At 58.6% G+C, this 191,096-nt stretch carries 172 protein-coding genes, 3 tRNA genes and 2 pseudogenes (1 of these 177 cut by a window edge); 73 read left to right on the top strand and 104 right to left on the bottom strand.

The annotated features are described in order from the left end of the window. A protein-coding gene (locus QF010_RS05665; RefSeq protein WP_429511065.1) for a serine/threonine transporter crosses the window boundary here: on the top strand, positions 1 to 929 show its 3' portion. Its footprint begins 373 nt before the window's first position; only the last 929 of its 1,302 coding nucleotides appear in the window; its start codon lies beyond the left edge, outside the window; the stop codon is at positions 927 to 929. Here the strand turns inward: QF010_RS05665 and QF010_RS05670 are convergent. Next, positions 911 to 1,123 carry a hypothetical protein gene (locus QF010_RS05670; RefSeq protein ID WP_156363926.1) on the bottom strand — a complete coding sequence of 71 codons (213 nt, stop codon included), beginning with the start codon at positions 1,121 to 1,123 and terminating at the stop codon, positions 911 to 913. The genes QF010_RS05665 and QF010_RS05670 overlap by 19 nt on opposite strands. 23 nt (positions 1,124 to 1,146) lie before the next feature. Between QF010_RS05670 and QF010_RS05675 the strand changes: the two genes are divergently transcribed. Continuing rightward, positions 1,147 to 1,464, top strand: a complete 318-nt coding sequence (locus tag QF010_RS05675; protein ID WP_033057836.1) for a DUF3509 domain-containing protein — start codon at positions 1,147 to 1,149, stop codon at positions 1,462 to 1,464. On the opposite strand, the gene QF010_RS05680 is transcribed toward QF010_RS05675, so the two are convergent. After that, complete coding sequence (locus QF010_RS05680) at positions 1,461 to 1,961, bottom strand: phosphate-starvation-inducible protein PsiE (RefSeq protein ID WP_033057839.1); 501 nt, start codon at positions 1,959 to 1,961, stop codon at positions 1,461 to 1,463. The two genes, QF010_RS05675 and QF010_RS05680, sit on opposite strands and share 4 nt — an antisense overlap. Positions 1,962 to 2,239: 278 nt before the next feature. Between QF010_RS05680 and QF010_RS05685 the strand changes: the two are divergent. Then, positions 2,240 to 2,494 (top strand): annotated as a pseudogene (locus tag QF010_RS05685) (YebG family protein); the annotation flags it as partial. A 162-nt stretch (positions 2,495 to 2,656) separates the two neighbouring features. Here the strand turns inward: QF010_RS05685 and QF010_RS05690 are convergent. The 4 genes from QF010_RS05690 to QF010_RS05705 form a co-directional block, all read right to left on the bottom strand. Continuing rightward, complete coding sequence (locus tag QF010_RS05690; RefSeq protein WP_429532574.1) at positions 2,657 to 3,766, bottom strand: dihydrolipoamide acetyltransferase family protein; 1,110 nt, start codon at positions 3,764 to 3,766, stop codon at positions 2,657 to 2,659. Positions 3,767 to 3,782: 16 nt separating this feature from the next. Beyond that, on the bottom strand, positions 3,783 to 4,769 hold the full coding sequence (locus QF010_RS05695) for an alpha-ketoacid dehydrogenase subunit beta (RefSeq protein WP_033057846.1): 987 nt from the start codon (positions 4,767 to 4,769) through the stop codon (positions 3,783 to 3,785). Next, a complete protein-coding gene (gene pdhA, locus QF010_RS05700) occupies positions 4,762 to 5,856 on the bottom strand; it encodes a pyruvate dehydrogenase (acetyl-transferring) E1 component subunit alpha (RefSeq protein ID WP_429532575.1) in 1,095 nt (364 codons plus the stop codon). The genes QF010_RS05695 and pdhA overlap by 8 nt, the downstream gene beginning before the upstream one ends. A gap of 115 nt (positions 5,857 to 5,971) precedes the next feature. Further along, a complete protein-coding gene (locus QF010_RS05705) occupies positions 5,972 to 6,991 on the bottom strand; it encodes a Glu/Leu/Phe/Val dehydrogenase family protein (RefSeq protein WP_046053176.1) in 1,020 nt (339 codons plus the stop codon). A gap of 183 nt (positions 6,992 to 7,174) precedes the next feature. On the opposite strand from QF010_RS05705, the gene QF010_RS05710 reads away from it, so the two are divergent. Further along, positions 7,175 to 7,978, top strand: a complete 804-nt coding sequence (locus QF010_RS05710; protein ID WP_429511067.1) for a SirB1 family protein — start codon at positions 7,175 to 7,177, stop codon at positions 7,976 to 7,978. Positions 7,979 to 7,985: 7 nt separating this feature from the next. Here the strand turns inward: QF010_RS05710 and maiA are convergent, their stop codons facing one another. Genes maiA through hmgA form a run of 3 tightly spaced genes read right to left on the bottom strand, consistent with a single transcriptional unit; the run spans position 7,986 to position 11,246 of the window. Continuing rightward, complete coding sequence (gene maiA, locus QF010_RS05715; protein WP_429532576.1) at positions 7,986 to 8,621, bottom strand: maleylacetoacetate isomerase; 636 nt, start codon at positions 8,619 to 8,621, stop codon at positions 7,986 to 7,988. A 12-nt stretch (positions 8,622 to 8,633) separates the two neighbouring features. After that, positions 8,634 to 9,938: a fumarylacetoacetase gene (gene fahA, locus QF010_RS05720; RefSeq protein ID WP_429532577.1), complete on the bottom strand. Its 1,305-nt coding sequence runs from the start codon at positions 9,936 to 9,938 to the stop codon at positions 8,634 to 8,636. A gap of 3 nt (positions 9,939 to 9,941) precedes the next feature. Further along, entirely contained in the window at positions 9,942 to 11,246 is a 1,305-nt protein-coding gene (hmgA, locus tag QF010_RS05725; protein WP_033057864.1) for a homogentisate 1,2-dioxygenase, read from the bottom strand. A gap of 165 nt (positions 11,247 to 11,411) precedes the next feature. Here hmgA and QF010_RS05730 point away from each other — a divergent pair, with 165 nt between their 5' ends. Further along, positions 11,412 to 12,206 (top strand): IclR family transcriptional regulator, encoded by a 795-nt coding sequence (locus QF010_RS05730; RefSeq protein ID WP_033057866.1) that lies wholly within the window; start codon positions 11,412 to 11,414, stop codon positions 12,204 to 12,206. Positions 12,207 to 12,258: 52 nt separating this feature from the next. Here the strand turns inward: QF010_RS05730 and QF010_RS05735 are convergent, their stop codons facing one another. From QF010_RS05735 to QF010_RS05750, 4 genes are all read right to left on the bottom strand, one after another. Further along, complete coding sequence (locus QF010_RS05735; RefSeq protein ID WP_429532578.1) at positions 12,259 to 15,777, bottom strand: dermonecrotic toxin domain-containing protein; 3,519 nt, start codon at positions 15,775 to 15,777, stop codon at positions 12,259 to 12,261. A 155-nt stretch (positions 15,778 to 15,932) separates the two neighbouring features. Next, a complete protein-coding gene (locus QF010_RS05740; RefSeq protein WP_429532579.1) occupies positions 15,933 to 18,488 on the bottom strand; it encodes a LuxR C-terminal-related transcriptional regulator in 2,556 nt (851 codons plus the stop codon). 140 nt (positions 18,489 to 18,628) lie between these two features. After that, positions 18,629 to 19,996, bottom strand: coding sequence for a DUF1329 domain-containing protein (locus QF010_RS05745; protein ID WP_033057869.1), 1,368 nt, complete (start codon positions 19,994 to 19,996; stop codon positions 18,629 to 18,631). Between the two features lie 23 nt (positions 19,997 to 20,019). Then, positions 20,020 to 21,813, bottom strand: a complete 1,794-nt coding sequence (locus QF010_RS05750; RefSeq protein WP_429532580.1) for a DUF1302 domain-containing protein — start codon at positions 21,811 to 21,813, stop codon at positions 20,020 to 20,022. A 682-nt stretch (positions 21,814 to 22,495) separates the two neighbouring features. Between QF010_RS05750 and QF010_RS05755 the strand changes: the two genes are divergently transcribed. From QF010_RS05755 to QF010_RS05765, 3 genes are all read left to right on the top strand, one after another. Next, a complete protein-coding gene (locus QF010_RS05755) occupies positions 22,496 to 24,547 on the top strand; it encodes an S-type pyocin domain-containing protein (protein WP_429532581.1) in 2,052 nt (683 codons plus the stop codon). A gap of 1 nt (position 24,548) precedes the next feature. Beyond that, on the top strand, positions 24,549 to 24,800 hold the full coding sequence (locus QF010_RS05760; protein WP_429532582.1) for a bacteriocin immunity protein: 252 nt from the start codon (positions 24,549 to 24,551) through the stop codon (positions 24,798 to 24,800). A 387-nt stretch (positions 24,801 to 25,187) separates the two neighbouring features. Next, positions 25,188 to 25,955, top strand: a complete 768-nt coding sequence (locus QF010_RS05765) for an N-acetylmuramoyl-L-alanine amidase (RefSeq protein ID WP_429532583.1) — start codon at positions 25,188 to 25,190, stop codon at positions 25,953 to 25,955. 77 nt (positions 25,956 to 26,032) lie between these two features. Here QF010_RS05765 and QF010_RS05770 read toward each other — a convergent pair whose 3' ends face one another. The 5 genes from QF010_RS05770 to QF010_RS05790 all read right to left on the bottom strand — a co-directional run bounded on the left by QF010_RS05770 (position 26,033) and on the right by QF010_RS05790 (position 29,951). After that, positions 26,033 to 26,944, bottom strand: coding sequence for an SDR family oxidoreductase (locus QF010_RS05770; RefSeq protein WP_033057881.1), 912 nt, complete (start codon positions 26,942 to 26,944; stop codon positions 26,033 to 26,035). Between the two features lie 112 nt (positions 26,945 to 27,056). Next, positions 27,057 to 27,959 (bottom strand): alpha/beta fold hydrolase, encoded by a 903-nt coding sequence (locus tag QF010_RS05775; RefSeq protein ID WP_429532584.1) that lies wholly within the window; start codon positions 27,957 to 27,959, stop codon positions 27,057 to 27,059. Continuing rightward, on the bottom strand, positions 27,959 to 28,741 hold the full coding sequence (locus tag QF010_RS05780) for a class II aldolase/adducin family protein (protein WP_033057887.1): 783 nt from the start codon (positions 28,739 to 28,741) through the stop codon (positions 27,959 to 27,961). Before QF010_RS05780 ends, QF010_RS05775 begins: the two co-directional genes overlap by 1 nt. Positions 28,742 to 28,888: 147 nt before the next feature. Then, a complete protein-coding gene (locus QF010_RS05785; protein ID WP_033057889.1) occupies positions 28,889 to 29,575 on the bottom strand; it encodes an LrgB family protein in 687 nt (228 codons plus the stop codon). Then, positions 29,565 to 29,951 carry a CidA/LrgA family protein gene (locus QF010_RS05790; protein WP_033057893.1) on the bottom strand — a complete coding sequence of 129 codons (387 nt, stop codon included), beginning with the start codon at positions 29,949 to 29,951 and terminating at the stop codon, positions 29,565 to 29,567. Before QF010_RS05790 ends, QF010_RS05785 begins: the two co-directional genes overlap by 11 nt. Positions 29,952 to 30,047: 96 nt before the next feature. Between QF010_RS05790 and QF010_RS05795 the strand changes: the two genes are divergently transcribed. Then, a complete protein-coding gene (locus tag QF010_RS05795) occupies positions 30,048 to 30,944 on the top strand; it encodes a LysR family transcriptional regulator (protein WP_429532585.1) in 897 nt (298 codons plus the stop codon). Here QF010_RS05795 and QF010_RS05800 read toward each other — a convergent pair. After that, a complete protein-coding gene (locus QF010_RS05800; RefSeq protein WP_033057898.1) occupies positions 30,925 to 31,380 on the bottom strand; it encodes a flavodoxin in 456 nt (151 codons plus the stop codon). The two genes, QF010_RS05795 and QF010_RS05800, sit on opposite strands and share 20 nt — an antisense overlap. Positions 31,381 to 31,534: 154 nt before the next feature. Between QF010_RS05800 and QF010_RS05805 the strand changes: the two genes are divergently transcribed. Further along, positions 31,535 to 32,011: a PAS domain-containing protein gene (locus QF010_RS05805; RefSeq protein ID WP_033057901.1), complete on the top strand. Its 477-nt coding sequence runs from the start codon at positions 31,535 to 31,537 to the stop codon at positions 32,009 to 32,011. Positions 32,012 to 32,065: 54 nt separating this feature from the next. Beyond that, positions 32,066 to 32,671 (top strand): hypothetical protein, encoded by a 606-nt coding sequence (locus QF010_RS05810; protein WP_033057904.1) that lies wholly within the window; start codon positions 32,066 to 32,068, stop codon positions 32,669 to 32,671. A gap of 1 nt (position 32,672) precedes the next feature. Here the strand turns inward: QF010_RS05810 and QF010_RS05815 are convergent, their stop codons facing one another. Beyond that, on the bottom strand, positions 32,673 to 33,632 hold the full coding sequence (locus QF010_RS05815; protein ID WP_429532586.1) for a MerR family transcriptional regulator: 960 nt from the start codon (positions 33,630 to 33,632) through the stop codon (positions 32,673 to 32,675). Between the two features lie 211 nt (positions 33,633 to 33,843). On the opposite strand from QF010_RS05815, the gene QF010_RS05820 reads away from it, so the two are divergent. From QF010_RS05820 to QF010_RS05870, 11 genes are all read left to right on the top strand, one after another. Beyond that, positions 33,844 to 34,413, top strand: coding sequence for an antibiotic biosynthesis monooxygenase (locus QF010_RS05820; RefSeq protein WP_429532587.1), 570 nt, complete (start codon positions 33,844 to 33,846; stop codon positions 34,411 to 34,413). 72 nt (positions 34,414 to 34,485) lie between these two features. Next, a complete protein-coding gene (folM, locus tag QF010_RS05825; protein ID WP_429532588.1) occupies positions 34,486 to 35,196 on the top strand; it encodes a dihydromonapterin reductase in 711 nt (236 codons plus the stop codon). A gap of 22 nt (positions 35,197 to 35,218) precedes the next feature. After that, positions 35,219 to 35,779 (top strand): GTP cyclohydrolase I FolE, encoded by a 561-nt coding sequence (gene folE / locus QF010_RS05830; protein ID WP_033057913.1) that lies wholly within the window; start codon positions 35,219 to 35,221, stop codon positions 35,777 to 35,779. A 2-nt stretch (positions 35,780 to 35,781) separates the two neighbouring features. After that, the gene (gene folX / locus QF010_RS05835; RefSeq protein WP_033057916.1) at positions 35,782 to 36,153 is read left to right on the top strand and encodes a dihydroneopterin triphosphate 2'-epimerase; all 372 of its coding nucleotides are present in this window, start codon (positions 35,782 to 35,784) and stop codon (positions 36,151 to 36,153) included. 67 nt (positions 36,154 to 36,220) lie between these two features. Continuing rightward, positions 36,221 to 36,517 carry a DUF1244 domain-containing protein gene (locus QF010_RS05840; protein ID WP_008150700.1) on the top strand — a complete coding sequence of 99 codons (297 nt, stop codon included), beginning with the start codon at positions 36,221 to 36,223 and terminating at the stop codon, positions 36,515 to 36,517. Then, the gene (locus QF010_RS05845; RefSeq protein WP_033057919.1) at positions 36,510 to 36,848 is read left to right on the top strand and encodes a HopJ type III effector protein; all 339 of its coding nucleotides are present in this window, start codon (positions 36,510 to 36,512) and stop codon (positions 36,846 to 36,848) included. The genes QF010_RS05840 and QF010_RS05845 overlap by 8 nt, the downstream gene beginning before the upstream one ends. A 219-nt stretch (positions 36,849 to 37,067) precedes the next feature. Continuing rightward, complete coding sequence (locus QF010_RS05850) at positions 37,068 to 38,318, top strand: 2-aminoadipate transaminase (RefSeq protein WP_429532589.1); 1,251 nt, start codon at positions 37,068 to 37,070, stop codon at positions 38,316 to 38,318. 128 nt (positions 38,319 to 38,446) lie between these two features. Next, positions 38,447 to 39,421 (top strand): amino acid ABC transporter permease, encoded by a 975-nt coding sequence (locus tag QF010_RS05855; protein WP_429532590.1) that lies wholly within the window; start codon positions 38,447 to 38,449, stop codon positions 39,419 to 39,421. Between the two features lie 6 nt (positions 39,422 to 39,427). Then, positions 39,428 to 40,219, top strand: a complete 792-nt coding sequence (locus QF010_RS05860) for an amino acid ABC transporter ATP-binding protein (protein ID WP_033057928.1) — start codon at positions 39,428 to 39,430, stop codon at positions 40,217 to 40,219. 40 nt (positions 40,220 to 40,259) lie between these two features. Next, entirely contained in the window at positions 40,260 to 41,099 is an 840-nt protein-coding gene (locus QF010_RS05865; RefSeq protein WP_429532591.1) for a transporter substrate-binding domain-containing protein, read from the top strand. Positions 41,100 to 41,165: 66 nt separating this feature from the next. Next, positions 41,166 to 42,449, top strand: coding sequence for an NAD(P)/FAD-dependent oxidoreductase (locus tag QF010_RS05870; protein ID WP_429532592.1), 1,284 nt, complete (start codon positions 41,166 to 41,168; stop codon positions 42,447 to 42,449). Between the two features lie 130 nt (positions 42,450 to 42,579). Here QF010_RS05870 and trxB read toward each other — a convergent pair whose 3' ends face one another. Continuing rightward, a complete protein-coding gene (gene trxB, locus QF010_RS05875; RefSeq protein WP_033057935.1) occupies positions 42,580 to 43,536 on the bottom strand; it encodes a thioredoxin-disulfide reductase in 957 nt (318 codons plus the stop codon). A 316-nt stretch (positions 43,537 to 43,852) separates the two neighbouring features. Between trxB and cysZ the strand changes: the two genes are divergently transcribed. Together cysZ and QF010_RS05885 are read left to right on the top strand one after the other, a co-directional pair. Then, a complete protein-coding gene (cysZ, locus tag QF010_RS05880) occupies positions 43,853 to 44,605 on the top strand; it encodes a sulfate transporter CysZ (RefSeq protein ID WP_033057938.1) in 753 nt (250 codons plus the stop codon). A 40-nt stretch (positions 44,606 to 44,645) separates the two neighbouring features. Further along, entirely contained in the window at positions 44,646 to 45,869 is a 1,224-nt protein-coding gene (locus QF010_RS05885; RefSeq protein WP_429532593.1) for a glycosyltransferase family 4 protein, read from the top strand. On the opposite strand, the gene QF010_RS05890 is transcribed toward QF010_RS05885, so the two are convergent. The 3 genes from QF010_RS05890 to QF010_RS05900 form a co-directional block, all read right to left on the bottom strand. After that, positions 45,838 to 46,941 (bottom strand): NADH:flavin oxidoreductase, encoded by a 1,104-nt coding sequence (locus QF010_RS05890; RefSeq protein WP_033057945.1) that lies wholly within the window; start codon positions 46,939 to 46,941, stop codon positions 45,838 to 45,840. The two genes, QF010_RS05885 and QF010_RS05890, sit on opposite strands and share 32 nt — an antisense overlap. 155 nt (positions 46,942 to 47,096) lie before the next feature. Beyond that, a complete protein-coding gene (locus QF010_RS05895) occupies positions 47,097 to 47,579 on the bottom strand; it encodes a glutathione peroxidase (RefSeq protein ID WP_033057948.1) in 483 nt (160 codons plus the stop codon). Positions 47,580 to 47,703: 124 nt separating this feature from the next. Then, the gene (locus QF010_RS05900) at positions 47,704 to 48,189 is read right to left on the bottom strand and encodes an FKBP-type peptidyl-prolyl cis-trans isomerase (RefSeq protein ID WP_007901600.1); all 486 of its coding nucleotides are present in this window, start codon (positions 48,187 to 48,189) and stop codon (positions 47,704 to 47,706) included. Between QF010_RS05900 and QF010_RS05905 the strand changes: the two genes are divergently transcribed. Genes QF010_RS05905 through yihG form a run of 3 tightly spaced genes read left to right on the top strand, consistent with a single transcriptional unit; the run spans position 48,158 to position 51,565 of the window. Beyond that, the gene (locus QF010_RS05905; RefSeq protein ID WP_033058229.1) at positions 48,158 to 48,496 is read left to right on the top strand and encodes a DUF3565 domain-containing protein; all 339 of its coding nucleotides are present in this window, start codon (positions 48,158 to 48,160) and stop codon (positions 48,494 to 48,496) included. The genes QF010_RS05900 and QF010_RS05905 overlap by 32 nt on opposite strands. A 60-nt stretch (positions 48,497 to 48,556) precedes the next feature. After that, positions 48,557 to 50,656 carry a phosphate acetyltransferase gene (gene pta / locus QF010_RS05910; protein ID WP_033057951.1) on the top strand — a complete coding sequence of 700 codons (2,100 nt, stop codon included), beginning with the start codon at positions 48,557 to 48,559 and terminating at the stop codon, positions 50,654 to 50,656. Further along, the gene (gene yihG / locus QF010_RS05915) at positions 50,657 to 51,565 is read left to right on the top strand and encodes a 1-acylglycerol-3-phosphate O-acyltransferase, YihG family (protein ID WP_429532594.1); all 909 of its coding nucleotides are present in this window, start codon (positions 50,657 to 50,659) and stop codon (positions 51,563 to 51,565) included. Between the two features lie 169 nt (positions 51,566 to 51,734). Here yihG and cysN read toward each other — a convergent pair whose 3' ends face one another. The 3 genes from cysN to QF010_RS05930 all read right to left on the bottom strand — a co-directional run bounded on the left by cysN (position 51,735) and on the right by QF010_RS05930 (position 55,454). Beyond that, positions 51,735 to 53,633, bottom strand: a complete 1,899-nt coding sequence (cysN, locus tag QF010_RS05920; protein ID WP_033057957.1) for a sulfate adenylyltransferase subunit CysN — start codon at positions 53,631 to 53,633, stop codon at positions 51,735 to 51,737. A 9-nt stretch (positions 53,634 to 53,642) separates the two neighbouring features. Next, on the bottom strand, positions 53,643 to 54,560 hold the full coding sequence (gene cysD / locus QF010_RS05925; RefSeq protein WP_030128620.1) for a sulfate adenylyltransferase subunit CysD: 918 nt from the start codon (positions 54,558 to 54,560) through the stop codon (positions 53,643 to 53,645). A gap of 135 nt (positions 54,561 to 54,695) precedes the next feature. Further along, complete coding sequence (locus QF010_RS05930) at positions 54,696 to 55,454, bottom strand: Nif3-like dinuclear metal center hexameric protein (RefSeq protein ID WP_033057961.1); 759 nt, start codon at positions 55,452 to 55,454, stop codon at positions 54,696 to 54,698. 101 nt (positions 55,455 to 55,555) lie between these two features. Between QF010_RS05930 and algW the strand changes: the two genes are divergently transcribed. After that, positions 55,556 to 56,716, top strand: a complete 1,161-nt coding sequence (gene algW, locus QF010_RS05935; protein ID WP_033057963.1) for a Do family serine endopeptidase AlgW — start codon at positions 55,556 to 55,558, stop codon at positions 56,714 to 56,716. Positions 56,717 to 56,842: 126 nt separating this feature from the next. Here algW and hisC read toward each other — a convergent pair whose 3' ends face one another. From hisC to QF010_RS05985, 10 genes are all read right to left on the bottom strand, one after another. Then, positions 56,843 to 57,895: a histidinol-phosphate transaminase gene (gene hisC / locus QF010_RS05940; RefSeq protein WP_429532595.1), complete on the bottom strand. Its 1,053-nt coding sequence runs from the start codon at positions 57,893 to 57,895 to the stop codon at positions 56,843 to 56,845. Positions 57,896 to 57,897: 2 nt separating this feature from the next. Further along, the gene (gene hisD, locus QF010_RS05945) at positions 57,898 to 59,235 is read right to left on the bottom strand and encodes a histidinol dehydrogenase (RefSeq protein ID WP_033057969.1); all 1,338 of its coding nucleotides are present in this window, start codon (positions 59,233 to 59,235) and stop codon (positions 57,898 to 57,900) included. 125 nt (positions 59,236 to 59,360) lie between these two features. Next, on the bottom strand, positions 59,361 to 59,996 hold the full coding sequence (gene hisG, locus QF010_RS05950; RefSeq protein WP_007901570.1) for an ATP phosphoribosyltransferase: 636 nt from the start codon (positions 59,994 to 59,996) through the stop codon (positions 59,361 to 59,363). Positions 59,997 to 60,124: 128 nt separating this feature from the next. After that, positions 60,125 to 61,390 (bottom strand): UDP-N-acetylglucosamine 1-carboxyvinyltransferase, encoded by a 1,266-nt coding sequence (murA, locus tag QF010_RS05955; RefSeq protein WP_033057972.1) that lies wholly within the window; start codon positions 61,388 to 61,390, stop codon positions 60,125 to 60,127. A 22-nt stretch (positions 61,391 to 61,412) separates the two neighbouring features. Then, positions 61,413 to 61,652, bottom strand: coding sequence for a BolA family protein (locus QF010_RS05960; RefSeq protein WP_007901566.1), 240 nt, complete (start codon positions 61,650 to 61,652; stop codon positions 61,413 to 61,415). 113 nt (positions 61,653 to 61,765) lie between these two features. Beyond that, positions 61,766 to 62,071: an STAS domain-containing protein gene (locus QF010_RS05965; protein WP_008150739.1), complete on the bottom strand. Its 306-nt coding sequence runs from the start codon at positions 62,069 to 62,071 to the stop codon at positions 61,766 to 61,768. After that, positions 62,068 to 62,724, bottom strand: a complete 657-nt coding sequence (locus tag QF010_RS05970; RefSeq protein WP_033057977.1) for an MlaC/ttg2D family ABC transporter substrate-binding protein — start codon at positions 62,722 to 62,724, stop codon at positions 62,068 to 62,070. The genes QF010_RS05965 and QF010_RS05970 overlap by 4 nt, the downstream gene beginning before the upstream one ends. A gap of 11 nt (positions 62,725 to 62,735) precedes the next feature. Beyond that, positions 62,736 to 63,203 (bottom strand): outer membrane lipid asymmetry maintenance protein MlaD, encoded by a 468-nt coding sequence (gene mlaD, locus QF010_RS05975; protein ID WP_033057979.1) that lies wholly within the window; start codon positions 63,201 to 63,203, stop codon positions 62,736 to 62,738. Continuing rightward, positions 63,203 to 64,000, bottom strand: coding sequence for a lipid asymmetry maintenance ABC transporter permease subunit MlaE (mlaE, locus tag QF010_RS05980; RefSeq protein ID WP_033057981.1), 798 nt, complete (start codon positions 63,998 to 64,000; stop codon positions 63,203 to 63,205). Before mlaE ends, mlaD begins: the two co-directional genes overlap by 1 nt. Beyond that, entirely contained in the window at positions 64,000 to 64,809 is an 810-nt protein-coding gene (locus QF010_RS05985; RefSeq protein WP_033057984.1) for an ATP-binding cassette domain-containing protein, read from the bottom strand. Before QF010_RS05985 ends, mlaE begins: the two co-directional genes overlap by 1 nt. 276 nt (positions 64,810 to 65,085) lie before the next feature. On the opposite strand from QF010_RS05985, the gene QF010_RS05990 reads away from it, so the two are divergent. The 10 genes from QF010_RS05990 (at position 65,086) to QF010_RS06035 (ending at position 72,112) form a co-directional block, all read left to right on the top strand. Next, positions 65,086 to 66,060, top strand: coding sequence for a KpsF/GutQ family sugar-phosphate isomerase (locus tag QF010_RS05990; RefSeq protein ID WP_429532596.1), 975 nt, complete (start codon positions 65,086 to 65,088; stop codon positions 66,058 to 66,060). Beyond that, a complete protein-coding gene (locus QF010_RS05995) occupies positions 66,060 to 66,584 on the top strand; it encodes a KdsC family phosphatase (protein WP_033057989.1) in 525 nt (174 codons plus the stop codon). Before QF010_RS05990 ends, QF010_RS05995 begins: the two co-directional genes overlap by 1 nt. Before the next feature lie 7 nt (positions 66,585 to 66,591). Next, on the top strand, positions 66,592 to 67,164 hold the full coding sequence (gene lptC / locus QF010_RS06000) for an LPS export ABC transporter periplasmic protein LptC (RefSeq protein ID WP_429532597.1): 573 nt from the start codon (positions 66,592 to 66,594) through the stop codon (positions 67,162 to 67,164). Further along, positions 67,151 to 67,699 (top strand): lipopolysaccharide transport periplasmic protein LptA, encoded by a 549-nt coding sequence (gene lptA, locus QF010_RS06005; protein WP_033057996.1) that lies wholly within the window; start codon positions 67,151 to 67,153, stop codon positions 67,697 to 67,699. The genes lptC and lptA overlap by 14 nt, the downstream gene beginning before the upstream one ends. Further along, on the top strand, positions 67,699 to 68,424 hold the full coding sequence (gene lptB, locus QF010_RS06010) for an LPS export ABC transporter ATP-binding protein (RefSeq protein ID WP_033057997.1): 726 nt from the start codon (positions 67,699 to 67,701) through the stop codon (positions 68,422 to 68,424). The genes lptA and lptB overlap by 1 nt, the downstream gene beginning before the upstream one ends. A gap of 183 nt (positions 68,425 to 68,607) precedes the next feature. Further along, a complete protein-coding gene (locus QF010_RS06015) occupies positions 68,608 to 70,101 on the top strand; it encodes an RNA polymerase factor sigma-54 (protein WP_033053633.1) in 1,494 nt (497 codons plus the stop codon). 74 nt (positions 70,102 to 70,175) lie between these two features. Next, positions 70,176 to 70,484, top strand: coding sequence for a ribosome hibernation-promoting factor, HPF/YfiA family (gene hpf, locus QF010_RS06020; protein WP_007941242.1), 309 nt, complete (start codon positions 70,176 to 70,178; stop codon positions 70,482 to 70,484). Between the two features lie 12 nt (positions 70,485 to 70,496). Then, a complete protein-coding gene (gene ptsN / locus QF010_RS06025; RefSeq protein ID WP_008150761.1) occupies positions 70,497 to 70,961 on the top strand; it encodes a PTS IIA-like nitrogen regulatory protein PtsN in 465 nt (154 codons plus the stop codon). A gap of 2 nt (positions 70,962 to 70,963) precedes the next feature. Then, a complete protein-coding gene (gene rapZ / locus QF010_RS06030; protein ID WP_429532598.1) occupies positions 70,964 to 71,821 on the top strand; it encodes an RNase adapter RapZ in 858 nt (285 codons plus the stop codon). A gap of 15 nt (positions 71,822 to 71,836) precedes the next feature. Next, the gene (locus tag QF010_RS06035) at positions 71,837 to 72,112 is read left to right on the top strand and encodes an HPr family phosphocarrier protein (protein ID WP_033058002.1); all 276 of its coding nucleotides are present in this window, start codon (positions 71,837 to 71,839) and stop codon (positions 72,110 to 72,112) included. 53 nt (positions 72,113 to 72,165) lie between these two features. Here QF010_RS06035 and QF010_RS06040 read toward each other — a convergent pair whose 3' ends face one another. The 6 genes from QF010_RS06040 to pmbA all read right to left on the bottom strand — a co-directional run bounded on the left by QF010_RS06040 (position 72,166) and on the right by pmbA (position 77,405). Then, the gene (locus tag QF010_RS06040; RefSeq protein WP_415773252.1) at positions 72,166 to 73,059 is read right to left on the bottom strand and encodes a ZIP family metal transporter; all 894 of its coding nucleotides are present in this window, start codon (positions 73,057 to 73,059) and stop codon (positions 72,166 to 72,168) included. A gap of 30 nt (positions 73,060 to 73,089) precedes the next feature. Continuing rightward, complete coding sequence (locus tag QF010_RS06045; protein ID WP_429532599.1) at positions 73,090 to 73,701, bottom strand: superoxide dismutase; 612 nt, start codon at positions 73,699 to 73,701, stop codon at positions 73,090 to 73,092. 1 nt (position 73,702) lies between these two features. Beyond that, positions 73,703 to 74,131: a DUF2753 family protein gene (locus tag QF010_RS06050; RefSeq protein WP_033058007.1), complete on the bottom strand. Its 429-nt coding sequence runs from the start codon at positions 74,129 to 74,131 to the stop codon at positions 73,703 to 73,705. Between the two features lie 27 nt (positions 74,132 to 74,158). Further along, positions 74,159 to 75,535 carry a class II fumarate hydratase gene (locus tag QF010_RS06055; protein WP_429532600.1) on the bottom strand — a complete coding sequence of 459 codons (1,377 nt, stop codon included), beginning with the start codon at positions 75,533 to 75,535 and terminating at the stop codon, positions 74,159 to 74,161. Continuing rightward, positions 75,516 to 75,923, bottom strand: coding sequence for a FagA protein (locus QF010_RS06060; protein WP_429532601.1), 408 nt, complete (start codon positions 75,921 to 75,923; stop codon positions 75,516 to 75,518). The genes QF010_RS06055 and QF010_RS06060 overlap by 20 nt, the downstream gene beginning before the upstream one ends. 135 nt (positions 75,924 to 76,058) lie before the next feature. Continuing rightward, positions 76,059 to 77,405 carry a metalloprotease PmbA gene (pmbA, locus tag QF010_RS06065; protein ID WP_033058013.1) on the bottom strand — a complete coding sequence of 449 codons (1,347 nt, stop codon included), beginning with the start codon at positions 77,403 to 77,405 and terminating at the stop codon, positions 76,059 to 76,061. A 108-nt stretch (positions 77,406 to 77,513) separates the two neighbouring features. Between pmbA and yjgA the strand changes: the two genes are divergently transcribed. After that, positions 77,514 to 78,038 carry a ribosome biogenesis factor YjgA gene (gene yjgA / locus QF010_RS06070; protein WP_033058015.1) on the top strand — a complete coding sequence of 175 codons (525 nt, stop codon included), beginning with the start codon at positions 77,514 to 77,516 and terminating at the stop codon, positions 78,036 to 78,038. A 49-nt stretch (positions 78,039 to 78,087) separates the two neighbouring features. Here yjgA and tldD read toward each other — a convergent pair whose 3' ends face one another. From tldD to mreB, 8 genes are all read right to left on the bottom strand, one after another. Next, a complete protein-coding gene (gene tldD / locus QF010_RS06075; protein WP_429532602.1) occupies positions 78,088 to 79,530 on the bottom strand; it encodes a metalloprotease TldD in 1,443 nt (480 codons plus the stop codon). Positions 79,531 to 79,548: 18 nt separating this feature from the next. Further along, positions 79,549 to 80,397, bottom strand: a complete 849-nt coding sequence (locus QF010_RS06080; protein WP_429532603.1) for a carbon-nitrogen hydrolase family protein — start codon at positions 80,395 to 80,397, stop codon at positions 79,549 to 79,551. Between the two features lie 236 nt (positions 80,398 to 80,633). Continuing rightward, positions 80,634 to 84,437, bottom strand: coding sequence for a YhdP family protein (locus QF010_RS06085; RefSeq protein WP_429532604.1), 3,804 nt, complete (start codon positions 84,435 to 84,437; stop codon positions 80,634 to 80,636). Between the two features lie 75 nt (positions 84,438 to 84,512). Then, a complete protein-coding gene (gene rng, locus QF010_RS06090; RefSeq protein WP_033058026.1) occupies positions 84,513 to 85,970 on the bottom strand; it encodes a ribonuclease G in 1,458 nt (485 codons plus the stop codon). A 57-nt stretch (positions 85,971 to 86,027) separates the two neighbouring features. Next, positions 86,028 to 86,624: a Maf family protein gene (locus QF010_RS06095; RefSeq protein WP_429532605.1), complete on the bottom strand. Its 597-nt coding sequence runs from the start codon at positions 86,622 to 86,624 to the stop codon at positions 86,028 to 86,030. Between the two features lie 44 nt (positions 86,625 to 86,668). Further along, a complete protein-coding gene (gene mreD / locus QF010_RS06100; protein WP_008148886.1) occupies positions 86,669 to 87,160 on the bottom strand; it encodes a rod shape-determining protein MreD in 492 nt (163 codons plus the stop codon). Continuing rightward, positions 87,160 to 88,326: a rod shape-determining protein MreC gene (mreC, locus tag QF010_RS06105; RefSeq protein WP_429532632.1), complete on the bottom strand. Its 1,167-nt coding sequence runs from the start codon at positions 88,324 to 88,326 to the stop codon at positions 87,160 to 87,162. The genes mreD and mreC overlap by 1 nt, the downstream gene beginning before the upstream one ends. Before the next feature lie 142 nt (positions 88,327 to 88,468). Beyond that, complete coding sequence (mreB, locus tag QF010_RS06110; RefSeq protein ID WP_002555108.1) at positions 88,469 to 89,506, bottom strand: rod shape-determining protein MreB; 1,038 nt, start codon at positions 89,504 to 89,506, stop codon at positions 88,469 to 88,471. Positions 89,507 to 89,720: 214 nt separating this feature from the next. Here mreB and gatC point away from each other — a divergent pair, with 214 nt between their 5' ends. From gatC to QF010_RS06140, 6 genes are all read left to right on the top strand, one after another. After that, complete coding sequence (gene gatC, locus QF010_RS06115; protein WP_008026876.1) at positions 89,721 to 90,008, top strand: Asp-tRNA(Asn)/Glu-tRNA(Gln) amidotransferase subunit GatC; 288 nt, start codon at positions 89,721 to 89,723, stop codon at positions 90,006 to 90,008. 16 nt (positions 90,009 to 90,024) lie between these two features. Next, entirely contained in the window at positions 90,025 to 91,476 is a 1,452-nt protein-coding gene (gene gatA, locus QF010_RS06120) for an Asp-tRNA(Asn)/Glu-tRNA(Gln) amidotransferase subunit GatA (protein ID WP_033058029.1), read from the top strand. A 10-nt stretch (positions 91,477 to 91,486) separates the two neighbouring features. Further along, the gene (gene gatB / locus QF010_RS06125) at positions 91,487 to 92,932 is read left to right on the top strand and encodes an Asp-tRNA(Asn)/Glu-tRNA(Gln) amidotransferase subunit GatB (protein ID WP_033058030.1); all 1,446 of its coding nucleotides are present in this window, start codon (positions 91,487 to 91,489) and stop codon (positions 92,930 to 92,932) included. A 190-nt stretch (positions 92,933 to 93,122) separates the two neighbouring features. Beyond that, positions 93,123 to 93,497, top strand: coding sequence for a septal ring lytic transglycosylase RlpA family protein (locus tag QF010_RS06130; RefSeq protein WP_429532606.1), 375 nt, complete (start codon positions 93,123 to 93,125; stop codon positions 93,495 to 93,497). Between the two features lie 50 nt (positions 93,498 to 93,547). After that, a complete protein-coding gene (locus QF010_RS06135; RefSeq protein WP_033058034.1) occupies positions 93,548 to 94,609 on the top strand; it encodes a calcium/sodium antiporter in 1,062 nt (353 codons plus the stop codon). Then, positions 94,606 to 94,986 (top strand): carboxymuconolactone decarboxylase family protein, encoded by a 381-nt coding sequence (locus QF010_RS06140; protein ID WP_429511095.1) that lies wholly within the window; start codon positions 94,606 to 94,608, stop codon positions 94,984 to 94,986. Before QF010_RS06135 ends, QF010_RS06140 begins: the two co-directional genes overlap by 4 nt. 138 nt (positions 94,987 to 95,124) lie before the next feature. Here the strand turns inward: QF010_RS06140 and QF010_RS06145 are convergent, their stop codons facing one another. From QF010_RS06145 to kdgD, 5 genes are all read right to left on the bottom strand, one after another. Beyond that, the gene (locus QF010_RS06145; RefSeq protein ID WP_033058038.1) at positions 95,125 to 96,066 is read right to left on the bottom strand and encodes an AEC family transporter; all 942 of its coding nucleotides are present in this window, start codon (positions 96,064 to 96,066) and stop codon (positions 95,125 to 95,127) included. Between the two features lie 296 nt (positions 96,067 to 96,362). Then, positions 96,363 to 97,916 (bottom strand): galactarate dehydratase, encoded by a 1,554-nt coding sequence (gene garD / locus QF010_RS06150; RefSeq protein ID WP_046052868.1) that lies wholly within the window; start codon positions 97,914 to 97,916, stop codon positions 96,363 to 96,365. Between the two features lie 11 nt (positions 97,917 to 97,927). Beyond that, positions 97,928 to 99,295: an MFS transporter gene (locus tag QF010_RS06155; RefSeq protein WP_429532607.1), complete on the bottom strand. Its 1,368-nt coding sequence runs from the start codon at positions 99,293 to 99,295 to the stop codon at positions 97,928 to 97,930. A 79-nt stretch (positions 99,296 to 99,374) separates the two neighbouring features. Next, positions 99,375 to 100,820, bottom strand: coding sequence for an aldehyde dehydrogenase family protein (locus tag QF010_RS06160; protein WP_033058044.1), 1,446 nt, complete (start codon positions 100,818 to 100,820; stop codon positions 99,375 to 99,377). 59 nt (positions 100,821 to 100,879) lie between these two features. Next, complete coding sequence (gene kdgD, locus QF010_RS06165; RefSeq protein ID WP_109627960.1) at positions 100,880 to 101,791, bottom strand: 5-dehydro-4-deoxyglucarate dehydratase; 912 nt, start codon at positions 101,789 to 101,791, stop codon at positions 100,880 to 100,882. A gap of 239 nt (positions 101,792 to 102,030) precedes the next feature. On the opposite strand from kdgD, the gene QF010_RS06170 reads away from it, so the two are divergent. The 3 genes from QF010_RS06170 (at position 102,031) to QF010_RS06180 (ending at position 104,124) form a co-directional block, all read left to right on the top strand. Then, positions 102,031 to 103,347, top strand: coding sequence for a phospholipase (locus QF010_RS06170; protein WP_429532608.1), 1,317 nt, complete (start codon positions 102,031 to 102,033; stop codon positions 103,345 to 103,347). Positions 103,348 to 103,361: 14 nt separating this feature from the next. Then, positions 103,362 to 103,553: a hypothetical protein gene (locus QF010_RS06175; RefSeq protein ID WP_033058050.1), complete on the top strand. Its 192-nt coding sequence runs from the start codon at positions 103,362 to 103,364 to the stop codon at positions 103,551 to 103,553. A 217-nt stretch (positions 103,554 to 103,770) separates the two neighbouring features. After that, positions 103,771 to 104,124: a hypothetical protein gene (locus QF010_RS06180; RefSeq protein ID WP_429513198.1), complete on the top strand. Its 354-nt coding sequence runs from the start codon at positions 103,771 to 103,773 to the stop codon at positions 104,122 to 104,124. Between the two features lie 7 nt (positions 104,125 to 104,131). Here the strand turns inward: QF010_RS06180 and QF010_RS06185 are convergent. Continuing rightward, positions 104,132 to 104,206 (bottom strand): annotated as a pseudogene (locus tag QF010_RS06185) (GntR family transcriptional regulator); the annotation flags it as partial. A gap of 192 nt (positions 104,207 to 104,398) precedes the next feature. Here QF010_RS06185 and QF010_RS06190 point away from each other — a divergent pair. Continuing rightward, positions 104,399 to 104,608, top strand: coding sequence for a hypothetical protein (locus QF010_RS06190; RefSeq protein ID WP_429511097.1), 210 nt, complete (start codon positions 104,399 to 104,401; stop codon positions 104,606 to 104,608). Here QF010_RS06190 and QF010_RS06195 read toward each other — a convergent pair. From QF010_RS06195 to QF010_RS06210, 4 genes are all read right to left on the bottom strand, one after another. Next, a complete protein-coding gene (locus tag QF010_RS06195; RefSeq protein ID WP_046045828.1) occupies positions 104,605 to 105,354 on the bottom strand; it encodes a FadR/GntR family transcriptional regulator in 750 nt (249 codons plus the stop codon). The genes QF010_RS06190 and QF010_RS06195 overlap by 4 nt on opposite strands. A 147-nt stretch (positions 105,355 to 105,501) precedes the next feature. Continuing rightward, positions 105,502 to 107,229 (bottom strand): ABC transporter ATP-binding protein/permease, encoded by a 1,728-nt coding sequence (locus QF010_RS06200; protein WP_033058054.1) that lies wholly within the window; start codon positions 107,227 to 107,229, stop codon positions 105,502 to 105,504. Positions 107,230 to 107,325: 96 nt separating this feature from the next. Then, positions 107,326 to 107,892 (bottom strand): response regulator transcription factor, encoded by a 567-nt coding sequence (locus tag QF010_RS06205; RefSeq protein WP_008148925.1) that lies wholly within the window; start codon positions 107,890 to 107,892, stop codon positions 107,326 to 107,328. Next, positions 107,885 to 109,147, bottom strand: a complete 1,263-nt coding sequence (locus QF010_RS06210) for an ATP-binding protein (protein WP_008148927.1) — start codon at positions 109,145 to 109,147, stop codon at positions 107,885 to 107,887. Before QF010_RS06210 ends, QF010_RS06205 begins: the two co-directional genes overlap by 8 nt. 363 nt (positions 109,148 to 109,510) lie before the next feature. On the opposite strand from QF010_RS06210, the gene QF010_RS06215 reads away from it, so the two are divergent. From QF010_RS06215 to QF010_RS06260, 10 genes are all read left to right on the top strand, one after another. Then, the gene (locus tag QF010_RS06215) at positions 109,511 to 110,227 is read left to right on the top strand and encodes an SIMPL domain-containing protein (protein ID WP_429532609.1); all 717 of its coding nucleotides are present in this window, start codon (positions 109,511 to 109,513) and stop codon (positions 110,225 to 110,227) included. 325 nt (positions 110,228 to 110,552) lie between these two features. Beyond that, the gene (locus tag QF010_RS06220) at positions 110,553 to 112,154 is read left to right on the top strand and encodes an ABC transporter substrate-binding protein (RefSeq protein ID WP_033058059.1); all 1,602 of its coding nucleotides are present in this window, start codon (positions 110,553 to 110,555) and stop codon (positions 112,152 to 112,154) included. Positions 112,155 to 112,413: 259 nt separating this feature from the next. Next, positions 112,414 to 114,039 carry an ABC transporter substrate-binding protein gene (locus QF010_RS06225; protein WP_033058060.1) on the top strand — a complete coding sequence of 542 codons (1,626 nt, stop codon included), beginning with the start codon at positions 112,414 to 112,416 and terminating at the stop codon, positions 114,037 to 114,039. A 308-nt stretch (positions 114,040 to 114,347) separates the two neighbouring features. Further along, entirely contained in the window at positions 114,348 to 115,949 is a 1,602-nt protein-coding gene (locus QF010_RS06230) for an ABC transporter substrate-binding protein (protein ID WP_429532610.1), read from the top strand. A gap of 173 nt (positions 115,950 to 116,122) precedes the next feature. After that, positions 116,123 to 117,556, top strand: coding sequence for an OprD family porin (locus QF010_RS06235; RefSeq protein ID WP_033058063.1), 1,434 nt, complete (start codon positions 116,123 to 116,125; stop codon positions 117,554 to 117,556). 79 nt (positions 117,557 to 117,635) lie between these two features. Continuing rightward, positions 117,636 to 119,231, top strand: a complete 1,596-nt coding sequence (locus QF010_RS06240; protein ID WP_033058065.1) for an ABC transporter substrate-binding protein — start codon at positions 117,636 to 117,638, stop codon at positions 119,229 to 119,231. A 72-nt stretch (positions 119,232 to 119,303) separates the two neighbouring features. Beyond that, the gene (locus QF010_RS06245) at positions 119,304 to 120,314 is read left to right on the top strand and encodes an ABC transporter permease subunit (RefSeq protein WP_033058067.1); all 1,011 of its coding nucleotides are present in this window, start codon (positions 119,304 to 119,306) and stop codon (positions 120,312 to 120,314) included. 13 nt (positions 120,315 to 120,327) lie between these two features. Then, positions 120,328 to 121,239 carry an ABC transporter permease subunit gene (locus tag QF010_RS06250; RefSeq protein WP_033058231.1) on the top strand — a complete coding sequence of 304 codons (912 nt, stop codon included), beginning with the start codon at positions 120,328 to 120,330 and terminating at the stop codon, positions 121,237 to 121,239. 10 nt (positions 121,240 to 121,249) lie between these two features. Next, positions 121,250 to 122,218, top strand: coding sequence for an ABC transporter ATP-binding protein (locus tag QF010_RS06255; RefSeq protein WP_033058069.1), 969 nt, complete (start codon positions 121,250 to 121,252; stop codon positions 122,216 to 122,218). Then, positions 122,218 to 123,198, top strand: a complete 981-nt coding sequence (locus QF010_RS06260; protein ID WP_033058071.1) for a peptide ABC transporter ATP-binding protein — start codon at positions 122,218 to 122,220, stop codon at positions 123,196 to 123,198. The genes QF010_RS06255 and QF010_RS06260 overlap by 1 nt, the downstream gene beginning before the upstream one ends. Before the next feature lie 108 nt (positions 123,199 to 123,306). Here QF010_RS06260 and QF010_RS06265 read toward each other — a convergent pair whose 3' ends face one another. The 4 genes from QF010_RS06265 to QF010_RS06280 all read right to left on the bottom strand — a co-directional run bounded on the left by QF010_RS06265 (position 123,307) and on the right by QF010_RS06280 (position 127,691). Then, complete coding sequence (locus QF010_RS06265) at positions 123,307 to 123,552, bottom strand: hypothetical protein (protein ID WP_033058073.1); 246 nt, start codon at positions 123,550 to 123,552, stop codon at positions 123,307 to 123,309. 155 nt (positions 123,553 to 123,707) lie between these two features. Next, entirely contained in the window at positions 123,708 to 124,946 is a 1,239-nt protein-coding gene (locus tag QF010_RS06270) for an MFS transporter (RefSeq protein ID WP_429532611.1), read from the bottom strand. A 435-nt stretch (positions 124,947 to 125,381) separates the two neighbouring features. Beyond that, the gene (locus QF010_RS06275) at positions 125,382 to 125,834 is read right to left on the bottom strand and encodes a hypothetical protein (RefSeq protein WP_429532612.1); all 453 of its coding nucleotides are present in this window, start codon (positions 125,832 to 125,834) and stop codon (positions 125,382 to 125,384) included. Positions 125,835 to 126,107: 273 nt separating this feature from the next. Continuing rightward, positions 126,108 to 127,691: a peptide chain release factor 3 gene (locus QF010_RS06280; RefSeq protein ID WP_033058078.1), complete on the bottom strand. Its 1,584-nt coding sequence runs from the start codon at positions 127,689 to 127,691 to the stop codon at positions 126,108 to 126,110. Between the two features lie 494 nt (positions 127,692 to 128,185). Here QF010_RS06280 and QF010_RS06285 point away from each other — a divergent pair, with 494 nt between their 5' ends. The 5 genes from QF010_RS06285 to QF010_RS06305 all read left to right on the top strand — a co-directional run bounded on the left by QF010_RS06285 (position 128,186) and on the right by QF010_RS06305 (position 133,256). Continuing rightward, entirely contained in the window at positions 128,186 to 128,902 is a 717-nt protein-coding gene (locus tag QF010_RS06285) for an ABC transporter permease (protein WP_008148956.1), read from the top strand. Positions 128,903 to 128,922: 20 nt separating this feature from the next. Beyond that, on the top strand, positions 128,923 to 129,816 hold the full coding sequence (locus QF010_RS06290) for a glycine betaine ABC transporter substrate-binding protein (RefSeq protein ID WP_429511102.1): 894 nt from the start codon (positions 128,923 to 128,925) through the stop codon (positions 129,814 to 129,816). A 12-nt stretch (positions 129,817 to 129,828) separates the two neighbouring features. Continuing rightward, positions 129,829 to 130,482, top strand: coding sequence for an ABC transporter permease (locus tag QF010_RS06295; protein WP_008148960.1), 654 nt, complete (start codon positions 129,829 to 129,831; stop codon positions 130,480 to 130,482). Further along, entirely contained in the window at positions 130,479 to 131,636 is a 1,158-nt protein-coding gene (locus QF010_RS06300; RefSeq protein WP_033058082.1) for an osmoprotectant ABC transporter ATP-binding protein OsmV, read from the top strand. Before QF010_RS06295 ends, QF010_RS06300 begins: the two co-directional genes overlap by 4 nt. A 456-nt stretch (positions 131,637 to 132,092) precedes the next feature. After that, positions 132,093 to 133,256 (top strand): type III PLP-dependent enzyme, encoded by a 1,164-nt coding sequence (locus tag QF010_RS06305; protein ID WP_033058084.1) that lies wholly within the window; start codon positions 132,093 to 132,095, stop codon positions 133,254 to 133,256. A 49-nt stretch (positions 133,257 to 133,305) separates the two neighbouring features. Here the strand turns inward: QF010_RS06305 and QF010_RS06310 are convergent, their stop codons facing one another. The 4 genes from QF010_RS06310 to QF010_RS06325 all read right to left on the bottom strand — a co-directional run bounded on the left by QF010_RS06310 (position 133,306) and on the right by QF010_RS06325 (position 138,221). Next, entirely contained in the window at positions 133,306 to 134,202 is an 897-nt protein-coding gene (locus QF010_RS06310; protein WP_429511103.1) for a hypothetical protein, read from the bottom strand. Positions 134,203 to 134,331: 129 nt separating this feature from the next. Continuing rightward, on the bottom strand, positions 134,332 to 136,596 hold the full coding sequence (locus QF010_RS06315) for an alpha-xenorhabdolysin family binary toxin subunit A (RefSeq protein ID WP_429532613.1): 2,265 nt from the start codon (positions 136,594 to 136,596) through the stop codon (positions 134,332 to 134,334). 195 nt (positions 136,597 to 136,791) lie between these two features. Beyond that, on the bottom strand, positions 136,792 to 137,544 hold the full coding sequence (locus QF010_RS06320) for a tetratricopeptide repeat protein (RefSeq protein WP_429532614.1): 753 nt from the start codon (positions 137,542 to 137,544) through the stop codon (positions 136,792 to 136,794). After that, positions 137,541 to 138,221, bottom strand: coding sequence for a Fe2+-dependent dioxygenase (locus QF010_RS06325; RefSeq protein WP_033058090.1), 681 nt, complete (start codon positions 138,219 to 138,221; stop codon positions 137,541 to 137,543). The genes QF010_RS06320 and QF010_RS06325 overlap by 4 nt, the downstream gene beginning before the upstream one ends. A gap of 207 nt (positions 138,222 to 138,428) precedes the next feature. Here QF010_RS06325 and QF010_RS06330 point away from each other — a divergent pair, with 207 nt between their 5' ends. The 3 genes from QF010_RS06330 to QF010_RS06340 all read left to right on the top strand — a co-directional run bounded on the left by QF010_RS06330 (position 138,429) and on the right by QF010_RS06340 (position 144,075). Continuing rightward, positions 138,429 to 140,771: a TonB-dependent receptor gene (locus QF010_RS06330; protein ID WP_429532615.1), complete on the top strand. Its 2,343-nt coding sequence runs from the start codon at positions 138,429 to 138,431 to the stop codon at positions 140,769 to 140,771. Positions 140,772 to 140,903: 132 nt separating this feature from the next. Continuing rightward, complete coding sequence (locus QF010_RS06335; RefSeq protein ID WP_429532616.1) at positions 140,904 to 143,432, top strand: PepSY domain-containing protein; 2,529 nt, start codon at positions 140,904 to 140,906, stop codon at positions 143,430 to 143,432. 223 nt (positions 143,433 to 143,655) lie between these two features. Beyond that, positions 143,656 to 144,075 (top strand): endonuclease domain-containing protein, encoded by a 420-nt coding sequence (locus QF010_RS06340; RefSeq protein ID WP_033058094.1) that lies wholly within the window; start codon positions 143,656 to 143,658, stop codon positions 144,073 to 144,075. 132 nt (positions 144,076 to 144,207) lie between these two features. Here QF010_RS06340 and QF010_RS06345 read toward each other — a convergent pair whose 3' ends face one another. The 4 genes from QF010_RS06345 to ptsP all read right to left on the bottom strand — a co-directional run bounded on the left by QF010_RS06345 (position 144,208) and on the right by ptsP (position 151,382). After that, complete coding sequence (locus tag QF010_RS06345) at positions 144,208 to 145,749, bottom strand: alkaline phosphatase D family protein (RefSeq protein WP_429532617.1); 1,542 nt, start codon at positions 145,747 to 145,749, stop codon at positions 144,208 to 144,210. 79 nt (positions 145,750 to 145,828) lie between these two features. After that, on the bottom strand, positions 145,829 to 147,568 hold the full coding sequence (locus QF010_RS06350; protein ID WP_429532618.1) for a PTS fructose-like transporter subunit IIB: 1,740 nt from the start codon (positions 147,566 to 147,568) through the stop codon (positions 145,829 to 145,831). 11 nt (positions 147,569 to 147,579) lie between these two features. After that, positions 147,580 to 148,521, bottom strand: coding sequence for a 1-phosphofructokinase (gene pfkB / locus QF010_RS06355; protein WP_429532619.1), 942 nt, complete (start codon positions 148,519 to 148,521; stop codon positions 147,580 to 147,582). Then, positions 148,521 to 151,382 (bottom strand): phosphoenolpyruvate--protein phosphotransferase, encoded by a 2,862-nt coding sequence (gene ptsP, locus QF010_RS06360; protein ID WP_429532620.1) that lies wholly within the window; start codon positions 151,380 to 151,382, stop codon positions 148,521 to 148,523. Before ptsP ends, pfkB begins: the two co-directional genes overlap by 1 nt. A 287-nt stretch (positions 151,383 to 151,669) precedes the next feature. Between ptsP and cra the strand changes: the two genes are divergently transcribed. Together cra and QF010_RS06370 are read left to right on the top strand one after the other, a co-directional pair. Further along, positions 151,670 to 152,665 (top strand): catabolite repressor/activator, encoded by a 996-nt coding sequence (gene cra, locus QF010_RS06365; protein WP_056742871.1) that lies wholly within the window; start codon positions 151,670 to 151,672, stop codon positions 152,663 to 152,665. A gap of 3 nt (positions 152,666 to 152,668) precedes the next feature. After that, positions 152,669 to 153,445 (top strand): TatD family hydrolase, encoded by a 777-nt coding sequence (locus QF010_RS06370; RefSeq protein WP_429532621.1) that lies wholly within the window; start codon positions 152,669 to 152,671, stop codon positions 153,443 to 153,445. Here QF010_RS06370 and QF010_RS06375 read toward each other — a convergent pair whose 3' ends face one another. From QF010_RS06375 to QF010_RS06395, 5 genes are all read right to left on the bottom strand, one after another. After that, complete coding sequence (locus QF010_RS06375; protein WP_033058105.1) at positions 153,446 to 153,835, bottom strand: hypothetical protein; 390 nt, start codon at positions 153,833 to 153,835, stop codon at positions 153,446 to 153,448. It lies immediately after the preceding gene. 178 nt (positions 153,836 to 154,013) lie between these two features. Next, positions 154,014 to 156,044, bottom strand: coding sequence for a methyl-accepting chemotaxis protein (locus QF010_RS06380; RefSeq protein ID WP_429532622.1), 2,031 nt, complete (start codon positions 156,042 to 156,044; stop codon positions 154,014 to 154,016). Between the two features lie 191 nt (positions 156,045 to 156,235). Continuing rightward, on the bottom strand, positions 156,236 to 157,072 hold the full coding sequence (gene ampE, locus QF010_RS06385; protein ID WP_033058108.1) for a regulatory signaling modulator protein AmpE: 837 nt from the start codon (positions 157,070 to 157,072) through the stop codon (positions 156,236 to 156,238). A gap of 2 nt (positions 157,073 to 157,074) precedes the next feature. Further along, positions 157,075 to 157,644 carry a 1,6-anhydro-N-acetylmuramyl-L-alanine amidase AmpD gene (gene ampD, locus QF010_RS06390; protein WP_033058110.1) on the bottom strand — a complete coding sequence of 190 codons (570 nt, stop codon included), beginning with the start codon at positions 157,642 to 157,644 and terminating at the stop codon, positions 157,075 to 157,077. Positions 157,645 to 157,708: 64 nt separating this feature from the next. Continuing rightward, positions 157,709 to 159,919, bottom strand: a complete 2,211-nt coding sequence (locus QF010_RS06395; RefSeq protein ID WP_429532623.1) for a DUF1631 domain-containing protein — start codon at positions 159,917 to 159,919, stop codon at positions 157,709 to 157,711. A gap of 283 nt (positions 159,920 to 160,202) precedes the next feature. Here QF010_RS06395 and nadC point away from each other — a divergent pair, with 283 nt between their 5' ends. Continuing rightward, the gene (nadC, locus tag QF010_RS06400) at positions 160,203 to 161,051 is read left to right on the top strand and encodes a carboxylating nicotinate-nucleotide diphosphorylase (RefSeq protein ID WP_429511115.1); all 849 of its coding nucleotides are present in this window, start codon (positions 160,203 to 160,205) and stop codon (positions 161,049 to 161,051) included. A 50-nt stretch (positions 161,052 to 161,101) separates the two neighbouring features. On the opposite strand, the gene QF010_RS06405 is transcribed toward nadC, so the two are convergent. The 17 genes from QF010_RS06405 to rlmE all read right to left on the bottom strand — a co-directional run bounded on the left by QF010_RS06405 (position 161,102) and on the right by rlmE (position 177,059). After that, positions 161,102 to 161,407: a DUF6388 family protein gene (locus QF010_RS06405; protein ID WP_046046051.1), complete on the bottom strand. Its 306-nt coding sequence runs from the start codon at positions 161,405 to 161,407 to the stop codon at positions 161,102 to 161,104. A 136-nt stretch (positions 161,408 to 161,543) separates the two neighbouring features. Further along, a tRNA-Thr gene (locus QF010_RS06410) sits at positions 161,544 to 161,616 on the bottom strand. Positions 161,617 to 161,755: 139 nt separating this feature from the next. Continuing rightward, entirely contained in the window at positions 161,756 to 163,861 is a 2,106-nt protein-coding gene (gene pnp / locus QF010_RS06415; protein WP_008024453.1) for a polyribonucleotide nucleotidyltransferase, read from the bottom strand. A 197-nt stretch (positions 163,862 to 164,058) separates the two neighbouring features. Further along, entirely contained in the window at positions 164,059 to 164,328 is a 270-nt protein-coding gene (gene rpsO, locus QF010_RS06420) for a 30S ribosomal protein S15 (protein ID WP_003177875.1), read from the bottom strand. A gap of 117 nt (positions 164,329 to 164,445) precedes the next feature. Beyond that, positions 164,446 to 165,363: a tRNA pseudouridine(55) synthase TruB gene (gene truB, locus QF010_RS06425; RefSeq protein ID WP_008149014.1), complete on the bottom strand. Its 918-nt coding sequence runs from the start codon at positions 165,361 to 165,363 to the stop codon at positions 164,446 to 164,448. 3 nt (positions 165,364 to 165,366) lie between these two features. Then, positions 165,367 to 165,768 carry a 30S ribosome-binding factor RbfA gene (gene rbfA, locus QF010_RS06430; protein WP_008149016.1) on the bottom strand — a complete coding sequence of 134 codons (402 nt, stop codon included), beginning with the start codon at positions 165,766 to 165,768 and terminating at the stop codon, positions 165,367 to 165,369. Between the two features lie 159 nt (positions 165,769 to 165,927). Beyond that, on the bottom strand, positions 165,928 to 168,456 hold the full coding sequence (gene infB / locus QF010_RS06435) for a translation initiation factor IF-2 (protein WP_033058116.1): 2,529 nt from the start codon (positions 168,454 to 168,456) through the stop codon (positions 165,928 to 165,930). 27 nt (positions 168,457 to 168,483) lie between these two features. Continuing rightward, entirely contained in the window at positions 168,484 to 169,965 is a 1,482-nt protein-coding gene (gene nusA, locus QF010_RS06440; protein ID WP_008024459.1) for a transcription termination factor NusA, read from the bottom strand. Positions 169,966 to 170,012: 47 nt separating this feature from the next. Then, entirely contained in the window at positions 170,013 to 170,471 is a 459-nt protein-coding gene (gene rimP, locus QF010_RS06445; protein ID WP_010463487.1) for a ribosome maturation factor RimP, read from the bottom strand. Positions 170,472 to 170,609: 138 nt separating this feature from the next. Beyond that, a tRNA-Met gene (locus QF010_RS06450) sits at positions 170,610 to 170,686 on the bottom strand. 96 nt (positions 170,687 to 170,782) lie between these two features. Continuing rightward, positions 170,783 to 170,868 (bottom strand) — tRNA-Leu (locus QF010_RS06455). A gap of 21 nt (positions 170,869 to 170,889) precedes the next feature. Beyond that, complete coding sequence (gene secG / locus QF010_RS06460) at positions 170,890 to 171,273, bottom strand: preprotein translocase subunit SecG (protein ID WP_017336473.1); 384 nt, start codon at positions 171,271 to 171,273, stop codon at positions 170,890 to 170,892. Positions 171,274 to 171,277: 4 nt separating this feature from the next. Then, positions 171,278 to 172,033: a triose-phosphate isomerase gene (gene tpiA, locus QF010_RS06465; RefSeq protein ID WP_429532624.1), complete on the bottom strand. Its 756-nt coding sequence runs from the start codon at positions 172,031 to 172,033 to the stop codon at positions 171,278 to 171,280. A gap of 66 nt (positions 172,034 to 172,099) precedes the next feature. Continuing rightward, positions 172,100 to 173,437 (bottom strand): phosphoglucosamine mutase, encoded by a 1,338-nt coding sequence (gene glmM, locus QF010_RS06470; protein WP_429532625.1) that lies wholly within the window; start codon positions 173,435 to 173,437, stop codon positions 172,100 to 172,102. 16 nt (positions 173,438 to 173,453) lie between these two features. Then, positions 173,454 to 174,305: a dihydropteroate synthase gene (gene folP / locus QF010_RS06475; protein ID WP_033058122.1), complete on the bottom strand. Its 852-nt coding sequence runs from the start codon at positions 174,303 to 174,305 to the stop codon at positions 173,454 to 173,456. Between the two features lie 8 nt (positions 174,306 to 174,313). Next, positions 174,314 to 176,227 carry an ATP-dependent zinc metalloprotease FtsH gene (gene ftsH / locus QF010_RS06480; protein WP_429532626.1) on the bottom strand — a complete coding sequence of 638 codons (1,914 nt, stop codon included), beginning with the start codon at positions 176,225 to 176,227 and terminating at the stop codon, positions 174,314 to 174,316. A 202-nt stretch (positions 176,228 to 176,429) separates the two neighbouring features. Next, positions 176,430 to 177,059 carry a 23S rRNA (uridine(2552)-2'-O)-methyltransferase RlmE gene (rlmE, locus tag QF010_RS06485; RefSeq protein ID WP_046054045.1) on the bottom strand — a complete coding sequence of 210 codons (630 nt, stop codon included), beginning with the start codon at positions 177,057 to 177,059 and terminating at the stop codon, positions 176,430 to 176,432. 101 nt (positions 177,060 to 177,160) lie between these two features. Here rlmE and QF010_RS06490 point away from each other — a divergent pair, with 101 nt between their 5' ends. Beyond that, a complete protein-coding gene (locus tag QF010_RS06490; protein ID WP_008057408.1) occupies positions 177,161 to 177,469 on the top strand; it encodes a YhbY family RNA-binding protein in 309 nt (102 codons plus the stop codon). Positions 177,470 to 177,478: 9 nt separating this feature from the next. On the opposite strand, the gene QF010_RS06495 is transcribed toward QF010_RS06490, so the two are convergent. The 8 genes from QF010_RS06495 to grpE all read right to left on the bottom strand — a co-directional run bounded on the left by QF010_RS06495 (position 177,479) and on the right by grpE (position 187,951). Beyond that, complete coding sequence (locus QF010_RS06495; RefSeq protein ID WP_429511116.1) at positions 177,479 to 177,883, bottom strand: MFS transporter; 405 nt, start codon at positions 177,881 to 177,883, stop codon at positions 177,479 to 177,481. 28 nt (positions 177,884 to 177,911) lie between these two features. Next, positions 177,912 to 178,388 carry a transcription elongation factor GreA gene (greA, locus tag QF010_RS06500; RefSeq protein WP_033058235.1) on the bottom strand — a complete coding sequence of 159 codons (477 nt, stop codon included), beginning with the start codon at positions 178,386 to 178,388 and terminating at the stop codon, positions 177,912 to 177,914. 2 nt (positions 178,389 to 178,390) lie between these two features. Then, a complete protein-coding gene (gene carB / locus QF010_RS06505) occupies positions 178,391 to 181,612 on the bottom strand; it encodes a carbamoyl-phosphate synthase large subunit (RefSeq protein ID WP_033058126.1) in 3,222 nt (1,073 codons plus the stop codon). 119 nt (positions 181,613 to 181,731) lie between these two features. Then, a complete protein-coding gene (carA, locus tag QF010_RS06510) occupies positions 181,732 to 182,868 on the bottom strand; it encodes a glutamine-hydrolyzing carbamoyl-phosphate synthase small subunit (RefSeq protein WP_033058128.1) in 1,137 nt (378 codons plus the stop codon). 260 nt (positions 182,869 to 183,128) lie between these two features. Beyond that, positions 183,129 to 183,935, bottom strand: a complete 807-nt coding sequence (gene dapB / locus QF010_RS06515) for a 4-hydroxy-tetrahydrodipicolinate reductase (RefSeq protein ID WP_429532627.1) — start codon at positions 183,933 to 183,935, stop codon at positions 183,129 to 183,131. Positions 183,936 to 183,944: 9 nt separating this feature from the next. Beyond that, on the bottom strand, positions 183,945 to 185,069 hold the full coding sequence (gene dnaJ / locus QF010_RS06520; RefSeq protein WP_033058131.1) for a molecular chaperone DnaJ: 1,125 nt from the start codon (positions 185,067 to 185,069) through the stop codon (positions 183,945 to 183,947). A gap of 296 nt (positions 185,070 to 185,365) precedes the next feature. Further along, positions 185,366 to 187,282 (bottom strand): molecular chaperone DnaK, encoded by a 1,917-nt coding sequence (dnaK, locus tag QF010_RS06525; RefSeq protein WP_008149038.1) that lies wholly within the window; start codon positions 187,280 to 187,282, stop codon positions 185,366 to 185,368. A gap of 102 nt (positions 187,283 to 187,384) precedes the next feature. Further along, on the bottom strand, positions 187,385 to 187,951 hold the full coding sequence (grpE, locus tag QF010_RS06530; protein WP_033058135.1) for a nucleotide exchange factor GrpE: 567 nt from the start codon (positions 187,949 to 187,951) through the stop codon (positions 187,385 to 187,387). Positions 187,952 to 188,192: 241 nt separating this feature from the next. Between grpE and recN the strand changes: the two genes are divergently transcribed. Continuing rightward, positions 188,193 to 189,866: a DNA repair protein RecN gene (recN, locus tag QF010_RS06535; protein WP_429511119.1), complete on the top strand. Its 1,674-nt coding sequence runs from the start codon at positions 188,193 to 188,195 to the stop codon at positions 189,864 to 189,866. A gap of 75 nt (positions 189,867 to 189,941) precedes the next feature. Here the strand turns inward: recN and fur are convergent, their stop codons facing one another. Next, on the bottom strand, positions 189,942 to 190,346 hold the full coding sequence (fur, locus tag QF010_RS06540; RefSeq protein ID WP_003197684.1) for a ferric iron uptake transcriptional regulator: 405 nt from the start codon (positions 190,344 to 190,346) through the stop codon (positions 189,942 to 189,944). Between the two features lie 97 nt (positions 190,347 to 190,443). Between fur and QF010_RS06545 the strand changes: the two genes are divergently transcribed. Continuing rightward, entirely contained in the window at positions 190,444 to 190,971 is a 528-nt protein-coding gene (locus tag QF010_RS06545; protein WP_008149042.1) for an outer membrane protein assembly factor BamE, read from the top strand. Positions 190,972 to 191,096: the final 125 nt, after the last annotated feature.

Below are 191,096 nucleotides of genomic sequence, written 5' to 3' on the forward strand. Positions count from 1 at the left end.
TGGCGCTGACCAACACCTTGAGCAGCTTCATGGAGCATCAGTTACACATCGCCCCACCACCGCGGGCGATTCTGTCGCTGGTACTGATCCTCGGCCTGATGGCGATCGTCCGTTGCGGTCAGGGTGTCATCGTCAAATGCATGAGCGTGCTGGTTTATCCGTTTGTTGCCGCGTTGCTGCTGCTCGGTTTGAGCCTGATCCCGAACTGGAACGGCGCATTCTTCGCCACTGCCAGTGAAGGCATGCCGATGCCGCTGTTCTTCAAGACGTTGTGGCTGGCGATCCCGGTGATGGTGTTTTCGTTCAACCATTCGCCGATCATCTCCGCCTTCTCCGTCGATCAGAAACAGCGCTACGGCGAACAGGCCGAACGCAAAAGCAGCGGCATCCTCGCCATCGCCCACGCGATGATGGTGGTGACGGTGATGTTCTTCTGCTTCAGCTGCGTGCTGGCCCTGTCCCCGGCTGATTTGGCGGCGGCGAAGGCGCAGAACATCTCGATCCTCTCGTACCTGGCCAACCACTTCCAGACGCCGGTCATCGCTTACGCCGCGCCGTTGATTGCGCTGGTGGCGATCACCAAGTCCTTCCTCGGTCATTACATCGGCGCCAGCGAAGGCTTTCAGGGCCTGATCGTGAAAAGCCTGCGCGGCCGTGGCCGGGTGATGTCTGCCAGTTGGCTGAACCGCGTGACTGCGCTGTTCATGATCCTCAGCTGCTGGGCCGTGGCAACGTTCAACCCGAGCATCCTCGGCATGATCGAAACCCTCGGTGGGCCGATCATCGCGTGCCTGCTGTTCCTGATGCCGATGTACGCCATCCGCCGCGTGCCGGCCTTACGCCAGTACTCGGGTCAGGCCTCGAACGTGTTCGTGGTGCTGATCGGTTTGATTGCACTGTCTGCGATCATCTACTCATTCATGCCCTGAAACGGGCAGGCAAAAAGAAGGCGGGCCACGGTGCCCGCCTCTTTTTTACCGTGTCTATTGTTCGACAATTTTTCCGGCATGCCACTTGCTACGTCACTGCTGAGGCAAAAAGGACTTTTTAAAATCTCAGCGAACGGCCTGCCGATGGTCTGGTATTGCGAACCAACCCGATCATGGCCGGTCAACAACTGCACGTTCAATCAGGCGGTGACGCATCATGGACAACCCTTTTCAGCTCATTACCGATGCTTTTGCAGCGGATTATCAGATCAACCTGAGCATTCAGGGGCTGGATGGCAGCATCATGCTGACCCTGTCCAACAGCGGCCACGTGGTCGCCAAACGGATGATCAGCGCCGAACAACGCAATGACACCCAGCGCCTCAAACGCCTGGTGCAAAGCATTCAATTCGGCATAGCCATCGAACAGGGCCACAGCGCCGTGGCCATCCTCGAAGCCATGACCGACGGCGACAATTGCAACCTGCCACCGCCCCGCGTCAAGGGCCACAGCCGGCCGGCCATGCGGCTTTAAAGCTCGCCCTTCTCCACTTCGGGATGCTCACCGGAACCCGCACCGATCTTGCGTTGCGGGTGCGCGATCTTCACCGAAGGGAATTGCGACGAGGCGTAACGCACCACCAGAATCGCAAACGCCAGCAGTAGAATCCCGCCGCACAGGTAGATGATGCCGATATCCGGCGGGTTGTGGTGCGAGACGTTGGAGATCAGCAGCCGCGTCAGCGCAGTGATCGCCACGTAGATCAGGAAGCGCACCGGCATGTGGTTGGTCTTGAAATAAATCCCGACCATCGCCCCCAGTTCCAGGTAGATGAACAGCAGCAAGATGTCATCGATCTTGATGTGTCCCGCCTCGATCATCTGCAAAAACTCCATCACCGCCGCCCACGCGGTGACTGCACCGATGGCGAACAGTGCCAGGTAGTGGAAGGTCTCGACGAACAGGTTGCCCAGAGACTCGGCCAGTTGATGCACGTTCTGCCGCAAGTTCTCGGCCCAGTTGATTTTCACGATGATTCTTCCTTAGCTCGGTTCGAGCGGATGATGCGGGTTTGACGTGACGGTTGTTCTGCATGCAGAAAAAAGGCCAGGGGCGCCTGCCACATGATGGCGAGGTGCTCTAAAACGCGCTCCGTGGCGTTTGGTCGCACCTGCACCTCACAAACCCTGATTTCGGTCTACATTAAAAAGCCACTACCCAAAGCGCAGGGATTCGCTTATCCTTTTCGCTGTATATAAATACAGTAGTCGAATAAGACAACTTAATGTGAAGGCATGTGAGGTGGTGAATGGCCGTCGAAGTGGTATACCGCAGCAGCCGAGATCTGGAGCGCTTGTTCATGGATAAAGCCGAAGCTGACCGTCATGACAAAATGCTCGAACTGGCCGAATTGCTGGCTGAAGTGTTGCACAAAGCCGTTCCGTCCCTGACCGAACAGCAAGTGGAAGAAGCCGGGATCTACATGGCGAAGAACCGCGATGTGTTCGCCAAGGCGTTCAAGAGCCAGCCGGACGCGTTGTCCGAATTGCTCAATGCGCCGGCTGAAGTCGTTGAACAGGCTGCCCCCGTCGAGGCGCCTGCACCTGTTGAAGTCGCTGAACCGACCAAGCCAGCTAAAGCCCCCAAGGCTGCCAAGTAAGCAACGCCCGAATTGAATAGGCCCTGAGTCAAATGACTCAGGGCCTTTTTCATGCCGGCGAAAAACCTAAGCGTCGGGTTGCTCCAGCGCCTCGACCAGCGCCTTGAAGAAACGCGCCGCCTCGCCCCCCGTCACCACGCGATGATCGAAAGTCAGGGACAGCGGCAGGACCGGGTGCACCACCACCGCGCCATCGACCGCCACCGGTTCGTCGCGGATCGCGCCAGCGGCGAGGATTGCCACTTGCGGCGGCACCACCACCGGGTTGGCATAGCGACCGAACAAGGTGCCGAAATTCGACAACGTCAGGGTCGCCCCCATCATTTCCTTGGGCGGAATCGATCGCGCCTGCACGTCGGCCCTTAATCGCATGACGCCTTGCTTCAAGTCAGCCGGGGTGCGGTGACCGACATCGCGCAGCACTGGCACGAACAAGCCGTCCGGGGTGTCCACGGCGATGCCCAGATCGAGCCGTTCGTGTTGTTTGAGCGACAGGCTTTTGCCATCGAAGGCACTGTTGAGCACCGGCTCCACGGCGCACGCGGCCGCCATCGCTTTGGCAAGACGAATCAGCGGTTCGCGGGCCTGCCCCCAGCGATGCAGGTCGGCGTCTCCGAAAATCGTCACCGGCACCACTTCGGCATGAGACCGCGCCATGTTCAGCGCCATGCTGCGCCGCACACCGCGCAACCGTTCGCCGCCGAAGCACTCACGTTCGGTTTGAGCCGCGCTTTCCACATCCGTGCGGGTGATCAGCCCCTCGTGGCCGGAGCCCGTCACCCCGCTCAATTCCACGCCGAGTTGCCGGGCCAGTTGCCGCACGGCCGGTGTGGCGCGAGTCGCCAGGTGCTCTCGGGTCGAGGGGGCCGCCCCGATGAAAAACGAGTCCTCCTGACTGCTGCCGCCACCTTCGAGCCTTCCCACTACGGTACCCGCATCGGCTTCGCCTTCGTAATCGAGCAGGGGTTCACCGACGTGAATGATGTCGCCCTCACCGCCATGAAGTTTCGCCACCACGCCGTCATAGGGTGCGGGGATATCCACAAGAGCCTTGGCCGTTTCCACCGACACCAGCAGTTGATCGGCCTTGACGGTATCGCCGACGGCGACGTGCCAGCGGACGATTTCCGCTTCCTGCAAACCTTCGCCCAGATCCGGCAGTTTGAAATACTTCATCGCAGCCTCCTTGGGTTCAGGAAAAGTGAAGTACGTTGTCGCAGGCCTGAAGAATGTCCTCGACGTTCGGCATATAGAGCAATTCCAGTCGATACAGCGGCGGCGGAATGTCCGGTGCGGTGACTCGCTGAATCGGTGCCTGCAAGTCCAGCAACACCCGCTCGTAGAGGCTCGCGGCGATTTCCGCGCCGACGCCGCAGGAACGTGGCGCTTCGTGGACGATCACGCAGCGACCGGTCTTGCGCACTGAGGCTTCCAGCGTGTCGAGGTCCAGCGGCTTGATACTCGCGACATCGATCACTTCCGCCGAGACACCCCGCTCGGCCAATGCGGTGGCGGCTTGCAGGGTTTCCATCACACTGGCACCCCAACTGATCAGCGTGATGTCGCTGCCTTCGCGCAGGGTGAAACAGCTGTCCAGCGGCAGGCGTTTACCGTCATCCACCAGCGTTTGCGGGTTCATGCGATAGAGCCGGGTCGGTTCGAGAAACACCACCGGGTCCGGGTCATCGATGGCCGCCAGCAACAAGCCATAGGCCCGGGCCGGCGATGACGGAATCACCACCCGCAGACCTGGAATGTGTGCGAACAATGCTTCAGTGCTTTCGCTGTGATGTTCCGGCGCGCGAATCCCTGCGCCCATCGGCGTGCGCATCACCATCGGGCATGTGATCCGCCCGCGCGTGCGATTGCGCATGCGGCTGGCGTGGGACACCAGGTGCTCCATGGCCGCGTAGATGAAACCCATGAACTGGATTTCCACCACCGGTTTCAGGCCCTGCGCGGCCATGCCCACCACGATTCCGCCGAGCATGGTTTCGGCCAGCGGCGAGTCAATGACTCGCTTGAAGCCAAAGCTGTCGCGCAGCCCTTGGGTGGCGCGAAACACGCCGCCGTTCACTCCGACATCCTCACCGAGGACGATGACGTTCTCGTCTTCGCTCATCGCCCGATGCAGCGCGAGATTCACCGCTTCCAGCAACGTGACTTTGCCGTTACTCATGGCTCGAATCTCCCGCGCGGCGCGCCGCCCGTTCGAGCAACTCTTCACGCTGCCCGGCGAGGGACGCCGGCCATTGGGCGTAGACGTGATCCATGATCGATTCGGGCGCCTGAGTACCCGCTGCCTCGAAGTTATCCACAGCGCGCTGCACCAAGCCCTGGCATTCGCTGATCAGCGTCTGTTCGCGGCCTTCGTCCCACACGCCCTGGCCGACCATGAAACGTTGCAGGCGTTTGATCGGTTCTTCGAGCCAGGCCTGCTTGACCTCATCTGCCGACCGGTAGCGTGTGGCGTCGTCGGCCGTCGTGTGGTCGCCGAGGCGATAGCTCAGGCATTCCAGCAACACTGGGCCTTTACCGTGACGCGCCCTTTCGAGGGCCGCTTGTACTCGGTCGTAAACCGCGAGCATGTCATTGCCGTCGACCTGCTCACCGTGGAACCCTGCACCGATCGCTTTCTGTGCCAGCGTCGGGGCGCCGCACTGAATCCGTCGTGGCACCGAGATCGCCCATTGGTTGTTATTGATCACAAACACCACCGGCAACTGCCAGGCACCGGCGACGTTGAGGGCTTCGAGGAAATCGCCCTTGCTGGTGGCGCCGTCGCCGCAGGTGGTGACGGCAACCCGATGTTCGCCGCGGATTTTGAATGCACTGGCAACGCCGCAGGCATGCAAGGCCTGGGTGGCGATCGGCACGCAGATCGGAAAGTCCTGGGCCACCGCCGGTTCGGCAAAGTCGCTGCCGCGCTCGTCACCGCCCCAGTACAGGAGGATTTCTTCCATGCGTACTCCGCGCATCAACTGCACGGCGGTGTCACGGTAATACGGAATCAGCACGTCTTCGGCGTGCATCACGCTGCCGATGGCGACGCCAATGGCTTCCTGGCCCAATGTCGGCGCATAAGTGCCGATGCGCCCGGTGCGTTGCAGGGCGACGGCTTTCTGATCGAAAAGGCGGGTCAGGACCATCTGCCGATAAAGGCGCGTCAGCAAATTGAAATCGTCGGTCCAGGCAGGAAGATCGCCGAGCAATTGGCCGTCAGGGGATAAAAATCGGGTGTAAGGCAGCTCAACCTTGTGAGGCATCACAGGGGCTCCTGGCACGCCGCGTCAGCGTGCGTCAGTCAGGCCTGACGTTTGTGGCGCCAGGCCTTGGGAGCGAGTCTGCCGGATAGGCCCTCACTCCTTCATCGGTTCAGGCTCATCGATACAGCACTTTCTCCGCCAACTCGTCAGCCACTCGGGCCGGCGAACGTTTTTCCGCTTGGGCATGGGCGAAGACTTCGGTCAGCCGGGAGCTGATTTTCGACAGGTGTGCAGTGATGGTCGATAGCTCTTCGCCGCGATGTTTGAGCGATACGTAGATCAACCCGCCTGCATTGATCACGTAATCCGGCGCATACAGAATGCCCCGCCGCTCCAGTTGATCAGCGACTTCCAGATGGGTCAGCTGGTTGTTCGCCGAACCGGCCACCGCCGCGCAGCGCAGTTGCGTCACGCTGTGGCTGTTGAGCACGCCACCGAGGCCGCAGGGCGCGAGAATGTCACAAGGGGTGCTGAGCAGCGCGTCGTTGGCGATCGGGTGAGCGCCCAATTGCTCCATCGCCAGTTGGACCTTGCCGTGATCGATGTCACTGACCAGCAGTTCGGCACCGGCGGCATGCAGCTGTTCGGCCAGGGCAAAACCAACGTTGCCGAGCCCTTGAATCGCCACTCGCAGGCCTTCGAGGTTATCGCTGCCCAGCCGGGCCATGGCGGTCGCACGAATACCGGTGAACACGCCCATCGCCGCGTGCGGTGCAGGGTCGCCCGCCGAGGTGGTGCTGGTGACGTGCTGGGTCTGTTGGGCGATGCAATCCATGTCCGCCACTGAGGTGCCACTGTCGATGGCGGTGATGTAGCGGCCGTCGAGCTGATTGATGCAACGCCCGAACGCTTCGAACAGCGCGGCGCGGTTTTCCACATGGACCGGGCGAACAATCACCGCCACGCCGCCGCCCTGAGCCAGGCCGGCCAGCGCCGCCTTGTAACTCATACCTTGTGCAAGACGCACGGCATCCTCGACGGCGGACTCGTCGCTGGGATAGGCAAGGTAACGGCACCCGCCCAGGGCAGGCCCCAGACGGCTGTTATGAATGGCAATGACCGCCTTCAACCCGGTGACCGAGTCGACGCTCAGATGCAGGGATTCAAGGCGAGTGCTTTGCATGAGAGCGAACATCGTAGGGCTCCCGAATCACTTCTTGTAGTCGCCAGTATAGGCTTGCGCCCGAAAATTGCAGAAGCGCACCGGAATAAGCGGCGCCGCCAAGCAGACTTTCGGACATAACCTGTAACCGCCTATGTTCGGCACTGGACGAATGCCTGAGACGGGGCTAAAACGAGGCATTACCCGGAGATTTTGATGACCCCCCGCCAACGTTTCTTCGACTGTCTGCAACGTTCACCGCCCGCACTGTTCGAGGCGGCGCTGTGGATTGCCGCCGAACATGACAGTGAGGTCAATCCCGAAGCGGTGCTGCACGATTTCAAGGACCTGCAACAACGGGTCAGTTATGGCTTGCCGATGTTGCCGGTGAGCGAGTTAGCCCAGCCGTTGTTACGGCGCATGAATGACATGGGATTCGCTCAGGACGACTCCACGCCATTGCGTCCGCAAGTCGCGCTGGTCAATAAAGTGCTGGAGCGCAGGCGTGGGCAGCCGCTGAGTCTGGGATTGATTGCCCTGGAACTGGCCAAAGGTCTGGAAATCCCCATGGTTGGCGTCAACTTCCCCGGGCATTTTCTGCTGCGGGTACCGGGCGCCGATCACCTGCTCGACCCCTGCGGCGGGCGTCGGTTGTACCCCAACGATTGCCGGGAGTTGCTGCAGCGCCAGTACGGGCCGAACATGCAGCTCAGCGCCGAGCATATGCTCACCGCCGAACCGGTGCAGATGCTGCAGCGGCTGTCGCGCAACCTGCGTCAGTTACACCTTTCCAACGATGACTACATCGGCGCCCTGATCGACGCCGAACGTGTGCTGGAACTGGGCAACGCCATCGCCTCCGACTACCTGGCCCGGGCCAGCCTCTATCAACGGCTGGATTGCCCGAACGCCGAGCGCTTTGACCTGGAACATGCCCTGCTGCTCAGTGACGACCCGATCCAGCGGATTCGCCTGACTGAGCGATTAGGGCACCTGCCGCCTAACTCTATCGTCCATTGATAACGTTTTACGGGGTATCTGGCTGGTTCGCCGGATGCGCCTTGATGAACGCCGGATGCGTCGCCGCCAGCGCCGCCACTCGACGAATCCGTGGATACGCCTCAAGCGAAATGTTGAAACGCTCGGCGGCATAAAGTTGAGGGATCAGGTAAACATCCGCCAGCCCAGGCGTCGGGCCAAAGCAATAACCCTCATCGCCGATCAACTGTTCCACCGTCGCCAACCCTTGGCTGATCCAGTGCCCGATCCATTCCACCACTTGCGGTTCATCGTGCCCCAACTGCCGCAGCTTGTTGAGCACGCTGACGTTGTGCAGCGGATGCACGTCGCAACCAATCACCGCCGCCACACCGCGCTCATGGGCGCGAGCGGCGAGGTCTTTGGAGAGCAGCGGCACCTGTGGATAACGTTCCTCCAGGTATTCAATGATCGCCGGCGACTGGATCAACAGTTCACCTTCGTCAGTGCGCAAGGCCGGCACTCGGCCTTGCGGATTGATGGCGAGATACGGCGGCTGTCGATGTTCGCCACCTGGCGGCGCGATCAGATTGATCGGCAGCGCCTGGTAATCCAGCCCCTTGAGCGCCAACGCAATGCGCACCCGAAAGGACGATGTCGAACGGTAGTAGGTATAGAGTTCCATGACCCGATCCTCTTAACGCGCCGACAGCACTTTGCCGCGGCATTCGCCGAAACCGATGGAGGCAAAACCCTCGCGGCTGCAACGGGCGCGCAGGATGATTTCGTCGCCGTCCTCAAGGAATTTACGCACCTCGCCGGACGCGAGTTCGATCGGCTTTTTACCGCCCTCGGTGATTTCCAGCAGGCTGCCGAACTGACCGTTTTCCGGCCCCGACAAGGTGCCCGAACCGAACAGGTCACCGGCCTGCAACTGGCAGCCGTTGACGCTGTGGTGCGCGACCATTTGCGCCACGGTCCAGTACATGTGTCGGGTGTTGCTCAGGGTCAGGCGATGCGCCGGCAGTTTTTGCTCGCGCAGGCCTTCGGTGAGCAGCAGCACTTCCAGTTCGATGTCGAAGGCGCCAGCGGCCTGATCGCGTTTATCGAACAGGTACGGCAGCGGCTGCGGATCGCCTTCCGGACGTGCCGGTTGAGCACGACGGAACGGCTCCAGCGCTTCGGCCGTCACCACCCAAGGCGAGATGCTGGTGATGAAACTTTTCGACAGGAATGGACCGAGCGGCTGGTATTCCCAGGCCTGGATGTCGCGCGCCGACCAGTCGTTAAGCAGGCAGAAACCGGCGATGTGATCGGCGGCGTCACCGATGGCGATCGAGTCGCCCATCTCGTTGCCCTGGCCAATCCAGATGCCCAGCTCCAGTTCGTAATCCAGACGTGCGCACGGACCAAACGTCGGCTCGGTCTGACCGGCTGGCAAGGTCTGGCCTTTCGGACGGCGAACATCGGTGCCCGACGGGCGAATGGTCGAAGCGCGGCCGTGATAACCGATCGGCACGTACTTGTAGTTCGGCAGCAATGGGTTGTCCGGACGGAACAGTTTGCCGACGTTCTGCGCGTGCTCGATGCCGACGTAGAAGTCGGTGTAGTCGTTGATTTTTGCTGGCAGGTGCATTTCGCAATTCGCTGCCAGTGGCAGCAGTTTTGCGCCTTGGGCTTCGATCTTGCCGTGCAGGGTGCTGCCTTCTTTGAACAGTTCCAGCAGGCGTTCGCGCAGGGCAACGCGAGCGTCACGCCCCAGTTCGAAGAACGCATTCAACTGGCCGCCACGGGTGGCTTCAACTGCCGTTTTTGCGACGCCCTCGAACAGGCCGGCATCCAGTGCAGCTTCCAGGTCAAAGATGTGTTCGCCAATGGCCACGCCACTTCGCGGTGCCGAACCCTTCACGCTGAACACGCCCAGCGGCAGGTTCTGCAATGGGAAATCAGCATGGCCGTTGGCGGAGGCAACCCAGCTACGAGTGATGGAAGTCTGAGTCATGGGTTATCTCCGGGTCGGGTCGAAAGTGGCGGGCAGCGTGGCCCAGCAGGCATCGTAGTTGGTTTGCAGTTGCGGGCAATCCAGGGCGAAACGGCTCGGGCGCAGCACCTGGCTGGTCTCGAACATGAAGGCCATGGTGTTGTCGATTTTCGCGGGCGCGAGTTCGGCGTTAATCGCCTTGGTGCACGTTTCACCGTCCGGGCCGTGGGCGCTCATGCAACTGTGCAAAGACGCGCCGCCGGGCACGAAGCCTTCGGCCTTGGCGTCGTACTCGCCCTTGATCAGGCCCATGAATTCATTCATCAGGTTGCGGTGGAACCACGGTGGACGGAAGGTTTTCTCAGCGACCATCCAGCGTGGAGGGAAGATCACGAAATCGAGATTGGCCAGACCGTGGACGCTGGTTGGCGATGTCAGGACGGTGAAGATTGATGGATCCGGGTGGTCGAAACTGACCGTGCCGATGGTGTTGAAACGACGCAGGTCATATTTGTACGGCACGTTATTGCCGTGCCAGGCGACCACGTTCAGCGGCGAATGATCGAGCTCGCAGCCCCACAACTGGCCGAGGAATTTCTGCACCAGCGTGGTTGGTTGCTTGAGGTTTTCGTAATGCGCGACCGGGGTCAGGAAGTCCCTGGCATTGGCCAGACCGTTGCTGCCGATCGGCCCCAAGTCCGGCAGACGCAGCGGCGCGCCGTGGTTCTCGGCGATGTAGCCGCGAGCTTGCGGGTCGAGCAGTTCGACGCGGAATTTCAGACCGCGTGGCAGCACGGCGATTTCCAGTGGCTCCAGTTCCAGCACGCCCAATTCGGTCGCAATGCGCAAGCGTCCGAGCTCAGGCACCAGCAACAGTTCGCCATCGGCGTTGAAGAACACGCGCTCCATGGAGCGGTTGGCGCGGTAACTGTAGATGCTGATCCCGGCCGGTTTTTCCGCGCCCGAGTTGGCGGCCATGCTCACCAGCCCGTCGATGAAATCGGTTGGCTCGGTCGGAATGTCCAACGGGTTCCAGCGCAGACGGTTGGGGGTCACTTCACCCAACGCGCCGCCGGCCAGTTGCCGATCCAGTTTGACGAACGCCGGGTGATTGGCCGACGGCTGAATGCGGTACATCCAGGTGCGCCGCGCTTCACTGCGAGGCATGGTGAATGCCGTGCCGGAGAACAGTTCGGTGTAGAGACCGTAAGGCGCTTTTTGCGGGGAGTTCTGGCCGACGGGCAGTGCGCCGGGCAACGCTTCGCTGCTGAATTCGTTGCCGAAGCCGGACTGGTAAGCCAGCGCTGGCGCCGTTGAATCGAGGTTCATGGAGCCTCCTGAACAGGGAGTAGGCAATGGCCTTTCGCTCCGTTGAAGAGGTCTCGGCACGCCTGGGTTATTTTTATCGTAATTCGATTACGCTTAACGTAATTTGATTGGTATTGACCGTCAAGCTATAAAGACGCCCATTCGTCCCGGGATCAGACCGCCTCCATGGAAACGCCGCGCAGCAACGATAAACAGAAAGTCCGCTCGGCCGAGGTCGGCACCGACATCCTCAAGGCCCTGGCCGAGTTGTCGCCATCAACTTCACTGTCGCGCCTGGCCGAACACGTGCAGATGCCGGCAAGCAAGGTTCACCGTTATTTGCAGGCGCTGATTGCCAGCGGTTTTGCTGAACAGAATGCGGCCACCAACCATTACGGCCTGGGCCGCGAAGCCTTGCGCGTCGGTCTTGCCGCACTCAATAGTATGGACGTGCTGAAAGTCGGCGCCCTGCCCTTGGCCGAGTTGCGCGATGAACTGAACGAAACCTGCTTTCTGGCGGTGTGGGGCAACCAGGGCGCGACCGTGGTGCATATCGAACCGGCGGTCCGCGCGGTGACGGTGGTGACGCAATTGGGCTCGGTGTTGCCGTTGCTCAGTTCGTCCACGGGGCTGGTGTTCGGCGCCTATCTGCCGAAGCGTGAAACCGAGGACTTGCGTGAGCAGGAACTGCAGAGCGGTTCGCCCCATGCGCTGGCGGATGATCAGGCCTACAAGGCGTTGTGCGAACAGATCCGCGAACGCGGTCTGCATCATGTGCATGGTTTGCTGATGCCGGGGGTCGATGCGTTGTCGGCGCCGGTATTCAATGCTGTCGGGAACGTTGCGGCGGTGATGACCATTGTCGGCCCGGCGTCGTTGTTTCACGCCGACGAAAACGGCCCGGCGGCGCAGCGGTTGCTGGCGGCGACGCGGGCCGTTAGTTGGCGGATGGGGTATGAGACATCTCCCATCCATTGTTGAAATGCAGTTTTAGTTCGACGCCTGGGCTTTGCCAAGCCTATTGATCACTGCATTAACCTATCAATCGAGTCGTGCTCTGCACGTCGTGTTGTGGAACGGCGACTGCCGTTATATAGCTGATGCCTACCGGGACCCCGGTTACAGTCGAGACGAGGTCGGCAATATCCTTGATGCTGGACAGTAGGCCAACAGCATTAACAGGAGCTCCTACCGAAGCGACTTTACCGATGTACAGAATAATAGCCGCTCTCCAGGCAGAGGCAAAATAGGCGTTGGCTGCCTTGTCATCCCCCTCGCTGGAAGCAATTATTCCCAAGACGACTGAGTGAGTGATTCGCAGCACGCTCACCACAACGCCAACTGGCGGGATTAACATCGACACCACATCGAGCGCCAAATCAATCAGGATTTTTGCTTCCTGCCATATCGCTTCAGCCGGGCTTGTTGTTTGATAGTCCACATCGGCAATAAAACGGTTGATCATGGATTGGTACTCGCCCTTAAAACTCTTTACCTGATAGCTATTCTTTAGCACAGGCGCAGACAATAAGGGCGGAGACTTCCAAGAACTGTAACTGTCTATTTTGTTTTGAATGACACCTTGATCTTTCAGACGCGCTAATTTCAAAATACTCTTGTAATTATAGGCACCGTTCAATCGAGCGACTAACTCTTCGACAGGAAAGAAGTCTCCGCCATAGGACATACCAGGCACATAGATAATAAATTCTTCGCGACCGTTAACCCTACGACCGAAGACATAGGCGCCCTCCAGTTTGCGACCTTCAAGCGTAAATTCGTAAACCCCAATGCCCGGGTTACCACCTGCGGTATTGTAACCCCCATGAGGTATGTCTCGATCAAAACCGTCAATCAAACCCTTCAACCAGTTAAACTGTTCCTGCGACATCTGACCTTTCATTTTCTGCGTGAGTGCCGACCTGAACATTTCATTTTGTTTGAGCTTGCGATAAAGGCTCACCTTCAAATCAACATCCGGAGCACGCAGAAATTTGTCCCTAAGATACTCAATGTATTTCTCACCTGGCATCAGATCAATGACGGCATTAATTACTTTTGCATTCAGCGCCGCAATGGGTTGATTGGAAAAAGTCCAGAACGATGCTTTTCTGAGGTGTTCCTTGAGGTCGAGAATTCTTTCGCCAAAAGGATAGCTATTGAAGAAAATCTTTTCAAAGATCGAGATATCACTGCGCCACAACTGCCACTGGATGAACAAGTTGGTCAAACTGATTTTCGAATCTGCGTGAAACTTCACCCACACCTCATCAGGATCAATGTCCGGATGAGACCCGGAGCGACTCAGGTACTCATTCAGAGTCTTCATCACCAGGTTTCGAGCGAATTTATGGAATGGCTCAATATCAAGATTGTCTTTGGAAATCTGATAAATCGCCTTGAAGTCTGTATTTAAGCGATTCAACAGAAGCTGATCTGCCACATTCGAGTCCCTGTACCAACGCGGCGTAGCGACTTCCACCTCGCCAGCCTCCCAGCTGATTATATTCTGAACACTCCCTTTTAATGGACTATCTTCGATCCACTGTGTCAGTTGGATCGAGGACCACCACCACTCTTGCAACATCAAGCTCGGCTCTTCTACGTGATAAATTTTTTCCAACTCTTCTCTTTCACTTGAATACCCCTTCTCCCTCAAATAGGTCTGCCCTTCTTTGTCAAAAGCCCAACGACCCATTTGATGTTGTAAGCTTTTCAAATCAGGAAACTGAAACCACTCCTGCCCCGTCGGAAAACCCGGTGCATAAAGTACATGAGTGCTTTTATTGACATCGGCACTTTTTCTCCGATACACCATCAAATCTTTCATCGGTTTGGTTCTAGCCCGCAGCGCAATCCCGGTTGTCTCTACGGACGGGTCGCCGAAGTTGTAACGCTGCACTATGTCCTGAGCGACCGAGGTAACGTGTTTTTGCAAGATGGCGCCGAACATTGTCAGGGCGGTCTTTCGCCCCAAGCGCTCCCGCATCGATTCGACGACGTGATCCTGGGAATAAACCCGTTGTCTCGCCATGTTATACGCCACACGAAGATTTAACGACTGAATCGCTCGCACAATATTAGAAGGACTTAACCTTGGGTTGTTATAGAACTCCTCTACAACCACCACATACTGTCCCTCTTGATCATGAGTACCGTACATGAAAGCCTGAGTCAGCGTTTTTCGCTCACTGTGCTCTACTTTTTTTCCGTCCGCTAATTTAACAGTATGCCGAACGCTCACAAAGATGGTGTCTGGATCAATACGTTCATCTGTACCTGACGAAATGAAATCTTCTACAATTCCGTGAACATAGTTTTTAAACGTTGAAGCAACTTTAGTCGCTTCATGAAGCTTCACCTCGCTTTCAAGCAATACCTGTTCAAGGGACGCATAAATTTCTTGATTAGTTTCATAACTCTCCTTCAACCATTCTGGCCGGGCATTTCTCGACATCAACTTAATGAAAACGGCGGCACGACCTTTGGCATCCTTGGTCATCTCTTCCAGGTGCAGCATTGAGCCAATTGCCTGCACCGTTTTTTCGTTATCCGAACGCGAGCCGTTCATTTCCCGTAGCTGACCAACGATATTGGCGCGTTGCTTCTTCAGCGCGGCATTGATGCAAGCCGAAAATACATCTTCATCAATTCTCGAATAACGAATATCAGGACTATTGCTGACCTGATCTACGTCATCGGACGAAAGGCCTTTCAGGAGCTCTGCCCGATGGTCCGGCTCACTCAGACGCTTCTTGAGTGCCTCATGCAGAGCCCGCGAAGTAGCGAACTTCTCCACACCTCGACTCGGTGTATAAAGAATCACTGCACTGTCAGTCCCCGGGATAATCGCCCCCAACGACTGGCCATCCAGGCGCATGACGAAGGTCGAAGCCAATGCCGCGAAGCCTCCTTTGTGTAACTGAACAGAGACACCATAAAACGCGCTGGGAAGCAGAGGGCTGGACAACTCATTGACTTGCTTTTCGTCGTCCGGTGTCAAACCACCCTCCGCTGCCATGACGGCCAACTCACGCCAGAAAAGCCTGACATAGAGGGTTCGCAATATGCTTTTACGCGTAGACAATGGTCGCCCTGTGGCGTCGGCCCCCTGAGAGGCAGCCCAATACCGGTCAATAACTGCAGCGTACTTTTCCGGCAGATTCAGGAGTAGTTCTGTGATCAGTTTGCCAACCGCTACGATATCCAGAACAGGGTGGCGGTCCTCTTCAGCCGTCGAGTCACGCCAGTCGTATACACCATACTCAGCGGCGTTATAAACAGGTGCATGCCCACGTAACAGACACTCCATAACTACGTCATTCAGCACGCCTGTTGGCTCTTTGGCAGACACAGAAGCACTGTCGCGCCGATTGATAAAGACCCTACTGGCATACACTTCCGGATCCAGTCGCTGAAGTTCCTTCAACACACAGTCCTGAAGAAATCCTTTGAACGAAGGAGCATTCGCCAACTGACTAGACAACTGCTTAATAGCCTCATTCACTTCGGCCAATTTAAACTGCGAATTTAAAATCTTCTGATCATCCATAACCAATACTCTCTGAATTATTTAATTGCAGGAGTGAAGCTTTTAACCTCACCCACTTGCCATCAAGCTAAATCAGACACCACCCACAAATAAAGCCAAACTTCCTTTCAACTCATGTAGTACGTTTAAGTTACAGTATCCCCCCCCTCAGCACTCTACTGCCACAAACCCAACAATCGGGCTTTGGCAACAGCATGAGTTCTGCGTTCCACACCTAATTTTCCGTGAATTCGCCGCACGTGAGTTTTTACCGTATGCAATGAAATAAAAAGTTGTTCTGCAATCTGCTGATTCGAATGACCAGACGCAATTAATGTCAACACCTGTGTCTCTCGCAGACTAAGCGGGTTATCGTCACTTATTGCATCAGTTTGTTCTGCCAAGCAGTCGATCATCCCCAGTTCCACTAACAGATTCGGCTGCCGCAAACGAAGCTGGCTCAATAAAAGCGGCAAGTTGCAACGACGAACGAGTTCCAGACCTTGCTCAAGAACCTCTCTGGCCAAAGCAAAGTTGCCCTGAACAAAAGCGACTTCCGCGATCGCCAGGTGCAACTCGGCTTCGAGCCCCTGCGCGCCGCCGGCTTCTGCACGATCTGCAAACTGCTTGAGCAGGGTCAGCGGCTCGAGCGCTCGTTGCAGATGAACCTCCGCCAAAACCAGCAGGTACTCGATACGCGGTATCAGCTCCATCGTCGCTGGTGGCGCTTGACGTGCGTGCGGTCCGCGAAAGTGACGCAATACACGAGTCAACGCTTCATGAGCCAGTTCCGGCCGCCCTTGCTGCAACCAGAAATGACTGCTGACTTGCAACAGGACGCTCCTGTAAACGGTGTCCGGAATCTGTCGCTGTTGCATCAATCGCTCGGCATCGCGCAGCCGCACAAAGGCTTGCCCATAGTCACCGTGATTGGCTGCCAGTTGCGCCTGACCGAGAAAGCCGTACAGCACGCGCTTGTCGTGGTTGCGCAAACAAATATCCAACCCTGCCTGAAAGAATTCCGCTGCGCGCTCGTCTTGCCCCTGGCACAAAGCCAAACGCCCGCGACGCAGGGCGATTCGGCCGAGCAAGGGTGTGGAACGGGTTGATTGTTCACGGAGCAGATCAGCAATGTTGGCAAGTAGTGTTTCTGCACGACCGAGCGCCCCGCGTTGCTCCAGTAGTTGCGCGTGATCGAGTTCCAGTAGCCCTTCGAACACCAGCGAGCCTTGTGCTCGCGCCAGGCACAACGCATCGCGGTTTATCGCCTGCGCCACATCGAGTTCACCCCGCAGCAAGGCCTGTTGCGTCAAACCCGACAGGCACATCAAGCGTACGGGCCAGAGGTCAGGACCGAGCACGGTCAGCGCGTCGAGAAAATGCGCGCGCGCCCCCTCCATGCGCCCCTGCAAATGCAGTAGCCAACCTTGCTGGGCCTGCCAGCGCGCAATCAATTGCCGCTGAAAGAACGCCGACGGCTGAGGGGTGAATCGGGACAGATGCTCGATGCAATCAGCCGCTTGCTCGAATCGACCGGCGAACAGCAAGGCTGCAGTGATCAACCCCACCAGTTGCGACGACCCGAACATCAGCTCCTCGCCCTGTTGCTCATGCAAACGCAACAACAGCACAACCGTCTGTTCCTCGAACAGGTGCTCGAAACTGAAATGCTGCAACAGGCTGACGGCGACCTCGAACTCTTCAGCCAGCAGTGCTTGTTCGAAGGCGGCTTTCCAATCGAGTTCGGCCGCAAACCACTGGCAGGCACGACGATGCCAGGAACGTCCCGCCGGCCATTGCTCATCGCGCATCAACTGGGTGAGTGGTGGGAAAATCTGCAGCCAGTCTGCCGAGTCCTGCCAAGGCTCGATAAAACAACCCAGTTCTTGCAACGTCCTCAAACATTGCGCACCTTCACCCGCGCCAAACAGGTGATCGCACAGCCTTGCATTGAATCGCGGTAAATGGGCGAGTACCCGCCAGGCTTCGGTCAGCTCCGGCGTCAACGTGGTAAACAACTCGTGCTCCAAGTAATCGAGCAAGGTGTTCATTCGGCCAACGGGTGTGTTGTTGTGTGACCAGTCGCATTTTTGCAACAGCGCAATCCGCACACCGGCGCACCAACCACCACTGCGCTGGATGATCTTGCCGGCGACAGTATTGGCCTCGGCCGGTGCCAAATGCCGCAACAGCTTGGCGATCTCACTTTGATTAAACGCCAGCGTGGAGTGCTCGCACTCATACAACTCATCATCAAGCAGCAACCTTGGCCAGTTGCATTGCGGCCGGCGGCGAGCACCCAGCCACCAGGTCAACATCGGGCTGCTGACCGCCAGCATGCGATCCAGCAGAAGGTCCAGCTCCGGGTTTGGCAGGCGGCAATAGTCATCGAGAAACAGCCAGGTGGGCGTCTGCAATCGTGACAGATACCCCAGCAACTCGGATTCGCCCGACGAAGCCAACCCCAGCGTTTCTGTCAGACGATGACGAAAATCCGCCGCGCTCAACACCGAGCCAGACAATGGCAACCAGAACACGCGGCACTGCGGCGGTGCCTGCAACAGGCATTCGGCGAGCAGCGCTGTCTTGCCACTGCCGGCCGGTGCGCACAGTAATTTCACCCGGGCCATAGAGGCCAGTAACGGCTCGGTCAAGCGAGCCCGTGACTGGTGATGAGTGGACAGACGGGGCAGGAATCCAGAACGGTCCAGACACGGGATCATGGCGGTCATTGCGGCGTGCCTTTTTATAATTGTCCGGCAACCCTAGCCCTCTCTGACTCGCTTGTTGAGAAGTATTCAGCACGCTGATTGGCAGCCATAAAAAAGGCGACCACCCGGTCGCCTTTTGTACTGCCAATGTATCAAAACCCTTACCGAACGCCCTCGGCGCGCAAGGCCGATGGCGTGTAGTCGGCAGCCTTGGCTTCGAAGCCGAATTCGAAACTGTGCTTCTCTTCGTTCTTCATGCCCAGGGCAATGTATCGACCGGCAATGATGTCGTAGAGCGCTTCGAGGGTGTAGGCCGGGGTCTGGTGATCGTAGTAGTACTGAGCGTGACCCTCGGCCACCCGCCACAGCTGACCGCGACCGTCGTAGTGGTCAGCCAGCGCCACTTGCCAGCTGTCTTCGTCGAGGTACATGTGGCGTTTGGCGTAGATGTGCCGTTCGCTCGGCTTGACCGTACCGATCACTTCCCAGACCCGGTGCAACTCATAACGGGTCAGGTCCTGATTGATGTGCCCGGCTTTCACAATGTCATCGTACTTGAGGCTCGGCGAGTCGAGTTTGTAGCTGTTGTAAGGGATGTACATTTCCTTCTTGCCGACCAGTTTCCAGTCGTAGCGATCCGGTGCACCGGAGAACATGTCGAAGTTGTCGGACGTGCGCAGGCCGTCAGCCGCAGTACCCGGCCCGTCATAAGCCACTTGCGGTGCGCGACGCACACGACGCTGGCCGGCGTTGTAGATCCACGCCAGACGCGGCTCTTTCACCTGATCGAGGGTTTCGTGCACCAGCAGCACGTTACCCGCCAGACGCGCAGGTGCCGTCACCGATTGCTTGAAGAAGGTCAGCACGTTGGCGGCTTTTTCCGGGTCCAGTTCCTTCATCAACTGCGGCACGGCGATCTCTTCCTCGAAGCGGATCGGCGTGTAGCTGCCGTTCGTTTGCGGGGTCACCTGAGTGATGATGCGTCGCAGGTTGCCGCCGTGATAGCGGGTGATGTGGTTCCACAGCACCTCGACGCCGGTCTTCGGAATCGGGAAGGCGTAGTAGCGGTTGCCGGTGAAGTTGGCCAGGCCGTTACCGTCGTTGATGCTGTTCACGTTCAGTGCGCTGCGCTTGGCCGACTCGTAAATCTCCGGGGGCAAGGCCACGGTGCGGTGGGTCGGATAGACCGGAATCTTGTAGGTTTCCGGGTAGCGCTTGAACATCGCCACCTGGCCTTCCGACAACTTGTCTTTGTACTTGTCGACCGTCGCGGCGGTGATGGTAAACAGTGGTTTTTCGCTGGCGAACGGGTCAGCCAGGAAACCCTTGCTGTCCACCGCGCCGGCGTTTTTCGGGATGCCGCCGGTCCAGGCCGGGATCGAGCCATCAGCGTTGCCGGCCTTCTCGGCGCCCAGCGGCGTGAGGCTGGTGCCAAGCTTGTTGGCTTCTTCTGGCGAAACCGTCGCCATCACGTTGGCAGCCAACAGACTCAAGGCCAGGGCGCCGCATTGCAGAATCATCTTGCGCATTACAATCATCCTTCTCAGCCAGATCAGAAGTTCACGCCGAAGCTCAGCGCCAGGAAGTCACGGTCTTCCAGGGTGTTGAAGTCACCGCCGAAGAAATCGGTGTAACTGAGGCTCGCGGTATAGGTGTTGCGGTAGTCGGCATCGACGCCGACGCTGACCGCCTTGGCGCCTTCGTTGAACAGACCGTTGGGGCCGTAGCCGGCGACGTCATGGGACCAGGACAGGTTGGGCTTGAGGTTGATCCCGCCTATCACGTTGGCGTAATCAAGGATCGCCCGGGCGCGGTAGCCCCAGGAGGTCGAGGTGACGAAACCGTCGGTATCACCACCAAAACCGTACTGGCCATAGACCGAGTCACGGCCGTAACGCAGCTTGGTGCGCGACTCCAGACCACCGACGTGCACCACCGCCGCCTCGCCGACCAGGGTCAGCCGCTGGGCACCCAACACTTGGTCAAAGAAGTGCGTCAGAGTGCTCTGGACCTGCGTTACTTCCTTGCGGCGGTAGCCTTTGTTGTCGGTACCTGGCGTGGTCGCGATAGGCGATGCCGCACCGCCTGCGATCGGGTTGAGCAAGGCCAGGGTCAGGTCGTTGGTGTTGACTTGCACCGGAGCGTTGGGGCGATAGCTGATCTCGCCGGTCCACGCCGTGCCGGTAGGCAAGGTGGTGGAAAAGCTCGCGCCGTAGAGACGAATGTCTTCCGGGTATTCAAGGTAGTACTGACCGCGTCCGAGCATCACGCTTTGCGCCAGCCCCGCACCGCTGCCCGGCGCCAGACGGTTGGCCGCACGCACCATGCCCGGCAGGCTGGCCAGCGTCGACAAGCCCGCGGTGGTGGTGCCGACGGTCGGCGTACGGCTGTGGTAATTCATGAAATACAGGCCGTACTCGGTATCGTCACCGAGCCAGCGCAACGCCGTGCCCCACTGCCCCGAGTCCCGCGCATCACGGTCGCCGCCACGGGGCACGACCACGCCCTCGCGGGTCACCTGGATCGGTTGACCGAAGGCTGCCGCCACCGGCGCCAACGGTGCAATCGCCGGGCTGCCGACTGTGTAGTTGTTGTTGCAACCATCCGCCACCACGTCGTTGCCGAAGAAGGTGCCGCAGTTGTCGACAACGGTCTGATCCCACTCCAGTTGATAGAAACCTTCCACGGTCAGTTGATCGGTCAGGCCCTGGGAGGCGAACAGCATGTTCACCGGAATCAGGCCTTCCTTGATCTCAGCGCCGGGACGACGGAACGCAGAAACGTCGACCGGGTTGATGCTGTTGATCGAGTTGCCGATGAAGGTACTTTCACCCCAACTCACCACCTGCTTGCCAGCGCGAACAGTGCCCGGCAGATCGGCGATGGAGTAGTTGTGATAGACGAAGGCGTCGAGCAACTGCGCCCCGGAGGACTTGGCGCCTTCCTTGCGATTACTGTCACTGATCTGCTTGAACTCGCGGTCTTCGTCCTTCAGCTCGAAGTCGTACCAGTACTTGCCGCGGACGAACACACCGGTATCGCCGTATTTCAGTTCGAGGTCGTGAATGCCCTTGAAGATCTTGGAGAAGGTTTCACCCTTCTTGAAGTTCAGCCGGCCGTCGTCACCAGTCGAAGACTGACCGGTCCCGCCGTTGACGATACCCACCAACGACTTATCGGCATCGCGCATGCCCCAACTCGCGCCGACGGACAACGAGGAGTCAAACGACCCCTCGATTTCGCCAATGTTGAATGAAACAGCCTGCGCCTGGGCACAGCAACCCAAGGCAACCGCAGCGGCGAGCGCTTGCGGCGTGAAGATGGCGCGCATTGTTGTTTTTGTCATGCGTCTTCCCCGGTGAGTGACAGAAGGCCCCACCCTACTGCCGCACGTGGGGAGCGATAAGCGCACCAAGGAGGTATTCACGATGTACCTCCAAAGGATGAATGCCCGCATGGGACGGGGATTTGCGCGGGTTATGGATGGGCTGGATGGAGGGTTATCAACGCAGCGCATGGCGTGTGGGCGAGGCTTGTTGCCACTGTTGCTCATGCTGCAACAGTTCATGTCATGAATCGCTATTTTTCCTTTTGACTCAAGGCCTTATTCTTGCCGGGCTTTCACGGCAATAGGCCGGGAAGCACGAAGCGATGGCGGTGGCCAATCCACGCCATTAGCGACAGATTTCAGATGAATTGAAGCTATTTGACTCATCGCCCTGTGTTCACTGACGTTGATTTATTGCTCCTTGATCAATCGTCTTACTTTGGCCGCTGCGTTTGCAGCGGCCTTTTTTATGGGCGCGTTTTGTCCCATTGCTGAATTCCCCTTGTTAGAGCAAGTGCTGCTCGACAACTAGAGAATATTCTTACATAAAATAAAGACCAATCTCCCCACACACAAAACAGTAAACAACTGCGCACAGTCCAAATAGAAACCACCTACAACTTTCTCGGACCCAGCCTCACCCTCCCTGACGTAAGCTTGTTCAGCACCACCGATTAATTACGTTCATGGAAGATCCAAAATGTCAGGAAAACACGGCCCCCCGCACGAATTACCGGCAACTAGTATTGTTGGACAAAGCACTACCATTGAATTGCCAACAACTTATATTGGAAAACAACCAAAACCTGGAAAGCACCCAAATGGCGGTGGGTTCAGCGTTCCACCGACACGACCAGGAGGAATAGGCCCTGGAATTACATATAAGGAACATTTAAGAAGTCAAACTCTGAGGAACGTATTTGCTACGGAGAAGTCAGCACAAAACGATTACGCGGCGAAATCCCAGGACTTGCCAAGAGCAACGGATGTCGAATTCGAAAATTTTAAAACCCAATACCCCGCTGCAACAGCTACACAGACACAGGTACACCAACACGAACTGAACATCAGTAATATTTTAATTCAGCAGAAAACAGCTGAACTGCATGTACAAACAGGGCTCGCCAACGCGTTCTACGGGCACAGCCCTCTCAATGCAACAGCAAAAGACTATATCGCCAAGGTAGAAAGTCTGGAGAAAACTGTACAGCCTTATGGAACAGCTTATACAACATGGGCTAACTCCTACAAAGCTGCTTACTCTGCAAAACTACTGACAGAGCAAATTCAGCTTTTAAATAACAAACAAGTCCATGTGCAGAACCTTCTTGCCGCTGCGCATGCGCAAGAACAAAGGCAGCAAGCAGCGGAACATGAAGCCCAACGGGTTGCCGCCGAACGGGCTCGATTGGTGGCAGAACAAGAAGCGCAACGCGTTGCCGCCGAACGGGCTCGATTGGTGGCAGAACAAGAAGCGCAACGCGTTGCCGCCGAACGGGCTCGATTGGCGGCAGAACAAGAAGCGCAACGTGTTGCCGCTGAAGAGGCCCGCAAAGATCAAAAGAAGAGATCAGCAGAGGAAGCTGCTGCCAAAAGCCGTGCAGAACAGGATGTACGATTGAAATATCTTGGTTCTTGGTCGGAGTCGTTAGATACCGACCAAGCCCATCGCCTGTTCCCCGTATCGGGTTCAGCTGCTTCGGTAGTTCCGGTATTTACCGTAGCAACAGGAAGCATCTTTACAACTGCGAATAACGCTTTGGCAATCAAGGATGCACTGCGATTGGCAGTAGCAGCAGTTATTGCAGCATTAACCACGTCTACCGGTGTGGTAATTGGCGGATTTGCGGCGCTCCTGTTCCCCTCGCCACTTAGTAACAGCGAGCTCTACGCTTTGAGCGTCCCGCTCTCGGATCTCACTCCCGACGATCTCGATGACTTACACGCCATCGCCGAGGCCAGTGGGGAAATCGAATTGCCGGTATCCATCGGCTCGAGAACGGTGGATGACACTATAGAGTTCGTTGTCGCCGCCACAAACGGAACGACGGTACCTTCCAAGGTATTGGTGCGGCTTGCAACTCTCGATCCAGGCCTGAATATTTACAGGTCCTACAGCCCAGATGCCCCTTCTATCGGCATGACCTGGACGCCGATTGTTGAGCAAAAAAACGCATCAACAACGTCTCCAGCTCGCGAGTCGAGGATTTTCATTTACAACGGCACTACTCCGGCCCCTTTGGAAGGAAGACTTGATGAATATCCGGAACTGGATCTCTACAGCTTTGGTGGTTTCATCAATGTCTTTCCGGCTGAATCTGGTATTCCTCCGATCTACACGATGTTCCGGGATCGGCGGGATGATCCCGGAGTGGCCAGTGGGTATGGAGAGCCAGTATTGGGTATTTGGCTGGGATCAGCCTCGCAAGATAATGGAGCGGTGATTCCCAATCAGATTGCGGATAAACTTCGAGGACAGAATTTTTCGAGTTTCAGGGCTTTTAGAGAAGCTCTCTGGAAAGCTGCAATTGCCGATTCTGAGTTATCCAAACAGTTTACTGCCAACAATATTCAAGAAATGAAAAACGGAAGAGCCCCTTTTTCGAGAAAAGACGACAGGTCAGGTGGCAAAGTAAAATTTGAGTTACACCATTTGAACCGTGTTTCTAGAGGTGGCGAGATCTACGATATCGAAAACATCCGAATTGTCACTCCCAAACGACACTCAGAACTACACAAAGGAGGAAACTGACATGAGCAACATTTCCGATTACACCGAAGAAGAATTTCTTGAATTTTTAACTGAGATCTGCAGATCGGAATACCCGACTGAAAAAGAACAAATAGCTGCAGTACTTTTGTTTGAGGAGCTGACGGAGCATCCAGACGGTTCTGACTTAATTTACTACGCAGACTCAGACGAAGACTCCACCCCCGAAGCCATCATTAAAAAAGTAAAAGCCTGGCGAGCTAAAAACGGAAAGCCGGGGTTCAAAACCGAATAACAAAGAAACGCGATGACTATTAAAACCAAGTGCAAACCCGACTTCAGCCGCTGCATTTTCAGCGGCTATTTTTATAGGCGACTATCCGACTGAGTTCGTCACAGACAAAACGCATGCCTGAAACCCCACTGGTCCCAAGCCGCGTCCCCGCGACTCACGGCACAAGGCCGGCACCCAGGCTTCGCTCCCAACTGACATGGCCCATTCGCAGCCAGTATTCATGCGAACCAGTGAGAGACTATCTACCACCTACACACTTCTAGGAAAGCGACTACACAGTTTTGTAATCACGCGAATCGCCCCAACGATTAAGGTTAAAAACAAGGCAGCCATTCTTTTGTAATTGCGCGCTGACTCCAACCTAATTCAATTGCGAGCATTCTTTTCATGAAATCCATCGACCACAACAAATACCGCGCCACCAAAAGCTCCAACTCCCGAATACGCTTTCTGATTTTTCACTACACAGCCGGTAACTTCTCCAGCTCAGTCAATGCACTCACCGGCCCGAATGTCAGCACCCACTATCTGGTTCCCGACATCACCGACCCGAGCTACTTGAAAGCAGGTTATACCGGGCAGGAAGTGTTCAGTCTCGTCGACGAAACCAAGCGTGCGTGGCATGCGGGCGTCAGTACCTGGGGCAATCGACGCAATCTGAACGACACGTCTATCGGCGTAGAAATCGTGAACCTTGCAACGTTTAGCCAAGGGGTTTTCAACTTTCCGCCGTATCAGCCAGAACAAATTGCCGCCATTGAAGAGCTGGCGTTGAACATCCTTGAACGCTATCCGGATATCAGCCCGCCCCTTGTTCTGGGACACTCGGATATTGCGGTCGGCCGCAAGAGTGACCCAGGGCCGAAATTCCCTTGGCATGCCCTTTACTTGAAAGGCGTCGGTGCCTGGTTCGACGATGCCACCCGAGACGCTTATCTGCAGCAATACAACGAGACCGGCATTCCAGCCCGAAGCGACTTGCTCAAACTGTTCAAGACTTACGGGTATGACGTTTCCCGTGCGTCAACCGAACAAGGCTTCTCACAACTGGTCAGGGCCTTTCAGCTGCACTTTCGCCCGCAAACGTACGACGGGATCATGGATGCGCAAACGGCCGCGAATCTGGCGGCATTGGTTCACAAGTATTTTCCTTGATCGCCGCTGCAAACCAGATGTCGAGGCCGAATATCAAGAACCCGCAAGGTCAGGAACGATGACCTTGCTGGCTTCCTTTAAATCGAATACTTCTGCAAATTCGCCATCATTTCCTTCAGCGCTTCAAGGTTGTCTTGCGGATGCGCCGCGCCTTCGAAGTCGCAGATCTGCTGCCAATGCGCCGCCACATCTTCGGGGGAGAAACCAATCCGAGGATCAAACCCCGCGCCGAGGCTTCGTTCCCAGCGCACCTTGCCCATCCAGCCGCCACCGACTTCAAACAGCCCGGAGGTTTCCTGGCAGTTCTCGCTGGCGAGGTACACCACCAGCGGGCTGACCAGTTCCGGTTTGAGTTGCTCAAAGACTTGCGGCGGGATCAGGCCTTCGGTCATGCGGGTGCCGCCGGTGGGGGCGATGGCGTTGACCAGGATGTTGTTCTTGCGGCCTTCGATGGCCAGGGTGCGGGTCAGGCCGTAGAGGCCGAGTTTGGCCATGCCGTAGTTGGACTGACCGAAGTTGCCGTAAATGCCCGAGGTCGAAGCGGTGAAGATGATGCGGCCGTAGTTTTGCTCGCGCAGGTGCGGCCAGGCGGCACGAGTGACTTTGTAGGCGCCTTCGACGTGGACGCGGTAAACCAGGTCCCAGTCGCCGTCTTCCATTTTGTGGAAGGTTTTGTCCCGCAGGATCCCGGCGTTGTTAACCACTACATCGACACGCCCGAAGGTGTCCAAGGCGTTCTGAACGATTTTGTCGCCGTCGGTGACAGAGTCATGGTTGGCCTCGGCGATGCCACCGGCCTCGCGGATTTCGGCCACTACCCGGTCGGCTGCCGAAGCGTTTGCACCTTCGCCCTGAGCCGAGCCGCCGAGATCGTTGACCAGCACTTTGGCGCCCTGTTTGGCGAACAGCAGCGCGTGGGCCCGGCCCAGGCCGCCGCCTGCACCCGTGATGATCACGACTTTATCTTCGAAGCGCACAGACTCATTCATTGGGAGGACTCCAGCAGGCCAAGGGACAATGAGTCCGAGTGTCAGGCACGGCGATGCGGGTCACAATGAACTGAGGTGACGCTGAATGGTGCGCAATAAGGCAGAGGGATAATCAGGAACAGGCGACCTTGCGCGGCGGTGAAACCAACTGATCGCGAAACTCCAGATAGTGCTTGAGCACCTGCCCTGGCGCCTCGGTTTGCGGGTAGTGGCCAATACCGGGCAACAACACCGTGTCCGGGTTCGGGATCAGTTCCCGATAGCGCTCGACCATGTGCGCGCCGGAGATCGGATCGACCTCCCCATCGATCACCCGCAACTGCACTTCACCCCGCTGCATCGCGCTGACCCAACGTTCGCGCTGGGCACGCCGCTCAGGGATGTAAGCGATCAATTTGTGCATGATCCGTGGCCCTTGATTGCTCTCGATCAAGCTCCAGAAATCGTCCATCTCGCTTTCGGAGGGGCTACTTTGCGGACCGAATATCTGCCGGAAACTTTTCACCAGACCCTCACGGGAAAAGGCGCGCCCGATCATCCAGCCCAAGGGGCTGAGCAGGAGTTTTTGCATCAGGATCGGACGATGGGTTTCGGGAAAGAGGCCGCCATTGAGGAACACACAGCTGGCGATATGGATGCGCGCTTCGTAATGCCGGGCCAACAGTTCCTGAGCCACGCTGTCGCCATAATCGTGGGCCAACAGGTGCACCGGTTGCTCGACCTTCAGGTGTGCCAGCAAGGCCTGTTGCAGATCAGCCTGCTCCAGCAGGCTGTATTCGTGGTCCACCGGTTTTGCGGAGTCGCCAAAGCCGAGCATGTCGCAGGCGATCACCCGATAGCGCTGAGTCAGCGGCTGCCAGAGGAAATGCCAGTCCCAACTGGCGGTCGGGAAGCCATGAATGAGCAACAGTGGCTCACCCTGCCCGGCCGTCCAGTAACGAATGGTCTGGCCACGGAATACGAACGACTGGCCGCGTTTGCGCCAGACACACAGGGGGATCTCGGCAAGTGCCATTAGAGTTTATAACCCGCGTCTTGTTTATCGAGTTTACGCAGCAGCGCTGGCCAGGCCAGTGCGCCGCCCATCCCTTGAGCACTTTTGGTGACGCCGGCGATCATTGCCTTGGCGCCTGCCAGAATCTGCGGTTCGATGGCGATCAACTCGGCGCCACCGTTCTGCGCCAGCACCTGGATATCGCAGGCGCGCTGGAAGGTAAACATCATCAGGAACGTGTCGGCGATGGTCGCGCCGCAGGTCAGCAGACCGTGGTTGTGCAGCATCAGGAAATTGTTTTCGCCGAGGTCGGCTTGCAGTCGCGCCTTCTCTTCATGGTTAAGCGCAACACCTTCGTAGGCGTGATAAGCCAGGCTGGACAAGACAAACAATGATTGCTGGCTGATCGGCAAAATGCCTTGCTTCTGCGCCGACACCGCGACACCGGCAGCGGTGTGGGTGTGCAGCACGCAGACGACATCGTGACGAACCTCGTGCACCGCGCTGTGGATGGTGTAACCGGCCGGGTTGATCTCGTAAGGGCTGTCCATCAGCTTGTTCCCGGCCTGATCGACCTTGACCAGGCTGGACGCAGTAATCTCGTGGAACATCATCCCGAACGGGTTGATCAGAAAGTCTTCGGTACCGGGGACCTTGGCCGAGATGTGGGTAAAAATCAGGTCATCCCAGCCATGCAGGGCGACCAGACGATAGCAGGCGGCAAGATCGACGCGGGTCTGCCACTCGGCGGCGCTGACCTGGTCTTTGACACTGTGTGGCGATTGGACGGGGGCTACATTCACGGCAAGGAACCTCTAATTTTTATTCTTGGGGTTTCTATTGTTCACCGACGTTACAGCAGTCTAGTCACGCCCCGGCAATCGTGTAGTTGCATTGGCAGCCAGCTTGATGGCCTAGCGAGTCAGTACGCGAACGAACGTGGATCCATGTCAAAGTACTGCCGCCAACAAGGGTGCGGCGAACAGATTCAGCAGCCCCGTCAGAACCATGACTAACCCCGCCACCGAGCCCTCTTCACCTCCCACTTCATGTGCTCGACTGACCCCGGCACCGTGCGCGCCGACGCCAAACAATGCCCCTCGAGCCAAGGCACTGCGCAGGGGCAACCACTTGAGCAGAATGCCGCCGAGCATCGCCCCGAACACCCCGGTGAACATCACAAACACCGCCGTCAGTTCCGGTACGCCGCCCAGGTCATGAGCCAGCGGCATGGCAAAAGGCGTGGTGATCGAACGCGGCACCAGCGACATCGTCACCGAACTGTCCAGCGCCAGCGCCTTGGCCAACCCGAACGAACTGCCGATAGACGCCGCGCTGCCCGCCAGCATTCCCAGTAACAACGCCGACCAATGCCGCATCAGCATCTGCCGCTGCTGCCAGATCGGCACTGCAAAAGCGACGGTAACCGGCCCCAGCACCAGCATCAGCCAATGGGTGTTGCTCGAGTATTCGGCATACGCGGTGTGCAGCGGCACAGCGAGCGCCAACAGCAAGGCTGGAACCAGAATCAGTGGCGACAACACATAGCGCCCGGTGCGCCGGTAGATCCAGCGACTGAACAGATAGGCCAGCAGCGTGAAGGCCAGCCAGAACATCGGCATCAGCTCAAGCTTCACGAGACCTCCTCAACCGCACCACCAGCTCCACGGTAAAGGCGGTCACCAGCATCACCATCAGCGTGCTGACGCCGATCACCAGCAGAATTCGCCAACCGTCGCTGCGCAGCAGGCCGCCGTAATCGAGCAGGCTCATGAGCGCCGGAATGAAGAACAACAGCATCTCGGCCATCAACAGGCCGGCGCCCATTTGCAGCGCTGCCGGTTTGACCACACCCAAAGCGAACGCCAGCAGCAACAGCACCATGCCGATCACACCACCGGGAATCGGCCAGGCAAACCACACGGCCATCTGGCACCCGAGCAGGTAGATGGCCAGCAGCACGGCTAATTCGGTCGCCAGTCGAGCCAAGCTTTTCAAGGTTGATGCGTTCATGTCTTCGGTCCTCACAGGTGCTCATTTTACGGAGCGAGCTGCTATACCCGAAGCGAATTGTTAGACTCGAAGCCATTCCAAAATGGAATCATGCAGATGGAATTCAAACAGCTACGCAGCTTCGTCGAGGTCATGCATCAGGGCGGTTTTACTCAAGCCGCCAAGACCTTGCACATCAGTCAATCGGCGGTGAGCAAACAGGTCGCTCAGCTGGAACAGAGCCTCGGCACTGCGCTGCTCGAACGGCAGGGTTCCCAGCTGCGCCTGACCGCCGCCGGCAGCGTGGTCCTGCAACGGGCCGAAGGCATGCTGCGGCTGCGCAACGAACTGCTCAGTGAGCTGGATGACTTGAGCCAACTGGGCCGCGGGGAATTGCGTCTGGGTTTGCCGCTACTGGGCAGCGACGCGCTGTTCGCCGGACTGTTCGCCGAGTACCGGCGACGCTACCCCAACATCAGCATTCAATTGCTTGAGGGCGGCAGCCTGAACATCGAACAGGCCGTTTTGAGTGGAGAGCTGGAACTCGGTGGCAGCCTGTTGACGAAAGACCCGCGATTCGCCTTCCAGCCTTTTTGCGATGAACCGCTGGATGCCCTGCTGCCGGCCGATCATCCACTGGCGTCGAAGACTGTGATTGGGCTGGAGGAATTGGCCGACACGCCCTTCTTGCTGTATCAGCGCAGCTTCGTACTCAATGACCGTTTGCTGCAAGCCTGCCAGCAGCTGGGGTTTACGCCGAAGGAAGGCGGTCGCAGCGGTCAGGCTGACTTTCTTGCAGCGCTGGTGGCTGCTGGCCAAGGTGTGGTGCTGTTGCCGCGCGTGGTGGCACGCGGGCTGGTGCGGCCAGGTGTGGTGCGCCTGGCCTTGAACGCACCGAGCTATCTGCGTTGGGATATTGCCTTCATCTGGCGTCAGGGCGCGTACTTGTCAAAAGCCGCGCAAGCCTGGCTCGCCTTGTTGCGCGAACGACCGGTCAGCCCTGCAGAGCGCTGACCAGTTCCGCCAGCCAAGGCTCGGCGTCGGTTTCCGGCGTCACGCTTTCGCTGGCGTCCAGGCGCAGCATGGGCAGGACTTCGCGCAGGCCCAGCTCGCCGAACAATTCGCGCATCAACTCACCGCCGCCGCAAAACGTGTCGCCGTAGCTCGCATCGCCCAGACCAATTACGGCGCCCGGCAAGCCACGCCAGGCCGCAGGCAACTGGTCGCGAATGGCGAAATACAACGGTTGCAGGTTGTCCGGCAACTCGCCCATGCCGGTGGTCGAGGTCACCGCCAGGAAGGCTTCGGGGCCAAAGGCCTGAACATCGGCGAGGCTCGCACGCGGGTTGTGAAAGGTTTCGAAACCTGCGGTTTTCAACATATTAGCGGCGTGGCGGGCGACTTCTTCAGCCGTGCCGTACACCGAGCCGGAAAGGATGGCGACTTTCATCAATCTGATCCTGAAGCTGAGTAAAAAGACGGGGGATATTAACAGCCGTGGCAAAAAAGCTGCGATTGACTCTCAATTAACGCGGATGACCAGTAGAAAGTTTTCAATGTTCTTTTAGAATGCATCTCACTATCAAATTGGAAAGGACTCTCCGATGATTAACGCCCAACTGCTGCAAATGGTGATCAACGCTTCCAACGACGGCATCGTGATTGCCGAAAAGGAGGGCGAGCAGGACAACATCCTGATTTACGTCAACCCGGCATTCGAACGCCTGACGGGTTACACCAGCGAAGAAATCCTCTACCAGGATTGCCGCTTCCTTCAGTCCGGGGACCGCGACCAGGAAGCGCTCCCGTTGATTCGCGAGGCCTTGAGCAGCGGCGGTTCCTGCCGGGAAATCCTCAGGAATTATCGCAAGGACGGCACGCCGTTCTGGAACGAGCTGTCCCTTTCGACGGTGAAAAATCCGGATGACGGACAGACTTATTTCATCGGCGTGCAGAAAGACGTCACTGTTCAGGTCAAGGCGCAGCAGCGAGTCGCACAGTTGGAGGCGCAATTGGCCGAGGTCCAGGCCGAGCTTGCCGCACTAAAAGCGACGAACGGCGAAAACAAAACAAAGAATTGATTGTCATTAACTACAATCACCAGTGACTTTGTAACTTTTTCTGTCGAGCTGATCATGCAACGCGACGCACTCCTGACCCAGGATGAGCTGGATTTTATCCAGACAATGCAACACAACCCGCAACTCAATATGCGGGATGCGACGTCGAGCCTGCTCGTCAATGGTGGTTCGCAGATCCGTGACCTGCTCACGCGCCTTGCCGCTCATGAGCAAGTCACCATCCAGGCCAATTTCGAAAATCAGCAAATGACCTTCCCGCTGCACCTGGTGGAAGACGAGTTTCATGCGCTGCATTTACGCCTCGGCGTCCCCAGCATCTACGAAGACGGACCGATGATCCGGCCATGGCGCCTGGTACTCGAAGAACCGGTAGCGCTGGAGAATGCCAATGGCCAGCCCGGTACGATGTGGGTGCACGAAGTGTCGTTCAAAGGGGTTTTGCTGGAAGTTCGCAACAAGACCAAACCGCCCAAACATTTCGCCTTGTGGTTCAGCCCGTCAGGCTATGAGCGCATCGCGTTGCGCGGCACCTTCGAGAAAGAAACCGGGAGCGGCTTCTTTGCCTATCAGTTGAATCAGGATGACAAGGACGAAACCGAGCGTCTGCGCCAGTACATCCTTCAACAGCATCGGCTGACGCATCCGGCCATGCATCTCTGATTCAAGTGTCCAGGTTGCCTGTCAGGAACTGTTTCAAACGCTGACGCATGACCAATCCTTCGTTACCCAGACATCCAATCGACGATCCAGCCAGGCTTTCCTGCACCAGATCGGACGCATCCCCCGCCAGCATCAACTGACAATCCAGACTCAAGGCCAGGCGCTTCAATCGCCGTGGCAATTCGGACGCAGGCGCGTGATTGGAAACCAGCACCAGCGCCTGGGGCTTGATCCGTTCGCAGACCAGGGCCAACTCGTCGAATGGCTGACCGATAGCCAACACTTGAATAGCCGAATCGACACTGCTCAGAAACAGCGCGGTTATCAGCACTTCGAGTTCACGACACTGATCGTTGAGGGCGCAGACAATCACCCGTCGTGGCTGCAGGACACGCACCAGCAGCAGGCGTTGCAACACTCGGGAGCGCAGAAAGCCATCCAGGAAAAGCCGCTCGCTGGCCTGGCCGAATGCTTCATGGCGCTGCTGCAATTGCTTCCAGAGTGGAAGCAAAATGTCCTGAAACACGACAGTCAGGGGATAACTGGAAAAGATCTGTCCATAGACCTGCTCCAGTTGAACCTCGTCAAAGGCATTCACCACCACCTGAACTTGTTGCTGCCATTGCGTGTAGTCCGCTTGCACGTGTTCATTCGGGATGATGTGGGACAGCGCCTGAAGCGGTGCAATCCTGCTCAGTATCTTGCCTACCTTACTGACGGCAACGCCGCGTTCGATCCAGCCAAGGATGCTGTGGACCCGATCGATATCGGTCATGGAATACAGTCGATGTCCACTTTCGGTGCGCGTGGGCTGTATTAATCCATAGCGTCGTTCCCATGCACGTAGCGTCACCGGGTTTACCCCCGTCAGGCGCGCCACTTCGCGTATCGGAAACAGTTCTTCCTCCTCGAGTGGAAGACCGGGCTGCAATCCAGGGACAACGTCAGTCAGCACAGGCATTTTATAATTCTACGTCCATGTATAAATTGGATCCCATTCTACCTCCCCTGCCCCCATACCCTTCAAGACGTTGATGGCGACGAATATCACAGACGCACCCGGCAGAATCAGGAATAATCCTTGCTTGTTCCAAGACGCAGCCCACCACCCCGGCGCTGCGCCTGGCGAAACTCCTACCCGGAGCGACGCGATTGTCATATGGAGATACAGAATGTCTACCTCACCCGTCACGCTGATGGTTGCGCGCCGCGTCGCCGATGGGCGCTATCAAGACCTGATCGCCTGGTTGCACGAAGGCGAACAACTGGCCACCGATTTTCCCGGCTACCTCGGTTCTGGCGTGCTCGCTCCGCCGCCCGACGATGACGAATTCCAGATTATTTTCCGCTTTGCCGACGAGCAGACGCTGCACGCCTGGGAGCATTCCGTATCGCGCACCGCATGGCTGGCACGCGGCAGCGACTTGTTTGCCCATCCAACGGAACATCGTGTCAGCGGCATCGAAGGCTGGTTCGGCGCGGCCGGCCAGCGCCCACCACGCTGGAAACAGGCCGTGGCGATCTGGTTGGCATTCTTTCCGGTTTCCCTGCTGTTCAACGTTGTCCTCGGGCCGTTGCTGAGCGACATGGGCCTGCTGAGCCGGGTGTTCATCAGCACCTTGTGCCTGACCCCGCTGATGGTCTACTTCTTCATTCCGCTGTCGACCCGCCTGCTGGCCAGCTGGCTGAACACCACGCCGCAACGGCCGTTGCCCGCCGAGCCTTCAACGCAGAATCGCTAGGCCTGCTACCACAATAGGTGTACGCCTCTCGTCGCTGGTATAGTTTTGCTCTTACCGCGACGCGAGCCGTTCATGACCTCTTTCGTAGCCCCAATCCTCATCACCGGTGCCGGCCAACGTGTCGGCCTGCACTGTGCGCAGCGTTTGCTCGAGGATGGCCAGCCGGTGATCTTCAGCTACCGCAGCGAACGCCCCGGCGTGCAAGTTCTGCGCGACCTGGGGGCGACCGCGGTGTTTGCCGACTTCTCCACGGAAGCCGGAATCTTCGCGTTCATCAGCGAACTGAAAAACCACACCGACAGCCTGCGGGCGATTGTCCATAACGCTTCCGAATGGCTGGCCGAAACCCCGGACACCGACGCCACAGCCTTCACCCGCATGTTCAACGTCCACATGCTGGCGCCCTACCTGATCAATCTGCATTGTGTCGACTTGCTGCAACGCTCAAGCCCCGCCGACATCGTGCACATCAGCGACGACGTGACCCGCAGGGGCAGCAGCAAACACATTGGCTACTGCGCCAGCAAAGCCGGGCTCGACAGCCTCACCCTGTCCTTCGCCGCGAAATACGCGCCGACAATCAAGGTCAACGGTATCGCTCCAGCCCTGCTAATGTTCAACCCCGACGACGACGCGGCGTACCGCGCCAAGGCACTGGCCAAGTCCGCGCTGGGTATCGAACCCGGCTGCGAAGTGATCTACCAGAGCCTGCGTTATTTGCTCGACAACCCTTATGTCACCGGCACGACCCTGACCGTCAACGGCGGACGGCACATCAAATAAGCGGCCCCCGCGAGGATGTTCCATGACGTTATCCCTGTCCCAGAGCTATCGCGATATCCTCATCGGCCTCGGTGAAAACCCCGACCGAGAGGGTTTGCAAGACACCCCGGTTCGCGCGGCAAAAGCCATGCAGTACCTCTGCCATGGTTATGAGCAAAGTGTCGAAGAGATCGTCAACGGCGCGCTCTTCGCTTCCGACAACGATGAAATGATCATCGTCGACAACATCGAGCTGTACTCGCTCTGCGAACATCACATGCTGCCCTTCATCGGCAAGGCGCATGTGGCTTATATTCCAACGGGCAAGGTGCTGGGCCTGTCGAAGATTGCACGACTGGTGGACATGTTCGCCCGTCGCCTGCAAATCCAGGAAAACCTCACCCGGCAAATCGCCGACGCGGTGCAGCAAGTGACCGGTGCGGCGGGCGTCGCGGTGGTCATCGAAGCCAAGCACATGTGCATGATGATGCGCGGCGTCGAGAAACAGAATTCGACCATGAACACCTCGGTGATGCTCGGCGCCTTCCGCGAGTCGAGCAACACCCGCCAGGAGTTCCTGCAATTGATTGGACGGAGCAAGTAGCAATGCCACAACTTCAACCAGGAACGGCACGCATCCGGGTCAAGGACCTGCGCCTGCGGACCTTCATCGGGATCAACGAGGATGAAATCCTCAACAAGCAGGATGTGCTGATCAACCTGACCATCCTGTATGCCGCTCAGGAAGCGGTGCGTGACAACGACATCGATCACGCGCTGAACTACCGCACCATCACCAAGGCGATCATCGCCCATGTGGAGGGCAATCGCTTCGCCCTGCTCGAACGCCTGACCCAGGAAATTCTCGATCTGGTCATGGTCAACGAGTCGGTGTTGTACGCCGAGGTCGAAGTCGACAAGCCCCACGCCCTGCGATTCGCCGAGTCGGTGTCGATTACCCTGGCCGCGAGCCGCTGACCGCGTCTGGCGCATTGTTCGTCAGACTTTTATCATCCGCGCACGATTTGATTGCACAGAGCCCGCCATGACCGATCAACAACGCCTGGAACTCGAAGCCGCCGCCTTTCGCCGGCTGGTCGCCCACCTGGACAGCCGCAAGGATGTGCAGAACATCGACCTGATGAACCTCTCCGGTTTCTGCCGCAACTGCTTGTCCAAGTGGTACAAGGCCGCTGCCGACGAACGCCAGATCGAGGTCAGCCTCGATGACGCCCGCGAAGTGGTTTACGGCATGCCGTACGCCGAGTGGAAAGCCCAATACCAGCAAGAAGCCAACGCCGAACAACAAGCGGCGTTTGCCAAAGGAAAACCCAATGAGTGATTTGAACACCCTGCGCGCCAGCCTCAAGAGCGGCGAACACGTTTTTGCCGACACCCTGGCCTTCATCGCCGCCGGCTACGACTATCAGCCTCAGGCTTTCAACAACGGCGGCGTGGAAAACGCAGCCGGGCAGAATGAAGGCTCGTGCAAGACCCTGGGTCTGGCGTTGCTGGAAGGCTTGAGCGATGAAGAAGCGCTGCTGGCGTTCGGCGAGCATTACCGTTCGGTGGTGGCGACGCCTGAGGGCAGCGATCACGGCAATATCCGTGCGCTGATTGCTCATGGCCTCGCCGGTGTGAAGTTCTCGCAGCAACCCCTGACCCGCCGCTGATTCAACATCAAAAGATCGCAGCCTCGTTTCACTCGACAGCTCCTACATAGATCGTATTTCCCTGTAGCAGCTGTCGAGTGAAACGAGGCTGTGATCTTTTGCTCTTTCACCGCACATCCCGACTTTTAAGATTGACCCGGCGACTTTATTTCGTTTGCCGGGCACCGCTGCTCACGGCTTAGATAAAAAGAAGCATCCCTTCTTCAGAGTCGGTCATCCATGAGCAGCGAAACCATCAGCCAGTCGATCAACATCGTTCATCCCGTCACGCTCAGCCACGGCAAAAATGCCGAGGTCTGGGACACCGATGGCAAACGCTACATCGATTTCGTCGGCGGCATCGGCGTACTGAACCTCGGCCATTGCCATCCACGCATCGTCGAGGCCATTCGCGAACAAGCCACCCGACTGACGCACTACGCGTTCAACGCCGCCCCGCATGTGCCTTACCTCGAACTGATGGATCGCCTGACGGCGTTCATTCCTGTGGACTACGCTGTCAGTGGCATGCTCACCAACAGCGGCGCAGAAGCGGCGGAAAACGCCCTGAAGATCGTCCGTGGTGCGACCGGTCGCACGGCCGTCATCGCCTTCGACGGCGCCTTCCATGGCCGCACCCTCGCCACACTCAACCTCAACGGCAAAGTCGCGCCTTACAAACAGAAGGTCGGTGTGCTGCCCGGTCCGGTGTTTCACTTGCCATACCCGAGCAAGGACAACGGCGTGACCTGCGCCGAGGCCCTGAAAGCCATGGACCGCCTTTTCAGCGTCGAGATCGACGTTGAAGACGTCGCCTGTTTTATCGTCGAACCGGTGCAGGGCGAAGCGGGCTTCCTGGCGATGAACGTGGAGTTCGCCCAGGCGCTACGTCGTTTCTGTGACGAAAAAAACATCCTGCTGATCGCTGATGAAATCCAGTCCGGCTTCGGTCGCACCGGCCAGCGCTTTGCATTTTCGCGACTGGGCATTGAGCCGGACCTGATTCTGCTGGGCAAAAGCATCGCCGGCGGTGTGCCGCTGGGTGCGGTGGTCGGGCGCAAGTCGCTGCTCGACACCTTGCCCAAAGGCGGACTGGGCGGCACCTATTCGGGCAACCCGATTGCCTGCGCCGCAGCACTGGCAACCCTGGACGAGATGACCGATGCGAACCTGCACGCCTGGGGCTCGCAACAGGAAGAAGCCATCGTCAGCCGCTACGAGGCCTGGCGCGCCAACAAGCTTTCCCCGTTTCTGGGCCGCTTGACCGGCGTTGGCGCGATGCGCGGCATCGAGCTGACCAATGCCGATGGCACACCGGCCTCGGCGCAATTGACGCAGCTGCTGGCGCTGGCACGAGACGCGGGTCTGCTGCTGATGCCCAGCGGCAAGTCGCGCCACATCATACGACTGCTGGCCCCGTTGACCACCGAGGCGGCGGTGCTGGAGGAAGGGCTCGATATCCTCGAGACGTGTCTGGCGAAACTGTCCTGACAGCAACGTGAGTTCCGGGACTGACGTAGCGAATTATGTTCGCTTGTTGTCCCGGAATCGTCGTCGCAATACTGACCAAAGACCCTTTTACCTAGCGAGAACATCACCACCTACAAGCTGAGGCAGACATGTATCACGACAATATAATTTATAAGAAAAAGTCCAACGATCCTCAGTTCCTGCTCGGCGTAGCCGTGGTGTTGTTCCTCGGCTCCTACCTGATGAACCTGGGCAACAGCGCCCTCAGCCATTTTCTGCAACCGCTGCTGGGCAATGCTCCAGACAGCCTTACCGCTCGCAACATCGCCATCGGCCTGGGTATCGCCGCACTCGGAACGCTGAACTTCCATGTCCTGGGACGCTTGAAGTTCAAGGTGCAGACCACCGTGGTGTGGATCGAGCTGCTGATCCTGTTCCTGGCATTCTTCGACACCTTTGACCTCTCCTACAGCTTCATCCTCGACAAGATCGGTTTCCTGATCATTCAGGGTACCGCTACCACGTTGTACATCTCCGCCATCGCCATTGTGCTTGCCTTTGTGCTGGCACTGATCGGCGCGGTGGCCAAGCTGTCGAACAACGGCCTGGCCAATGCCCTCGCCTCGTTCTACACCTCGTTCTTTCGCGGCGTTCCGCTGCTGATCCAGATCTACCTGATTTATCTCGGCCTGCCGCAACTGGGCTACGTGGTCGATGCGGTGCCGGCGGGTATCCTCGCGTTGTCGCTGTGTTACGGCGCCTACATGACTGAAATTTTCCGTGCGGGCATCCAGAGCATCCCGGTCGGCCAGTGGGAAGCCTCCCGGGCATTGAACATCAGCCCGTTCAAAACCCTGAGCCGGGTCATCATGCCGCAGGCCTTGCGCGTGATCATTCCACCGACCGGCAACCAGTTCATCGCCATGCTCAAGGACAGTTCGCTGGTGTCGGTGATCGGCGTCTGGGAACTGATGTACCTGGCCAAGACCCAGGGTCGTGCGGACTTCCGCCACCTGGAAATGCTGATCACCGCCGCGATGATTTACTGGGCCCTGTCATTCATTCTGGAACGGGTGCAGGCGCGAATCGAAAAGCGGGTCAACCGATCCGTGGCAAGGGGTTGATGCGTGATGACTCGAACCAATACCGCTGAGCAACTCGACCTGGCGCCTGCTGCGCAGGTCGGTCCCTCGATGATTTCCATCTCCGGCCTGAACAAGTGGTACGGCAATTTTCACGCACTGCGCGACGTCGACCTGAACGTCGCCACCGGTGAAATCCTCGTAGTGTGCGGGCCGTCGGGCTCGGGCAAGTCGACGATGATTCGCTGCATCAACCATCTGGAAAATTTCCAGCAAGGCCACATTCAGGTCAACGGCATCACCCTCACCAGCGAAGCGGAAAGTGTCAGCGCCGTGCGCAGCGAAATCGGCATGGTGTTTCAGAGCTTCAACCTGTTCCCGCACTTGAGCGTGATGGACAACCTGACGTTGGCGCCGCAACTGGTGCAGGGCGTGTCATCTGCCGAGGCGAAAAAACGCGCGCAGGTTTACCTGGAACGTGTGCGGATTGCCGAGCACGCGCACAAATACCCGTCACAACTGTCAGGTGGCCAACAGCAGCGCGTGGCGATTGCCCGGGCGCTGTGCATGAACCCCAAAGTGATGCTGTTCGATGAACCGACCTCGGCACTGGACCCGGAAATGGTCCACGAAGTGCTGGACGTGATGGGCGAACTGGCCACCGACGGCATGACCATGATTTGCGTGACCCATGAGATGGGTTTTGCCAGCAAGGTCGCCGACCGCGTGCTGTTCATGGACCAGGGCCAGGTCATCGAACAAGCCACCCCTTCCGAGTTTTTCAACAACCCGCAGACCGAACGCGCGCAGAAATTCCTGTCGCAGATCATCGGTCACTGAGAAGCGCTTTACCCCCGCATAACAATAACGAGAAGTGGAGATGGACATGCTCAGTAAAAGACCCGCAATCACCCTCGCAGCTGCCTTGTCACTGTTGTTCGTCGGCGCTGCGAACGCCGGAGCCGTGCTGGACAAGATCGAGAGCAGCAAGACGTTGACCGTCGCCACCTCGGCGACCTGGCCCCCACAAGGGTTCATCAACGACAAGAATCAAATCGACGGGTTTGATATCGACGTGTCCAAGGAGATCGCCAAGCGTCTCGGCGTCGAAGCCAAATTCATCACCCCCGACTGGGATGTGATCACCGCCGGCAAGTGGAACGGGCGCTGGGACGTGTCTGTCGGGTCGATGACCGCGACGAAAAGTCGTGCGCGGATTCTCGATTTCCCCGGGACTTACTACTACGTGCCCTACGTGTTCGCGGTGCACAACAAATCCACGGTCACCGATCACAAAGCGCTGAATGGCAAAACCATCGGCGTCGAAGGCGGCACGACGTCCGAGGACTATTTCAGTCAGGCACTGGCGATCGAAACCACTGACGTGCCACCCGTGGTCTACGACGTGAAAACCGAAAAAATGAAAACCTACGCCGGCTCCGTCGGACCGCTGGACGATCTGCGCCTGGGCGACGGTACCCGACTGGATGCCATCCTCACGCAACGCAGCACGCTGGATGCCGCCGTCAAGAAGGGTTATCCGCTGCGCGCCGTCGACGCCAATGTGGTGTTCTACGAACCGCTGGCCGTTGCCACCGACAAGGGTGACGCGCAGCTGAACGCCAAATTGAGTGAAATCATCGGCCAGATGCACAAGGACGGCACGCTGACCAAGCTGTCGGACAAGTGGTACGGCGTGGACTACTCGACCATCAAATAACCACCGCCCTCCCTGTGGGAGCAAGCCCGCTCCCACACTTGATCTGGCATTTCCCAAGGATCGACCATGTCCTTCCCCAACACCTGGTATTCCCAAACCTCGCTGCCCCGCGCGGCCAGGACCGAACTGAACACTGACCAAACTTGCGACGTCTGCATCATCGGCGCAGGGATCGCGGGCCTTACTGCTGCCCTGGAACTGACCCGGCGCGGCAAACGCGTGATCATCCTCGAAGCCCAGCAAGTCGCCTGGGGCGCGTCCGGCCGCAACGGCGGCGTGGTCTCGCCGGGCTGGGCTGAAGGGTCGGGAGCGATCCGCAAGAAACTGGGGCTGGAACACGCCAAGGCGCTGTTTCAGATGTCAGTCGAAGGCGTGGAGATTGTCCGCCGCAATATCACCGAACTGGCCCTGAGCGGCTGTGTACCGTCTGCCGGCACGATCCGGGTCAAGCGCTACGACGACAGTACTGGAGTAAAAAGCCACATCGATTCCATGCGTCGTGACTTCGGTTACGAACTCAACTTCCTCGACACCGCTCAGGTGCGGGAACGGGCGCACACCCTGCGTTACTTCCAGGGCGTCGAAGACCCGAACGCCTTGCACTTTCATCCACTGAATTATTGCCTGGGCCTGGCTCTCGCCATCGAAGCGGCCGGAGGGCAGATTTTCGAACAATCAAAAATGCTAGGGTGGCGTCGCGAAGGCGCCGACAAAATCGTCCAGACCGCTCACGGCAGCGTGCGCTGCCAAGACCTGGTGTTTTGCGCCGGGGGTTACGGCGGCCCGGAGTTGCAAAAGCTCAGCCGCGCCTACCTGCCCATCGCAACCTATGTGGTGCTGACCGAGCACCTGGGCGACTCGATCAAAAACGTCCTCGACTCCGGCGCCGCGTTCTCCGACGACCGCCGCGCCTCGGACTACTACCGCGTGGTCGAAGGCGACCGCCTGCTCTGGGGCGGACGCATCACCACCCGCAACGAACAGAACGAAAAGGCCCTCGCCGCCATGCTCAAGGCCGACATGGTATCGGTCTACCCACAACTGGCCCCGGTCAAAATCGAATTGGCCTGGTCCGGCCTGATGGGTTACTCCACCAATAAGATGCCCAACCTGGGATTGCTGGAACCGGGCGTCTGGGCCTGCACCTCGTTTGGTGGCCATGGCTTGAATACCGGCTCGATTGGGGGCCGGGTCATCGCCGAAGCGGTGTGCGGGGAAAGTGCGCGTTATCAACTGTTCAAACCGTACCTGCTGGACTGGAACGGCGGACCGTTCGGGCGGATTGCCGCCAATGCCATCTATCAATCACTGAAGGTGATGGACTTCGTCCAGGAACGGCTAAAAGGCTGAACGGCTCCACACAAGGTCAAGCCGAAACGCAAACCCCTGTAGCCGCTGGCGAAGCCTGCTGCTACAGAGTTCTCCTTTGGGCACAAAAAAACCGGCCTAGGCCGGTTTCTTAGTTTCTACAGAATCAGAATCAAGCGTTCTGCAGGTCGTCGAGGTAGCGCTCGGCGTCCAGTGCCGCCATGCAGCCAGCGCCGGCCGAGGTGATGGCCTGACGGTAAACGTGGTCGGCCACGTCACCGGCAGCAAAGATACCTTCGAGGCTGGTGGCAGTGGCGTTGCCGTCACGGCCGCCCTGCACAACCAGGTAGCCGTCTTTCAACGTCAGCTGACCTTCGAACAGCGAAGTGTTCGGGGTGTGGCCGATGGCGATGAACACGCCGTCGACTGTCAGCTCGTCGAAACTGCCGTCGTTGTTCTTCAGACGGGCACCGGTCACGCCCATGTTGTCGCCCAGGACTTCGTCCAGCGTCGAGTTCAGCTTCAGCTCGATTTTGCCTTCGGCAACCCGGGCATTCAGCTTGTCGATCAGGATCTTCTCGGCGCGGAAGGTTTCGCGACGATGGATCAAGGTCACTTTGCTGGCAATGTTGGCCAGGTACAGCGCCTCTTCAACAGCGGTGTTGCCGCCACCGACCACAGCCACTGGCTTGTTGCGGTAGAAGAAACCATCGCAGGTCGCGCAGGCCGAAACGCCTTTGCCCATGAACGCTTCTTCCGACGGCAGGCCCAGGTAACGAGCGCTGGCGCCGGTCGCGATGATCAGGGCATCGCAGGTGTAGGTCGCGCTGTCGCCGGTCAGGGTGTACGGCTTGGCAGCGAAGTCCACGGCATTGATGTGATCGAAGACGATTTCGGTTTCAAAGCGCTCGGCGTGCTCTTTCATGCGGTCCATCAGCGCCGGGCCGGTCAGGCCGTGGACGTCGCCAGGCCAGTTATCGACTTCGGTGGTGGTGGTCAGTTGACCGCCGGCTTGCATGCCGGTGATCAGCAGTGGCTTGAGGTTGGCACGGGCGGCATAGACCGCGGCGCTGTAACCGGCAGGGCCGGAACCGAGAATAATCACTCGCGAATGACGGACTTCAGACATGACCTGCTCCTGTTGACCGGCCCGAAATATCTGGCACGGAACGCCGGGTTGCCGGCGGGAATAAAAAAGGACCGTTGAAAGCACTTGGGGAAGGCTTGAGCTCGACAGTCCTGTAAAAAGTATGGGGTGCAGCGTATCGAGGGGGCGAAGATTAAGGAAATACGGTTTAACAATCCAGCTCATAGGCGGTCTCTATCCCATCGCGAACGATGCATAGACGCCTTTGTTACAGTTAATGTCGATGCTGCTACCGCGCTTTCACCTGTCAGACAAAGCCGGTAAGGTCGGCGCGTTTCCCCTTTGCTCGGAGCACGTTATGCCCGCCCCTGTTCTGTCCGGCCCGCAATACCTGCGCGAAGGCCTCAAGCTGGTCCTGAGCCCAAGCCTGCGTTTGTTTGTGCTGTTGCCGCTGATGATCAACCTGGTGCTGTTCGTCGGATTGATCTACCTGGCCAGCCATCAATTCAGCCTGTGGGTCGATACGTTGATGCCGTCCCTGCCCGACTGGCTGAGTTTTCTCAGTTATGTGCTCTGGCCGTTGTTCGTGGTGCTGGTGGTGTTGATGGTGTTCTTCACCTTCACCATGCTGGCCAACGTCATCGCTGCACCCTTCAACGGCTTCCTCGCGGAAAAAGTCGAAGTCGTGGTGCGCGGCACCGATGACTTCCCGTCCTTCAGCTGGGGCGAGCTGATCGCCATGATCCCCCGCACCCTGGCCCGGGAAATGCGCAAGCTCGGCTACTTCCTGCCGCGTGCCATCGGGTTGTTCATCCTCTCGTTCATTCCGGTGGTTAACATCATCGCGGCGCCTCTGTGGCTGCTGTTCGGGGTGTGGATGATGGCGATCCAGTACATCGACTACCCGGCGGACAACCACAAACTCGGCTGGAACGAGATGCTCGCCTGGCTGCGCGAGAAGCGCTGGCAGAGCATGAGTTTCGGCGGCAGTGTTTATCTGGTGCTGCTGATTCCGGTGGTCAACATCCTGATGATGCCGGCCGCCGTGGCGGGTGCGACCCTGTTCTGGGTGCGTGAACGCGGCGCGGAAAACCTGGTAGCCCAGCGCTGATCCGGTCACAAATTCATCATCCCAGCGTCACACTGACGACATGGCCTCAGCCGACACTGAGGTCATGACGACAGCTCTGCATATCACTCTGATCACCGAAACCTTCCCTCCCGAAATCAACGGAGTGGCCAATACCCTCGGCCGCTTATGCGACGGCTTGCGCGCGCGCGGGCATCAGGTGGAATTGGTGCGACCGCGTCAGGGTTGCGATCAGCAGTTGGGCAGCGACGATGCCTTGTTGCTGTGCCGGGGCTGGCCGCTGCCGGGTTATCCCGGCTTGCAATGGGGCCAGTCGTCGATGCACAAGCTACTGCGGCGCTGGAAACGTCATCGACCGGACGTGCTGTATATCGCCACGGAAGGACCGCTGGGATTGTCCGCGTTGCGCGCGGCGCGGCGCTTGGGGATTTCCGTGGTCAGCGGCTTCCATACCAATTTCCAACAGTACTCCAGTCAGTATGGGCTTGGACTGCTGACGCGATTGCTGACCCACTACCTGCGCTGGTTTCACAATCGTTCGACGCTGACCCTGGTGCCGAGCGTGAGTCAAAGAATGGAACTGGAGCGCCGACACTTCGAGCGCCTGGCGTTGCTGTCGCGTGGGGTCGACAGCCAGTTGTTTCACCCGACCAAGCGGATTAACGCCCTGCGTGAGAGCTGGGGGTTGGGTAACGACGACATCGCTCTCATCCACGTAGGACGTCTGGCACAGGAGAAAAATCTGGGCCTGCTCAAGCGCTGCTTCGACGCACTGAAAGCCACTTATCCACAGCGCAAAATCCGGTTGATTGTGATTGGCGACGGCCCGCAACGAGCGGCACTTGAGGCTGAACTGCCCGAGGCGATTTTCTGTGGTTCACAACGCGGTGAAGCCTTGGCCAGTCACTACGCGTCGGGCGATGTGTTTCTGTTTCCAAGCCTGACCGAAACCTTCGGCAATGTCGTGCTTGAGGCGCTGGCCTCGGGACTGGGTGTGGTGGCCTACGATCAGGCGGCAGCGGCTCAACATATTCGCCATGGCTACAACGGTGTGCTGGTGATGCCGGGGGATGAGGAAGCATTCTGCGATGCGGCGTGTTGGTTGTTGGAGGAGCGCGAAACCTTGCGTTGCGTGCGGCTTAATGCGCGTCAGCATGCGAGTCGCCAAGGATGGGCAGCGATTATCGAGCAGTTTGAAGGGCAGTTGCGCGGGGCTTGTCAGACCCCGCGTGCCTCAGGCATTGAACCTCGGCTTAAACCAGGGTCATCAACGCCTCACGGCTGAACGGCAGGATGTCTTCTTCACGGCCGTCACGCACCTTCTGCGCCCAGTCCGGGTCCACCAGCAGCGCACGACCTACCGCCACCAGATCGAACTCATCATTGTTCAAACGCTCCAGCAGTTTTTCCAGGCTGGCCGGCTGCGCGATCTTGTCGGTGTTGACCATGAACTGCAGGAATTCGCCATCCAGGCCGACACTGCCCACGGTGATGGTCGGTTTGCCAGTGAGCTTACGGGTCCAGCCGGCCAGGTTCAGCTCGGAACCGTCGAACTCTGGCTCCCAGAAACGGCGCGTCGAACAGTGGAAAATATCCACGCCAGCGTCGGACAACGGCTTGAGAAATTCACCCAGTGCCTCCGATGTTTGCACCAGACGCGCGGTGTAATCCTGCTGCTTCCATTGAGAGAAACGGAAAATAATCGGGAAGCCTTCGCCGACCGCTGCACGCACCGCCTGGATCAGTTCAATGGCGAAACGCGAACGGTTAGCCAGGCTGCCGCCGTATTCGTCAGTGCGCTGGTTGCTGCCTTCCCAGAAGAACTGGTCGACGAGGTAGCCGTGGGCACCGTGAATTTCCACGCCGTCCATGCCGATGCTCTGGGCATCTTTGGCGGCCTGGGCAAACGCGGCGATCACGTCCTGGATATCTTGCTGGGTCATGCCGTGCACCACGACCTGACCGTCCTTCAATTTCTCCGACGGACCGTAACCCGGCACGCTGGCGTCCGGCTCGGTGCCGATGCGGCGCACGCTGCCGACATGCCACAGCTGCGGAACGATCTTGCCGCCTTCAGCATGAACCGCATCGACCACTTTTTTCCAGCCGGCCAGCGCTGCTTCACCATAGAAATGCGGGACGTTCGGGTAGCCGTTGGAAGCCTGGTGGCCGACGGTGGTGCCTTCGGTGATGATCAAGCCAACGCCTGCGGCGGCGCGACGACGGTAGTACTCGATCACTTTGGAATTGGGCACGCCACCCGGCGAAAACGAGCGGGTCATCGGCGCCATGACGACGCGGGTCGGCAGTTCGAGGGTGCCGAGGTGGAACGGTTTGAACAGGGCTTTGACGGGCATGGGACGCTCCACGGAAACGGTATCGACAGGACAGAGTTTTATGACGGCGATAATATGCGGAGCGACAAGCGATGCACAGCACTATTGATTGCGGTGATTAAGGTTCAAAAGGCAGGCATAAAAAATCGCAGCTCGGTGGCTGCGATTTTTTGGGTTCAGCTCAGGGCTTTTTCGATCGCATGAACGACAGTCGGATCATCCGGCGCCGTGCGCGGCGAAAACCGCGCCAGCACGCGACCATCCTTGCCCAGCAGGAATTTTTCGAAGTTCCAGGTAATGTCGCCCGGGAATTCAGCCCCCTCGCCCGCCAGCAGACGGTACAGCTGATGACGATCGTGACCGTTGACTTCCAGCTTGCTGGACAACGGAAAGGTCACGCCATAGTTGAGGCTGCAGAAATCCTGGATCTCTTGCTCGGTACCCGGTTCCTGCCCGGCAAACTGGTTGCACGGCAGGCCGAGTACGCTGAAACCTTTGTCCTTGTATTGCTGGTAAAGGTTTTCCAGCGCTGCGTACTGTGGGGTCAAGCCGCATTTGGAGGCAACGTTGACCACCAGCACGACACGCCCCTTGAACGGCGCCAGCGGTAGCTCCTGACCATCCAGGGCTGTCAATTTAAGGTCGTGAAAAGCACTCATGACGAACTCCAAATTCCCGTGATCTTCTCGAAACAGCCACTTGGCGGTGTCACCAAGGACAGCCGCGGACTAAAAAGGCGCCCCTCGGGCGCCTCTCCAGTTCTCGAAAGCTTAGCGCAGAAAATCAGTGGTGATGGCCACCTTCGCCATGGACGTGACCATGAGCGATTTCTTCCTGGCTGGCATCACGGATGTCGATGATCTTGACCTGGAAATTCAGGCGCTGACCGGCCAACGGGTGGTTGCCGTCGACGGTGACATCGTCGCCGTCCAGATCGCGAATGGTGACGATCTGCATTTGGCCATCCGGAGCGGATGCGTGGAACTGCATGCCCACTTCCAGCTCGTCGACGCCTTCGAACATGCTGCGGCTCAGAGTACTGACCAGTTCGGCAGCGTATTCGCCGTAGGCATCTTCAGGTTCTACGGCGACAGTCAGTTCGTCACCGACTGCTTTGCCTTCCAGAGCCTTTTCCAGGCCCGGAATGATGTTACCTGCGCCTTGCAGGTAGACCAGCGGCGCGCCGCCGGCGGAGCTGTCGATGACCTCACCAGCGTCGTTGGTCAGGGTATAGTCGATGGAGACAGCCTTATTGGCGGCGATCAGCATGGGGCGAGACCTTTTGCATAAGAATGAAGAATGGCCAAGTTTAGCGAAGCAATCGCCCGAAAGCGAACACAACCCGGACAGACGGGTGACGGCGAAAGGCTCAACGGTCACAGGCTTCCATCAGGATGAGGACGGGCACTGGGTGGCCGAGCTTTCCTGCGGTCACACCCAGCACCTGCGGCACCAGCCACCGTGGCAATCGCGCGCCTGGGTCCTGGACCCCGCGCAACGTATTGAAAAAATAGGCCAGCCCTTTGATTGCGGTTGGTGCGCACAGGGCTCGGTTAGCGATAACCTTGGCGACTGAATTTCGGTAAACGGCCAGGCATAGGTCGTCACCATTGCCATGCACCTTTAGAGAATCCGCATGCAAACTTTTTTTATCGCACCCACCGATTTTGGTGTGGGTCTGACCTCCATCAGCCTCGGGCTGGTGCGTACTCTAGAGCGGGCCGGCCTCAAGGTCGGCTTTTTCAAACCGATTGCCCAGCCGCATCCGGGCGACACCGGCCCTGAACGGTCCACTGAACTGGTGGCGCGCACTCACGGTTTGAAACCGCCTCAGCCGCTCGGTCTGGCGCACGTCGAGCGCATGCTCGGCGACGGCCAGCTGGATGAGCTGCTCGAAGAAATCATCACCCTCTACCAGCAGGCCGCTGTCGGCAAAGACGTGCTGATCGTCGAAGGCATGGTCCCGACCCGCAGCGCCAGTTACGCCGCACGGGTCAATCTGCATTTGGCGAAAAGCCTCGACGCCGAAGTGATCCTGGTCTCGGCGCCGGAAAACGAGGTGTTGACCGAGCTGTCCGGCCGAGTGGAATTGCAGGCGCAATTGTTCGGCGGTCCGAAAGACCCGAAAGTCCTCGGCGTGATCCTCAACAAGGTCAAAACCGATGAAAGCATGGAGGCTTTCGCTTCGCGTTTGAAGGAACACTCACCATTGCTGCGCAGCGGCGATTTCCGTCTGTTGGGTTGCATCCCGTTCCAGCCGGAATTGAACGCCCCGCGCACTCGCGACGTCGCCGATCTGATGGGCGCGCAAATTCTCAATGCCGGTGATTACGAGACCCGGCGCATGACCAAAATCATCATCTGCGCCCGCACCATGCGCAACACCGTGGAGCTGCTCAAGCCTGGTGTGTTGGTGGTGACTCCCGGTGATCGCGACGACATCATCCTCGCCGTCAGCCTCGCCGCCATGAATGGCGTGCCGCTGGCCGGCCTGTTGCTGACCAGCGACACCCTGCCCGACCCGCGCATCATGGACCTCTGCCGTGGCGCGTTGCAGGCGGGCCTGCCGGTGTTGTCGGTGAGCACCGGCTCCTACGACACCGCCAACCAGTTGAACGGTTTGAACAAGGAAATCCCGATCGACGACCGCGAGCGCGCGGAGATCATCACCGATTTCGTTGCCAGCCACCTCGACGCCAAGTGGCTGCACCAACGCTGCGGCACGCCACGGGAAATGCGCCTGTCGCCCGCCGTGTTCCGTTATCAATTGATCCAGCGCGCCCAGGCTGCCAACAAACGCATCGTCCTGCCGGAAGGCAGCGAGCCGCTGACCGTGCAAGCCGCAGCCATCTGTCAGGCGCGTGGCATTGCCCGTTGCGTGTTGCTGGCGAAACCGGCGGACGTCGAAGCCGTCGCCCGCGCCCAAGGCATCGAGCTGCCACCGGGGCTGGAAATCCTCGACCCGGACCTGATCCGCGAGCGCTACGTCGAGCCGATGGTCGCCCTGCGCAAAAGCAAAAGCCTCAACGCGCCGATGGCCGAGCAGCAACTGGAAGACACCGTGGTGATCGGCACCATGATGCTGGCGCTGGATGAGGTCGACGGATTGGTGTCCGGGGTCATTCACTCCACCGCCAACACCATCCGCCCGGCCCTGCAGCTTATTAAAACGGCGCCGGGCTGCACGCTGGTGTCGTCAGTGTTCTTCATGCTCTTCCCCGAGGAAGTGCTGGTCTATGGCGACTGCGTGATGAACCCGCACCCGAGCGCCAGCGAACTGGCCGAGATCGCGCTGCAAAGCGCCGACTCGGCCGCCGCCTTCGGCATCACCCCGCGCGTGGCGATGATCAGCTACTCCAGCGGTGAATCGGCCAGCGGCGAAGAAGTCGAGAAGGTGCGCGAAGCGACGTTGCTCGCCCACGAGCAACAAAACGCGCTGTTGATCGACGGCCCATTGCAATACGACGCCGCCGCCAACGAAACCGTTGCCCGGCAACTGGCGCCGAACAGCCTGGTGGCCGGTCGCGCCACCGTGTTCGTGTTCCCCGACCTGAACACCGGCAACACCACCCACAAAGCCGTGCAGCGTAGCGCCGATTGCGTCAGCCTCGGGCCGATGCTGCAAGGCCTGCGCAAACCGGTGAACGACTTGCCGCGCGGCGCGCAAGTCGACGACATCGTGTACACCATCGCGTTGACCGCGATTCAAGCTGCCAACCGACCTTTGGATCTTTAAATGCTGGATTCCCTACCTGCACCGCTGCGAGGCGTGATTGCCTCGCTGCTGTTGGCGCTGAACACGATTGCCTGCTGTACACCGCTGTTCATTGTGGCGATTTTCAAACTGATACTGCCCTTCCCCTCCGCCCAGCGTTTTACCGATTGGCTGATGAGCCACATCCACGAAGCCTGGATCAGCAACAACAAAGCGTGGATGGACTTGCTCGGGCACACACGCTGGACACTCAGCGGCCTGGAAGGCCTGGACTATCAGCATTCCTATTTGATCACCAGCAACCACCAGAGCTGGGTCGACATCATGGTGTTGCAGTACGTGCTGAACCGGAAGATTCGCCCGCTGAAGTTCTTCCTCAAACAGGAACTGATCTGGGTGCCGGTGATTGGTCTGGCGTGGTGGGCGCTCGGCTTTCCGTTCATGAAGCGCTACTCCAAGGCCTACCTGGAGAAGCACCCGGAGAAGAAAGGCAAAGACCTGGAAACCACCCGCAAGACCTGCGACAAGTTCCGCCATAACCCGGTGGGGATTTTCAACTTCGTCGAAGGCACGCGTTTCACCGAAGGCAAGCATGCCCAGCAGAAATCGCCGTTCCGTCACTTGCTCAAACCGAAGGCGGGCGGCATTGCGTTTGTGCTGGATGCCATGGGTGAGCAGCTGGAAGCCATCGTCAACGTGACCATTCATTATCCGGCCGGCCGTCCCGGTTATTGGGATTTGCTCTGCGGGAACGTGAAGGACGTGGTGGTGCACTTTCAGGAGCTGAAGATTCCGCCGCAGTTCATCGGCAAGAACTACGACCAGGACGGCGAGTATCGATTGCAGTTTCAGGGCTGGATCAATCAGTTGTGGCAGGACAAGGACGCGTTGCTTGCACAGATGCACCGCGAATACCCAGGCAAGCGCTGATCCCCTGTAGGAGTGAGCCTGCTCGCGATAGCGGTCGTACATTCAGAGTTTATGTCGACTGATCCACAGCTATCGCGAGCAGGCTCACTCCTACAGTTGACCGAGTTGAGCAACAAAAAAAACCCGCCGATGATCACTCATCGGCGGGTTTCTTTTTAACGGCTAACGCTTAGATCGCGCCACGCTTGCGCAGCAGATCCAGTACTTGCTTGACGCTTTCTTCCAGCGACAGCGACTGGGTATCGACCACGAGGTCGGCGTCCAGCGGCACGTCGTACGGGAAGGAGTCGCCCGGGATGTTGTCCCCGGCCGCCGCGTACAAGCCTTGTGGATCACGCTCGGCACAGACCGTCGGAGAGGCCTGGACGTAGACCGTCAGCAGACGCTCCTTGCCGATCAGTTCCCTGGCCTGCTCACGACCTTCGGCACTCGGCGCAACGAAGGCTGCCAGTGTCAGCAGACCCGCTTCGTTGAACTGACGCGCAACGTGCGCCGCACGACGCCAGTTCTCGGTACGCCCGGCGCGATCCTGTGGCAGACCTTTGTTCAGGTCGTGACGCAGGTTTTGGCCATCGAGTACAAACACCGCACGACCCATGTCGAACAACTTGCGTTCAACCGCGTAAGCCAGGGTGCTTTTGCCGGCGCCCGACAAGCCGCTGAACAACACGGTGGCCGGTTGCTGGCCGAAGCGCTGGGCGCGTTCTTCGGTGGCGACGTGCGCCAGTTTGCCGTGATGCGTGCTGGTGCCATGGCTCAACGGCTGAGCGATGATCATGCCGGCCGCGACAGTGCCATTGGTCAAACGATCGATGACGATGAACGAACCGGTGGTGCGGTTGCTCGCGTAACCGTCCAGCGCGATGGCCGCGTCGAGGCTGATTTTGACCCGACCGATTTCGTTCAGGTTCAACGAACTGGCCGGACCTTCTTCCAGGGTGTTCACGTCAACGCGGTTGACGATGCTGGTGATCGAACCCGGCACGTACGTCGTGGCGCGCTTGATGTCGTATTTCTTGCCCGGCAGCATCGGTTCTTCCGCCATCCACACCAGCATGGCGTCGAAGGCGTCAGTCACTTGCGGCAGGTTGTCGGCGTGCACCAGCAAGTCGCCGCGGGAGATGTCGATCTCGTCTTCCATGGTCAGCGTCACCGCTTGACCCGGACCGGCGTGCTCCAGCTCACCTTCGAAAGTGACGATGGACTTCACGCGGCTGCTCTTGCCCGACGGCAGCACAACGACTTCGTCGCCCTTGTGCACGACGCCGCTGGCCAGGGTGCCGGCGAAACCACGGAAGTTCAGGTTCGGACGGTTGACGTACTGCACCGGGAAACGCAGGTCGGTGTAGTTGCGGTCGTTGGCGATTTCGACGGTTTCAAGAATTTCCATCAGCGACTGGCCGGTGTACCACGGCGAGCGCTCGGACTTGTTCACCACGTTGTCGCCTTTGAGCGCCGACATTGGCACGAAGGCCATGGTGGTCGGCTTGAAGGCGATACCTTCGGCGAACTTCAGGTAATCGGCCTTGATCGACTCGAAGACGGTTTCGTCGAAGCCGTTGAGGTCCATCTTGTTGATGGCGACAACGATGTGCTTGATGCCCAGCAACGAGGCAATGAAGCTGTGGCGACGGGTCTGGGTCTGCACGCCGTAACGGGCGTCGACCAGAATGATCGCCAGGTCACAGGTGGACGCACCGGTGGCCATGTTGCGGGTGTACTGCTCATGGCCAGGGGTGTCGGCGATGATGAATTTGCGCTTGGCGGTGGAGAAGTAGCGGTAAGCGACATCGATGGTGATGCCCTGCTCCCGCTCGGCCTGCAAGCCGTCGACCAGCAATGCCAGGTCGATGTCATCGCCAGTGGTGCCGACTTTTTTCGAGTCGCGGGTAATGGCTTCCAGGTGATCTTCGTAGATCATTTTGGAGTCGTGCAGCAGGCGCCCGATCAGGGTGCTCTTGCCGTCGTCGACGTTGCCACAGGTCAGAAAGCGCAGCATTTCCTTGCGTTCGTGCTGGCCCAGGTAGGCGAGGATGTCCTCGCTGATCAAATCAGATGCGTGCGACATGACAACCCCTTAGAAATAACCCTGACGTTTCTTTTCTTCCATCGAGCCTGCGCCATCGTGATCGATGACCCGGCCCTGGCGTTCGGAAGTTCGCGTCAGGAGCATTTCCTGAATGATGTCGGTCAGGCTGGTGGCCTCGGACTCGACCGCACCGGTCAACGGGTAGTCACCCAGTGTGCGGAAACGGACCTTCTTCTTGACGATGCGCGCCTTGTCTTCATCGCTCAGGTGATTGAGCAGGCGTTCGTCGTCGATCATGATCCAGGTGCCATTCATCTCGATAACGTCGCGCTCGGCGGCGAAATACAGCGGCACAATCGGGATGCCTTCGAGGTAGATGTACTGCCAGATGTCCAGTTCGGTCCAGTTCGACAATGGGAAAACACGGATCGATTCGCCCTTGTTGACCTTGCCGTTGTAGACGTTCCACAACTCGGGACGCTGGTTTTTCGGGTCCCAGCGGTGCTTGGTATCGCGGAAGGAATACACGCGCTCTTTGGCACGGGACTTCTCTTCGTCACGACGGGCACCACCAAAAGCGGCATCGAAACCGTACTTGTCGAGGGCCTGCTTGAGGCCTTCGGTTTTCATGATATCGGTGTGCTTGGCGCTGCCGTGGGTGAGCGGGTTGATACCCTGCGCAACACCCTCGGGATTCACGTGCACCAGCAGGTCAAGGCCGAGCTCTTCGACCATGCGGTCGCGGAACGCGTACATTTCCTTGAACTTCCACCGGGTGTCGACGTGCATCACCGGGAACGGCAGTTTGCCCGGGAAGAATGCCTTGCGCGCAAGGTGCAGCATCACGGCGGAGTCTTTACCGACGGAGTACAGCATCACCGGGTTATCGAACTCGGCGGCGACCTCGCGGATGATGTGGATGCTTTCGGCCTCCAGCTGTTTCAGATGCGTCAGTTTGTCGACCATGGCTACTCACGAAAACGATCTTATGGACGGCCAGCGGGCCGTGTTCGAGCGAGGAATCCTAGCACAGCGACCTCTTCTAATCAGGACGCAAGCTAGATCGAAAGGGTATATGAATATACCCCCGCGTTTGGGCAATCAGATGGGGTTCGGGCAATCAATGAAGATGTGCTCAAGGGCAAAACGCCGCGCCAGATAATCCCCAAGTGCCTGCACGCCATAGCGCTCGGTGGCGTGATGGCCGGCGGCGATGAAGCTGATGTCATTTTCCCGGGCGCTGTGGAAGGTCTGCTCGGAGGCCTCACCGCTGAGGTACAAGTCGACCCCAGCCAACACGGCCTGATCGATGTAACCCTGACCGCCACCGGTGCACCAGCCAACGCGGCGGATCATCTCGCTGCCTTCGATCAGCAACGGCTCGCGGCCCATGACTTCTTGGACGCGACGGGCAAAATCGCGGGCCGTCACCGGCTCGCTCAATGAACCGACCAGGCCGACAACTTTGAGATTGTCCGGGTCCAATGGGCCTTCCACAGTGATATCGAGCTGACGTGCCAGTTGCACGTTATTACCGACTTCCGGGTGCAGATCCAGCGGCAGATGGTAGGACAACAGGCTGATATCGTGCCTGAGCAAGGTTTTCAACCGACGCTGCTTCATGCCGGTGATGCACGGATTCTCGCCTTTCCAGAAATAGCCGTGATGCACCAGGACCAGGTCAGCGCTGGCTTCCACAGCGGCGTCGAGCAACGCCTGGCTGGCGGTGACGCCACTGACGATGCGCATGACCTGCGGCCGGCCTTCGACCTGCAACCCGTTGGGGCAGTAATCGGCAATCTTTGCACTGTTAAGGTAACGGTCGGCTTCTTCGACCAGGGTGCTCAAGGCGACGGCCATAAAAGACTCCTAAATATCCCGTTCAGAGGCAGCTTCGCCTCGTATAATGCGCGACATTATGGGCGGTCTCATACCGCCTGCAACCTCTCAGGACGTGCTTAATGCTCAAGGCGCTGCGTTTTTCCGGCTGGCCGCTGTTGGCCGGCGTGCTTATTGCTCTGTTAATCATCCAGCGTTACCCGCAGTGGGTCGGGCTTCCGAGCCTCGACGTCAACATGCAGCAAGCTCCGCAATCCACCTCCATGCAACAGGGTCCGGTGTCCTATGCCGACGCGGTGACCACGGCCGCGCCGTCAGTGGTCAACCTGTACACCACCAAAGTCATCAACAAGCCGAACCATCCGCTGTTCGAGGATCCACAGTTCCGCCGCTTCTTCGGCGACAACTCGCCCAAGCAGAAGCGCATGGAGTCGAGCCTCGGCTCCGGCGTGATCATGAGCCCGGAAGGTTACCTGCTGACCAACAACCACGTGACCACCGGCGCCGACCAGATCGTGGTGGCGCTCAAGGACGGTCGTGAAACCCTGGCCCGAGTGATCGGCAGCGATCCGGAAACCGACCTGGCGGTCCTGAAGATCGACTTGAAGAATCTTCCATCGATCACTGTCGGGCGTTCCGACAACATCCGCATCGGCGATGTAGCCCTCGCCATCGGCAACCCGTTCGGTGTCGGCCAGACCGTGACCATGGGCATCATCAGCGCCACCGGGCGTAATCAGCTGGGCTTGAACAACTACGAAGACTTCATTCAGACCGACGCGGCGATCAACCCCGGCAACTCCGGCGGTGCGCTGGTGGATGCAAACGGCAACCTGACCGGCATCAACACAGCGATCTTCTCCAAGTCCGGCGGTTCGCAGGGCATCGGTTTCGCAATCCCGGTGAAACTGGCCATGGAAGTGATGAAGTCGATTATCGAGCACGGCCAGGTGATTCGCGGCTGGCTCGGTATCGAAGTGCAGCCGTTGAGCCAGGAACTGGCGGAATCGTTTGGCCTGTCGGGGCGCCCGGGCATTGTGGTCGCGGGTATTTTCCGTGACGGTCCGGCGCAGAAGGCTGGCCTGCAACTGGGTGACGTGATCCTCAGCATCGACGGCGAGCCGGCCGGCGATGGTCGTCGTTCGATGAACCAGGTCGCCCGGATCAAACCGACCGACAAGGTCACGATCCAGGTGATGCGCAACGGCAAAGAGCTCAAGCTCACCGCAGAAATCGGTTTGCGTCCGCCGCCTGCGCCGGTCAAAGAGAAAGAAGAAGAGTAAGCAGCCAGCACAAAACCACTGTGGGAGCGAGCTTGCTCGCGATAGTGGTCTGACATTCAACATGGATGCTGAATGTTATGGCCTCATCGCGAGCAAGCTCGCTCCCACAGGGATCGGGGGTGTTGGTTAGAGAGTGCCGAGGCCGTCGATCAACGCCTGATTCTGCTCCGGCGTGCCAATCGAGATCCGCAGGAATTGGGCAATCCGCTCCTGCTTGAAGTGCCGAACGATCACGCCTTGCTCGCGCAACTTCGCCGCCAGCCCCGCCGCATCGTGTTTCGGATGACGGGCGAAAATGAAGTTTGCCGCCGACGGCAGCACTTCAAAGCCCTTCGCCTCCAATTGCGCAACGACCCATTCACGATTCTCGATCACCAACCGGCAGGTCTTATCGAAATACTCACGGTCTTCGAACGCTGCAGCTGCACCGACATTCGCCAGACGATCCAGCGGATAGGAGTTGAAGCTGTTCTTGATCCGCTCCAGCGCCTCGATCAGGTCCGGATGCCCCACCGCCAGCCCCACTCGCAGACCGGCCAGCGAACGGGACTTGGACAGGGTCTGGGTCACCAGCAGGTTCGGATAACGATCCACCAGGCTGATCGCCGTCTCACCGCCGAAATCGATGTAAGCCTCATCCACCACGACCACTGAATCCGGGCTGGCCTTGAGGATTTGCTCCACGGCGCCCAGCGCCAACAGGCAGCCAGTCGGTGCGTTCGGATTCGGGAAGATGATCCCGCCATTCGGCTTGGCGTAGTCCGCCGGGTTGATCTGGAACTGCTCGTCCAGCGGCACCGCGTCGAAGGCGATGCCGTACAACCCGCAGTAAACCGGATAGAAGCTGTAGCTGATGTCCGGGAACAGCACCGGCTGATCGTGTTGCAGCAAACCGTGAAAGATGTGCGCCAGGACTTCATCGGAACCGTTGCCGAGAAACACCTGATTGCTCTGCACGCCGTAGTACTTGGCGACTGCTTGCTTGAGCACATCACTGTTCGGGTCCGGGTACAGACGCAAATTGTCATTCAGTTCGGTCTGCATCGCCGCCAAGGCTTTTGGCGATGGTCCGTACGGATTTTCGTTGGTGTTGAGCTTCACCAGTTTCGCCAGTTTCGGCTGCTCGCCCGGCACATAAGGCACCAGATTCTTGACGAACGGGCTCCAGAATTTACTCATCTTCAGTTCCCCTGCCCTTGTGAAGAGTCTTCGTCAATGATGCGGTATTCGGCACTACGGGCGTGGGCGGTCAACGACTCGCCACGGGCCAGCACGGAAGCGGTCTTGCCCAGTTCCGACGCACCTTGCTCGGAGCAGAAGATGATCGACGAACGCTTCTGGAAGTCGTACACGCCCAGCGGCGAGGAGAAACGCGCGGTGCCGGAGGTTGGCAACACGTGGTTCGGACCGGCGCAGTAGTCGCCCAAGGCTTCGGAGGTGTGACGGCCCATGAAGATCGCGCCAGCGTGGCGAATCTTCGGCAGCCAGGCCTGCGGATCAGCAACGGACAACTCAAGGTGTTCCGGCGCGATGCGGTTGGCCACTTCGATGGCTTGGTCCATGTCGCGCACCTTGATCAGCGCGCCACGGCCATTGATCGACGTTTCGATGATCTCGGCGCGTTCCATGGTCGGCAGCAGTTTGGCGATGCTGGCGGCCACCTTGTCGAGGAACTCGGCGTCCGGGCTGACCAGAATCGCCTGGGCGTCTTCGTCGTGCTCAGCCTGGGAGAACAGGTCCATGGCGATCCAGTCCGGATCGGTGTGACCGTCGCAGACCACGAGGATTTCGGATGGGCCGGCGATCATGTCGATGCCGACCTGGCCGAACACGTGGCGCTTGGCGGTGGCAACGTAGATGTTGCCCGGGCCGACCACTTTGTCGACCTTCGGCACGCTTTCGGTGCCGTAGGCCAGCGCGGCAACCGCTTGGGCGCCGCCGATGGTGAACACGCGGTCGACGCCGGCGATGCAGGCTGCGGCCAGCACCAGCTCGTTGATTTCGCCACGAGGCGTCGGCACCACCATGACCACTTCGGTCACACCCGCCACCTTGGCCGGAATCGCGTTCATCAGCACCGAGGACGGATAAGACGCCTTGCCGCCCGGTACATACAGGCCGGCGCGATCCAGCGGCGTCACTTTCTGGCCCAGCACGGTGCCGTCGGCTTCGGTGTAGCTCCAGGAGTCCTGCTTCTGTTTCTCGTGGTAGCTGCGTACTCGGGACGCGGCTTTTTCCAGCGCTTCACGTTGAGGCACGGTGATTCGGGTCAGGGCCAGTTCCAGGCGCTCACGCGGCAGGATCAGATCCGCCATGGACGCGACCTGCAGGCCGTCGAACTTCTGGGTGAATTCCACCAGCGCCGCATCGCCACGCTCGCGCACGGCCTTGATGATGTCCAGCACCCGCTGATTGACCGAGTCGTCAGACACACTTTCCCAGCTCAGCAGATGATCCAGATGATGTGCGAAATCCGGGTCAGCAGCGTTGAGTCGGCGAATTGCAGTCGGTGCGGTCATAGCGAGAGCCTCATAGGATTGGCAAAAAACTCAGGCGCCCGAAGCTAACATTCGATCCGCTTGGGCACCTGAGAATTCTGGCTATGAGGCGGATAGACGGCGCGCCTTGCGGTCGCGCAGGTGAATCAGCCGCGGTGTCGAGACTCCACTGCCTTGCGCAGGGTGTCGATCAACGCCTGGATACGGGCGTGCTGCATTTTCATTGAAGCTTTGTTCACGATCAGCCGGGAGCTGATGTCGGCAATGAAATCCTGGGGTTCCAGACCATTGGCGCGCAGGGTGTTGCCGGTGTCGACCACGTCGATGATCTTGTCTGCCAGACCGATCAGCGGCGCCAGTTCCATCGAGCCATAGAGCTTGATGATGTCGACCTGACGGCCCTGTTCGGCGTAGTAACGCTTGGCAACGTTGACGAATTTGGTCGCCACACGCAGGCGGCCCTTGGGCTCGACATCGCCGACACGGCCGGCGGTCATCAGCTTGCAGAGGGCAATTCGCAGGTCCAATGGCTCGTACAGGCCCTGGCCGCCATATTCCATCAGCACATCTTTACCGGCGACGCCCAGGTCAGCGGCACCATGCTCGACGTAAGTCGGCACATCGGTGGCGCGCACGATCAGCAGACGTACATCGGCCTGAGTCGTGGGGATGATCAGCTTGCGGCTCTTGTCCGGATTCTCGGTCGGCACGATGCCCGCTTCAGCCAGAAGCGGCAGGGTGTCGTCAAGGATGCGGCCCTTGGACAGTGCGATGGTCAACATGGGAAACGTCAGTCCTTATCAGGCTACTGATGCCCGGTCGCAAATGGCGCCGGACACACATCGAGCCTGAAACAGGCTCGACTTGAAACGAATTCAACGGGCGCGTCCCTGCGCCCATGCAGCAGAAACTAGCCCGGTACGCGGCGGATCTTGGCGCCGAGCATCTGCAGTTTCTCTTCGATGCACTCGTAACCACGGTCGATGTGGTAGATGCGGTCGATCAAGGTGTCACCTTCAGCGATCAACGCCGAAATCACCAGGCTGGCCGAAGCACGCAGGTCGGTGGCCATGACTGGCGCGCCCTTGAGCTTTTCGATACCGGTAACGATGGCAGTGTTGCCTTCGACCTGGATGTGAGCGCCCATGCGGTGCAGTTCGTAAACGTGCATGAAGCGGTTTTCGAAGATCGTCTCGATCACGGCACCCGTGCCTTCGGCAATGGCGTTGAGGGAGATGAACTGCGCTTGCATGTCGGTCGGGAACGCCGGGTACGGAGCGGTGCGCACGTTAACGGCTTTTGGCCGTTTGCCGTGCATGTTCAGCTCGATCCAGTCTTCACCGCAGGTGATTTCGGCACCCGATTCCTTGAGTTTCTCAAGAACGGCTTCGAGGATGGTCGGATCGGTGTCCTTGACCTTCACACGACCGCCGGTCACAGCAGCTGCGACCAGGTAAGTGCCGGTCTCGATACGGTCAGGCATCACTTTGTAAGTGGTCGGGTGCAGACGCTCGACGCCATCGATGGTGATGGTGTCGGTGCCGGCGCCAGTGATCTTGGCACCCATGGCGTTCAGGAAGTTCGCCAGGTCGATGACTTCAGGCTCGCGAGCGGCGTTAGCCAGAACGCTGCGGCCCTTGGCCAGAGCGGCCGCCATCATGATGTTTTCGGTACCGGTCACACTGACGGTGTCGAAGAAGAAGTGCGCACCGCGCAGGCCACCTTCAGGCGCCTTGGCCTTGATGTAGCCGCCGTCGACGTCGATGACCGCGCCCATGGCTTCGAGGCCACGAATGTGCAAGTCAACCGGACGCGAACCAATGGCGCAACCGCCAGGCAGTGCAACTTCGGCTTCACCGAAACGGGCAACCATCGGGCCCAGCACCAGGATCGACGCACGCATGGTTTTCACCAGTTCGTACGGAGCGATCAGGGTCTTGATGGTGCGCGGGTCGATTTCGACGCTGAGTTTCTCGTCGATCACCGGCTCGATGCCCATGCGACCGAACAGCTCGATCATGGTGGTGATGTCGTGCAGGTGCGGCAGGTTGGCCACGGTCACCGGGCCGTCACACAGCAGGGTTGCAGCCAGGATCGGCAGGGCAGAGTTCTTTGCCCCGGAGATGCGGATTTCGCCATCAAGACGAACGCCACCGGTAATTATCAATTTATCCATAAGAATCTCGACGCCCTTGGGCTCAGGTGCGCTCGGCCCAGGCCGCGCTGCTGAAAAATTTCATAGTGACCGCATGGATGCTGCCATCGGTGATCCATGGGTTCAAATGGGCATAGACCTGCTGCTGACGCTTCACCGGGCTCAACGCCGCCAGTTCATCGCTAATCACGTTCAGCTGGAAATTGCAGCCTTCGCCTTCAACTTCCACTTTGGTGTTCGGCAGCTTTCCTTCAAGGAAGCTCTTCACTTCTACGGCCTGCATGCTCAACCTCAATCGGCGCCCTGTGCGCGCGGGTCGGACATCATACAAAAAAGCCCCGCGCCTGCGAACCCCGCGAAGCAGGACTCTGACGGGGGGCTTCTTTATAGATGCGGTTAGGGATGCGCCAACAGCTCGGTCAATTCGCTGACCTGAGCGATTTCGCGCATGTCTTCTGGCATCCCACGGATGCTCAACGCCTTGCCGGCCGCCTCTGCATCACGCATGAAGCACAGCAGCAGCGACAAGCCGACGCTGCTGGATTTCAACACTGCCGAGCAATCGACCACCAGTGCAGCGGCCTTGCTGGATTTGATCAGCGCCTGCCCCTGCTTGCGCAAGCCAGGGCCGGTGCGGTAATCCAGCATGCCGCTAAGCGTCAGCTCGCCGGATTCGCTCATGCGAATGGCCGATACACTCATTGAGCTTGCGTCTCGGTTGTTTGCTTCTGAGTGGCTTCCTTGGCTTTGGCGACTTCCCCGGCCCAACCATTGATGGTCTTGTCCAGGTCGTTGCCATTGCGCTGCATCGCATCAGCGAACTGATCACGGAACAGCTTGCCGATGTTGATGCCGTTGATGATCACGTTGCGCAGTTTCCACTCGCCATTGATCTTTTCGAGTGTGTAAGACACAGGATAGATCGCGCCGTTGCTGCCTTTGACCGTCATGGCGACGCTTGTACGGTCTCCCGACTCATCCTTGGCAGGGTCGACGACGATTCCCTGATTGTTGTATTCGAGCAAAGCATTGCCATAGAACTGGAAAAGACCCTTTTTGAAGTTTTCTTCAAAGGTCTTCATTTGCGCAGGCGTGGCTTTGCGCGAGTACTTGACCGTCATGATGCTCTTGGAAATGCCCTCGGCATCCACAACAGGCCCAACGATGGTGTCCAGCGCGGTATAAAAGTCTTTCGGATCCTGCTTGTACTTCTCTTTATTGGCCGCCAGATCGGCAAGTAACCGATTGGTGGTGTCCTGCACCAGTTCGTGCGCAGAAGGCGCCGCCACGGCGTTAGCCATCAACGGCAGGGCCGCGAGTAATACCAACAGGCCACGTCGCAAGGTAGAGATCATTTAAAAGCTCCTCATTTGGCGTCTTTACTAACGGTATTGAGCAGAAACTTACCGATCAGGTCTTCGAGTACCAGCGACGACTGCGTGTCGTGGATGGTTGCACCTTCCTTGAGCAAGGTTTCTTCCCCGCCCACGCTGAGACCGATGTACTTCTCGCCCAACAGCCCAGCGGTCAGGATAGATGCAGTAGAGTCAGTCGGCAGGTTATCTACGCGTTTTTCCAGCTGCATGGTCACCCGACCGGTGAAACTGTCGCGATCCAGATCGATTGCCGTGACCTTGCCGATGGTCACACCGGCCATGGTCACTTTAGCTCTGACAGTCAAACCGGCGATATTGTCGAAGTACGCATAAAGTTTATAAGTGTCGGTGGTTGCGCTCGGGGACAGGCCACTCACCCGCAACGCCAGCAACAGCAAAGCCAGGATGCCAGCCAGCAAGAAAAGGCCGACACCGATTTCCAGGGTGCGGTTTTGCATCAGAAATCTCCAAACATCAAGGCGGTCAGAATAAAGTCCAGGCCGAGTACAGCCAAAGAGGCATACACCACGGTCTTGGTAGTGGCACGACTGATCCCCTCGGAAGTGGGCTCGCAGTCATAGCCTTGGAATACGGCGATCCAGGTCACGACAAAGGCGAAAACGATGCTTTTGATGATGCCGTTGAGCACATCGTCTGCAAAGGTCACGCTGTTCTGCATGTTGGACCAGTAGGAACCTTCATAGACACCCAGCCAGTCGACGGCCACCCACGAACCACCCCAGATTCCCACCACGCTGAAGATCATCGCCAGCACTGGCAGGGAAATGAAGCCGGCCCACAGGCGGGGGGCAATGATGTACTTGAGCGGGTCGACACCAATCATTTCCAGACTGGACAACTGCTCGGTGGACTTCATGTTGCCGATTTCGGCAGTCAATGCCGAACCGGCGCGCCCGGCGAACAACAATGCCGTGACCACGGGCCCCAATTCGCGCAACAGCGTCAGCGCAACCATCTGGCCGACCGCCTGCTCCGAACCGTAGCTGGATAGAATATTGAAGCCTTGCAGCGCCAGCACCATGCCGATGAATACCCCGGAGACTACGATGATCACCAGGGACATTACGCCCACCGAATGCAGTTGCTTGATCAGCAAGCTAAAACCGCCGCCAATGCCGCCACGGCCAAGCAAGGCATGAAACAGGAATATCGCCGAACGGCCGAACACCCCCAGCACGTCAATGCCAGAGTGGCCGAACCGGCGAACTCGCTCTATTAGTGAAATCTTGCGCATCAACGCTGCCCCAGAAGATCTGCGCGGTAATCCGTCGCTGGAAAGTGATAGGCGACCGGACCGTCAGGCTCGCCTGTCATGAATTGACGGATGCGTGGCTCCTGCGAGTTCATCAGTTCCTCAGGCGTGCCCTGCCCCAACACCTGGCCTTCGCCGACGACATAGATGTAATCGGCGATGCTCGCGGTCTCGGCCAGGTCGTGGGAGACCACGATACTGGTGATGCCCAACGCATCGTTGAGCAGGCGGATCAGGCGCACCAGTACGCCCATGGCGATGGGGTCCTGGCCGACAAAGGGCTCGTCATACATGAGGATCTGCGGATCGAGGGCAATCGCCCGGGCCAGCGCGACGCGACGCTTCATGCCGCCGGACAACTCGTCAGGCATCAGGTCGATGGCGCCACGCAAACCCACGGCCTGCAATTTGAGCAGGACAATGTCCCGGATCATTTCTTCCGGCAGTTCGGTATGAACGCGTAGCGGAAAGGCGACGTTCTCGAACACATCGAGATCGGTGAACAGCGCACCACTCTGAAACAGCACGCCCATGTGCTTTCGCGCATCGAACAGATCACTGCGCGACAGTTTCGGCAGGTTCTGTCCATTGACCCAGACATCGCCTTTGGTGGGCCGCAACTGTGCGCCCATCAGCCGTAACAGCGTAGTCTTGCCACACCCGGAAGGCCCCATGATGCCGGTGACCTTGCCGCGCGGGATACGTATATCGACGTTATTGAAAATGCTGCGCGTTCCGCGCTTGAAGGTCAGTCCCTTCAGCTCGACCGCGTAGGCTTTATCGGCACTCATCTAATCTCCTTGCGATGCAGCCTCTCACTCGGACGCCTGGCTTTCTGGCGAAAGCACATACCTCCCGGGCAGGCCGAACTGGCGGCGAACTATATCACTGCAAAGGCCAAGCGCCCAAGGCCCAAGCCGGGCCATGTTGAGCAACACGACGGTGTAAAAGCTTCTATTTAGGGGTATTGGGTAACCGGGAATGACAAAGCGCGACGAACTTGCGTGAGGGTTTCGATCATTACCGTTATAATCGCCGCCTTTTCATCAGGCTATACGATTTCTGACATGAGCCAATCCAGCGACCTGATTCAATCAGCACAACGCACCATCCGCCTCGAACTGGAAGCCGTACAAGGCTTGTTGCCCCGTATCGACGCAGATTTCGTACGCGCTTGCGAGATAATTCTGGCCAGCAAAGGGCGCGTGGTCGTGGTCGGCATGGGCAAATCGGGGCACATCGGCAACAAGATCGCCGCCACCCTGGCCAGTACCGGCACCACGGCTTTTTTTGTGCACCCGGCCGAAGCCAGCCACGGCGACATGGGCATGATCACCCGTGACGACATCATCCTGGCACTGTCGAACTCCGGCTCGACCAATGAAATTGTCACCTTGCTGCCGCTGATCAAACGCCTGGGCATTCAATTGATCAGCATGACCGGCAACCCTGATTCACCGCTGGCGAAGGCTGCCGAGGTCAACCTCAACGTGCACGTCGAGCACGAAGCCTGCCCGCTCAACCTGGCACCAACCTCGTCGACCACTGCCGCGCTGGTCATGGGCGACGCCCTGGCCGTTGCGCTGCTGGAAGCCCGCGGTTTTACCGCTGAAGATTTCGCCTTTTCCCACCCCGGCGGCGCGCTTGGCCGACGCCTGCTGCTGAAAGTGGAAACCGTCATGCACGCTGGCGCACAACTGCCCCAGGTGCAACGCGGCACGCTACTCAAGGACGCCTTGATGGAAATGACCCGCAAGGGCCTGGGCATGACCGCGATTGTGGAGGCCGACGGCAAACTGGCCGGGATCTTCACCGACGGCGACTTGCGCCGCACCCTTGACCGGACCATCGACATCCACCATACGACCATCGACGAGGTCATGACTATTCATGGCAAGACCGCCCGGGCCGATATGCTGGCAGCCGAAGCCCTGAAAATCATGGAAGACCATCGAATCAACGCGCTGGTAGTAGTGGACAAGGAGGACCGTCCGATCGGCGCCTTCAACCTGTCCGATCTGCTGCGCGCAGGAGTAATGTGATGAGCACCGACCTGCTGCAACGCGGCAAGAACATCAAACTGGCGGTTTTCGACGTCGATGGCGTACTGACTGACGGACGCCTGTACTTCCTCGAAGACGGCAGCGAATTCAAGACGTTCAACACCCTCGACGGCCAAGGCATCAAGATGTTGATGGCAGCCGGCGTGCAGACCGCTATCATCAGCGGCCGCAAGACCCCGGTGGTTGAGCGACGAGCGAAGAACCTCGGTATTCCACACGTGTACCAGGGGCGCGAAGACAAACTGGTGGTGCTCGACGAGCTTCTTGCCCAACTCAACCTAAGCTATGAGCAAGTCGCCTACCTCGGCGACGACCTGCCGGACCTGCCGGTGATTCGCCGCGTCGGCCTGGGCATGGCGGTGGCAAACGCTGCCAGTTTCGTCCGTGAACACGCCCACGGCATCACCCAGGCTCGTGGTGGCGAGGGTGCCGCTCGCGAATTCTGCGAATTGATCCTGCGCGCGCAGGGCCGCCTCGATGCGGCAAACGCCGCGTACCTGTGAGCCAACTATGCTGAGCAAAAAGTTTCGCAAATTCCTGGTGTTCGGTTGCATCGCAGCGATATTCGCGGCGGTCGGCTACTGGAACATCAGCCCGGAACGCTTCCTCGATAAGCCGGTGGCAAAGATCGATGAAACCGCAATCGACTATTACGCGATCAACGCCCACAGCGTGCAATACCTGCCGGACGGCAAACTGCAATACGAAATGACGTCCGACAAGGTTGAACACCTGAAAGCCACCGAAGTGACGCTGTTGACCAATCCCGACCTGAACATGTTCCGCGGCACCGAGTTTCCGTGGCATGTCCAGAGCGAGCACGGCGAAGTGAATCCCGACGGCACTCAGGTCGAACTGATTGACTCGGTGCGCATCACGCGCTTCGACGAGAAAAACCGCAAGACCCTGATTACCACCACCCGCATGACAGTGTTCCCGCAGCAGCAATATGCGCAGACCGAGCAACCCGTTAGAATCGACGGCGCTGGTGGTGTGTCGACTGGCAACGGAATGAAAGCGTATTTGAAAGAAAGCAGGATACACCTGCTATCTAACGTAAGAGGACAGTATGAGGCTCGTTAAAACCCTCCCTATTTTGCTCGGTCTGAGCGCAGCACTGGGAAGCGTGAGCGCCTGGGCTCTGCCGACCGATCAAGCGCAGCCTATCCGCATCCAGGCCGACGACGCCCAGCTGGACGACAAGAATGGCATTGCCACCTATAAAGGTGACGTGATCATCACTCAGGGCTCGATGATCGTTAAAGGCAATACTGTGACCATCACCCGCACCCCGACCGGCGACATCGACGTGGTGACTTCGGTGGGCAACCTGGCCTACTTCGAGCAAATGCAGACCGCTGGCGACACCAAACCGGTTCAGGGTTGGGGAGTGACTATCCAGTACCACGCAGCGCAAAACCGCGTTGTGCTGATCGACAAGGCAAAAGTCGTCGACAAGGACAACAACGTCACTCAAGGCGAGAAAATCGTCTACGACACGGTCAAAAAGCTTGCGAGCGCCGGTCGCGCGACGGGCAACAAGGTCACCGAGTCGCGTCCGCGCATTGACATGGTGATCCAGCCGAAGAAGAAAACCGACGAGCAAAAGGCCCAGTAATGGCAACTCTGAAAGCTCAGCATCTGGCCAAGAGCTACAAGAGCCGCCAGGTCGTGCGTGACGTCAGCCTGTCGATCGACAGCGGTCAGATCGTCGGCCTGCTGGGTCCCAACGGCGCCGGCAAGACCACCTGCTTTTACATGATTGTTGGTCTGGTACAGGCCGATCAGGGGCGCGTACTGATTGACGACATGGATGTCAGCCACCAGCCTATGCACGGTCGTGCGAAGGCCGGCATCGGCTATCTTCCGCAAGAAGCGTCGATCTTTCGCAAACTCTCGGTAGCCGACAACATCATGGCGATCCTCGAGACCCGCAAGGAACTCGACAAGGCCGGTCGCCGCAAAGAGCTGGAAAGCCTGCTGCAGGAATTCCACATCAGCCACATCCGCGACAACCTCGGGATGAGCCTGTCCGGTGGTGAACGCCGCCGTGTGGAAATCGCCCGGGCACTGGCTACCAACCCGAAATTCATCCTGCTCGACGAACCATTCGCCGGCGTGGACCCGATTTCGGTGGGCGACATCAAACAGATCATCTATCACCTCAAGGCCAAGGGCATTGGCGTGCTGATCACTGACCACAACGTCCGTGAAACCCTGGATATCTGCGAAACCGCCTACATCGTTAACGATGGCCAACTGATCGCCGAAGGTGACTCTGCCACCATCCTGGCCAACGACCTGGTCAAGGAAGTGTATCTGGGCCATGAATTCCGCCTGTAAGCACTGAGGTGTCTGGCTGGTTGCCCGGGCGCTTGTCTCGATAAAAATCAACATTTTTTTATTGTTACAGCGCTCTAGGCAAACGCTGCAGTTTCGGGCATATAATTTGCTTATGTTTGGCGCTCCGGCGCCCTGTAGTGGATGGCGCATGTGCGCCGGCGAATAAGGTGTTAAGCCCCTGCCATGAAACCATCGCTAGTCTTGAGAATGGGCCAGCAGCTGACGATGACACCGCAGCTGCAACAGGCCATCCGCCTGCTCCAATTGTCGACCCTGGACCTGCAACAGGAAATCCAGGAGGCCCTGGAGTCCAATCCGATGCTCGAACGCCAGGAAGAAGGCGACGACTTCGATAACGCCGACCCCTTGGCCGACAAAGCCGAACAGCAACCCAACGCTGACATTCAGGAACCCTCCTACCAGGAAACCGCCCCGACGGTTGATAACCTAGAGGAAGGCGACTGGAACGAACGCATCCCCAACGAACTGCCCGTCGATACCGCGTGGGAAGACGTCTACCAGACCAGCGCCAGCAGCCTGCCGAGCAACGATGACGACGAGTGGGACTTCACCACCCGGACATCGGCCGGCGAAAGCCTGCAAAGCCACCTGCTGTGGCAACTGAACCTCGCCCCGATGTCCGACACCGATCGCCTGATCGCCGTGACCCTGATCGACTGCATCAACAATCAGGGCTACCTGGACGAAACCCTCGAGGAGATTCTCGAAGCCTTCGACCCGGAACTGGACATCGAACTGGACGAAATCGAAGCCGTCCTGCACCGCATCCAGCAATTCGAACCCGCTGGCATCGGCGCCCGCAACCTGGGCGAATGCCTGCTGCTGCAATTGCGTCAGTTGCCCGCCAAGACACCTTGGCTGGTCGAGGCCAAACGCCTGGTCACCGATTACATCGACCTGCTCGGCAGCCGCGATTACAGCCAACTGATGCGTCGCATGAAGCTCAAGGAAGATGAACTGCGCCAGGTGATTGAACTGGTGCAGAGCCTCAACCCGCGCCCAGGCTCGCAAATCGAGTCCAGCGAAGCTGAATACGTCGTTCCCGACGTGATCGTTCGCAAGGACAACGAACGCTGGCTGGTGGAGCTGAACCAGGAGTCGGTGCCACGACTGCGGGTCAACGCTCAATACGCCGGCTTCGTGCGCCGCGCCGACACCAGCGCCGACAACACCTTCATGCGCAATCAGTTGCAAGAGGCCCGCTGGTTCATCAAGAGCCTGCAAAGCCGCAACGAAACCCTGATGAAAGTAGCCACTCAGATCGTCGAGCATCAACGCGGCTTTCTTGAATACGGTGACGAAGCCATGAAACCGCTGGTCCTGCATGACATCGCCGAAGCGGTGGGCATGCACGAGTCGACGATTTCACGGGTGACCACGCAAAAATTCATGCATACCCCTCGGGGCATATATGAGCTGAAATACTTTTTCTCCAGTCACGTCAGCACCTCAGAAGGCGGTGAATGCTCGTCCACAGCGATCCGCGCGATCATCAAAAAACTGGTTGCCGCGGAAAATCAGAAAAAGCCGTTGAGTGACAGCAAGATCGCTGGTTTACTGGAGGCACAAGGCATTCAGGTGGCTCGCCGCACCGTCGCCAAGTACCGCGAATCCCTCGGGATCGCGCCTTCGAGCGAACGTAAGCGGTTGATGTAGAGCCACGCCACAGCGTTCCAGTGGCAGGCATTTCTGCCTGCCGCTTTATGCACTGGCAACGAAGGAGAAGCTGTATGCAAGTCAACATCAGTGGACACCAACTGGAAGTGACCGAACCTCTTCGCACCTACATCGGCGAAAAACTCGAACGATTAGAGAGGCATTTCGACAAGATCACCAACGTGCAAGTCACGATGACAGTCGAAAAACTCAAGCAGAAAATCGAAGCCACGCTGCATATTCCCGGCAATGAAGTGGTCGCAAACGCGGAGCATACCGATATGTACGCGGCGATCGACGCACTGACCGACAAGCTGGATAAACAACTCAAAAAGCATAAGGAAAAGACCCAAAGCCTCCTCCAGGGCGCGACCGGTCGTTAACACTCCCAACCCATGATCCGACTTGAAAGCATCCTGACCCCCGGCCGTTCCCTCGTGAACGTGCCGGGCGGCAGTAAAAAGAAAGCCCTCGAGCAAATTGCCAACCTTATCCACAAAGAAGTGCCGGATCTGGAGATGCAAGATGTCTTCGAGGCTCTGATTGCCCGTGAAAAACTCGGCTCAACTGGTTTTGGCAATGGCATCGCCATTCCCCACTGCCGCCTGAAGGGTTGCACCTCGCCCATCAGCGCCCTGATGCACCTTGATGCACCCATCGATTTCGACGCCATCGACGGCGCCCCGGTTGACCTGCTGTTCGTTCTGCTGGTCCCGCAAGCCGCTACCGATGCGCACCTGGAGTTACTGCGCCAGATCGCCAGCATGCTCGACCGCAAGGAAGTGCGCGAAAAACTGCGCAGCGCCCCGAGCAATGAAGCCTTGTATCAGGTTGTCCTGGACGAGCAAAACGGTCATTAATCATGCGCTTGATCATCGTCAGTGGCCGCTCCGGCTCAGGTAAAAGTACCGCACTCGATGTTCTCGAGGACAACGGCTACTACTGCATCGACAACCTGCCCGCCGGCCTGCTGCCGGAACTGGCCGAACGCGCGTTGATTCACACCGAGCTGGTGCAACCGCTGGTTGCCGTATCCATCGATGCGCGCAACCTGCCAAGTCACTTGTCGCGGTTTCCCGAACTGCTGGAAGAAGTGCGCAGCCGGCATATCCAGTGTGATGTGCTTTATCTGGACGCCGACGAAGAAACCTTGCTCAAACGTTTCTCGGAAACCCGTCGTCGTCACCCGCTGAGCAATGCCAATCGCTCGCTGGCCGAGGCCATCAACGATGAGACCGCCCTGCTCGGGCCGATTGCCGACCTCGCCGATCTCAAAGTAAACACCACCAACCTGAACCTGTATCAGCTGCGAGATACCATCAAGCTGCGCCTGCTGAACCAGCCGGAACCCGGTACGGCGTTCCTGGTGGAGTCTTTCGGCTTCAAGCGTGGCATGCCGGTGGACGCTGATCTGGTGTTCGACGTACGCTGCCTGCCGAACCCTTACTGGAAGCCAGAGTTGCGCGATCAATCCGGGCTCGACCAGCCGGTTGCCGAGTACCTGGCGGCACAGCCAGACGTCGAAGAGATGTTCCAGGACATCTCCACCTACTTGCTCAAGTGGCTACCACGCTTCGCCGCCAGCAACCGTGCTTATGTCACCATCGCCATTGGTTGCACCGGCGGCCATCACCGTTCCGTCTACCTGACCGAACGTCTGGGCCAGGCCCTGCAAAAATCCCTGAAGAACGTCCAGGTTCGCCACCGCGACCTCAGCTAAAGGATTCACACCGCGATGCCTGCTCTGGAAATTGAAATCATCAACAAGCTGGGCCTGCATGCCCGCGCTTCTGCAAAATTCGTTGGCGTTGCCGGTGAGTTCAAGGATTGCACGATCAGAGTAGGACGCACGCCGGAATCCACCGTCGACGGAAAAAGCATCATGGCAATGATGATGCTCGCTGCGGGCAAGGGCACCAAAATCCACCTGAGCACCGAAGGTGAACAGGCTGATGAGGCGCTGCAGGCATTGGTGAATCTGATCAATGACTACTTCGGCGAAGGCGAATAACGCCTCGCCCTGTAGCAGCTGCCGAAGGCTGCTACAAAGTTCGTGCTCAGCCACTAAGCCAACGCTGTATCCATCACCATCATCAAGCAAAACCCGATCAGCAACCCAAGACTTGCAAGCTTGTCGTGACCATTGCGGCGCGACTCGGGGATGACTTCATGGGTGACCACCAGCAACATCGCCCCAGCCGCCAGTGCCAACCCCAAGGGCAACAACAATTCGGCCAGGCTCACCAGCCAGGCACACAACAGTGCAAAAACCGGCTCGACCAGACCTGACGCAGCACCGATCAGGAACGCCTTGACCCGCGACATCCCTGCCCCGGCCAAAACCAGCGCGATCACCAGACCTTCCGGCACATCCTGCAAGGCGATGCCCATGGCCAGGCTATCGGCGTCGGGCATGCCACCCCCCGCCGACACTCCGACCGCCATGCCTTCGGGGATGTTGTGGGCAATGATCGCAAACACAAATAACCAGATTCGCGGCGGGATGACCGGTCGTTCCAGCGTACCTACGAGCATTTCCGGCGACGCACCCGACACCTTGCGATCAACCAGGAACAATCCAAACGCACCCAGCATGATGCCGAAACTGATCAGTCCGCTCGCCGCCCAAGGCGTCAGCCCCAGGTTTTCAGCGGCAGAGATCCCCGGAACGATCAACGAAAACGCTGTTGCTGCGAGCATCACCCCGGCCCCGAAGCCGAGCAGCGTATCGCTGACCGCCTGGGGCATCCGTCGAATCACCAGCACGGGCACCGCGCCCAAGGCAGTGCCCAAGGCGCAGATCGCCCCGCCTTGCAGCGCGCGCAGCAGTTTCGGCTCGAGGTCCAGCCACGCCAAGCCTTGGGCAACCAATAACGTCATGCCTGCCAGCAGTAACAGCGACCCGAATGCGTAACGAAACATTCGCCCACTACCGATCGCCAATGTTTCAGTGCCCATAGCCAGCCTTGGATTGTTTTTGCAGAAGTCTTAAACCAGTGCAGCCTGATAGCGCGTAGCGACTTCAGGCCAATTGATCACGTTGTAGAACGCGTTGATGTATTCCGGGCGACGGTTCTGGTATTGCAGGTAATAAGCGTGCTCCCAGACATCCAGGCCGAGGATTGGCGTATTGCCGTTCATCAATGGACTGTCCTGATTACCGCTGCTTTCAACGACCAGTGTCTTTTGCGGCGTCACACTGAGCCACGCCCAGCCGCTGCCGAAACGAGTCAGCGCGGCTTTGGTGAAGGCCTCCTTGAAACGGTTCAAACCGCCCAGTTGCTCATCGATCGCCTCAGCCAGGGAGCCTTCAGGATTGCCGCCGCCGTTGGGCGCCATCACTTCCCAGAACAGCGAATGGTTGGCATGCCCGCCGCCCTGATTGATCACCGCCGCGCGCAGCTTCTCCGGCAGTTGCTGGACAGCAGACACCAGTTTCTCCACCGGCCACTCGGCAAACTCGGTGCCTTCCACCGCAGCGTTGAGGTTGTTGATGTAGGTCTGGTGGTGCTTGGTGTAATGGATTTCCATGGTCTGCGCATCGATGTGCGGTTCCAGCGCATCGTAGGCGTAGGGCAAGGCAGGCAAGGTAAAAGCCATTTCAATGAACTCCATGATGTAGGGGTGCAGGCGAAGCGGCATCGATGTGCAGCAATCGATGCGTGCGCGGGTATTCGCCGTGTTCGCTGATGAAATTCAGCAGCTCGACGTAGGTTTTGCTGCTCTGGCGCAGCGCTGCTTCACGCAGGGCTGGGGCCAGTCGTGGGTCCTGCATGGTCTGCAACAATCGCTGGTGGATGGCGCACAGGTACTCGGCGCTCTCCTCCGGCTGGTTCAGACGCAAATGCAGATCCGCCAGGTTGTGGTGGGAAATCACGCAGGCCGCAACCGCCTCGTCGGCATCTGCCCAGCGCTCGAACAACACCAGGGCCAGGGCCAATGCCTGCAAGTAAGCCTCGCGGGCATCCACCAGTTCGCCCAGCATGAAACAGCGATTTGCCCTTTCGATCGTGCGTTTCCAGTGCTCCATGGTGAGCCTCCAAAGCGGTTGCGGTGATTACACGCCGCCTGCGGTGAGTTTTTCCGGGTCCAGCAAGACCTCAAGCTGGCTGCGTGTCAGGTCGGTGTGTTCCTGGGCGACATCGATCACCGGCCGGCTCTGTTGATAGGCCTTCTTGGCGATCTCCGCGGCTTTTTGGTAACCAATGATCGGGTTGAGTGCGGTGACCAGGATCGGGTTACGCGACAGCGCTTCCTTGAGCCTGGCTTCGTTGACCTTGAAGCTGGCGATAGCCTTTTCACCCAGCAGATGGCTGGCGCTGGCCAGCAACTCGATGCTGCTCAGCAGGTTCTGGGCGATGATCGGCAGCATCACGTTCAGCTCGAAATTGCCCGACTGACCGGCGATGGTGATGACCGTGTCATTGCCGATGACCTGAGCGGCGACCATCGCGGTCGCTTCCGGGATCACCGGGTTGACCTTGCCAGGCATGATCGAAGAACCCGGCTGCAAGGCTTCGAGCTCGATTTCACCAAGACCGGCCAGCGGGCCGGAGTTCATCCAGCGCAGGTCGTTGGCGATTTTCATCAGTGAAACGGCCGTGGCCTTGAGCTGACCGGAAACACTGACCGCCGTGTCCTGAGAGCCAATCAGCGCAAACAGATCCTCGCCCGGCTGGAATTGCACCTGGGTCAGCTTGCTCAGTTGTTCACTGAAACGCGCCGCGAATTGCGGATGAGCGTTGATTCCGGTGCCCACTGCCGTACCGCCCTGAGCCAGGGATTGCAGACTCGGCAGCAGATCCTGCAGATGACCGATGTTGGCCTTGAGCTGCTGCGCCCAACCGTTGAGCACCTGGCTCATGCGTACCGGCATCGCGTCCATCAAGTGAGTGCGGCCGGTTTTGACGTGGTGATGAACCTCTTCGGCCTTGTGCTCGATCACTTGAACCAGACGTGCCAGCGCCGGCAACAATTGCTCGTGCAACGCCAACGCAGCACTGACGTGGATAGTGGTCGGGATGATGTCGTTGCTGCTTTGGCCGCAATTGACGTGATCGTTGGCGTTCACCGGCTCGCCGAGCAGGCGGCTGGCCAAGGTGGCGATCACTTCGTTGGCGTTCATGTTCGAACTGGTGCCGGAACCGGTCTGGAAGATATCCACCGGAAAATGCTGCATGAAGTCGCTTTGGAGCAGACCCAGCGCCGCATCGACGATGGCATTGCCCTGGGATTCGCTGATTTGTTCGAGCTCGACGTTGGCGCGGGCAGCGGCGACCTTGGCCAGGATCAGCGCGCGAATGAAATGCACGGGCATCGGTTTGCCGCTGATGGGAAAGTTGTTCACTGCTCGTTGGGTCTGTGCGCCGTAGAGGGCGTCCACCGGGACCTGGAGTTCGCCCATGCTGTCGCGCTCAATACGTGTCTTGGTCATCTGTAAATCCTTGCACCAGTTCTATGAGAGGAATCGAGGGCTGCAACTCGCAGGTCGCCAGTTGCCAGGTGTAGCTCTGCCAGCGCTTGAGGCGGCACTTGCACAGAGAGAGGCGTTCCAGATCGCGCAACGGCCGCCAGGCCTGGTCGAGGCACAAGGTGCGCCAGTGCCAGGGCAGCGCGACATCGGTGGCGGTGTCGAGTAGCAAGCGGAAAGAAGTTTCGGCGATGGTCCAGGGAGAGGTTGCCGTGCAACAGGCGAGATAACGACCTTCGGCCAGGTAATGTTCGATCAGGCGAGGCTCGTCAGGGTCCATCGCGCAACGGATCTGGCGACTCATCCAGCGCCAGCTTTCGAGGTAAGGCTGCTCGTGCAAGGCAGAACTCATGATCCGGGCTCATTCGGTAATGAGATTTATTATTAGATGATAATGAGAACCAAAACAACCCCGAGAAAATCTACGCACAAAAAAGGCGCGCCACCCAACGATGGGTGGCGCGCCTTTTTGTGTAACGGTTAAGCGTTAGCTGCCCGCTACCGTCATCCGCTCGATCAGTACCGAACCTGTACGAATGTTGCTGCGCAGTTCCAGGTCATTACCGACGGCAACGATCTGTTTGAACATGTCACGCATGTTGCCGGCGATGGTCACTTCCTGGACCGCAAACTGGATTTCACCATTCTCGACCCAGTAACCCGCCGCGCCACGGGAGTAATCGCCAGTGACCATGTTCAGGCCCTGACCCATCAGTTCAGTCACCAGCAGGCCGCGGCCCATGCGGCGCAGCAAGGCTGCCTGGTCTTCGTCGCCATGGGTGACGAACAGGTTATGCACCCCGCCGGCATTGGCGGTGCTCGGCATCCCGAGCTTACGGCCAGAGTACGTGCCGAGGATGTACGACACCAACTCGCCCTTTTCGACGAACGGTTTGGCGTACGTCGCCAGACCGTCGCCGTCGAACGCCGAACTGCCCAGCGCGCGCATCAAGTGCGGACGCTCATCGATGGTCAGCCATTCCGGGAACAGTTTCTGCCCCAGCGTGCCTTCAAGGAACGAGGATTTGCGATACAGGCTGCCGCCGGAAATCGCCGAGAGGAAACTGCCGAACAAACCACCGGCCAGTTCCGCGGAAAACAGCACCGGCACTTCGCAGGTCGGCACCGGACGCGCGCCCAGACGGCTCGCCGCCCGTTGCGCGGCACGCTGGCCGATGCTCTCCGGGCTGGCCAGCAAGTTGCCCTGACGGTTTACGTCGTACCAGTAATCGCGCTGCATCTGGCCGTCGGCCTCGGCGATCATCACGCAGCTCAGGCTGTGCCGGGTCGACGCGTAGGCGCCGATAAAACCGTGGCTGTTGCCGTAAACGCGGCAACCCTGGTGGGTGCTGAGGGTGGTGCCGTCGGCGTTCTTGATCCGGCTGTCGGCAGCAAATGCCGCGGCTTCGCAGGTCAGCGCCTGCTCGATGGCTTGCTCCGGGGTGATGTCCCATTCGTGGAACAGGTCGAAATCCTGCAGATCCTTAGCCATCAGCGCGGCGTCTGCCAGGCCCGACGCTTCGTCTTCCGACGTGTGCTTGGCGATAGCCAGCGCGGCGGCGACGGTTTCGCGAATCGCCTCCGGACCGCTGGCGGACGTGCTGGCCGAGCCCTTGCGCTGGCCAACGTACAAGGTGATGCCGAAGCCCTGATCGCGGTTGAATTCGACGGTTTCGACTTCACGCTGACGCACCGAGGTGGACAGGCCCTGCTCCAGGGACACCGCCACTTCACAGGCACTGGCACCCTGGCGCTTGGCTTCAGCGATGATCTGCTCGACTTGTTCTTGCAGTGCCGGCAACGCTTGTGGGCCGACGCTTTCAACTGCACTCATGCTGTTCTCCACTCAAATTCTGCTTTCGGCTAGGGCCTTCGAGCGACCGGGCCGGACAAGCGGCCCCCGACTGGTTATCATGGCGGCGTTTCTTTGCGGACGGCCACCATGGTTGATTCTTACGACGACTCCCTCGATACGGGAGAAAAAAGCAAATCCCAGGTTAAACGCGAGCTTCATGCTCTGGTTGACCTCGGCGAGCGCCTTACAACGCTCAAGCCTGACTTGCTGGCAAAACTGCCGTTGACCGACGCTATGCGCCGGGCATTGGCCGATGCGCCCAAGCACACCGCGAATATCGCGCGTAAACGGCACCTCATGTTCATCGGCAAACTGATGCGCGATCAGGACACTGACGCCATTCTGACTCTGCTCGATCAACTCGATGCCTCCACCCGGCAGTACAACGAACGTTTCCATGGCCTGGAACGCTGGCGCGATCGCTTGATCGCGGGCGACGATGCGGTCCTGGAGAAGTTCGTGGTCGACTACCCGGAGGCTGATCGTCAGCAATTGCGCTCCCTGATCCGTCAGGCCCAGCACGAACTGGCGACCAACAAGCCACCGGCATCGAGCCGTAAAATCTTCAAGTACATCCGTGAGCTGGACGAGACTCAACGCGGTCTGCGTTAAATCTCGAATCGGGTGAGTCGCCAAGCGGCTCACCCGAAGCTCCATCCTTTTACGATCCTGTGCCACCCACAGTGATCGCATCGATTTTCAGCGTTGGCTGGCCGACACCCACCGGCACCGACTGCCCATCCTTGCCACACGTCCCCACGCCGCTGTCCAGCGCCAGATCGTTACCGACCATCGACACCTTGCTCATCGCTTCCGGCCCGTTGCCGATCAACGTCGCACCTTTGACCGGGGCAGTGATTTTGCCGTCTTCGATCAGGTACGCCTCGCTGGTGGAGAACACGAATTTGCCGCTGGTGATGTCCACCTGACCGCCGCCGAGGTTGGCGCAGTAGATACCGCGCTTCACCGAGGCGATGATTTCCGCCGGGTCGCTTTCGCCGGCCAGCATGTAGGTGTTGGTCATGCGCGGCATCGGCAGGTGCGCGTAGGATTCACGGCGACCGTTGCCGGTGCGGGCCACGCCCATCAGGCGGGCGTTGAGCTTGTCCTGCATATAGCCTTTGAGTACGCCGTTTTCGATCAGTGTCGTGCACTCGGTCGGGGTGCCTTCATCATCGACGCTTAGGGAACCGCGACGCCCGGCCAGCGTGCCGTCATCGACGATGGTGCAAAGCTTGGACGCAACCATCTCGCCCATGCGCCCGCTGTAGGCCGAACTGCCCTTGCGGTTGAAGTCGCCTTCCAGACCGTGGCCGACCGCTTCGTGCAGCAACACGCCGGACCAGCCGGACCCCAGCACCACTGGCAACGTACCGGCCGGCGCAGGGATGGCTTCGAGATTCACCAGCGCCTGACGCAGCGCTTCACGGGCGTAGCCCATGGCGCGGTCATCGCTGAGGAAATAACGGTAATCGGTACGACCGCCACCGCCATGACCGCCGCGCTCTCGGCGACCGTTCTGCTCGACGATCACACTGACGTTAAAGCGCACCAGCGGCCGTACATCCGCGGCCAGGCCACCGTCGGTGGAAGCCACGAGGATTCGCTCCCAGACGCCGGCCATGCTCACGGTGACTTGCTGGATACGCGGGTCGAGTGCGCGAGTCGCAACGTCGATACGCTTGAGCAGTTCGACCTTCTCGGCACGGGTCATCACTTCCAGCGGGTTGTCCGGCCCGTACAACTGGGCGACATCCTGGGTCGTGAAGGCTTGCACCGTGCCGTTCTGGCCGGCGCGGGAGATCGAACGTGCAGCACGGGCCGCGGCACAGAGGGCTTCGAGAGTAATGGCATTGCTGTAGGCAAAACCGGTTTTCTCACCCGATTGCGCACGCACGCCGACACCTTGGTCGAGATTGAAGCTGCCTTCCTTGACGATCCCGTCTTCCAGCGCCCAGGACTCGGAAATCTGCCCCTGGAAATACAGGTCGGCAGCATCGATGCCCGGGCCGGCCAGATCACCGAGCACACCTTGCAGGCTCTCGATCGTTACGCCGCCGGGCGCCAGGAGGTGTTCACTGACTGAGGACAACAACTCGCTCATATGCTTTACGCCTTAAATTCATCGTTCTGAGGCAGGTCGCTGTGCGCCCTGCGAGAAAAAGCGCCGGTGACTGGACACCGGCATCCGCGCCCTGATGGACGCCTGTTCGCTGCTATCGCGTTCGGCCAGCAGCACGGCCTCGCCTTGGTGCTGTTGCGCCAGCACACGTCCCCACGGGTCGATGATTGCGGCATGACCCCAGGTTTCTCGCGGCCCCGGATGCGTCCCACCCTGGGCAGCCGCGAGCACATAACATTGAGTTTCGATGGCCCGCGCGCGAATCAACACATCCCAATGCGCCGCGCCGGTCACCGCGGTAAAGGCCGACGGCGCGGTAATCAACTCCGCACCGGCCGCGCGTAATTCGCTGTACAGCTCCGGGAAGCGCAGGTCGTAACACACTGTCAGCCCGACTCGACCGACGGGCGTGTCCGCCACGACTACCCCACTGCCATAAGCATAGTCATCGGATTCGCGATAATGCCCGCGATTGTCCGCCACATCGACGTCGAAAAGGTGCAACTTGTCATACCGTGCAACGGTTTCGCCGTGGTCATCCACCAGCAGCGAGCAGGCATGCACTTTGGCCGTCGGTTGATCCACCGGCGGCAACGGCAATGTGCCGGCCACTATCCATAACTTGAGGTCGCGGGCGGTCTGTTTCAACCATGGCAGGATCGGACCTTCGCCCAAGGCCTCGGCGCGGCCGATGTCGGCGATGTCGCGACGGCCCATCGCAGCGAAGTTTTCCGGCAGTACGGCAAGCTGCGCACCACCGGCCGCCGCTTGCTCGAGCAGCCGACGGGCCTGGGCCAGATTGGCCAGTACATCGCTCTGGCTGACCATTTGAATCACCGCAAAAGACATGGCCTTTCCTTCTTTAAATCCGTACACCGACCTGTGTAGCAGCTGGCGAAGCCTGCGTCCGGCTGCGCAGCAGTCGTAAAATCAGACACCGCGGTCTTTCAGATAAACCGTGCATCCCGGATTTACGACTGCTGCGCAGCCGGACGCAGGCTTCGCCAGCTGCTACAGGGGAGCTGCGCCGCTACGTATGGCCATGCTACTCCATCGGCCCGAGACGTGGCTTTTGAAAAAGAGCGTCAAAAAGGCTTGTCGAAGGTGATTTTCGGCTCTTTCCACGGCCCCTTGACGGTGTATTGGACGCTGGCGAAGCGCGCCACACGGTCACCGATGAGCTTATCGATCAGGAACAGCGCGCCGCCGATAGCCGGTGCACCGACGATCAACGCGGCAATCGGCAGGTTGTTGGTCACAGGCAACGTCACCATCAACTTGGCATCAATCTGGTCACCCACCAGGTTCAGCGTGCCGTTGAGCTCAACATTACTCGACGGACCGGTCATCTGGATCGGCTCCTTGGTCACGTAAACGCCGTTGGTCGCGACCAGCAGGCCTTTGACCCGGTCATAACTCAAGCCTTTGCCGAACAGGTCGGAGAAGTCCAGACGCAGTCGGCGGCCGATGGAGTTGAAGTTGAGCAGGCCAAATACCCGCAGGGCCTGGGCGCTGCCCTCGACTTCAACGAACTGGCCTTTATTCAGCGACGCATCAAGGGTGCCGGAGAACCGCTTGGTGGCCAGCCAGGCCGGCGAACCCGGCCAGCGACCATCGACATCCATATGAAAATTTTCGCTGGTGACACTCGGCGCAAAGCCCCAGCCCTTCAGTACATCGGCGAGATTCTTGCCGCTGATCCGGCCCTTGTACCAACTGCTACTTGAACCGGGCACACCTTCCCAACCACCGCTGCCCTGCAGAAGAATGCCCTTGAGGCCCAGATCCAGCGTATTAAGCGCAATGCCCTTGGCAGTCGGACGGACTTTCAGATACCAGGCCCCGACGAGGTCCTTGCCCTGGAACAGCTGATTGATGGTGATGTCCAGTGCCGGGATCTTCGTCGGATCCACCGAGGCCAGCGGATCTGGCGAGTTTTCGTCGGCCAGGACCGTCGGGTCTGGCGCCGGCAAACGCACGTATTGCAGATTGATCGCAATCGGCGCGGCTTTCGCATCGGGGATGCTGGCGCTGCCCTTGACCTGTTGGCTGTCGAGCTGCAAGGCCCACGCTGCAGGTTTGCGGTTCAACTGTACGGAAGCCTGATCCAGCGTAGTGCCGACACCGCTGAGCATGCCAATCTGCAAATCAGCGCTGCTGAGCAACTGTTTGGCGTTGCCGCCCGGATCCTGGCCGGCGTACTTGTCTACCAGGTCCTTCCAGGGGCCGACATCCAGTTCCGACAGCACACCGCGCACCCGCAGGCCTTTGGCGCCGGGGAGCACGGCATTACCGCCACCCAGGAACAACTCGCCACGACCATCGGCAAAATTGCCGGGCGGTGCCGCAAACGTGAAGTTCGCCAGCTCACCGTAGTTGACCCAGTAGCGCCGCTCTGGCCCCTGCAGGGTCATGCGGAACGTGGTGTCGCGGCCGACGTCGGCCGCCATGCCGAACGGTGCCGGCAAATCGATTGCTACGCCCTTGAGGCTGGAGCTGACCATCAATTGACTGTCGGGCCCATCAAGATTCAGTTGCAGCTGATAAGGGATCACACCGGACACTGGCAACGGCTGAGTCACACTCAGCCAGTCAGTCAGTTTCTTGACCTCGACCTGGCCCGAGGCAGCGACGCGAGTCTTGAGGTTGCCGGGGCCGCCATCGGCGAAAATCTGTGCAGTAACCGGTTTATCGAACGCGCGCGCGGTGATGTTTTGCCCGCTCAAACCCTTGGTGCTGTCGAAACGGAAATCACCCTTGAGCTGAGTCAGCTCCAGGGTTGGCTCGGCCAGTTTCAGACGGGCGTTGGCGGTCTTGAAGTCGACGAGGATCTTCGGCTGCTCGCCTTTGACCAATGGAATGTCCAGTTTCAGTTTGCCCCGCAGATCGCCCTCGCCTTCCCAACCGGCAAAGGTGGCTGCGGTGCCGATCGGCGCTTCCTGGAGAATCTTCAGGCCATCGCCCAACCCGCCAGCGAATCCGCCGTCGAGGAACAGATGGACGCTTTGCCCCGCTGGCACATGGGGAATATTGACGTAAATGTCGCTGACCTGGGTATTGAGCAACTGCCCCTTGCTGGCGAGGATCCGCACACCGCTGTCTTCAACAAACACGTCACCCGTGACGTTGCTGACATGTGGCCAGCCTGGCTGGAAGGCCAGTTCGGCGTCGTGAACCTTGAAGAACAGGCTGATGCTGCGATCCGTATCGGCGGCCCCGTGGTTCAACGAACCCTGGTACTGGAAGAAGCCTTCGTCCACCGCACCTTTGAGAATCGCCGTACGCAGCCATTCGTCGAGCCCCGGGCTGAGCATTGTCGGCAAGTACTTGGCGGTGTAGCTCCCGTCGCCGTCCACCAGACCGACCCGCAGGTCCATGTAGTCTTCCTGGGTGTGGTCGAAATGCAGGCGGATCAGGAAGTCGCCGGCTATCTTGCCCTCCTCGCCCAGCACCTTCAGGTACGGCGCGATCAAGGTGAAGGCTTCTTTATCAAGTTTCCAGGTCAGTCGGGCATTGGCCTGAATGTACTGCCATGGCTTGGCGAAGATCGGGTCCAGGTGCAGGGAAAAATCCTTGCTGTCCATGCGCAGCTCGCCACCGCCCAGATCACCGCTGATACTGCCACTGACATTTCGTGCCGCCGGAGCGCCGTGATAGGCATCGAAGCCGACCCGATCCAGGTTGGCGGCAAAGCTGAATTTGCTGTCGTCGGTGGCATTGGGCCGGAAGTCGATCAGCACGTTGCGCAGGCCACCGGTCACTTTGAGTCGCTCGACGGCCGTAGCAACGCCTTCGGGCAGCGGCCCCAAGGCATTCAGTATCGGGGTGATCGGGGTGAGATCGAGGCGGTCGGCTTGCAGATGCCAAAGCTCTTCAGTCTTGTCGGTCGCCACGTTTTGTTTGAGTTGCAGGTGCGATTCCCAACGGGTCTCGCCAAGGCTCATGGCCAGCGAATCCAGGGTGATCAGAGCGCCTTCGGAACTGCGCTGGAAATAGCCGTTGAGCGCCAGATTGTTGATCTGGATCGGCTTGCGTTCGGCGTACGCACCCTTGAGTTGCGGCGCGTTCAAGCGAATCGCAGCACTTTGCAGGGCGCCCTTGTTCCAGTTCACCCAAAGCTCGCCGCCGGCCTTGATCTCGGAAAAATTCCATTGTTGGGTCAGGCGCTCAGGCAGCCATTTCGACCAGTCGCTTTGCGGCAGGCTCAAATAGGCTTCGGCCTCGCCGTCTTTCCATTCGCTGGCGCGCAGACGGGTACGCAGACTGATGGCCACCGGTTGTCCGTCGGGCAGGGTCAAACGGGCGTCGAGTCGCTGGCGGGAGACGCCGGTTTTCAGATTCAGACCGACGTAAGTCAGGGTCAGCGGCTGCTCTTTGAGTGGCTGCAAAGTGACCTGGCTATCGAGTACCGACAGTTGCTGAACCATCTGCATGCGATTGAGCAATTGCTCAGGATCCAGCGGCTGATCCTGCTGCACCGGCAAACCTTCCAGCGCCCAATGACCGTCCTCGCTTTCCTTGAGGCTGATCTTCAGGCCGCTGAGTTCCAGGTGAGCGATGCGCACTTCGCGAGCCATCAGACTGGCCCAAAGATCCGGCACCGCGCGTACCTGATCCAGACGCAGGGCATTAGCACCCTCGCCGACCATCACGTCGTGAGCCAGCATGATCGGCGCAAAGCCGCTCCAGTTGCCTTCCAGTTCGCCGATATTCAGCGGCATACCCAAGGCAGCGCTGGCTTTGGCCTCGACTTCGGCACGGTACTCGGCCACCAGCGGCGTCAGCTCTCGGCCGAGGCTGACGTACAACGCCATCAACACCAATACCAACGCACACAGCCCCAGACCCCAGCGGGTCAGTGCGGCTAAAATGCGTGTCAGACGTTCCATGTCAGTTGGCTCCCATGGCAAAAATACTGCAAAAAGCTGAGGCCAGCCGTTCTAACAGGGTTGAAAGACAGTGATTCAGAGCAGCACCACGTCGTATTGTTCCTGGGAGTACATGGTTTCCACCTGGAACCGGATGGTGCGTCCAATAAAACCTTCGAGCTCGGCGACATTGCCCGATTCTTCATCGAGCAAACGGTCGACCACTTTCTGGTTTGCCAATACACGATAGCCTTCCGCCTGATAGGCGCGAGCTTCCCGGAGGATTTCGCGGAAAATCTCGTAGCAAACGGTTTCAGGCGTCTTGAGCTTGCCGCGGCCCTGACAGCTGCTGCACGGCTCGCACAGCACTTGTTCAAGACTTTCGCGAGTGCGCTTGCGGGTCATCTGCACCAGGCCCAACTCGGTGATGCCGATGATGTTGGTCTTGGCGTGATCGCGCTCCAGTTGCTTCTCGAGTGTGCGCAGCACCTGGCGTTGGTGCTCTTCATCTTCCATGTCGATGAAGTCGATGATGATGATCCCGCCCAGGTTGCGCAGGCGCAGCTGACGAGCAATAGCGGTCGCGGCTTCGAGGTTGGTCTTGAAGATGGTTTCTTCGAGGTTGCGATGACCGACGAACGCCCCGGTGTTGACGTCGATGGTGCTCATGGCTTCCGCCGGATCGACCACCAGGTAACCGCCGGACTTCAGCGGGACTTTGCGCTCCAGGGCTTTCTGGATTTCGTCTTCGACGCCGTACAGGTCGAAGATCGGTCGCTCGCCCGGGTAATGCTCAAGACGATCGGCGATTTCCGGCATCAGCTCGGCGACGAACTGTGTGGTTTTCTGGAAGGTTTCCCGGGAGTCGATCCGGATCTTCTCGATCTTCGGGCTCACCAGATCACGCAAGGTGCGCAGCGCCAGGCCGAGGTCTTCGTAGATCACACTCGGCGCGCTGATGGTTTTGATCTGCTCGTTGATCTGATCCCAGAGACGACGCAGGTAGCGGATGTCCATGAGGATTTCATCGGCACCGGCACCTTCGGCTGCGGTGCGCAGGATAAAGCCACCGGCCTCCTGGATGCCTTCTTTGGCCACGCAATCAGTGACCACTTGTTTGAGACGCTCACGCTCGGCCTCGTCTTCAATCTTCAACGAAATGCCGACGTGTGCCGTGCGCGGCATGTACACCAGATAACGCGAGGGAATCGACAACTGAGTCGTCAGGCGTGCGCCTTTTGAGCCGATCGGGTCCTTGGTGACTTGCACCACCAGGCTCTGGCCTTCGTGAACCAGAGCGCTGATGCTCTCGACCGCAGGGCCTTCGCGCAGGGAGATTTCCGAGGCGTGAATGAACGCGGCGCGGTCCAGTCCGATGTCGACGAATGCCGCCTGCATGCCGGGCAATACCCGCACGACCTTGCCTTTATAGATGTTGCCGACGATCCCGCGCTTTTGCGTGCGCTCGACGTGGACCTCTTGCAGAACACCGTTTTCAACCACCGCCACGCGCGATTCCATCGGCGTGATGTTGATCAGGATCTCTTCACTCATGGCAGGGTCTCGTTCAGGCATGTTCACGATAATGGCCGCATCTTGTCAGTACGACGCTCAACGCGCGTTAAGGGTTTGCCAACAGGGTATGCCGAAATGGCCCAGCAGCTCAGCGGTTTCGCACAGCGGTAACCCGACCACCGCCGAGTAGCTGCCATTGAGCCCGGCGACAAACACCGCGCCGAGTCCTTGAATGCCGTAGCCGCCAGCCTTGTCTTGCGGCTCGCCGCTGGCCCAGTAAGCCACCGCTTCATCGCGACTGATGTTGCGAAAACGCACCAGACTGCTCACCACCCGAGACTCGCAACGCTCACCCTCTCGCACCGCAATCGCCGTCAGGACTTCATGTTCACACCCGGACAACATCATAAGCATGGCGCACGCCTCGGCTTCATCAACCGGCTTGCCGAGAATTTTTCCGTCCAGCACCACGGCGGTGTCGGCGCCCAGCACACAAAAATCTGTGGCGGACACGACGGTCCTGCACCCGGCCTCGGCTTTGCCACGCGCCAGGCGCTCGACATAGGCCGAAGGGGATTCATTTTCTAAAGGGGTTTCATCGATGTCCGCGCTGATGGCGGAGAACGGCACGCCGATCTGCGTGAGCAGTTCACGCCGACGCGGCGAGCCTGAGGCGAGGTACAACATTTTCATCAAGACATCTCCCTTGTCGAGGTGCGGGCAAATGCCTGACCGAATTAATTGATCTTGTAGCGCCGACGCAAACCGCGCAAACCGTAGCTGATCCACGGCCAGAGTAATGCGCTGACCAGTGCCGGCAAGACCAGCGCCAGCGTCGGCTGACGATTGCCGGTCAGGGCGCTGAGCCATAGTTGAACAAGCTGCGCGAGGCCGAAGATCACCAGGATCACCAGGCTCTGTTGCCACATCGGGAACATGCGCAGGCGTTGTTGCAGCGCCAGCACCAGGTACGTGATCAGCGTCAGGATCAATGCGTTCTGGCCCAGCAGCGTGCCATAGAGCACATCTTCAGCCAGGCCCAGGCACCACGCGGTGACCATCCCGACTTTCTGCGGCATGGCCAACGCCCAGAATGCCAGCAGCAGGGCCAGCCACAGCGGACGGAGAATTTCCATGAATTGCGGCAGCGGCGAAACGCTGAGCAGCATGCCTATAGCGAATGTCAGCCAGACCATCCAGCCGTTTCGGGAGGCAGTAGCACCCACCATTATTCTCGTCCCCCAGTGGTAGCCGGCGCAGAGACAGGCGGTTTGGCTGCAGGCCTCGCGGCAGCGGGTGTCGTGGCTGGCGGTTTAGCGGCCGCAGGTTGCGTCGCGGGCGGCTTGCTGGCCGCAGGTTTCGCAGGAGCAGAATGAGTTGCCACAGGTTTGGGCGGGGTTGTGGCAGCAGGGGCAGTAGGGGCAGTCGTCGGCGTAACCGGAGCCACGGGCGCAGCAACAGCAGCCGGGACCATGGCAGGTTTCGGTACTGTCGCTGGAATGATCGGCCCACCACCGTGCTGGTCCAAGGCTTCTTGAGCCTGGGCAGCTTCGTTGGCGCGCTCTTCGGCTGTGCGACCGTCGGTGAACACCAGCAGCAGGTAACGGCTACGGTTCAAGGCGGCGGTCGGCACGGCGCGCACGATAGCGAACGGCTGACCGGAATCGTGAATCACTTCCTTGACCGTCGCTACCGGATAACCCGCCGGGAACCGCTGACCCAGACCGGAGCTGACCAGCAGATCGCCTTCTTTAATGTCGGCGGTATCGGCCACATGACGCAGCTCCAGGCGTTCCGGGTTACCGGTGCCGCTGGCGATCGCCCGCAGACCGTTACGGTTCACCTGCACCGGAATGCTGTGAGTGGTGTCAGTCAGCAGCAGAACACGAGAGGTGTACGGCATCAACTCGACCACCTGGCCCATCAGGCCGCGGGCATCCAGCACCGGCTGACCAAGGACCACACCGTCACGCTCACCTTTATTGATGATGATGCGATGGGTGAAGGGGTTGGGGTCCATGCCGATCAATTCGGCCACTTCGACCTTCTCGTTGACCAGCGCGGAAGAGTTGAGCAACTCGCGCAGCCGAACGTTCTGCTCGGTGAGGGCGGCAAGCTTTTGCATGCGGCCCTGCAACAGCAGGTTTTCGGTTTTGAGTTTTTCGTTTTCGGCGACGAGCTCGGTACGGCTGCCAAACTGGCTGGCCACACCCTGCCATAGCCGCTGCGGCAGGTCGGTGATCCAGTAAGACTGCATCAGTACCAGCGACATCTGGCTACGCACTGGCTTGAGCAGTGTGAAGCGGGCATCGACCACCATCAACGCGACCGATAGCACGACCAGCACCAACAAGCGCACGCCCAGTGAAGGCCCTTTGGTGAAAAGCGGTTTAATAAGCCGCTCCTCCCAGGCAAATGTTCTCTTTATTCATACGGCATCAAACCGGCCTGGATGCAGACTGACAGAAGATAAACGCCAACAGGCAGCACTGCAAAGTGCTGCCTGCGCGCCAACAGCATAGAGGCGTCGGGCGAGATCACTCGCTCGACAGCAGGTCCATGGTGTGTTTATCCATCATTTCCAACGCACGGCCACCGCCGCGAGCAACACAGGTCAGCGGGTCTTCGGCAACGATTACCGGCAGACCGGTTTCCTGGGCCAGCAACTTGTCGAGGTCACGCAGCAAGGCGCCGCCACCGGTCAGTACCAGGCCACGCTCGGCGATATCGGAAGCCAGCTCCGGAGGCGATTGCTCCAGCGCACTTTTCACAGCCTGAACGATGGTGGCCAGGGACTCTTGCAGAGCTTCCAGCACTTCATTGGAGTTCAGGGTGAATGCGCGTGGAACGCCTTCGGCCAGGTTGCGACCGCGAACGTCGACTTCGCGAACTTCGCCGCCCGGGTAGGCAGTACCGATTTCCTGCTTGATCCGCTCAGCGGTGGATTCACCGATCAGGCTGCCGTAGTTGCGACGCACGTAAGTGATGATCGCTTCGTCGAAGCGGTCGCCGCCAACCCGTACGGACTCGGCGTAAACCACACCGTTCAGGGAGATCAGCGCGATTTCAGTGGTACCGCCACCGATATCGACAACCATCGAACCGCGAGCTTCTTCAACCGGCAAGCCGGCACCGATCGCAGCAGCCATTGGCTCTTCGATCAGGAACACTTCACGGGCACCGGCACCGAGGGCCGACTCACGGATGGCACGACGCTCAACCTGGGTGGATTTGCACGGAACGCAGATCAACACACGAGGGCTAGGCTGCAGGAAGCTGTTTTCGTGAACCTTGTTGATAAAGTATTGCAGCATCTTTTCGCAGACGCTGAAGTCGGCAATCACGCCGTCCTTCATCGGACGAATGGCAGCAATGTTGCCCGGCGTACGGCCGAGCATGCGCTTGGCCTCGGTGCCGACAGCAACGACACTTTTCTGGTTACCGTGTGTCCGAATAGCCACAACCGATGGCTCATTCAGGACGATACCGCGCTCGCGCACGTAAATAAGGGTGTTGGCAGTGCCCAGGTCAATGGAAAGATCGCTGGAAAACATGCCACGCAGTTTCTTGAACATGGGAAAGGGACCCTAGGCAACGCGTGGGTAAAAAAGTGCGGCAAACTCTAACAACGACAGGGATTTTGGGCAAGGCGCCAATATGTTAAATTGGCCGCTTTTCTGTGCACCAACCCCCACAATCGCGGCCTTATGACCGTAGAAATGCGGTAGTGTTCCGACAATCTAACACACGGATAGCATCCGTTCTGTTTTCCTTCCACTGGAGAATCCCATGACGCTTGAACGCTCCGACGTGGAAAAAATCGCTCATCTGGCCTGTCTTGGCCTTAATGATGCCGATCTTCCACACATCACTTCGGCCCTGAACAGCATTCTGGGGCTGGTCGACGAAATGCAGGCGGTCAATACCGACGGTATCGAGCCGCTCGCCCACCCACTGGAAGCCAGCCAGCGCCTGCGTGCAGACGTCGTGACCGAGACCAATCATCGCGAGGCCTATCAGTCCATCGCACCAGCGGTCGAAAACGGCCTGTACCTGGTTCCGAAAGTCATCGACTAAAGGGAAAGAGCCTGCAATGCATCAATTGACTCTGGCCGAGATCGCCCGCGGACTCGCCGATAAAAAGTTTTCTTCCGAAGAGCTGACCAAAGTCCTGCTGGCGCGCATCGCCCAGCTCGATCCGCAGCTCAACAGTTTCATCAGCCTCACCGAAGACCTGGCGCTCCAGCAGGCGAAAGCCGCTGACGCACGCCGGGCCAATGGTGAGAGCGGCGCCCTGCTCGGTGCGCCGATCGCCCACAAAGACCTGTTCTGCACTCAGGGCATCCGCACCAGCTGCGGATCGAAGATGCTCGACAACTTTAAAGCACCGTACGACGCCACCGTGGTCGCCAAACTGGCCGCTGCCGGGGCCGTGACCCTGGGCAAGACCAACATGGACGAATTCGCCATGGGTTCGGCCAACGAGTCGAGCTACTACGGCGCCGTGAAAAACCCGTGGAACCTGGAACACGTGCCCGGCGGTTCGTCCGGTGGTTCGGCCGCGGCCGTTGCCGCTCGTCTGTTGCCGGCCGCCACTGCGACCGACACCGGCGGCTCGATCCGCCAGCCGGCCGCGTTTACCAACCTGACCGGTCTGAAACCGACGTACGGTCGCGTTTCGCGCTGGGGCATGATCGCTTACGCCTCCAGTCTCGACCAGGGCGGCCCGTTGGCTCGCACGGCCGAAGACTGCGCCATCCTGCTGCAAGGCATGGCCGGTTTCGACCCGCAAGACTCCACCAGCATCGATGAGCCCGTGCCGGATTACAGCGCCAGCCTCAACGGTTCGCTGCAAGGCCTGCGCATTGGCGTGCCGAAGGAATACTTCAGCGCCGGTCTCGACCCGCGTATCGCCGACCTGATCATGGCCAGCATCGAAGAGCTGAAAAAGCTCGGTGCCGTGATCAAGGAAATCAGCCTGCCGAACATGCAGCACGCGATCCCTGCGTACTACGTGATCGCCCCGGCAGAAGCGTCTTCCAACCTGTCGCGTTTCGACGGCGTGCGTTTCGGCCATCGCTGCGAAGACCCGAAAAACCTGATCGACCTGTACAAGCGTTCCCGTGGCGAAGGTTTCGGCCCGGAAGTGCAGCGCCGGATCATGGTCGGCGCCTACGCGTTGTCCGCTGGTTACTACGACGCTTACTACCTGAAGGCGCAGAAGATTCGCCGTTTGGTGAAGAACGACTTCATGGCGGCCTTCAATGAGGTCGACATCATCCTCGGCCCAACCACGCCGAACCCGGCCTGGAAGCTCGGCGCCAAGAGCAGCGACCCGGTTGCTGCGTACCTGGAAGACGTCTACACCATCACCGCCAACCTCGCCGGTCTGCCGGGCTTGTCCATGCCAGCCGGTTTTGTCGATGGTCTGCCGGTCGGCGTGCAATTGCTCGCCCCGTATTTCCAGGAAGGCCGTTTGCTCAACGTTGCGCACCAGTACCAGCTGAATACTGACTGGCACACCCGCACCCCAACCGGCTTCTGAGGAGAAACACATGCAATGGGAAGTCGTGATCGGGCTGGAGATTCACACCCAGCTCACCACCCGGTCGAAAATCTTTTCCGGTAGCTCCACCACTTTCGGTTCCGAGCCGAACACCCAGGCCAGCCTGGTTGACCTCGGCATGCCCGGCGTATTGCCGGTGCTGAACCAGGAAGCGGTGCGCATGGCGGTGATGTTCGGTCTGGCGATTGATGCCGAGATCGGCCAGCACAACGTGTTCGCCCGTAAAAACTATTTCTACCCGGACCTGCCGAAGGGCTACCAGATCAGCCAGATGGAATTGCCGATCGTCGGCAAAGGCCACCTGGACATCGCGCTGGAAGACGGCACGGTCAAACGCGTCGGCATCACCCGCGCGCACCTGGAAGAAGACGCCGGTAAAAGCCTGCACGAAGAATTCAGCGGCGCCACCGGCATCGACCTGAACCGCGCCGGCACGCCGCTGCTGGAAATCGTTTCCGAGCCGGACATGCGCAGCGCCAAGGAAGCCGTGGCTTACGTCAAGGCTGTCCACGCACTGGTCCGCTACCTGGGCATTTGCGACGGCAACATGGCCGAAGGCTCGCTGCGTTGCGACTGCAACGTGTCGATCCGTCCAAAAGGCCAGGTTGAATTCGGCACGCGCTGCGAGATCAAGAACGTCAACTCGTTCCGTTTCATCGAGAAGGCGATCAACACCGAAGTGCAACGTCAGATCGAATTGATCGAAGACGGCGGCAGGGTGATCCAGCAGACTCGTCTGTACGATCCGAACAAGGACGAAACTCGTCCGATGCGCAGTAAAGAGGAAGCCAACGACTACCGTTACTTCCCCGATCCAGACCTGCTGCCAGTCGTCATCGAGAACTCGTTCCTCGACGACGTACGCGCCACCCTGCCTGAATTGCCGCCGCAGAAACGCGAGCGCTTCCAGGCGCAGTTCGGTCTGTCGGTCTACGACGCCAGCGTCCTGGCCACCAGCCGCGAGCAAGCCGACTACTTCGAGAAAGTCGTGAGCATCGGCGGCGACGCCAAGCTGGCGGCCAACTGGGTGATGGTTGAATTGGGCAGCCTGTTGAACAAACAGGGCCTGGACATCGATCAGTCGCCGGTCTCGGCCGAGCAACTGGGCGGCATGCTGCTGCGTATCACCGACAACACCATCTCCGGCAAGATCGCCAAGGTGGTGTTTGAAGCCATGGCCAACGGCGAAGGCAGCGCGGACGAGATCATCGACAAGCGCGGCTTGAAGCAAGTGACCGACACGGGTGCGATCTCGGCAGTATTGGACGAGATGCTCGCGGCCAATGCCGAACAGGTTGAACAGTACCGCGCGGCAGACGAAGCCAAACGCGGCAAGATGTTCGGCTTCTTCGTCGGCCAGGCCATGAAAGCCTCCAAAGGCAAGGCCAACCCGCAACAGGTTAACGAACTGCTGAAAAGCAAGCTCGAAGGCTGATGAGAATGGAGCCAGATTTAAAGCCTGGCTCATTCCCCTGTGGCGAGGGAGCTTGCTCCCGCTCGGCCGCGAAGCGGTCGCAAAGTCAGCTGATGCACTCTTCCAGAAAGAATGCGGTTGCCGATTTGGGTCTGCTTCGCAGACCAGCGGGAGCAAGCTCCCTCGCCACATTTATTTTGGGAACCTTTGAATGAAGCGTCTGCTCAGTACCTGCGCCCTGCTCTCTCTGCTGGCCGGTTGCGCCAGCACCGATGTCATCGATCCACACGGCTATGACAAGACCGGCGTTGCTTCGTATTACGGCGCCAAGCACCAAGGTAAACGCACCGCCAGTGGCGAGCGTTTCAACAAGAATTCCCTGACCGCCGCCCATCGTCAGTTGCCCTTCGGCACGCGGGTGAAGGTCACCAATCTGAACAACGACAAGTCCTGTGTAGTGCGCATCAATGATCGCGGGCCGCACACCCGTGGGCGTCTGATCGATGTTTCACATGAAGCGGCCGAACAACTGGGTATGCTCAAAAGCGGCACCGCGAAGGTTCGCGTGCAAGCCCTCGACGACTGACAGATGGAGCGCTGACCATTTTCGGACTTGCCGATTTACCCCTGATCAGCGTGATTGAATTGCTCAGCGGCTTGCTGTTATTGATCGCCGGCGCCGAACTGATGGTGCGCGCCGCCGTACGCCTCGCCGCGCGCCTGCATGTACGACCGCTGATTATCGGCCTGACCATCGTCGCCCTCGGCAGCAGCGCACCGCAGATGGCGGTCAGCCTGCAAGCGACCCTGGCAGAGAACGCCGACATCGCCGTCGGCAGCGTGATCGGCAGTAGCATCTTCAACATCCTCGTCACCCTCGGGCTCTCGGCACTGATCATCCCGCTGCGGGTTTCACGGCAACTGGTGCGCCTGGATATTCCGCTGATGATCGGCGCCAGTCTTTTGGTGTTCGTATTGGCGTGGAACGAAGAACTGACCCGCACCGATGGCGTGATGCTGCTCGCGGCACTGGCCCTGTATCTGGGCCTGCTGCTGCGCCAGTCGCGGCACTCGACCCGCCCGCAATCGACGACCCACGAAGTCCCGCAAGCGCCATGGTTCAGCAGCCTGCTGATGATCGCCGTGGGTTTGGCGATGCTGGTCTACGCCGGTCACTTGCTGTTGGGCGCGGCGGTTTCGGTCGCGACCGATCTGGGATTGTCGGAGCGGATCATCGGCCTGACCATCGTTGCCGTCAGCACGTCCCTGCCGGAACTGGCGACCTCGTTGATCGCCGCCTTGCGCGGCCAGCGCGACATCGCCGTGGGCAACGTGATCGGCAGCAACCTGTTCAACCTCTTGGGCGTGCTGGGCTTCACCGCATTGATCGCGCCTTCGCCGTTGTCGGTATCGCCCAATGCCCTGGATTTCGACTTGCCGGTGATGCTCGGCGTCGCGACATTGTGTCTGCCGGCGTTCTATTCCGGCTACCGGGTGACCCGCGCCGAAGGTCTGCTGTTTTTGGGTTTGTATCTGGCTTACGGTCTGCACGTGGTGTCGTTCACCACCGGCATGCCGCTGGCCGGCAAGCTTGAACACCTGATGCTGTTTTTTGTCCTGCCGGCGCTGGTGGCGTATTTGCTGTTCACGTCGCTGCGCGCCTGGCGTCGCCAACACCACAATAAGGAATTGCCATGACCGATGATAAAAAGCCTGGGATTGAAGTCCGCCGCCAAGTGATGGGCGACGCCTTCGTCGACCGCGCGCTGGGCAATGCCACCGAATTCACTCAACCGCTGCAGGATTTCGTCAACGAACACGCCTGGGGCGGCGTCTGGAACCGCGAAGGTTTGCCATTGAAAACCCGCAGCCTGATCACCCTCGCCGCCCTGACCGCGCTGAAGTGCCCGCAGGAATTGAAAGGCCACGTGCGCGGCGCGCTGAACAATGGCTGCACCGTGGAAGAGATTCGTGAAGCGCTGTTGCATTGCGCGGTGTATGCCGGTGTACCGGCGGCGATCGATGCGTTTCGCGCGGCGCAGGAAGTGATCGATAGCTACCAGAGGCCTGAGTAACCGCCAGACATCTTGGGTGTCGAGTCGATTGCTATCGCGAGCAGGCTCACTCCTACAGTGGTTTTGTGTCGATCACATACCTTGTAGGAGTGAGCCTGCTCGCGATGAGGCCCTGAAGGACAACACAAAATCCCCGGGCTAAATCCACCCGCCCCACTGCAACAGGAAGATCCCGACATTGGTGGTGATCGCCGCCATCAACGTGGTGATCACAATGATCGCTGCCGCCAGTTCATGATTGCCATTGGCCTGACGGGCCATGACAAAACTGGCCGCGGCGGTCGGGCTGCCGAAGTACAGAAACAGAATCCCCAACTCCGCACCGCGAAAACCCCAGAGCCACGCCCCCAGCGTCGCCAGGACCGGCAGGCCGATCATCTTCACCAGACTTGAGCTCAGCGCCATGTTGCCGCTTTTGCGCAGGGCCGCCAGCGACAGCGTGCCGCCAATGCAGATCAACGCCAACGGCAAGGTGGTTTGCGCCAGGTATTGGCCGGACGTCTCCAGCCATCCCGGCAAGCTGATCTTGAAGTAGGCAAACGGCGCCGCCGCAAACACGCTGATGATCAACGGATTGACCATCACGCTTTTGCAGATGCTCCAGGGGTCGGACTTGATCACCGGGCTGTACACCGCCAACACGATTGTCGAGAGCGTGTTGTAAAACAGGATCACCAACGCCGCGAGAATCGCCCCGAGGGAAATCCCGTAGTCGCCGTACATACTTGCAGCCAGTGCGAGGCCGATGACCCCGTTGTTGCCGCGAAAGGCGCCTTGGGTGTAAATCCCCCGATCTTCCCGCGGGCACTTCCAGATCGCCCAGCCCCAGGCGATGGCAAAACACACCAGCGTCGCCAGCGAGAAGTAGATGAGCAGCGCCGGTTGCAACGCGGCGTGCAGGTCGGCATGCAGGATGCCCAGAAACAACAACGCCGGCATGGTGACATTGAACACCAAGGCCGACGCTGTGTGGATGAAGTTGTCGTTGATCCAGTCGATGCGCTTGAGCAGCGCCCCCAGAAACAGCATGGCAAACACCGGCGCGGTGATGTTCAGGGTTTCGAGGAAGATAGCCAGCATGCCGGGGGTAACCTTGGGTGAGCGTCGTTAGGGGGCTAATGATAAGCCACCCATGGAGCTAAAGCCGCATTGGATCTTTCGTGTCAGTTAAAACCACCCCTCACCCTAACCCTCCCGAAACGTCGGACCGCCCCAAGGGGTAGAGGGGACTGACCGAGGTGATCTTGGAGCTACATCGACCTGAAAGTGCCAGCCGAACTCAGGTTTTGAAAATCATGGAGATCGGCCCCCTTTCCCCCTCTCCCCTCTGGGGAGAGGGTTGGGGTGAGGGGTGGACTTTGAATCCAAAACCTATCTCAAGTAATCGGCGCAGGGTTGAACAAGGTGATGTCGTTATGCAGCTTGTGCTTCTCCGCCCACGTCTGCTTTTTCCCGCTGGCCACATCCAGGTAGTAGTGGAACAACTCCCAGCCAAGGTCCTCAATCGACGCCCGTCCGGTCGCAATCCGCCCGGCATCGATGTCGATCAAATCCGGCCAGCGCTGCGCCAGCTCGGTCCGGGTCGACACCTTCACCACGGGCGCCATCGCCAAACCATACGGCGTACCACGCCCGGTGGTGAACACGTGCAGGTTCATCCCCGCCGCCAATTGCAACGTCCCGCAGACAAAGTCACTGGCCGGGGTCGCACAGAAGATCAGCCCTTTACGCTTGAAGCGCTCGCCAGGGCCAAGTACCCCGTTGATCGCGCTGCTGCCGGATTTGACGATCGAGCCAAGCGACTTCTCGACAATGTTCGACAACCCGCCCTTCTTGTTCCCCGGCGTAGTGTTGGCGCTGCGATCCGCTTCACCCTTGGCCAGGTAACGGTCGTACCAGTCCATCTCGCGCACCAGTTCCTGAGCGACCTCTTCTGTTTCCGCACGTGAAGTCAGCAGGTAAATCGCATCGCGCACTTCGGTGACTTCGGAAAACATCACCGTCGCACCCGCGCGCAACAACAGGTCCGAGGCATAGCCCAACGCCGGGTTGGCGGTGATCCCGGAAAACGCATCGCTGCCGCCGCACTGCATGCCAAGAATCAGCTCGGACGCCGGCACCGTTTCCCGGCGACGTTGATCGAGCTTCTTCAAACGGGTCTCGGCCAACGCCATGATCTGCTCGATCATCTCGGTGAAACCGTGACTGGAATCCTGCAAGCGGTACAACCACGGATCGCTCAGATCCACCGAGCTGTCGTTCTCGTGCATCACCTGTCCGGCCTGCAATTTCTCGCAGCCCAGGCTGATCACCAACGCCTCGCCACCCAGGTTCGGGTTGCGCGCCAGGTTGCGCACGGTACGAATCGGGATGTACGCGTCAGTCGCGGTAATCGCCACGCCACAGCCGTAGCTGTGGGTCAGCGCCACCACGTCGTCAACGTGCGGGTACTTGGGCAGCAACTCGTCCTTGATGCGCTTGACCGCATGGTCCAGCACGCCGGTGACGCACTGAACCGTCGTGGTGATCCCCAGAATATTGCGCGTACCGACGGTGCCGTCGGCGTTGCGATAACCCTCGAACGTGAAGCCCTCCAGCGGTGCCTGCGCCGCCGGCACTTCGGTGGACAGCGGCAAGCTGTCCAGCGGTGGCGCGGTGGGCATGCGCAGTTGATCTTCCTTGACCCAGCTGCCGCGCGGAATCGGCTGCAACGCGTAGCCGATGGTCTGGCCGTAACGAATCACCTGGCCGCCCTCGGGAATGTCTTCCAGGGTGACCTTGTGGCTCTGTGGTACGAAATCCACGGTGACCAGGCCGTCCGGAAATTCGGTACCGGCCGGCACGCCTTGGTCATTGACCACGATCACTACGTTGTCCCGCTCGTGCAGGCGGATGTAGCGCGGCGAGTCGGAATGTTCAATCAACTGCATGACGCCGCTCCTCAGGAATGCGCTTCAGATAATTTGTTGTTGGTTTCAGGACCGCTGACTGGCGGTTCCTTGAGTACCACACGTTTGATCGGACCAACGATCACCAGGTAACTGAACACTGCGACCAGTGCGTTGCAACCGACAAACACCAGCGCCCATTTGAACGAACCGGTGGAGCTGATGATGTAGCCGATGACAATCGGGGTGGTGATCGAAGCGATGTTGCCGAAGGTGTTGAACAAGCCACCGCTGAGACCGGCGATCTGTTTTGGCGAGGTGTCAGACACCACGGCCCAACCCAGCGCACCCACGCCTTTACCGAAGAATGCCAGGGCCATGAAGCCGACGACCATCCATTCAACGTCAACGTAGTTGCAGGCCACGATGCTGCTGGAGACCAGCAAGCCAGCAATGATCGGCGCCTTGCGGGCGAAGGTCAGGGAATGGCCCTTGCGCAGCAGGTAGTCGGAAATCACGCCGCCGAGCACACCACCAATAAAGCCGCAGATCGCCGGCAACGAGGCAATGAAACCGGCCTTGAGGATGGTCATGCCGCGTTCTTGCACCAGGTACACCGGGAACCAGGTCAGGAAAAAGTAGGTGATGCCGTTGATGCAGTATTGGCCCAGGTACACGCCGAGCATCATGCGGTTGGTCAGCAACTGGCGGATGTAGTCCCACTTCGGACCGTCGGCCTTTTTGCCTTTGCCTTTGTCCTGGTCCATGTCGACCATGCCGCCGTTATCAGCGATGTGTTTGAACTCGGCGTCATTGATCATCGGATGCTGACGCGGGCTGTGGATAACCTTCAGCCAGATCCCCGAGAAGATGATGCCGATCACGCCCATGACGATGAACACGTGCTGCCAGCCGAAGCTGTAAACGATCCAACCCATCAGCGGCGCAAACAACACGGTAGCGAAATATTGCGCCGAGTTGAAAATCGCCGACGCCGTACCGCGCTCAGCGGTCGGGAACCAGGCTGCAACGATGCGCGCGTTACCGGGGAAGGATGGCGCTTCGGCCAGGCCCACCAGGAAGCGCAGCATGAACAGCGCAACCACCGCCGTGGACATGCCGAACTCACCGACATAACCCTGCAACACGGTGAACAGCGACCAGGTGAAGATGCTGAGCGCGTAGATTTTTTTCGAGCCGAAACGGTCCAGCAGCCAGCCACCGGGAATTTGCCCGGCCACGTAGGCCCAACCGAATGCAGAGAAGATATAACCGAGGGTGACCGCGTCGATGCCGAGGTCTTTTTGCAGGCTGGAGCCCGCGATGGCGATGGTAGCCCGGTCGGCATAGTTGATCGTGGTCACCAGAAAAAGCATGAGCAAAATCAAATAGCGGACGTGGGTCGGCTTGGTCGCTTGCATGTAGATGTACTCCCACTGATTATTTTTATGCGCGGGTGGAGCTGTTGCGGTATCGATGCCGATACCGCGATGTTTCCTGTCAGGAGCCGATGTAGCTGGTCTTCACGACCGTGTAGAACTCTTGCGCGTAGCGACCTTGCTCGCGGGACCCATAGGATGAACCTTTACGCCCACCGAATGGAACGTGGTAATCCACGCCTGCCGTCGGCAAGTTGACCATCACCATCCCGGCCTGGGAGTGGCGCTTGAAGTGGTTGGCGTACTTCAACGACGTGGTGGCAATGCCCGCCGACAGACCGAATTCGGTGTCGTTGGCCATGGCCAGCGCGGCCTCGTAATCCGCTACGCGAACCACGTTGGCCACCGGGCCGAAGATCTCTTCACGGCTGATGCGCATCGCGGCTTCGCTGTCGGCAAACAGGGTTGGCGCGAGGTAATAGCCTTCGGTATCGCAGGTCACCAGACCGCCGCCACTGACCAGACGTGCACCTTCGGACTGGCCGATGTCGATGTACTTCATGTCCTGTTCAAGCTGCGCTTGCGAGACGACCGGACCGATGTCGGTGCCGGCTTTCAACGCGTGACCGACCTTGATCGACTTCATGCGCTCAGCCACGGCTTCGACGAACTTGTCGTGAATCCCGGCGGTGACGATGAAGCGGCTCGAGGCGGTGCAACGCTGGCCAGTCGAGTAGAACGCACTCTGTACCGACAGCTCGACCGCTTGCTTGAGGTCGGCGTCGTCGAGAATGATCTGCGGGTTCTTGCCACCCATTTCCAGCTGAACCTTGGCCTGGCGCGAAACGCAGCTGACCGCGATCTGACGACCGACGCCCACCGAACCGGTGAAGCTGATGCCGTCGACTTTCGGGCTCTGAACCAGCGCATCGCCAACCACTCGACCGCTGCCCATCACCAGGTTGAACACGCCGGCGGGGAAGCCGGCGCGGGAGATGATTTCGGCCAGCGCCCAGGCGCAACCCGGCACCAGATCAGCCGGCTTCAGCACGACGCAGTTGCCGTAGGCCAGGGCCGGGGCAATTTTCCACGCCGGGATCGCGATTGGGAAGTTCCATGGCGTGATCAGACCGACCACACCCAGCGCTTCGCGAGTCACTTCGACGTTCACACCCGGACGTACCGACGGCAGGTAATCGCCGGACAGACGCAGGCATTCACCGGCGAAGAACTTGAAGATGTTACCGGCGCGGGTCACTTCGCCGATGGCTTCAGGCAGGGTCTTGCCCTCTTCCCGAGCCAGCAAGGTGCCGAGTTCTTCGCGGCGAGCAAGGATTTCAGTGCCGACTTTATCCAGCGAATCGTGGCGAGCCTGGATGCCCGACGTCGACCAGGCCGGGAACGCGGCGCGAGCGGCGTCGATGGCCGCGTGAACCTGAGCCAGATCAGCCTTGGCGTACTCGCCAATGGTGTCGGTCAGTTCGGACGGGTTGATGTTGGTGGAGTAATCGCTACCCGAAACCCATTCACCGTTGATGTAATTATCAAAACGCTTTGTATCAGCCACAACAAATCTCCTCACGCAAAAGGCCGCTGAATACTCAGCGGCCTTGTTTAATCGGGTTGTTACTGCGCACCTTGCTTGTCGATCAGCGCGGCGAGCATTTCGTACTCTTCGCCGGTCAGATCGGTCAGCGGTGCACGCACAGGACCTGCGTCATAGCCGGCAATTTTTGCCCCGGCCTTGACGATGCTCACGGCGTAACCGGCTTTGCGGTTACGGATGTCCAGGTACGGCAGGAAGAAGTCGTCGATGATCTTGCCGACGGTGGCGTGATCTTCGCGGGCAATGGCGTGGTAGAAATCCATCGCCGTTTTCGGGATGAAGTTGAACACCGCCGAGGAGTAGACCGGTACGCCCAGCGCCTTATAGGCAGCGGCGTACACTTCGGCGGTCGGCAAACCGCCCAGGTAGCTGAAGCGATCACCGAGGCGGCGACGAATCGACACCATCAACTCGATATCGCCCAGGCCATCCTTGTAGCCGATCAGGTTCGGGCAGCGCTCGGCCAGACGTTCCAGCAGCGGCGCGGTCAGGCGGCAGACGTTGCGGTTGTAAACCACCACGCCGATTTTTACCGATTTGCACACAGCCTCAACGTGGGCGGCAACGCCGTCCTGGCTGGCTTCGGTCAGGTAGTGCGGCAGCAGCAACAGGCCTTTGGCGCCCAGACGCTCGGCTTCCTGTGCGTATTCGATGGCTTGACGCGTCGAGCCGCCAACGCCGGCCAGAATCGGCACGCTGGTTTCGCAGGTGTCGACGGCGGTCTTGATGATTTCCGAATATTCGCTGGCCGCCAGAGAGAAGAACTCACCGGTGCCGCCCGCGGCGAACAACGCCGTGGCGCCGTATGGGGCCAGCCATTCGAGACGTTTGATATAGCCCGCGCGATGGAAGTCGCCCTGAGCATTGAAATCGGTAACCGGGAAAGACAGCAGACCGGAGGAGAGGATGGACTTCAGTTCTTGTGGATTCATTATTCGAACACCCTGGTAGCAACGTATGTGTGTGTGAGTAAACCGTTCAGCCTGCGCCGAAGTTGTAGGTCATCGTACAACTTAAAAAATAACCGTCAACTGCATTTCATCGCCAACCGCAGAATTTGAGTCGGAAAGGTATTTTCTTGACGTAGGAAATTTCTCATCTATGATCCAGACAGCTGTATATACATACAGTTATTTTTTGATCGTACCGACGACATATCAAGGAGATAGAAATGTCAGGTCTACACGCACAACCGAAGGAAAAACCGAAACAGGTCATCGCCGAACTGGATGATCTTTTTACCGAACATGGCATCCCTCTCATCGGGGAAAGCCAGCACGTGGTCTTGCAGATTGCTGATCATCACAACGCTGCGTCTGCTCTTCCCGCGTCGCTACCCACAGCCTCCGGTAAAGCCCTGAAAAGCAAGCCACAGCTGAGGTTCGAGGGTGGCGAACACACCGCCATCGGCGACAGCACCCTGCTGCGTTTCGTCAAAGACGCACCTGCTATCCCGGCTTCGCAGGTGGAGTTGCATCTACCCAATGGGCTGGCGCTGACCTATGGCCAGGTCGTTGCGCTGGGGGGTGATTTCTATGGAATTCCCGATCAACCGATCAGCGAAGGCGCGACGGCCGCCGACCGAATCCAGCGTTTTACCAATGCCTTCAACTCGCTAGCCGTGCTGCCTGCTTCTAACGCTGAGGCCAAGCTGATCCTCGGCGTCATGCAAAAGGAAATCGCCGCGATCAAGCAGGCGATCAAGGACGGTAAACAACCTCACGAAGCGTATGACGCCCTCGGTGATACGTTGTCGGAAGAGTGGAACAAAATCACCGGCGGCGGCAGTGTCGTCTCGGCGCTGTTTCCATTGGGGCGCTACCTGAAACTGGCCGCCAACAATGCCGATCACTTCGCCGAATGGGCACTGCTGGCATATATCGCCGGTCACACCGCGGCGGTGCAACAAGCGGTGCAGGCCCACGCCAGCGGCGATGAAAAGCAGTTGGAGCAGGCCTATGCGATGAACGCTTTTGCCGATCACTACCTGACCGACCTGTTTTCCGCCGGCCACCTGCGAGTGCCGCGCAAACAATTGGCCGCGGTGGTTACACCCAGCGATCTGGGTTCGTTGATCACGCGTTTCATGCACGACGAAGACAGCAAATTCGGCCTCAATGTGCGCAATAGCAACGGCGATCAATGGCATGCGTATGGGGACAAGCGCTACTTCGACGCCATCGACAGCGCCAATCGCGCCCAGGTGAATCAGGCGGTTCAGGTGTCGGCGGATGAAGTGTTTGCGGCTTATCTCAGCGGGATCGCACCGTCGGCCGGCAGCTTTGCTGCGTTAAAAAAACTGCCTGATCTTCAAGCGGTCCTGAACCCGACGGGTAATTTCTCGCCGTTGTTCAAGGTCGAGGGCAACAAGGTGTTGCGACGCAAGGACGTCAACAACCTGAACGACACCGCCACCGTGGATGACTGGTGGGGCTGGAGCACTTATTTGCTGCTCAAGGATTACAAACCCACTGGCAACGTTGCCTGATAAGGAGATCGATGATGACTATCAAATTGAAACTGGAATTGGCTTCGGGCCAATCGCTGAAGGGTGCGCCGTTGGAGTTGTTGGTCAAGGGAGTGCCAATTGCTCGGGCGGTGGTTGATGAGCATGGGCATGTGGCGTTCGATGCCAAGGCCGGGGCTTCTGAGTGGGCCGTGAGGGTGGATCGTTCGATTCTCAGGACCGGCTGATTCCCCGCACCTGATCGTTCCCATGCTTTGCGTGGGAACGATCTAATTCGTCAGCCCACTTCACCTACCATTCGTCGGCACTGTAATTTCTGACAGTAGCCGAACAACTGTCGCTGCGGCCTAAATGGTTCCGGAGTTAACGAACCGGCTCCGTCAGCGAAGCGTTTCAGTTCGCGTCTTTCAAACGGTTTGATTGATTGCTAAAAGGATTTTGATCATGACTGCACAACTGAAAACCTTGCCTGCACCGGTGCTTCCAGACGCCGTCGGCAACATTCTTTACGTTCACAACTTGCCAGACCCGACACCTGGCAAGGTTGAACCATACCCAAATGCTAAGGCAGGAGATGTAGTCAAACTTACGGTAAGCACTTCTACGGGTAATAACTGGCAGGAACAGCACACGCTGACAGCCGGGGAGGTCGGGAAACCTATCAAATTCTTGATTAAGAAAGAGGCCTTTGAAAAAGGCCTGGTCCCAGGTGCCACTGCCGAGCTGCATTACACGGTGACCAGCGCATCCAGTAACCCGGTTCAATCCCCGGTGCTAAAGGTTCGCCTCGAACGCTAAACAGCAATGAGCGCTGCGCCTCCGCTTCTTCATGAGCATGGCGCAGCCGCTCGCGGCTATTGGTCAGGTGCAACCGCATCGACTGACCCGTGTTTGGTGCCAAGCCCGGTGCCAGGAGTTGGGCTAAAACTGAATCACTCGCTGATCAAATGTGCGATTGAATGGCTGTTCTTTTGCTTCAGACCGTTCGTCGTAACTAGTAATTCTTACAGTATCGTTGACTGAGGGGTTGCTCCTAGTTTGAGCGACCTCATTAAGTAAGCAGGAGTAGAGCGTGAACATTACCTATACGTTGAAGCATCCCATCGGCAAACGTCAGAACTTCATGTTCGACGGCATTATTTATGCGACGGACGTATTGCAATTCGAAGGTCTCGATGATCAGTACATCGTCACCAAAAGAACGCTGACCATCCCTTTCGAAATCGATCAACCGATCGAACGCGTCACACTTGAAACCGAGCTTTATAAACCTAAGCCTTAACCCCGCTGCGCCTCAGCCTCTTCATGCGCATGACGCAGCCGCTCGCGGCTGTTCGTCAGATGCAAGCGCATCGCCGCCCGCGCCGCATCCGAATCCTGACGAGCAATCGCGTCGTAAATCTCTTCGTGCTCACGGCTCAGGCGATTCATGTAGTGCTGTTGGTCGTCATGGGCCAGGCGCGCGGAGTTGAGGCGCGTACGCGGAATGATGCTGGTACCCAGGTGGGTCATGATGTCGGTGAAATAGCGGTTGCCGGTCGCCAGGGCGATTTGCAGGTGGAACTGGAAGTCGGACGCTACGGCATCGCTGGCATGGGAAACACTTTCATTCAATGCATCCAGCGCAGCACGCATCAACGCCAGTTGCTCAGGGCTGCGGCGCTGCGCGGCGAGGCCGGCGGATTCCACTTCGAGGCTGATGCGCAGTTCCAGAATCGCCAGTACATCCCGCAGCGTGACCACCGTCGCCGGGTCGATTCGGAAACCGCTTGGGCTTGGGGTGTCGAGTACAAAAGTACCGATGCCGTGGCGGGTTTCAACCTGGCCTGCGGCCTGCAAACGGGAAATCGCTTCGCGCACCACGGTGCGGCTGACGCCATGGGCATCCATGATCGCCGACTCGGTGGGCAACTTGTCGCCACGCTTGAGGTGACCGTCGCGGATCTGCTCGGACAGCACCGTCACCAGTTCCTGAGCGAGGCTGCGGCGCTTGCGAGGGAGGCGTGGTGCGTCGATCGGGTTTTCCATGGTGAACGTCTTTCTCGAAAGTTGCGGCTGAAACCGCATCATAGCTCAACGCGGTTGTACGATCACCCCGCCCCGGTAGGCGCGACCTGTGGCGAGGGGATAAATCCCCTCACCACAAAATCCACCCCACAGGTAGGGCGGAGGGGTTTACGCAGTCACGGTCTGGTCCACCAGATGGCCATTCTCGATACGAACATGCCGTGGATGGAAGCGCTTCAGGCTGCTGCGATGCCCGACGCTGACAATGCTCAACCCCGGAATCTCATCGATCAAAGTCTGATACAGCGACGCCTCGTCCTCTTCGTCCATCGCCGAGGTCGCCTCGTCCATGTACAGCCATTGCGGTCCATACAGCAGCGCACGGGCAAAGGCCAGACGCTGTTGCTCACCCGGCGACAACATGCGCTGCCAGTGATTGGCTTCATCAAGACGCGACACCAGATGCGGTAAACGACAGGCTTCCAGCACGTGAACGTAGCGCTCGTGCGAATACGTATCGCCAGCCTGTGGATAACTCAGCGCCTCGCGCAGCGTGCCAATTGGCAAATAAGGTTTTTGCGGCAGGAACAGATAACGCCCCGTCGGCAGTCGAATACTGCCGTGGCCCGCCGGCCACAGATGACCCATTGCTCTGAACAACGTGGATTTACCACTGCCGGAGCGACCGCTGAGCATGACGCGCTCACCCTCCTCCACGGTCATGTCGGCGTTGCTCAGCAGGTGACGACCGTCGGCCAGATCAAGGCCAAGGTTATGCACCTTCAACGCGGAGCCTTGGTTTTGCACATCAATCGCCGGCGCACGCTCTTCGTTGTCGGTCATGGCCTGACGGAAACTCAGCAGACGATCACAGGTGGCGCGCCATTCGGCGAGGTCCTGGTACGCGGTGATGAACCAACTGAAATTGTCCTGGACGTTAGCGAACGCCGAGTTGATTTGCATCAGCTCACCCAGCTCGATCTTGCCAGCGAAGTAACGCGGCGAGGCGACCATGAACGGGAAGATGACGGCGATCTGCTCATAACCGGAAGTAAAAAAGGTCAGGCGCTTGGACACTTTCATGATGTCCCAGAAGTTGTGCCAGACCATCCCGAACCGGCTGCTCAAGCGGCGGTTCTCATTCGGCTCGCCGTTGTACAGCGCAATGCTTTCGGCATTCTCGCGAACCCGCACCATGGAGAAACGCAGGTCGGCCTCGAAGCGTTGCTGGTTGTTGTTGAGGCCGATCAGGCGGCGACCAATCAAATGCGTCAGCCAACTGGCAACCGCCGCGTAAACCAGCGCGCACCAGAACATGTAGCCGGGAATGGTGAAACCAAATACTTCGATACTGCCGGACACGCCCCACAGAATGATCGAGAACGAGACGAGGCTGACGATGTTGCGAATCAACCCGAGCCCCAGGCCCAGCGTGTTGGTAGTGAATTTATTGAGGTCTTCGGAAATCCGCTGGTCCGGGTTATCGGTGTAACCGCCCTGCTCCAGCTGGTAGTAATTCTTGTTGTCGAGCCAACGGGCAAAGTGCTTCTCGGTGAGCCAGGCCCGCCAGCGGATGGTCAGCATCTGCGTCAGGTAGAGCCGATACACCGCGCCGAGAATGGCCACCGCCGCAATGCCGCAGAAATACAGGATCAACTGCCAGAAGGCCGCTTCGTCCTTTTTCTGCAGGGCGTTGTAGAAGTCCTTGTACCAACTGTTGACCCACACCGAAATCGCTACGCTGAACAGCGACAGCGCGATCACGGCGATCAGCAACGTCCAGGCCTTGCCCTTCTCTTCGCTGCGCCAGTAAGGCGTGGTCATCGCCCAGACTTTGCGAAAAAACTGCCCGCGCACAGCATCATTGACCGCGGAATATTCAGCGTTCTGATTCATGGATAAGGCTCGATAAAGAAAAGAACACACACGAACCGATCATAGATGATCGGTTCGGTTCCTCGCGAGGGCTGGCGATAATCGTTCAGCGCCCGTTCAGCGACGAACGGGACGCTTCTGCAGTTTGCGCTGCAGCGTGCGGCGGTGCATGCCCAGGGCGCGGGCAGTGGCGGAGATGTTGCCTTCGTGCTCGGTCAGCACGCGCTGGATGTGTTCCCACTGCAGGCGATCCACCGACATCGGGTTTTCCGGCACCAGCGTGTCGAGGTCGGCGTGCTCGGAGAGCAGCGCGGCCAACACGTCATCGGCGTCCGCCGGTTTGCACAGGTAATTGCAGGCGCCGCGCTTGATCGCCTCGACGGCGGTGGCGATGCTCGAGTAACCGGTGAGGATCACCACGCGCATTTCCGGGTCCAGCTCAAGCAGCTTGGGCAACAGCACCAGGCCGGAATCGCCGTCCATTTTCAGGTCCAGCGCGGCGTAGTCCGGCAGGTCGGCCTGAGCGATGGTCAGGCCTTCTTCGGCGGAACCGGCGGTGCTGACGCGAAAACCGCGGCGGGCCATGGCACGGGCCATCACCCGGGTAAAAGTTGCGTCGTCATCTACCAGCAGCAAATGCGGCAGTTCTTCGCCTTCGCCTTCGACTTGGATCTCGTCACTCATGTTCGTCTCCTCGGGCGACACGGGGCAGGCGCAGCTCGGTGAGCGTGCCGCCTTCCTCATGACTGTAGAGTTTCACTGAGCCGCCGGCGCGTGTCACGCTGGCCTTGCTCAAAAACAGGCCCAGGCCGAAACCTTTGCCCTTGGTGGTAAAAAACGGTTTGCCGATCTGCTCGGCGATGGCCAGCGGCACCCCGGCGCCGTGGTCGCGGATGCTGATGGTCAGGTCTTCGGCATTCCAGTCCAGCGTCACTTGCAGCCCTTCGGGGCAAGCGTCGGCGGCGTTGTTGAGCAAATTCAGCAGCGCCTGGGTCAGGTCCGGCGGCGGCGCCATGCGCGGCACGGCGCCTTGGCCCAGGCGCTGGAAGCGGTAACTGGCTTCCGGGCGCATCAGGTGCCAGCGGTTCAGCGCTTCGTCGAGCCAATCAGTGACGTCCTGCATCTCCACTGCCAAGCGGCGGTTGGCCTCGGCGGCGCGCACCAGTTGCTGCAAGGTTTCCTTGCAGAGTTTGACCTGATCCTGCAGCACGCTCAGGTCGTCCTGCAACATCGGGTCGTGATGGTCCTGACGCATTTCCTTGAGCAACACGCTCATGGTCGCCAGCGGCGTGCCCAGTTCATGGGCCGCACCGGCGGCCTGGGTGGCGACGGCCAGCAGTTGCTGATCACGCAGCCCCTCTTCGCGACGGATGGCGCGCAGTTCTTCCTGACGGCGCAGCTCTTCGGCCATGCGTGCGGCGAAGAAGGTGATGACCGCCGCGGCCAGGGCGAAACTCAGCCACATCCCGTAAACCTGCAGGTTTTCCCGAGCGATCGGGAAGGTTTGCAGCGGATAGAAGCGCGCCAGCAGCAGGGTGTACATCGTCAGCGCAATGCCGGACAGAATCACCGAATAACGCCACGGCAAGGTTACGGCGGCGATGGTCAGCGGTACCAGGTAATAAGAGACGAAAGGGTTGGTCGAGCCACCGGAGAAATACAGCAAGGCACTGTGGATAAACAGGTCGCAGGCCAGTTGCACGGCGTATTCGAGTTCAGTAACCGGCCATGAGGTGCGCAAGCGAATCGCCGTGAACGCGCACAGCAGCATCGAGCAACCGAGGGTCGCGGCCAGTTGGAACCAAGGCAGCGGCAGCAAGTCGAGCCAGTAGGCCAGGCCCACGGAACCGGCCTGAGCGGCCAACACCAATGTGCGGATGAACGTCAGCCGCCAGAGATTCTGGCGAGTTGCGGAAGTGATTTGAACGGGGGCGAGCATGAGCTCTCCTGATGAGCGCTCCAGGCGGATCGCACGGAGTATAACCAAGCACGGGGGCTGACAGGCAAAAGTGCGGCAAACCGCCACAGGCCTTCAGCCAACACAAAGCCTTGTAGCAGCTGCCGAAGGCTGCGTTCGGCCGCGAAGCGGTCGTAAAACCTGAGACCTTATTCCTTCATGCAAAACGCGCCAGCCCAATTGCGACCGCTTCGCGCTCGAACGCAGCCTTCGGCAGCTGCTACAAGAGATCGCGTCGATCTGTATAGAAGTTGTAACTGTGCGAACCGGATCATAAAAGCTAGAGTCTGATGGTTTCACGCAGGCTCGGCCCCATACCCCTGCGCACCGCCCAAGGAGCTTTTCATGCACACATTGCGCCGCAGCGTCGCCCTTCTCGCCCTCAGCGCTGGCACCGTCGCCAGCCTCCCGGCCCTGGCTGCCGACGAACTTCATTACAACCAGATCGCCCTGCGCGCCGAAGTCAGTCAAGAAGTCGCCCGCGACCTGATGATCGTGACCCTCTACACCGAAGAACAAAACACCGACCCGGCCAAACTCGCCGCCGACGTCAGCACCACCATGAACAAAGCGCTGGCCCAGGCCAAACAGGTCAAGGAAGTCACCCTGCGCCAGGGCAGCCGCAACAGCTACCCGATCTACGACACCAAGGGCCAGAAAATCACCGGCTGGCGCGAACGCGCCGAACTGCGCCTGGAAAGCTCCGACTTCGCCGCGCTGTCGAAGTTGACCGGCGAACTGCTCACCGACCTGAAAATGGGCGGCATGGACTTCGCCATTGCGACGCCAACCCGCAAGGCCAGCGAAGATGCGCTGCTCAAAGACGCTGTCAGCGCATTTAAAGCCCGTGCGCAATTGGCTACCGACGCATTGGGCGGCAAGGGGTACAAAATCGTTAACCTGAACTTGAACAGCAACGGTTACCCACAACCGTACATGCGCGCGCCGATGATGATGAAAGCGGCAAGCATGGACGCTGCGCCGGTGACGCCGGAAGTTGAGGCTGGCACCAGCCAGGTCAGCATGACCGCAGATGGGTCGATTGAAGTGTTGATGCCTTGATTCGATAACCCGTTCACAGAAACGGCGATCACGGAAGTGATCGCCGTTTTTTTATGCCAGAGCAAAATCCACGCAATTCCCCTAGGAGTTGCCGAAGGCTTAAAAGCGGAACGCGGAGCGTCCCAGTCGGCATTCCCACGCGGAGCGTGGGAACGATCAATCGAGCACAGCAGCAAGATATTGCTCAGCTATAAGGCGGCCAAGCCGACAACCCGCTTGAATATGCCGAGATAGAGGGGTCCCCCTCCAAAAACGATATTTCCGCGACACCCGCCAACACCGCTACTCTCAGAAAAACACCGCTACCCAAACCCTCGGGGACTCCATGGAAAGAACCACCGTCAAACCACTGCTGCTCGCTCTCGCCCTCGCAATGACCGCCCCACTCGCCCAAGCCGCCACCACCCTGGTCTACTGCTCCGAAGCCAGCCCCGCCGGCTTCGACCCCAGCCAGTACACCAGCGGCACCGACTTCGACGCCTCGGCCGAAACCCTCTTCAATCGCCTCACCCAATTCAAACGCGGTGGCACCGAAGTCGAACCCGGTCTGGCAACAAAATGGGAGGTGTCCACGGACGGCCTCAGCTACACCTTCCACCTGCGCGACGGCGTGAAATTCCACACCACCGACTACTTCACCCCGACCCGCGACTTCAACGCCGACGACGTACTGTTCACCTTCCAGCGCCTGCTCGATCCGGAAAATGCGTTCCGAAAAGCCTACCCCGCCGAGTCGCCATACTTCACCGACATGGACCTGAACAAAACGATCAAGAGCGTCGACAAAATCGACGACCACACCGTGCGTTTCAACCTGAACAACATCGACGCGGCCTTCATCCAGAACCTCGCCATGAGCTTCGCCTCAGTGCAATCCGCCGAGTACGGAGCGCAGTTGTTAAAAGAAGGCAAAGCGGCGGATATCAACCAGAAACCTGTCGGCACCGGCCCGTTCGTGTTCAAGCGCTATCAAAAGGACTCGCAGATCCGCTACGCCGCCAACAAGTCGTACTGGAAACCCGAGGACGTGAAAATCGACAACCTGGTGTTCTCGATCACCCCCGACGCCGCCGTACGCTTGCAGAAACTCAAGGCCGGCGAATGCCAGGTCAGCGGTTACCCACGCCCGGCAGACATCGAAGTCATGGAGAAAGACCCGAATCTCACCGTGCTCAAACAAGCCGGTTTCAACCTCGGTTTCCTGGCCTACAACGTGACGCATCCACCTCTGGACCAGCTCAAGGTACGCCAGGCCCTGGACATGGCCATCGACAAACCCGCGATCATCAAAGCCGTTTACCAAAGTGCCGGCCAACTGGCGCAGAACGCCCTGCCTCCTGCCCAATGGTCGTATGACCCGAGCATCAAGGACGCGCCTCACGACCCGACGAAAGCGAAGGCACTACTGAAAGAAGCAGGGGTTGCACCCGGTACCACTATTGATTTGTGGGCGATGACCGTGCAGCGCGCATCGAACCCCAACGCCCGGATGTCGGCACAGATGATCCAGCAGGATTGGGAGAAAATCGGGATCAAGGCCAACATCGTCAGCTATGAATGGGGCGAGTACATCAAGCGCGCCAAGAACGGCGAACACGACACGATGATTTACGGCTGGACGGGCGACAACGGTGACCCGGATAACTGGCTCGGCGTGCTCTACAGCTGCGCTGCGGTGAAAGGTAGCAACTACGCCAAGTGGTGCGACCCGGCGTACGACAAATTGATTCAGCAAGCCAAAGTGTCCACTGACAAACAGCAACGGGTCAATTTGTACCAACAGGCACAACAAATCCTTAAGCAACAAGTACCTATCACACCGATTGCGAACTCGACGGTGTTCCAGCCGCTGCGCAAGGAAGTGACCGACTTCAAGATCAGCCCGTTTGGCCTCACACCCTTCTATGGTGTGGGTATAAATAAGTAACACCGCGCTCCAACCGGGTGCGCCAGGCGCCCCGGACGCCCTCTGTCGGTGCGCGATTTGCACTGGAAAAAACCTGCGCAAACGGTCAAATGCGCCTGAATTTATACATATGCGACATTAAGGTACGTTCGTGCCACTGTTTAAGACATGTGGCCGCTCTGGATCTTGCAATGGGTATGGCCCCTGCATAAGTATCCGCAGGCACGACTCACGAGGTCGTCCTCTAATTCCAAAAATGACAACAAATCATGAGGCCACCATGCTTAAACACGCGGTCATTCCGTTTTTAGTCGGCGCCAGCTTGTTAGCTAGCGCACCATTCGCCCAAGCAGCGACTAACCTGGTGTTTTGCTCCGAAGGGAGCCCGGCCGGTTTTGATCCTGGTCAGTACACCACCGGAACCGACTTCGACGCCTCTGCAGAAACCATGTTCAACCGTTTGACCCAGTTCGAACGTGGCGGCACCGCTGTCATTCCTGGTCTGGCGACCAAATGGGACATCTCCGATGATGGCCTGACTTACACCTTCCACCTGCGTGAAGGCGTCAAGTTCCACACCACCCCGTACTTCAAGCCGACTCGTGAGTTCAACGCCGACGACGTGCTGTTCACCTTTAATCGCATGATTAACAAGGATGATCCGTTCCGTAAGGCGTACCCGACCGAATTCCCGTACTTCACCGACATGGGGATGGACACCAACATCACCAAGGTCGATAAAGTCGACGACAAAACTGTCAAGTTCACCCTGAAAGAAGTCGACGCCGCGTTCATCCAGAACATGGCCATGAGTTTCGCTTCCATCCAGTCCGCCGAGTACGCCGCCCAGCTGCTGAAAGAAGGCAAAGCCGCCGACATCAACCAGAAGCCGGTCGGCACTGGTCCGTTCGTGTTCAAGAGCTACCAGAAAGACTCCAACATCCGCTACACCGGGAACAAGGACTACTGGAAGCCTGACGACGTCAAGATCGACAACCTGATCTTCGCCATCACCACCGACCCGTCGGTGCGTATCCAGAAGCTGAAGAAGAACGAGTGCCAGATCACTCTGTTCCCACGTCCGGCCGACCTGAAGGCGCTGCAAGAAGACAAGACTCTGAAAGTGCCTAACCAGGCTGGTTTCAACCTGGGTTACATCGCCTACAACGTGATGGACAAGATCAAGGGCAGCGATCAGCCGAACCCGATGGCCCAACTGAAAGTGCGTCAAGCGCTGGACATGGCCGTCAACAAGCAGCAGATCATTGACTCCGTTTACCAGGGCGCAGGTCAGCTGGCCGTCAACGCCATGCCGCCAACCCAGTGGTCCTACGACACCACCATCAAGGATGCGCCGTACAACCCTGAGAAAGCCAAAGAGCTGCTCAAGGAAGCCGGCATCAAGGAAGGCACCGAGATCAACCTGTGGGCGATGCCGGTGCAGCGTCCTTACAACCCGAACGCCAAGCTGATGGCTGAAATGCTGCAGTCCGACTGGGCCAAGGTTGGTATCAAAGCCAAGATCGTGACCTACGAGTGGGGCGAGTACATCAAGCGCTCCAAAGGCGGCGAAAACGGCGCGATGCTGATTGGCTGGAGCGGCGACAACGGTGACCCGGACAACTGGCTGAACGTGCTGTTCGGCTGCGACTCGCTGCAAGGCAACAACTTCTCCAAGTGGTGCGACAAGAAGTTTGACGGCATCGTGAAAGAAGCCAAGCGCACGACCGATCAGTCCAAGCGCACCGAACTGTACAAACAGGCGCAACACGTCCTCAAAGATGCCGTTCCAATGACACCTATCGCTCACTCGACGGTGTTCCAACCCATGCGCGACAACGTGCAGGACTTCAAGATCAGCCCGTTTGGCTTGAACTCCTTCTACGGCGTCAGCGTCAGCAAATAAGGTTTTGCAACGGCGACGTTTTTGACGTCGCCGTTGTTCTATCTGCCGAGAAAGTAGGAAACCACCTACATCCAATTCCGCTGGGTATTACAACAGCGGCGTCGGACGCGTTGCCATTTCCTACGAGTCTTTAGGACTCTACGCATTTACTGCCAGGCCCGCGGCTCATACCGTCGGGACCTGACCCGTTCATGCGTGGGCTCTCGGTTATTGCTGCCTGTCATGGCTTGAGATCAGTGATGCCTCCACGTCCCCGGACGAGACGGCGGTTCATTGAAAACACTTAGAGAAAGAGAAAAGGGAGCGTCATGCGCCATACCTTGGTTTTATCCGCATTGCTGGGCACCGGCCTGTTGGCCGCCACTTCTATCAGCCAGGCCGCCAATAACAGCCTGGTGTTCTGCTCCGAAGGCAGCCCTGCTGGCTTCGACACCGCGCAGTACACGACCGCGACCGACAATGACGCCGCCGAGCCGTTGTACAACCGACTGGCAGAGTTCGAAAAAGGCGCCACCAACGTCGTACCTGGCCTGGCCAAAAGCTGGGATATTTCCGAGGACGGTCTCAAGTACACTTTTCACCTGCGCGAAGGGGTGAAATTTCACACGACCAAATACTTCACGCCGACCCGTGATTTCAACGCCGATGACGTGCTGTTCACGTTCAATCGCATGCTCGATCCACAGCAACCTTTCCGTAAGGCTTATCCGACCGAGTTCCCGTATTTCAACGGGATGAGCCTGAACAAGAACATCGCCAAGGTCGAGAAGACCGGGCCGCTGACCGTGGTCATGACGCTCAACAGCGTGGACGCCGCGTTCATCCAGAACATCGCCATGAGCTTCGCCGCCATCCTGTCCGCCGAATACGCCGACAAACTACTGGCCGAAGGCAAGCCGAGCGACATCAACCAGAAGCCGATCGGCACCGGGCCGTTCGTGTTCAAGAGCTACCAGAAAGATTCCAACATCCGCTACACCGGCAACAAGCAGTACTGGGACCCGAGCCGGGTCAAGCTCGAGAACCTGATTTTCGCCATCAACACCGACGCTTCGGTGCGGGTGCAGAAGCTCAAGGCCAACGAGTGCCAGATCACCCTGCACCCGCGCCCTGCCGACGTGACCGCACTGAAGAACGACCCGACGCTCAAGCTCATCGAGAAGCCTGGTTTCAACCTCGGTTACATCGCCTACAACGTGCGCCACAAGCCTTTCGACCAGCTCGAAGTGCGCCAGGCGCTGGACATGGCGGTGAACAAGCAAGGCATTCTCAACGCCGTCTATCAAGGCGCCGGTCAACTGGCGGTCAACGCCATGCCGCCGACCCAATGGTCCTACGACGAGACCATTAAAGACGCCGCCTACAACCCGGAAAAAGCCAAGGAATTGCTCAAGGCTGCCGGCGTGAAGGAAGGCACCGAAATTACCCTCTGGGCCATGCCGGTCCAGCGCCCGTACAACCCCAACGCCAAATTGATGGCCGAAATGCTCCAGGCCGACTGGGCAAAAATCGGCCTCAAAGTGAAGATCGTCAGCTACGAATGGGGCGAGTACATCAAGCGCACCAAGAATGGCGAACACGACGTCAGCCTGATTGGCTGGACCGGTGACAATGGGGACCCGGACAACTGGCTCGGCACGCTTTACAGCTGCGACGCCATTGGCGGCAACAACTACTCCATGTGGTGTGATCCGGCTTACGACAAGCTGATCAAGCAGGCCAAGGTCGTCACCGACCGCGACCAGCGCACCGTGCTTTACAAACAGGCGCAGCAGTACCTCAAGCAGCAGGTACCGATTACGCCAGTCGCCCACTCGACGGTTAACCAGCCGTTGAGCGCCAAAATCGAAGGATTCAAGGTGAGTCCTTTCGGTCGTAACGTGTTCTCGGGCGTCAGCATAGAAAAATAACCGATTAGCCAAAAACGCTGGGGGCGGATTTCGCCCTCACGCAAGCGTATTGCCGTAATTCGTCAATCCGGCCTACAGCAAACGTTTGCGATGCCTTGTATGAGTTCAAAACCAAATAGCCGGATCACCAAAAAAGACCGGCATTAATAAAAGAAAGAAAGGAGCTTCACCCCATGAAACTGAGCAGCACCGCGTTATTGGCCCTGGCCATCAGCAGCGTAACCGCCTCGGCGTACGCAGAAACCCAAAGCCAGGAATTCACCCCGGTTACGGTTAACACCAAAAGTGCTCAAGCCGATGCAACGGGCTTTATCGAAGGCAGTACGGTCACCGGCAGCACGCGTAACTGGTACGCCAACGAACAACTGAAACGTGGTGGAAAGTTCACTTACCGTAAAGACGGTGTAGCGACCCCGACTGATCGTCGTATCAACTGGCTCCAGGGCACCATCGTCAAGTACAACTCGGGCTTCACCGAAGGCACCGTGGGTTTCAGCACAGAAGTAGCGGCCTACAACGCCATTGCTCTGGAACGTGATCGCGAGAACCTGGCATCCAACAACGGTGGCGCACCGGGCACTCGTCCTGGCGCAGGCAACAACCGTACCCTGACCAAAGAAGGCGGCGACGCTCAAGGTCAATGGAGCAAAATCGGCCTGGCCAACGTCAAGGCCCGTGTCTCCAACACCACCCTGACCGCTGGCCGCATGAACTTCAGCAGCCCGCAAGTCGATGTGATCGGCAACCGTCCACTGCCTTCGAGCTTCGAAGGTGTCGCGATCCACAGCGAAGAGTTGAACAACCTGTCCTTCGATGCAGGGACCTTTGACCGCGTTTCGCCGCGTACCGAAGAAAGCTTGAGCAAGTTCCGCTCGGAATATGGCAACTCGGATGCTGAAACCGATCACGTCAACACCGCCGGTATCACCTACACACCATTCGCCAGCCTGACCACCAGTCTGTGGGGCACCCAGGCTGAAGACCTGTGGAACCAATACTACTTTGGCGCCAGCCACGTGTTGGGTGACAGCCAGGTCGTGAGCCTGACCACCGGCCTGAACTACTACAAAACCGTTGATTCGGGTTCGGCCAAACTGGGCGAGATTGACAACGATACCTACTCCCTGTCGTTCGGCCTGACTCACCAGGCTCATAGCCTGACCTTCTCGTACCAGGAAGTGAACGGTAACGAATACTTCGACTACCTGCACGAGACCAACGGCATCTACCTGGCCAACTCCCTGCTGTCGGACTTCAACGGCCCGAACGAGAAATCCTTCCAGATTGCCTACGGTCTGAACATGGCCGAATACGGCGTGCCGGGCCTGAAATTCAACATCTACCAGGCTCGCGGCTGGGGCATCGACGGTACCCACTACACCGGCAACGAAGGCGTAGCAGGCAAGGGTTACGACGGTATCCAGAATCAGGACGGCGAACACCATTACGAATACGGCATCGGTACTTCGTACGCCGTGCAGAGCGGCCCACTCAAGGCCACCACTGTTCGCGCGACCTACACCGCTCACCGCGCCAGCGAGAACCAGGCTGACGGCAGCATCAACGAGTTCCGTCTCGTGACCACCATTCCGTTCAACATTCTGTAAAAACGCACGCCTGCGGCTGACTCATGACGAGTCGGCCGTTTGGTTTTCTTCAGTTCAACCGATTGCAGAGGGTTCTTTGATGAAAATGCTTCCCCTACGTGCGGCCATCGCGGCCGCGTTGCTGAGTGTCGCTGTTGGCGTCTCGGCCAAACCCCTGGTGGTCTGCACCGAAGCCAGTCCGGAAGGCTTCGATATGGTCCAGTACACGACTGCAGTCACAGCCGATGCGGTGGCCGAAACCATCTTCAATCGTCTGGCGGACTTCAAGCCCGGCACCACTGAAGTGATTCCGGCACTGGCCGATTCCTGGGACATCAGCGAGGACGGTCTGACCTACACGTTCCACCTGCGCAAAGGCGTCAAGTTCCACACCACCGAATACTTCAAGCCGACCCGCGACATGAACGCCGACGACGTGGTCTGGAGCTTCCAGCGTCAGCTGGACCCGAATCACCCGTGGCACAAGCTGTCGAGCGTGGGCTTCCCGTACTTTGAAAGCATGGGCTTCAAGGAGCTGCTCAAAAGTGTCGAGAAGATCGACGACAACACGGTCACCTTCACCCTGACCCGCCGCGAAGCGCCGTTCCTGGCCGACATCGCCATGGCCTTCTCCTCGATCTACTCCGCCGAGTATGCCGACCAGTTGCTCAAGGCCAACAAGACCGGCGACCTGAACAACAAGCCTGTCGGCACCGGCCCGTTCGTATTCCAGCGTTACAACAAGGACGCTCAAGTCCGCTTCAAGGCCAACCCGGATTACTTCCGTGGCAAGCCACCGGCTGATTCGCTGATCCTGGCCATCGCCACCGACAACAACGTGCGTCTGCAAAAACTGAAAGCCAACGAGTGCCAGATTGCGCTGTACCCGAAACCGGATGACATCCCGAGCATCAAGAAAGACGCCAAACTGAGTGTCGATGAACTGAACGCGATGACCGTTTCGTACATCGCCATGAACACCTCGCACAAATACATGAGCGATGTGCGCGTCCGTAAAGCCATCGATATCGCCTTCGACAAGGCCGCCTACGTCAACGCGCTGTTTGGCAAAGGCAATGCGACCGTGGCGGTCAATCCGTACCCGGACACCCTGCTGGGCTACAACCACGACCTGAAGAATCCGCCACGTGATCTGGACAAGGCTCGCGCCCTGCTCAAGGAAGCCGGCGTGCCGGATGGCACCACATTCACCCTGTTCACCCGTAACGGCGGCGGTCCAACCAACCCGAACCCAATGCTCGGCGCGCAGATGATGCAGGCTGACCTGGCCCAGGTCGGGATCAAGGTCGATATTCGCGTCATGGAATGGGGCGAAATGCTCAAACGTGCGAAAAACGGCGAGCACGACATGGTGTCTGCCGGATGGGCGGGCGATAACGGCGACCCGGATAACTTCCTGACGCCTATGCTCAGTTGCGAGGCCGCCAAAAACGGCGAAAACTACGCACGTTGGTGCAACGAGAAGTTCCAGGCGCTGATCGATGAAGCCAGGGCTAAAGTGAACCCGGCGGAACGCGCAGCGCTCTATGAGCAAGCCCAAGAAGTCTTTAACCAGGACCAACCTTGGATCAGCATGGCGCACACGCGTATGTTCACCGCAATGCGCAACAACGTAGAGGGCTATCACATTAGCCCGCTCACCACTAATAACTTCGCCACCACCCAGGTGAAGTAGATAAGAAACTACCGGCATTCCTGCCCCAGGAATGCCGGGCACGCCTAACCGGCTGATGAGGTACACCACAAGATGTTTAGTTTTATTGCCCGCCGATTGGGGTTATTGATCCCCACGTTCTTCGGCATCACCTTGCTGACTTTCGCGTTGATTCGCATGATTCCAGGCGACCCCGTGGAAGTGATGATGGGCGAACGTCGAGTCGACCCCGAAATGCACGCTCAGGCAATGGAACGCCTAGGTCTGAACAAACCCCTGTATGCCCAATACCTGGATTACGTTGGCAAACTGGCCCACGGCGATCTCGGCGAATCCCTGCGTACCCGTGAAAGTGTCTGGAGCGAATTCACTTCTCTATTCCCCGCGACCCTGGAACTGTCCATGGCCGCCCTGTTGTTCGCCGGCGTCCTGGGCCTTCTGGCCGGGGTGATCGCGGCACTCAAGCGAGGATCCCTGTTCGACCATGGGGTGATGGGCGTCTCCCTGGCGGGATACTCGATGCCGATCTTCTGGTGGGGCCTGATCCTGATCATGTTCTTCTCGGTGTCCCTGGGCTGGACCCCGGTGTCCGGGCGGATCGACTTGCTCTATGACATCGAGCCGCGGACCGGTTTCATGCTCATCGACACGCTGCTGGCCGATGACGTCGGTGCGTTCTTCGATGCCCTGCATCACCTGATCCTGCCGGCCATTGTGCTCGGCACCATCCCGCTGGCGGTGATCGCGCGGATGACCCGCTCTTCGATGCTCGAAGTGCTGCGTGAAGACTACATCCGTACCGCCCGCGCCAAAGGCCTGTCGCCGTCGCGCGTAGTGTTCGTTCACGGCCTGCGTAACGCGCTGATTCCGGTACTGACCGTGGTCGGCCTGCAAGTCGGCACATTGCTGGCCGGTGCGGTCCTGACCGAAACCATCTTCTCCTGGCCCGGCATCGGCAAATGGCTGATCGAAGCCATTGGCGCACGGGACTATCCCGTGGTGCAAAACGGCATCCTGTTAATCGCCTGCCTGGTGATTCTGGTCAACTTCGTGGTGGACATCCTCTACGGCTTTGCCAACCCACGCATTCGTCACCAGCGCTGAGATCATTATGACCATGACCACTTCAATTCCAGCGGTAGCAGTCGATCAAAGCCTGCTGTATCCGTCTCCATACAAAGAGTTCTGGCAAGCGTTCTCCAAGAACAAAGGCGCCGTCGCCGGCCTGTTGTTCATGCTGCTGGTGATTTTCTGCGCCCTGTTCGCCCCTTGGGTGGCACCGCATAACCCGAGCGAGCAGTACCGCGACTTCCTGCTGACCCCGCCGTCCTGGCTGGAAGGTGGGCAACTCCAGTTCCTGCTCGGCACCGATGAACTGGGTCGCGACCTGCTGTCGCGACTGATCCACGGTTCGCGCCTGTCCCTGCTGATCGGCTTGTCGTCGGTGGTGATGTCGCTGATTCCGGGCATCCTGTTGGGTCTGTTCGCCGGGTTCTTCCCGCGCTTGCTCGGTCCCACCATCATGCGCCTGATGGACATCATGCTGGCCCTGCCGTCCCTGCTGCTGGCCGTGGCGATTGTCGCCATCCTCGGCCCTGGCCTGATCAACACCATTATTGCCATCGCCGTGGTTTCGTTGCCGTCCTATGTTCGTCTGACCCGCGCCGCGGTGATGGGCGAATTGAACCGCGACTACGTGACCGCCGCGCGCCTGGCCGGTGCCGGTCTGCCACGCCTGATGTTCGTCACCGTGCTGCCTAACTGCATGGCGCCGCTGATCGTTCAGGCTACTTTGAGCTTCTCCTCGGCGATCCTCGATGCCGCCGCACTGGGCTTCCTCGGCCTTGGCGTACAACCGCCAACCCCTGAGTGGGGCACCATGCTGGCTTCGGCTCGCGACTACATCGAACGCGCCTGGTGGGTGGTAAGTCTGCCTGGTTTGACCATTTTGCTCAGCGTGCTGGCAATCAACTTGATGGGCGACGGCCTGCGCGATGCGCTGGACCCGAAACTCAAGAACGCCGCCTGAGGAGATTCAAATGTCACTGTTAGAAATCAAGAATCTCAACGTTCGCTTCGGCGACAAGAACGCCGTTCCGGTGGTCGACGGTCTCGACATCACCGTGGACAAGGGCGAAGTTCTGGCCATCGTTGGCGAATCGGGTTCCGGCAAGTCCGTGACCATGATGGCGCTGATGGGCCTGATCGAACATCCGGGGATCGTCACCGCCGACGCCCTGAATTTCGACGGCAAGAACATGCTCAAACTGAGCAACCGTCAGCGTCGGCAAATCGTCGGCAAAGACCTGGCCATGGTCTTCCAGGACCCGATGACCGCGCTGAACCCGAGCTACACCGTTGGTTTCCAGATCGAAGAAGTGCTGCGCCTGCACCTGAAAATGTCCGGCAAGCAAGCCCGCGCCCGCGCCATCGAACTGCTGGAAAAAGTTGAAATCCCGGGCGCCGCCAGCCGTATGGATGCTTACCCGCATCAACTGTCCGGTGGTATGAGCCAGCGTGTTGCGATCGCCATGGCGATTGCCGGCGAACCGAAACTGCTGATCGCCGACGAACCGACTACCGCACTGGACGTAACGATTCAGGCGCAGATCATGGACCTGCTGTTGGCCCTGCAGAAAGAGCAGAACATGGGCCTGGTGCTGATCACTCACGACCTCGCGGTCGTGGCCGAAACCGCTCAGCGCGTGTGCGTGATGTACGCCGGCCAAGCGGTCGAAGTGGGTCAGGTGCCTCAGCTGTTCGACATTCCGGCGCACCCGTACAGCGAAGCGCTGCTCAAGGCGATTCCGGAACACAGCCTGGGCGCCACCCGCCTGGCCACGCTGCCGGGCATCGTTCCCGGTCGTTATGATCGTCCGCAGGGTTGCCTGCTGTCGCCGCGTTGCCCGTACGTGCAGGAGACCTGCCGTCAGCAACGTCCAACCCTTGACCCGAAAAGCAACAGCCTCGCCCGCTGCTTCTACCCGCTGAATCAGGAGGTGGCGTAATGGCCGTCGTACTTACCGCCCGCGACCTGACCCGTCACTACGAAGTGTCCCGTGGCCTGTTCAAGGGCCATGCGACCGTTCGCGCGTTGAACGGTGTGTCGTTCGAACTGGAAGCCGGCAAGACCCTCGCTGTCGTCGGTGAATCGGGCTGTGGCAAATCCACTCTGGCCCGTGCCCTGACGCTGATCGAAGAGCCCTCCTCCGGCTCCTTGAAAATCGCCGGGCAGGAAGTCGCCGGTGCGAACAAGGCTGAACGCAAGCAACTGCGCAAAGACGTGCAGATGGTGTTCCAGAGCCCTTACGCTTCGTTGAACCCTCGGCAAAAAGTCGGTGACCAGCTCGGCGAGCCGCTGCTGATCAACACCAACCTGTCCGCTGCCGAACGTCGCGAAAAAGTGCAGGCGATGATGAAACAGGTGGGCTTGCGTCCTGAGCACTACCAGCGTTATCCGCACATGTTCTCCGGCGGTCAGCGCCAGCGGATCGCCCTGGCCCGCGCGATGATGTTGCAGCCTAAAGTGCTGGTCGCGGATGAACCGACCTCGGCGCTGGACGTGTCCATCCAGGCGCAGGTGCTGAACCTGTTCATGGATTTGCAGCAAGAGTTCAACACCGCTTACGTGTTCATCTCCCACAACCTGGCGGTGGTGCAACACGTCGCCGATGACGTGATGGTGATGTACCTCGGTCGCCCGGTGGAAATGGGCCCGAAGAACGACATCTACGAGCGTCCTCTGCACCCGTACACCCAGGCGCTGCTGTCGGCCACCCCGACCATTCACCCGGACCCGAACAAGCCGAAAATCAAGATCGTCGGCGAATTGCCCAACCCGCTGAACCCGCCGTCCGGCTGCGCATTCCACAAGCGCTGCCCGTACGCGACCGAGCGCTGCAGCACTGAAGAGCCGGCCCTGCGCCTGCTCGACAGCCGCCAGGTGGCTTGCCACTACGCCGAGCAATTCCTCGACGGCGCGGCATAAAAATGTGGGAGCCGGCCCGCTCCCACAGGGATATTTGAGCTGTTCAATAACCCCTTCTGCTTCGATTGCGCATCAATCGGTCAGAAGGGGTTTTCTTTTGTCTGTCATTCAAGCCCCTTCATCCTCGTCGGGGTCCGGTTCGTCGGTGGTCGAGTCGTCATCGTCCGCGCTGCCACCCTGCCCCTCATCACCGGGCTCCGATTCGGATTTGGCGATCATCTGGGCAGTGTGCGCCACCGGCCCACTCGAAGCCTGTTCTCCGTGATCCTCGCACTCGGCCCACGCCGCCGACATGCCAACGGACAGCATCACCAAAACCTTAAGCAACAGCACAATGCGTTGAAAAATGCTCATAGCCGATTCCATCCTTCATTAGTGAAGCGTGGGGTGTCTGTCTGGCACTCAATGAAATTTAGTTCCGATCAGCGCGGTTCTCCAGATAGGACGCTAACGAATGGACGGAATGCCGTTTGCGGGGAGATTGGTTTTGCATAATGGCTATAACCAGATCAGCTAAGTGGGGCGGGCTCGCCGCGCGCAGTTGGATGAACCCTTTGATGCTCCGACAAGCGAGTCGCTTGATAAAACAGCGGTATGGACAACACCGCCAGCGCCGCGCTTGCGAGCCAGACACTGTGGCCACCGAAATGACCGTAAAGCTGGCCGCCCAGCACAGGCGAAAGCAGTGCACTCGCACTCCAGCACATGAAAAAAAGGCCGAAGTAGTGCCCGCTTTTTCCTGCTTGCGCATGCTGCATGACCAGCACGTTCAGGGGTGGCATGAACAGCGCTTCGCCAAGCGTCCAGACCGCCGTCGACAGGCAGACATACGCCAACCCCGAGCCCAACGGCAACATGCCGAGCCCGCAAGCCAACAACACGCTGCCTGCCAGCAGTTGCCGACGCGCGCCCCACTGCTCGGTCCAATGGGATATCGGTATCTGCAGCAGCACGACCAACAGCGCATTGAGTGCAAACTGCCATCCGATGGCTTCCGTACTCAACCGGTAGTATTCGCGTAAATAGTTGCCCAGCATGCTGTACACCGAGTCAAAGGCAATGCCGAGCAAGACAGACGCCGCCAGCAACCAAAGAAAAGGTTTGTCTCGATACGGTACGCATGAACCTGTCGCGCCATCAGGCCCCTCATCCGGCGGCAATACCGGTCGATGAAATGTCGCCCGGACAAACCAGGACAACGCCAACAGCGTCATGGCCGCGCTGACAAAAAACACCCAGCGAAAATCAGCCTGCGCCAAGACCCCGCCCATCACCCCGGCGACAGCCATGCCCAGGTTCCTGGCCACTCGACTCAATGACTGCGCCCGAGCGCGCTGCGCAACCGGGCAATACTCCATGATCAACCGTTGGTGCAGCGTACGAATCGCACCATCGAGTACACCGCTCAACAGCAGCAATCCAGCCAGCCAAGGCACGTCAGTGACCAGCCCCAACGAGACCAAAACCCACACCGAGGCAAAAAACAACGCGGCGGTGAGCCGCGCCGTAGAGCAATGATCACTCAGCAGGCCACCCACCATTGACCCAATCAGCAAGCCGGCCCCATACCCGGATAACAACCAGCCAACGGTTTCAATCGCAAGCCCCAGTTCCTGGCGTAGATACAACGCCATGAACAGCTTGACCATGGCGCTCAACCGATTGATGAAGAGCAACGCAGCAAGCATCCAGGACATTGGACAGAAATAGCCGTCTAACCGAATCAGGTGAGTAAAGCGACTGGTCATTCCATTGATCTCGTGGAGAATCGCTGCTTGCGAAAGATCTTCCGAACACTAGACGCCAACAATTGCGTTGTCGCGGGTAAAACCCCTCGTATCGAAAAAACAGAGTCAAGCCACGACAACAGGAAAAAAGACCTACAGAAAAGCCTTACCCGCGAGGGCTCCTGCCCGTTCAATGATCAAAAAAAACCCCGCAGCTTTCGCAACGGGGCTAGTTGAAAGACTGCTTTTAATATCTCGTGCAATCTCATCAGGTAAACACTTATTCGCGAGCCCCAGCGTCCGATCGACCGAGTTCTCCAGATAGGACGCTAACGAACGCAGAGAATTGTCGTTAATGGGCTGATTGGTTTGGAGCAAGAAATATAGCGAAAAACTTTCCAAAGACTACTCGCCGACCCGCGCGAATAGTCTCGGGAATGCGCATTGGATGTCCGCTTACTTGAGAACTGTGCTGGCCCGACGGGAGAGGGAGAAACCTGTTAAGTTCGCCCCGCCCACAAACTTGGCGACATTGCCATCGCCCTCTGCAGAGAAGCCGAAACTGACCTCGACATGGGCATTGGGCAGGTCCATTTTGTTGACCGTGAGCGTGCCACCCGCCAGTGTTTCCCATCTAACGCTGTCGTCAGTGGCGAATTGTACATCCACGGAGACGTCATGATCCCCTTGATCCGGATAGATCTTGTAGGCATGACCTGGCACGACATTCTCATAATTATAAATCGTGATAATTAGCCCCCTCCCGTTGTTGTCCCATCCTTCCAGAGCCAGCTCATCATAAGGAGATGGAAACGAACGAAGTGAAATACACTCTGCTTTGAAATAGTCCTGTCCCGATACATCAGCCTCAAATTTACCTGTGGTGGCTAACTTTTCATTGGCGCTCATGGCAACGTCCTGTTTATGTTTGGGTTCAGAGATGGTTTTCTCTTCGCGAATTTATAGGAAATAAACATAGGAGCGGGCTACTGTCAGATCTGACAGTGAAACGATTTTTCTGCAAAAAAACAGACTAAAGGTAAATAGCCGTGTCTGGAGTTGGGCGGCGTCGCGATCAGCGGGAGCAAGCTCCCACAGGGATTTCGCTTAACTGGCTGAAATCGGGTCAATAAAAAACCCCGCAGCTTTCGCAACGGGGTTTTGAATGTAGCCGATCAGCGCTTAGTGATGCTCACGCGTCGCACGGAATTTCACGTCCGGCCAGCGTTCTTCCATCAGTGCCAGGTTGACCCGCGTCGGGGCCAGGTAGGTCAGGTGACCGCCACCGTCGATAGCGAGGTTTTCCACAGCCTTGATGCTGAACTCTTCGAGCTTCTTCTTATCGCTGCAATCGATCCAGCGCGCGGAATAGACGGTGATCGGCTCGTAAGAGCACTCGACCTTGTATTCCTCTTTCAAACGGCTGGCGACCACATCGAACTGCAGCACACCGACGGCGCCGAGGATGATGTCGTTGCTGCGCTCAGGGAAGAACACCTGAGTGGCGCCCTCTTCCGCCAATTGCTGCAGACCCTGACGCAGTTGCTTGGATTTCAGCGGATCACGCAGACGTACGCGACGGAACAGTTCCGGGGCGAAGTGCGGGATACCGGTGAAGCCCAGGACTTCGCCTTCGGTGAAGGTGTCGCCGATCTGGATGGTGCCGTGGTTGTGCAAACCGATGATGTCGCCGGCAAACGCTTCTTCCAGTTGCTCACGCTCGGAGGAGAAGAAGGTCAGCGCATCGCCGATCCGCACGTCCTTGCCGGTGCGCACGTGGCGCATCTTCATGCCTTTTTCGTACTTGCCGGAGCAGATACGCATGAAGGCGATACGGTCGCGGTGTTTCGGGTCCATGTTCGCCTGGATCTTGAACACGAAGCCGGCGAATTTCTCTTCAACCGGTTCCACGGTGCGTTCGTTGGCGACACGGGCCAGCGGTTTCGGCGCCCAGTTGACCACCGCGTCGAGCACGTGATCGACACCGAAGTTGCCCAGTGCGGTACCGAAGAACACCGGGGTCAGTTGGCCGTCGAGGAATTCCTGTTGATTGAATTCGTGACAAGCGCCCTGCACCAGTTCCAGCTGATCGACGAAGCGATCGTACTCGTCGCCCAAGTGCGCGCGGGCTTCATCGGAGTCGAGTTTCTCGATGATTTTCACATCGGTGCGCTCGTGGCCGTGGCCAGCGGTGTACACAATGATGTAGTCGTCGGCGAGGTGATAAACGCCTTTGAAGTCGCGGTAGCAACCGATCGGCCAGGTGATCGGTGCCGCCTTGATCTTCAGGACCGCTTCGATTTCGTCGAGCAGTTCGATCGGGTCGCGGATGTCACGGTCGAGTTTGTTGATGAAGCTGACGATCGGCGTGTCACGCAGACGGCAGACGTCCATCAGCGCGATGGTCCGTGGCTCTACACCCTTACCGCCGTCGAGAACCATCAATGCCGAGTCAACCGCCGTCAGGGTGCGGTAGGTATCTTCGGAGAAGTCTTCGTGGCCCGGGGTGTCGAGCAGGTTGATCATGTGATCGCGATACGGGAACTGCATGACCGAAGTGGTAATGGAAATACCCCGTTGTTTTTCCATTTCCATCCAGTCGGAGGTGGCATGGCGGTCAGACTTGCGAGATTTCACCGTGCCAGCAATCGCAATCGCCTTGCCCATCAGCAAGAGCTTCTCGGTGATGGTGGTTTTACCGGCATCGGGGTGGGAAATAATGGCGAAAGTGCGGCGTTTCGCGACTTCGGCGGCCTGTTTGGTCATGGGAAATCGCCTGGCAGGTGATTCAAAAAAGGGCGGCGAGTATAGCGCAAACCGACCTCTACGGACCACCGTTCGCCCTGTAGCAGCTGCCGAGCAGCGCGAGGCTGCGTTCGGCGGCGCAGCCGTCGTAAAACCGTACGCTGCGGTGTATCAGACCGACCGCATGGGCCGACTCTACGACGGCTGCGCCGCCGAACGCAGCCTCGCGCTGCTCGACAGCTGCTACGGGAGGCAATACGGAATGCGCGGTGGCTAAATGCTGCTAAATATGGAACCTTTTAAAAGGTGGAGGCGTCCACTCCCCTGTTACAGCTCTCGTAGCAGGGTTTGAAAAACCTGCAAGTTAGCCTGACGAGGCTGCGCTTATGGCTCGATCTCATGCGGCTTCATCAGCATGTAGAGCTGCTTCTCGCGAACGTTGATAAGCCCGGCAGCCAGGAATGGCCCTGCCACACGGGACTGCGTTCGCCGACAAAGATAAAAGGAGTCTGCCTGTGGCTATTCGCTATGGCAAAGGGCTGATAGGAGGTGCGGTTGTCGTCGCTCTCCTGGCCCTGCTGGTCCACTGGATTGGCATCAACACGATCGAACATTACCGCGACGATTTGTTGTTTTACCTGCAAGCCCATTTGATTCTCGTCCTTGCTTCCATGCTGGCCGCCCTTGTTGTGGGCATACCCGCCGGTATCTTTCTCAGCCGCCCGACCATGGTGGGCCGCGCTGAACGCTTCATGCAGATCTTCAACATCGGCAACACCGTGCCGCCTCTTGCCGTACTGGCCATCGCCCTGGGGATCCTCGGCATCGGCAGCGGCCCCGCGATTTTCGCCCTGTTCCTCGCCTCGCTGTTGCCGATCGTGCGCAACACCTATGAAGGCCTGAAAAACGTCCAGGGTTCGCTCAAGGAAGCGGCCGTCGGCATCGGCATGACACCGACTCAGGTGCTGTGGCGGGTCGAACTGCCGAACGCCGTACCGATCATCATCGGTGGCGTGCGCGTGGCCCTGGCGATCAACGTCGGTACCGCACCGCTGGCGTTTCTGATCGGCGCCAACAGCCTGGGCAGCCTGATTTTCCCTGGCATCGCCTTGAACAATCAGCCGCAACTGCTGCTCGGCGCTGCCTGCACCGCCCTGCTGGCCTTGCTGCTCGACGGCCTGGTGACACTCGCCAGCCGCCTCTGGCTCGAACGCGGCTTGCGCCCGTCTTAAGCCTCGGCAAAGGAATTAACATGAAAAAAGTATGCTTGTTTTTAGGCTGCGCTCTGCTGTTCGCAGGATTTGCCCAAGCCGCTGAAAAACCGGTGATCCGCATCGGCGCCCGGGTGTTCACCGAACAAACCCTGCTGGCGGAAATCACCTCCCAATACCTGCGCACCAAGGGTTACGACACTCAAGTGACCGGCGGCCTGGGCAGCAACCTGGCCCGCAGCGCCCACGAAAGTGGCCAGCTGGATTTGATGTGGGAATACACCGGCGTGTCGCTGGTGGCTTACAACCACATCACTGACAAGCTCGACAGCGCTCAGTCCTACGCCAAGGTGAAAGAACTCGACGCGCAAAAAGGCCTGATCTGGCTGACGCCGTCGAAGTTCAGCAACACCTACGCCCTGGCGCTGCCGGAAAAAACCGCAAAGGCTTATCCGCAGATCAACACCATCAGCGAGCTGAACACGGTGATGCAGGCCGAGGCGAAGACCAATCACATCGTCGCCCTCGACACCGAGTTCGCCAACCGTTCCGACGGTCTGGACGGCATGGTCGATCTTTACGGCATGAACCTGACCCGCAAAAACATCCGCCAGATGGATGCCGGGCTGGTTTACACCGCCTTGCGCAATGGCCAAGTGTTTGCCGGTCTGGTTTACACAACGGACGGTCGCTTGAACGCCTTCAAGCTGAAACTGCTGGAAGACGACAAGCGTTACTTCCCGGACTACACCGCCGCGCCCGTGGTGCGTCAGGTTTACCTCGACGCCCATCCAAAACTGGCGGAAGAAATGAAGCCGCTGGCTGAACTGTTCGACGACGCCACCATGCGCCAGCTCAATGCGCGGGTCGACGTCGATCACGAAAGCCCTTCATCCGTTGCCGCCGATTTCCTGCGCCAGCACCCCATCAAATAAGGAGGAAAAGACATGGAATTTCTGAACGCCTTTTCCCATCTCGACTGGCCGCTGGTGCTGCAACTGACCGGACAGCACATCACCCTCGTCGGTATCGCCGTGACCCTGGCGATTCTGGTCGGCGTGCCGCTGGGCATCCTGATGACACGCTTCCCGACGCTTGCCGGTCCGCTGCAAGCCAGCGCCACGGTGCTGCTGACAGTGCCATCGATTGCGCTGTTCGGTCTGCTGCTGCCGTTCTACTCCAAATTCGGCCAGGGCCTGGGCCCGATGCCGGCGATTACCGCAGTGTTTCTGTATTCGCTGCTGCCGATCATGCGTAACACCTACCTCGCCCTGACCGGCGTAGACCCCGGCATTCGCGAAGCCGCCCGCGGCATCGGCATGACCTTTGGCCAGCGCCTGCGCATGGTCGAGCTGCCGATTGCGGTGCCGGTAATCCTCGCTGGTGTGCGCACTGCCGTGGTCATGAACATTGGTGTCATGACCATCGCCGCGACCATCGGCGCCGGCGGCCTCGGTGTACTCATTCTCGCTTCAATCAGCCGCAGCGACATGTCGATGCTGATCGTCGGCGCCGTGCTGGTCAGTCTCCTGGCCATCTTCGCCGACCTGCTTCTGCAATGGCTGCAACGCACGCTGACTCCAAAAGGATTACTCAAATGATCGAACTTCAAAACCTCAGCAAGACCTTCCAAAGCAACGGCAAAGATGTGAAAGCCGTGGACTCGGTAAGCCTGACCGTCAATGAAGGCGAGATCTGTGTGTTCCTCGGGCCATCGGGCTGCGGCAAAAGCACCACGCTGAAGATGATCAATCGCCTGATCAAGCCGACCTCCGGCAAGATCCTGATCAACGGCGAAGACACCACCGACCTCGACGCCGTGACCCTGCGCCGCAACATCGGTTATGTGATCCAGCAGATCGGTCTGTTCCCGAACATGACCATCGAGGAGAACATCACCATCGTTCCGCGCCTGCTGGGCTGGGACAAACAGAAATGCCACGACCGCGCCCGCGAGTTGATGAGCATGATCAAGCTTGAGCCCAAGCAGTATCTGACTCGCTACCCGCGTGAATTGTCCGGTGGCCAGCAGCAACGAATCGGCGTGATTCGTGCGTTGGCGGCGGATGCGCCACTGTTGCTGATGGACGAACCGTTTGGCGCGGTCGACCCGATCAACCGCGAGATGATCCAGAACGAGTTCTTCGAAATGCAGCGCGCGCTGAACAAGACCGTGATCATGGTCAGCCACGACATCGATGAAGCGATCAAGCTGGGCGACAAGATCGCGATTTTCCGTGCGGGCAAGCTGTTGCAGATCGACCACCCGGATACGCTGCTGGCGCACCCGGCGGATGACTTTGTCAGCAACTTCGTCGGCCAGGACAGCACCCTCAAGCGTCTGTTGCTGGTGAAAGCCGAAGATGCAGCGGACAACGCGCCGTCGGTGAGCCCGGAAACACCAGTGGCCGAGGCCCTGGAGTTGATGGACGAACTGGACCGTCGTTATGTGGTGGTCACGGATGGTGAGAACAAGGCGCTCGGTTATGTACGACGTCGCGACCTGCACCGTCAGACCGGGACTTGCGCGCAGTACCTGCGTGAGTTCAATGCCACGGCGGCGTTTGACGAGCATTTGCGCATCCTGCTGTCGCGCATGTACGAATTCAACCGCTCGTGGTTGCCGGTGATGGATGCGGAGCGGGTGTTCCTGGGTGAAGTGACTCAGGAATCGATTGCCGAGTATCTGAGCTCCGGCAAGTCCCGTGGGGGCAAGACCAGCATTGTTTCGCCTGCCGAGACTGCTGTCGCCTGATCTGACCCTGTGGCGAGGGAGCTTGCTCCCGCTCGGTTGCGTAGCAGCCGCAAAATCCGGGGCCGCTACGCAGCCCAGCGGGAGCAAGCTCCCTCGCCACAAAGGCTATGTAAATCCCTTCAGAATTCCCCATCCGGGGAACATCACACTGTCATGCAGGTCGGTTACATCAGTAGTTGTCCGGGACCGCACGACGGATGCGTGTAAAAACGCGACATTTTTTGTTGATCTCAAGCCCCTCACGCCCTAAAGTTCGCGCCGAACGTCCATGCTGGAAACGATCCATCCGGCTCAAGTACTGACGACGAGACAGCAAGGCCAAGGGAAAGCACCGCTTCCCATGGCCTTTTTGCTTTCGGCGACATGCCTTGGGAAGTAGGCGAACCAAAGTGGGGATACGGAGGACGTTCATTTGCACCCATTGTTAATTTCAGTTTGCCAGTAGGAGTTCCCAGCATGTCGATCAACGTCGAAGACTATTTCGCGCGCGATACCTTCAACAAAATGAAGGCCTTCGCCGACAAACAAGAAACCCCGTTCGTGGTGATCGACACCGCGATGATCAGCCAGGCCTATGACGACCTGCGCGCCGGTTTCGAATTCGCCAAGGTCTACTACGCGGTCAAGGCCAACCCGGCCGTCGAAATCATCGACCTGCTCAAAGAGAAAGGTTCGAACTTCGACATCGCTTCGATCTACGAGCTCGATAAAGTGATGAACCAGGGCGTCGGCCCGGATCGCATCAGCTACGGCAACACCATCAAGAAATCCAAAGACATTCGCTACTTCTACGAGAAGGGCGTGCGTCTGTATGCCACCGACTCCGAAGCCGACCTGCGCAACATCGCCAAGGCTGCACCGGGTTCGAAAGTCTACGTGCGCATCCTCACCGAAGGCTCGACCACCGCTGACTGGCCTCTGTCGCGCAAATTCGGCTGCCAGACCGACATGGCCATGGACCTGCTGATCCTTGCTCGCGACCTGGGCCTGGTGCCGTACGGCATCTCGTTCCACGTCGGCTCGCAACAGCGCGACATCAGCGTCTGGGACGCGGCGATCGCCAAGGTCAAAGTGATCTTCGAACGCCTGAAAGAAGAAGACGGCATTCACCTGAAGCTGATCAACATGGGCGGCGGCTTCCCGGCCAACTACATCACCCGCACCAACAGCCTGGAAACCTACGCTGAAGAAATCATCCGTTTCCTCAAGGAAGACTTCGGTGACGAACTGCCGGAAATCATCCTGGAACCGGGCCGTTCGCTAATCGCCAACGCTGGCATCCTGGTCAGTGAAGTGGTGCTGGTCGCCCGTAAATCCCGTACCGCGGTAGAGCGATGGGTGTACACGGATGTGGGCAAGTTCTCCGGCCTGATCGAAACCATGGACGAAGCCATCAAGTTCCCGATCTGGACCGAGAAGAAAGGCGAGATGGAAGAAGTGGTCATCGCCGGCCCGACCTGCGACAGCGCCGACATCATGTACGAAAACTACAAGTACGGTTTGCCGCTGAACCTGGCGATTGGTGATCGTTTGTACTGGTTGTCGACCGGTGCGTACACCACCAGTTACAGCGCCGTTGAGTTCAATGGCTTCCCGCCGCTGAAGTCGTTTTACGTGTAAAAACCGCTGGTAAAAGAAAAGGCCCATGACATGTCATGGGCCTTTTTTATTATCTGGACCACTGCTGAATCTGATGCCTCATCGTCACGAACTCCTTCAACACGTATTCAACCTGCGCCAAAGAAGAGATCAATTGCGATAGTTTCATCGTCGGTTTGACTGCCAGCAGCTCTTTTTCTGCCGTGCTTGAAAAGCCGCACATTGCATACAAAAAATCACTCAAATTGTTAATCGCTGAACTGGCGTCAGTGTAAACAGCGACAAGCTCGCGAAGGTGTTCTTTGGACTGGGCCAGACTTGCGCCCCTGAAACCACCGATTGCAGGTGGAGTTTTCATTCCTGACAAGCTGAATCCGCCTTCCACGTACCAGGCTTCAATCCGGGAATAATGGGAATGGCATTGGCAGGACTTCAGTGTCCATGACCGCACAAATCGCGAAAACACAGTGTGGATATCAAGATTGAGTTCAAGAGGCACAGCCTTGAGCTCCATAATCGCCGATGTAGCGCGATTCAATCGAAAATAAAGCTCATGGGTCAACCCTTTCACATCCGTGGGTGGAACCCAGATCCACCATGGCGAACGGGATAAGCTGAATCGCTTGAAGTCCAGCTCACGGAGGGTGATACCCCGGCCATTGCGCGGCGACTCTTTCGCGAGAACCCGACACTCTTGAATAAAATCAGAAAGGTAAATCAAGTTTTCATCACAGATTTTCCCAGCCTTCGCGATGTTACGTGCAAGTTGGTCCAGGTAACCCGTACTGAAAGAGGCCAGCACTGTCAAACGTTGCGTGTCCGGCAGGGTCGTCAGTACATGGCCCTGTCGCTGCAAGCTTTCCGAGAAACTCTTGTATTGATTGAACGTGACAGGAAGTGCCTGGAGAAACTTGAAATAATTTTTCAGAGAAACAAAGTGTTTCTCGGCCAGCAGAAATTCATACATAAAATAGAGCCTGGATAAACGGGCGATAGCGTGTCGAAGAATCAAAAACCTTTAATAGGTGCCAGACAGGGCGCAACTGTCTTTGATAAAAAACGCGTTGCCCCCTGCGTACCCGTCAAACGTCTATGGTTATGGCAACGACACCGGGGCGAGGAAGGTGACGAGCTTCTTCACCTCTTTTATCGCGAGCGATACGCGCTGACCGAGATCACTTGTTTTGTTTTTTTCTACAGCGCTCAGAAAATCCGCAAATACCACGACTGCATTCTTGTATTCCGAGACATAGACCTGACGTTGATCATCCAGCGAATGGACCACGCGAATAAACTCGATGCGCCCGAGGGTCTGGCTGATGTTTTTATCTTCCTGGGCAATCCTCTTGAAAAGGTCGTTCACTTTCTCTTGCAGCTTCCGACTCTCATTGATCATGTTCAGGAAAGAGATACCGTCATTGATATCGGCCATACTCTTTTTAAGCTGTTCGATCGCGAACATCACAATCTGAGCTTGCGGCGGCGCCATACCCAAGGCCTGAATCTTGTCGATGGTTAACGCAACATCGTTGCCGATTTTCTCTATAGCGGTTTTTTCAATTGCACTGATGGCGTCGGCAACCGCCTTGAGTTCACCCTGGGCGTTGACCAGGTATTCACCTAGCTCCGCCTTCACCTCACGAGCCCCCGCCAGATCTTTTTCCAGACCGGCTGCAAATCCTCGCGTAACGCCTTGGTCATACCCATCACTGATATTGGCCAGGCGAGTGCTGATTTTTCCTGCCTGCTTACCTGTTAATACCGGCAACTTTTTCAGCTCTGTCGCAATATCGACCTCGATCTCCAAGTACTCCTCGGAACCCGCAACCGCACCCGCCAGTTCTGCTTCAAGAGCGGCGAGTTTACGAATCCTGGACTCCAGATCCATCTTACTGTTGAGGCTGCACTCCCGTAGGTCGCGAGCACTGGCGTTAACATCACCTACCAGCCTTTTGAAGCGGTCAAAGACACCAGGGAGGTAGTTGAGCCGGATGAACAGCGCTTCAGCCGTGATGCCATCGTCGAGCATTGCCGACTGACTATTTTTCAGTGCCTGAAGATCAAGCACCGAGTATTGCTGCTGCTCAATGAACATGGTTCTCATCATCCTTGGTGCCGCCATTACCTGGCTTTGGCTGTATTCCTGATCTGCGTCCTTGAATACTTGAATCAAGGCATCTGCATCCTGGTGAATTTGTACCCAAGGACTAACCACTTCCCTGAATGTCGACATAAACCGCCGAAGGCTCAGTGCATCGTTAATCCCCGAAATCGCGGTCGCAGACTCCGTGACATAGCGATGCATTACGTTCCACACGTGCATCAGGTTTTGCGTCGCCAGATCCGCATCGATGGCGACAACCGTCAGATTTTGCAAATCGTGCTCAACGCGCTTCAACGAACCCAAGGTCTGGTTCATGTTTTTAAGGATTTCGATGTCCTTGTCTTGCTGCTCATTCAGTTTTTTGCGTTCGGCCCGGACATTTTCTGCCTCGACGCCGTAATAGATTGCCATACCAAGACCAAAGATATTCAGGCCCGCCGCAGAGCCCAGCGCCTTCTCGACCAGCGCTTTATATTGCGTGTTCTTTTCCTGGATCTCTGCAGCACGCCGAGTGATAACGTGGTCCTGCGCCTTGATGTCGGCAGGGTAAGAGTTGGTCTGGATCAGGCCAACTCGAAGTTTTATCCCTGGAAGTACCTTCTCTCGCAGGTCATAACCAAATTTATCCAGATCGGTTTTTATGGCACTGACATTCGCCAGATTGGACGCAACCCGGGCAAAGATCTTACTCAGGTAGTGCTGAATATCCGGAAGGGTGTCAGGTTCCAGTTCAATACCTGGAAACTTGCCACCCATATTGATTTGCAGCGTCTTTAGTTCAGCCAGGGTCTTAATATTATGTTTATCGAGCAATGGCGCAGCCTTGAGATCATCGTAGACCTCCTGCATATCGTCGCCATAGGTCTGCATGCTAGCGCCAAACAGTTTCAACTCGGTACCGGTGAGCATGATGCGTTCGCGCAGTGGCGACCAGCGCTTGGCATGATCACGGGTGTCGGTGAACGTCTTCAGAAAATCAGCCGCCTTGAGGCCCGCGCCACCGTCCTGCCCGGCACCAAAGCGCAAATAGTCGATTACATCCTGCAAGGTATAGGGCAGGGCCAGACCCGCAGCCTCGTACTTCCTCAGATCGATGATTTGTTTCTTGGTCAGCAACAGACCGGTATCGCGAGTAACACCATCGCTGTCAGCGGTGGAGGCATCGGTCAGAAGTTTTGGCACTTCCGTTGCAAACTCGGTAACTTTTTCATAACTGGCACCCTGCAAAGAGGCTGCCCACAACTTATTATCGCTCATAATTATTCCATTAATTATACGACTGTTTATCCAAGGCAAATTACCTGAACAGTATTGCGCAACTTAAAACAAATTAAAGTCACGACACCCGAAAGACTAAAACAACTTCGAAAGTACTGTCAAAGACTAACAATCAACTTATATAAGAGAATAATACAGAGCAACTTATTACCACCAACCAACTTACTCACGAGCTCAGCCAAACATCTCCCGCTCGTGTTTTAAATAATCCTCGCCTAACAACTGCAGCAGAGGTTGCGGCGCATTCAGCAATCGCCGGGCACTGATCTGAAGAAAACGCTGATTGCCGTTGAGCATGGCTTGGCGTAGCCAGACGAGCCCGTCTTCGATCCGGCCCTGCTCGACCAGCACGGCGCCAAGGCTGAATTGGCCACGAAAGTCGCCACCTTCGGCCGAGCGCTTGTACCACTCGACGGCCGCGGCAGGATCGCGCGGACAAAAACGCCCTTCTTCCAGATAACGCCCGAGCAGGTTCATCGACTTTGCATGCCCGAGTTCGGCTGCCCGGCGATAGCAGCCCAATGCTTGCGCCTGGTCTTCAGCCACCCCGCGCCCGGTGGCCAGCAGATTGGCGTAGTTATACATCGCCCAATCCAGTCCCTTCTCAGCCGCCAGTCGATAATGCCCCGCAGCCACTGAAGCATCGGCGGAGCAACCCCAACCATGTTCATGACAACGACCGAGCATGTTGCGCGCCATCAAGTGCCCGCCCTGGGCAGCGATCTCGAACCAACGCACAGCCAACGGCTGATCCTGCTCGATACCCTGCCCGTCCAGCAGAATCTGCCCGAGCAAGGCCTGAGCGTCGAGAACACCTTCGCGGGCGGCGATCAGAATCGCCTGTGCCGCGCGCGCCGGGCTTTCGTCGAGCATGGCCTTAAGCGAATCACCGTCGAGGATTTCCTCGCGGCGTAGTTGAAAACTCATACCTCGACCCAGCGACGCAACAGGTTGTGGTAAGTGCCGGTGAGGCGAATCAGCGAAGGGTGATCGGGCATGTCCTGGGTCAACTGCTGGATCGCCCCGTCCATCTCGAACAGCAAGGCGCGCTGGCTGTCTTCCCGGACCAGGCTTTGGGTCCAGAAGAACGAGGCGTAGCGAGTGCCGCGCGTCACGGCGTTGACCTTGTGCAGGCTGGTGCCGGGGTACAGCACCATGTCGCCGGCCGGCAACTTCACCCGTTGGGTGCCGAAGGTGTCCTGGATTTCCAGTTCGCCGCCTTCGTAGTCGTCCGGCTCGCTGAAAAACAGAGTGGCCGACAAATCGGTGCGCACCCGCTCGATGCTGCCCTTGGGCTGGCGCACGGCGTTGTCGATGTGAAAGTCGAAACTGCCGCCGGCCGTGTAACAGTTCAGCAACGGAGGGAAGACCTTGTGCGGCAGCGCCGCCGACATGAACAGCGGATTTTTCCACAGCCGTTCCAGCATCGCCGCGCCGACTTCCTTGGCCAGCGGATGACCTTCCGGCAGCTGCAGATTGTGCTTGGCTTTGGCCGACTGGTAGCCGGCGGTGATCTTGCCGTCCGCCCAATCTGCCTGCTCCAGAGCCTCGCGGATGCGCTGCACTTCTTCTTTCGCGAACAGGCCGGGAATGTGCAGCAGCATGGGGATGACACCTGAAGACAAAGAGGCGGCAATGGTATTGATTCTTATTGCCTGTGTAAAACCCCTAGGACGAACGAGACGCCAAAAACCGTAAGGGTAAATTGTAAAGAATGTAAATTTAATGCGAATAGTAAAGTTTCGCAATTGATACAAATACCTGTTTACCCTATATTCCGCGACCTCAAATCCTTGGGGAGGGGAATTCAAATGTCACGTCAACAACCACAAGTACCGGTCAGTTCACCACGTTTGCTCGCATCGGCCATCGGCATGGCGATTACTGCCGGTTCTGCGGGCCACATGGTTTTCGCAGCGGAAAAAGCTGACGAAAAAGCACCGAGTAATGTGATTTCTCTGGGCGCAACCGCCATCACTGGCGAGGCTCAGGACGAGACTTCCTACAAAGTCGAAAAAGCCTCCTCGCCCAAGTACACCGCGCCGCTGGTGGATACCCCACGTTCAATCACCGTCATCCCGCAACAAGTACTCAAGGACACCGGCGCCCTCAACATGCAGGACGCGCTGCGCACTGTTCCAGGCATCACCTTCGGTGCCGGTGAAGGCGGCAACCCTCAAGGCGACCGCCCATTCATTCGCGGCTTCGATGCCCAGGGCGATACGTATCTGGACGGTGTGCGCGATACCGGTTCGCAGAGCCGCGAGATCTTCGCCGTTGAGTCGATCGAAGTCAGCAAAGGTCCGAACTCGGCAATCGGCGGCCGTGGTGCTGCCGGCGGCAGTATCAACCTGGTGAGTAAAAAAGCTCACCTGGGCAATTCGCTCGATGGCGGTTTCACCTGGGGTTCCGACCAGACCCAGCGGTACACCATGGATGGCAACTATCAGTTCACCGACACCGCTGCTGGCCGTCTGAACCTGATGAGCCACGAAAGCAACGTCGCTGGCCGTGACAGCGTCGACTATGACCGTTGGGGCGTCGCACCTTCGCTGGCTTTCGGCCTGGGCACCGACACTCGGGTCAACCTCGACTACTACCACCTGGAAAACAACGACACGCCAGATTCCGGGATTCCGTACAGCATCCCGGTCGCAGGTTCGACGGCTCGCACCAAGTCCAACCCGGACAAGCCTGACGATGGCGGCGACAGCAGCAACTTCTATGGCTTGAACGGCCGCGACTTCCGCAAGGGCCGCACCGACACCGCAACCATCGCCATCGAGCACGATCTAAACGACGCGCTGACCATCAAGAACACCCTGCGCCACGGCACCAGCATGCAGGACTACATCCTGACCCAGCCGGACGACAGCAAGGGCAACGTCAACAATGGCAGCGTCTGGCGTCGGGCCAACACCCGGGTCAGCAACACCGAAACCACCACTAACCAGACCGATCTGTTTGGCGACGTCTACATCGCCGGATTCAAAAACAGCTTCTCTACCGGTATCGAGTTGAGCCGCGAGGAAAGCGAAAAGTCCTCGTATAACGTCAACACCGACACCACCCCGGGAACGACCGCTCCTCCAGCAAGCACCAACTGCACACCGGCGATGATTGGCGCACCGAGCGGTTACAACTGTACCTCGCTGTCCAACCCGAACCCGAACGACCCATGGAACGGTGCAATCTCGCGCAACTACGCTGGCACCGACACCAAAGCCAACACCTATGCGCTGTATGTGTTCGACACGCTGGAATTGTCCGAACAATGGCTGGTGAACATGGGCCTGCGCTACGACCATTTCGACACTCAATACCGCACCTTTGACAGCGCAGGGGCGACAGTCCTCAACAAAGGCGTACCTGCAAAAGGCAAAGACACCAGCGAGTTCGTCACCGGCCAATTCGGTGTGGTCTACAAGCCGGCCGAAAACGGCAGCATTTATGCGTCCTACGCGACTTCTGCCACTCCACCAGGCTCCACCCTCGGCGAAGGCATGGACGGCAACCCGCTAGGTGGCACGGTTGATCGCAACAAAGATGTGCTCAAAAGCGACATGGAGCCGGAAACCACCAAGAACTACGAAATCGGTACCAAGTGGGACCTGCTGAACGATCGCCTGTCGTTGACCGCCGACATCTTCCGCACCGAGAAAGAAAACGCTCGCGTTCAAGTCGACACCACATCGTATGAAAACGCCGGTAAAACCCGCGTTCAAGGTATCGAACTGTCGGCCAGCGGCAAGATCACCGACAAATGGCAAGTGTTCGCCGGTTACGCCTACATGGACAGCGAGCAGGTCGATGCCGGCCCGCTGAACCGCGCCAACGAAGGCAACGAGCTGCCTAACACACCGAAAAACAGTGCCAGCGTGTGGACGACTTATCAGGTCACGCCGAAGCTGACCATCGGTGGTGGTGCGTTTTATGTCGATGATGTGTTCGGCAGCGTAGCCAACACCACCATGGTTGATTCCTATGTTCGTTACGACGCAATGGCCGCGTACAAGCTGAGCAAAAACGTCGACCTGCAACTGAACGTGCAGAACCTGACCGATGAAACCTACTACGACAAAGCTTTCTCGACCCACTTCGCCAACCAGGCGGCGGGCCGTACCGCCCTGCTGAGCACCAACTTCCACTTCTGATAGAAGCGTGAAGACCAAAGCCCCGTTCATCCAGATGAACGGGGCTTTTGTGCGTAAGAAAGAATGTTTCTCGACAACCCACGGCATAATGCGCGCCGTGATCATTATTTCCGAACGAACAAGGCGAGTGACGTGTTGAAGAAAACCCTGTTCCAGTTGCACTGGTTTTTCGGCATCAGCGCCGGACTGGTCCTGGCCCTGATGGGCATCACCGGGGCGACGGTGTCGTTTCAGGATGAAATCCTGCGCGCGCTGAACCCTTCTGTGCTGCAAGTCGAGAAGCAGGTCGCTGGCGTCCTGCCACCCGCCGAACTGGTGGAAAAAATCGAGGGTGCCTCGGGCAAGAAAGTTTCGATGCTCTGGGTTGAGACCGACAGCGGTAACGCCGCGCGTGTGATCTTTACCCCGCCACCGGGCGAGCGCCGTGGGCAGATGCGCTACTTCGACCCGTACACCGCCGAGTTCATGGGCGACGCCACCGGCCAGGATTTCTTCGGCCTGATGCTGCAACTGCACCGTTTCCTCGCCATGGGCGATACCGGTCGGCAGATCACCGGTGCCTGTACGCTGATTCTAGTGTTCTTCTGCCTGTCCGGTCTTTACCTGCGCTGGCCGCGCCAGTGGAAAAGCTGGCGTGCCTGGCTGACCCTCGACTGGAAGAAAAAGGGCCGCAGCTTCAACTGGGATTTGCACTCTGTCGCCGGCACCTGGTGCCTGGTGTTTTACCTCCTGGCAGCGCTCACCGGGTTGTCCTGGTCCTATGAGTGGTACAACAAGGGCCTGACCCGATTGCTTTCCGACTCACCGCAGAACGAGCGTGTTCGTGGCGGTCGCGGCCCTGCGCCAAGCGGCCCGGCCCCCACCGCCGATTACGCCGCGATGTGGAGCAGCATCTACAGCGCTGCCGGCCCGGCACTGAGTGCCTACAACATCCGCATGCCGTCCGTGGCCGGGCAGCCGGCCACCGTGTTCTACCTGTTGAACAGCTCGCCCCACGACCGTGCGCTGAACCAGATCACGCTGGACCCGGCCACCGGCATCGTCAAGCGGCATGACCGCTACAGCGACAAGAGCCTCAAGGCGCAACTGCTGACCAGCATTTACGCGCTGCACGTCGGCAGCTATTTCGGAATCATCGGGCGCGTCATCCTGACGATCAGTGCGCTGACGATGCCGCTGTTTTTCGTCACCGGTTGGTTGTTGTACCTCGATCGTCGACGCAAGAAAAAACAGATCAAGGATGCCCGCGCAGGCTTCGCGCAAACAGGCAGCAATACACCCGCCTGGTTGATCGGCTTCGCCAGCCAAAGCGGCTTTGCCGAACAATTGGCGTGGCAGACCGCCGGGCAATTGCAGGCGGCCGGCCTGCCGGTGAAGGTTCAGCCGCTGGCGGACGTCAGCGCGCAGGACTTGCGTGAATCCAGCAACGCACTGTTCGTGGTCAGCACCTTCGGCGACGGTGAAGCGCCGGACAGCGCCCGGGGTTTTGAGCGCAAAGTGCTGGGCCGGACGTTGGGCCTGGAAAGCCTGAACTACGCCGTGCTTGGGATTGGCGATCGCCAGTACCAACATTTCTGCGGTTTCGCTCGACGCTTGCACACGTGGCTGGGCGAGCACGGCGGCAAGACCCTGTTCGCCCCGGTGGAGGTCGACAGCGGCGACCCTTACGCCTTGCGTCACTGGCAGCAGCAACTGGGCCTGCTGACCGGACAGGCGCCCGTGGACACCTGGCAAGCACCAAGCTATGACAACTGGACCCTGACCCGCCGCGAACTGCTCAACCCTGACAGCACGGGCTCTGGTGTGTACTTGCTGGGCCTCACCGCCCCCACCACCAGCAGTTGGCTGGCCGGTGACCTGGTGGAAGTGTTGCCGCGCAATTGTCCGTGGGCGATCGAGCATTTCCTCGATGGCCTGGGCATTGACGGTCGCGCCACGGTTACGCTCGATGACCTGTCGCAACCGCTGGAGCAAGCCCTCGCCAGTCGACAACTGCCGGAAAACAGAGCTCACCTGGTCGGCCTGCATGCACAGGCGCTGGTGGATGCGCTGGTGCCCCTGGCCATGCGCGAATACTCCATCGCCTCGATCGCCGCCGATGGCGTACTCGAACTGATCGTGCGCCAGGAACTTCATCCCGACGGTAGCCTGGGTGTTGGTTCCGGCTGGCTGACCGAACACGTCACGGTGGGCGGCACCATCAGCCTGCGCGTGCGGCGCAACAGCGGTTTCCATCTACCGAACGAACCCGTGCCGATGATCCTGCTGGGCAACGGCACCGGCCTGGCCGGGCTGCGCAGTTTGCTCAAGGCGCGGATCGCCGATGGGCAGCAGCGTCATTGGCTGTTGTTCGGCGAACGCAATCGCGAGCATGACTATCTGTGTCGCGATGAACTGGAAGAATGGTTGATTTCGGGGGATCTGGAGCGGCTGGACCTGGCGTTCTCGCGGGATCAGGCCGAGAAGATTTATGTGCAGGATCGACTGCGTGAGTCGGCTGGGGAGTTGAAGAAGTGGTTGGCCGAGGGTGCGGTCATTTACATCTGCGGCAGCTTGCAAGGGATGGCTTCGGGGGTGGACCACGTGCTCAACGAATTGCTTGGGATTGCAGAGGTTGATCGCCTGATTGAGCAAGGTCGGTATCGGCGTGACGTCTACTAAAAAGCCTCCCTCACCCTAGCCCTCTCCCAGAGGGAGAGGGGACTGACCGAGTTGTTCTTAGAGTTACATCGACCTGAAAAATCGAGTCGAACTCAGGTTTGGATACGATGAAGATCGGCTCCCTTTCCCCCTCTCCCCCGTGGGGAGAGGGGTGGTTCTACAAGCAAACGACAAAACCTCGACTACAGTTAAACCTCCATCCCCCTTCACACGGACGTGAAGCATGCCCACCCGCCCCTCCTCCAACCAACGCCAATTCGCCCGCCATCTGCGCACCCACCAAACCGACTGCGAACTGCTCCTCTGGCAAAAACTCCGTTCTCGGCAAATCGCCAATCTGAAGTTTCGTCGGCAGTTTCCATGCCCGCCGTACATCCTGGATTTTTATTGCGTGGAACTGAAGTTGGCCATCGAACTCGATGGTGGTCAGCATTACGAGACGGCGGCAAAAATACATGACCAGCGTCGAACGCTTTACCTTCAGCAGCAAGGTATTGAGGTTGTGCGGTTTAGCAATCTGGAGGTCATTGAGAGGATGAGTGACGTGCTTGAGCAAATCCTGAGGTTTGCGGCGAATCGAACATCGCCCCCTCACCCTAACCCTCTCCCGGAGGGAGAGGGGACTGACCGTGGGTTTCTTTAGAGTTTCTGCGACCTGAAAGTGCTGTGCCGAATCCACAATCGACTCGATTTTTCAGGTCGATGGATTACGGGAGACACTTCGATCGGCTCCCTCTCCCCTCTGGGGAGAGGGCTGGGGTGAGGGGTGGATCTATCAGACTGGCTGCAACTTCTGCTCAAACACCCCAACCCCATCCAGATCCCGCAACACCACACTCATCTCCCCCGTCTGCCCATCAATATTCACCTCACCAAAAAACTGAAACCCGGCAAACGGTGAGGTGTTCTGTGCCGGCGGTGCTTTCTCGAACACCACGTCCGGGCCAAAGGTTTTATCCAGCACATCAGGCCCGAAGCTCCCCGCATTCAAAGGTCCGGCGACAAACTCCCAGAAGGGTTCGAAATCCTGAAACGCCGCACGGTCCGGGTGGTAATGGTGCGCGGCGCAGTAATGCACATCCGCCGTCAGCCAGACGAAATTGCGCACCTGCTGCGCCCGCAGAAAACCCAACAATTCGGCGATTTCCAGTTCACGCCCCTGGGCCGGTCCCGGATCACCATTGGCCACGGCTTCCCAGCGCGCCACACCGGGGCTGACTTCACCATCCGATACGCCGAGGCCGATCGGCATATCAGCAGCAATGACTTTCCACTGGGCATTGGAGGCCTTCAATTCACGCTTGAGCCAGTCCAGCTGTTCACGTCCGAGGAACGGTTTAGCGGCACCCAGGTTGGCATCATTGGCCCCGCGATAGCTGCGCATGTCGAGCACGAACACATCAAGCAATGGCCCATAACCGAGCTTGCGATAAATCCGCCCGCCGTCATCGGCGCTCTGCAACCGCATCGGTGCGTATTCAAGCCAGGCCTGACGCGCGCGACCGACCAGGCTGTGGATATCTTTGCTCTTGTAGCGATCATCCAACTGCTTGCCCGGCGACCAGTTGTTCACCACTTCATGATCGTCCCATTGCCAGATCTGCGGGACCTCGGCGTTGAAGCGGCGGATGTTTTCGTCCATCAGGTTGTAGCGGTAATTGCCGCGATAGTCGTCGAGGGTTTCGGCGACTTTGCTCTTGGCTTCAGTGGTGATGTTTCGCCACACGCGGCCGCTCTCTGTGGTGAGCTGCGCAGGTATGGGACCGTCGGCGTAGATGGTGTCGCCGCTGTGGATAAAGAAGTCTGGCAGGCGCAAACGCATGGCATCGTAGATGCGCATGCCGCCGATGTCCGGGTTGATGCCGAAGCCCTGGCCGGCGATGTCGCCGCTCCAGACGAAACGGATGTCACGACGGGTTTGCGGCACGCTGCGCAGATGGCCAAACCAGGGTTCGCTGGCGACACCGCTCTGGGCGTCTTCGAAGAGCACGCGGTAGAAAATCGCCTGGTCGGCGGGCAGGCCAGTGAGTTCGACGCGGGTAGTGAAATCGGTAGTGGAGTCGGCCAATGGCGAGACAAAACGACGGGGGTTGGTGAACAGACTGCGGGTGTCCCACTCCACCACCATGCGCGCCGGGCGATCACAACGACTCCAGATCATCGCCCGGTCGCCCAGTACGTCGCCGGACTGCACGCCATCGGTGAGTTGCGGACGATCCTTGACCGAAGCAATCACCGCCGGCGCCAGGCCTGGCAACAACAGCCCGGCACCGACGGCTTGTATGACACGACGGCGGCCGAGGTCGAATTCGCTCATGGTGTTCTCCCTGAAAAGGAAAACTTAAGCATGTACGCATGACGCTGATGTGAAAATGCGCTCCCACACAGGTTGGGTGTCAGGCGTTGGCGGGTTCCAGTGCCAACTCCACCGTCTCCGGCCGCTTGAGCACCGCATACGCCACCGCCGTCAGCAGACTCCCGGCCACAATCGCCAGCAGGTACAACAGCGCATGGTTGATCGCATTCGGGATCGCCAGCACGAACAATCCGCCGTGCGGCGCCATCAGTTTGCAGCCGAAATACATCGACAACGCACCGGTCAGCGCACCACCGGCAATGCTCGCCGGGATCACCCGCAGCGGGTCTTTCGCGGCAAACGGAATCGCACCTTCGGAGATGAAGCACAACCCCAAGACCAACGCCGCTTTACCAGCCTCGCGTTCGGTCTGGGCGAACTTGCGCCGCGCAATAAACGTAGCGATGCCCAGGCCAATCGGCGGCACCATGCCGGCCGCCATGGTCGCGGCCATCGGTGCATAGCTTTGCGACGCCAGCAGCCCCACCGAGAACGCATACGCGGCTTTGTTGATCGGCCCGCCAAGGTCGACGCACATCATCCCGCCCAGCAACACACCGAGCAGAATCGCGTTGGTGGTACCCATGCTGTCGAGGAAGTGCGTGAGCCCTTCGAGCATCCCGGCCACCGGTTTGCCGACCACGTAGATCATTACCAGACCGGTGAACAGACTCGCCAGCAACGGGATGATCAGGATCGGTTTCAGCGCCTCAAGACTTTGTGGCAAGCGCGCATAACGGTTGATCGCCTGCGCCGCGTAACCGGCGATGAAACCGGCAATGATCCCGCCGATAAAACCGGCCCCCAAAGTACTTGCCAGCAGACCGCCAATCATCCCCGGCGCCAGGCCCGGACGGTCGGCGATCGAGTAGGCGATGTAACCCGCCAGCAGTGGCACCATCAACTTGAACGCAGTCTCGCCGCCGATCTGCATCAGCGCCGCCGCCAATGTGCCCGGCTCCTTGAACGCCGTAATGCCGAACACAAACGACAAGGCGATCATCAGACCGCCCGCTACCACCATCGGCAGCATGAACGACACGCCCGTCAGCAGGTGTTTGTAGACACCGGTTTTCTCTTGCTTGGCCGGGCCTTTGGCACCGCTCGAAGCGGTTTCCTGCGTGCCTTCGGCCAACGCTTTGTTCAGCGTCGCTTCGGCTTGCTTGAGGGCGATGCCGGTGCCGCAACGGTAAATCTTCTTGCCGGCGAAACGATCGGTGGCGACTTCGATATCGCAGGCCAGCAGCACCACGTCCGCATTGGCAATCGCCGCTGCACTCAACGGATTGCGCGCACCGACCGAGCCCTGGGTTTCCACTTGCAGGTCGTAACCCAGACGCTTGGCCGCTTGCTGCAACGCCTCTGCGGCCATGAAGGTATGAGCCACACCGGTCGGACACGCGGTAATCGCGACCAGGCGCGGGGCGTTTTTTACGAGGGCGGCAGGCTCGGCCACGGCTTGCGGGGCGACGTAAACCTGGGCCTCTTCAGCACCACGACGCAGCACCGCTTCAACATCTTGCAGGGCTTGCGCCGGGGTGCTCTGGAACACCCGCTTGCCGACGAATCGCGACATATCCACAGGCGCGCTGGTCACCAGCAAAACCCACTCGGCCGCCTCGATCGTGGCCGCTGACAATTGGCGTTCCGGGTGCGCGGGATCGTTGACTTCGACACTGGTGCTCCAGCCCTGACGCTGGGCCGCTGCATCAAGCAAGCGGGCGCACAGCACACTGGTGACCATGCCGTTCGGGCAGGCCGTAACAATGGCTAACTTCATGACAAACCCTCTTATTGTTCTGTCAGGGGGCGTACGCGCACACCCTGTTCGAGCCGCGCCAACTGCGTGGCGTCGCCAATACCAAAACCGATCTGGGTGACCGCCATCGCAGCAATCGCCGTGGCGGTGCGCAGGGTCTGTTCAGGTGTGTCGGCGCTGAGCAAACCGTGGAGCATGCCGGCCAGTAATGAATCGCCTGCGCCCACCGTGCTGACAACATTGACCTTGGGCGGCGTGGCATGCATCGCCGAGCCGACACTGAACCAGTTCACACCGTCAGCACCGTCGGAGATCACCACGTGCTCGATGCCCTTAGCGTGCAAGCGGCTCGCGGCTTGCGCTTGCGCAGCCACCGAAACCACCTCGCAGCCCAGCACCTCGGCCAGCTCTTCGGTATTCGGCTTGATCAGCCACGGGCCGGCATTGAGCGCGGCCCGCAGGGCTTCGCCACTGCTGTCCAGCGCCACGTTCAAACCGAGATTTTTCAAACGCACAATCAACGCCTGCAACCACTGAGGACTGATGCCTTGGGGCAGGCTGCCGGCAACGACGACCGCGTCATGACCGGGAGCGATTTGATCAAGTCGATCAAGCAATGCCTGCTGCGCGGCTTCACTCACCAAGGGTCCGGGACCGTTGATGTCGGTGATGCGCCCGTTGCTTTCCGCCAGTTTGATATTGCTGCGCGTCTCACCCGGAACACGGATGAACGCGTCGACAAACCCGCGTTTGGCGAACAGGGTTTCGAACGCTTGGAGGTTGTCCTCCCCGAGGAAACCGCTGACTGTGAGCTGATGCCCGAGGTCCACCAGCACCTGTGCCACGTTCACGCCTTTACCGGCGGCATGCGTGTGCATCTCGTCGCTACGGTTGACTTGGCCGGGGGTAAGCAGCGGCAACTGGACCGTGAGGTCCAGCGCCGGGTTGAGGGTCAGGGTCAGGATCTTGGCCATTACAGGGCCTCCACTAATGCGCGCACTTCGTTTGCGCTGCCCACGGCCAGGGCCTGTTGGGCAAGGATTTTGGTCTGCGCCAGGCTGAGTTCGCGAACCCGCGCCTTGACCTCGGCAATACTGCGACCCGACACACTGAGCTCATCCACACCCAGACCGACCAGCACCGGCACCGCCAGCGGATCGGCCGCCAACTCACCGCACACGCCCACCCACTTGCCGTGGGCGTGCGCCGCACGCACGGTGATGTCGATCAGTTGCAGCACCGCCGGGTGCAAGCCGTCCGCCTGGGCCGACAAGGTTGGATGACCACGGTCGATGGCCAGGGTGTATTGGGTCAGGTCATTGGTGCCGACGCTGAAGAAGTCAACCTCTTTGGCCAGCACCGGCGCCAGCAATGCAGCCGACGGCACTTCAATCATGATCCCCAGTTGCAGGTCGGCAACCGGAATTTCCAGACGCAGACGTTCGGTCATGTCCCGCGCCTGGCGCCACTCGTCGACGCTGCCGACCATGGGGAACATGATCCGCAATGGACGGTTGTCCGCCGCACGGAGCAACGCGCGCAATTGCGCTTCCATGATGTGCGGACGTTGCAGGGTCAGGCGAATACCGCGCACGCCGAGGAACGGGTTTTCTTCTTTGGCGATCGGCCAATACGGCAGCGGTTTGTCGCCACCGACATCGAGAGTGCGCACCACCAGCGGCCGACCGGCCAGACCATCGAGAACGCGACGGTATTCGACTTCCTGGGTCGCCTCGTCCGGCGCTTGCGAGTGAGCCATGAAAATCAGTTCGGTGCGCAGCAGGCCAATGCCTTCGGCGCCCTGCTCCACCGCGCTGGTCACGCCGGCGCTTTCGCCGATGTTGGCGAACACTTCGACCGCATGGCCGTCAGTGGTCAGTGCCGGTTGATGACGTTGTTCGGCGGCCGCTTTCAGACGCTGCTCGCGGGTGTCGCGCTCTTCGGTGGCGCGCTGCAAGGTCGCCGCGTCGGCGTCCACGTGCAGGCGGCCACGCTGACCATCAATCAGCAACGGCGTGCCCGGCGCCAGCAGCAACACGGCCGGGCCGGCGCCGACCAGCGCTGGAATTCCAAGGGCTCGGGCGACAATCGCACTGTGAGCGGTGGCGCCGCCACGGGCGGTGAGGATGCCGGCGACACGCGCCGGATCAAGGCGGGCGACGTCGGACGGACCGACTTCATCCATCACCAGAATGTACGGTTGCTCCGGCTCGCTCGGGGATTCGACGCCACTCAGTTGCGCCAGCACTCGACGGCCGATATCACGCAAGTCGGCGGCACGCTCGGCGAGCAAGGCGTCCTGCAGCGATTCCTGTTGTTTGGCCGCCGCTTCAATCACCGCCATCCACGCCGCTTCGGCGCTTTCGCCTTGCTTGAGACGGGTGTCGACTTCATCGGTCAATTCCGGGTCGTCGAGCATTTCCTGGTGGGTGATGAAAATCTCGCGAATGGCCTTGGACTTACTGCGTTCGATCAGGCCTTCGATGTCGCGACGCACATCCGCCAACGCCTGTTGGAGGCGCTCACGCTCGATCGCGGCAGACTCACCGCGCAGCGGGTATTCAATGGTTTGTAGCACTTGAATGTGCGCCGGGCCGATGGCGATGCCCGGTGCGGCGGCGATGGCCTGAACCAGACTGCCGGAGGCTGGCGCGAGGATGACCTCGGCCACATCGGCGATCACTTCACGCTGTTGGCTCACGGCTGGCAGCGGCTCGACTTCTTCACCGAGGCCTTCTTCGATGGCGGCCAGCAAGGCGGGCAAGGCATCGGCGGCGATGCTCGGTTCGGCGACAAATTCCAACACCTGACCGCGACGGGCGCCGAGGCTGAGCAGTTTGCTCAAACTCTTCACCGACACCGCGCTGTCCTGGCCATCGACGATGCGTACGCGGATTTCACCTTCAAAACTTTTCGCCAGTTGCGCGAGGATCTTCGCCGGACGCGCGTGCAAGCCGTGGGCGTTGGCCAGCGCGATGCGAGCGCTGGGCCAATCCGCCGGCAGCTCACCGCCCAGGACTTCGAGGACTTTGCGGCTGCTGGTGGCGCGGCCCAATTCGTGGCCGCGACCTTCGATCAGCAACGCACAAAGGCGTTCGAGCAAGGCCTGATGGGCTTCACCGAGGCTGGCCAGGCAGAACAGACCGCTGAGCGGCTGGCCGAGGTAGCGCATGGGTTTGTCCGGCGTGACGAAGGCCAGGCCCGGGCGCTTGACCGTTTGCTCGCTGTGCAACCACCACAGGCCATCGCCCAGCGGCAGCGCATCGACTTGTTGCAACACGGCAGAGAAACCGTTGCTCACGCAGTCAGCCTGACGCAGCAAACGCGCACCGCGCCAGACCAGCTCTTCGAAGTCATCGGCGGACACACCGAGGCCGATCATCTGTGCATCCAGCGCCAATTCTTGCGGCGCGCCTTGCAGCAGTTTCAGCAAGGCTTCGGCGGAACCGGCGCGACGCAGGGCCTGGCCGAGGTCAGTTTCGCCGAGGGCACGGGTCAGCAGTTGCAACAGGCGCAGGTGTTCGTCGGATTTGGCCGCAATACCAATCGCCAGGTAGACGATCTGACCGTCGCCCCAGTCCACGCCTTCGGGGAACTGCATCAGCCGCACGCCGGTGGAAAACACCAGATCGCGGGTTTCCGGCGTACCGTGGGGGATGGCAATACCTTGACCGAGAAAGGTCGAGCCCTGGGCTTCGCGCGCCTGCAACCCGGCGAGATAACCCTCGGCCACCAGGCCATCGGCGACCAAATGCTGGGCCAGCAGTTGCAGCGCTGCGGACTTATCCACAGCCGATTGGCCCATGGATATCTGCTCTATGGTGAGCTCGAGCATGCTTTCTCCTTTTTGGCGTCTGTTGACGCCAGGTATTGTTTTGAATGATTCAGCTTAGGCCCTTAATCACAACTTTTGGCGGTTTCGCGGCAGAACCGTCAAAGGAGCCTATAACGTAGAAAATACGCCTGCTGAAACGTTTAATCTAGAATGATTGGCACGTTACTCGATAATGTCTCATCCTTGAAGCCCAATTGTCGGATGCGTCACGACGATGGTCGTCTGCCTGAATCGGGTAGGATTGGCGAAAATGTCGGGCAAGCTCGAAAAAACAAGGAAAACCCGGGTTGAAACTCAGTGATATCGCCCAGTTGGCCGGTGTGTCCGTTACCACCGCCAGCTATGTCATCAATGGCAAGGCAGAACAACAACGTATCAGCAGTGCCACCGTCGAGCGCGTGCGCGCAGTCGTCGAACAACATGGCTTTACGCCCAACCCCCAGGCTGCCGGGCTGCGCAGCCGGCATACCCGTACCTTGGGTTTCATTCTGCCGGACCTGGAAAACCCCAGTTACGCGCGAATCGCAAAACTGTTGGAACAAGGTGCCCGCGCTCGCGGCTATCAGTTGCTGATCGCCAGCTCCGACGATGCGCCGGACAGCGAACGGCAATTGCTGAAACTGTTCCGGGCCCGGCGCTGCGATGCGTTGATCGTTGCCAGTTGCCTGCCGGCCGGCGATGACAGCTATCGCCAATTGCAGGCCAAAGGCATTCCGATCATCGCGATCGACCGGGTCATGGAGCCTGAGCACTTCTGTTCGGTGATCAGTGATGACCGCGAGGCCAGCCTGCAACTGACCCGCAGTCTACTGGACCCGTTGCCCAAGCAGATCGCACTGATCGGCGCACGCCCCGAACTGAGCATCAGCCAGGAACGGGCGGGTGGTTTCAAAGAGGCGTTGGACGGGTTCAAAGGCGAAGTGCTGATCGAACACGGTGAGTCGTTCAGCCGTGAATGCGGCAAACAGTTGATGGAAGAACTGCTACAGCGTCTGGGCCATTTGCCGGATGCGCTGGTAACCACGTCCTACGTGCTGCTTCAGGGCGTATTTGATGCCTTGCACGACTTCCCGCTCAAAACCCGCCCGCTGCGCCTCGGCACATTCGGCGACACGCAGCTGCTGGATTTCCTGCCGCTGCCGGTCAACGCCATGGCCCAGCAGCATCAGCTTATCGCCGACAAAGCGCTGGAACTGGCCCTGGCCGCCATCGAGCAATCGGATTACCGACCCGGCGTGCAGGCCATCGCGCGGACCTTCAAGCAGCGTATTCGCCAGGACTGAACCGTGGAGCTGATCGACAGCCATACTCATCTGGATTTTCCGGACTTCGACGAGGATCGCACGGCGTTGTTGGCCGAGAGCCGCGCCCTCGGAGTGCGGCGGATGGTGGTGCTGGGGGTTTATCGGGGCAATTGGCAGCGCGTCTGGGATCTGGTGCAAAGCGATCCCGACCTGCATGCGGCATTCGGTCTGCACCCGGTGTATCTGGATGATCATCGCCCTGAAGATTTACACGAACTGGGTGATTGGCTGACCCGGCTGGCGGGTCATCGGCAGTTGTGCGCGGTGGGCGAGATCGGTCTGGATTACTTTATCGAAACCCTGGACCGCGAACGCCAACAGGTATTGTTCGACGAGCAACTGCAACTGGCGGCGGACTTCAATCTTCCCGCGCTGATTCATGTGCGACGTAGCCACGCGGCGGTGATCGCCACGCTTAAACGGTTTCGCTTGAAACGCGCGGGGATCATTCATGCCTTCGCCGGCAGCAAAGAAGAAGCCCGCGAATACATCAAACTCGGTTTCAAATTAGGCCTGGGCGGTGCCGCGACCTGGCCTCAGGCGTTACGCATGCATCGCGTGCTTGCCGAATTGCCGCTTGAATCGGTGGTACTGGAAACCGATTCCCCGGACATGGCGCCCGCCATGTTCCCCGGCCAACGCAACAGCCCGGCCCATCTGCCGGCGATCTGCTCGGCACTGGCCGGGATCATGGCGATCAGCCCCGAGCAATTGGCCGCCGCCAGCACTGCCAATGCTTGTGAGCTGTTCAACTGGTGATCAGTCGGCGTGAGCCTTGGCGGCTTCCAGCGTCAGCGTCATGTGTTGCCGGTGCCGGGCAAACCGCATGACGGCGAAATAGACGAAAATCGCCAACAGCGAAAAATTCAGCTGCTCCACGACGCTGAACATCCCGATCCACTCCAACACCAACGCCACCAGCAACGCGGTGCAAACCATGACCAACGTGCTCGCCCGCAGCAATGCCAGGGAGTCGAGGGACTTGAAGCGCTTGATCTGTTTCGGATCGTTGAGTTGCAAAGCTTTCTGGCAGTGGGAACAAGCGAACGCTTCATTGATCGCGATTGCGTTGAGTTGCCAGGGTTTGAGCTGGAGTGTGCTCCCGCAATGAGCGCAGTGCCCCTGGATTCCAATCGTTGCAGCAGACATAACCGAGCCTCCTCAGGGCAGGTCCAAGTGATTGATCTTCCATCATTAAAGACCAAAAATCAGACGACGGAGGAAAACCGGAAAGATGCCACAAACAAAGGGAATAAGTACTACAGACGGAGCATAAAAACCTGTGGGCGCGAGCAGGCTCGCTCCCACAGGTGCGTCGGGTGTGGTTTCAGACCCGGAAGGCGCTGATCAGTTGTTTGAGTTCCACCACCTGAGCCGACAACGCACGACTGGCGTCCTCGGTCTGGTGTGCACCTTCGGCGGTACGCTCACCGGCGCGGTTGATTTCGACAATATTCTGGTCGATGTCATGGGCCACGGCGGTCTGCTGCTCTACCGCGGCGGCAATTTGCTGGTTCTGATCGACGATCATGCCGACGGCACCGAGGATGTTTTCCAGCGCTTGCTGAACCTTTTCCGACTGCCCCACCGTGCCGCTGGCCATCTGATGACTGGTCCCCATCGCCTTCACCGCAGCGCCGACACCGCTGTGCAGCTTGGCGATCATCTGCTCGATTTCCTCGGTCGATTGCTGGGTGCGCTTGGCCAGTGTCCGGACCTCGTCCGCCACCACCGCAAAACCACGCCCCTGCTCACCGGCCCGAGCGGCTTCGATGGCCGCGTTGAGGGCCAAGAGATTGGTCTGTTCGGCGATGCTCTTGATCACCTCCAGCACGCGGCTGATGGACTGGCTGTCGCTGGCCAGTTGATTGATCACCAGCACCGACTGATCGATCTCACTGGCAAGGGCTGCGATGCTGCCTTGCTGGGATTCCACCAGCCCGCGACCGCTGATGGTCTCGTCGTTGACGCTATGGGCGCTGCTGACCGCTGCCGCGGCACTGCGCGCAACCTCAAGTGAAGTGGCCGACATCTGGTTCATGGCCGTGGCGACCTGTTCGATCTGCGTGCGCTGCCCCGCCACCGCCTGGTTGCTCTGGGCGGAAACGTTTTCCACCTGCCCGGCCTGGCGCTCGACCTCACTGACGGTCTGGCCGACCCGCTCGATCAGGTCATGGATTTTCTTCACGGTGCCGTTGAACACCTCACCCAACTCACCCAGTTCATCGCGGCTATTGGCGCTGAAGGTCACCGTCATGTCGCCGGCCGCAACCTTGTCCATCACCGCGCCAAGACGCTTGAGGGTGGTGCGGGTCGAGGCGTAGAAGCCGCCGTAGAGGTAAAAAATCAGCACAAACACCACCGACAACGCCACGGCCTGCAAGACCATGTGGGTGCGGTTCTGCTCCAGTCGCTGTTGCAGCTGGGTGCCAAGAAACTTCAGCGTGGCTTCGTTGAGTTGGTACGTCTGGTCCATCAGGCCCGTGACCTGATCGTAAAAGCCCTGCCACGGCGCATCGAGCGTGTCGGCCATCACCACCTGCTCTTCGAACAGTTCACTGGCCTTTTTCAACGATGCCTTGCTGCTATCGGCCTGAGTGGCCAGGGTTTCACGTGCCGCTTTGCTGGAGCCCAGCGCGTCTTGCAACTTCAGGGCATATTCGGCGTGCAGTTTTTCGATCTGCGCCAGCAACTCATCAAAACGGGTACTCGATGCCGAGTTGAGAAAGCCCTGCCCCAGCGAAAAAGAGCCCATTGCCCGACCTTCACCCAGAAGCTGAGTCACAGGCGGGGTGACATTGGTAATGAGTTCGCTCAGCTGGCGCATGTCGCTCTGGGTGTCGCGGCTGAGGCCGGCCTGACTGGCGATAATCTGGCTGAAAATTTGCGCGTTGCCGAGCAACTTGCCGATCATCGCGCTTTTGCTTTGCAGGGAATTTTCCGCTTGCTGGGCCTTGAACGCGGCGATCATTTCATCGCGTTTGCCATCGAAAACCATGATTTGCTCGGGGTCAGCGCTCATCGCCGACAGCCCTTGCAAACGGGTCAGCACACTTTGCCCCAAGGTACTGATCTGCGACTCGACATTGCCGGCCTTGCCGGACTGACCGAGGGTGACGTTGATCTGCACAAGGTTGTTCAGGGTTTCCAGATCGCGCCGTAACGCCAGGCTACTGCCCAGCAGGTCGAGGCTTTGCAGTTCGACTCGGGTGCCCTGGAATTCGCGATAGGAATCGCGTACCAGATAGAAGTTAGTCACCAGCATCGGCACAAGGAACAGCACGCTGATCAGACTGAACTTCATGCCAAAGCTCAGGCGATTCATCAGCGCGACGGCGGGATAGAGCAAGCTCTTCACTGGAAGTCTCCCTTTGATTTCTTATTTTTATTGGCAGGCGCGGGTCGAGAGCAGATAGCCACTATTCGGCGCTGTCTCTGTATAGCTCAAATCGGCGGGAGGTTTTGTAACTTAAGGTTAACGGCAGGATACACGCGGACCGGTAGCAGCTGGCGCAGCCTGCGTCAGGCTGCTACAGGGGGTCAGTGTGCTTACGGAAGGACGGTCCACAACGCAAAACCGGCGTACCAGAGCACCGCCGCGCGCAGCAACAGTTCCCAGATCCGGTCGAGGCTGTTGATGCCGTCTGGCCCGACCACCGGTGCCGGGATTTCACCGGCCACCAGCCCGACCTTCTCGATCAATTGGGCGGCGCTGATGTTCCAGTTCAGCAGTTCGTGCAACATCACTCGGCTGACCGCGACAAAGTTGCCGACCAACGCAAAACTCGCCGCCAACAAACGCACCGGCAGCCAATCGAACGCATGACGTAGTTTTGCCGCGCGCTCGACCACGGCCGGGTTCTGCCCGTGTTCTTCGGCCAGGGCCAGCAGGCGATAGCTCAGGGCGGCGACCGGGCCCAGCAGGAAGTACCAGAAAATCACTGCGAAAAAGCTCTGATAAGCCTCCCACAGCAGATGCCCTTCGACCCGTTCCAGCAATTGTTCGCCACTATCGGCGCAGATACCCAGGTCGCGGTTCGCCACATGAGCGGCCGCTTGCAGGTCTTCCCGGCGCCAGGCATCGCGAAACGGCCCGAGACCGGCCAGCAGATCACCGCGACCGAGACTGTAAATCACCACCAGCAGGTGCACCGGCAAGGCCAGCAGACCGTAAGCCACCGGGTCCAGTACCAACAGCAGCAAACCCAGCAGTGCCACTGGCAACAACACCAGTACGACCAAGATCAGCCACGGACTTTTCGCCAGACGCGGATTGACCTCAAGCTTGTTCAGCTCGCGAACCCATCCACCATCGCGCTGAATCCGATGACGCAGGGCCGAGAACTTCTCGATCCAGACCGCCAACAGCAACACCAGAAAACTCATTGTTACTCCTTACTTTCCAGAGCAGCTTTTGCCAGGGCCGCTCGATAGCGTGCCCAGTCGAACGCCGGCCCCGGATCGGTTTTACGCCCGGGAGCGATGTCGCTATGCCCGCAGATGCGCTGTGCGGTAATGGCCGTGAAGGCGCTTTGCAGCTGCCGGGTCAAGGTCGTCAACGCTTGATACTGAGCGTCGGTGAACGGCAGATCATCCGTGCCTTCAAGTTCGATGCCCACGGAAAAATCGTTACAGGTTTCCCGACCTTCAAAACTCGAGACGCCGGCATGCCAGGCACGCTCAAGACAAGAGACAAACTGAGTGACGGTGCCGTCACGTTCGATCAGAAAATGCGCAGACACACGCAGGTCGGCGATCCCTTCAAAGTAGGGATGCTCCGTGACATCCAGACGATTCTGGAAAAATTCCTGCACCTTGCCGGTAGCGAACTGCGCTGGCGGCAGGCTGATGTTGTGGATCACCAGCAGGGAAATTTCGCCCGAGGGGCGCGCATTGAAGTTGGGCGAGGGGCAAATATCTACGCCCTGACACCAACCGCTCGCGGGGTCCAACTGCATAAAGGTTCCTTCAACGACGACTGTGTAGGCGCCCAGTATGCCGCGATAGACCCTCGGGGCGCGATCACTTGCCGCGATTAAGGCGCCGCAGGTTGCCGATCACCGATTCCAGCGCCCGGTCGAACAGCAAGGTGTCATCCAGCGCGCGCACCGCGCCACGACGGAATTCCAGCGCCAGGCCGATGCGGCTGCGCTCCAGCACTTTCATCCCGGTGCGATTGACGAAAATATACTTGCCGGTGGCTTCAATGATCGCCGCCAGCTTGCAGCGAAGGGTGTTTTCCTCATCTTCCTGAAACTCGACCCAGCCCCCCAACCGCAGTTGATCGACCTGAAGCAGACCGGCATCGTCCTCCGGCAAGCGCACTGAAGCCGTATCGACTGGCCCTTCGTCCGCGGTTCGCAGGACGACTTGCTGCCGCACTTCGACCATTACCGGTGTTTTGACAGACGGCTCAAGCGTTTGCCCAGGACGTTCGAACAGTTGAACGTGCAAGGCTTCCAGCTCACTGAAAAATTCGCTGGTGGCGAACGGATCGAAGGCCGAACTGCTCAGCCCGTCGCGCAACGACTTGAGTAACCCTGGCACCAGCGCCAACAAACGCAGGCTCGCACCGGGTTCATCATGACGCTGCACGCTCCAGATCAATTGCTCCATGGACTGCACATCGGCGTGCCACTCGGCCGACTGATCGCCGTGCTTGAGACAGGTCAGCAGCAACACCTGGCTCCAGGCTTCCTGGACAAACACCACCACTCGCTGCGGCAATACTTTGCCCAACAAGGCCTGATTCAGCACCTGCTCAACGCGCTGACGGGCCAGTTCAGTCCTGGCGCGGCCTTCTTCGGCGTCACGGGTACGTTGTTCCAGCAGATCACTGCGACGGCGCTCGTCGCTGGTGAAGGCGAGAAAATCCGCGAGCAATTCGGAAAAGACCGCCGGATCATCGACAAAATCATTCAGCAACCGTTGCACCACTTGCTCGATGCGCAGATACAGGCTGTCGCGCTCATGATCATCGCACTCACCCCAGCCCATGGCTGCGGTGGCGATTTCATTGAGCAAACGCCGGGCCGGGTGACTGCTGCGGCTGAAGAAGCTCTTGTCGAGCACCGCCACTTTCAGCATCGGGATCTGCAGGCGGCCGATCAACGCCTTGAGCGAGTCCGGCAAGTTGCGGTCATCGAGGATGCATTCGAAGAGCATGGCGATCAGGTTGATCACGTCTTCGTCAGCCACCCCGACCACGCGTGACTTGCCACTTTTAACGCTGACCCGGGTCAGCAGCTGTTCGAGCTGGTTTCGCAGATCGAAGTCGTCCTGGGCTGCCGGCGCCGGCACGTATTGCTGCAAGTGCGAGAGCAGGCGCATGAGGTCACGGGTGGAAATCGGCTGGGTCTGGGCACTGGCTTCGAGCGTTGGCGCGACACTGCCACGCACATGAAACAGCAACTCCTGCAACGCCGCGAAGACTTCCTGCACGCTGTCGTCGGTCGGCGGGCCACCGACGCGAGTGCTGGCCTGTGCGGGTTCAGTACCGACGCCGGCAGCAACACGATCCGTGACCCGACGCGCAGGGGCGGGCTTGAGATCAGGCAGAACACCGGTGGCGGCCAGCAACTGATTGGCTTCGGCGTACAGCTGATTGGCATCCCTGAGTACATAGCGTTCGAACAGTTTGAGGATGATCAGCTTGACCTTGATTTCCACCCCCAGGTTGCGCCCGGCCTGCATAAAGTACTCGCAGAGCATCGCCGGCCCCATGGGATTGTGCCGATCGAGCAGTTCCCTGCCCAGCAGTGCGCTGAGTCGGGTGGTCAGTTGGTCCAGGGCGAAGCCGTCGCGGTTCAGCACTTTGCCGACCATCGCTTCCACTGCCACGCTGCGCTCCATGTCGTCATTGGGCAGCGCCACCGAAGCGTCGAAGGCCAACGCCTGGGGCAAGGCAGATTGAGTGGTGTCGTACTGGGTAAGGCTGACAAAAGCCTCGAAGAATTGTTCGAGAAAGCCGCGCTCGATATTTTTGCGCTTGAGGCGCAAGTCACGCATGGCTTCGAAGAAGAGGTTCTGTTCGACGTCATTGCGGGCCCGGTCGGCCATTTCGAACAGCGTGTCGTCGGCGTTATCGAACAGCTCCTGCAAACCATGCCTGAGCTGTTGGGCGGCCTTGTCGCGAACCTGAAGCAGAATCACAGGCAGGCGGGCGAGCGGCGAGGGAGTCGCCTGGTCGGTAGCGACCTTGTGCAAAGGCACTACATTCCCGTCGTTGTGCATTCAGGCCTCCTGAAACGGTGAGTCTTCGAAGTCGTCCATTCAAATCTACGTCAAAGCCATGACGTCAAAAGCAAGGCGGATTATCTTGCAAAAGATGCCCCCTCTACCAGCAGACTCTGCGTTTCCCATTGAAATAGACGCTTATGGCAGACGCAGACTTAGGGCCGATTGCTCAGGCGAATCGACCAAATGCAGGTTTCAGAGCGATGGGAACGCCTCTGATGCCTTGGGTTGCCCAGCGCCATGGCCCTATAATCGGGCCACTTTGTTTGTGGAGTCCGTTATGCCGAATCTACGTCTCGCCGATTTGACCGCCGAAATCGAAGCCAACGTGCGCCGTGCGTTGCTCGAAGACATCGGCAGCGGCGACATCACCGCACAGCTGATCCCGGCCGAACGCCTGGCCAAAGCCACGATCATCACCCGCGACGCTGCCGTCATCTGCGGCACAGCCTGGGTTGATACTGTGTTTCGGCAGCTGGACCCACGAGTTGCTGTGCACTGGCAGGTGTCCGATGGCGAGCGGGTGAAACCCAATCAGGTGCTGTTCCACCTCGAAGGCCCGGCGCGCTCGCTACTGACGGGCGAACGCAGCGCACTGAACTTCCTGCAACTGCTTTCGGGTGTGGCCACTCGCGCGCAATACCTGGCGGATTTTGTCGCCGAGACCCAGGTGAAGTTGCTCGACACCCGTAAAACCTTACCGGGGCTGCGTCTGGCGCAGAAGTACGCCGTGACCTGCGGCGGTTGCCACAACCACCGCATCGGCCTGTACGACGCCTTCCTGATCAAGGAAAACCATATTGCCGCCTGCGGTGGCATCCCGGAGGCCATCAAAGCCGCGCACAAGATTGCCCCGGGGAAACCGGTGGAGATCGAAGTGGAAAGCCTGGACGAGCTGAAGGAAGCCCTGGCGGCCGGTGCCGACATCATCATGCTCGATGAGTTGAGTCTGGATGACATGCGCGAAGCCGTGCGTCTGAACGCAGGCAAGGCGAAACTGGAGGCTAGCGGCGGCATCAACGAAAGCACGCTGCTGCCTATCGCCGAGACCGGGGTGGATTACATCTCGATTGGTGCGATGACCAAGGATGTGAAGGCTGTCGATCTGTCGATGCGTCTGAGCCTTTGATAACGCCTGCGTGAATGAAAAACGCCAGCCTCGTGAGGCTGGCGTTTTTATCAGACCACCAGATTATTCATCTCGCAGTACTCTTCCCACTCGACACCCAACACCTCGGCCGCCTCCTTGTGCAGAACAAGGCGCGCAGCCTCGAACTCTTCAGGGGTTGAGGTGTACTTGAGCGTCAGCTCCCATGGCTGTAAGCCCTGAGACTCTGCTTCGTCTTCGAACGCCCACTGGATCTGGTCTTTCTGATCGTCGGCGGGCAAGTCCTTGATCTCTTCGGCTAGCTGGGGCGATTCCAGCAAGTACTTCTTCAGCGCTTCTGCGTGTCTGGCTTCTTGGGTCAATTCTTTAACGGTCATGGCGTTCTCTTTGATCTGGGGAATGGAAGATGGATCTGGATCATCAAGGATCTCTCTGACGCAAAAAACCGTTTGAAGCCCGGTTTGTCTGGCCTTCAGAACCATTCGGGATCATCTGAAAACAACGTGTCGCTCGTGCCCGAGACAGGAATCGAACCTGCGACCTTCGCGTTACGAGTGCGCTGCTCTACCAACTGAGCTACACGGGCAGTGGGCTAAACCTAGCACTGACTTTGGGGTCAGGCAACTTCATGACTCGTCTCATTTTTTTGCAGGCAAAAAAATGCCCCGCAGCTTGCACTGCGGGGCATTTTTTATAACGTTGAAGCGGTCAGGCGTGGGGAGTGATTAAACGCCCGAAGCCTTGGCTGCTGCTACGTCTTTGATGGACAGCTTGATACGGCCGCGGTTGTCCACGTCCAGTACCAGTACTTCCACTTCCTGGCCTTCTTTCAGGATGTCGGTCACTTTCTCTACGCGAGCGTCGCTCAGCATCGAGATGTGAACCAGACCGTCCTTGCCAGGCAGGATGTTGACGAATGCGCCGAAGTCGACGATGCGTTCAACCTTACCGACGTAGATCTTGCCGATTTCAGCTTCAGCGGTGATGCCCAGAACGCGCTGACGTGCTGCTTCAGCCGCTTCCTTGGTTTCGCCGAAGATCTTGATCGAGCCGTCGTCTTCGATGTCGATCGAAGCCTTGGTCTCTTCACAGATCGCACGAATGGTCGCGCCGCCTTTACCGATGACATCACGGATTTTGTCGGTGTCGATTTTCATCGCGATCATGGTCGGAGCGTTTTCCGACAGTTCGGTACGCGACTGGCCAATGATCTGGTTCATCTGACCGAGGATGTTCAGGCGCGCTTCCAGGGCTTGGCCCAGAGCGATCTCCATGATTTCTTCGGTGATGCCTTTGATCTTGATGTCCATCTGCAGCGCGGTAACACCTTTGGCGGTACCGGCTACTTTGAAGTCCATGTCGCCCAGGTGGTCTTCGTCACCCAGGATGTCGGTCAGGACGGCGAACTTCTCGCCTTCTTTAACCAGACCCATGGCGATACCGGCAACCGGTGCCTTCATCGGAACGCCGGCATCCATCAGAGCCAGGGAAGCGCCGCAGACCGAAGCCATGGAGCTCGAACCGTTGGACTCGGTGATTTCCGATACCACACGGATGGTGTACGGGAACACGTCGGCAGCAGGCAGCATGGCCTGAACCGAACGACGGGCCAGACGGCCGTGACCGATTTCGCGACGACCAGCACCACCCATGCGACCACACTCACCTACCGAGAACGGAGGGAAGTTGTAGTGCAGCATGAACGGGTCTTTTTTCTCGCCTTCCAGGGTGTCCAGCAGCTGTGCGTCACGGGCAGTACCCAGCGTTGCAACAACCAGAGCCTGAGTTTCGCCACGGGTGAACAGAGCCGAACCGTGGGTCTTTGGCAGAACACCGACTTCGATGTTCAACGGACGTACGGTCTTGGTGTCGCGACCGTCGATACGTGGCTTGCCGTTTACGATGTTTTCGCGAACGGTGCGGTATTCGATTTCGCCGAAAGCCGCTTTGACTTCGCTGGAGGAAGGCTGACCTTCTTCACCGGACAGCTTGGCAACGACCTGGTCTTTCAGCTCACCCAGACGAGCGTAACGGTCGGCCTTGATGGTGATGGTGTAAGCCTGGGAGATCGCGTCGCCGAACTCGGCACGGATAGCGCCCAGCAGAGCAGTGGCTTCTGGCTGTGGAGCCCAGGTCCAGGTCGGCTTGGCAGCTTCAGCGGCCAGTTCTTTAACGGCGTTGATCACAACCTGGAACTCGTCGTGAGCAAACAGTACCGCGCCCAGCATCTGGTCTTCGGTCAGCTCTTTGGCTTCCGATTCGACCATCAACACGGCTTCCGAAGTACCGGCAACGACCATGTCCAGGCTCGAAGCTTTCAGTTGTTCGTAAGTCGGGTTCAGCAGATAGCCGGTGCTTTCGTGGAACGCAACGCGGGCAGCGCCGATCGGGCCATCGAAAGGAATGCCGGAGATGGCCAGCGCAGCCGAGGTACCGATCATCGCAGCGATGTCCGGATCGGTCTTCTTGCTGGTGGAAACGACGGTGCAGACAACCTGCACTTCGTTCATGAAGCCTTCTGGGAACAGCGGACGGATCGGACGGTCGATCAGTCGGGAAGTCAGGGTTTCTTTCTCGGAAGGACGGCCTTCACGCTTGAAGAAACCGCCAGGGATCTTACCGGCAGCGTAAGTTTTTTCCTGGTAGTGAACAGACAGAGGGAAGAAGCCCTTGCCTGGATCGGCTTGCTTGGCGCCGACCACAGTCACCAACACGCTGACGTCGTCGTCAACGGTGACCAATACTGCGCCGGAGGCCTGACGGGCGATACGGCCAGTCTCGAGGGTAACGGTCGACTGACCGAACTGGAATTTTTTGATTACCGGGTTCACGGTGTCCTACCTTCTTTTGTGGCTCTTGGGGAACTTGTCTTCTTGCGAAATTCTTGGGCAACGCCGGGAATCGGCCCGACTGTCATTGTCCAGGTAAAGCAGGTATCCAGATAAAACTTGAGGCTGGGAGCCTGCCATGCGCCAGCGGGAAACCCGCTGACGTACGACAGACAACCAACCTCTAGCGCAATCGCTTATTAGCGACGCAGACCCAGGCGACCGATCAGAGTCTGATAACGACCCAGATCCTTGCCTTTCAGGTAGTCCAGCAGCTTACGACGCTGGTTTACCATGCGGATCAGACCACGACGGGAGTGGTGATCTTTACCGTTGGCCTTGAAGTGACCTTGCAGCTTGTTGATGTTGTGGGTCAGCAGTGCAACTTGCACTTCTGGCGAACCAGTGTCACCAACAGCTTGCTGGTAGTCAGCTACGATTTGAGCTTTTTCTTGAACGTCGAGAGCCATGAGGCAATCCTTTTATCAGGAAACTGTTTCAAAGAAACAGCTTCAACAGGCCAGGGACAAATCCCTGTATCTAAAAATGAGTAGTGACCGTGCCTGTTAACAGCCACACTCGTTCGGTCATTCTGACCGAATCAGTCGACGTGGCGCGATGCGCCCGTCTTCGCTCACTTCACCGATACCGATGAAGCGACCATTGTGATCCTGTACCCGTACCATGCCGAACTTCGGTGCATCCGGGGCTCGTACCGGTTGGCCGTTAAGCCAGTAGAACGAGCTGTGCTCCGAGAACTGCAACAGTGGCCAATCCAGCAGGCCGCTGTCCGATGGCATCAGGAAGCGGTCGACCGCTTCGTTGCCGCCTTCGGCATGTACCGCTTCCAACTCTTCCAGCGTGACCGTCTGGGCCAGCGTGAAAGGCCCGGCCTGGGTACGTCGCAGTTCAGCAACGTAAGCGCCACAACCGAGTTGCTCACCGATATCCTCCACCAGGGTGCGGATATAGGTACCTTTGGTGCAATCCACTGCAAGCCGCGCAGTATCACCTTCAAAGGCCAGTAATTCCAAGCGCGTAATAGTAACAGAACGCGGTTCGCGCTCCACTACTTCACCTGCCCGGGCCAGCTTGTACAACGGCTGGCCATCACGTTTGAGCGCCGAGTACATGGGCGGTATCTGACTGATTTGCCCACGAAATTTCGGCAGTACCGCTTCGACATCGGCGCGACCAACGGTCACCGGGCGCTCCAGCAAAACATCCCCCTCGGCATCGGCCGTGGTGGTGGTCTTGCCCAGTTGCGCCAGGGTCTCGTAACCCTTGTCGGAGTCGAGCAGGTATTGCGAAAACTTGGTGGCCTCACCGAAGCACAACGGCAACACGCCGGTGGCCAGCGGATCGAGACTGCCGGTGTGCCCGGCCTTCTCGGCGTTCAGCAGCCAGCGGACCTTCTGCAACGCCGCATTGGAGGTGAACCCCAGTGGCTTGTCGAGCAGGATGATGCCGCTGACGTTACGACGGATACGTTTGACCTGAGCCACCGATTACTCCTTGGTGTCTTCGGCTTCTGCCGCAACCGGATGCTGATTGTCTTCAGCCACTGCACGCTCGATCAATGCCGACAGATGAGCACCACGCACGACGCTTTCGTCGTAGTGGAAGTGCAGCTGTGGAACGCTGCGCAACTTCATTTCGCGAGCCAGCTGCATGCGCAGGAAACCGGCGGCGGAGTTGAGCACCTTGATGCTTTGCGCGATGTCTTCAGCGTTATCCTGACCCATCACGGTGATGAAGATCTTGGCGTGACCGACGTCACGGCTGACTTCAACAGCGGTAATGGTGACCAGGCCGACGCGCGGGTCTTTGACTTCACGACGGATCAGCTGTGCCAGCTCACGCTGCATCTGATCGCCGATACGTTGGGTACGGCTGTATTCTTTTGCCATGTCTTGTTACCTGTTACTGCCCCACGGTGAAACCCGAAGGGTCTGAAAGCGGCAAACGCCCGGCCTGACAAAAGCCAGACCGGGCGTTGCGTTTAGAGTCCTGACGCTGTGTCGCGCATCTGCATGCGGCGGCTCATCGTGGCCCTTGAAGTGCGCGAGTTAGAGGCTGCGAGCAACCTGAACCTTCTCGAAGACTTCGATCTTGTCACCGACTTTGACGTCGTTGTAGCTCTTCACGCCGATACCGCATTCCATGCCGGCACGTACTTCGGAAGCGTCATCCTTGAAGCGGCGCAGGGATTCCAGCTCGCCTTCGAAGATAACGATGTCTTCACGCAGTACACGGATTGGACGGTTACGGTGAACAACACCTTCGATAACCATGCAACCGGCGATCGCGCCAAACTTCGGCGAACGGAACACGTCACGCACTTCAGCGGTACCCAGGATGTTCTCGCGAACATCGCTGCCCAGCATACCGGTGAGGGCTTTCTTGACGTCTTCGATGATGTCGTAGATCACGTTGTAGTAACGCATATCCAGACCTTCCTGCTCGACGATCTTGCGAGCGCCAGCATCGGCACGCACGTTGAAGCCGAACAGTACAGCGTTGGAAGCCAGTGCCAGGTTGGCGTCGGACTCGGTGATACCACCGACACCGCCACCGACAACACGCACTTGCACTTCGTCGTTACCCAGGCCGTTCAAGGCACCGTTCAACGCTTCCAGCGAACCACGGACGTCGGATTTGAGGACGATGTTGAGCGTCTTCTTCTCTTCCTGACCCATGTTCTCGAAGATGTTTTCAAGCTTGCCAGCGTGAGCACGGGCCAGTTTGACTTCGCGGAACTTGCCTTGACGGAACAGAGCCACTTCACGGGCTTTCTTCTCGTCGGCAACTACGCTCATCTCGTCGCCAGCGTCCGGGGTACCGTCCAGGCCGAGAATCTCGACAGGGATGGAAGGACCCGCTTCCTTGATTGGCTTGCCGTTCTCGTCGAGCATGGCGCGAACGCGGCCATAGTTCGAACCGACCAGCACCATGTCGCCTTGGCGCAGGGTACCGTCTTGAACCAGAACGGTAGCAACCGGGCCACGACCTTTGTCGAGACGCGATTCAACCACAACGCCACGGCCAGGGGCCGAAGGAGTCGCTTTCAGTTCCAGGACTTCAGCTTGCAGCAGAACAGCTTCGAGCAACTCGTCCACGCCAGTACCGACTTTCGCCGAAACCGATACGAACGGGGTGTCGCCGCCCCACTCTTCCGAAGTCACGCCGTGAACCGACAGTTCGCTACGGATGCGATCGAGATCAGCGCCCGGCTTGTCGATTTTGTTCACTGCAACAACCAGCGGAACACCGGCAGCCTTGGCGTGCTGAACGGCTTCAACGGTCTGCGGCATTACGCCGTCGTCCGCTGCAACCACCAGGATCACGATGTCGGTCGCCTTGGCACCACGAGCACGCATTGCGGTAAACGCCGCGTGACCCGGGGTGTCGAGGAAGGTGACCATGCCGCGTTCGGTTTCAACGTGGTACGCACCGATGTGCTGGGTGATACCGCCGGCTTCGCCTGCAGCTACCTTGGCACGACGGATATAGTCGAGCAGCGAGGTCTTACCGTGGTCAACGTGGCCCATTACGGTCACGACTGGTGCACGGGAGAACGCTTCACCTTCAAACTTCAGGGACTCGGCCAGGGAATCTTCCAGGGCGGTGTCGCTGACCAGGGTCACTTTGTGGCCCAGCTCTTCAGCAACCAGTTGGGCAGTTTCCTGATCCAGTACCTGGTTGATGGTCGCTGGAGTACCCAGTTTGAACATGAACTTGATGATTTCAGCAGCCTTGACCGACATCTGCTGGGCGAGATCGCCAACAGTGATGGTCTCGCCGATCTTCACTTCGCGCACAACAGGGCCGGTTGGGCTCTGGAAACCGTGAGCGTTGCGTTTTTTCAGCTTGGCCTTGCCGCGACCACCACGACGGAAGCCATCGCTTTCTTCGTCGGTAGTACGTGGGGCAACGCGTGGAGCAGGCGCTTTTTCCTTGACCGAAGCACGATGCGGAGCGTTTTTGCGCTCACCATCGCCACTGCCACGACGACTGTTATCGTCGGCACGTGGTTTGTCCGGACGGCGCTGTTCGTTCTGCTTATTGCGAACATCGGCAGACGGCGCTGGAGCAGCAGCCACAACCGGCGCGCTTTCACGTACTGGCTCGGCAACTGCAGCAGGTGCTGCAACGGCGTCATTAGTAGCGGATTGCGCAGCAGCAGGCTGGCGACGCGCTTCTTCTTCGGCGCGACGCTTGGCTTCTTCTTCAGCCTTCTGACGTGCAGCATTTTCTACTGCGCGACGTTCTTCCAGTTCGCGTTTGCGCTCGGCTTCGATTTCTTCCGGGCTGCGCTGTACGAAAACTTTCTTCTTACGGACTTCAACGCTGATGCTTTTGCTGCCAGCAACACGCAGGGTGCTGGTGGTTTTACGCTGCAGCGTGATCTTGCGTGGTTCTTCCACTTTCGCCTTGTGGCTGCTTTTCAAGTGAGTCAGCAAAGATTGCTTCTCACTGTCAGTCACATGTTCTTCGGCGGCGGTGTGCGGCAGACCTGCCTCACGCATCTGCTGCAACAGGCGCTCTACCGGTGTTTTGACCTCATCGGCCAGTTGTTTCACCGTGACTTGCGTCATGCACTTCTCTCCTCAGGCCGCGCCTAATTACTCGAACCAGTGGGCTCGGGCGGCCATGATCAACTTGCCGGCACGATCATCGTCAATGCCGTCGATGTCGAGCAGGTCGTCAATAGACTGCTCGGCCAGGTCTTCGCGGGTAATTACGCCGCGCACCGCCAGTTCCATCGCCAAATCCTTGTCCATACCCTCAAGCGAGAGCAGGTCTTCGGCCGGATGGGCGTCTGCCAGCTTTTCCTCAGTAGCGATGGCTTTGGTCAACAAACGATCCTTGGCGCGAGCGCGAAGCTCGTTGACGGTTTCTTCGTCAAAGCCGTCGATGTTGAGCATTTCTTCCAACGGTACGTAGGCAATCTCTTCCAGGCTCGTAAAGCCTTCATCTACCAGCACCTGTGCCAGGTCTTCGTCGACTTCCAGCTCGTCGATGAAGTTGCGCAGGATGTCGCCGGTTTCTGCTTGCTGCTTAGCCTGGATGTCCGATTCGGTCATCACGTTCAGGGTCCAGCCAGTCAACTGGCTAGCCAGACGCACGTTCTGACCACCCCGACCAATGGCCTGAGCCAGATTGTCTGCGCCAACGGCGATGTCCATTGCATGGGCATCTTCGTCAACGATAATTGCCGCCACTTCAGCCGGCGACATTGCATTGATCACGAACTGAGCCGGGTTGTCGTCCCACAGGACGATGTCCACACGCTCACCGCCCAACTCACCCGACACTGCCTGGACGCGCGAACCGCGCATACCGATGCAAGCGCCTTGCGGGTCGATGCGTTTGTCCTTGGAGCGGACCGCGATCTTGGCGCGCGAACCCGGGTCACGGGATGCTGCCATTACTTCGATCAGGCCTTCAGCAATTTCCGGCACTTCGATGCGGAACAACTCGATCAGCATTTCCGGCGCGGTACGCGACAGGATCAGCTGCGGGCCGCGGTTCTCGGTGCGGATCTCCTTGAGCAGCGCACGCAAACGCACGCCAACCCGGAAGGTTTCGCGAGAAATGATGTCTTCGCGAGCCAGCAACGCTTCAGCGTTGTTGCCCAGGTCGACGATCACGTTGTCGCGGGTCACTTTCTTCACGGTGCCGGAGATGATTTCCCCCAGGCGCTCGCGATAGGCATCAACGACTTGAGCGCGCTCGGCTTCGCGAACTTTCTGCACGATGACTTGCTTGGCAGTCTGTGCAGCAATGCGGCCGAACTCGATGGATTCGATCTTTTCTTCGACTACATCACCAACCTGAGCACCAGGATGCGTTTCTGCAACCTTGCTCGGCCAGGTTTCGATGGCCGGATCGTCCAGGTCTGCTTCTTCGACGACCGTCCAGCGACGGAATGTCTCGTAAGCACCGGTGTGGCGATTGATTTCCACACGCAGATCGACTTCGTCCTCGAAACGTTTTTTGGTAGCAGTGGCCAGAGCCAGCTCCAGCGCTTCAAAAATTACGTTTGCCGGTACGCCCTTTTCATTGGATACCGACTCAACAACCAGCAGTACTTCTTTGCTCATCGTACGCCTCGCCTTTCGCAAGCCATTGGATCCGCGGGATCCGCGTCTCAGTCAAAACTGGGAATAATGTTGGCCTTGTCGATCATATCGATCGGCAACAGGAACTCATGGTCCTCTACCTGCACCACGACGTCCTGCTCTTCTACACCGCGCAGAAGGCCCTGAAAGTTGCGTCGGCCTTCAAAAGGCGAGCGCAGCTTGATCTTCACTTGTTCACCGGCAAATTTTGCAAACTGCTCAATAGTGAACAGCGGGCGTTCCATGCCAGGCGAGGAAACTTCAAGGGTGTATTCAACGGCGATTGGATCTTCAACATCCAGGACACCGCTGATCTGACGGCTGACAATGGCGCAATCGTCCACCAGCACACCGCCCTCTTTATCGATATAAACGCGCAACATTGAGTGGCGACCTTGAGCCGAAAACTCAATACCCCAGCATTCATAGCCTAGGGCCACGACCACCGGGGCCAGCAAGGCCTGCAACTCTTCTAGCTTGCTCGACACCTGAACCCCCTCGTGCATGTATGTGCATGCTGTGCAAAATAAAAAAATGGGCGAAACGCCCATCCTTGAAACGCCGTCGAACAGCGGCGTTGAAAGTGTCCAGCTAACAAAAAGCCCCTTAAAAGGGGCTCCTTAAACTGGTTGCGGGGGCCGGATTTGAACCGACGACCTTCGGGTTATGAGCCCGACGAGCTACCAGACTGCTCCACCCCGCGACAAAGCTGGGGCGGAAGTATACGACCGATCCCTGACAGGGTCAATGTAACCTTCCACCTACAAGAAAGCCCGCAACAGCGGGCTCTCCTGATAATTGGTACCGAGAAGGGGACTCGAACCCCTACACCCTATGGGCACAACCACCTCAAGGTTGCGTGTCTACCAATTCCACCACCTCGGCAATACTACGTTTGAAACCTTCTTACTTCTGCTCTTGAGCTGGAGGCACGTCAGTCGCTGGAGTAGCCGACTTTTGCTCTTGAAGCACCGGGACATCATCAGAAGCCGGTTGTTGCTTTGGAACTTCCAACACTGCTGGATTTGGCAAACCTACTTGAGTCAGCTGGTGAGCCTTCTCTTTAGCAAAGTAACCTAACCCTAAGCTGGTTATGAAGAAACCGGCGGCAAGTATAGCAGTAAACTTACTAAGAAAGGTAGAGGAACCTTGGCTTCCGAACACAGTATTTGAAGCACCTGCTCCGAAAGACGCGCCAGCATCCGCACCTTTACCCTGCTGCAGCAATACCAGAGCAACTACGCCCAATGCACCCAGCAGATGAAAAACGACTACGACTGTTTCCAGCATTTTTTCAGTTTCCCGCGGCGCGACAAATCGCACCGAACTCATCTGCATTCAGGGAAGCTCCACCAATGAGCCCCCCATCGATATCCGGCATGCCGAACAGTTCGACCGCATTGGCCGCCTTCACGCTGCCGCCGTATAGAAGCCGCACACCTTGTGCGACCTCAGAATTCTCTGCCGCCAACTGAGCGCGAATGGCTGCATGCACATCCTGCGCCTGTTGCGGCGAAGCAGTCAGCCCGGTACCAATGGCCCAGACCGGCTCGTAAGCAATTACTGCCTTTGCAAAGGCACCAACACCCAGCTCCTCTATGATACTGCCTAGCTGACGCCCGACAACCTCAAGAGTTTTTCCAGCTTCGCGCTCTTCAAGGGTCTCCCCTACGCACAATACCGGAATCAAGCCGCATGCCTGTGCCGCTGCGAACTTGCGAATCAGCATTCCGTCCTGCTCGCCCATTATCTGGCGGCGCTCGGAGTGCCCGACAAGCACCAGGGAACAACCTGCATCAACTAACTGACTCGGCGCAACTTCACCGGTCAATGCACCCTGCATGGATTCCACCGCAGAGTTCTGCGCGCCGACCGAAATCGACTTTTCCTTCAAGCCATCAATCACTAGATTGATATGCAAGCAAGGCGGGAATACCGCTACATCAACATCGCTCGGCAAGGCCAGATGACGAAGGCCATTGATCAGCTCAGCGACGCTGGCGCGGGTACCGTGCATCTTCCAGTTACCAGCTACCATAGGGCGACGCATGCTGTACCTCGTCGGTCAAAGTGGGCGCAGATGTTACCCAACACAATCATGGCTGGCAAGCCGAAATCAGGCAGAAACTTCAGTAACCAGTTTTGCCAGCTCTTCGGCGTAGCCGCGAACCTGTGTTTCGTCCTCGCCTTCGACCATGACACGCACCAGCGGCTCCGTCCCGGACTTGCGCAACAGCACGCGCCCACGACCCGCCATAGCCTTGGTAACGCGCTCGCTTGCCTCCTTGACGGACGGATGATCAAGAGGGCTCGCACCACCGCCGAATCGTACATTGATCAGCACCTGAGGGCACTTGCGCAGCGCCTGCCGCGATTGCGCCAACCCCTCGGAGCGGGTCTTCAGCGCCATCAATACCTGCAATGCGGCAATGATCGCGTCACCGGTGGTGGTGTGGTTGAAGCAGACAATGTGCCCCGAATTTTCACCACCCACCAGCCATTTGCGCTCCAACAGGTCTGCGATCACGTAACGATCACCGACGTTGGCGCGCACAAAAGGAATCGACAGATCCGCCAGAGCCAACTCCAGCCCCAGGTTACTCATCAATGTACCGACTACTCCGCCCTGCAATTTATCGTGCTCATGCAGATCGCGGGCAATGATGAATAGCAGCTCATCACCATCAACTATGGCGCCGGTATGATCCACCATCAGAACACGATCGCCATCACCGTCGAAAGCAATACCCAGATCAGCATGTTCTGCCAATACCGCGGCTTGCAACTGCCCCATATGGGTCGAACCGCAATTGTCATTGATGTTCAGCCCGTTAGGCTGAGCAGAAAGCACAACGACATCGGCCCCCAGCTCACGGAATACACTTGGCGCCACCTTGTAGGTCGCCCCGTGAGCGCAGTCGATCACGATCTTCAGGCCCGCGAAGCTGGTGCCGGTCGGGACGCTGCTTTTGCAGAATTCGATATAGCGACCTGACGCATCGTTGATGCGCGATACCTTGCCGATCTTGCTCGACTCAACCACGGTCATCGGGGTGTCGAGCAATTCTTCGATCATATGCTCGACTTCATCAGGAAGCTTGGTGCCCTTCCCGGAGAAAAACTTGATGCCATTGTCATCGTGAGGGTTGTGCGAGGCACTGATCACGATGCCCGCTTCGGCCTGGAAGGTACGCGTCAGGTAGGCGATGGCCGGTGTCGGCATCGGCCCCAGGAGCATGACATCGGCACCTGCCGATGTAAGTCCGGCCTCGAGCGCAGATTCGAACATATACCCGGAGATCCGCGTGTCCTTGCCCACCAATACCTTGCAGGCGCCCATTTTGCGGAACGCCATGCCAGCAGCCCAGCCGAGCTTGAGCATGAAGTCAGGAGTAATCGGATATTCGCCGACCCGACCACGAATGCCGTCGGTGCCAAAGTATTTTTTAGTCATAAGTACTCCATCATTCTTATTCGGCTGAGTCCACTGCGGCGATCATTCGCACCACATCGACGGTTTCGGCCACATCATGGACGCGCAATATACGCGCACCCTTGACCGAAGCCAGCGCTGCAAGCGCCAGACCACCATACAGACGCTCGCCAACCGGACGATTCAATGCCTGACCTATCATGCTCTTACGCGAGACCCCGACCAACAGGGGTCGCCCCAAGGCATGCAAGGCCTCCATATGCTTGAACAAGCTTAGATTGTGCTGCAAGGTTTTTGCGAAGCCAAAGCCCGGATCCAGGATGATCCGGTCCGCCGTAATTCCTACCGACGCACACTGAGCCATGCGCTCGGCAAGAAACTCGCCGACCTCTTTCGTGACGTCCTGGTACTGCGGATTGTCCTGCATGTCGCCCGGTTCACCGAGCATATGCATGAGACAGACTGGCAAGCCGGTGGCCGCAGCCGCATCCAGAGCACCATCACGCCGCAGCGAGCGCACGTCATTGATCAACCCCGCGCCAAGCCGTGCGGCTTCGCGCATGACAGCCGGGGTGGAAGTGTCGACCGAGATAATTACATCCAGCTCGCGATGTATTCGCTCGACGACCGGAGCTACGCGTTCAAGCTCCTCCAGCGGTGAAACCACCCTGGCACCCGGCCGGGTCGATTCGCCACCGACATCAATCAACGTCGCGCCGGCCGCCACCATAGCCTCAGCGTGGCGCAAGGCCGCATCGAGCTGGCTAAATTGGCCGCCATCAGAGAAGGAATCGGGAGTGACATTGAGAATACCCATGACGTGCGTCAGGGCTAAATCAAGAACCCGATTGCCGCAAGGCAACCGGGTCGAGGACTGAACAGAAGTCATTTCAAACCTTAAACGTCAGCAGCCGGACCGCCGATCGGTGTTTCCAGACGCGGATCCTGTGCTACCGGAGGAGTTCCGGAGGTACCGGTGCCGCCGCCTGACCAGTCGCGAGGCTCACGAGGCGTACGACCCGCCATGATGTCGTCGATCTGATCAGCGTCGATCGTTTCGTACTTCATCAAGGCATCAGCCATGGCGTCGAGCTTGTCACGGTTATCAGTGAGGATCTGCTTCGCCGTGCCGTAGCACTGATCGATGATGCTGCGCACTTCGGAGTCGATCAACTTGGCTGTCTCACCGGAGAAGCTTGCACCCTGACCGCCACCGCCGCGACCGAGGAACACTTCGCCCTCTTCTTCTGCGTACATCAACGGACCTAGTTTTTCCGACAAGCCCCACTTGGTCACCATGTTCCGTGCAATCTGGCTGGCACGCATGATGTCGTTTGACGCACCGGTGGTGACGCCGTCGAAGCCCAAGGTCATTTCTTCAGCAATACGACCGCCATACAACGAGCAGATCTGACTGATCAACGCACGCTTGGACAGGCTGTAGCGATCTTCTTCCGGCAGAAACATGGTCACACCCAGCGCACGACCGCGCGGGATGATCGACACCTTGTAGACCGGGTCATGCTCAGGCACTACGCGCCCAACAATAGCGTGACCTGCCTCATGGTAAGCGGTGTTTTGCTTCTCTTTCTCGGACATGACCATGGATTTGCGCTCGGCGCCCATCATGATCTTGTCTTTGGCCAACTCAAATTCTTTCATTTCGACGATGCGCTTGCCGGCACGGGCCGCGAACAACGACGCCTCGTTCACCAGGTTAGCCAGGTCAGCACCAGAGAAACCAGGGGTACCACGAGCGATCACGGCCGGAGCGACATCGTCACCCATTGGCACTTTTCGCATGTGAACCTTGAGAATCTGCTCGCGACCACGGATATCCGGCAGACCGACGACAACCTGACGGTCGAAACGGCCCGGACGCAGCAACGCAGGGTCCAGCACATCCGGACGGTTGGTTGCAGCGATGACGATAATGCCGTCGTTCATTTCGAAGCCGTCCATCTCTACCAGCAACTGGTTGAGAGTCTGCTCGCGCTCATCGTGACCACCACCCATCCCGGCGCCACGATGGCGACCGACGGCGTCGATTTCATCGATGAAGATGATGCAAGGCGCGTGCTTCTTGGCCTGCTCGAACATGTCACGAACACGGCTGGCACCGACACCGACAAACATTTCGACAAAATCGGAACCGGAAATAGTGAAGAACGGTACTTTTGCTTCGCCTGCAATCGCTTTGGCGAGCAACGTTTTACCGGTACCTGGAGGCCCCACCATCAGCACGCCGCGAGGAATGCGACCACCCAGACGCTGGAACTTGCCCGGATCACGCAAGAACTCGACCAGCTCACCAACTTCTTCCTTGGCTTCGTCACAACCGGCAACGTCACCCAAGGTGGTTTTCACCTGATCCTCGGAGAGCAGGCGCGCCTTACTCTTGCCGAAGCTCATTGGCCCGCCCTTTCCACCGGCGCCGCCCTGCATCTGCCGCATGAAGAACATGAACACGGCGATGATCACCAGGATCGGGAAGCTTGCGACCAGGAGCTGAGTCCAGATGCTTTGCTGTTCAGGTTGCTTGCCTTCAACTACGACATGGTTGTCCACGAGGTCGCCGATCAGACCGTTGTCCTGGATTGCCGGACGAATGGTCTTGAAGCTGTCGCCATCGTTGCGTTTGCCGGTAATCACGTAGCCGTCAACCGCTACGCGCTCGACCTTTCCATCCTTGACCTGCTGGATGAAGTCGGAATAGTTGAGGGTCTGCGGCTCGTTAGGGCTGGAGAAGTTGTTCATCACTGTCACCAGGACAGCCGCGATGATCAACCACAGGATCAGATTCTTTGCCATATCGTTCAATTAACTACCCTCTGAAGCAAGCTCCGCTAATGGCGCGCGCTTCGCATGATATTCACCGGCCTAACTTACTACATTACCTACGGCTCTGGCAGGCGCCGTCTGTAACCCTTTGTGAAACACTTTCTACACAATATTCGTTTATGCACGCGGGGCGAAATACGAAAAACCTATCACCCCGCAAAAAAACCTCGTTTTACTCACTACGGCCGCGATAGCCCCAAGCCAGCATGTATTGCTCGCGGGAACTGCCACGGGAAGAGTCCGGCTTGATCATCTGGACCTTGTCGAACTTCTGACGAGCGTCCTTCACGTAAGCATCAAACCCCTCACCCTGAAACACCTTGATCACGAAATTACCACCCGGCTTGAGTATCCGAGCCGCCAGATCAAGAGCCAGCTCGCAAAGAAACATGGCTTTTGGCATGTCTACGGCAGGCGTACCACTCATATTGGGGGCCATATCGGAAATCACAAGGTCCACCTGCGAATTACCCACGGCTTCAAGGATCTGAGCGAGCACTTCGTCCTGGGTGAAGTCACCCTGGATGAAAGTCACGTCCGGAATGCTGTCCATTTCGAGGATGTCCGACGCGATCAGGCGCCCCTGCCCACCGATCAGCCTGCTAGTGACCTGCGACCAGCCACCGGGCGCCGCACCCAGGTCGACAACGCTCATACCCGGACGGATCAGCTTGTATTTCTCTTGGACCTCCAGAAGCTTGTAACTCGCACGCGAGCGGTAGCCATCCTTCTGCGCCTGCTTCACATACGGATCATTGACATGTCTTTTCAGCCAACCAAGGCTTGTCTTGGAACGCGCCATTGGGCACCTCGATGATAAGGGTCGTGATTAATTGGGCGGATCCACGAACCCTCGGGTAAAATGGCCGCCATTTTACAGAATCCAGACTAAAGGGTCAGATTATGCCGCTCACTCAAGAGCAGAAGAAACAGTACAAATCCATTGGCCACCATTTGAAACCAGTTTTGATTGTGGCTGACAACGGTTTGACTGAAGGTGTATTAGCCGAACTTGAACGCGCTTTGGCGGATCACGAGCTGATCAAAATCAAGCTCAACATCCTCGATCGCGAGTCGCGTCTGGCGAACATTGCAGAACTGTGCAAGGTCGGCAAAGCGGACCTGGTTCAGGTCATCGGCAAGATGGCACTGATTTACCGCAAGAACTTCAGCGTCAACAAGCAGCTGTCGAACGTTCATCGCTTCAAGTGATGGCAAGGGTCAAGGGTGTGCTTCGCGCACCCTGCCACTCCATCCAGGCACCGGCTGCAACACCAGCACCAGCCCGGAAAAGCCCAGAACAAGATAGCTGAACACCTGCCAACGCACTGCATCCGGCCAACCGAAGCGCACCGCGAAAAACATCGCACACGCATACAGCGCCATCATTAGCAGTTGCCCACGAATATCGCGCCATAGACTGACGAGGCCCTCGGCCTGAACCAGCACCAAAGCCTGAAAAATCACGCACGCTGTGGCGAAACCCACCATCAGCGCATCAAGCATGCCTGCAATTTCGTCGATCAGCAGCGGCGCCAGGCCAATCTTGGCCAGCACCGGCAGCAGACCGATGTGCAACAGCCACAGGCCACCCACCCACAACATCTGAGTCAGTTGCCAAAGCATGGCGCCCGCATGTAGCGGGCGCCTGCGCTCAGATGTGGCGAACTTCGACAATCTCGTACTCGATAACGCCGCCAGGCGTTTTCACGGCAACCACATCACCCTCTTCCTTGGCAATCAAGGCGCGGGCCAATGGCGAGCCGACCGAAATCTTGCCGAGCTTGAAGTCAGCCTCATCCTCACCAACGATGTGGTAAGTGACGCTTTCATCCGTCTCGACGTTAGCGATTTCAACGGTGGTGCCGAAGATGACTTTGCCGGTGTGAGGAATGGTCGTGACATCGATGATCACCGCGTTTTGCATGCGGCCTTCGATGTCGCGGATCCGCGCCTCGACCATACCTTGCTGCTCGCGAGCAGCGTGGTATTCGGCGTTTTCTTTCAGGTCGCCCAACTCGCGGGCCGTACCGATGTCCTGGCTGAGCTTCGGACGGACGACCTTGGTCAGGTGAGCGTGTTCTTCTTCCAGGGCTTTCGCGCCCTGAACGGTCATTGGGTACTTGGTTATGCTCATGCCTTCAATCCTGCGTGTAGATCCTGCAAGCGGCGCACGGTCTTCTCGGGACCGAACTTCAGCGCTTCGCAGATAGCTTCGCCAGCAGCAATGGTAGTGGTGCAGTAAATCTTGTGCTGCAAGGCATTACGACGAATGGAGTACGAATCAGCGATCGATTGACGACCTTCGGTGGTGTTGATGATCAGGGTGACTTCGTCATTCTTGATCATGTCGACCACGTGCGGACGACCCTCGGTCACCTTGTTCACACGACGCACTTTCAGGCCTGCGGCTTCGATCAGCTTGGCAGTACCGGCAGTGGCGACCACTTCGAAGCCCAAGTTGATCAGATCACGGGCCACGCCTGCAACCAGTGGCTTGTCGTCATCACGCACGCTGATGAATGCGGTACCGCCGGTCGGCAGCACTTCGCTGGCGCCCATTTGGGCTTTGGCAAACGCTTCACCGAAGGTGTCGCCCACGCCCATCACTTCACCAGTGGACTTCATCTCTGGGCCCAGAATCGGGTCCACGCCAGGGAATTTGGCGAATGGGAACACCGCCTCTTTCACACTGTAGAAGTTCGGAATGATTTCTTTGGTGAAACCAATTTCCTTCAGAGTTTTACCGGCCATCACGCGAGCCGCGATCATTGCCAGGGAAACACCGATGCACTTGGACACGAACGGCACGGTACGGGAAGCGCGCGGGTTGACTTCGATGACGTAGATGTCTTCGCCTTGCAGCGCCAACTGAACGTTCATCAGGCCGACAACGCCCAGCTCCAGGGCCATTTTCTTGACCTGTTCGCGCATTTCGTCCTGGATGTGAGCAGGCAGCGAGTACGGCGGCAGGGAGCACGCGGAGTCACCGGAGTGAACGCCGGCCTGCTCGATGTGCTGCATGATTGCGCCGATCACCACGTCGGTGCCGTCGCAGACCGCATCCACGTCCATTTCGATCGCGCAGTTGAGGAAGTGGTCGAGCAGCACCGGGCTGTCGTTGGACACTTTCACCGCATCACGCAGGTAGCGCTTGAGCTCTTCTTCTTCGTAAACGATTTCCATCGCGCGGCCGCCCAGTACGTAGGACGGACGAACGACCAGCGGGTAACCGATTTTGGCCGCGGCACGAATCGCTTCGTCTTCGCTGCGCACGGTGGCGTTTGGCGGCTGACGCAGGTTCAGGCGCTCAACCATTTGCTGGAAACGCTCACGGTCTTCTGCACGGTCGATGGCGTCAGGGCTGGTGCCGATGATCGGCACGCCGGCTTCTTCCAGGGCACGAGCCAGTTTCAGCGGGGTTTGGCCGCCGTACTGGACGATCACGCCTTTCGGCTTCTCGACGCGGACGATTTCCAGTACGTCTTCCAGGGTCACTGGTTCGAAATACAGGCGATCGGAGGTGTCGTAATCGGTGGAAACGGTTTCCGGGTTGCAGTTGACCATGATGGTCTCGTAACCGTCTTCGCGCAGCGCCAGTGCCGCGTGTACGCAGCAGTAGTCGAACTCGATACCCTGGCCGATACGGTTAGGACCGCCGCCGAGGATCATGATCTTGTCACGGCCCGACGGCGCAGCTTCGCACTCTTCCTCGTAAGTTGAGTACATGTAGGCGGTGTCGGTGGCGAACTCGGCCGCGCAGGTGTCAACGCGCTTGTAGACCGGGAAGATTTCCAACTTGTGACGGTGGCGACGCAGAGCCTTCTCGGTCACGCCCAGCAGCTTGGCCAGACGCATGTCGGAGAAGCCTTTGCGCTTGAGGCGGAACATCAAGTCGCGGTCGATGCTGGCCAGACCCAGGGTCTTGATCTTCTCTTCTTCCTTGATCAGATCTTCGATCTGTACCAGGAACCACGGGTCGATCATGTTCATGCCGAAGATGTCTTCGACCGACAGGCCGGCTCGGAAGGCGTCAGCCACGTACCAGATACGCTCGGCACCCGGCACGGTCAGTTCGCGCTTGAGGATGCTCATGCTTTCCGGATTGCTCAGGTCGAGCTTCTCGTCCAGGCCGCAAACGCCCACTTCCAGACCGCGCAGGGCTTTCTGCAGGGACTCCTGGAAAGTCCGGCCGATGGCCATGACTTCACCCACCGACTTCATTTGAGTGGTCAGGCGCGCGTCGGCTTTCGGGAATTTCTCGAAGGCGAAGCGTGGCAGTTTGGTCACGACGTAGTCGATGGACGGCTCGAAGGATGCAGGAGTAGCGCCACCGGTGATTTCGTTCTGCAGCTCGTCCAGGGTGTAGCCGATCGCCAGCTTGGCAGCGATACGCGCAATCGGGAAACCAGTGGCTTTCGAGGCCAGCGCCGAAGAGCGGGATACACGCGGGTTCATCTCGATCACGACCATACGGCCAGTGTCCGGGCAGATGCCAAACTGAACGTTGGAGCCGCCGGTTTCCACGCCGATCTCACGCAGTACCGCCAACGAGGCGTTACGCATGATCTGGTATTCCTTGTCCGTCAGGGTTTGTGCAGGAGCAACGGTGATCGAGTCACCGGTGTGCACGCCCATCGGGTCAAAGTTTTCGATGGAGCAGACGATGATGCAGTTGTCCTTCTTATCGCGGACAACCTCCATCTCATATTCTTTCCAGCCGATCAGGGATTCGTCGATCAGCAGCTCTTTGGTCGGCGACAGGTCGAGGCCGCGGGCGCAGATTTCTTCGAACTCTTCACGGTTGTAAGCGATACCGCCACCAGTGCCGCCCATGGTGAAGGACGGACGGATGATGCACGGGAAGCCAAGCTTCTCGAGAACCACGTTGGCCTCTTCCATGCTGTGGGCGATACCCGAACGCGGGCAGTCCAGGCCGATGGATTTCATCGCCTTGTCGAAGCGCGAACGGTCTTCTGCCTTGTCGATGGTGTCAGCATTGGCGCCGATCATCTCTACGCCGAACTTCTCCAGAACGCCTTCGCGCTCCAGATCCAGTGCGCAGTTCAGAGCGGTCTGGCCACCCATGGTCGGCAGCAGCGCGTCCGGACGCTCCTTCTCGATGATCTTGGCAACCGTCTGCCACTTGATCGGCTCGATGTAGGTGGCGTCGGCCATGGCCGGGTCGGTCATGATGGTCGCTGGGTTGGAGTTCACCAGGATGACGCGGTAACCCTCCTCGCGCAGGGCTTTACAGGCCTGGGCGCCGGAGTAGTCGAATTCGCAGGCCTGGCCGATCACGATCGGGCCAGCGCCGAGAATCAGGATGCTTTTAATGTCTGTACGTTTTGGCATGGGTTTGTCACTCAAATCCGCAGGTCAGTCGGCAAGCCGTCTTGTTCAATCTTTGAAGACCTGAGGGGGCCACCGTGTGTCGGGACCGCCCTCAAGCTTTGCTACATCAAGGCGAGCGATTAGCGTCGCTTGGCCATTTCGTTGATGAAGCGATCAAACAGTGGTGCTACGTCGTTCGGGCCAGGGCTGGCTTCAGGGTGACCCTGGAAGCTGAAGGCGCTCTTGTCGGTACGTTCGATACCTTGCAGGGTGCCGTCGAACAGCGATTTGTGGATCGCCCGGACGTTGGCTGGCAGGGTCGCGTCGTCTACCGCAAAACCGTGGTTCTGGCTGGTGATCATCACCACACCGGTGTCCAGATCCTGGACCGGGTGGTTGGCACCATGGTGGCCGTGACCCATTTTCAGGGTCTTGGCACCGGAGGCCAGGGCCAGCAGTTGGTGACCAAGGCAGATACCGAAGACCGGAATGTCGGTTTCCAGCACATCCTTGATCGCCTGGATCGCGTAGTCGCAAGGCTCCGGGTCACCAGGGCCGTTGGACAGGAACACGCCGTCCGGCTTCAATGCCAGCGCTTCAGCAGCTGGCGTCTGTGCCGGCACCACGGTCACGCGGCAACCGCGCTCGACGAGCATGCGCAGGATGTTCAGCTTGACGCCGTAGTCGTAGGCAACCACGTGGTACGGCAGCTCAGAGGCCTCGATGGTCGCGTGGCTGTCGGTTTTCAAATCCCAGACAGTCGAGCGCCACTCGTATTTCTCTTTGGTGCTGACGACTTTCGCCAGGTCCATGCCTTTGAGGCCAGGGAAACCCTGGGCGGCGGCGATGGCGGCTTCTTCGGAAATGTTGTCACCGGCCATGATGCAGCCGTTCTGCGCGCCTTTTTCACGCAGGATGCGCGTCAGGCGGCGAGTGTCGATACCGGCGATTGCCACAACGTTGTTGGCTTTCAGGTAGTCGGACAGAGACATCGTGTTACGCCAGTTGCTCGCAACCAGTGGCAGGTCACGGATAACCAGGCCCGCGGACCAGACGCGGTTGGACTCGGCGTCTTCCGGCGTGGTGCCGGTATTGCCGATGTGCGGGTAAGTCAGGGTAACAATCTGTTGGGCGTAGGAAGGATCGGTAAGGATTTCCTGATAGCCGGTCATTGCGGTGTTGAACACCACCTCACCAACGGTTTGACCGTCGGCTCCAATGGCTTCGCCGCGAAAAATGCTGCCATCAGCAAGGGCGAGTATGGCTGGCTTAGTCAAGAAGACCTCCCGTAAATAAAGCCTGAAAGGGCGATCGCAGGTTGTAAAAAAGCGGAGTGACGTATGGACACGTCACCCCGCTTCTTCACCGAATAATTCTGCGCGCTTTTAGTGGACACACTAAAGCTGTAGCTTACAGAAAAAGGCATTTTTGGTCTACCGCCAATGAGCCTAAAAGGCCGGAGAATGCGACAGGACGTCGCTTGGCGGAATAAAACCGGGTTCAAACACACTCTTTGAACCCGATTTCGGGGCGCATCTTAACGCAGATCGAGTACATCTTGCATGTCGTAAAGACCCGGCTCACAACCGTCCAGCCACAACGCAGCACGTACCGCGCCCTTGGCGAAGGTCATGCGACTGGAAGCTTTATGCGTGATCTCCAGCCGCTCGCCCTCACAGGCGAACAGCACCGTATGATCGCCAACTACATCACCACCGCGAACAGTGGCAAAGCCGATCGCTTCACGCTCGCGAGCACCGGTATGACCTTCGCGACCATAAACCGCAACCTTCTGCAGATCACGATCCAGGGCGCTGGCGATGACTTCGCCCATGCGCAGAGCCGTACCTGAAGGCGCATCGATCTTGTGCCGATGATGAGCCTCGATGATCTCGATATCCGCGTCATCACCCAGCACACGAGCAGCCATGTCGAGCAGCTTCAGCGACAGGTTTACACCGACACTGAAATTGGCTGCGAACACGATCGGAATATCCTTGCCAGCCTCGGCCAGCAGCTGCTTCTGCGCGGCGTCCAGTCCTGTCGTGCCGATCACCATGGCCTTGCCCGCCTTACGGCAGAACGCCAGGTTTTTCAGCATGACTTCCGGGAGCGTGAAGTCGATCAATACGTCGAACTCATCAGCCACCGCGTCCAGATTGCCGGACAGCGGAACGCCGATACGCCCCAGCGAGGCCAGCTCACCAGCATCTACGCCAATCAGCGTGCTGCCAGGGCGTACGATGGCTGCCGTCAGCCCGGTCAGCGGCGCGCGCTGCTGCACCGCCTCGACCAGAATCTTGCCCATGCGCCCGGCAGCGCCCATCACAGCTATACGTCGCATGCCGACTCCTTACAAATCGCCGAAGAAGCGCTTCACGCCTTCGAACCAACCAGTGGTTTTAGGCGAATGGCTGTTGTCATCCGCCAGCGAGCTACGGAACTCTTCCAGCAGTTCGCGCTGACGACGCCCCAGATTGACCGGGGTTTCGACCGCCACCCGGCACATCAAGTCACCAGCACCGCCACCGCGAACTGGCGCCACGCCCTTGCCGCGAACACGGAACTGCTTGCCGGTCTGAGTCCCTTCAGGGATTTTCAGTTTGACTCGACCATCAAGGGTCGGAATCTCCAACTCGCCACCCAGCGCAGCATCGACAAAGCTGATTGGCACTTCGCAGAACAGGTGCTTGCCGTCGCGCTGGAAGATCGCGTGCTCACGCACGTTGATCACCACGTACAGGTCGCCAGTCGGACCACCCTGAGCACCCGCCTCGCCTTCGCCGGACAGGCGAATGCGGTCACCGGTATCGACACCGGCCGGCACTTTCACCGAGAGGGTTTTGTACTCTTCGACACGTCCTTGACCGTCGCACGAGCTGCACGGATCGGAAATGATCTTGCCTTGGCCATGGCAGCGCGGGCACGTCTGCTGCACCGAGAAAAAGCCCTGCTGCATACGGACTTGACCGATACCGCCGCAAGTCGGGCAAGTGATCGGCGCGGAGCCTTTCTTGGCGCCCGAACCGTCGCACGGCTTGCAGTTGACCAATGTCGGAACACGGATATTCACGGTCGTACCGCGCACCGCTTCTTCCAGGTTCAGTTCCAGGGTGTAGCGCAGGTCGCTGCCGCGCTGAGCGCCGCCACGAGAACCGCCGCGACCGCCGCCGAAGAAGTCACTGAAGACATCACCAAAGATGTCGGAGAAGTTCTGACCGCCAAACCCGGCACCGCCGCCGCCCATGCTTGGGTCAACACCGGCATGACCGTACTGGTCGTAGGCCGCGCGCTTGCTGGAATCGGACAGCACCTCGTAGGCCTCGTTGGCCTCCTTGAACATATCTTCCGACGCTTTGTCATCGGGATTACGGTCCGGGTGGTGCTTCATCGCCAGGCGACGGTAGGCCTTTTTCAGGTCTGCTTCGCTTGAGCCACGCTCAACACCCAATACTTCGTAATAGTCACGCTTTGCCATAAGTCTTTGCACTCTTAAGGACGTTCGGCAAACCTCTCCTGAGCCTTGCCAAACTCGTTGAGCCCCAATACAGGCCCGGACCCAACTCACGTCAATTCAACGATCCTGGTCTTTGATTCACGCGGTACTTTCGGCTCGAAAAGCAGGAGCATTCCCGGCCATACCGCCAACACACGAGCCTTGTCGCATGCTGTAAAAATTCGTTAACTCCAGACACGCCAACGCGGGAGCAAGCCCCCGCGCGGCGACATCCTACCAGTCACTGCCTAAAGGCAGTCAACCGGCCGACCAACAACTTACTTGTGGTCTTTGACTTCTTCGAACTCAGCGTCGACGACGTCGTCAGCCTTCTCAGCCGATTCGCCTTGCGGTGCAGCACCTTCAGCAGGTTGAGCCTGCTCGGCGTACATCTTCTGCGCTACTGGAGCGGAGACTTTCGACAGCTCTTCAACCTTGGCTTCGATCGCAGCCTTGTCGTCGCCTTTGACAGCGGCTTCCAGGGCAACAACAGCAGCTTCGATTGCAGTCTTCTCTTCAGCAGTCACTTTATCGCCAGCGTCTGCGACCATTTTGCGAGTCGAGTGAACCAGCGCATCGCCCTGGTTACGAGCAGTTGCCAGCTCTTCGAACTGGCGATCTGCGTCGACGTTGGCTTCAGCATCGCGAATCATCTGCTGAATTTCTTCCTCGGACAGACCGGAGTTGGCCTTGATCACGATCGACTGAGTCTTGCCGGTAGCCTTGTCTTTGGCGCCTACGTGCAGAATGCCGTTGGCGTCGATGTCGAAGGTCACTTCAATTTGTGGCACGCCACGTGGTGCTGGTGGAATCTCGGCCAGGTCGAACTTGCCCAAAGACTTGTTCTGAGCGGCTTGCTTACGCTCACCTTGCAGCACGTGAATGGTCACAGCGCCCTGGTTGTCGTCGGCAGTCGAGAACACTTGCGATTTCTTGGTAGGAATCGTGGTGTTTTTCTCGATCAGCGCGGTCATCACACCACCCATGGTTTCGATACCCAGGGTCAGCGGGCTAACGTCCAGCAGCAGAACGTCCTTCACATCACCGGCCAATACTGCGCCCTGGATAGCAGCACCCATGGCAACGGCTTCGTCCGGGTTCACGTCTTTACGTGCTTCTTTACCGAAGAACTCGGTCACCAGCTTCTGAACCAGTGGCATACGGGTCTGACCGCCGACCAGGATCACGTCATTGATAGCGCCAATGTCGATACCGGAGTCTTTCAGAGCGATGCGGCAAGGTTCGATGGTGCGCTGAACCAGGTCCTCTACCAGCGCTTCGAGCTTGGCGCGGGAGATTTTCACGTTCAAGTGCTTAGGACCGGTGGCGTCTGCAGTGATGTACGGCAGGTTCACGTCGGTCGAATTGCTCGAAGACAGTTCGATCTTGGCTTTTTCAGCGGCTTCTTTCAGGCGCTGCATGGCCAGCGGGTCACCTTTAAGGTTCATGCCGCTTTCTTTCTTGAATTCGTCAACGAGGTAGTCGATCAGACGAATGTCAAAGTCTTCACCACCCAGGAACGTATCACCGTTGGTGGCCAATACTTCGAACTGGTGTTCGCCATCGACTTCAGCGATTTCGATCACGGAAACGTCGAAAGTACCGCCGCCCAAGTCGTAAACGATCACGGTGTGATCGCCCTTCGCCTTGTCCATACCGTAAGCCAGAGCGGCTGCGGTTGGTTCGTTGATGATACGTTTTACGTCCAGGCCCGCGATGCGGCCGGCGTCTTTGGTGGCTTGACGCTGGCTGTCGTTGAAGTAGGCCGGAACGGTGATTACCGCTTCGGTCACTGGCTCGCCGAGGTAGTCTTCGGCGGTCTTCTTCATTTTCTTCAGAATTTCAGCCGAGATTTGTGGCGGCGACATTTTCTGGCCGTTCACTTCAACCCACGCATCGCCGTTATCAGCCTTGGCGATTTTGTAAGGGACCATCTTGATGTCTTTCTGTACGACTTCTTCGTCGAACTTACGACCGATCAGACGCTTCACCGCATACAGGGTGTTGTGCGGATTGGTCACAGCCTGACGTTTGGCCGATTGGCCAACGAGGATTTCACCATCGTTGGCGTAAGCGATGATCGACGGCGTGGTACGCGTGCCTTCAGCGTTTTCAATAACTTTGGCTACGCCGTTTTCAAGCACGGAGACGCAGGAGTTGGTAGTCCCCAGGTCGATACCGATAATTTTGCCCATGTTCACTCTCCCGAAACTTTGGATTTGGTTGCCGCAGCAGTGGTGGCTAACTGCGGTAGCACTTAAACGCTTGACTTCTAAATGGGGGCCTTGCGGCTAATTTCAAGCCTGCTCGTCAATCGAAGGCGAAACCGGTGCAGGTGCCTTGCTGACCACGACCATGGCCGGGCGCAGCAGGCGACCGTTGAGCTGATAGCCCTTCTGGAACACCTTGAGCACGCTGTTCGGCTCGACGTCGGCGCTTTCCTGCATGGCCATTGCCTGATGCTGAACGGCGTTGAACGGTTCGCCATGCGGATCGATTGCTTCCAGCTGATAACGCTTCAGGGTGTCCTGGAACATTTTCAGGGTCAGCTCGATGCCTTCGCGCATTGGACGAATGCTTTCGTCGTCCGGGCTGGACAACTCCAGACCACGCTCCAGGCTGTCGATGATCGGCAACAAGTCACCGGCGAATTTCTCCAGTGCGAATTTGTGAGCCTTTTCGACATCCTGCTCGGCGCGACGGCGGACGTTCTGCAGATCAGCCGCTACACGCAAAGCCTGATCATGTGCGCCAGCCAATTGCTCTTCGAGCACTTGAACACGAGCCGCCAGTTCATCACCCGAATCCTGGGCAGCCTGATCGGCGTCTAGGTTTTGCGTATCCACTGTCTGTTCGTCAGCCATAGATTTCTCCTTTCAATATCGTCCGCGAGCTCAACTCGCGCTTCTGCCCAGCTATATGGGGCCGCAAAATTCAGCTTCAAGGGGCGCTTATTTATTAACCCTACAAAAAACAGCTGCATTGTCATTCCCGGACGCACTAAGGATTTCGTCGGATCAAGCAAATCGAGCTAAGGGAGGGCATTGTCAGCCAGAAACAAAACACTGTATAAATAACCAGACCTAAAGCCTGGGAGCGGCCTTTATGCTGGTGCACCTGTCCGTACATAACTACGCCATCGTTGAACATCTCGATCTCGAACTCGATCGCGGGATGAGCGTGATCACTGGGGAAACCGGCGCCGGCAAGTCGATCATGCTCGACGCCCTCGGCCTGACACTGGGCGATCGCGCCGACAGCGGCGTGGTCCGTCCCGGCGCCGACAAGGCCGATATCCTGGCAACCTTCGACCTGGTCGATATTCCAGAAGCCAGTGTCTGGCTGGCCGAACGTGACCTGGAGAGCGATGGCCCGTGCATCCTGCGCCGGGTGATCACCGCCGAAGGGCGCTCGCGTGGCTACATCAACGGCACGCCCTGCCCCCTCGGCGACCTCAAAGCCCTGGGTGAACTGCTGATCGATATCCACAGCCAGCATGAACATCAATCCCTGCTCAAGACCGACACGCACCGCCGTCTGCTCGACGAATACGCCGGTGCAACGGACCTTGCCCGCCAGGTACACCTGGCCGCCCAACGTTGGCGCCAGACCCGCCAGGAGCTGGAACGCCTTTCCAATTCCGGCGATGAGCAGCGCGCTCGCCATCAATTGCTCAGCTATCAACTAGAAGAGCTGGAAAACCTCGGCCTCGGCGAAAACGAGCTGGAGCAGCTGGAGCAGGAACACAAGAACCTGACCAACGCCGAAACCCTGCTGGGCATTTGCCGGCAAGTGGTCGAACAATGCAGTGAAAGTGATTCCGGAAATGTGCTGAACGCCCTCACCGCCAGTCTCAATCGCCTTTCGAGCGTCAACAATTCGATTGGGGCCCTGGGTGAAGCCAGCAGCCTGCTGACCAGCGCACAGATTCAGGTTGAAGAAGCCGTGGGAGAACTGAACCGCTTCCTTGATAACTTCGATGCCGATCCAGCGCGTCTTCAGTACCTGGAAGAACGCCTTGATGCGATCTATACCATGGCGCGCAAACACCGCATCCAGCCGACCGAAGTGGCCGAGATGCAGCAGCGCCTGCTGGATGAAATCGAAACCCTGAATGCCAACGACGAATCCATCGAGCGACTGAGCGATGAACTGGCTTCCTATGCCCGTCATTATCAGGAAAAGGCTCGCGAGCTCAGCGATTTGCGCCATCAAGCCTCGAACAGCCTGGCCAGCGCCGTGGAGCATGAAATCCAGCGATTGGGCATGCCCGGTGGGCGCTTCACTATCGAGCTGCGACCCAACAGTAGCGATGAACTGCTACCCAATGGCCTTGAGCAGGTAGAGCTGCTGGTGAGTGCTAACCCGGGCCAACCTTTGAAAGCGCTGGCAAAAGTCGCGTCTGGCGGCGAATTGTCACGGATCAGCCTGGCGATACAAGTGATCACCGCACAGACCTCCCGCGTACCGACACTGGTGTTCGACGAAGTGGACGTAGGCATCGGCGGCCCGACCGCCGAAATCGTGGGCCAATTGCTGCGCCGACTTGGGGAGCGCGGGCAGGTATTGACGGTAACTCACTTGCCGCAGGTTGCAGCGCAGGGTCATCAACATTTATTCGTACACAAAGTGCGCGGCGAAGAGGCCACTCACACAGCCGTCTCCAAACTGAGCAAGAACGATCGTGTCGAAGAAGTGGCGCGGATGCTGGGCGGCATCGACCTTACAAAGGAATCCCTGGCTCACGCCAGGAAAATGGTCGTCACCGCGAAAATTTAAGACTGACAGAAAGCACGAAGGCGACCCTGGGGTCGCCTTCGCTCGTTTCGCGAACCTTAAGTTCGCGCGACATGCTTACTTTTTCTTGCGTACGTACAGCACAAGATTGTGATCAACCATCTCGAAGCCATACTTGTCGACGATTGCCTTCTGCAGTCGCTCGATTTCTTCGTCGAAGAATTCGATCACTTCACTGGTCTCAACGTTGACCATATGGTCGTGATGCTTGCCGTCGTCCAGCTCGAAGACCGCATGGCCCCCGTCGAAGTTGTGCCGCACCACAAGGCCAGCTGCCTCGAACTGGGTCAGGACACGGTAAACCGTGGCCAGACCGACGTCCTCACCAGCCTCCATCAGCGCCTTGTAGACATCCTCGGCACTCATGTGGCGTTGCTCGGCGGAATCGAGCATTTGCAGAATTTTGACCCGTGGAAGGGTCACTTTGAGGCCGGCTTTGCGTAGTTCGCTATTTTCAACCATGGTCAGCTTTCTCGCGATGCTGCTTCGCAGCTTCTCTTAATGCGGGTATGATCGGCGTTTACGTTGTCCCAGCCAAGATAGTGGAAGTCGCCCACCGATGCAAAACACCAAGCTCTTGCTAACCAGTTTCACCTTTGTGGGACTGCTCGCACTCGCCGGTTGTTCATTCCCCGGGGTTTACAAAATCGACATCCAGCAGGGCAATGTCGTCACGCAGGACATGATAGACCAGTTACGCCCGGGAATGACCCGCAAGCAAGTACGGTTTATCATGGGCAACCCTCTGTTGACCGACACGTTCCATGCCGATCGCTGGGATTATCTGTACAGCCTGCAACCGGGTGGCGGCGAACGCCAACAGGAACGCATTAGCGTTATCTTCAACCCAAATGACCAGCTTGTCAGCCTCTCTGGTGATTTCATGCCAGGCGTGAGCCGCGACGAAGCCATTCTCGGCAAGGACAGCGGCACTACAGTTGCTGCACCTGCAGAAAACGCCGAGAAGCCGAAACCAGAAAAACCGGTCAAGCCAGGTTCTTTGCTGGACCAGATCCAGAAGGATGTCGACGGTGTAGAAACCGTTCCAGTCCCGACTCCAGAACCTCTGGAAACCTCGCCGCAATAATTTGCGACGCAATAAAAAACCCGGCATGTCCGGGTTTAATGAGATGGTCAGCCTGACCGAGAAGCCCTGCAGGTTTACGCTTGCAGGGCTTTTCTCGTTTTCGGCGGAGGATCTCTCATGAACAC

This window comes from Pseudomonas silensiensis (genome assembly GCF_050434865.1).
GTDB classification, from domain to species: Bacteria; Pseudomonadota; Gammaproteobacteria; order Pseudomonadales; family Pseudomonadaceae; genus Aquipseudomonas; species Aquipseudomonas fluorescens_W.

What these genes read in the sequence shown, in the direction of transcription:
- pdhA (WP_429532575.1), bottom strand. Translation starts at nt 5,856, where the DNA reads ATGCCTCACAAGGTTGAGCTGCCTTACACCCGATTTTTATCCCCTGAC.
- QF010_RS05990 (WP_429532596.1), top strand. Translation starts at nt 65,086, where the DNA reads ATGAGCCAATCCAGCGACCTGATTCAATCAGCACAACGCACCATCCGC.
- QF010_RS05775 (WP_429532584.1), bottom strand. Translation starts at nt 27,959, where the DNA reads ATGGCACTTGCCGAGATCCCCCTGTGTGTCTGGCGCAAACGCGGCCAG.
- folX (WP_033057916.1), top strand. Translation starts at nt 35,782, where the DNA reads ATGCCACAACTTCAACCAGGAACGGCACGCATCCGGGTCAAGGACCTG.
- QF010_RS05760 (WP_429532582.1), top strand. Translation starts at nt 24,549, where the DNA reads ATGAGCAACATTTCCGATTACACCGAAGAAGAATTTCTTGAATTTTTA.
- QF010_RS06330 (WP_429532615.1), top strand. Translation starts at nt 138,429, where the DNA reads ATGTCACGTCAACAACCACAAGTACCGGTCAGTTCACCACGTTTGCTC.
- QF010_RS06350 (WP_429532618.1), bottom strand. Translation starts at nt 147,568, where the DNA reads ATGAAGTTAGCCATTGTTACGGCCTGCCCGAACGGCATGGTCACCAGT.
- QF010_RS05855 (WP_429532590.1), top strand. Translation starts at nt 38,447, where the DNA reads ATGTATCACGACAATATAATTTATAAGAAAAAGTCCAACGATCCTCAG.
- QF010_RS06155 (WP_429532607.1), bottom strand. Translation starts at nt 99,295, where the DNA reads ATGCAAGCGACCAAGCCGACCCACGTCCGCTATTTGATTTTGCTCATG.
- QF010_RS05865 (WP_429532591.1), top strand. Translation starts at nt 40,260, where the DNA reads ATGGACATGCTCAGTAAAAGACCCGCAATCACCCTCGCAGCTGCCTTG.
- QF010_RS05750 (WP_429532580.1), bottom strand. Translation starts at nt 21,813, where the DNA reads ATGACAAAAACAACAATGCGCGCCATCTTCACGCCGCAAGCGCTCGCC.
- dapB (WP_429532627.1), bottom strand. Translation starts at nt 183,935, where the DNA reads ATGCGACGTATAGCTGTGATGGGCGCTGCCGGGCGCATGGGCAAGATT.
- QF010_RS05930 (WP_033057961.1), bottom strand. Translation starts at nt 55,454, where the DNA reads ATGGCCGTCGCCTTGAGCACCCTGGTCGAAGAAGCCGACCGTTACCTT.
- QF010_RS06225 (WP_033058060.1), top strand. Translation starts at nt 112,414, where the DNA reads ATGCTTAAACACGCGGTCATTCCGTTTTTAGTCGGCGCCAGCTTGTTA.
- lptC (WP_429532597.1), top strand. Translation starts at nt 66,592, where the DNA reads ATGCTGAGCAAAAAGTTTCGCAAATTCCTGGTGTTCGGTTGCATCGCA.
- ptsN (WP_008150761.1), top strand. Translation starts at nt 70,497, where the DNA reads ATGATCCGACTTGAAAGCATCCTGACCCCCGGCCGTTCCCTCGTGAAC.
- QF010_RS05710 (WP_429511067.1), top strand. Translation starts at nt 7,175, where the DNA reads ATGACCCCCCGCCAACGTTTCTTCGACTGTCTGCAACGTTCACCGCCC.
- gatB (WP_033058030.1), top strand. Translation starts at nt 91,487, where the DNA reads ATGCAATGGGAAGTCGTGATCGGGCTGGAGATTCACACCCAGCTCACC.
- QF010_RS05805 (WP_033057901.1), top strand. Translation starts at nt 31,535, where the DNA reads ATGATTAACGCCCAACTGCTGCAAATGGTGATCAACGCTTCCAACGAC.
- yjgA (WP_033058015.1), top strand. Translation starts at nt 77,514, where the DNA reads ATGGTTGATTCTTACGACGACTCCCTCGATACGGGAGAAAAAAGCAAA.
- grpE (WP_033058135.1), bottom strand. Translation starts at nt 187,951, where the DNA reads ATGGCTGACGAACAGACAGTGGATACGCAAAACCTAGACGCCGATCAG.
- rapZ (WP_429532598.1), top strand. Translation starts at nt 70,964, where the DNA reads ATGCGCTTGATCATCGTCAGTGGCCGCTCCGGCTCAGGTAAAAGTACC.
- QF010_RS06490 (WP_008057408.1), top strand. Translation starts at nt 177,161, where the DNA reads ATGCCGCTCACTCAAGAGCAGAAGAAACAGTACAAATCCATTGGCCAC.
- mreD (WP_008148886.1), bottom strand. Translation starts at nt 87,160, where the DNA reads ATGGTGGGTGCTACTGCCTCCCGAAACGGCTGGATGGTCTGGCTGACA.
- rpsO (WP_003177875.1), bottom strand. Translation starts at nt 164,328, where the DNA reads ATGGCTCTCGACGTTCAAGAAAAAGCTCAAATCGTAGCTGACTACCAG.
- mlaD (WP_033057979.1), bottom strand. Translation starts at nt 63,203, where the DNA reads ATGCAAAACCGCACCCTGGAAATCGGTGTCGGCCTTTTCTTGCTGGCT.
- lptB (WP_033057997.1), top strand. Translation starts at nt 67,699, where the DNA reads ATGGCAACTCTGAAAGCTCAGCATCTGGCCAAGAGCTACAAGAGCCGC.
- QF010_RS05810 (WP_033057904.1), top strand. Translation starts at nt 32,066, where the DNA reads ATGCAACGCGACGCACTCCTGACCCAGGATGAGCTGGATTTTATCCAG.
- QF010_RS06405 (WP_046046051.1), bottom strand. Translation starts at nt 161,407, where the DNA reads ATGACCGTTAAAGAATTGACCCAAGAAGCCAGACACGCAGAAGCGCTG.
- QF010_RS05860 (WP_033057928.1), top strand. Translation starts at nt 39,428, where the DNA reads ATGACTCGAACCAATACCGCTGAGCAACTCGACCTGGCGCCTGCTGCG.
- QF010_RS05745 (WP_033057869.1), bottom strand. Translation starts at nt 19,996, where the DNA reads ATGCGCAAGATGATTCTGCAATGCGGCGCCCTGGCCTTGAGTCTGTTG.
- cysZ (WP_033057938.1), top strand. Translation starts at nt 43,853, where the DNA reads ATGCCCGCCCCTGTTCTGTCCGGCCCGCAATACCTGCGCGAAGGCCTC.
- QF010_RS06055 (WP_429532600.1), bottom strand. Translation starts at nt 75,535, where the DNA reads ATGACCAAGACACGTATTGAGCGCGACAGCATGGGCGAACTCCAGGTC.
- QF010_RS05770 (WP_033057881.1), bottom strand. Translation starts at nt 26,944, where the DNA reads ATGAATGAGTCTGTGCGCTTCGAAGATAAAGTCGTGATCATCACGGGT.
- QF010_RS06205 (WP_008148925.1), bottom strand. Translation starts at nt 107,892, where the DNA reads ATGAGTGACGAGATCCAAGTCGAAGGCGAAGGCGAAGAACTGCCGCAT.
- glmM (WP_429532625.1), bottom strand. Translation starts at nt 173,437, where the DNA reads ATGACTAAAAAATACTTTGGCACCGACGGCATTCGTGGTCGGGTCGGC.
- QF010_RS06235 (WP_033058063.1), top strand. Translation starts at nt 116,123, where the DNA reads ATGAAACTGAGCAGCACCGCGTTATTGGCCCTGGCCATCAGCAGCGTA.
- QF010_RS06130 (WP_429532606.1), top strand. Translation starts at nt 93,123, where the DNA reads ATGAAGCGTCTGCTCAGTACCTGCGCCCTGCTCTCTCTGCTGGCCGGT.
- QF010_RS06170 (WP_429532608.1), top strand. Translation starts at nt 102,031, where the DNA reads ATGTCAGGTCTACACGCACAACCGAAGGAAAAACCGAAACAGGTCATC.
- QF010_RS06275 (WP_429532612.1), bottom strand. Translation starts at nt 125,834, where the DNA reads ATGAGCGCCAATGAAAAGTTAGCCACCACAGGTAAATTTGAGGCTGAT.
- hisC (WP_429532595.1), bottom strand. Translation starts at nt 57,895, where the DNA reads ATGAGTAAATTCTGGAGCCCGTTCGTCAAGAATCTGGTGCCTTATGTG.
- fur (WP_003197684.1), bottom strand. Translation starts at nt 190,346, where the DNA reads ATGGTTGAAAATAGCGAACTACGCAAAGCCGGCCTCAAAGTGACCCTT.
- QF010_RS06260 (WP_033058071.1), top strand. Translation starts at nt 122,218, where the DNA reads ATGGCCGTCGTACTTACCGCCCGCGACCTGACCCGTCACTACGAAGTG.
- QF010_RS05965 (WP_008150739.1), bottom strand. Translation starts at nt 62,071, where the DNA reads ATGAGTGTATCGGCCATTCGCATGAGCGAATCCGGCGAGCTGACGCTT.
- ampD (WP_033058110.1), bottom strand. Translation starts at nt 157,644, where the DNA reads ATGCAGTTGGACCCCGCGAGCGGTTGGTGTCAGGGCGTAGATATTTGC.
- QF010_RS06345 (WP_429532617.1), bottom strand. Translation starts at nt 145,749, where the DNA reads ATGAGCGAATTCGACCTCGGCCGCCGTCGTGTCATACAAGCCGTCGGT.
- hpf (WP_007941242.1), top strand. Translation starts at nt 70,176, where the DNA reads ATGCAAGTCAACATCAGTGGACACCAACTGGAAGTGACCGAACCTCTT.
- algW (WP_033057963.1), top strand. Translation starts at nt 55,556, where the DNA reads ATGCTCAAGGCGCTGCGTTTTTCCGGCTGGCCGCTGTTGGCCGGCGTG.
- kdgD (WP_109627960.1), bottom strand. Translation starts at nt 101,791, where the DNA reads ATGAATCCACAAGAACTGAAGTCCATCCTCTCCTCCGGTCTGCTGTCT.
- QF010_RS06230 (WP_429532610.1), top strand. Translation starts at nt 114,348, where the DNA reads ATGCGCCATACCTTGGTTTTATCCGCATTGCTGGGCACCGGCCTGTTG.
- ptsP (WP_429532620.1), bottom strand. Translation starts at nt 151,382, where the DNA reads ATGCTCGAGCTCACCATAGAGCAGATATCCATGGGCCAATCGGCTGTG.
- QF010_RS06315 (WP_429532613.1), bottom strand. Translation starts at nt 136,596, where the DNA reads ATGAGCGATAATAAGTTGTGGGCAGCCTCTTTGCAGGGTGCCAGTTAT.
- QF010_RS05970 (WP_033057977.1), bottom strand. Translation starts at nt 62,724, where the DNA reads ATGATCTCTACCTTGCGACGTGGCCTGTTGGTATTACTCGCGGCCCTG.
- rbfA (WP_008149016.1), bottom strand. Translation starts at nt 165,768, where the DNA reads ATGGCAAAAGAATACAGCCGTACCCAACGTATCGGCGATCAGATGCAG.
- QF010_RS05675 (WP_033057836.1), top strand. Translation starts at nt 1,147, where the DNA reads ATGGACAACCCTTTTCAGCTCATTACCGATGCTTTTGCAGCGGATTAT.
- QF010_RS05815 (WP_429532586.1), bottom strand. Translation starts at nt 33,632, where the DNA reads ATGCCTGTGCTGACTGACGTTGTCCCTGGATTGCAGCCCGGTCTTCCA.
- QF010_RS05840 (WP_008150700.1), top strand. Translation starts at nt 36,221, where the DNA reads ATGACCGATCAACAACGCCTGGAACTCGAAGCCGCCGCCTTTCGCCGG.
- QF010_RS05795 (WP_429532585.1), top strand. Translation starts at nt 30,048, where the DNA reads ATGGAATTCAAACAGCTACGCAGCTTCGTCGAGGTCATGCATCAGGGC.
- carB (WP_033058126.1), bottom strand. Translation starts at nt 181,612, where the DNA reads ATGCCAAAACGTACAGACATTAAAAGCATCCTGATTCTCGGCGCTGGC.
- maiA (WP_429532576.1), bottom strand. Translation starts at nt 8,621, where the DNA reads ATGGAACTCTATACCTACTACCGTTCGACATCGTCCTTTCGGGTGCGC.
- QF010_RS05765 (WP_429532583.1), top strand. Translation starts at nt 25,188, where the DNA reads ATGAAATCCATCGACCACAACAAATACCGCGCCACCAAAAGCTCCAAC.
- ampE (WP_033058108.1), bottom strand. Translation starts at nt 157,072, where the DNA reads ATGAGTTTTCTGGTGTTGCTGTTGGCGGTCTGGATCGAGAAGTTCTCG.
- QF010_RS06300 (WP_033058082.1), top strand. Translation starts at nt 130,479, where the DNA reads ATGATCGAACTTCAAAACCTCAGCAAGACCTTCCAAAGCAACGGCAAA.
- QF010_RS06245 (WP_033058067.1), top strand. Translation starts at nt 119,304, where the DNA reads ATGTTTAGTTTTATTGCCCGCCGATTGGGGTTATTGATCCCCACGTTC.
- QF010_RS06290 (WP_429511102.1), top strand. Translation starts at nt 128,923, where the DNA reads ATGAAAAAAGTATGCTTGTTTTTAGGCTGCGCTCTGCTGTTCGCAGGA.
- infB (WP_033058116.1), bottom strand. Translation starts at nt 168,456, where the DNA reads ATGACGCAAGTCACGGTGAAACAACTGGCCGATGAGGTCAAAACACCG.
- tpiA (WP_429532624.1), bottom strand. Translation starts at nt 172,033, where the DNA reads ATGCGTCGCCCTATGGTAGCTGGTAACTGGAAGATGCACGGTACCCGC.
- murA (WP_033057972.1), bottom strand. Translation starts at nt 61,390, where the DNA reads ATGGATAAATTGATAATTACCGGTGGCGTTCGTCTTGATGGCGAAATC.
- QF010_RS05740 (WP_429532579.1), bottom strand. Translation starts at nt 18,488, where the DNA reads ATGACCGCCATGATCCCGTGTCTGGACCGTTCTGGATTCCTGCCCCGT.
- QF010_RS06095 (WP_429532605.1), bottom strand. Translation starts at nt 86,624, where the DNA reads ATGAAAATGTTGTACCTCGCCTCAGGCTCGCCGCGTCGGCGTGAACTG.
- QF010_RS06045 (WP_429532599.1), bottom strand. Translation starts at nt 73,701, where the DNA reads ATGGCTTTTACCTTGCCTGCCTTGCCCTACGCCTACGATGCGCTGGAA.
- QF010_RS06040 (WP_415773252.1), bottom strand. Translation starts at nt 73,059, where the DNA reads ATGGGCACTGAAACATTGGCGATCGGTAGTGGGCGAATGTTTCGTTAC.
- QF010_RS05705 (WP_046053176.1), bottom strand. Translation starts at nt 6,991, where the DNA reads ATGTTCGCTCTCATGCAAAGCACTCGCCTTGAATCCCTGCATCTGAGC.
- QF010_RS06250 (WP_033058231.1), top strand. Translation starts at nt 120,328, where the DNA reads ATGACCACTTCAATTCCAGCGGTAGCAGTCGATCAAAGCCTGCTGTAT.
- dnaK (WP_008149038.1), bottom strand. Translation starts at nt 187,282, where the DNA reads ATGGGCAAAATTATCGGTATCGACCTGGGGACTACCAACTCCTGCGTC.
- folP (WP_033058122.1), bottom strand. Translation starts at nt 174,305, where the DNA reads ATGACTTCTGTTCAGTCCTCGACCCGGTTGCCTTGCGGCAATCGGGTT.
- rng (WP_033058026.1), bottom strand. Translation starts at nt 85,970, where the DNA reads ATGAGTGAAGAGATCCTGATCAACATCACGCCGATGGAATCGCGCGTG.
- QF010_RS06240 (WP_033058065.1), top strand. Translation starts at nt 117,636, where the DNA reads ATGAAAATGCTTCCCCTACGTGCGGCCATCGCGGCCGCGTTGCTGAGT.
- QF010_RS05730 (WP_033057866.1), top strand. Translation starts at nt 11,412, where the DNA reads ATGGAAACGCCGCGCAGCAACGATAAACAGAAAGTCCGCTCGGCCGAG.
- QF010_RS05985 (WP_033057984.1), bottom strand. Translation starts at nt 64,809, where the DNA reads ATGAGTGCCGATAAAGCCTACGCGGTCGAGCTGAAGGGACTGACCTTC.
- hisD (WP_033057969.1), bottom strand. Translation starts at nt 59,235, where the DNA reads ATGACCGCACCGACTGCAATTCGCCGACTCAACGCTGCTGACCCGGAT.
- mreB (WP_002555108.1), bottom strand. Translation starts at nt 89,506, where the DNA reads ATGTTCAAGAAACTGCGTGGCATGTTTTCCAGCGATCTTTCCATTGAC.
- QF010_RS06175 (WP_033058050.1), top strand. Translation starts at nt 103,362, where the DNA reads ATGACTATCAAATTGAAACTGGAATTGGCTTCGGGCCAATCGCTGAAG.
- lptA (WP_033057996.1), top strand. Translation starts at nt 67,151, where the DNA reads ATGAGGCTCGTTAAAACCCTCCCTATTTTGCTCGGTCTGAGCGCAGCA.
- QF010_RS06060 (WP_429532601.1), bottom strand. Translation starts at nt 75,923, where the DNA reads ATGAGTTCTGCCTTGCACGAGCAGCCTTACCTCGAAAGCTGGCGCTGG.
- QF010_RS06145 (WP_033058038.1), bottom strand. Translation starts at nt 96,066, where the DNA reads ATGCTGGCTATCTTCCTCGAAACCCTGAACATCACCGCGCCGGTGTTT.
- QF010_RS06050 (WP_033058007.1), bottom strand. Translation starts at nt 74,131, where the DNA reads ATGGAGCACTGGAAACGCACGATCGAAAGGGCAAATCGCTGTTTCATG.
- pta (WP_033057951.1), top strand. Translation starts at nt 48,557, where the DNA reads ATGCAAACTTTTTTTATCGCACCCACCGATTTTGGTGTGGGTCTGACC.
- QF010_RS05755 (WP_429532581.1), top strand. Translation starts at nt 22,496, where the DNA reads ATGTCAGGAAAACACGGCCCCCCGCACGAATTACCGGCAACTAGTATT.
- QF010_RS05870 (WP_429532592.1), top strand. Translation starts at nt 41,166, where the DNA reads ATGTCCTTCCCCAACACCTGGTATTCCCAAACCTCGCTGCCCCGCGCG.
- QF010_RS05900 (WP_007901600.1), bottom strand. Translation starts at nt 48,189, where the DNA reads ATGCTGATCGCCGCCAATAAGGCTGTCTCCATCGACTATACCCTGACC.
- QF010_RS06265 (WP_033058073.1), bottom strand. Translation starts at nt 123,552, where the DNA reads ATGAGCATTTTTCAACGCATTGTGCTGTTGCTTAAGGTTTTGGTGATG.
- QF010_RS05885 (WP_429532593.1), top strand. Translation starts at nt 44,646, where the DNA reads ATGGCCTCAGCCGACACTGAGGTCATGACGACAGCTCTGCATATCACT.
- garD (WP_046052868.1), bottom strand. Translation starts at nt 97,916, where the DNA reads ATGCAGTTGATTGAACATTCCGACTCGCCGCGCTACATCCGCCTGCAC.
- QF010_RS06085 (WP_429532604.1), bottom strand. Translation starts at nt 84,437, where the DNA reads ATGGAACGTCTGACACGCATTTTAGCCGCACTGACCCGCTGGGGTCTG.
- mlaE (WP_033057981.1), bottom strand. Translation starts at nt 64,000, where the DNA reads ATGCGCAAGATTTCACTAATAGAGCGAGTTCGCCGGTTCGGCCACTCT.
- recN (WP_429511119.1), top strand. Translation starts at nt 188,193, where the DNA reads ATGCTGGTGCACCTGTCCGTACATAACTACGCCATCGTTGAACATCTC.
- pmbA (WP_033058013.1), bottom strand. Translation starts at nt 77,405, where the DNA reads ATGAGTGCAGTTGAAAGCGTCGGCCCACAAGCGTTGCCGGCACTGCAA.
- QF010_RS05845 (WP_033057919.1), top strand. Translation starts at nt 36,510, where the DNA reads ATGAGTGATTTGAACACCCTGCGCGCCAGCCTCAAGAGCGGCGAACAC.
- folM (WP_429532588.1), top strand. Translation starts at nt 34,486, where the DNA reads ATGACCTCTTTCGTAGCCCCAATCCTCATCACCGGTGCCGGCCAACGT.
- nadC (WP_429511115.1), top strand. Translation starts at nt 160,203, where the DNA reads ATGCCGAATCTACGTCTCGCCGATTTGACCGCCGAAATCGAAGCCAAC.
- QF010_RS06320 (WP_429532614.1), bottom strand. Translation starts at nt 137,544, where the DNA reads ATGAGTTTTCAACTACGCCGCGAGGAAATCCTCGACGGTGATTCGCTT.
- QF010_RS05695 (WP_033057846.1), bottom strand. Translation starts at nt 4,769, where the DNA reads ATGAGTAACGGCAAAGTCACGTTGCTGGAAGCGGTGAATCTCGCGCTG.
- QF010_RS06270 (WP_429532611.1), bottom strand. Translation starts at nt 124,946, where the DNA reads ATGACCAGTCGCTTTACTCACCTGATTCGGTTAGACGGCTATTTCTGT.
- QF010_RS06545 (WP_008149042.1), top strand. Translation starts at nt 190,444, where the DNA reads ATGCAAAACACCAAGCTCTTGCTAACCAGTTTCACCTTTGTGGGACTG.
- hisG (WP_007901570.1), bottom strand. Translation starts at nt 59,996, where the DNA reads ATGTTGACCATCGCACTGTCCAAGGGCCGCATCCTTGACGACACCCTG.
- QF010_RS06200 (WP_033058054.1), bottom strand. Translation starts at nt 107,229, where the DNA reads ATGAATCAGAACGCTGAATATTCCGCGGTCAATGATGCTGTGCGCGGG.
- gatA (WP_033058029.1), top strand. Translation starts at nt 90,025, where the DNA reads ATGCATCAATTGACTCTGGCCGAGATCGCCCGCGGACTCGCCGATAAA.
- QF010_RS06295 (WP_008148960.1), top strand. Translation starts at nt 129,829, where the DNA reads ATGGAATTTCTGAACGCCTTTTCCCATCTCGACTGGCCGCTGGTGCTG.
- QF010_RS05995 (WP_033057989.1), top strand. Translation starts at nt 66,060, where the DNA reads ATGAGCACCGACCTGCTGCAACGCGGCAAGAACATCAAACTGGCGGTT.
- gatC (WP_008026876.1), top strand. Translation starts at nt 89,721, where the DNA reads ATGACGCTTGAACGCTCCGACGTGGAAAAAATCGCTCATCTGGCCTGT.
- QF010_RS06395 (WP_429532623.1), bottom strand. Translation starts at nt 159,919, where the DNA reads ATGCACAACGACGGGAATGTAGTGCCTTTGCACAAGGTCGCTACCGAC.
- QF010_RS06015 (WP_033053633.1), top strand. Translation starts at nt 68,608, where the DNA reads ATGAAACCATCGCTAGTCTTGAGAATGGGCCAGCAGCTGACGATGACA.
- trxB (WP_033057935.1), bottom strand. Translation starts at nt 43,536, where the DNA reads ATGTCTGAAGTCCGTCATTCGCGAGTGATTATTCTCGGTTCCGGCCCT.
- QF010_RS06305 (WP_033058084.1), top strand. Translation starts at nt 132,093, where the DNA reads ATGTCGATCAACGTCGAAGACTATTTCGCGCGCGATACCTTCAACAAA.
- secG (WP_017336473.1), bottom strand. Translation starts at nt 171,273, where the DNA reads ATGCTGGAAACAGTCGTAGTCGTTTTTCATCTGCTGGGTGCATTGGGC.
- QF010_RS05790 (WP_033057893.1), bottom strand. Translation starts at nt 29,951, where the DNA reads ATGAACGCATCAACCTTGAAAAGCTTGGCTCGACTGGCGACCGAATTA.
- QF010_RS05800 (WP_033057898.1), bottom strand. Translation starts at nt 31,380, where the DNA reads ATGAAAGTCGCCATCCTTTCCGGCTCGGTGTACGGCACGGCTGAAGAA.
- yihG (WP_429532594.1), top strand. Translation starts at nt 50,657, where the DNA reads ATGCTGGATTCCCTACCTGCACCGCTGCGAGGCGTGATTGCCTCGCTG.
- QF010_RS06215 (WP_429532609.1), top strand. Translation starts at nt 109,511, where the DNA reads ATGCACACATTGCGCCGCAGCGTCGCCCTTCTCGCCCTCAGCGCTGGC.
- cysN (WP_033057957.1), bottom strand. Translation starts at nt 53,633, where the DNA reads ATGTCGCACGCATCTGATTTGATCAGCGAGGACATCCTCGCCTACCTG.
- QF010_RS05690 (WP_429532574.1), bottom strand. Translation starts at nt 3,766, where the DNA reads ATGAAGTATTTCAAACTGCCGGATCTGGGCGAAGGTTTGCAGGAAGCG.
- QF010_RS05960 (WP_007901566.1), bottom strand. Translation starts at nt 61,652, where the DNA reads ATGCAGGCCGTAGAAGTGAAGAGCTTCCTTGAAGGAAAGCTGCCGAAC.
- QF010_RS06140 (WP_429511095.1), top strand. Translation starts at nt 94,606, where the DNA reads ATGACCGATGATAAAAAGCCTGGGATTGAAGTCCGCCGCCAAGTGATG.
- tldD (WP_429532602.1), bottom strand. Translation starts at nt 79,530, where the DNA reads ATGAGCGAGTTGTTGTCCTCAGTCAGTGAACACCTCCTGGCGCCCGGC.
- QF010_RS06325 (WP_033058090.1), bottom strand. Translation starts at nt 138,221, where the DNA reads ATGCTGCTGCACATTCCCGGCCTGTTCGCGAAAGAAGAAGTGCAGCGC.
- QF010_RS06340 (WP_033058094.1), top strand. Translation starts at nt 143,656, where the DNA reads ATGCCCACCCGCCCCTCCTCCAACCAACGCCAATTCGCCCGCCATCTG.
- QF010_RS06495 (WP_429511116.1), bottom strand. Translation starts at nt 177,883, where the DNA reads ATGCTTTGGCAACTGACTCAGATGTTGTGGGTGGGTGGCCTGTGGCTG.
- QF010_RS06080 (WP_429532603.1), bottom strand. Translation starts at nt 80,397, where the DNA reads ATGTCTTTTGCGGTGATTCAAATGGTCAGCCAGAGCGATGTACTGGCC.
- QF010_RS06310 (WP_429511103.1), bottom strand. Translation starts at nt 134,202, where the DNA reads ATGTATGAATTTCTGCTGGCCGAGAAACACTTTGTTTCTCTGAAAAAT.
- pfkB (WP_429532619.1), bottom strand. Translation starts at nt 148,521, where the DNA reads ATGGCCAAGATCCTGACCCTGACCCTCAACCCGGCGCTGGACCTCACG.
- rlmE (WP_046054045.1), bottom strand. Translation starts at nt 177,059, where the DNA reads ATGGCGCGTTCCAAGACAAGCCTTGGTTGGCTGAAAAGACATGTCAAT.
- QF010_RS05820 (WP_429532587.1), top strand. Translation starts at nt 33,844, where the DNA reads ATGTCTACCTCACCCGTCACGCTGATGGTTGCGCGCCGCGTCGCCGAT.
- QF010_RS06255 (WP_033058069.1), top strand. Translation starts at nt 121,250, where the DNA reads ATGTCACTGTTAGAAATCAAGAATCTCAACGTTCGCTTCGGCGACAAG.
- QF010_RS06195 (WP_046045828.1), bottom strand. Translation starts at nt 105,354, where the DNA reads ATGGAAAACCCGATCGACGCACCACGCCTCCCTCGCAAGCGCCGCAGC.
- ftsH (WP_429532626.1), bottom strand. Translation starts at nt 176,227, where the DNA reads ATGGCAAAGAATCTGATCCTGTGGTTGATCATCGCGGCTGTCCTGGTG.
- dnaJ (WP_033058131.1), bottom strand. Translation starts at nt 185,069, where the DNA reads ATGGCAAAGCGTGACTATTACGAAGTATTGGGTGTTGAGCGTGGCTCA.
- QF010_RS05905 (WP_033058229.1), top strand. Translation starts at nt 48,158, where the DNA reads ATGGAGACAGCCTTATTGGCGGCGATCAGCATGGGGCGAGACCTTTTG.
- cysD (WP_030128620.1), bottom strand. Translation starts at nt 54,560, where the DNA reads ATGGTCGACAAACTGACGCATCTGAAACAGCTGGAGGCCGAAAGCATC.
- folE (WP_033057913.1), top strand. Translation starts at nt 35,219, where the DNA reads ATGACGTTATCCCTGTCCCAGAGCTATCGCGATATCCTCATCGGCCTC.
- nusA (WP_008024459.1), bottom strand. Translation starts at nt 169,965, where the DNA reads ATGAGCAAAGAAGTACTGCTGGTTGTTGAGTCGGTATCCAATGAAAAG.
- QF010_RS06035 (WP_033058002.1), top strand. Translation starts at nt 71,837, where the DNA reads ATGCCTGCTCTGGAAATTGAAATCATCAACAAGCTGGGCCTGCATGCC.
- QF010_RS05735 (WP_429532578.1), bottom strand. Translation starts at nt 15,777, where the DNA reads ATGGATGATCAGAAGATTTTAAATTCGCAGTTTAAATTGGCCGAAGTG.
- QF010_RS06220 (WP_033058059.1), top strand. Translation starts at nt 110,553, where the DNA reads ATGGAAAGAACCACCGTCAAACCACTGCTGCTCGCTCTCGCCCTCGCA.
- QF010_RS05850 (WP_429532589.1), top strand. Translation starts at nt 37,068, where the DNA reads ATGAGCAGCGAAACCATCAGCCAGTCGATCAACATCGTTCATCCCGTC.
- QF010_RS06375 (WP_033058105.1), bottom strand. Translation starts at nt 153,835, where the DNA reads ATGTCTGCTGCAACGATTGGAATCCAGGGGCACTGCGCTCATTGCGGG.
- QF010_RS05895 (WP_033057948.1), bottom strand. Translation starts at nt 47,579, where the DNA reads ATGAGTGCTTTTCACGACCTTAAATTGACAGCCCTGGATGGTCAGGAG.
- QF010_RS06280 (WP_033058078.1), bottom strand. Translation starts at nt 127,691, where the DNA reads ATGACCAAACAGGCCGCCGAAGTCGCGAAACGCCGCACTTTCGCCATT.
- fahA (WP_429532577.1), bottom strand. Translation starts at nt 9,938, where the DNA reads ATGACTCAGACTTCCATCACTCGTAGCTGGGTTGCCTCCGCCAACGGC.
- hmgA (WP_033057864.1), bottom strand. Translation starts at nt 11,246, where the DNA reads ATGAACCTCGATTCAACGGCGCCAGCGCTGGCTTACCAGTCCGGCTTC.
- QF010_RS06210 (WP_008148927.1), bottom strand. Translation starts at nt 109,147, where the DNA reads ATGCTCGCCCCCGTTCAAATCACTTCCGCAACTCGCCAGAATCTCTGG.
- QF010_RS05890 (WP_033057945.1), bottom strand. Translation starts at nt 46,941, where the DNA reads ATGCCCGTCAAAGCCCTGTTCAAACCGTTCCACCTCGGCACCCTCGAA.
- QF010_RS06180 (WP_429513198.1), top strand. Translation starts at nt 103,771, where the DNA reads ATGACTGCACAACTGAAAACCTTGCCTGCACCGGTGCTTCCAGACGCC.